The sequence below is a fragment of the Cedecea sp. VD22 genome (assembly GCF_037150195.1).
GTDB lineage: Bacteria > Pseudomonadota > Gammaproteobacteria > Enterobacterales > Enterobacteriaceae > Cedecea.
The window spans coordinates 1,081,288-1,256,454 of sequence record NZ_JBBCPX010000001.1 but is presented as its reverse complement, the minus strand read 5'-3'; the positions used below and the strand labels follow the sequence as shown (position 1 = coordinate 1,256,454).

The 175,167-nt window shown below is 53.6% G+C and carries 204 protein-coding genes, 5 tRNA genes, 4 pseudogenes, 1 riboswitch and 1 other annotated feature (1 of these 215 only partly in view); of the genes and pseudogenes, 97 read left to right on the top strand and 116 right to left on the bottom strand.

Annotation, left to right across the window (positions count from 1 at the left end; translation table 11 throughout):
• The 5 genes and pseudogenes from WFK85_RS06120 to WFK85_RS06100 all read right to left on the bottom strand — a co-directional run.
• Positions 1–382, bottom strand: a pseudogene (locus WFK85_RS06120) (phage tail protein); the annotation flags it as partial.
• Positions 369–785: an NlpC/P60 family protein gene (locus WFK85_RS06115; protein WP_205246346.1), complete on the bottom strand. Its 417-nt coding sequence runs from the start codon at positions 783–785 to the stop codon at positions 369–371. The gene WFK85_RS06115 and the pseudogene WFK85_RS06120, both read right to left, overlap by 14 nt.
• Positions 748–1,218, bottom strand: coding sequence for a hypothetical protein (locus tag WFK85_RS06110; RefSeq protein WP_166991753.1), 471 nt, complete (start codon positions 1,216–1,218; stop codon positions 748–750). The genes WFK85_RS06115 and WFK85_RS06110 overlap by 38 nt, the downstream gene beginning before the upstream one ends.
• On the bottom strand, positions 1,218–1,715 hold the full coding sequence (locus WFK85_RS06105; protein ID WP_166991749.1) for a hypothetical protein: 498 nt from the start codon (positions 1,713–1,715) through the stop codon (positions 1,218–1,220). The genes WFK85_RS06110 and WFK85_RS06105 overlap by 1 nt, the downstream gene beginning before the upstream one ends.
• Complete coding sequence (locus tag WFK85_RS06100) at positions 1,715–5,140, bottom strand: tape measure protein (protein WP_336707653.1); 3,426 nt, start codon at positions 5,138–5,140, stop codon at positions 1,715–1,717. The genes WFK85_RS06105 and WFK85_RS06100 overlap by 1 nt, the downstream gene beginning before the upstream one ends.
• Positions 5,141–5,246: 106 nt before the next feature.
• On the opposite strand from WFK85_RS06100, the gene WFK85_RS06095 reads away from it, so the two are divergent.
• A complete protein-coding gene (locus tag WFK85_RS06095; protein ID WP_336821301.1) occupies positions 5,247–5,732 on the top strand; it encodes a hypothetical protein in 486 nt (161 codons plus the stop codon).
• A gap of 400 nt (positions 5,733–6,132) precedes the next feature.
• Here WFK85_RS06095 and WFK85_RS06090 read toward each other — a convergent pair whose 3' ends face one another.
• The 15 genes from WFK85_RS06090 to WFK85_RS06020 all read right to left on the bottom strand — a co-directional run bounded on the left by WFK85_RS06090 (position 6,133) and on the right by WFK85_RS06020 (position 16,846).
• Positions 6,133–6,807, bottom strand: a complete 675-nt coding sequence (locus WFK85_RS06090; protein ID WP_336707651.1) for a DUF6246 family protein — start codon at positions 6,805–6,807, stop codon at positions 6,133–6,135.
• 49 nt (positions 6,808–6,856) lie between these two features.
• On the bottom strand, positions 6,857–7,597 hold the full coding sequence (locus WFK85_RS06085; protein WP_336707650.1) for an Ig-like domain-containing protein: 741 nt from the start codon (positions 7,595–7,597) through the stop codon (positions 6,857–6,859).
• 65 nt (positions 7,598–7,662) lie between these two features.
• The gene (locus WFK85_RS06080) at positions 7,663–8,064 is read right to left on the bottom strand and encodes a phage tail termination protein (RefSeq protein WP_336707649.1); all 402 of its coding nucleotides are present in this window, start codon (positions 8,062–8,064) and stop codon (positions 7,663–7,665) included.
• The gene (locus WFK85_RS06075; protein WP_336707647.1) at positions 8,061–8,459 is read right to left on the bottom strand and encodes an HK97 gp10 family phage protein; all 399 of its coding nucleotides are present in this window, start codon (positions 8,457–8,459) and stop codon (positions 8,061–8,063) included. Before WFK85_RS06075 ends, WFK85_RS06080 begins: the two co-directional genes overlap by 4 nt.
• Before the next feature lies 1 nt (position 8,460).
• A complete protein-coding gene (locus WFK85_RS06070) occupies positions 8,461–8,808 on the bottom strand; it encodes a hypothetical protein (protein ID WP_166991731.1) in 348 nt (115 codons plus the stop codon).
• On the bottom strand, positions 8,805–8,975 hold the full coding sequence (locus tag WFK85_RS06065) for a DUF551 domain-containing protein (RefSeq protein WP_166992911.1): 171 nt from the start codon (positions 8,973–8,975) through the stop codon (positions 8,805–8,807). Before WFK85_RS06065 ends, WFK85_RS06070 begins: the two co-directional genes overlap by 4 nt.
• Positions 8,972–9,370: a DUF7370 family protein gene (locus WFK85_RS06060; RefSeq protein WP_166991728.1), complete on the bottom strand. Its 399-nt coding sequence runs from the start codon at positions 9,368–9,370 to the stop codon at positions 8,972–8,974. Before WFK85_RS06060 ends, WFK85_RS06065 begins: the two co-directional genes overlap by 4 nt.
• A gap of 59 nt (positions 9,371–9,429) precedes the next feature.
• Positions 9,430–9,720: a hypothetical protein gene (locus WFK85_RS06055; protein ID WP_336707646.1), complete on the bottom strand. Its 291-nt coding sequence runs from the start codon at positions 9,718–9,720 to the stop codon at positions 9,430–9,432.
• A gap of 9 nt (positions 9,721–9,729) precedes the next feature.
• Positions 9,730–10,806, bottom strand: a complete 1,077-nt coding sequence (locus tag WFK85_RS06050; RefSeq protein ID WP_336707644.1) for a major capsid protein — start codon at positions 10,804–10,806, stop codon at positions 9,730–9,732.
• Positions 10,807–10,825: 19 nt separating this feature from the next.
• A complete protein-coding gene (locus WFK85_RS06045; protein ID WP_336707642.1) occupies positions 10,826–11,278 on the bottom strand; it encodes a gp53 minor capsid family protein in 453 nt (150 codons plus the stop codon).
• On the bottom strand, positions 11,278–12,552 hold the full coding sequence (locus WFK85_RS06040; RefSeq protein WP_336707641.1) for a hypothetical protein: 1,275 nt from the start codon (positions 12,550–12,552) through the stop codon (positions 11,278–11,280). Before WFK85_RS06040 ends, WFK85_RS06045 begins: the two co-directional genes overlap by 1 nt.
• Before the next feature lie 2 nt (positions 12,553–12,554).
• Positions 12,555–13,490, bottom strand: a complete 936-nt coding sequence (locus WFK85_RS06035; protein ID WP_336707640.1) for a phage head morphogenesis protein — start codon at positions 13,488–13,490, stop codon at positions 12,555–12,557.
• Positions 13,465–14,793 carry an anti-CBASS protein Acb1 family protein gene (locus WFK85_RS06030; RefSeq protein WP_166991710.1) on the bottom strand — a complete coding sequence of 443 codons (1,329 nt, stop codon included), beginning with the start codon at positions 14,791–14,793 and terminating at the stop codon, positions 13,465–13,467. The genes WFK85_RS06035 and WFK85_RS06030 overlap by 26 nt, the downstream gene beginning before the upstream one ends.
• Before the next feature lie 21 nt (positions 14,794–14,814).
• Complete coding sequence (locus tag WFK85_RS06025; protein ID WP_166991707.1) at positions 14,815–16,299, bottom strand: phage terminase large subunit family protein; 1,485 nt, start codon at positions 16,297–16,299, stop codon at positions 14,815–14,817.
• Complete coding sequence (locus WFK85_RS06020; RefSeq protein WP_166991704.1) at positions 16,286–16,846, bottom strand: terminase small subunit; 561 nt, start codon at positions 16,844–16,846, stop codon at positions 16,286–16,288. The genes WFK85_RS06025 and WFK85_RS06020 overlap by 14 nt, the downstream gene beginning before the upstream one ends.
• A gap of 24 nt (positions 16,847–16,870) precedes the next feature.
• Here WFK85_RS06020 and WFK85_RS06015 point away from each other — a divergent pair, with 24 nt between their 5' ends.
• Complete coding sequence (locus WFK85_RS06015) at positions 16,871–17,104, top strand: hypothetical protein (RefSeq protein WP_166991701.1); 234 nt, start codon at positions 16,871–16,873, stop codon at positions 17,102–17,104.
• A 364-nt stretch (positions 17,105–17,468) separates the two neighbouring features.
• Here WFK85_RS06015 and WFK85_RS06010 read toward each other — a convergent pair whose 3' ends face one another.
• The 6 genes and pseudogenes from WFK85_RS06010 to WFK85_RS05985 form a co-directional block, all read right to left on the bottom strand.
• Positions 17,469–17,687 (bottom strand): hypothetical protein, encoded by a 219-nt coding sequence (locus WFK85_RS06010; RefSeq protein ID WP_166991698.1) that lies wholly within the window; start codon positions 17,685–17,687, stop codon positions 17,469–17,471.
• Between the two features lie 101 nt (positions 17,688–17,788).
• Positions 17,789–17,899: pseudogene (locus WFK85_RS06005) on the bottom strand (lysis system i-spanin subunit Rz); the annotation flags it as partial.
• A 670-nt stretch (positions 17,900–18,569) separates the two neighbouring features.
• Positions 18,570–18,953, bottom strand: a complete 384-nt coding sequence (locus WFK85_RS06000; protein ID WP_286180181.1) for a hypothetical protein — start codon at positions 18,951–18,953, stop codon at positions 18,570–18,572.
• 202 nt (positions 18,954–19,155) lie between these two features.
• On the bottom strand, positions 19,156–19,653 hold the full coding sequence (locus tag WFK85_RS05995; RefSeq protein ID WP_336707637.1) for a lysis protein: 498 nt from the start codon (positions 19,651–19,653) through the stop codon (positions 19,156–19,158).
• Positions 19,650–20,096 (bottom strand): lysozyme, encoded by a 447-nt coding sequence (locus tag WFK85_RS05990; protein ID WP_286184346.1) that lies wholly within the window; start codon positions 20,094–20,096, stop codon positions 19,650–19,652. Before WFK85_RS05990 ends, WFK85_RS05995 begins: the two co-directional genes overlap by 4 nt.
• A 35-nt stretch (positions 20,097–20,131) precedes the next feature.
• Positions 20,132–20,347 (bottom strand): phage holin, encoded by a 216-nt coding sequence (locus tag WFK85_RS05985; RefSeq protein WP_166991684.1) that lies wholly within the window; start codon positions 20,345–20,347, stop codon positions 20,132–20,134.
• Between the two features lie 244 nt (positions 20,348–20,591).
• Here WFK85_RS05985 and WFK85_RS05980 point away from each other — a divergent pair, with 244 nt between their 5' ends.
• Positions 20,592–20,768: a hypothetical protein gene (locus WFK85_RS05980; protein ID WP_166991681.1), complete on the top strand. Its 177-nt coding sequence runs from the start codon at positions 20,592–20,594 to the stop codon at positions 20,766–20,768.
• A 229-nt stretch (positions 20,769–20,997) separates the two neighbouring features.
• On the opposite strand, the gene WFK85_RS05975 is transcribed toward WFK85_RS05980, so the two are convergent.
• From WFK85_RS05975 to WFK85_RS05915, 13 genes are all read right to left on the bottom strand, one after another.
• Positions 20,998–21,615 (bottom strand): hypothetical protein, encoded by a 618-nt coding sequence (locus WFK85_RS05975; RefSeq protein WP_336707635.1) that lies wholly within the window; start codon positions 21,613–21,615, stop codon positions 20,998–21,000.
• Positions 21,616–21,769: 154 nt separating this feature from the next.
• Positions 21,770–21,892 carry a hypothetical protein gene (locus WFK85_RS05970; protein WP_286130853.1) on the bottom strand — a complete coding sequence of 41 codons (123 nt, stop codon included), beginning with the start codon at positions 21,890–21,892 and terminating at the stop codon, positions 21,770–21,772.
• A gap of 41 nt (positions 21,893–21,933) precedes the next feature.
• The gene (locus WFK85_RS05965) at positions 21,934–22,305 is read right to left on the bottom strand and encodes a RusA family crossover junction endodeoxyribonuclease (RefSeq protein ID WP_336707634.1); all 372 of its coding nucleotides are present in this window, start codon (positions 22,303–22,305) and stop codon (positions 21,934–21,936) included.
• Complete coding sequence (locus WFK85_RS05960) at positions 22,302–22,592, bottom strand: DUF1364 domain-containing protein (protein ID WP_126356130.1); 291 nt, start codon at positions 22,590–22,592, stop codon at positions 22,302–22,304. Before WFK85_RS05960 ends, WFK85_RS05965 begins: the two co-directional genes overlap by 4 nt.
• Complete coding sequence (locus tag WFK85_RS05955) at positions 22,585–22,929, bottom strand: hypothetical protein (RefSeq protein ID WP_336707633.1); 345 nt, start codon at positions 22,927–22,929, stop codon at positions 22,585–22,587. Before WFK85_RS05955 ends, WFK85_RS05960 begins: the two co-directional genes overlap by 8 nt.
• 128 nt (positions 22,930–23,057) lie before the next feature.
• Positions 23,058–23,420, bottom strand: a complete 363-nt coding sequence (locus WFK85_RS05950) for a phage protein NinX family protein (protein WP_336707632.1) — start codon at positions 23,418–23,420, stop codon at positions 23,058–23,060.
• 202 nt (positions 23,421–23,622) lie between these two features.
• Complete coding sequence (locus WFK85_RS05945) at positions 23,623–24,030, bottom strand: recombination protein NinB (RefSeq protein ID WP_336707631.1); 408 nt, start codon at positions 24,028–24,030, stop codon at positions 23,623–23,625.
• Positions 24,031–24,123: 93 nt separating this feature from the next.
• Positions 24,124–24,510, bottom strand: a complete 387-nt coding sequence (locus tag WFK85_RS05940) for a hypothetical protein (protein WP_336707630.1) — start codon at positions 24,508–24,510, stop codon at positions 24,124–24,126.
• Complete coding sequence (locus WFK85_RS05935; protein ID WP_166991656.1) at positions 24,507–25,100, bottom strand: DUF6475 domain-containing protein; 594 nt, start codon at positions 25,098–25,100, stop codon at positions 24,507–24,509. Before WFK85_RS05935 ends, WFK85_RS05940 begins: the two co-directional genes overlap by 4 nt.
• Entirely contained in the window at positions 25,100–26,035 is a 936-nt protein-coding gene (locus WFK85_RS05930; protein WP_336707629.1) for a replication protein, read from the bottom strand. Before WFK85_RS05930 ends, WFK85_RS05935 begins: the two co-directional genes overlap by 1 nt.
• Positions 26,032–26,865, bottom strand: coding sequence for a ParB/RepB/Spo0J family partition protein (locus WFK85_RS05925; RefSeq protein WP_336707628.1), 834 nt, complete (start codon positions 26,863–26,865; stop codon positions 26,032–26,034). The genes WFK85_RS05930 and WFK85_RS05925 overlap by 4 nt, the downstream gene beginning before the upstream one ends.
• A 24-nt stretch (positions 26,866–26,889) precedes the next feature.
• Positions 26,890–27,186 (bottom strand): CII family transcriptional regulator, encoded by a 297-nt coding sequence (locus WFK85_RS05920; protein ID WP_336707627.1) that lies wholly within the window; start codon positions 27,184–27,186, stop codon positions 26,890–26,892.
• Positions 27,187–27,296: 110 nt separating this feature from the next.
• Positions 27,297–27,521 carry a transcriptional regulator gene (locus tag WFK85_RS05915; RefSeq protein WP_336707626.1) on the bottom strand — a complete coding sequence of 75 codons (225 nt, stop codon included), beginning with the start codon at positions 27,519–27,521 and terminating at the stop codon, positions 27,297–27,299.
• A 110-nt stretch (positions 27,522–27,631) separates the two neighbouring features.
• Between WFK85_RS05915 and WFK85_RS05910 the strand changes: the two genes are divergently transcribed.
• The 3 genes from WFK85_RS05910 to WFK85_RS05900 are packed head-to-tail and all read left to right on the top strand — an operon-like array spanning position 27,632 to position 29,064.
• Positions 27,632–28,318, top strand: a complete 687-nt coding sequence (locus WFK85_RS05910; protein ID WP_336707625.1) for an XRE family transcriptional regulator — start codon at positions 27,632–27,634, stop codon at positions 28,316–28,318.
• 34 nt (positions 28,319–28,352) lie between these two features.
• Positions 28,353–28,748, top strand: coding sequence for a hypothetical protein (locus WFK85_RS05905; RefSeq protein WP_336707624.1), 396 nt, complete (start codon positions 28,353–28,355; stop codon positions 28,746–28,748).
• Positions 28,738–29,064: a hypothetical protein gene (locus WFK85_RS05900; protein ID WP_336707623.1), complete on the top strand. Its 327-nt coding sequence runs from the start codon at positions 28,738–28,740 to the stop codon at positions 29,062–29,064. The genes WFK85_RS05905 and WFK85_RS05900 overlap by 11 nt, the downstream gene beginning before the upstream one ends.
• Before the next feature lie 128 nt (positions 29,065–29,192).
• Here the strand turns inward: WFK85_RS05900 and WFK85_RS05895 are convergent, their stop codons facing one another.
• Positions 29,193–29,420 (bottom strand): hypothetical protein, encoded by a 228-nt coding sequence (locus WFK85_RS05895; RefSeq protein WP_166991636.1) that lies wholly within the window; start codon positions 29,418–29,420, stop codon positions 29,193–29,195.
• Positions 29,421–29,880: 460 nt separating this feature from the next.
• Between WFK85_RS05895 and WFK85_RS05890 the strand changes: the two genes are divergently transcribed.
• From WFK85_RS05890 to WFK85_RS05775, 24 genes are all read left to right on the top strand, one after another.
• Positions 29,881–30,132, top strand: coding sequence for a transcriptional antitermination N peptide (locus WFK85_RS05890; protein ID WP_336707622.1), 252 nt, complete (start codon positions 29,881–29,883; stop codon positions 30,130–30,132).
• Between the two features lie 7 nt (positions 30,133–30,139).
• Positions 30,140–30,376 carry a hypothetical protein gene (locus WFK85_RS05885; protein ID WP_336707621.1) on the top strand — a complete coding sequence of 79 codons (237 nt, stop codon included), beginning with the start codon at positions 30,140–30,142 and terminating at the stop codon, positions 30,374–30,376.
• 56 nt (positions 30,377–30,432) lie between these two features.
• The gene (locus tag WFK85_RS05880) at positions 30,433–30,702 is read left to right on the top strand and encodes a hypothetical protein (RefSeq protein ID WP_336707620.1); all 270 of its coding nucleotides are present in this window, start codon (positions 30,433–30,435) and stop codon (positions 30,700–30,702) included.
• 15 nt (positions 30,703–30,717) lie between these two features.
• A complete protein-coding gene (locus WFK85_RS05875; RefSeq protein ID WP_336707619.1) occupies positions 30,718–30,852 on the top strand; it encodes a hypothetical protein in 135 nt (44 codons plus the stop codon).
• A 96-nt stretch (positions 30,853–30,948) separates the two neighbouring features.
• On the top strand, positions 30,949–31,134 hold the full coding sequence (locus tag WFK85_RS05870; RefSeq protein ID WP_336707618.1) for a hypothetical protein: 186 nt from the start codon (positions 30,949–30,951) through the stop codon (positions 31,132–31,134).
• A gap of 75 nt (positions 31,135–31,209) precedes the next feature.
• Entirely contained in the window at positions 31,210–31,341 is a 132-nt protein-coding gene (locus tag WFK85_RS05865) for a hypothetical protein (RefSeq protein ID WP_336707617.1), read from the top strand.
• Positions 31,326–31,484: a host cell division inhibitory peptide Kil gene (gene kil, locus WFK85_RS05860; RefSeq protein ID WP_336707616.1), complete on the top strand. Its 159-nt coding sequence runs from the start codon at positions 31,326–31,328 to the stop codon at positions 31,482–31,484. The genes WFK85_RS05865 and kil overlap by 16 nt, the downstream gene beginning before the upstream one ends.
• Before the next feature lie 96 nt (positions 31,485–31,580).
• Entirely contained in the window at positions 31,581–31,889 is a 309-nt protein-coding gene (locus tag WFK85_RS05855; RefSeq protein ID WP_336707615.1) for a hypothetical protein, read from the top strand.
• Positions 31,886–32,791: a recombinase RecT gene (locus WFK85_RS05850; RefSeq protein WP_336707665.1), complete on the top strand. Its 906-nt coding sequence runs from the start codon at positions 31,886–31,888 to the stop codon at positions 32,789–32,791. Before WFK85_RS05855 ends, WFK85_RS05850 begins: the two co-directional genes overlap by 4 nt.
• Positions 32,775–33,257: a siphovirus Gp157 family protein gene (locus tag WFK85_RS05845; RefSeq protein WP_336707614.1), complete on the top strand. Its 483-nt coding sequence runs from the start codon at positions 32,775–32,777 to the stop codon at positions 33,255–33,257. The genes WFK85_RS05850 and WFK85_RS05845 overlap by 17 nt, the downstream gene beginning before the upstream one ends.
• Positions 33,229–33,447: a DUF1317 family protein gene (locus WFK85_RS05840; protein ID WP_336707613.1), complete on the top strand. Its 219-nt coding sequence runs from the start codon at positions 33,229–33,231 to the stop codon at positions 33,445–33,447. The genes WFK85_RS05845 and WFK85_RS05840 overlap by 29 nt, the downstream gene beginning before the upstream one ends.
• A 16-nt stretch (positions 33,448–33,463) precedes the next feature.
• A complete protein-coding gene (locus WFK85_RS05835; RefSeq protein WP_336707612.1) occupies positions 33,464–33,631 on the top strand; it encodes a DUF2737 family protein in 168 nt (55 codons plus the stop codon).
• Complete coding sequence (locus tag WFK85_RS05830) at positions 33,628–34,002, top strand: hypothetical protein (protein ID WP_336707611.1); 375 nt, start codon at positions 33,628–33,630, stop codon at positions 34,000–34,002. The genes WFK85_RS05835 and WFK85_RS05830 overlap by 4 nt, the downstream gene beginning before the upstream one ends.
• The gene (locus WFK85_RS05825) at positions 33,999–34,193 is read left to right on the top strand and encodes a hypothetical protein (protein WP_336707610.1); all 195 of its coding nucleotides are present in this window, start codon (positions 33,999–34,001) and stop codon (positions 34,191–34,193) included. Before WFK85_RS05830 ends, WFK85_RS05825 begins: the two co-directional genes overlap by 4 nt.
• Entirely contained in the window at positions 34,183–34,686 is a 504-nt protein-coding gene (locus WFK85_RS05820) for a class I SAM-dependent methyltransferase (RefSeq protein ID WP_336707609.1), read from the top strand. The genes WFK85_RS05825 and WFK85_RS05820 overlap by 11 nt, the downstream gene beginning before the upstream one ends.
• Positions 34,679–35,056 (top strand): hypothetical protein, encoded by a 378-nt coding sequence (locus WFK85_RS05815; RefSeq protein WP_336707608.1) that lies wholly within the window; start codon positions 34,679–34,681, stop codon positions 35,054–35,056. The genes WFK85_RS05820 and WFK85_RS05815 overlap by 8 nt, the downstream gene beginning before the upstream one ends.
• On the top strand, positions 35,057–35,290 hold the full coding sequence (locus WFK85_RS05810; RefSeq protein ID WP_336707607.1) for a hypothetical protein: 234 nt from the start codon (positions 35,057–35,059) through the stop codon (positions 35,288–35,290).
• A complete protein-coding gene (locus tag WFK85_RS05805; protein WP_336707606.1) occupies positions 35,287–35,706 on the top strand; it encodes a hypothetical protein in 420 nt (139 codons plus the stop codon). The genes WFK85_RS05810 and WFK85_RS05805 overlap by 4 nt, the downstream gene beginning before the upstream one ends.
• Positions 35,706–36,119: an Insecticidal toxin complex protein tccz gene (locus WFK85_RS05800; RefSeq protein WP_336707605.1), complete on the top strand. Its 414-nt coding sequence runs from the start codon at positions 35,706–35,708 to the stop codon at positions 36,117–36,119. Before WFK85_RS05805 ends, WFK85_RS05800 begins: the two co-directional genes overlap by 1 nt.
• Positions 36,112–36,366, top strand: coding sequence for a DNA polymerase III subunit theta (locus WFK85_RS05795; RefSeq protein WP_336707604.1), 255 nt, complete (start codon positions 36,112–36,114; stop codon positions 36,364–36,366). The genes WFK85_RS05800 and WFK85_RS05795 overlap by 8 nt, the downstream gene beginning before the upstream one ends.
• Before the next feature lie 96 nt (positions 36,367–36,462).
• Positions 36,463–36,702 (top strand): DNA polymerase V, encoded by a 240-nt coding sequence (locus WFK85_RS05790; protein WP_336707603.1) that lies wholly within the window; start codon positions 36,463–36,465, stop codon positions 36,700–36,702.
• Positions 36,702–37,019: a hypothetical protein gene (locus WFK85_RS05785; RefSeq protein WP_336707602.1), complete on the top strand. Its 318-nt coding sequence runs from the start codon at positions 36,702–36,704 to the stop codon at positions 37,017–37,019. The genes WFK85_RS05790 and WFK85_RS05785 overlap by 1 nt, the downstream gene beginning before the upstream one ends.
• A 77-nt stretch (positions 37,020–37,096) precedes the next feature.
• On the top strand, positions 37,097–37,354 hold the full coding sequence (locus WFK85_RS05780; RefSeq protein WP_336707601.1) for an excisionase family protein: 258 nt from the start codon (positions 37,097–37,099) through the stop codon (positions 37,352–37,354).
• Between the two features lie 34 nt (positions 37,355–37,388).
• Positions 37,389–38,675, top strand: a complete 1,287-nt coding sequence (locus tag WFK85_RS05775; RefSeq protein ID WP_336707600.1) for a site-specific integrase — start codon at positions 37,389–37,391, stop codon at positions 38,673–38,675.
• Between the two features lie 35 nt (positions 38,676–38,710).
• Here WFK85_RS05775 and fliE read toward each other — a convergent pair whose 3' ends face one another.
• Entirely contained in the window at positions 38,711–39,028 is a 318-nt protein-coding gene (gene fliE, locus WFK85_RS05770; RefSeq protein ID WP_008458146.1) for a flagellar hook-basal body complex protein FliE, read from the bottom strand.
• A gap of 229 nt (positions 39,029–39,257) precedes the next feature.
• On the opposite strand from fliE, the gene fliF reads away from it, so the two are divergent.
• From fliF to lpxO, 15 genes and pseudogenes are all read left to right on the top strand, one after another.
• A complete protein-coding gene (gene fliF / locus WFK85_RS05765; RefSeq protein WP_336707598.1) occupies positions 39,258–40,949 on the top strand; it encodes a flagellar basal-body MS-ring/collar protein FliF in 1,692 nt (563 codons plus the stop codon).
• The gene (gene fliG / locus WFK85_RS05760; protein ID WP_008458144.1) at positions 40,946–41,938 is read left to right on the top strand and encodes a flagellar motor switch protein FliG; all 993 of its coding nucleotides are present in this window, start codon (positions 40,946–40,948) and stop codon (positions 41,936–41,938) included. The genes fliF and fliG overlap by 4 nt, the downstream gene beginning before the upstream one ends.
• A complete protein-coding gene (gene fliH / locus WFK85_RS05755) occupies positions 41,931–42,626 on the top strand; it encodes a flagellar assembly protein FliH (RefSeq protein WP_008458143.1) in 696 nt (231 codons plus the stop codon). The genes fliG and fliH overlap by 8 nt, the downstream gene beginning before the upstream one ends.
• Positions 42,626–43,984, top strand: coding sequence for a flagellar protein export ATPase FliI (gene fliI / locus WFK85_RS05750; protein ID WP_166991508.1), 1,359 nt, complete (start codon positions 42,626–42,628; stop codon positions 43,982–43,984). Before fliH ends, fliI begins: the two co-directional genes overlap by 1 nt.
• 12 nt (positions 43,985–43,996) lie before the next feature.
• A complete protein-coding gene (gene fliJ, locus WFK85_RS05745) occupies positions 43,997–44,440 on the top strand; it encodes a flagellar export protein FliJ (RefSeq protein WP_008458139.1) in 444 nt (147 codons plus the stop codon).
• On the top strand, positions 44,437–45,678 hold the full coding sequence (locus WFK85_RS05740; RefSeq protein WP_166991503.1) for a flagellar hook-length control protein FliK: 1,242 nt from the start codon (positions 44,437–44,439) through the stop codon (positions 45,676–45,678). The genes fliJ and WFK85_RS05740 overlap by 4 nt, the downstream gene beginning before the upstream one ends.
• Before the next feature lie 121 nt (positions 45,679–45,799).
• Positions 45,800–46,267 carry a flagellar basal body-associated protein FliL gene (gene fliL / locus WFK85_RS05735; RefSeq protein WP_008458135.1) on the top strand — a complete coding sequence of 156 codons (468 nt, stop codon included), beginning with the start codon at positions 45,800–45,802 and terminating at the stop codon, positions 46,265–46,267.
• 4 nt (positions 46,268–46,271) lie between these two features.
• A complete protein-coding gene (fliM, locus tag WFK85_RS05730) occupies positions 46,272–47,276 on the top strand; it encodes a flagellar motor switch protein FliM (RefSeq protein ID WP_166872879.1) in 1,005 nt (334 codons plus the stop codon).
• On the top strand, positions 47,273–47,683 hold the full coding sequence (gene fliN / locus WFK85_RS05725) for a flagellar motor switch protein FliN (protein WP_008458131.1): 411 nt from the start codon (positions 47,273–47,275) through the stop codon (positions 47,681–47,683). Before fliM ends, fliN begins: the two co-directional genes overlap by 4 nt.
• Complete coding sequence (fliO, locus tag WFK85_RS05720) at positions 47,684–48,064, top strand: flagellar biosynthetic protein FliO (RefSeq protein ID WP_336707593.1); 381 nt, start codon at positions 47,684–47,686, stop codon at positions 48,062–48,064.
• Positions 48,064–48,804, top strand: coding sequence for a flagellar type III secretion system pore protein FliP (gene fliP / locus WFK85_RS05715; protein WP_008458126.1), 741 nt, complete (start codon positions 48,064–48,066; stop codon positions 48,802–48,804). Before fliO ends, fliP begins: the two co-directional genes overlap by 1 nt.
• Before the next feature lie 12 nt (positions 48,805–48,816).
• Positions 48,817–49,086, top strand: a complete 270-nt coding sequence (gene fliQ / locus WFK85_RS05710; RefSeq protein WP_008458124.1) for a flagellar biosynthesis protein FliQ — start codon at positions 48,817–48,819, stop codon at positions 49,084–49,086.
• A pseudogene (gene fliR / locus WFK85_RS05705) lies at positions 49,083–49,875 on the top strand (flagellar biosynthetic protein FliR); the annotation flags it as partial. The gene fliQ and the pseudogene fliR, both read left to right, overlap by 4 nt.
• 342 nt (positions 49,876–50,217) lie before the next feature.
• Entirely contained in the window at positions 50,218–50,841 is a 624-nt protein-coding gene (gene rcsA / locus WFK85_RS05700; RefSeq protein WP_008458120.1) for a transcriptional regulator RcsA, read from the top strand.
• A gap of 182 nt (positions 50,842–51,023) precedes the next feature.
• Positions 51,024–51,932 (top strand): lipid A hydroxylase LpxO, encoded by a 909-nt coding sequence (gene lpxO, locus WFK85_RS05695; protein WP_008458118.1) that lies wholly within the window; start codon positions 51,024–51,026, stop codon positions 51,930–51,932.
• A gap of 107 nt (positions 51,933–52,039) precedes the next feature.
• Here lpxO and dsrB read toward each other — a convergent pair whose 3' ends face one another.
• On the bottom strand, positions 52,040–52,228 hold the full coding sequence (dsrB, locus tag WFK85_RS05690; RefSeq protein ID WP_008458116.1) for a protein DsrB: 189 nt from the start codon (positions 52,226–52,228) through the stop codon (positions 52,040–52,042).
• Positions 52,229–52,357: 129 nt separating this feature from the next.
• On the opposite strand from dsrB, the gene yodD reads away from it, so the two are divergent.
• Positions 52,358–52,591, top strand: a complete 234-nt coding sequence (yodD, locus tag WFK85_RS05685) for a YodD family peroxide/acid resistance protein (protein ID WP_008458114.1) — start codon at positions 52,358–52,360, stop codon at positions 52,589–52,591.
• 437 nt (positions 52,592–53,028) lie between these two features.
• Here yodD and dgcQ read toward each other — a convergent pair whose 3' ends face one another.
• The 3 genes from dgcQ to WFK85_RS05670 form a co-directional block, all read right to left on the bottom strand.
• The gene (gene dgcQ, locus WFK85_RS05680; protein WP_336707588.1) at positions 53,029–54,696 is read right to left on the bottom strand and encodes a cellulose biosynthesis regulator diguanylate cyclase DgcQ; all 1,668 of its coding nucleotides are present in this window, start codon (positions 54,694–54,696) and stop codon (positions 53,029–53,031) included.
• Positions 54,697–54,882: 186 nt separating this feature from the next.
• A complete protein-coding gene (locus WFK85_RS05675; RefSeq protein WP_008458110.1) occupies positions 54,883–55,062 on the bottom strand; it encodes a YodC family protein in 180 nt (59 codons plus the stop codon).
• 93 nt (positions 55,063–55,155) lie between these two features.
• A complete protein-coding gene (locus tag WFK85_RS05670; protein WP_166991494.1) occupies positions 55,156–56,070 on the bottom strand; it encodes a DUF808 family protein in 915 nt (304 codons plus the stop codon).
• A gap of 172 nt (positions 56,071–56,242) precedes the next feature.
• On the opposite strand from WFK85_RS05670, the gene yedA reads away from it, so the two are divergent.
• The gene (gene yedA / locus WFK85_RS05665; protein ID WP_166991491.1) at positions 56,243–57,160 is read left to right on the top strand and encodes a drug/metabolite exporter YedA; all 918 of its coding nucleotides are present in this window, start codon (positions 56,243–56,245) and stop codon (positions 57,158–57,160) included.
• Here yedA and WFK85_RS05660 read toward each other — a convergent pair whose 3' ends face one another.
• The 7 genes from WFK85_RS05660 to WFK85_RS05630 all read right to left on the bottom strand — a co-directional run bounded on the left by WFK85_RS05660 (position 57,161) and on the right by WFK85_RS05630 (position 65,597).
• A complete protein-coding gene (locus tag WFK85_RS05660) occupies positions 57,161–57,661 on the bottom strand; it encodes a DNA mismatch endonuclease Vsr (protein WP_166991488.1) in 501 nt (166 codons plus the stop codon).
• Between the two features lie 12 nt (positions 57,662–57,673).
• The gene (locus tag WFK85_RS05655; RefSeq protein ID WP_336707585.1) at positions 57,674–59,083 is read right to left on the bottom strand and encodes a DNA cytosine methyltransferase; all 1,410 of its coding nucleotides are present in this window, start codon (positions 59,081–59,083) and stop codon (positions 57,674–57,676) included.
• 97 nt (positions 59,084–59,180) lie between these two features.
• On the bottom strand, positions 59,181–59,876 hold the full coding sequence (locus WFK85_RS05650) for a phosphohydrolase (protein ID WP_008458100.1): 696 nt from the start codon (positions 59,874–59,876) through the stop codon (positions 59,181–59,183).
• 49 nt (positions 59,877–59,925) lie between these two features.
• Entirely contained in the window at positions 59,926–61,464 is a 1,539-nt protein-coding gene (locus WFK85_RS05645) for a fructose PTS transporter subunit IIA (RefSeq protein ID WP_336707583.1), read from the bottom strand.
• Between the two features lie 12 nt (positions 61,465–61,476).
• Positions 61,477–64,065 carry a glycoside hydrolase family 38 C-terminal domain-containing protein gene (locus tag WFK85_RS05640; RefSeq protein WP_166991482.1) on the bottom strand — a complete coding sequence of 863 codons (2,589 nt, stop codon included), beginning with the start codon at positions 64,063–64,065 and terminating at the stop codon, positions 61,477–61,479.
• Between the two features lie 109 nt (positions 64,066–64,174).
• Positions 64,175–65,290, bottom strand: coding sequence for a PTS fructose transporter subunit IIC (locus tag WFK85_RS05635; protein WP_336707580.1), 1,116 nt, complete (start codon positions 65,288–65,290; stop codon positions 64,175–64,177).
• A complete protein-coding gene (locus tag WFK85_RS05630) occupies positions 65,283–65,597 on the bottom strand; it encodes a PTS fructose transporter subunit IIB (protein ID WP_008458091.1) in 315 nt (104 codons plus the stop codon). The genes WFK85_RS05635 and WFK85_RS05630 overlap by 8 nt, the downstream gene beginning before the upstream one ends.
• Before the next feature lie 79 nt (positions 65,598–65,676).
• On the opposite strand from WFK85_RS05630, the gene WFK85_RS05625 reads away from it, so the two are divergent.
• Positions 65,677–65,829 carry a hypothetical protein gene (locus tag WFK85_RS05625; RefSeq protein WP_166991476.1) on the top strand — a complete coding sequence of 51 codons (153 nt, stop codon included), beginning with the start codon at positions 65,677–65,679 and terminating at the stop codon, positions 65,827–65,829.
• A 487-nt stretch (positions 65,830–66,316) separates the two neighbouring features.
• On the opposite strand, the gene drpB is transcribed toward WFK85_RS05625, so the two are convergent.
• Entirely contained in the window at positions 66,317–66,589 is a 273-nt protein-coding gene (drpB, locus tag WFK85_RS05620) for a cell division protein DrpB (protein WP_008458086.1), read from the bottom strand.
• A gap of 1,341 nt (positions 66,590–67,930) precedes the next feature.
• Here drpB and mgtA point away from each other — a divergent pair.
• The 4 genes from mgtA to WFK85_RS05600 all read left to right on the top strand — a co-directional run bounded on the left by mgtA (position 67,931) and on the right by WFK85_RS05600 (position 73,000).
• Positions 67,931–70,624: a magnesium-translocating P-type ATPase gene (mgtA, locus tag WFK85_RS05615; RefSeq protein ID WP_166991473.1), complete on the top strand. Its 2,694-nt coding sequence runs from the start codon at positions 67,931–67,933 to the stop codon at positions 70,622–70,624.
• A 75-nt stretch (positions 70,625–70,699) separates the two neighbouring features.
• Positions 70,700–70,936 (top strand): hypothetical protein, encoded by a 237-nt coding sequence (locus tag WFK85_RS05610; protein WP_008458080.1) that lies wholly within the window; start codon positions 70,700–70,702, stop codon positions 70,934–70,936.
• A gap of 2 nt (positions 70,937–70,938) precedes the next feature.
• Positions 70,939–72,591: a Na/Pi cotransporter family protein gene (locus WFK85_RS05605; RefSeq protein WP_336707578.1), complete on the top strand. Its 1,653-nt coding sequence runs from the start codon at positions 70,939–70,941 to the stop codon at positions 72,589–72,591.
• A 67-nt stretch (positions 72,592–72,658) separates the two neighbouring features.
• A complete protein-coding gene (locus WFK85_RS05600) occupies positions 72,659–73,000 on the top strand; it encodes a DUF2493 domain-containing protein (RefSeq protein WP_008458076.1) in 342 nt (113 codons plus the stop codon).
• Between the two features lie 44 nt (positions 73,001–73,044).
• Here WFK85_RS05600 and WFK85_RS05595 read toward each other — a convergent pair whose 3' ends face one another.
• Together WFK85_RS05595 and WFK85_RS05590 are read right to left on the bottom strand one after the other, a co-directional pair.
• Positions 73,045–74,577, bottom strand: coding sequence for an amino acid ABC transporter permease/ATP-binding protein (locus WFK85_RS05595; protein WP_336707577.1), 1,533 nt, complete (start codon positions 74,575–74,577; stop codon positions 73,045–73,047).
• A gap of 24 nt (positions 74,578–74,601) precedes the next feature.
• Positions 74,602–75,429 carry an ABC transporter substrate-binding protein gene (locus tag WFK85_RS05590; RefSeq protein WP_336707575.1) on the bottom strand — a complete coding sequence of 276 codons (828 nt, stop codon included), beginning with the start codon at positions 75,427–75,429 and terminating at the stop codon, positions 74,602–74,604.
• Between the two features lie 530 nt (positions 75,430–75,959).
• On the opposite strand from WFK85_RS05590, the gene WFK85_RS05585 reads away from it, so the two are divergent.
• The 8 genes from WFK85_RS05585 (at position 75,960) to WFK85_RS05550 (ending at position 84,290) form a co-directional block, all read left to right on the top strand.
• Positions 75,960–76,883, top strand: coding sequence for a LysR substrate-binding domain-containing protein (locus WFK85_RS05585; RefSeq protein WP_336707573.1), 924 nt, complete (start codon positions 75,960–75,962; stop codon positions 76,881–76,883).
• Between the two features lie 176 nt (positions 76,884–77,059).
• Complete coding sequence (locus tag WFK85_RS05580; RefSeq protein ID WP_336707571.1) at positions 77,060–78,325, top strand: flavin-containing monooxygenase; 1,266 nt, start codon at positions 77,060–77,062, stop codon at positions 78,323–78,325.
• 26 nt (positions 78,326–78,351) lie between these two features.
• Positions 78,352–78,780, top strand: coding sequence for a RidA family protein (locus WFK85_RS05575; RefSeq protein WP_008458066.1), 429 nt, complete (start codon positions 78,352–78,354; stop codon positions 78,778–78,780).
• Positions 78,777–79,451, top strand: a complete 675-nt coding sequence (locus WFK85_RS05570) for a DUF1028 domain-containing protein (RefSeq protein ID WP_166991461.1) — start codon at positions 78,777–78,779, stop codon at positions 79,449–79,451. The genes WFK85_RS05575 and WFK85_RS05570 overlap by 4 nt, the downstream gene beginning before the upstream one ends.
• Positions 79,444–80,592, top strand: a complete 1,149-nt coding sequence (gene argE, locus WFK85_RS05565; RefSeq protein ID WP_166991458.1) for an acetylornithine deacetylase — start codon at positions 79,444–79,446, stop codon at positions 80,590–80,592. The genes WFK85_RS05570 and argE overlap by 8 nt, the downstream gene beginning before the upstream one ends.
• A gap of 322 nt (positions 80,593–80,914) precedes the next feature.
• Positions 80,915–81,544, top strand: a complete 630-nt coding sequence (locus WFK85_RS05560) for a hypothetical protein (RefSeq protein ID WP_286180174.1) — start codon at positions 80,915–80,917, stop codon at positions 81,542–81,544.
• A gap of 114 nt (positions 81,545–81,658) precedes the next feature.
• A complete protein-coding gene (locus WFK85_RS05555; protein WP_336707565.1) occupies positions 81,659–82,927 on the top strand; it encodes an MASE1 domain-containing protein in 1,269 nt (422 codons plus the stop codon).
• A gap of 37 nt (positions 82,928–82,964) precedes the next feature.
• The gene (locus tag WFK85_RS05550) at positions 82,965–84,290 is read left to right on the top strand and encodes an MFS transporter (RefSeq protein WP_166992899.1); all 1,326 of its coding nucleotides are present in this window, start codon (positions 82,965–82,967) and stop codon (positions 84,288–84,290) included.
• Positions 84,291–84,306: 16 nt separating this feature from the next.
• Here WFK85_RS05550 and WFK85_RS05545 read toward each other — a convergent pair whose 3' ends face one another.
• On the bottom strand, positions 84,307–84,642 hold the full coding sequence (locus tag WFK85_RS05545) for a DMT family transporter (protein ID WP_166991453.1): 336 nt from the start codon (positions 84,640–84,642) through the stop codon (positions 84,307–84,309).
• A 175-nt stretch (positions 84,643–84,817) separates the two neighbouring features.
• Positions 84,818–84,907, bottom strand: a tRNA-Ser gene (locus WFK85_RS05540).
• A gap of 94 nt (positions 84,908–85,001) precedes the next feature.
• Between WFK85_RS05540 and mtfA the strand changes: the two genes are divergently transcribed.
• The 3 genes and pseudogenes from mtfA to WFK85_RS05525 form a co-directional block, all read left to right on the top strand.
• On the top strand, positions 85,002–85,799 hold the full coding sequence (mtfA, locus tag WFK85_RS05535) for a DgsA anti-repressor MtfA (RefSeq protein ID WP_336707562.1): 798 nt from the start codon (positions 85,002–85,004) through the stop codon (positions 85,797–85,799).
• 100 nt (positions 85,800–85,899) lie between these two features.
• Positions 85,900–85,975: transfer RNA gene (locus tag WFK85_RS05530), tRNA-Asn, on the top strand.
• A 179-nt stretch (positions 85,976–86,154) separates the two neighbouring features.
• Positions 86,155–86,467: pseudogene (locus WFK85_RS05525) on the top strand (Arm DNA-binding domain-containing protein); the annotation flags it as partial.
• A gap of 31 nt (positions 86,468–86,498) precedes the next feature.
• Here the strand turns inward: WFK85_RS05525 and WFK85_RS05520 are convergent.
• Positions 86,499–86,951, bottom strand: a complete 453-nt coding sequence (locus tag WFK85_RS05520; RefSeq protein WP_336707560.1) for a lysozyme inhibitor LprI family protein — start codon at positions 86,949–86,951, stop codon at positions 86,499–86,501.
• Entirely contained in the window at positions 86,948–87,868 is a 921-nt protein-coding gene (locus WFK85_RS05515; RefSeq protein WP_336707558.1) for a peptidoglycan-binding protein, read from the bottom strand. The genes WFK85_RS05520 and WFK85_RS05515 overlap by 4 nt, the downstream gene beginning before the upstream one ends.
• A gap of 688 nt (positions 87,869–88,556) precedes the next feature.
• On the opposite strand from WFK85_RS05515, the gene WFK85_RS05510 reads away from it, so the two are divergent.
• Positions 88,557–88,886: a gamma-glutamylcyclotransferase family protein gene (locus WFK85_RS05510; protein WP_336707556.1), complete on the top strand. Its 330-nt coding sequence runs from the start codon at positions 88,557–88,559 to the stop codon at positions 88,884–88,886.
• A 41-nt stretch (positions 88,887–88,927) separates the two neighbouring features.
• On the opposite strand, the gene WFK85_RS05505 is transcribed toward WFK85_RS05510, so the two are convergent.
• From WFK85_RS05505 to WFK85_RS05455, 11 genes are all read right to left on the bottom strand, one after another.
• Positions 88,928–89,887 carry a YbgA family protein gene (locus tag WFK85_RS05505; protein ID WP_336707554.1) on the bottom strand — a complete coding sequence of 320 codons (960 nt, stop codon included), beginning with the start codon at positions 89,885–89,887 and terminating at the stop codon, positions 88,928–88,930.
• Between the two features lie 17 nt (positions 89,888–89,904).
• The gene (locus tag WFK85_RS05500; RefSeq protein WP_008458041.1) at positions 89,905–90,432 is read right to left on the bottom strand and encodes a DUF3833 domain-containing protein; all 528 of its coding nucleotides are present in this window, start codon (positions 90,430–90,432) and stop codon (positions 89,905–89,907) included.
• Entirely contained in the window at positions 90,429–90,962 is a 534-nt protein-coding gene (locus WFK85_RS05495; protein WP_166991438.1) for a hypothetical protein, read from the bottom strand. Before WFK85_RS05495 ends, WFK85_RS05500 begins: the two co-directional genes overlap by 4 nt.
• On the bottom strand, positions 90,959–92,179 hold the full coding sequence (locus WFK85_RS05490) for a class I SAM-dependent methyltransferase (RefSeq protein ID WP_166991435.1): 1,221 nt from the start codon (positions 92,177–92,179) through the stop codon (positions 90,959–90,961). The genes WFK85_RS05495 and WFK85_RS05490 overlap by 4 nt, the downstream gene beginning before the upstream one ends.
• Positions 92,176–92,898: a DUF1365 family protein gene (locus WFK85_RS05485; RefSeq protein WP_166991432.1), complete on the bottom strand. Its 723-nt coding sequence runs from the start codon at positions 92,896–92,898 to the stop codon at positions 92,176–92,178. The genes WFK85_RS05490 and WFK85_RS05485 overlap by 4 nt, the downstream gene beginning before the upstream one ends.
• A gap of 1 nt (position 92,899) precedes the next feature.
• Positions 92,900–94,159, bottom strand: coding sequence for an FAD-dependent oxidoreductase (locus WFK85_RS05480; RefSeq protein ID WP_166991429.1), 1,260 nt, complete (start codon positions 94,157–94,159; stop codon positions 92,900–92,902).
• On the bottom strand, positions 94,156–94,875 hold the full coding sequence (locus WFK85_RS05475; RefSeq protein WP_336707549.1) for an SDR family NAD(P)-dependent oxidoreductase: 720 nt from the start codon (positions 94,873–94,875) through the stop codon (positions 94,156–94,158). Before WFK85_RS05475 ends, WFK85_RS05480 begins: the two co-directional genes overlap by 4 nt.
• A complete protein-coding gene (locus WFK85_RS05470; protein ID WP_166991422.1) occupies positions 94,872–95,306 on the bottom strand; it encodes a nuclear transport factor 2 family protein in 435 nt (144 codons plus the stop codon). Before WFK85_RS05470 ends, WFK85_RS05475 begins: the two co-directional genes overlap by 4 nt.
• Before the next feature lie 228 nt (positions 95,307–95,534).
• Entirely contained in the window at positions 95,535–96,263 is a 729-nt protein-coding gene (locus tag WFK85_RS05465; RefSeq protein WP_166991419.1) for a MerR family transcriptional regulator, read from the bottom strand.
• 191 nt (positions 96,264–96,454) lie between these two features.
• A complete protein-coding gene (locus tag WFK85_RS05460; RefSeq protein ID WP_166991416.1) occupies positions 96,455–97,030 on the bottom strand; it encodes a DUF1349 domain-containing protein in 576 nt (191 codons plus the stop codon).
• Between the two features lie 24 nt (positions 97,031–97,054).
• Complete coding sequence (locus WFK85_RS05455; protein ID WP_336707546.1) at positions 97,055–98,077, bottom strand: LLM class flavin-dependent oxidoreductase; 1,023 nt, start codon at positions 98,075–98,077, stop codon at positions 97,055–97,057.
• Positions 98,078–98,240: 163 nt separating this feature from the next.
• Positions 98,241–98,342, top strand: a riboswitch (TPP riboswitch).
• Between the two features lie 59 nt (positions 98,343–98,401).
• On the opposite strand from WFK85_RS05455, the gene WFK85_RS05450 reads away from it, so the two are divergent.
• The 4 genes from WFK85_RS05450 to WFK85_RS05435 are packed head-to-tail and all read left to right on the top strand — an operon-like array spanning position 98,402 to position 101,544.
• Positions 98,402–99,082, top strand: coding sequence for a TenA family protein (locus WFK85_RS05450; RefSeq protein WP_008458016.1), 681 nt, complete (start codon positions 98,402–98,404; stop codon positions 99,080–99,082).
• A complete protein-coding gene (locus WFK85_RS05445) occupies positions 99,079–99,819 on the top strand; it encodes an ATP-binding cassette domain-containing protein (RefSeq protein WP_166991410.1) in 741 nt (246 codons plus the stop codon). The genes WFK85_RS05450 and WFK85_RS05445 overlap by 4 nt, the downstream gene beginning before the upstream one ends.
• Positions 99,816–100,586 (top strand): ABC transporter permease subunit, encoded by a 771-nt coding sequence (locus WFK85_RS05440; RefSeq protein ID WP_166991407.1) that lies wholly within the window; start codon positions 99,816–99,818, stop codon positions 100,584–100,586. The genes WFK85_RS05445 and WFK85_RS05440 overlap by 4 nt, the downstream gene beginning before the upstream one ends.
• A 25-nt stretch (positions 100,587–100,611) precedes the next feature.
• On the top strand, positions 100,612–101,544 hold the full coding sequence (locus WFK85_RS05435) for an ABC transporter substrate-binding protein (protein ID WP_166991404.1): 933 nt from the start codon (positions 100,612–100,614) through the stop codon (positions 101,542–101,544).
• Between the two features lie 43 nt (positions 101,545–101,587).
• Here WFK85_RS05435 and zigA read toward each other — a convergent pair whose 3' ends face one another.
• From zigA to WFK85_RS05395, 8 genes are all read right to left on the bottom strand, one after another.
• Positions 101,588–102,808, bottom strand: a complete 1,221-nt coding sequence (gene zigA, locus WFK85_RS05430; RefSeq protein ID WP_008458009.1) for a zinc metallochaperone GTPase ZigA — start codon at positions 102,806–102,808, stop codon at positions 101,588–101,590.
• A 141-nt stretch (positions 102,809–102,949) separates the two neighbouring features.
• Positions 102,950–104,494, bottom strand: coding sequence for a methyl-accepting chemotaxis protein (locus tag WFK85_RS05425; protein WP_008458007.1), 1,545 nt, complete (start codon positions 104,492–104,494; stop codon positions 102,950–102,952).
• 385 nt (positions 104,495–104,879) lie between these two features.
• Positions 104,880–105,824 carry an HTH-type transcriptional regulator Cbl gene (cbl, locus tag WFK85_RS05420; RefSeq protein ID WP_008458004.1) on the bottom strand — a complete coding sequence of 315 codons (945 nt, stop codon included), beginning with the start codon at positions 105,822–105,824 and terminating at the stop codon, positions 104,880–104,882.
• A 106-nt stretch (positions 105,825–105,930) separates the two neighbouring features.
• Positions 105,931–106,848, bottom strand: a complete 918-nt coding sequence (gene nac / locus WFK85_RS05415; protein ID WP_336707540.1) for a nitrogen assimilation transcriptional regulator NAC — start codon at positions 106,846–106,848, stop codon at positions 105,931–105,933.
• Positions 106,849–107,099: 251 nt separating this feature from the next.
• Positions 107,100–107,603 carry a protein disulfide oxidoreductase gene (locus tag WFK85_RS05410; protein WP_008457996.1) on the bottom strand — a complete coding sequence of 168 codons (504 nt, stop codon included), beginning with the start codon at positions 107,601–107,603 and terminating at the stop codon, positions 107,100–107,102.
• Positions 107,593–108,222, bottom strand: coding sequence for a DsbA family protein (locus WFK85_RS05405; RefSeq protein WP_008457994.1), 630 nt, complete (start codon positions 108,220–108,222; stop codon positions 107,593–107,595). The genes WFK85_RS05410 and WFK85_RS05405 overlap by 11 nt, the downstream gene beginning before the upstream one ends.
• Entirely contained in the window at positions 108,219–110,105 is a 1,887-nt protein-coding gene (locus tag WFK85_RS05400) for a protein-disulfide reductase DsbD family protein (protein WP_336707538.1), read from the bottom strand. The genes WFK85_RS05405 and WFK85_RS05400 overlap by 4 nt, the downstream gene beginning before the upstream one ends.
• A 48-nt stretch (positions 110,106–110,153) precedes the next feature.
• On the bottom strand, positions 110,154–110,519 hold the full coding sequence (locus WFK85_RS05395; RefSeq protein ID WP_034808929.1) for a hypothetical protein: 366 nt from the start codon (positions 110,517–110,519) through the stop codon (positions 110,154–110,156).
• 191 nt (positions 110,520–110,710) lie between these two features.
• Here WFK85_RS05395 and WFK85_RS05390 point away from each other — a divergent pair.
• Both WFK85_RS05390 and WFK85_RS05385 read left to right on the top strand, forming a co-directional pair.
• Positions 110,711–110,786: transfer RNA gene (locus WFK85_RS05390), tRNA-Asn, on the top strand.
• Between the two features lie 558 nt (positions 110,787–111,344).
• A complete protein-coding gene (locus tag WFK85_RS05385) occupies positions 111,345–111,980 on the top strand; it encodes an acyl-homoserine-lactone synthase (RefSeq protein ID WP_008457988.1) in 636 nt (211 codons plus the stop codon).
• A 9-nt stretch (positions 111,981–111,989) separates the two neighbouring features.
• Here WFK85_RS05385 and WFK85_RS05380 read toward each other — a convergent pair whose 3' ends face one another.
• The 4 genes from WFK85_RS05380 to WFK85_RS05365 all read right to left on the bottom strand — a co-directional run bounded on the left by WFK85_RS05380 (position 111,990) and on the right by WFK85_RS05365 (position 114,876).
• Positions 111,990–112,694, bottom strand: coding sequence for a LuxR C-terminal-related transcriptional regulator (locus tag WFK85_RS05380; protein WP_166991390.1), 705 nt, complete (start codon positions 112,692–112,694; stop codon positions 111,990–111,992).
• Positions 112,695–112,845: 151 nt separating this feature from the next.
• Positions 112,846–113,499, bottom strand: coding sequence for an oxygen-insensitive NAD(P)H nitroreductase (gene nfsB / locus WFK85_RS05375; RefSeq protein WP_166991387.1), 654 nt, complete (start codon positions 113,497–113,499; stop codon positions 112,846–112,848).
• 62 nt (positions 113,500–113,561) lie between these two features.
• Positions 113,562–113,867, bottom strand: a complete 306-nt coding sequence (locus tag WFK85_RS05370; protein WP_166991384.1) for an antibiotic biosynthesis monooxygenase — start codon at positions 113,865–113,867, stop codon at positions 113,562–113,564.
• 1 nt (position 113,868) lies between these two features.
• Positions 113,869–114,876 carry a zinc-binding alcohol dehydrogenase family protein gene (locus WFK85_RS05365; RefSeq protein ID WP_336709874.1) on the bottom strand — a complete coding sequence of 336 codons (1,008 nt, stop codon included), beginning with the start codon at positions 114,874–114,876 and terminating at the stop codon, positions 113,869–113,871.
• A gap of 111 nt (positions 114,877–114,987) precedes the next feature.
• On the opposite strand from WFK85_RS05365, the gene WFK85_RS05360 reads away from it, so the two are divergent.
• Positions 114,988–115,908: a LysR family transcriptional regulator gene (locus WFK85_RS05360; protein WP_336709876.1), complete on the top strand. Its 921-nt coding sequence runs from the start codon at positions 114,988–114,990 to the stop codon at positions 115,906–115,908.
• Here the strand turns inward: WFK85_RS05360 and WFK85_RS05355 are convergent.
• The gene (locus WFK85_RS05355; protein WP_336709877.1) at positions 115,905–117,542 is read right to left on the bottom strand and encodes a methyl-accepting chemotaxis protein; all 1,638 of its coding nucleotides are present in this window, start codon (positions 117,540–117,542) and stop codon (positions 115,905–115,907) included. The two genes, WFK85_RS05360 and WFK85_RS05355, sit on opposite strands and share 4 nt — an antisense overlap.
• A 200-nt stretch (positions 117,543–117,742) precedes the next feature.
• On the opposite strand from WFK85_RS05355, the gene WFK85_RS05350 reads away from it, so the two are divergent.
• The 3 genes from WFK85_RS05350 to WFK85_RS05340 all read left to right on the top strand — a co-directional run bounded on the left by WFK85_RS05350 (position 117,743) and on the right by WFK85_RS05340 (position 121,204).
• Entirely contained in the window at positions 117,743–119,197 is a 1,455-nt protein-coding gene (locus WFK85_RS05350; RefSeq protein WP_008457975.1) for an AMP nucleosidase, read from the top strand.
• A gap of 21 nt (positions 119,198–119,218) precedes the next feature.
• A complete protein-coding gene (locus tag WFK85_RS05345; protein ID WP_336709878.1) occupies positions 119,219–121,000 on the top strand; it encodes an aminopeptidase P family protein in 1,782 nt (593 codons plus the stop codon).
• Between the two features lie 128 nt (positions 121,001–121,128).
• Positions 121,129–121,204, top strand: a tRNA-Asn gene (locus tag WFK85_RS05340).
• A 125-nt stretch (positions 121,205–121,329) separates the two neighbouring features.
• On the opposite strand, the gene WFK85_RS05335 is transcribed toward WFK85_RS05340, so the two are convergent.
• The 3 genes from WFK85_RS05335 to WFK85_RS05325 form a co-directional block, all read right to left on the bottom strand.
• On the bottom strand, positions 121,330–122,718 hold the full coding sequence (locus WFK85_RS05335; RefSeq protein ID WP_336707535.1) for an APC family permease: 1,389 nt from the start codon (positions 122,716–122,718) through the stop codon (positions 121,330–121,332).
• Positions 122,708–122,911 (bottom strand): hypothetical protein, encoded by a 204-nt coding sequence (locus WFK85_RS05330; protein WP_336707534.1) that lies wholly within the window; start codon positions 122,909–122,911, stop codon positions 122,708–122,710. The genes WFK85_RS05335 and WFK85_RS05330 overlap by 11 nt, the downstream gene beginning before the upstream one ends.
• A gap of 185 nt (positions 122,912–123,096) precedes the next feature.
• Positions 123,097–124,515 (bottom strand): glutamine synthetase family protein, encoded by a 1,419-nt coding sequence (locus WFK85_RS05325; protein WP_008454958.1) that lies wholly within the window; start codon positions 124,513–124,515, stop codon positions 123,097–123,099.
• A 212-nt stretch (positions 124,516–124,727) separates the two neighbouring features.
• On the opposite strand from WFK85_RS05325, the gene puuD reads away from it, so the two are divergent.
• From puuD to WFK85_RS05300, 5 genes are all read left to right on the top strand, one after another.
• Positions 124,728–125,492, top strand: a complete 765-nt coding sequence (gene puuD / locus WFK85_RS05320; protein ID WP_008454959.1) for a gamma-glutamyl-gamma-aminobutyrate hydrolase — start codon at positions 124,728–124,730, stop codon at positions 125,490–125,492.
• A gap of 25 nt (positions 125,493–125,517) precedes the next feature.
• Positions 125,518–126,075, top strand: coding sequence for an HTH-type transcriptional regulator PuuR (puuR, locus tag WFK85_RS05315; protein ID WP_008454961.1), 558 nt, complete (start codon positions 125,518–125,520; stop codon positions 126,073–126,075).
• Between the two features lie 137 nt (positions 126,076–126,212).
• On the top strand, positions 126,213–127,706 hold the full coding sequence (gene puuC, locus WFK85_RS05310) for an aldehyde dehydrogenase PuuC (RefSeq protein ID WP_336707532.1): 1,494 nt from the start codon (positions 126,213–126,215) through the stop codon (positions 127,704–127,706).
• Positions 127,703–128,983, top strand: a complete 1,281-nt coding sequence (locus WFK85_RS05305) for an NAD(P)/FAD-dependent oxidoreductase (RefSeq protein ID WP_008454965.1) — start codon at positions 127,703–127,705, stop codon at positions 128,981–128,983. The genes puuC and WFK85_RS05305 overlap by 4 nt, the downstream gene beginning before the upstream one ends.
• A 323-nt stretch (positions 128,984–129,306) precedes the next feature.
• Positions 129,307–129,567, top strand: coding sequence for a YdgH/BhsA/McbA-like domain containing protein (locus tag WFK85_RS05300; protein WP_336707530.1), 261 nt, complete (start codon positions 129,307–129,309; stop codon positions 129,565–129,567).
• Positions 129,568–129,612: 45 nt separating this feature from the next.
• Here the strand turns inward: WFK85_RS05300 and ldtA are convergent, their stop codons facing one another.
• A complete protein-coding gene (gene ldtA / locus WFK85_RS05295) occupies positions 129,613–130,548 on the bottom strand; it encodes a L,D-transpeptidase (protein WP_336707528.1) in 936 nt (311 codons plus the stop codon).
• Between the two features lie 160 nt (positions 130,549–130,708).
• On the opposite strand from ldtA, the gene WFK85_RS05290 reads away from it, so the two are divergent.
• Entirely contained in the window at positions 130,709–131,950 is a 1,242-nt protein-coding gene (locus WFK85_RS05290) for a mechanosensitive ion channel family protein (RefSeq protein WP_166872702.1), read from the top strand.
• Here WFK85_RS05290 and WFK85_RS05285 read toward each other — a convergent pair.
• Entirely contained in the window at positions 131,947–133,401 is a 1,455-nt protein-coding gene (locus tag WFK85_RS05285; protein ID WP_336707525.1) for an EmmdR/YeeO family multidrug/toxin efflux MATE transporter, read from the bottom strand. The two genes, WFK85_RS05290 and WFK85_RS05285, sit on opposite strands and share 4 nt — an antisense overlap.
• A gap of 197 nt (positions 133,402–133,598) precedes the next feature.
• On the opposite strand from WFK85_RS05285, the gene WFK85_RS05280 reads away from it, so the two are divergent.
• A tRNA-Asn gene (locus tag WFK85_RS05280) sits at positions 133,599–133,674 on the top strand.
• A gap of 66 nt (positions 133,675–133,740) precedes the next feature.
• Here WFK85_RS05280 and WFK85_RS05275 read toward each other — a convergent pair.
• From WFK85_RS05275 to WFK85_RS05255, 5 genes are all read right to left on the bottom strand, one after another.
• Complete coding sequence (locus WFK85_RS05275; RefSeq protein WP_008454976.1) at positions 133,741–134,097, bottom strand: putative T6SS immunity periplasmic lipoprotein; 357 nt, start codon at positions 134,095–134,097, stop codon at positions 133,741–133,743.
• Between the two features lie 124 nt (positions 134,098–134,221).
• Positions 134,222–134,578, bottom strand: coding sequence for a putative T6SS immunity periplasmic lipoprotein (locus WFK85_RS05270; RefSeq protein WP_336707524.1), 357 nt, complete (start codon positions 134,576–134,578; stop codon positions 134,222–134,224).
• Entirely contained in the window at positions 134,578–135,111 is a 534-nt protein-coding gene (locus WFK85_RS05265; RefSeq protein WP_166991351.1) for a type IV secretion protein Rhs, read from the bottom strand. The genes WFK85_RS05270 and WFK85_RS05265 overlap by 1 nt, the downstream gene beginning before the upstream one ends.
• Positions 135,112–135,469: 358 nt before the next feature.
• A complete protein-coding gene (locus WFK85_RS05260; protein ID WP_336707522.1) occupies positions 135,470–136,597 on the bottom strand; it encodes a DNA alkylation repair protein in 1,128 nt (375 codons plus the stop codon).
• Positions 136,598–136,681: 84 nt separating this feature from the next.
• Complete coding sequence (locus WFK85_RS05255) at positions 136,682–137,350, bottom strand: Crp/Fnr family transcriptional regulator (RefSeq protein ID WP_336707521.1); 669 nt, start codon at positions 137,348–137,350, stop codon at positions 136,682–136,684.
• A 292-nt stretch (positions 137,351–137,642) separates the two neighbouring features.
• On the opposite strand from WFK85_RS05255, the gene deoD reads away from it, so the two are divergent.
• Together deoD and WFK85_RS05245 are read left to right on the top strand one after the other, a co-directional pair.
• Positions 137,643–138,356, top strand: coding sequence for a purine-nucleoside phosphorylase (gene deoD / locus WFK85_RS05250; protein ID WP_336707663.1), 714 nt, complete (start codon positions 137,643–137,645; stop codon positions 138,354–138,356).
• A gap of 22 nt (positions 138,357–138,378) precedes the next feature.
• Positions 138,379–139,905 carry a cytosine permease gene (locus WFK85_RS05245; RefSeq protein WP_166991343.1) on the top strand — a complete coding sequence of 509 codons (1,527 nt, stop codon included), beginning with the start codon at positions 138,379–138,381 and terminating at the stop codon, positions 139,903–139,905.
• 17 nt (positions 139,906–139,922) lie between these two features.
• Here WFK85_RS05245 and WFK85_RS05240 read toward each other — a convergent pair whose 3' ends face one another.
• Positions 139,923–140,822: a LysR substrate-binding domain-containing protein gene (locus WFK85_RS05240; RefSeq protein WP_166991340.1), complete on the bottom strand. Its 900-nt coding sequence runs from the start codon at positions 140,820–140,822 to the stop codon at positions 139,923–139,925.
• A gap of 110 nt (positions 140,823–140,932) precedes the next feature.
• Here WFK85_RS05240 and WFK85_RS05235 point away from each other — a divergent pair, with 110 nt between their 5' ends.
• Both WFK85_RS05235 and WFK85_RS05230 read left to right on the top strand, forming a co-directional pair.
• A complete protein-coding gene (locus tag WFK85_RS05235; RefSeq protein ID WP_166991337.1) occupies positions 140,933–142,309 on the top strand; it encodes an MFS transporter in 1,377 nt (458 codons plus the stop codon).
• Between the two features lie 3 nt (positions 142,310–142,312).
• Positions 142,313–142,687 (top strand): DUF4440 domain-containing protein, encoded by a 375-nt coding sequence (locus WFK85_RS05230; protein ID WP_008454996.1) that lies wholly within the window; start codon positions 142,313–142,315, stop codon positions 142,685–142,687.
• 227 nt (positions 142,688–142,914) lie between these two features.
• Here WFK85_RS05230 and fusA read toward each other — a convergent pair whose 3' ends face one another.
• Positions 142,915–145,014 (bottom strand): elongation factor G, encoded by a 2,100-nt coding sequence (gene fusA / locus WFK85_RS05225; protein ID WP_166872664.1) that lies wholly within the window; start codon positions 145,012–145,014, stop codon positions 142,915–142,917.
• A 202-nt stretch (positions 145,015–145,216) separates the two neighbouring features.
• Here fusA and WFK85_RS05220 point away from each other — a divergent pair, with 202 nt between their 5' ends.
• Entirely contained in the window at positions 145,217–145,525 is a 309-nt protein-coding gene (locus WFK85_RS05220) for an ArsR/SmtB family transcription factor (protein WP_008455004.1), read from the top strand.
• 37 nt (positions 145,526–145,562) lie between these two features.
• Here WFK85_RS05220 and WFK85_RS05215 read toward each other — a convergent pair whose 3' ends face one another.
• From WFK85_RS05215 to dacD, 5 genes are all read right to left on the bottom strand, one after another.
• A complete protein-coding gene (locus WFK85_RS05215) occupies positions 145,563–145,898 on the bottom strand; it encodes a DUF496 family protein (protein ID WP_008455006.1) in 336 nt (111 codons plus the stop codon).
• A 173-nt stretch (positions 145,899–146,071) separates the two neighbouring features.
• Complete coding sequence (locus WFK85_RS05210) at positions 146,072–147,130, bottom strand: FUSC family protein (protein ID WP_008455009.1); 1,059 nt, start codon at positions 147,128–147,130, stop codon at positions 146,072–146,074.
• 154 nt (positions 147,131–147,284) lie between these two features.
• Complete coding sequence (locus tag WFK85_RS05205; protein WP_166991333.1) at positions 147,285–147,719, bottom strand: VOC family protein; 435 nt, start codon at positions 147,717–147,719, stop codon at positions 147,285–147,287.
• Between the two features lie 12 nt (positions 147,720–147,731).
• A complete protein-coding gene (gene sbmC, locus WFK85_RS05200) occupies positions 147,732–148,196 on the bottom strand; it encodes a DNA gyrase inhibitor SbmC (RefSeq protein ID WP_008455013.1) in 465 nt (154 codons plus the stop codon).
• Positions 148,197–148,348: 152 nt separating this feature from the next.
• Positions 148,349–149,515 (bottom strand): serine-type D-Ala-D-Ala carboxypeptidase DacD, encoded by a 1,167-nt coding sequence (dacD, locus tag WFK85_RS05195; protein ID WP_336707517.1) that lies wholly within the window; start codon positions 149,513–149,515, stop codon positions 148,349–148,351.
• A 252-nt stretch (positions 149,516–149,767) separates the two neighbouring features.
• On the opposite strand from dacD, the gene WFK85_RS05190 reads away from it, so the two are divergent.
• On the top strand, positions 149,768–150,919 hold the full coding sequence (locus WFK85_RS05190) for an acyltransferase family protein (RefSeq protein ID WP_008455017.1): 1,152 nt from the start codon (positions 149,768–149,770) through the stop codon (positions 150,917–150,919).
• Positions 150,920–150,995: 76 nt separating this feature from the next.
• Complete coding sequence (gene sbcB / locus WFK85_RS05185) at positions 150,996–152,423, top strand: exodeoxyribonuclease I (protein WP_166991327.1); 1,428 nt, start codon at positions 150,996–150,998, stop codon at positions 152,421–152,423.
• Between the two features lie 61 nt (positions 152,424–152,484).
• Here sbcB and WFK85_RS05180 read toward each other — a convergent pair whose 3' ends face one another.
• The 4 genes from WFK85_RS05180 to WFK85_RS05165 all read right to left on the bottom strand — a co-directional run bounded on the left by WFK85_RS05180 (position 152,485) and on the right by WFK85_RS05165 (position 156,045).
• Positions 152,485–153,849, bottom strand: coding sequence for an APC family permease (locus WFK85_RS05180; protein WP_166872643.1), 1,365 nt, complete (start codon positions 153,847–153,849; stop codon positions 152,485–152,487).
• Between the two features lie 154 nt (positions 153,850–154,003).
• Positions 154,004–154,240, bottom strand: a complete 237-nt coding sequence (locus WFK85_RS05175) for a hypothetical protein (protein WP_166991324.1) — start codon at positions 154,238–154,240, stop codon at positions 154,004–154,006.
• Positions 154,241–154,276: 36 nt separating this feature from the next.
• Positions 154,277–155,191, bottom strand: coding sequence for a LysR substrate-binding domain-containing protein (locus WFK85_RS05170; RefSeq protein ID WP_008455025.1), 915 nt, complete (start codon positions 155,189–155,191; stop codon positions 154,277–154,279).
• A 26-nt stretch (positions 155,192–155,217) separates the two neighbouring features.
• The gene (locus WFK85_RS05165; RefSeq protein ID WP_008455027.1) at positions 155,218–156,045 is read right to left on the bottom strand and encodes an SDR family oxidoreductase; all 828 of its coding nucleotides are present in this window, start codon (positions 156,043–156,045) and stop codon (positions 155,218–155,220) included.
• A 200-nt stretch (positions 156,046–156,245) separates the two neighbouring features.
• Here WFK85_RS05165 and hisL point away from each other — a divergent pair, with 200 nt between their 5' ends.
• From hisL to hisIE, 9 genes are all read left to right on the top strand, one after another.
• A complete protein-coding gene (hisL, locus tag WFK85_RS05160) occupies positions 156,246–156,296 on the top strand; it encodes a his operon leader peptide (RefSeq protein ID WP_126358378.1) in 51 nt (16 codons plus the stop codon).
• Positions 156,272–156,394, top strand: a sequence feature (His leader region). (Overlaps the previous gene by 25 nt.)
• Before the next feature lie 37 nt (positions 156,395–156,431).
• Positions 156,432–157,331 (top strand): ATP phosphoribosyltransferase, encoded by a 900-nt coding sequence (hisG, locus tag WFK85_RS05155; RefSeq protein ID WP_008455029.1) that lies wholly within the window; start codon positions 156,432–156,434, stop codon positions 157,329–157,331.
• A 4-nt stretch (positions 157,332–157,335) separates the two neighbouring features.
• Positions 157,336–158,643, top strand: coding sequence for a histidinol dehydrogenase (gene hisD / locus WFK85_RS05150; protein WP_166991319.1), 1,308 nt, complete (start codon positions 157,336–157,338; stop codon positions 158,641–158,643).
• Positions 158,640–159,722: a histidinol-phosphate transaminase gene (gene hisC / locus WFK85_RS05145; RefSeq protein WP_166991315.1), complete on the top strand. Its 1,083-nt coding sequence runs from the start codon at positions 158,640–158,642 to the stop codon at positions 159,720–159,722. Before hisD ends, hisC begins: the two co-directional genes overlap by 4 nt.
• A complete protein-coding gene (gene hisB / locus WFK85_RS05140; protein ID WP_166991312.1) occupies positions 159,719–160,786 on the top strand; it encodes a bifunctional histidinol-phosphatase/imidazoleglycerol-phosphate dehydratase HisB in 1,068 nt (355 codons plus the stop codon). The genes hisC and hisB overlap by 4 nt, the downstream gene beginning before the upstream one ends.
• The gene (gene hisH / locus WFK85_RS05135; protein ID WP_039295104.1) at positions 160,786–161,376 is read left to right on the top strand and encodes an imidazole glycerol phosphate synthase subunit HisH; all 591 of its coding nucleotides are present in this window, start codon (positions 160,786–160,788) and stop codon (positions 161,374–161,376) included. Before hisB ends, hisH begins: the two co-directional genes overlap by 1 nt.
• Before the next feature lie 3 nt (positions 161,377–161,379).
• Positions 161,380–162,117, top strand: a complete 738-nt coding sequence (hisA, locus tag WFK85_RS05130; protein WP_166991309.1) for a 1-(5-phosphoribosyl)-5-[(5-phosphoribosylamino)methylideneamino]imidazole-4-carboxamide isomerase — start codon at positions 161,380–161,382, stop codon at positions 162,115–162,117.
• Complete coding sequence (gene hisF / locus WFK85_RS05125) at positions 162,099–162,875, top strand: imidazole glycerol phosphate synthase subunit HisF (RefSeq protein WP_166991306.1); 777 nt, start codon at positions 162,099–162,101, stop codon at positions 162,873–162,875. Before hisA ends, hisF begins: the two co-directional genes overlap by 19 nt.
• Complete coding sequence (hisIE, locus tag WFK85_RS05120; protein ID WP_008455044.1) at positions 162,869–163,480, top strand: bifunctional phosphoribosyl-AMP cyclohydrolase/phosphoribosyl-ATP diphosphatase HisIE; 612 nt, start codon at positions 162,869–162,871, stop codon at positions 163,478–163,480. The genes hisF and hisIE overlap by 7 nt, the downstream gene beginning before the upstream one ends.
• A 58-nt stretch (positions 163,481–163,538) precedes the next feature.
• Here the strand turns inward: hisIE and wzzB are convergent, their stop codons facing one another.
• The 12 genes from wzzB to rfbA form a co-directional block, all read right to left on the bottom strand.
• The gene (gene wzzB, locus WFK85_RS05115; RefSeq protein ID WP_166991303.1) at positions 163,539–164,534 is read right to left on the bottom strand and encodes an LPS O-antigen chain length determinant protein WzzB; all 996 of its coding nucleotides are present in this window, start codon (positions 164,532–164,534) and stop codon (positions 163,539–163,541) included.
• A 232-nt stretch (positions 164,535–164,766) separates the two neighbouring features.
• Positions 164,767–166,176: an NADP-dependent phosphogluconate dehydrogenase gene (gene gndA / locus WFK85_RS05110; protein WP_166872614.1), complete on the bottom strand. Its 1,410-nt coding sequence runs from the start codon at positions 166,174–166,176 to the stop codon at positions 164,767–164,769.
• 148 nt (positions 166,177–166,324) lie between these two features.
• Positions 166,325–167,335, bottom strand: coding sequence for a UDP-glucose 4-epimerase GalE (gene galE, locus WFK85_RS05105; RefSeq protein ID WP_336707510.1), 1,011 nt, complete (start codon positions 167,333–167,335; stop codon positions 166,325–166,327).
• A gap of 96 nt (positions 167,336–167,431) precedes the next feature.
• Positions 167,432–168,538 (bottom strand): glycosyltransferase, encoded by a 1,107-nt coding sequence (locus WFK85_RS05100; protein ID WP_336707509.1) that lies wholly within the window; start codon positions 168,536–168,538, stop codon positions 167,432–167,434.
• A gap of 2 nt (positions 168,539–168,540) precedes the next feature.
• Complete coding sequence (locus tag WFK85_RS05095; protein WP_336707508.1) at positions 168,541–169,686, bottom strand: EpsG family protein; 1,146 nt, start codon at positions 169,684–169,686, stop codon at positions 168,541–168,543.
• 1 nt (position 169,687) lies between these two features.
• Positions 169,688–170,575 (bottom strand): glycosyltransferase, encoded by an 888-nt coding sequence (locus WFK85_RS05090; protein ID WP_166991294.1) that lies wholly within the window; start codon positions 170,573–170,575, stop codon positions 169,688–169,690.
• Positions 170,576–170,577: 2 nt separating this feature from the next.
• A complete protein-coding gene (locus WFK85_RS05085) occupies positions 170,578–171,567 on the bottom strand; it encodes a glycosyltransferase (RefSeq protein ID WP_166991291.1) in 990 nt (329 codons plus the stop codon).
• Positions 171,548–172,831 carry an oligosaccharide flippase family protein gene (locus WFK85_RS05080; RefSeq protein ID WP_166991289.1) on the bottom strand — a complete coding sequence of 428 codons (1,284 nt, stop codon included), beginning with the start codon at positions 172,829–172,831 and terminating at the stop codon, positions 171,548–171,550. Before WFK85_RS05080 ends, WFK85_RS05085 begins: the two co-directional genes overlap by 20 nt.
• A 229-nt stretch (positions 172,832–173,060) precedes the next feature.
• Positions 173,061–174,164 (bottom strand): DegT/DnrJ/EryC1/StrS family aminotransferase, encoded by a 1,104-nt coding sequence (locus tag WFK85_RS05075; RefSeq protein ID WP_008455057.1) that lies wholly within the window; start codon positions 174,162–174,164, stop codon positions 173,061–173,063.
• A gap of 3 nt (positions 174,165–174,167) precedes the next feature.
• Positions 174,168–174,626 carry an acyltransferase gene (locus tag WFK85_RS05070; RefSeq protein WP_008455058.1) on the bottom strand — a complete coding sequence of 153 codons (459 nt, stop codon included), beginning with the start codon at positions 174,624–174,626 and terminating at the stop codon, positions 174,168–174,170.
• The gene (locus WFK85_RS05065) at positions 174,627–175,022 is read right to left on the bottom strand and encodes a WxcM-like domain-containing protein (protein ID WP_166991286.1); all 396 of its coding nucleotides are present in this window, start codon (positions 175,020–175,022) and stop codon (positions 174,627–174,629) included.
• An 8-nt stretch (positions 175,023–175,030) separates the two neighbouring features.
• Positions 175,031–175,167, bottom strand: partial view of a glucose-1-phosphate thymidylyltransferase RfbA gene (gene rfbA, locus WFK85_RS05060; RefSeq protein WP_008455060.1) — the 3' end only. Its footprint extends 727 nt past the window's final position; the window shows 137 of its 864 coding nt (coding positions 728–864); the start codon falls outside the window, past its right edge — the gene reads right to left on this strand; its stop codon occupies positions 175,031–175,033.

Here is a 175,167-nt window from a genome sequence, read left to right as displayed (position 1 = left end):
GCTTTGCTTTGTAAACACGAGCGGTGTTGGTCTGGCCCGTCAGGCTGTTGTTCGGGGAGTCGACGCTGTTTCCACCGGTGTTTGCGATAGCAGGCTTTGGTGCCAGAAACGAAAACACCTGACTAACAACTTTGAAGATTGGGCTCAGTATGTCGCCAACGATGCCTTTCGGCTGGTCAAATATCTGGATACAGTCCAGCTCGCTCAGCTCAATAGCAAGATCATCATCGTCACTCAGCTTCACGCCGTTTCGGACGATCATTAGGTCACTGTGGAGGGAGCCATCGTTAGCAGCCAGCCAGTCATAAAAAAGGGTGCCGTTTGGCACCCTGAAGCGTTCTTTTGGCGTTCCCGGGAAACGCTGAAGCTCAATCAACGCCATATTTGAAAAACTCCACTTTGGTAAATGCCCGCTGAATGACCAGTAACGAATCCATGCGCACGCTTCCGTTCTCGCCGCGAGAGTGCAGCGCCTTACGATTCAGAACCAGGCCAACATGAGCCGGTTGCGACCCTCGATACCCGACGAATATTCCGCCTTCTACCGGTTTATCTATCTGGCGCCAGAAAACCACGTCGCCCTGATAGCATGTGAAGAAGTCTTCCTTGGCTTCGTAGTCCGGAGTCTGGTGCAGTTCAATGCCGAGAACGTGGCGGTAATACAGCACCACCAGGCCCCAGCAGTCGACCCTGTCGAACGAGCAAGCCCGGTTAGCCCACGGCGTGCCAATCACCTTACTTATAAAATCAGAGGTACTGCAGACCGGTGTATTCGAGTGGATCATAAAGTCGACCTATATTGTTGTTCAGCGGATTAGTGACAGACAGGGTGACGGATGCCGCTTCAGCGTCGATATCCACCGTTTTGACATATAACTGCCACGACTTGATCGGCACCGATACGTCTCCGCTGTCGAATACCTGTCTCGTGGCCGTGATGGCTGTCAGCCTCGCCGCGCCTTTCCATTTCTTCATCAGCGATTTGATATCTGTAGACAGCCTCCCAAGCTTTACCGTCGCGTCGATCACCGGCGTACCGCTCTGCTGACTTTCTTCAATCTCAAATCGCGCTGGCGTGTAAGTCTGGCCACCAAGCGTCTTCGGGAAGAACTGCTTATCGACCAGGCGGACATAGCCAAACGATGGGTGATAGAAGGTCATGGTGTCGAACAGGCCGCGCGTCGGGCGCTGCTGCTTGTACTCCCTGAAGCTAGGCATTATGGAGCCCTCGGTAATGATTCTGGATCACGCCCGTCCGGATAACCCGTCACAACGATATCCAACCGGCTATCCCAAGGCTGCGGCAGTTCAACAATGATGTCGTCGAATTCGTCGTCTGCGTTGTAGAGATGATTGGCTATAACCGTTCCAGTCCAAGTAACGGCACTTCCGTCAATACTGGTTTGCACTGGCATCTGTGTGAAATGCAATTCCTGCAGTTGTAGTCCACTCCCACCAAGATTGATATTCATCCTGAACCAGTTCAGGCCACGGTTGAGATAGTTAGGGCTGCGTAACCACTGCTGAAATGCTCGCTCTTGCGCTAGGGTGAAAATCCACGTCAGCGACCAGGTAACCTTCAGGTCATCGGTCTGGCTCTCAAAGATAGCCGGGCCGACCGCTGGCTGATCGGTCTGGAACCCGGTATCGAGCGTCATGTTTTTGCTGGTCTTCTGCGCCAGCGGCAGCCAGTCTGGATAGTCGATAATTGGCATCAGCCCTGCCCCCTCGGAGTGCGTTTAACGTTCATGTTGCTGGTTATGGCATTACTGATCGGGCCGCCATTGTTCAGGTCTGCAACGATGACATCAACGGTCAGACCGCCATTTCCGTCGGTACCTGCCTGTGCATCAACCGAGGATGACGTGTAGTTCTGGATGTTAATTACCACCCCGCCACCGCCCACTGCGGTCATATCCTTGTTGCTTATCACCTTGCCGTTATCACCCGGTATCATGTACTGTTTACCGGTGCTGGCCTGGTAAATCTCAGGCATGCCGCCCTCGCCTACCTGGTACAGCCCCCCAGCCGTGACAGGACCGCCATTCTTGCGCTTACCGAGCAGATTCGCCCCGACAACCCCAGCGACCGCCCCAAGCCCAATAGCTGCAGCCGTACCCATTGAGGCCACGGATGAAAGTATTGCCGCTGGAGTCCATGCTGCAGCTGTTGTGGCCGCTGCTGCGGTGCTGGTTGCTGTTTGCGTCGCCACTGCAGCTGTTTGAACTGCCGTTACAGTACCAATTGCAGCAGTTTGTGCAGCTTGTCCCATGATCGCAGATTTAACCCACTCGCCCCCCATCTGAACGAAGGTATTAACAAGACTGTTGAGTGCATTGCTACCTATAGAACGAAGCGCATCCTCAGCAGACATGCTGCCGGTGATAATTCCTGTCAGGGCATTGGATGCGTTGCCAGCAAAGCTATCAAAGGCGGCTGCGGCAGCTTCGTTTCCTAAGCTCTGCTGGCGCCAGATTTCCCACTGAGCGGCGGTTCTTTCCTGCTCATACTGCTTGTTAGCTGCAGTCATAAGCGCAATACCGCGCTCGGTAATCGCGCCTTTCTCTGTTTCGAACTGTTGAATCAAAGCCAGCTTACGGGCGTTTTCATTCTGAAGTTGCTGAACCGGGTCGATAGAGCCTCGAGCGTCATTGATTGGGCTGACAACAGCATCAGAGCGAATCTTGGCTAGGTTGGACTGGTGCTGCTGCTCTGCTCTCTCGGTGGCCTGATTGAACTCTTCCTGAGTTATTTTCTTAGCGTCTAGTGCTGTCTTGAGGTCTTTCGTCTCCTGGGCATAGCGAGTTGATTCCTGTCGCTCCGGGATAAGCTTCTCAGCTGCGGATTGGGCTTTAATTGCGTTGGCAATGTCCCATTTTTTTGCTGCATACTCACCCGCTTGAGCTATTTGAGCATCTGTAGCGCCTTTACCCAGTGATTGCTGAGCATTTAAAATAGTTTGCTCGCGACTTAGTTCGCGTGTTGATTCTGCTGCTAAATCAGATTGCTGTTTCAGATTAGATAGCTTTTGTGCAACGGATTCCTGCTCATTGCCGGTCTTTTTGGCCTGTGCTGCGCTGTCTTTAGCTTCCTTTTTTGATTCCTTTTGCGCTTGCAGCGCATCATACTCAGCTCCAGCCCTTTGCCTTGCAAGGTTGACATCCTGTTCACTTCCGCCAAGCGCCCTTATCTCCTGCTCAGCTTTTAACTGAGCCCTCTTCTTATCATTAATCTCACTTTGCAGATCAACCTGGCTGGAAAGCTTATCGAGATACTCTTGTACTTTTGCTGGACGCTCAACCATCAGAGATGATGCGTTAAATTTCTCCTTGGCTTTGGCTGCGATATTGATAGCGTTTCCTAGGTTGCTCATTATCCCCGCTACCGTTCCGGCTTCCTCGCCATCCCTTCGCAGAAGATCTATCCCTTCTCTGAACTGTCCATTAGCTTGCGCCCGAAGCAATCCGAGAGAGCTTGTTGTTCTGCTGAGCTTATTTTCTGCCTCTTCAACTTTTCCTGCCTGGATTGCCAGGTTGCGATTGGCTTCCGCAAGGTCGTCAGCTACTGCCGCCGCCCCCCTAATCTGCGCAGCCTGTTCAATGAAGGTTTTCTTTTGCTCAAGTCGATCATATTCCGCTCTCAAATCCCCGATAGCATCTTGCTGGTCGATGATTGACTGCTCGGTTTTCGCGATGGCAGCAGCAATTTGAACAGAGCTTAACTGCTTCATCTTTGCAGTAAGCCCATCAAGAGAATCTGCAAAATCGATGCTCTCCTGCTTGGCTTGCTGCGCCTTTTGATAGAAATAATAAATCGCAGTTGCTGCGAGCATTGCAGCACCGGCAGGGCCGCCAATGAAAGAAAGAGCGCCTTTCAGCAAGGTAGCTGAAGCCGCGTAGACCCTGTTTACAACCGAAGCCTGTTGCGTGGCCGCTGCAAGTCTTGCTTTTGCAGCGGCTGCCGCGTTATCAGCTGCAACTATATTTTTCTGAATTGCTGCATACTCTGCCTGGTAGGAGACCGCCAAGCCATACTGTTTATTTATTGCTGCCTGAGTTGCCAACTGGCGAGCTTTAGCCTGCTCAGATGCAATAATGGCCTGAGAGTTTTTTATCTCGGCTTGAGCGCTGGCAATCGTAGCCTTGGCGTTATCGTATTCAGCCTTATGCTGCCTGATTGTTGCTGTAACGCCTGAAACTTTAGCCTGTGTCGCCATCGTTAACGCGCCAACATAACGACTCCCCATGATTGCAGCAACACCGGTTAAAGCCACTCCAAGTACGTCAATGTTCTCACTGATGCTGACAATTGAAGAATTGAACGTTGCAACACCGGATTTTACGGTGGAGTTTTCACCGAAGAATTTCGTGATGTTATTGCCAGCCACTTCTAATGCCTGGCTAATCGTCGTGGTAGTATTAGCGAACTCTTTACCTATCGCATCCCCCTGGGATAGCAATCCTTTTACCACTACATCGGTAGTCAGCTTGCCTTGCGCTGCCAGCTCACGCATCTTACCGACAGTGACACCCATCGAATCAGCAAGAGCAACGATTAATCGGTTCCCCTGCTCATTAACTGAGTTAAACTCCTGGCCCCTTAACGCTCCGGATGCAAGCCCCTGAGAAAGTTGTATAACGGCGTTTTTAGCTTCCTGCGCTGTAGCTCCAGAAACTATGAACCCCTGATTGATTATTGTTGTAAGCTTTGCAAGTTCGCTGGCACTGGCTCCATATGAGCGAGTCGCCCTCTCCAGCCTTGAGTAAAGAGTAGCCGTGGCTTCTAAGCTGCTTCTTGTCTGCTGAGTGATGTTAAAAACAGTTTCAGTGACATCCGCCAGCTGCTGATTAGGCCTGATGGCATTTGATAGCTTATTGTTTAGTGTTGTCCATGCGTCAGCATATTGCGCCACCTGCTGTACAGACAATATTGCCATCAGTGAAGCAGCAACTCGGCTTAAACCTGAAAATGATGAGGCAGTGGAAGATGCTGAGCGACCAGCTTTATCTAGCCCATTTGATAGCCCGGAGGTGGAGCTTCCAAGCGAATCGAGCCCACCTTTTGCTCTTTTGACGGAGTCCATCAGGCCTTTTGTTTCAAGGTCTACTTCGTAATAAATACCGCCTAAATCCTGCGCCATATTTTTCTCCGGGCATAAAAAAACCCGCCGAAGCGGGCTGATCAAATATCAGTATTTGACGACAAACAATCAAGTGATAGCCTGATGTAAATCTCAAAAAGGATAAATGATGACTAAGTTCGATAGAGTAATGCAAAAGGAAATACTGGAGTTATGCGCAATGATGTATCCCTATCCAGCACAGTTTCTGGCATACGTCTTACCTTCAATTGAACCATTGATCAATAGTGAGTTTAAGATTGACAGTGAGAGAAAGATTAAAGCCAATCTCTTCTACCTAAGAGACCATGGCCTGATAGATTTTATTGGTAACCGCGATTCGTACTATTTGTCCATACTCGAAGAAATGACAGCCACTTGTAAAGGTATTGATTTCATAAGAAACGATGGTGGACTTTCTGCCATCCTTAATGTGCAAACTGTTAGGCTTCATCGGGATACTGTTGTGGTTCTTGAAGACTTGATCAATCTTTCTGGAATGAATACGCAAGACAAAGAAAAAGCAAAGTCATTGCTTGGGGAACTTTCTTTAGAAGCGCTGAAATCCGTTGTTCAGGCTGCTATTAATGCTGGACTTAAGGCTATTTCTTAATAAAAAATCCTTGTGCGTTACTACAAGCGAAAAAGCAGATGCATTGTACAAATCCTGAACTACCTACCAAACGGTGTTCCGCAATTCGTGCTGTTATCAACACACCCCCTGTCTCTTACCTTTTCCATTCGATGGTCACGACGCATATTTCCTGATCCATCTACCTTATAGATTGGTGACGATACTCGTGTTGAATTCTTATCTGAAGAATACATCTCATCGCTGGATGCGCAAGATGCCAGCAGGGTCAATGAAATAAGAATAAATATTGCTCTCATGAATAGCATCCTCCTTGGCTAGATTTAAAATCCCATACCAACATATCACTACTGATATTGCGAAAAAATAAACGTTTAATAAACAAACAAAGCTTGTCTTTGCCATTTGCAGACTACCCTTTTCAATCCGATTGTGCCAAATTTCTCGCTTTTTTCGCAAAATAATCATCGACAACGCTATCATATTCTTCTTTCGTGAAACCTTTTTGATCTGGGTATTTGGTGTTGAGCAGCAACTGGAACTCGGTCATGGTCAACTTCATCGCTTCATCTTTCGATAAGCCGAAGTGTGAGCGGGCGGCGTTGATGTATTCGATAGCGTGAAATTCTCTCGTCATCTGGCCTGATTCGTTGCGCTGCAGCTTGCGAACTTTCGCCTTTCCAATAATGCCGTGGGTGATAAGCGAGCTGGATATCATCATCATCTCTTCAAACGACATCGCTCCTGGCATCCAGATTAGCTCACCTGTACGACTGCGGCTCGGCATCATTGCGCCGGTCAACGATGCACAGTCATCATCGCAACACGCCTGCAGGATGTTTATTGCCGCGCCAATCGCTTTGTCGGCAAACCCCGGCTTACTGACGTATTCCATCAGCCACGCAGGAACGCTTCCGTAAGCTTCATAGGCGCGAGCAAACAGCGGTGACACTGCGTCATGGTTTAAGTCGTAAAAGGCCTGCACAATCTCTGCTGGCGAGCCTATGCACGTCATTGCAGCGAATGATGGGCGAAAGAAGTATTCGCGGCGGCCAGCGCCGATAAGGCACTCGCCAATTTCAGTTAAAGGTGTCATTGCTCCCCCATAATCAATATCGAGGGCCCACAGGAACCCTCTGTATTAATTACGCAGTCACGGTGATAGCTGCAGTATCGGTCTTGGCACCGTCCTCAGTAGTCGCAGTGATGGTCACGGTGCCTGCGGCGACGCCAGTCACCAACCCGGTATTGCTCACCGTCGCCTTGGTGGCATCGGAAGATGACCAAGTGACAGCTTTATTGGTGGCATTTGTCGGGGCGATGTTGGCAGCCAGCTGGCGAGTTGCGCCTACAGCGATGGATGCAGTTTTCGGCGCTACGGTGACGCCGATTACCGGAACATCATCAACAACGTCTGTCACCTGCACGGTAGAACCATCAGCCACTTTGAACTCAGTAGACAGAGTAACGATGTCATCGGTGCCGCCGTCATTGCTGAGCGCGGTGATAACCATGTAACCTTGAATCTGAATCTGGCCGAAAGTCATACGCACCCAAAGCGTAGGCTGGCGGCCTGCAGTTGCCTCTGCGACGTAATACTTGATGAATTTATACACCCCGTACTGATCGGAACGGTCGTTTACACGCACCTCACCCTCGAAGGAGAGAGTCAGGTCGTTAGAAGTGACGATGTTCTCAACCCATCCTTTGGTGTCATCAGCGGATGAGGTGGTTGTGTTCGGGGACATATCGAACGTTTTTGATGTGCCAGGCATTAGCAGCTTGAAATCTGCCTCCGTAGGCACCGCATCGGCGCAGCCGTCAGCCACTTCAAGAATGACGGCGCGGCCAAAGAGTTTTGTGTTATCGGTCTGACAAATTGCCATGTCTTAGGCCTCTTATGAGCATAAAAAAAGGCCGCACATGGCGACCTGGTTGATTTGGTGTTTGGTTAATCGCTGCCGTAGAGACATGCGAACATGAGGCGGTAAACGAGCCGCCCCTCAGTAGAGAGTACAGGCGCGGGAATACCGCCGAGGTTTGTTATCTGGCCGAGGCATTTGCTGACCAATGGATTTTGCTTCACGAACTCGATGATGCGGTTAACAGCGTCGTCTGCCTTCTGGTACTCGGTCACGCCTTTAGCGGAAATGATATCCACCATGACGTAATGATCGCCGCCAATATCCTTGTCGATATTTGAGCCGCCAGAAGGTCGAAACACGATGTAGCTTTTAGCCAAGCGCTTATCGGTAGGGTCATCAGTCCAGACCAGCAGTTGAATGTTAAGCCCTTCGGTCAGGCCACTCTCCATAAAGACATCCCGCACCCGCTTGTACATTGGAGGTGTCATAGGCTCAGTTCCTTGCGGATAATTGCGTCCACCTTGTCGGAGTTATCCTTGAATGCCTTCTCAAGGAACTTCGGTTCGCCTGATGGGTCCCAATAATTACCGCTGCCGTTGGCTCTTGGCCTGCCCCTGAACTTGCCTGATGCCTCGTGAACGTAAACCGCATAGTTGGCGGAGTAGCCTACCCGCCCAGTAACCCGCGTACCGTTTACCAGCAGTTCTTGATACTGCGAGTTGACCAGATAAGAGGTGTCTATTGGAGTCATGGTCGCCGCATCTGCGCCAATGATGAATAGCGCCGACTTGATAGCCCGGCCAACTTTCCTACCCTGCACTTCACCGAGTAGAGCATCCAGTTTCTGCTTGGCCTGGCTGACGCCTTTCACTTTAACAACCATATCAAGCTCCGGTCAGAATTGCATAGTCATCAACTGTGCGCTCAAAGGTGTCGGCATAGCGGATAACCTGCATCACCTCATCGGCACCGGCACTAAACGGGTCAGCGTCAGTTGACTGGCCTATCAGGATGTAATCGCCGCGCTTTGCCTCCGCGAACTCAGTCCAGAAGGTGTTCTTAACGGTGATTTCAGTCCCGATGCTGCCGATTTTCGCAGACAGGCCGCATTGATAGTCAGCCATGATGGTTTCAGGGTCTGACCAGCCTAACGAGTCGCCATTCTCAGCAAAGCCAAGGTTTCGCCAGATGGTGCACGGAGCTGTGTAGCTCCAGTTAGCAACATTACTCATTCTCTCCACCTCAGAACCTGCGCACCGGTCGCCCGGATTTTCTCGCAGCTCATGAACCACTCGCCGTCAGATTTCACGTAACCGGTAGTCTGCCTTCCGGTATCGGTCATCACCCACACGCGGACGAATTGCTCAGGCATTCTCTGCTTCACGGATATCCACATCAGCGGTCACCACACATACAGCCACCTTTCCCGATCCAGATGCCAGCAAAGGCCTTCTTGGTTGGGTCTGGTGGGATGAGTCCGTTAGCGCATCCGTGCTTATCCAGGCCGCGAAGCAGAGCAGTAGCTCCTGACCAGCGATCACCGAAAGACTGATAACGGAATGACCTTGAGGCACCAGATGGGGCTGACTGACTGGATAAGTACTTATCCCCCTGTCCCAGCCCCATCAGTCCTAATAGGTACATCTGAATAAGCAGCGCGGTAGCCTCAGGATAATGAGCGTCCAGGCACTCTTGGATGCTGTTAGCCTGCTCAACGAGAGCGGATAGGATGAAGTCAGGCAGCTCAATCCCTTGCCCGGTCAGATATTCTTTGGCTTGCTCAAGAGTAACCATGACTCCTCCGGTAAACTGCCCTGCCGAAACAGGGCGTAAAAAAACCGCTTTCGCGGCGGTTATTCTGCAGGGAAGAGCTTTTCAAGCTCGCCATCTGGCAGCAACTCAGAAAGCTTTTCAGCGCCGAGATTGCCTTTGAAGTCGATACCGAGATCAGTCAGACGGCCGGCGATGATTTCTTTCCGCGACTTGTTTTCAGTACCTGCCGATGGAGTTGCCGGCTTCAATTCGGCAGTTTCGCCTTTAAGAGGGCGAACATTTGATTGAAGCGCGGTGTGCAACTCTTCAATTTCCACGACATCACCCAGCTTCACACCGTGCCATGGGCGGATAACTTCGTACCTAGCCATAAAGCCTCCTTAAGCCAGGTTGGCACCGTAAAGAACACCGGACAGACCTTCGCCATCGCGCTTAACCTGCAGACCCATCGCAGACATGATCTGGAAGTTGTAGTTCGACTGAGGCATCGGGCGCGGCAGTGGCACAACACCGGTAGCCATACCAACCAGCGGGGTAACCACGTCCTGACGGCGCTGGTAGGCGATGAATTCGTTACCGGTAAGGGCGTAGGTCGGCTTGATTGCACGCACAGGCGCGAACGGCAGAACAGCCTGAAGCACAGTGCCGGTCACAACGCCATTAACGATGTATGGCTGCATCAGGTTGCCCCAGATTTCATAGGACACCCATTGCACATCGTAGGCATCAACCTTGTTCCTGCGAGCCTGCTGGCCGAACGCACCCTTGCCATAGAAGTCCATCAACTGAACTGCCGTTGCCTGGGTCAGGTCGATGTTAACGCCGCCTGCACCGGAGCCGAGGTTAATCTTCACGGTATTGCGGTGGTTCTTCATACCCTGCGCCTTGTAGCCCTGCACAGAGATATTGGCGTCACCGTTCAGCGTGAAGTTGACGATCTTCTTGTTGAACTGGCGCATCTTCGCGGTCTGCGAGTCAAGCACCAGGTCAATGCCAACTGTTTGCAGGCCAGCAGCGTGACGCCAGTTAACACCGTAACCGGCAGTAAATACCGGAATCGGGTCGCCGTCGCTGTCGTATTCGGTGTGGTCGAAGGAATATGGCGGCTGGCCGTCCATGCTAATGCTAACGTCATCAGCGATATCGCCGACGAAGTTATACAGTTTGGCGGTCTTGCCGATTGGCAGCACGGTCTGAACGCCCATCAGGTCGTTAACGATTTCCATGCCGACTTCCTGATCGCGCAGCTGAATAATCTGGCGGTCAATCTCTGCCCAGAAGTCACGAGTCAGGCCACCTACTGCGTTAGCGGCCAGCATTTCAGGCGTCATGAAATTTCGGTTAGCGGCAATCATGCCATCGTTCTGAGCGTTCCAGATGTTGCGGTTAGCCCACAGCTCTGCCCAATGACCTTGCAGGCGGCTGTTAACTGCCAGCGTTTCGGGAGTGAAAAACATGTGTTATGTCCTCTTGTTATTATGCGCTGGCGGCGGCAATGGTGCCGACACGGAAACGAACGCGGATGAAGTCGGTGGAGCTTGCGGCGATAGTCGCCTCATCCTGCGAGTAACCAATCACCGAATCGGTGTCAGCAGTCGCCAGGGTGAATTGCCCGTTGGTGCCGAGCTTGATAGGGCTGTCTTTCTTGTACGCGCCAGGCGCACAAAGCACGGCCAGTTCACGACCTTCTTCGACATAGTTGCCGATAGCGGAATCGCCAGCAGGAACAGCCTCACGAATGTTCAGCCCCTGGTGATATGCCACGTCGATGACATACACACGGCCTTTCAGCGCGGTAGCCTGTGAGAACTGGTTGCTTGCATTGATGGTTGCCAGAGTGCCAGGAAGAAGCGCAGCGGCGGCAATGCGGGTTTCGGTCTTGTACAGAGACTGACCGTCGATATTAACGCGACGATAGCGGCTAGCCATTATTGAGCGCCTCCGAAGTGGGTTTTAGGGTCTGGAGCACCGGCTTCCTGATGGCCTTGAGCTGCGTTAGTACCCAGCGGAGCGGCTGAGCCCAGCGACTTAAACATCGCGTCCAGTGCATCACCGGCCAGCGCGTTAGCAACGATTTCACCGTGAACCTTCGCCACCGCTTCGCGCTTAGTCTTCTCTTCAGCGCGGGAGTTGGCAGTCAGGGTTTCGGCCAGTTGGTTGTGGTTGGTTTGCAAGCCGCTGATGGCCTCTTTAATCGGATTCAGGGCTTCACTGATGTTCGCAGCCAGGCCTTTACCGATTTCAGTGATCAGCTCTTGTTTCTCTTCTGTGGTTAAAGGCATGTCGCCCTCCGTTTTGTGGTTGGTTGCAGGTTTCCCCTGCCATGTGAAAAGTGATTTGAATTTGTTTGCAGCGATTTCCACCCATGATTCCTGGCGAGCAACTGATGTGCCGGTGTCCTCAATGGTGATTTTTTCGCCGTCGCTGGAGTAAGCGAATACCTCAGCCTTGCCTCCATTGCGCACAATGACGACTTGCGAATCGGTGAAGTCAGCCACCCAGGCATAATCATCCGGGCCGGTGGCAAACTTGTCGCGCACAGCGCGGTCGAGGCAGCTTTCGCGTTCGCGGTAGGATTCACCTACCAGCGCCCCGGAGTTAGTCTTGATTGGCGTTGCCAGGTCAGCGTTAACCATCAGCCCTACGCCTTGCTCAGGAGTGGCTGCGCCTACTTCATGCAGCAGGATTGCGTCATGATCCATCGAATGAATTTTTGCCACCCCATTAGCACCGAGCGCCTTTTGATGCTCGTTAGCCTCAAGCTCTTCGAGAAACACGGCCACGCTGGTATGAATCGGTGGCACATCCTCGCCGCGCTGAATAGCCTCTACGCGCTCAAGAAGCTCTCGCCCCTGCTCTGACTGGTTAGCAACTACCGTATCGACCCACTTCTCGACATAGATACGGTTACCGGCCTTCTTGGCGTTACGGTTCCATGCGCCGATGTGACCCTGATTGATGCCTTCAGGGCTGAATGCGGAGACGAACTGACCGTTTACTTGCGGATGTCCAAGAGGCGCCAGGGTGCCGTCCAGACCCTGATAGTGGGCGTCGATCTCCTCCGCCGGGTACAAAACGCCGTTCATCACAACGTTGGCCGGAAGCGTATAGCTAGGCAGAACCCAATGCTCACGCCCGTTGTAAACCTCTTTTCGGATGGACTGATTGTTAACTTTGGTGGTGACGTTTACTTGCATTGTCATGATTAACCCTTAGCCCACTGGTAGCCACGGGCTGATATGTTTTCGAATGCCTCTTTGGCGCGTTTAATTGGCGTGTCAGATATCGGCTTGCCGTCATCATCGACCAGCACCGAAACCGTGGAGCATTTGCAGTTGATTGAGTTGCCATCCTGCGACCACCATTCTCGCTGCTCGTCTGCAGTGAATAGTTTTGCGTGACGGACTGCATGGCTGTGTCGGGTTGTAGGGCTTAGTGCTGAAATGTGAAGCTGCTTTGTCTTCAGCCCGAATTCATCTTCGGCCTGATCCGCTTCATCCATTCTTGCCTGCCGGAGCGCATTGGTTATCTCGGTGCGAGCCACCCGGTTTGCGCGGCGCTTCTCGATGCCTACTTGCTGAGTTAGTGACTTAGCCACTTCTGACGGCGGCAACCCACGGGCAATGCCATTGGTCAGGATGCGGGACATATCAGCGACGATTCCGGCAGATAGCCCTTTCATCTCTTCGAACTCACGAGCCCTAAGCAGCACCAGGCGGCGCTGATAAACATCACTCAGCAGAATGTCTGCGATGCTGTTCTGTCCGGCTGCATACACATCGGACTGCTGATACAGATTGGCAAACTCCTGAGCCGTGCCGCGCTGATATGACGGCTTAACGTAGCCATCAAAGAACCAGAGATTGAACTCACCGCCCTGGAGCATGATTTGCTCAACTAACGACTGGGCGTTACTGAGAAGCATCGTTAAGAGCCCCTGGTCTAACTGGAAGGTGTATTTCTTGTTTACTGCGGGAGATGCGGGGATGCGGTTTAGTGCGTCGATGTATGCCTGACTGGATTTCTTTACTCGCTTCGCGAATTCATTCATCGCTCCGCGCTCCAGCCTATCTACCCCTGTCGGGTCGGCAAGGTTACCGGGTAGAATCGCCGGTTTAGGTTTCTTCTTCCTCGTCGTCATCTTCCTCACCTAATGGCGCTGGCGAACCTTCGTAACCGGCAGCGGTTCGAATCTCATCGCCAGTGAATGGCTGCTCACCCGCCCCCTGCATGGTGCTGTTGATTTGCGCCATCTTGTATGCGGCATCCAGTTTCTCTGTGTCGGTCTGCGCGTTCAGGTCATCCCAGATAACGGCGCTTTCCGAAACATCGTCTATAACCTTCAGGCCGATGAGCTTCTGCACAAAGTCGCCAATCTCCAGCGACAAGTCTTCGCGTCGAGACTGGCAGCGGGCGTTGAAATATCGCTGATCTTCCATACTGGCTCGCTCACCGGTCTGCATGCCAACCATGATTTTGGTCGGGATGTCGAGTGCGGCGGCGGCGGTCTGTAGGTTGACGTTGTAGGTCGGCTGCGGGTCAGCAACGGATGTAACCAGAGGTGTAACGCTTGCGCCTTGAGTTGTCAGGGTGGTGTCGTTGCCCCGGTTAACCTCAACGGCTACCTCGTCGAATCTGGCCTGAAGCTCATCGACCGGCACTCCATACATTGAGGCGAGGTTATTGAAGTCGATATCCTTCTCGAAGTTGATGTTCAGCTGCCGCGCTGCGTTCTTCAGGAATGACTCACCGGAACCACCCTCAACCTTCTCCAGGCTGACAAAGGCGTTGTAGGCTGGCTCAAGGAAGCCGATAGCATCAGAGGTGTAATCGCCCAGGATGAATACCCGGCTTGGGTGGATGAACACACGGCGAGTTGAGCCATTCGGTAACTGTTCGGTGTACTGCCATTGCTTAGGCTGTCCGTAGGTAGCGGAATTCTCGCTAGTGTCCCACTCTGAAACCGTGAGAGCACCAGCCCATGCGGCTGTAATCTTCTCCAGGCCACGACCTTTTACCGCCTCATCTTTCCACTGCTTTCCGTCCTTGATGTGCAGCAGCAAGCCAGCATAGCGACCTACCAAACGGCGGCGGTCAGCCTCTGCGAATACTCGCCAGAATCGGTGGCTCAGCACCGGCTTTAACTTCCGCTCCCATGCTGTTTCTTTCTTCGCGTCGTCCTGGTTGTCACCCTCAATCACCTGCGGATTAGACTTCCAGCAGTTACCTATAAGCTTCTCTACAGCACCGTGAGCGATGCCGCCGCGACGATATAGCTTGTACAGGTCATTGAATGTTAATTCGTCTTTGAAGCCGTATTCGCACCATGCTGATGCGCGTTTGGCATCAAGCCCCGTTGATGGGGTTAGCAGCATCTCACGGGCACGAGCGAGCCGTGCATCACTGATGGCGTGATTCACTGCGAGTTGTAGGTTTTGGTTCATGCTGTGTCCGTTTGGTAGGGTTTATCTGCCTTGCAGGCGTTTAGGAATCATCATGCCGACCGGTTGAGAGCCGCCCAATTCAGTAAGCGCGTAAACCATCGCGTCAAGCCTGTCTGGTGACTTCTTGGCAGTTGTTGGCACGTATTCCATCAACTGATTCTCCAGCGTGTACAGGTTGCCGTTGTGAGCCACTCTGCCTTGTTCGTACAGGGCAGATATTGGCTCAGCACGAGCGTATTTACCCTTGCTGGCGTGAACTCGGATTATGCGGCCTTTGAACCCAGCGTTGCGGAGAGTCTCCTCTGCCATGTCGCCGCCCTGGTTAGTTTCGATAACTATCGCGTCAGCATCATGTTCCTCATGAGCGAACATGGCTTTCTTAGCCCATCCCGCAGGAGAGTATTTGCCGCTGTAGTCAGCATCGACTGAGAATTGTTTCTTATCACCCGCGCCGTAAGCGCTGGCTACTGCAATGCCTGTCTCATCGCTCTCGTCACTGTTAGTTGCCTGGGGGTCAATTGCCACCACAGTACGAACCTTGTCATGCCTGATTTGCAGCTCATGAGCGGAGCTGATCATCTGCTCATTCCACAGAGCGCCCTCAGCGTTAAATCTGCGTGGCTTCTGCATGTACTGCGCTTCAGCAGTACGACGGTGAGAGAAGAGTGCGGTGCGGTGCGATTCGTTATGCTTGAAAGGCCACAACCAGCCATCAGGCAAGCCGTGGTCTATAGGTATGGCGTGAGTGTTTTCCGGGTACTGTGCGGTGTACGCCTGGCTGTTATCGACAAGCACCGGTAGGTTCAGGTGATGCCACATTTCACCGCTGCCGCCTCGCAGCAAATAGCCGCTCAGGTCGTGATAGTGAATGCGCTGCATAATCACAATTATCGGCGTTGTCTCTATCGCCAGTCGTGATTTGATTGTTTCGTTGAAGCGGTTATTAACGCCGTCCCGGACTGTTTCGCTGTATGCGTCATCAGGCTTTACCGGGTCATCTATAATCAATGCGCCTTGCCAGCCAGACTCCATATGACCGGCACGAAAGCCAGTCACCTGACCAGCTGCTGATGAGGCGTAGACGCCGCCGCCAAAGTCATTCCACCACATAGCCTTGCTGTCAGCGTCATCGCGAAGAGTCATAGGCCACATAGACTGATAAGCCTGTGACTTAATCATGCTGCGTGCGGTAGAGGAATTCAGCAGCGCCAGGTTGTGCGAGTACGACAGGTGCATGAAGCGAGCGCGGTTGTTTAGTGACAACCCTCGACCCATCATGTTAATGGTCGCCAGCTCTGTTTTTGTGTAGCCTGGCGGAACGTTGATTACCAGTCGCTTAATTTCGCCGTCGATAACGCGATCTAATGTCTGCTGTATCACCTTATGGTGAGATGCAACAATCATCTTGCCGCCAGTGCGCTGCTTGAAGAAGTATCGGGAGAAGTAGAGTCCGTCCTCTTCGCACTCTATCTTTCGCGCATAGTTACGCTGCTCAACAGTCGTCATCCTCCAGCATCTCCCGGCGAGCAGCCTTGTATTCATCTTTGGTAAGCGCGGCTACTTCAATCGGACCGCCATTCTTGCCAGTGTGTTCATGAGCAGCTTGCTCTTTAAACGCCTGAACAGAAACGTGCTTGCCTAGCAGCTCAAGGTTCTTAACTTTATCCGGCCACTTAATCTTCTTCAGCAAAGCTGCCGTGCTACCTTCTGATGCCATCTCCATTACATCCATACCTGATAGCGTTGTGCGCCAGACCTTCGGCCAGTCAGCAATTGGCTTTAGTTCACCGGTTGACATGAGGATGTCCAGCACGTCCATTTGGTCTATCTCAACAAGACGATGAAGGACATACGCAGCATTAATAGACAATTCCTCGTTGCGCTTCGCTTTTAGTTCGGCAATTCTGGACTGGATGTCAGGTTTCGTTAAGTTTTCGCAACCTAACGCGCGGGCGGTTTTTTCGCTGTACCCCGCCCGAATAGCCGCCTGTGTGGCGTTTAAATCGATGAGGTACTCGCGACAGAACATTTCTTGTTTGTCGGTGAGTGCCATGTGCATACCTAAGAGGGATTTTAAATGGAAAGATTAATTAAGCGTCACAGTTCATATGATGCAACCTTACTTTCTGATGCGCTCGCATGTTACGCAGCCAATATAGAGGATGCCTACTTACTTGTAGGAGCTAAGCCTGGTAAGGACTATTCAGTGAATGATATTTTCACCTTGGCGATGCGCTACATGGAGTTGAATGGCACAGAAAATATAGGTGGAGTTTTCCACACTGACACAACAGTCTGTGGTCAGCAGTAGTTATTTAGAACAATCATCTGGTTCGTGTTGATACTTCCCCGATCCATTTGATACCAACGCCATTAGAAACTTACATAAAACTCTGTCAAGGCCACCATTCTGATGACCTTTGCAGAACTTTATAATTACCCTGATTCATCCACCGCAGTTCAGGTTGACTGCTAATGAGGGATAACCCGCTTGTGCGGAAACCCGGTGTAACCCGTTACTGATTAACTCCATCCACTCGCATGTAAGGAGCCCGCTATGGCGGCATGGTCTTCGTTGAGATGGAGAGACTGCGACGGGGTGACGCTGTGGTTATGGAAATAAATAAGCCACCCGAAGGTGGCCTTTGGAATGATGATAAAACAGCCAAAGATCGTTAAGAACTTTTCATCCGGTACGGAGAAATGCTCCCGGATTTCATGATGAAGCTTCCGTGCTTTTCATTACAGCTTGCTTCTACTTCAGCATACATTCGATCTTGTAGCTGCTCGACAGTTTCGTTCTCCACAGCTGCAAGAAAATGCATTCCTACGCAATTTTCTAATCCTGGTGCCGAATACTTATAATTCAGCACCCACACAGCAACGTCATTCATTTTTACATCCATACATTTACCTTCTTTTTTTACAACATACTGGAAGATATGTTTGGACTTTAGGGCAACTAATCAACCCCCCCACCCTTTCATAAACAAAACTAGATCACGCATTGCTGCCTGATGTAGTCCTGCAGGTAGTTAACCTGACCGGTCACTGTTTCGATTCGCTGTCGGAGAGTGAAATAATCCCGTTTAACGACATCAGTAAGTCCGGATACTGTCACGCAGCACTAACGGCTGACACTAATCGCTCATTAATGTGATGCAGGTCACATTTAATTTGACTTATCTCAAATTCTCACTAAAGTCTCGCAGGAGTTTTTACGGTAAATGGATGAGTAAAATCTTAATCTTCAGCGGGATAAGTGATGTCACCTCCCGCTTATTTTTTCTAAATACAGACCAAAAAACTCCAGTTATTCAAGTCAAGCTGAAACCGGATCGGAATACTTATTGCTGTTTTTTAGCTCTTTGCTTGCTCCAACCAGGATTAATATCACTCGTTCACGAGTAAATAATTTGTCCAACTAAACGGGTTTCGATTTGTTAACGAAGATATGCCACCTTTGCCTCAAGACTAAAGAGCATTTCAAATCATAAACAGCATCGAAAAAAAAACCGCTCGGACAGAGCGGTCTAAAACAAGGCATAAGAGAGCAATACGCGGAAACCGCTAACCAAGCTTAGAAGGTAATTTCACTTTAGATAGGACATTTCAAAAATAATTTATTTATTCCTAAAAACTTTAAAAACAAGTTGATTAGTTCAGGAAACCCCGTACAGTAGCGCGACTTTGTAACGATGATGCTGTTTGCATCCTCTCAGGAATAGAAGGATTTCCTGCTCCTGAGAGTTTTTTTTAAAAGAAAGCAAAAAAATTCACTTTCGTAAGATTTCAAGCAAATCCTTTTCAAACAAACCCGTGCTTTTACACTCAACGGGCTTGACCTTATCGTTTCCATCCGAAGTGACTAAACCCACAACTCCTGTAACAACCACGCTCACATTGCTACCTTCTCCTGCACTCCATATCTGGGTCACAATTCTTGATTGCTCCTGTATATTTTGTGTTTGCGGAAGCGCGGAACAGTCCAGATAGGTACTTACTACTCCCTCATCACTACTAACAGCCGCTACTATACCGGTGGTGTTGTCCTGCACCGACGGGTTAAGCCTTTTTTGCTGATAGTAAGCTGTTACTGCATTGAAAAGTTCTTGCGGTTTACGGTTACCAATTTTAACGATCGATGCCGCATCATCCATACCCGGAGCTTTTGTTTGAGTAGAGTCTCCCTGAGCGCCTGGCTTTACTGGCCCATAGACATTTATGCAGCCACTGAGTAGCAGCACAACAGCAGGTATTAGCTTTCTCATAATAGTTAGCGGTAATAAAGTGTCGTGCAGCCTGCCAGATTGGTGCACAGGATAGCCAAAAGAAAAAATTTATATCTCATATGTAGATTCCTTAGTGATTAAGTAATGCCTTGATTGATGCTGCCTGGTTCGCACACTGCTGCCGGATATATTCCTGTAGCCCTGTTATTTGCTTGTTGCTGGTTTCGATTCGCTCCCGGAGACGGAAATAATCCCGTTCAGCGGAGTCAGTAAGTCCGGGGCCGGTTGCATCATCCACGCCGGGGGCGCTGGCGGCGGTACGCACTGGCTTACAGGTAGCGTTGAGGTGCAGCCGCTTATCACCAGCAGCAACATCGTGCTGCAGCTGCTCAATAGTCTGTTTTGCATCTGCCAGCTCCTGAGTGTATTTCGTATCGAGCGCTGCAACATCGCGCTGCCGAGTCTGCATATAGTTGATTGTCGCGGTAGCTTGGCTCAACTTCGTTTTTGCTGCGTCTCTCTGCTCTTTGTATGCAAGAGCGTTTGAGCGGTAGTGATCGACTGCCCAACAGAGGCTAAACAGGATTGCAGCCACTACAGCACAGCTAATTATCGTTGCGCGGTTCATTTCTGGCTCCAGTTGCAAACCTCGCGCTCCACCTCACGCCGATTCATGAGCCCTTTCCACTGCTTGCCACCGGCATAAGTCCACTGTCGCAGGCCATCACACGCAGCCTGATAATTCCCAGCGTTGAGTTGGAGTAGAAGTGAAGAACGCTCGAATGCTGCCACCCCAACGTTGTAGCTGAAACTGATGAGCGCCGCTTTCTGATATTCGCTAGTCGGCACCTTCACGGAGCGTTCGACGGAGCGTGCGAATGGCTGCAGGTCTTTATCGAGCATCGCTTTGCATTCGGCCTGTGAGTACGTTTTGCTCTTGATAATGTCGGCACCCGTATGGCCGTAGCAAACGGTGAGTATCCCGGCGACGTCGTAATACGGCGTATAGCGAACGCCTTCCAGATCGTTCAGCATCGTACCGGCTATTGCTATTGCGCCAGCACCTGACATGCCGAGTAGTGATTTTCTCAGTGCTGGATTCATGCTTATTCGCCTCGCGCAGCTTTGCGCCTGTCTTCTTTGATTTTGAAATAGAGACTGGTTAACCAGGTAAGAAGCCCAAAGAACAAGCTGCCTATTACGCCTATGGCCGCCCACTGCTCCGGGGAATGGCTATCCAGTAGCCTGTTAAACCAAAAGACAGCACCTCCTCCTGAAGTACCGTAGGCAATGCCAGTTGATAGTTTGTCCATGCGATACATCTCTCACCTCCCGCTTACGGGCTGTGCTGTGTGTTATTGAAGGGAAAAGTGAATGCGCATTGCGCTTAGTGTTTTTGGTTTGCGCTCACCCCGTTACCGCTATGCGCTACAGAGGGATGAGGGTTGCTCCGGGATTTGGGATGAACGCAAAACAAAAAGCTACCGATTTTGGGAGGTTTTTATTAAACAACTTTGTTAATAACATCCCGAGTTGGATTTAAAACTGAATGAAAAGGAATGTCTTATGGGCAAGGTTATGTATGTTTTAGCCGCATTGTTTGGCTTGGCCGCTGCTTTAATGTGGTTTCTGTCAACAAGCACAAAAATCCCTGTGTTAGTTGATAGCGAAAATCATTGGGCAGCTGGACTTACTGTGGCAGCAGCAGCATGTGGAGTAATAGGTCTTTTTTCTAAAAAATAAAAACAAAAAGCCACCGGCGTTAACCAGTGGCTTTTAATGATTGGTGATGGCTAAAGTTGCGTTTTGGCTGTCGCCACACAATTCAGCTTTTGGGCTTTTGATGTCCCAGATTCATGAGCGTTGTCATCTTGCTATTCATCACCTCGCTCTTTCGCTATTGCTCCCGAGCATACCTGAAAATATACACTTTCATTTCGCGATTGCAACCCTTTTAGGAAAATATCCCTATTTAAGCTGCTATTTGTGAAAACTCATTCTCCAATTCACGTTTCAATGCATAAAACATTTCTGCATCCAGGATGTTTAAGCACCACACGACTCGCCGACGAGCAGCCTGAACATCCAGGCCTGTGTGGTAGTTAATTAGCCTGGCAATGTCTTGCGGGCATTTGCGCTCGCAGTATTGTTTAATGGCTACATCGCGAACCGGGCTATCACGGTTAATGGTTTTGCAGAGCACCCTTTCCACGAAAGCGGCATCATCTAATTCTTTGGCGAGAGCGATGATGTTGCTTATCGAGGATTGAGGTATTACCAGGTCGCGAGCCCTGCGGTACAGCTCCTCCCCGCGCAGTCCTTCTTCATCATGTAGCATGGTTACCACCCTGCAAATCTGGTCTGACTTATCCTGGCTCCACTGACTCCGAATCATCAGCCTTCCGATCACGTTTACTGCTCCAGCCGGAGAATCATCACCGCGATTAACCCGTCCCCATACCGCCAGCATGTAGTGAACCCATGCCTGTTGCTTTTTGGTGATGGTCTTCTTGGTGTACTTCCAGGTTCTGCGGAGGTGGGATTCGTCGGTGATGGATGGAAGGTGATAAATAGCGTCTACTCGTCTCATGCTCTGCCCTTATCGGCCTTAGCCATATATCTGTCTGCCTGAATCAACGCATTGCATTCCCGCGCCAGAAGAGAGCGGCGCTTAAATCGGAATGGTGGGAATGCTGAGTGCTGGGAGATGATGTTTATTGCTTCGCGGTTGTGAGCTGGTCGTATCATGCGACCTCCGGGTCAGGCTTGTTATCACCCAGCCGATTAATCACCTCACGACGCATAGACTCCAGACGCTGGCGGGTTTCATCGCTGCACTTCAACGCTTCGTCTAAAGTCTGAAGCATCTCTCTGTCTTTCTGTCTCTGTTGAGCCAGAGCTATGTTGGTTACGCTGCACATGCTGCCTCCAGTTCTGTGATGGTTATCTCCACACATCCACCCTTCACTTTTTCTGCACGAATCACGCGAATGTCATCGAATTGCTCGTCGTCCTCTGCAAAGCCTGCATGGACTAGAGAATCGAGTAATGACTTCAAAATGTTGTCGAGGTCTCTACGCCGGGAGTCTGGCACTGCGGCGATGACTTTTATGCGGAGTCGGGATTTTGTGAGGATGTCGAGATTGAGAGATTTGATTTGCTGATGTACATCTTTGCGGTATTGCTGGCCTTTCTTGCTGATGTAGTACCTGCTGCCTTGTCGTCGCCAGTATGTGTTTACGCTGGGCGGCCACGGTAGCTTAAGATGATAGTTATTCATGCTTTCAATTTACCCTCCGATATCAGTGCCGCCTGGGTGCGTATAATGCCCTCCAGATGCAACGTGTGAGCATATTCAGCATCAACGGTACGGTTGCGTCGGTCTATTGCATCATGGCAAGCAGAGCAGCACCAAGCGCCGAAAAGGTCATCCGCTTTCATGCCTACACCGGTTAAGCCAGCCATCCGTAGGTGAGCAAGAATTACCGTTTCGCTGTTGCCATTACAGACGCCGGGGATGCGAACCATGCATTCACGGCCACGCGCTTCTTTGCGGAGATTAGCCATTTGTTAGCTCCTTTTGTTCGCATTTGCATACGCAGCATTCAAGGTGGTAAGGAAACAAGTTATCCAGCTCTACGAACCAACTTCTGCAATCTGGACAATACAAAGCCTCCCACGGAACGCCGTATTCGGTTATCCATTCGAGAACCTGTTTTGTCATGGGGATGGGTGGAATTGCGGTAATGTCGTAGCTTTTGAGGGATAGCTCTTTCTGAGCCAAATCATAAAGATGCTGCACTGATGATAGCCTCTGCCGCGTTACTACCAGCTCGCGCCTCAGATTGTAGTTAGCTTCAATTAACTCGTTAATCCTCCTTCCGGGATGGGTGATGACTGTCATTTCCGCCCTCCATACTTAGATTCTTGTCGCACTCATCGCACACATGAACTTCGTCATCAGCAAGCACCCTTGCACAACCAGCACATAGGCCTGCTGCTGTGTTGCTGTTGCGTTCGCATGATGTGGTTTCAGATGGGGTTAGCATTGGAAGAGTCCTGCATCATGAGGAAGACAATCATTGCGTTTCTTAGCAAGCTGTCGCCGTAAACATATGGCCTCCCGCCTGGAGCATCAGAGCCCCACTTTCCGCGATGATGGCCTTCGCCTATGAAATAAATCCCGATGCCGTTCTTCTCGATAATCGGTCCGGCATCAGCCCATGAGTTGCAATAGTCAGGCAGTGGGTAAGTTTGAATGCCATTAGAACCGTATAGCCAGCCGCCAGTTTTGTTATCTGGATGCGATGGTGTTACGTGCCACGTTCCATTCATAACGATATCTGCCACTGCCTTATTGATTTCAAAATCACTCATCTGTGAATAGTCGGTCATGCTTAGCTCCATATCTTGTTTTGGAATTGATGGCTAACTCTAGGCTCTGTCCTTCCCTCAGGCAGCAAGGCGAGCACAACCCAATACCTGGGGTCTGCGCTGAGTGTCTTTTCGGCTTGAACGTTGCGGAGGGTGTAACGGTGGATTAGTTGGTCTGCTTCTTCGGTGGTGAGGTCGTGGTGTCTAAACCATGATTTCTGCATCAGTATCGCCCTTCGGTAAACCTCACTCCCTGACCGACCGCCCAGGCTGTCGTGTACTCAATCAGGCTAGCCATGCGCTTGATGCTCATTTCCGCGCTGCTTTCCCGAATGTTCACGTATTCGCCCTCAATGCCTGGCAGCACCTCAGCCTCCTGCTTTGTCGCTACGGCGTGGCCGCTGATGAGCAATACCTTCCATTGCTCAGGCTTCAGCTTCTTGCCGCACCACTGAACCTGCGCGGCGATATCACCCAGCATTGCGTGAAACTTGGCATTTTGGTCGAGGTTGCGTTTGTAGTCGGAAATGCGGATTGTTACGGGTCGGTCTTTGTCGGTCTGTAGGGACTGGATGATGTTTATTGCGTTCTGTCTGATCCGTTCGTCACGAATCATTAGCGTTTGCTTCATCCCATTCTCCTTTAACGGTTATCCCTGCTGCACAAATAAAAAAGGCTGCGATGATGGTCAGCAGCCCGAATGCTATCTCTGAGATGTAAGAGGTCACGCTCTCACTCCTTCAAGCATCTTGTTAATCTGATATCCGCTCCAGTTCTGGCGGCACTCGTCAAATATCGTGTTGCCGGCTGTCGATTTGACGAACTTCAGCCTGCACACGCTTCCGCACTTGTCGGAGGTTTTGTATGGCCCGCGACCGTATTTAGCCGGGTGCGTGGCGTCAGGCGCTACCGTGTAGAGGTAATTGCTGCGGTCTCCGGTGCGGAGAATCTTGCCGGTCTGCCACAGCTTAGAGAACACCGACGAGACAGCTTTAGGCTCCATACCCAGCAACCTGGCCACACTATGCAGTCGGCACTGCGGGTTATTTTTGATAGCCATCCATACGCGATATGGCAGAGTGGTTTCTGGCTGGGATGATTGGATGATCATGCGGCCCCCTTATTTTCAATCAGGAACATACCATTGCGGATTTGCTTCGCCTTGCTCTTATCGCCCAGCAGGAATGGCTGTGGCGCTTCCTGAAAACCAGAGCGGATATTTTGAGCATCGTCCATTCCGATAAGAATCGACTCGCATTTGCTCACACCGGTAAGTAGGTATGCCCGGTAGCGTTTTTCAAATTCTTTGGCGCGGTAAGGTGTCTCTTCTTCGCTCATGCCAGCAAATTCAATCCAGCCACCCATATCGGAAATAATTGCGTGGATTATCGGGTCATCGAAAACAACGCTATTCCTGCGTCCGTAGCTACATACAGCCTTGTAACATTTCGTCCAGGCAAGAAGTGATCGCCCATCTTTGTTGCCCTCGATGTGGCGCAGCAGGTCGGCGGGTTTAGGGAAGAATTGCCCGTTGTCAGTATCTCGGGTATGGCCCTGAAACGCCCTGCTGACATCCTCAACTGGGTAGGGCTTGAGTGCATTCCAATAAATCCCGATCATGACTTCGGATATCTCTTTGCCGTATATCTCGCCGATAGCCGCCATCGACTGAGCGAACTTAGGCTTCTCAGTTTCGTTCATCAGAATGGTGCTCCTGTGTCGGATGAGCCAGCCCAGCGCTGGAGGTTGTCCAGGTTTCTGGCGGTCGTTGCGGTGTACTGCCCTGAGGCAATTGCGCGGGCGTGGTGGTTGTCTGCCAGGTCTCTCAGCTTCTCAACCTGTGCAGCATCTCTCAGCAGTGTGTCTATGCCATCATAGACTTTGTTTGAAGGGTTTTTGCCCATTAGCCAGGTGTCGCACTTGGCGCCGGTAATTGCTTTGCAGAGCTCCTCAACAGTGAACCCTTGCTCAAGCCTCGACTTAATCCGCTTGCGTCGCTTATCATCAAGCTTCGCAGTTGGATGGTTATGCTCAGACTGCCAGTGAGAAAACACCGCTCTAACAGGATCGGTTTGCTCAGCGGTTTGTTTGGACTGCTCATCAGATTGGGAATGCTCAATTTCACCGCTCACGTCCCCCGTGGGGACTATAGGGGTAATATTGTCTTTCTTGTCTTTTGTAATAGTGTCTTTTGTGTGTCCCTGTTTTGGTGACAACCCTGTCACTGTTTTGGTGACACTTTTTGTCACCATTTTGGTGACAGTGACACCATCCTGGTGACACTCCGGTATTTCCCACTCTGAGAGGTTTTTGTTTGGCCCAATTGCCAGTCCATCTTTTATCAGAACTTTCATGGCGATAAGCTCGTTTTTAGCCTTGTTAACCTTCTGCCTTGGCAGCCTCGTTAACTGGCCTATCTGGCTATCAGCAATACGATCCGTTTTCTTGTTGAAGCCGTAAGTTTTCCGGCAAACTGCAAAGGCTACCTTGGCCTGATTTCGAGTCAGGTTAGCCCCTATAAGCTCTTCCAGTAGCTCGTTTGCCAGACGGGTGTAGCCATCGTCTGTGTCTGCCACTCTGCGCTCCTGTTGCCCCGGTTCGGGGCCCGGGAATCTGATTAACTCCGCTGTATTCATGAATCCTCCCATCCGCTTTCTCTCATCAATTGCTTCTGCTCCGCCAGGATGGATGCGATCTCATTTTCTGCGCTGCTGTCGATGTACATAATCGGATTGCCATTTTCAGCTTCACCTAACTGAGCGTCGGCCAATAATTCAGCCAGGCGACGAGCCTTGCTGGCGCTAAGTTGTGGCAATGCAGCATTCCTGGTCAGCTTCTTCTTGCCGGCCGCTTTAGCTTCGGTCATCTTCTCGGCGGCTATCGTTGATGCCTGAGGGCCATGCTCACGCGACAAAGCAACGGCGGTAGTTGCCGATACCTCGCCGGAGCGGACCATCTCGATCAGGGTGTCGCCGCAGGTGAGCAGCTGCAGGTGATGCTCTACATCTGCAACAGAGCGCTTAACTTTCCGGGCTATCTCGGACGCCTCCCATCCCTGATTACTCAGGCGCTGATAGGCCGCTGCGCGTTCCAGTGGGGTTAATGGTTTCCCTTGGCTGCTGGTCACCATAAATGCAATGCGATCTGCATCGGAGCCGACGAAGTCCTTACACTCAAGGCGCGGGATTTCGTGGCCAGCCTCGGTTGCCAGTAAAGCGCCGTGATAACGGTGGTGGCCGTCGATGATTTTCACGCCCTGCTCAGTTACCTGGACAGCCAGCGGCGGTACGTATTCACCTTCAATAAATGCGTCGCGGAATTCTTCAGCGTGAACCTGGTCGATTTCACGGACGTTAAATCCGGGCTCAACGTAGATTTCATTCAGCGGAACGAGGAAGGTCTTCTTAACAGTGGTGCCGGTGCCGTTTTTGTCTTTCGACTTGTAATGCAGTGAGAGAGAACTCATAATTACTCCTGTATGTTGATCCAGTTAAAAATCCATACGAATTTGAGAGCCATCACCTGTTCCAGCAGTTGGTGGCTTTTTCTTTGTGAGCAGAACTGCAACCTGATTGGCTAAACGCGCCATATCATCGTCAACCACTCCCCACTCCAGCACCGCAAGAAGCATTGAAAGCTTCGGCAGCCAGGTTTCTTTCCAGCGCGATATCTGCGAACGGTCAACGCCGATGGCAGATGCGATTTCAGAGCTACCCTTTATTGCGATTTTGTTAAGCAGCGCGGATTCAATTTTCCGCGCTTGAGTGCGTGTTTGTGCGTGTTCCATGCGTAATAATTCCCATGGTTAATGAGTTACGTGACGAAGCCGTAGCATCGTCAGTTAAATTGGTTCCCTGGTGTTCCGAGGGAGGGCAGGATGTTAAAGAGCGGTGTTGCTTATGCTGCTTTTTCTGGGTTAGGGAAAAGCGTTGGTAAATCTGGTCGAATCTCGTATGCCTTGATTTGTCCGCCAGTAGCGGCAACGATTGCTGATACTTTTTCAGGAGAAACCATGCCGCCTTTTAGCCATTTATGAACGGCGGGCTGACTAACACCGCATTCATCAGCTAAACGCTTTTGGCTACCCACAATCTTCAAGGCTCGCTGAATAACTATATTCATGAGTTTGCCTCTTATGGTTATTGGATAAGTTTAAAGATAACTCAGGTTATGATTAATGTCCATAACTATTGTTATTTGATAATGCATAACCGTGGTTATAGATTGAATTTATGAAAACATTCTCTGATCGTTTAAATGCTGCAATGCAGCTTGCTGGAGTTTCTCAGGGGCAGGTCGCTGAAGCTGTTGGGATATCCCAGCCAGCAGTTCAGAAGATGGTCTCGGGGAAAACTTTGGCTAGCAAAAAAGCAGTTCAAATAGCCGCGTTCTTGGGGGTTCGCCCGGAATGGCTGGCTTCCGGTGTAGGTGAGATGAGAGGGGACGGTGATCAGCCGTTGGTGTATTCACCATTGCATGATCATGATTCCTTTCGCGTGGAGGTTCTCGACTTGACCGTTAGCGCTGGGCCAGGAGCCTACATGCTTTCAGAGGCTGTAGAGGTGCTGAACGCTATCGAGTTCACAAACGAGCACGCAAAGCTTCTATTCGGCAACCGTCACGCAAAAGACATCAAGGTGATGACCGTTAATGGCGATAGCATGTACCCGACTATCACGTCCGGCGATCGGCTTTTCTTTGATGTGTCGGTGCGAGAGTTCAAGACTGATGGCATTTACGCCTTTGTGTACGGCAAGACGTTCCATGTGAAACGCCTGCAGATGCAGGGCTTGCAGCTGGCTGTCCTTTCAGACAACCCGAACCTTGAGAAGTGGTACATCAGCGAAGAGACTCAGGATCAGTTCTATGTGATGGGTAAGGCGCTGCTGCAAGAGTCGATTCAGTACAACAAGCTCTAGCCCCACAGCCTGACGAGACGTTTGGATAATTAATATGACAAAAGAACGCATTGCCTATGTGATGCCTATCAATACAGACGATCCAGACCATGCTGCTCCTTTGCTGGTTTATGATGTCGATGAGTTGCCAATCACAGAAGATCTACACTTTACTGTTTTTATGCTAGGCCTTACAGAAGGTGAACCTTACTGGCTAGCCGCACAGATAATCTATGATGGCAAGCCAATTCATAAGGAAGCTGGGGTGTGGGTAAGAGCAAAACTCAAGTTCGGAAACCCTGATGATGTAGCTGCATCTATAAATATGCACTTTGAGCGTTGTGTGTTTGATAAGCAAGGAAACTACCTAATCAAAGTTTCCCTTATGAAGGATGATAAGGTGCTACATGAAAATGGTGCATATTTCAGGATAAGCTTGAATGAACGATAAGGTGCAAGAGATATCACTTCATACAAGATACTCATACAAGGGTAGTAACGCTGTTGACTTATCCACTGAAGGAGATCATTCTCCTATGCATGGCGGAGGAAATGGCGGAGGCGATGACATGCTTCAGAGAGTTAAAGATCTCGAAAAAGACGTTCAGCAAATGAAAACTGACATTGCTGTCATGCGCTCAAATTATGCCACAAAATCAGACATAAGCGACGCCAAGACATCAATCATCATCTGGGTTGTTGGGGCGGTTATTTTCTCACAGTTAATTCCGGCAATACCAAAAATACTGCAAGTCTTCCTTCCATAACCCGGCCACCGAGCCGGGTTTTTGTTGACATAAATCAATCCACTAACTTGCAATATCCCACCTATAGACTAGGATTACTCTGGGATTGACACATATCTCTGTTAGTTGAATTTCTACCATTATGCTCCTTACCGCCCTCCTCTGTGGGCGGTTTTTTTATACCCAACACCCATCACTATTTGCTCAGCATCCAGATAAATAAGCTTATCTGGTAGAACCTTGCAATCCCTGCGGTACTCACCAAGTTTTTTGGCAATGCTTTTATTTGTCACCCTTTCACTAGCAGCTGATAAGTCCATCACAGCCCTGCCGATAGAAAGCATCATTTGCTTCGCTCGCTCTTCGTTAAGCTCCATTTCGACATCTCCGTGATTATTTCGCAAGCAAACCACCCTACCACACCCCCACTGAGATGGCATTTACAAAAATAAATTACCTTTGTTACCATGAAATTATAACTTAAATTATGATTATTATAAATTAAGTTATTGACCATCCACATAACCTAAGTTATCTTTTAGCCATCAGCAGGACGCTGAACACGAACAAGGAACTGAGTTCGGGCTCTTTAAAAACTTAATCCCTGTGAATACACAGGCCAGAACATGAGTGTTTTGGGGTGTGGTGAATCCGTAGGTCGATACGGTAAGCGTGAGTGTGACGGGGTTCCTAGGCCCGGTGTAGCAAACGTGACGGTAAAGACGATCTGGTGAAGTCATCCTTAAAGTGGAAATAGGCGAGTTCGATTCTCGCTACCGATGGTTGAATTCTCGGCTCAACCCACCACACCACCAAAGCACTTAACTGGAGATAACCATGAACAGAAATCAACGCCGCATGGCTGCCTATAACGCCAGTAAAGCAGCGCAGAAGATTGAGACAGCAAACTATACGGCAAAGATATCGAAAGCGTTCTCAAAGCTTTCTGGTGAGGCTACAGGCCGGGTAGCAAAGGCATTGTCTGTAGGTATGCCGAGAGATGCAAAAGACGAAGGCTCTTGCTGCCTTCCAGAGATATCGCTCTATCGGGCGGGGCATAGAAAGACATTAACGGTAACGGCGAGGTAACTTTTCTATGGTAACTGGAAAATTGATAGTAGTCCGTATCAATAGCACTGGCAGTCAATACGCATATCCAGAGAGTAAATACAGCGAATTGCCAACTGTTTCGATCGATAACGGAGAGCCTGGGCACACCAATTTTGGGCGGCATGAACTTGTGCACATGGAAAAGTTCGGTAGCGCAAAGAGAATTGGAACGGCAACGCTGGCGCTAAACATAACCTACGATGAAAATCAAACAGATATCTGAACAGGTCGCTAACTAAGCGGCCTTTTTTATTACATACGGTTTAACAGAGGTGAGAGATGAGCATTGAGCAGATGAAATTAGTTTGCGCTGGAGCAAAGGCAGCAGGCTTGACACTGAGTGGCGATAACTTTATTGGCTACAAGTTTTTAGATGGTGATAGCGAATCGCGAGAAGCGGCTAATCAGTTACTCGCATCATTCTTCCCCGCTGAGCTTCTGAATGATGACGAAGATGAGTACGCATCCAGGGTTAAATTTCTGGGTTCAATTCGTGATGAAGACTACAGCCACTCCCGTTGGGGTGAAGCTGGCGCGGCGCACAACTAAATAGAGGGTGAGGATATGCAATGTTCAAGTTGCGGCGGAACGGTTATCTGGAAGGGTCCATTCTCGAACCTGACGCACACCGAGTGCCAAAGTTGCGGTGCTATCAACAACCAAATTCCTGATGACCATATCGAAGAAGAAGACGAGTAACATCCGCATCAGCTTTCACTGAGAGCTGATTCTGATTCACCCTCGTTGTCATTGTTTGCCCGCCAAGTGCGGGCTTATTTTTAACTGGAGAAAAGTATGGAAGACCAGAGGGATGTGATTTTACTTCTTTCATCAAGACCAGGCGGGATTAGCGCCATCGATGCTCTCGATAACGGCATCTCACTATCGGTTATGAATCAGATGTTTGATGAGGGGCTGCTTAGTATTGATATACCGATATCGAAAAACCCTATATTCAGAATTATCAAAGAAGCCGCCTAAGTGCGGCTTTTTTATTCGCGTTTATTCATGAGCGCAGTCGCTGATTAATGAACACAACTAAACAGGAGCACCTCGATGAAATTAGCCATCGCGGGTGGTTTCGCCGTGGGCGCTTACCACCCAACTGAATCCGAACTATCCCGTCGCTTTAAGCAAATCATCAAAGCAGCACGTAAGCAACTGGAGGCCTTATGCAACAGCATCTGAGCATCAACCACAACAAACTCAAAGCAGCGCAGAGCAAGGCAGTTATCGCTCGCTATCTCGGTGACAGCCAGATGTGGCAACAGGCCTGCGAAGCGATGAAGTCTGCAATCAATCATCCGTGGTATCGGAGGGGAAATGACTAACAAATCCCCTCGCGATATGACAGACGCACAATTCGCCAGGCTGCTTAAAGACCTCGGCGTACCGGTGAAAATTCCTGAGCCAGTGAAGGAGGAATCATGAGACTGAAATATGCAGAGTTAAAAGAAATACAGGCCATCATCGCCGGGCTCAGCGAGCGCGACAAAGAGCGCATTTCCGAAGAGGTTGAACGGCTGGCCAAAGGCGCTGACCCGATAACCACCATTCTCCGCAATTTCAAGCCTGACGAGCACACAGCAGACGCCGTTGAGTATCTCGAAGGTGATGATGTGGATTATCAGGAAAAGTCCTCTGAATGGTTCTGGGATGCATTAACGGCGCGAGTAACAGCTGAGTATGCCTTCGGTATCTTTAAGGCGAAACACGAACACAGGGAAGCCGCATAATGAACATCGTCGAATTCGTAAAGCAACAGGAGCCTCTTTTCTGCGGAGCGCTGACTGACCAGGCGGTGACATGGGCCAAGGAAAGTCAGTTCGCGATGCAGTTATTCCAGCGGAATGACTACCTGACCAAAACAGCAATGGCTAACCCTGTCAGCGCACAGAACGCGATCATTAACGTAGCGGCCATTGGAATCACTCTTAACCCGGCCAGCAAGCTTGCTTATCTGGTTCCTCGTGACGGCATGGTTTGTCTTGATATTAGCTACATGGGGCTTCTTCACCTTGCCCAATCCGCCGGCTCTATCAAGTGGGGACAGTGCAAACTGGTTTACTCCAATGACACCTACGAATTGAACGGACTCGACACCGCCCCGACGCATAAATACAACTCATTCGGCGAGCGCGGGACTGTAGTCGGTGGCTACTGCACAGTGAAAACCCCTGATGGCGACTATCTCACCGAAGAAATGAGCCTTGCAGAAATAAAAGCTACGGAAGCAACAAGCAAGGCAAAAAATGGCCCCTGGAAAAACTTCTGGGAAGAGATGGCGCGAAAGACCATCGTCAAGAGAGCAAGCAAGTACTGGCCTCGCGCTGAACGTCTGGATAACGCAATTCACGTTATCAACGAGGAGGAAGGCATTCATCAGGAACCGGTGATGCCGCACACGCCAGAAAGCGAGGTTGTTCTTACTGAGCAGCAGCGCCAGCAGGAGGTTTTCGACAAAGTGCAGACCCTCTGTGACGACATGGAAAAAGCAGATGGCATGGACTCGCTTAAGCGCCTGTTCCAGACAGCTTACAAAATGACAGCCGGGATGAAGCTTCAGCAAAACGTCCAGGCTATCTACGCAGAATGCAAAGCTAAATTAGAGGCCGTTACCGATGACCAAACTGTATGAAGTAGCCAATCAGTACGCGCAGTTGCTGGATGCCGACTTAGAGCCAGAGATGATCGCCGACACCATCGAGGGATTGGATGGCGAATTCACTGATAAGGTTGAGCAACTGCTGGCAATGTGCAAAAACGAATCATCCTATGCCGACGCCCTCAAGGATGAGGCCAATAAGCTTTCAGAACGAGCAAGAGCCACCGAAAACAAGGTGGCCAGCATCAAGGAATACATCGCGGCATCCTTGGAAACAATCGGCAAGAAATCCATCAAGGCTGGCATTCACCAAGTTACTGTTCGAGCGCCATCTAAATGCGTTGAGATTATCGATGCTGGGTTAATTCCCGCCGAGTTCGTCGAGTACGAAACCACAATCAAGCCTGACAAGCTCGCTATCAAGCATCAGATTGAGGCTGGCATTGATATCCCTGGCGCTGCCATAAAGCTTGGCAAGTCATCCCTCATCATTAAGTGAGGGTAATTTGAAAGGCATCTACGACCCCATAACCGTAGGCCGCGTCACCCTTCCCTATCTCTACAAACGACGCGGCTGGATTACCCCAGATAACCGAATCGAAACCAACCCATTCAAAGCCCAATTAATCGCAGAGAAAGAAAACGAGAGGCTAAAGCTACTGGCCGCCTCGCTTGGTCTTTGCGCCTGATAATCAGGAGTTAACCATGTTTAGCCATCAATTCAATCCCGACATTACGCCGGGAGATATCGTTGCTCGTCCTAAATTCAAGCAGTCACCAATGCCAACCAAAGCAGAGCTATTAGCTCGCTGCAGCTTTCCCAGTGTGAACCAAAACAAGTATCTGACCCGGATGATAAGGAGCGGGAAATGATTGCTCGTTACGTACCAGGCGCCTACGGCGGACAAATGCTTAAGCACGAAGACGGCACATACGTTCGTCAAGAAGACTACACCGAACTCCAGCGCCAGTTAACCGCCTACGAAGCCACGGTGACGAACCTGACGGCGCAGGTGCAGGGGCTGGCAGCGGAGAATGCGGACTTAAAGCACCCGGGAACATACCTGCCATCCAAACGAGAAACCCCAATCACCGACGCCGTGCTGGCAGAGATACTCGCCCAGGGTGTTGATCTGGCTATTGAGCACCTTACCAAGAAGTTTGAAGGCACCGGAGGTGTTGGCGTTCCGGTCATGGCGCTTGAGCATCTGGCATCTGAACTGCGCAAGGAGCAAGGCAAATGAGTAAGGTAACCCGCAAATTAGTTGCAGCATCAATGCTGAGTAGCCTTGAAAACTATCTGTTTGAAATCCTTGATTCTGTTGAAAACCAAGTTGGAAAGCTAACGCCTGAGGATGCTTACTCAATCAACGCATGGGTCAGGGGTGAGATTGAAAAGGCTGCTGAGAATCTGGAGGACAGCGATGAGCAATAACACCGAAGCGCTGCCGTCGATTCTCGACATGTGCTGCGGCAGCCGCATGTTCTGGCTCGATAAGCAGGACGAACGCGCCGTATTTAGCGACATTCGCGCAGAGCAACACACGCTGTGCGACGGTCGCAAACTGGTTATCAGCCCGGATGTGATTGCCGACTTCCGCGCGCTGCCGTTCGCCGACAGCTCTTTCTCGGTTGTCGTGTTCGATCCACCACATCTTGAGCGTGTCGGGGATAACGCCTGGATGGGTAAAAAGTACGGTCGCCTGAACAAAGACACATGGCGCGATGACCTGCGCGCCGGTTTCAGCGAAGCATTCCGGGTACTGCGGCCACACGGCGTTTTGATTTTCAAATGGAACGAAACGCAGGTTCCGGTTAGCCAGATAATAGCTCTCACGAGCGAGAAGCCGGCCATCTGGCAGCGCACCGGCAAAGCCGACAAAACCCACTGGATTATTTTTGTTAAAGCTGAGGCCAGCAATGACTAAACAACTCGAAGCGCTGAAGCCAGGGAAATACGCAATCCGCTATTTCGATAATTGGGACGGCGAAGGTGATACATACCACACGATAGCAAATCTCGAAGACGATGGGCGCTGGTTGCACGATGAAACAGGGAGGGAGCTTCTTGATTGTCGCGGCGATGAAATTTTAAACGTGTGGCCGCTGGATGACGGTCACGAAACGCTGGCGCTGATAGCGGCGCTGGAGCAGGCGCAGCAGCCGCAGGTAAGCCCGTTAGCGGTGAAGCTGCCAACGCAAGAGAAATACGACGATCCGCTATCGGCTCACGAAGCCATAAAAGATTGTGCAGAAGCAATCCGCGCCGCTGGCGGCACCGCGGATGAGGCGGAGTAGATGGCAGAAGTTATCAAAATGGAGTGCGTCAGCTCCGCAGAGCCAGAATGGTTTACTGTTGGCAATGTTTACGACAGCGAGAAGCGCGGACCGGATACCTGCATCTGCGGCGACGACCTTGTGTCAGACCTCAACAAAGAGGACTGGTACGAAATGAGCCAGCGCGCCGATGGCCTGTGGTTTCTAATCGGCATCAAACAGGCGGTTCTTTTCCGTCAGCAGGAGGCTTTATGAATAACCTGAGCCAGCGCTTAGCGGCGCTTATGCAAGATGACTCAGTGCCAATGTCAGATGACTGGGGAAAGCTATTTAACGACCTGAAACAGGCCGATTGCGACCTAGACGAGCTACTTGCATTGCGGGAAGCGGGGAAAGAGCCCGTTGGGTTCCGCTGGCGACATGAGTCCCACCATCACGATAACGCCTGGTCATATGTTACCCATCGAACGATGCCGGACGCATTCGAGAGCCAGCAGGTAGTACAGTATCTCTACGCAGCGCCGCAGCTGCCTGCTGTGCCAGAGGGCTGGGTGATGGTGCCAACGGAGGCGACGAGCGCAATGCTTAACGCGGCGTGGATATCCCACGGAATTCATCACCCGAGCGCATGGCGAACGATGATAGGCGCAGCACCAAAGCCGGAGGCGTGATGTATAATCCCTTTCATAACAATGGAGGGGATATGAATATCAGGACAGCAGTTTTTATTGCAGCTCTTCTTCCGCTGCAAGCGTTAGCGGATAAAGGGGATTTTTCTATTAAAATCGGCGAAAAAACCGAAGTCATCCCATCATCATGCGTGGAAACCTTGTCATATCAGCCCAAGGACGAGTTTGATTCAGAAAGTATTATTTTTTCTTTGACTAGCTCCTGTGGAAAACGCTTATCTCAGATAACAAGGCAGGGCATCGGTAAAACCTCAACGTTTTCATACAGGGGAAATGTGCTGTCTTCAGCGCTCATTGTGTCGGTTTTAAGTAGCAACTTTAGAATTTCAACGAAAGAAGCCCCAAAGGTGGTTCTTATGCAACTGCTAAATGACTATGGTGTTACGCATGAGTGAGTGGAACCTAGCCGCCAAACCGCAGGAAGATCGCGACAAAATTAACGTCGATATGGCGGCGTCAGGCGTTGCTTACAAAGAGCGCATGAACATGCCAGTAATCGCAGAGCAGGTAGCTCGAGAGCAGCCAGAGCATTTGCGGCCATACTTCTCTGAGCGACTGGCGCACTACCGGCAGATAAGTGTCACTCTGCCGAAGCCGAGCGACCCGCGCTACATAGAGATGGCAGAAGCCAACAATAAATAGACCCGCATAACGCGGGTTTTTCTTTGCCTGTTGATCATTTTTCGCCCTCAATTATACTGTGTATGCATACAGTATTTTTTTTGAGAGGGTAGTATCATGCCGCGTTACGATGACATCAGAATGGCTTTTTACAATGCAATCAGGATTGCGGCTAACGGAAAGCGAACGGTGACAACGGAGGAGTTTGTCGCAGAGCTGGAGAAGCTCAACTGGAAGTGGGATTTGAAGCAGGCTAACGAGTGGATAGAGATGTCGGTGAGCACGTTCAAGGACATCTCCACCGTAGAGGGCGACGCCAGAACATTCATGGTATACAACCCGAATGGAGGCCTGTAATGGGATTCCCCTCGCCCGCTGCTGATTACGTCGCCTCCAGACTCACGGTAGATGTGCTCATTAACTTTGACGCTAACTGCCGGCTGGCTGAAACCACTGATGGCTACGCAGTCATTAGCGTCTCGCGTCGCCCCGTCCAGGGTGACCATGTACTCATCGAATTCTGCGGAAAGATGGAGTTTGCCAGGCTGATGGGCTCAGCGCTCATCACGCAAGACGGTGAAGCCATTGAAGGCGAAGCCCTCAACGATGTTAACGTCCATGGGGTCGTGACGCACTGGATAAACAGAGCGTCTGATGAGCCAGAGATAGTCTGATAACGACCCGCTACGGCGGGTTTATTTTTATGCGAATAACGCCGGCCACTGAGCCGGTTTTTTATTGGGAGGAAGTTATGAGTGAAGTGATTCAACTGGTGCCTAATAAGTGGGTAACCGAAGAGAAGTTGATGCAGATTACAGGCCTGCGAGAAGGGACGATCAAGCGAGCACGAAAGACCTCATGGATGCAGGGAAGGCAATATCTTCATGTCTCACCGGAGGGAGAGCCTAAGCCAACCAGCGAGTGCATGTATAACCTGGCAGAGATCAACGTATGGATTGAGCGTCAGGCAGCAAATCAGCCTGGTGCCGTCACACGCAAAAAGGCTTAACCTACACATCCTTTTCAACCACCAAGGAACAGTAATGACTAAAGTCAGCTATCCGCCAGGCGTAGAAAACCATGGAGGTTTTTTGCGCGTATGGTTTATGTACAAAGGGTCGCGAGTCAGGGAGAAACTAAGCATCCCAGACACACCAAAAAACAGGAAGTCTGCAGGTGAACTAAGGGCGTCGGTGTGTTTTGCAATTAAGACCGGCTCATTCAACTACTCAGCACAGTTCCCCGATTCGATTAACCTCTCAAAGTTCGGAGAGGATAGGAGCGACATCACAATAGGCGAACTGTGTGAAAAATGGCTATCTCTTAAGGAAATAGACATCTGCAACAACACAATGGGTCGCTATAAGTCAGCAGCCAGAAACACTCTTCCACTGATCGGGGAATCTACCCTCCTGTCATCCATTAACCAGGAGAGGATGATGTCCCTGAGGAAGTCTCTTCTTACTGGTATGCAGAACCCAAAGCGCGGACATAAGTCCATAGTTCAGGGCCGCTCAGTTGCTACGGTAAATTTCTACATGGGAGTTATCTACGGGATGTTAGGCTTCGCTAAAGCCAATGGCTACATCAGCGAAAATCCCATGGATGGGATGTCTCCGCTTCGCCGTTCAAAGGTAGAGCCAGACCCGCTTACTCGTGATGAATTTGTTCGACTAATTGGAGCGTGTTCAAATCGCCAGGTTAAAAACTTCTGGTCCCTGGCCGTGTATACCGGCTTGAGGCATGGTGAGATGTGTGGCATTGCATGGGAAGATATCGACCTGAAGGCCGGCACGTTGACAGTCAGAAGGAATCATACTCTGACCAAGGAATTCACCCCGCCAAAAACAGACGCTGGAACAGACAGGGTTATCATATTGATTGATGCTGCTCTGGAAGTTTTGCGCGATCAAGCCGAGCTGACGAGATTAGGAAAGCAGCATGAGATTGATGTGGTCTTGAGGGAGTATAAAAAGAAGGAAGTCCACAAATGCACGTTTGTGTTTAACCCATCTTTACACGCTAAGAATGGACGATCTGGTTATCACTATGCAGTCGGTTCAGTAAACCAAAGCTGGGAAGCTGCAATGCGCAGGGCTGGTCTGAGATACCGAAAGGCATATCAATCCAGGCACACATACGCATGCTGGTCACTTACTTCCGGGGCAAACCCGAACTTCATCGCATCTCAAATGGGGCACGCCAATGCCCAGATGGTTTATCAAGTTTACGGGAAGTGGATGACTGATAATGACCGTGAGCAGCTTGCCATTCTGAACCAGAAACTATCGTCATTTGCCCCATCCATGCCCCACGCAAAAGTGGTTTGATTAAATTATTCATTAAAATCAAATAGCTTAATCAACTAAACCTGCATGTTCATCACTTCCTGGTAAGCTGCAACCAGCTTGTTGCGCACCTGAATGCCCATCGCCAGTGAAACGGAAGATTTCTGCAAATCCACCATGACATCGTTCAGCGCCACGCCTGGCGTGCCGAGAGCAAATTTTTCCGCCTGGGCACGCGCGGTGTTGGAGGTTTCGCTTATCCGTCCCAAAGCGGCCTGCAGCTCGCCGGCAAAACTTACCGTTGGCGCGGAGGCAGCCGAAGCTGCGGGATTGGTCGCCGACAGCGCGGTCGCCTGAAGTTGTTGCAGTACGCCTTCGATACCCTGAATAGCCATTTTTACGCCCCATGTGTATTAAGCCGAGGAAGATTACCACCTTGTCAATAGGATAAAGGCGTTAAATAGACGTAAAAAATAGAGCTAATTCAGCCATCGAAAATTCCTGAAACGAAAATAATGACACTGCCATCCATATGGAACTTTTGTCGTGTTTGTCGACCCGGGAGTCAGTCTTGTTCACTCATTACTCTAAAAATTCTGTCAACGCTAAGCCGCGAGGTGTGGAATGACCACTGCTGCTCAGGCGCAAACGCCGCAAAACAAGACTCTTGAGTGGTTGAATCGCCTTCGTGCTAATCCCAGAATCCCGCTGATAGTGGGCGGTGCCGCCGCCGTTGCCGTGCTGGTGGCCCTGGTGCTTTGGGCAAAATCTCCCGATTACCGCGTGCTGTACAGCAACCTCGCCGATCAGGACGGAGGCGCGATTGTTACCCAGCTTCAACAAATGAATATTCCCTACCGCTTCTCAGACAACGGTAGCGCCATCATGGTCCCGGCAGACAACGTCTACGATCTGCGTCTGCGCCTGGCTCAGCAGGGCCTGCCTAAAGGCGGTGCCGTCGGCTTCGAGCTTCTGGATCAGGAAAAGTTTGGTATCAGTCAGTTTAGCGAGCAGGTGAACTACCAGCGGGCGCTGGAAGGCGAACTGGCCCGCACCATTGAAACGCTTGGCCCGGTGAAGAATGCCCGCGTGCATCTCGCCATGCCAAAACCATCCCTGTTTGTTCGTGAACAAAAGTCCCCTTCTGCTTCCGTTACCCTTAGCCTCGAACCTGGCCGCGCGCTGGATGAAGGGCAAATTAATGCCGTGGTGCATATGGTTTCCAGCGCCGTGGCTGGTTTACCGCCGGGTAACGTCACGCTGGTCGATCAGGGTGGCCATTTGCTGACGCAGTCCAACAACGCAGGCCGTGACCTTAACGACGCCCAGCTCAAGTACGCGACTGACGTAGAGAGCCGCTACCAGCGCCGCATTGAATCTATCCTTGGCCCGATTGTCGGCAACGGCAACGTACATGCTCAGGTCACCGCGCAGATCGATTTTGCCAACAAAGAACAAACCGAAGAGCAGTATCACCCTAATAGCGATCCGGCCCAGACCGCGGTCCGCTCTCGCCAGTTGAACCAGACCTCTCAGGTTAACGGTCAGTTCCCGGGCGGCGTGCCGGGCGCGCTTTCCAACCAGCCGGCGCCAGCGAACACGGCACCGATTTCGACGCCGCCGCAGAACAACCAGGCTAACCAGCAGGCCAACAACGGCCAGCAGAACCAGACCAGCACCACCGGTCAGAACGGCAGCAGCAACACTTCGCGTGACGAAACCACCAACTATGAAGTGGACCGCACCATCCGTCACACCAAGCTGAACGTGGGGGATATTCAGCGTCTTTCCGTGGCCGTGGTAGTGAACTACCGCCAGCTTGCCGACGGGAAACCTTTACCGCTCACCGCCGACCAGATGAAGCAGATCGAGAACCTGACCCGTGAAGCGATGGGCTATTCCGAATCCCGCGGCGATACCCTGAACGTGGTCAACTCTCAGTTCACCGCCACCGAAGACGACAGCGGCAGCAGCCTGCCATTCTGGAAGTCTCCGGCCTTCTTCGACGTGCTGCTCTCAGCGGGTCGCTGGCTGATTGTGCTGATTGTCGCCTGGCTTATATGGCGGAAAGCGATTCGTCCTCAGCTCACCCGCCGCGCGGAAATTCTGAAAGCCACTAACGAAGCGAAGCAGAGCGCTAAAGCCGAAGAAGAAGCCGTGGCCGTTACGCTAAGCCGCGACGAGCAACAGCAGCAGCGTAAAGCTAACCAGCGCCTGAGCGCCGAAGTCATGAGTCAGCGTATTCGTGATATGTCCGACAACGATCCTCGCGTAGTTGCGCTGGTGATCCGCCAATGGATGAGTACTGAAATATGAGTATTACCGGAACAGAAAAGAGCGCCATCCTGCTGATGACCATTGGCGAAGACCGCGCCGCTGAGGTGTTCAAGCACCTCAGCCCGCGTGAAGTACAGCATTTAAGTGCGGCGATGGCTAACACCCATCAAATTTCAAACAAACTGCTGACCGAAGTGTTGGCCGAGTTTGAACAAGAAGCCGAACAGTTCGCCGCACTGAGCATCAATGCCAACGACTATCTGCGTACCGTATTGATCAAAGCGCTGGGCGAAGAGCGTGCCTCCAGCCTGCTGGAAGATATTCTCGAAACCCGCGATACCACCAGCGGCATCGAAACGCTCAACTTTATGGAGCCGCAGAGCGCCGCCGATCTTATTCGCGACGAACACCCGCAGATCATCGCCACCATCCTGGTTCACCTCAAGCGTGGCCAGGCGGCGGACATTCTGGCGCTGTTCGACGAACGCCTGCGCAACGACGTGATGCTGCGTATCGCCACCTTTGGCGGCGTTCAGCCGGCCGCGCTGGCAGAACTGACCGAAGTGCTGAACAACCTGCTCGACGGCCAGAACCTCAAGCGCAGCAAAATGGGCGGCGTGAGAACGGCAGCGGAAATTATCAACCTGATGAAAACCCAGCAGGAAGAAGCCGTTATTACCGCCGTGCGCGACTTCGACGGCGAACTGGCGCAGAAAATCATCGACGAGATGTTCCTGTTCGAAAACCTCGTGGCCGTGGACGACCGCAGCATTCAGCGTCTTCTGCAGGAAGTGGAGTCCGAATCTCTGCTTATCGCCCTCAAAGGTGCAGAACAGGCGCTGCGCGAGAAGTTCCTGCGCAACATGTCCCAGCGTGCTGCCGACATCCTGCGCGACGACCTTGCCAACCGTGGCCCGGTACGTCTGTCGCAGGTGGAAAACGAACAGAAAGCTATCCTGCTTATCGTGCGTCGCCTGGCGGAAACCGGCGAGATGGTGATCGGCACCAGCGAGGATACCTATGTCTAATACGCTGCCATGGAAACTCTGGACGCCTGAAAACCTCGCCTTCCCTACGCCGGTGTTCGAAGAGATTGTGATGCCGGAAGCGACGGCCGAGCAGGAAGAGCCGGAAAGTGAGCCGGACCTCCAGCAAACGCTGGCGATGATGCAGGCCCAGGCCCGAGAACAGGGCCACAGCGCGGGCTTTGCCGCCGGGCACGATCAGGGCGTGGAAGAAGGCCGTAAAGCGGGCTTCCAGCAAGGCCTTGAGCAAGGCATCAATGAAGCCCGTCAGCAGCAGGCACCGGTTCACGCCCGGATGCAGCAGCTGGTGAGCGAATTCCAGTACACGCTGGATGCGCTGGACAGCGTGATTGCTTCCCGCCTGATGCAAATGGCGCTGGAAGCCGCGCGGCAGGTCATTGGCCAGACGCCTGCCGTAGATAACAACGCGCTGATCAAACAGATTCAGGGCCTGCTGATGCAGGAACCGCTGTTCAGCGGTAAGCCGCAGCTGCGCGTACACCCGGATGACTTACAGCGGGTGGAAGAGATGCTGGGTGCCACGCTAAGCCTGCACGGCTGGCGTTTGCGCGGCGACCCAAGCCTGCACCAGGGCGGCTGCAAAGTCTCCGCCGATGAAGGCGACCTTGACGCCAGCGTGGCCACTCGCTGGCAAGAGCTGTGCCGTCTGGCCGCGCCAGGAGTGCTCTGATGACCGCGCGCCTGACCCGCTGGCTGAACACGCTCGACAATTTTGAAGCGCGGATGGTCGAACTGCCGTCCGTTCGCCGCTACGGCCGCCTGACCCGCGCCACCGGCCTGGTCCTGGAGGCAACTGGCCTGCAGCTGGCGCTGGGCGCGACCTGCATCATTGAACAGCACGATCGCGAAGTCGAATGTGAAGTCGTGGGCTTCAACGGTCACAAACTGTTTCTGATGCCGCTGGAAGAAGTGGAAGGCATTTTGCCTGGCGCCCGGGTTTATGCCCGCTCGGCGACGGCGGAAGGCCTGCACAGCGGTAAAAAACTGCCGCTCGGCCCCGCCCTGCTCGGCCGCGTGCTCGACGGCAGCGGCCGCCCGCTCGACGGACTGCCTTCGCCGGATTCCGACCTGATTGGCGCGCTGGGTGCAGCCCCGTTTAACCCGCTCCAGCGTACCGCGATTGAACATGTTCTTGACGTTGGCGTTCGTCCGATTAATGCCCTGCTGACGGTAGGTCGCGGGCAGCGTATGGGCCTGTTTGCCGGTTCAGGCGTGGGGAAAAGCGTCCTGCTCGGCATGATGGCGCGTTATACCCAGGCTGACGTGATCGTCGTGGGCCTGATTGGCGAGCGTGGCCGCGAAGTAAAAGACTTTATCGAGAACATTCTCGGTGCCGAAGGCCGGGCGCGTTCCGTTGTGATTGCCGCCCCGGCGGACGTTTCTCCGCTGCTGCGTATGCAGGGTGCCGCCTATGCGACAAGAATCGCCGAAGACTTCCGCGATCGCGGCCAGCACGTCCTGCTGATCATGGATTCACTGACACGTTACGCCATGGCCCAGCGTGAAATCGCCCTCGCCATTGGCGAACCTCCGGCGACCAAAGGCTATCCGCCTTCGGTCTTTGCCAAGCTCCCGGCGCTGGTTGAACGTGCGGGGAACGGCATACACGGCGGCGGCTCTATTACCGCGTTTTATACCGTACTCACCGAAGGCGACGATCAGCAGGACCCGATCGCCGACTCCGCGCGAGCCATTCTTGACGGCCACATTGTGCTGTCGCGCCGCCTGGCAGAAGCGGGCCACTATCCGGCCATCGACATCGAAGCTTCTATCAGCCGTGCCATGACATCGTTGATTACCGAGCAGCATTACGCCCGGGTACGTCGTTTCAAACAGTTGTTATCCAGCTTCCAGCGCAACCGTGATTTGGTGAGCGTGGGGGCTTACGCCAAAGGCAGCGATCCTATGCTCGATAAGGCCATTGAACTGTGGCCGCATCTTGAAGCCTTCCTGCAACAAGGCATTTTTGAACGCGCAAACTGGGAAGAAGCCAGCCTCGCACTGGAGACGCTTTTCCCCACGGTTTGATGAGAGGTGACCATGAACCAAAACAGCGCACTGGATACTTTGCGTGAACTCGCCGCCCAGGAAGTGGAAAAAGCGGCGATTCGTTTAGGGGAGATGCGCCGGGGTTGCCAGCAGGCGGAAGAGCAACTCAACATGCTGATTAACTATCAGTTTGAGTACAGCAACAGCCTGAATGACAACATGAGCCAGGGGATTGCCAGCACCCGCTGGCAGAACTACCAGCAGTTTATACGCACGCTGGAAAAAGCCATCGAACAGCACCGCCAGCAGCTGATGCAGTGGTCCAATAAAGTTGATCAGGCATTGGGTGCATGGCAGGAAAAACAAAAGCGCCTGCAGGCATGGCAAACCCTGCAGGACAGAAAGGCAGCGGAGCTGTTGCTCGCAGAGAACAGACTCGATCAGAAGCAGATGGACGAATACGCCCAGCGGGCCACATTGAGGAAAGGTGAATGATCACATTGCCAAAAATTCTGTTAAACACCGGGGCCGATACCGCTGCAGCCGGGGATGCAAAAGTCGCGGACGGCAAAGGCTTCGGTGAAGACTTCCTGACGCTGCTGGGCAAAGCTTTGCCGGCAAACGTCGCTTTGGAGGACGGCAAATCGCTGCCTCTGGGCGCGGCGTTAAGCAAAGTTGCCGCGGCCAATGCGGCTAAACGTGAGCCCCAGGACGGCCAGGCAGCTCTCGCTGAACTGCTGAACTCACCGGAGCAACCTGAAGCGCTTTCCACCCTGCTCACTTCCCTCGGCAAAACAGAAACGGGTGATAAGCCAGAGGCGGAGCTGAAAGACGCCAAAACCGATAAGCCTCTGAGCGACGCGGAGCTGCAAACGCTTAGCGCGCTGTTTGCGATGCTGCCTCAGCCCGTGACCGCTGCACAGCCCGCGGCGCTAGCTAAAACAGCTACCGACACGGCATCGCTGTCCGCCCTGACTTCTGCGGCAGGGAATACCGCAGGCAAAAATACCGCGGACAGCCTGCTGCCTGTTGGCGGCAGCGCGAAGAAAACCGCTCCGGCGGGTGCAACGCTTGCAGACAGTAAATCTGTTGCAGCCAATACCCCGGCAGCTGCTCAGCCTCAGGGGGATGACAAAGCCCAACTGGTCGCCAGTAACACGCCTGACAGCCGAGATAACGCTGCTCCGCAGGCAAATAACACCGCCCCAGTTACGGCGCAGTTAACCCCGGCCATCAGCAGCGCCACCGTCGCTACCCCAACCACAACGCACATCGCTACCCCTACGGCACCGATGATCAGCGCCCAGTTAGGAAGCCATGAGTGGCAACAGCAGATTTCTCAGCACGTTACGCTGTTTACCCGCCAGGGCCAGCACAGCGCCGAGCTGAGATTACACCCGGAAGATCTCGGTCAGGTGCAAATTAGTCTAAAACTAGAAGATAACCAGGCGCAGCTGCAGATGATGTCACCGCACAGTCACGTGCGCGCCGCGCTTGAAGCCGCGCTGCCGTCACTGCGTACTGCGCTGGCGGAAAGCGGTATCCAGCTTGGCCAGAGCAACATCAGCAGCGAAAGCTTCGCTCAGCAGCAGTCCGGCCAGCAGCAACAGCAGCAAAGCACGCGCGGCGGGGAACGTTTTTCCCTTAATGGCAATGACGTCGAACCGCTCCCGGTGGCCGATAGCCTGCAGCGTCTGGCCAGCAGCAACGGTGCGGTGGATATCTTCGCCTGAGCCCCGTTAAAGGGTAAACGCCAGAGCTAGCGACAATAAACGTGTGTTTTCCGGGCTTTGACCGCCCGGAGACACGGGATAATTGCTATTCAGCAGTACCGATACAGGAATAAAGCGTTCAATGACTGATACCGCTATCACGAAAGGCCGTAAACGCGCCATCTGGGTGCCGATACTGGTTCTTATTACACTCGCCGCGTGCGCCACCGCAGGCTACAGCTACTGGCGCATGCAGCAAACGCCAGCCACAGCCCAGGCTAAAACGCCTGAGCCGCCGCCTGCGCCAGTGTTCTTCGCTCTGGATACGTTTACCGTCAATCTGGGTGATGCGGATCGCGTGTTGTACATCGGCGTCACGCTGCGTTTGAAAGATGAAGCGACCCGCCAGCGCCTGAGCGAATTCCTGCCGGAAGTCCGCAGCCGTCTGTTGCTGCTGTTCTCTCGCCAGGACGCCAATCAGCTTGCTACCGATGCCGGTAAGCAGAAGCTGGTGGAAGCGATTAAAACTACTCTGGCGCCGCCTCTGGTCGCCGGGCAACCTCAACAGGTAGTCAGCGACGTGCTGTATACCGCCTTTATCTTGCGGTAAGTCCATGGGCGACAGTATTCTTTCTCAGGCCGAAATCGATGCGCTGTTAAACGGCGACAGTGAGAATAACGACGAGCCGAAGGCCGGGGCGCCGGGCGAATCCGATATTCGTCCCTATGACCCGAATACCCAGCGTCGCGTGGTGCGTGAGCGCCTGCAAGCGCTGGAAATTATTAACGAGCGTTTTTCTCGTCAGTTCCGTATGGGGCTGTTTAACCTGCTGCGTCGTAGCCCGGACATCACCGTCGGGGCCATCCGTATCCAGCCGTATCATGAGTTTGCCCGCAACCTGCCGGTACCAACTAACCTGAACCTGATTCACCTGAAACCGCTGCGCGGCACCGGGCTGTTCGTCTTTTCACCCAGCCTGGTGTTTATTGCGGTAGACAACCTGTTTGGCGGGGATGGCCGCTTCCCAACGAAAGTGGAAGGCCGGGAGTTTACCCACACCGAACAGCGCGTGATCAACCGTATGCTGAAGCTGGCGCTGGAATCCTACAGCGACGCGTGGAAGGCGATTTACCCGCTGGACGTGGAATACGTTCGTTCGGAGATGCAGGTTAAATTTACCAACATCACCACGTCGCCTAACGACATCGTGGTTAACACCCCGTTCCACGTCGAAATTGGCAACCTGACCGGGGAGTTCAACATCTGCCTGCCGTTCAGCATGATTGAACCGCTGCGCGAGCTGCTGGTGAACCCTCCGCTGGAGAACTCCCGTCAGGAAGATCAAAGCTGGCGCGACACCCTGGTGCGTCAGGTGCAGCATTCCGAGCTGGAATTGGTGGCGAACTTCGCCGATATCCCGCTGCGGTTATCCCAAATCCTAAAACTGAAACCTGGCGATGTGCTGCCCATCGAAAAGCCAGATCGTATTATCGCGCACGTGGATGGCGTACCGGTCCTGACCAGCCAGTACGGCACCATTAACGGCCAGTATGCCCTGCGCGTCGAACATTTGATCAACCCGATATTGAATTCGCTGAATGAGGAACAGCCCAAATGAGTGATATTAATCAACCGTCCGATGACAATGCAGGCTCAGTGGACGATCTGTGGGCTGATGCGTTAAACGAGCAGAAAAGTTCCGGGAAAAGTACCGCGGATAACGTATTCCGCGCGCTGGAAGGCAATGACATTGCCGGCAACGTGCAGGATATCGACCTGATCATGGACATTCCGGTCAAGCTGACCGTCGAACTGGGCCGTACCCGCATGACCATCAAAGAGCTGCTGCGCCTGACGCAGGGTTCCGTGGTCGCGCTTGACGGACTGGCCGGCGAGCCGCTGGATATTCTGATCAACGGTTACCTGATTGCCCAGGGGGAAGTGGTTGTCGTCGCCGACAAATACGGCGTGCGAATTACCGACATCATCACCCCATCAGAACGTATGCGTCGCCTGAGCCGCTAAATGACAACCCAGGCCACCGTCACTCAGCCCAGCGTCAACGCCAGCTCGCCGCTTGTTCAGGTCAGCGGGGCGTTGGCCGGCATTGTTATTTTTATTCTGGTGGCCGCATGGCTGGCAAAGCGCTTTGGTTTTCACGGGGTGGGCGTCGGCGTAAAGAAGTCGCTGAACATCAGCGCCAGCGTGAGCGTAGGCCCGCGCGAGCGCGTTGTGGTGGTGGACGTCGAAGACGCTCGTCTGGTCCTCGGCGTCACCGCCAGCCAAATCACTCACCTGCACACTCTGCCTCCTGCGCCGGTCACGGATATGGTTGAAAAAGCCCCCGCGCCTGCCGATTTCCAGAAACTGATGAAGAACCTGCTTAAACGTAACGGGAAAGATTGATGAAACGTTTGCTGACGCTCTCGTTACCGGGCCTATTTTTGCTTCTCCCTGCGGCGGCCTTCGCACAATTACCGGGCCTGATAAGCCAGCCCCTCGCCAACGGCGGGCAGAGCTGGTCCTTGCCGGTGCAGACGCTGGTCTTTATTACCTCCCTGACCTTCCTGCCGGCCATTTTGCTGATGATGACCAGCTTTACGCGCATCATCATCGTTTTTGGCCTGCTGCGTAACGCCCTGGGCACACCGTCCGCCCCGCCTAACCAGGTGCTGGTTGGCCTGGCGCTGTTTTTGACCTTTTTTATTATGTCGCCGGTGTTCGACAAAATTTATACCGACGCCTACCAGCCCTTCAGCGAAGACAAGATCTCGATGGAAGTGGCGATGGATAAAGGCGCTCAACCGCTGCGCGAATTTATGCTGCGCCAGACCCGTGAAGCCGATCTGGCGCTGTTTGCACGTCTGGCGAACACTCAGCCGCTGCAGGGACCGGAAGCCGTGCCGATGCGTATTCTGCTGCCTGCCTATGTCACCAGCGAGCTGAAAACCGCGTTCCAGATTGGTTTTACCGTATTTATCCCGTTCCTGATTATCGACCTCGTGATCGCCAGCGTCCTGATGGCGCTCGGGATGATGATGGTTCCCCCCGCGACAATTGCCCTGCCCTTTAAGCTGATGCTTTTCGTGCTGGTCGACGGCTGGCAGCTGTTGGTGGGTTCCTTGGCGCAAAGTTTTTACAGCTAGCGGAGAAAGAAAATGACGCCAGAATCGGTCATGATGATGGGCACCGAAGCGATGAAGGTGGCCCTTGCCCTTGCGGCCCCGCTGCTGCTGGTAGCGCTGATAAGCGGCCTGGTTATCAGCCTGCTGCAGGCGGCCACGCAGATCAACGAAATGACGCTGTCGTTTATTCCAAAAATTCTGGCCGTGTTCGTGACCATCGTCATTGCCGGGCCGTGGATGCTTAACCTGCTGCTGGATTACATGCGTTCCCTGCTGACCAATCTGCCGAACACCATTGGATGATCCACGTTGACAGCACCCAGTGGCTAAACTGGCTAAGCCTCTATTTCTGGCCGCTGCTGCGCGTGCTGGCGCTGATCATGACCGCCCCCATCCTGAGCGAGCGATCGATCCCCAAGCGGGTTAAGCTTGGGCTCGGGCTGATGATCACCTTTATCATCGCGCCTTCCCTGCCCGCAACAGGGGTGACGATCTTTTCTGCCGCGGGTTTCTGGCTGGCAATACAACAAATTCTTATCGGTGTGGCGCTGGGTTTTACGATGCAGTTCGCTTTTGCTGCCGTGCGTACCGCCGGGGAACTTGTGGGCCTGCAAATGGGACTCTCTTTCGCCACCTTCTTCGATCCGGGCAGCCGCCTCAATATGCCGGTTCTGGCCCGCTTTCTTGATATTCTGGCGATGCTGCTGTTCCTGACCTTTAACGGCCATTTATGGCTGATTTCGATGCTGGTCGATACTTTTCATACCCTGCCGATCGGCGGCGAACCGATCAACAGCAACGCGTTTATGGCGCTGACCCGAGCGGGCGGTCTGATCTTTCTCAATGGCCTGATGCTGGCCCTGCCGTTAATCACTTTGTTACTAACGCTTAACATCGCCCTGGGACTGTTAAACCGTATGGCTCCCCAGCTATCGGTATTTGTTATCGGTTTCCCCGTCACCTTATCTATCGGCATGCTTATTTTTATGGTAATGATGCCGCTTATCGCCCCCTTTACCGAACATTTATTCGGCGAGATTTTTGATCTGCTCGCGGATATTGTCAGTGAAATCCCCGCAAATTAATAACCCTGATTTTCATACTGCCTCTCTGAGGATATTCCTAAAAAAATATGTTAATAACATCAGCCAAGATATATCTGGCGCGGAATATAAGTTTTTACCTTGCTCACAATACACAACATTCACTTTACTTTAAGAACATTCCTGGCAAATTATAGGCAACTTTCCGGGATAGTGATTTCGCCTTTTAAATTATTAATAATGGTTACCCATAAATAATTAGAACTGCGGAAAATGCGGCGGATTGGCTTTGCCCTGGGACTGACATTGTCACTCGCGGTACAAAACCAGTACAGCTTTCAATCTGCGCTCCTGATTATTACGGGTATAACGCGCTTAGTGAGGGTTTGCTATGTCAACGATTATTATGGACTTATGCAGCTATACCCGGCTGGGGCTTGTCGGCTACTTAGCCAGCCGCGGGGTTAGAAAACGGCATATTGCAGATGTAGAAACGGTAGAACAGCTGGCACAGGCATGCCAGTCGCAGGCACCCAGCGTGGTGTTTATTAATGAAGACTGTTTTATTCATGACCCGGAAAGCAGTCAGAGAATTAAGCAGATCATAAATCAACATCCAGGGACGCTATTTTTAGTCTTTATGGCGATTGCTAATATTCACTTTGATGAATATCTTCTGGTCAGAGAAAATCTGCTGATCAGCTCGAAATCCATCAAGCCAGAATCTTTAGACGATATTTTAGCGGAATACTTAGCAAAAAATGCACAATGTATTGGACATATTAATTTGCCGACACTTTCTCTTAGTCGCACAGAGTCCAGCATGCTAAAAATGTGGATGTCAGGACAGGGAACGATTCAAATCTCTGATCAAATGAACATCAAGGCAAAAACCGTTTCGTCTCATAAAGGAAATATTAAACGCAAAATCAAGACCCATAACAAGCAGGTGATATATCATGTAGTTCGTCTCACCGACAACGTCACCAACGGTATTTTTGTTAACCTCCGGTAGCTGACTTACTCTGCATCCCTACGCCACTTTGGCCGCAGTATTTAATCTCTGACGCCCGTCAGAGATTAAATACAAGTTAAACGACACTCTTTCCTGTAACAAAACCGCAACCTTTGCTAAAAAAAGCAGAAAAATCTCACTAGACTTACGCCATACAAGTATACATGGAGAGATTTGTTGCTATGGTAGCCGTTATTGTTCTTGGCATTTTTATTATCAGCGTCTTTTACGCCCACTCCCGCGGTGTCGAAAAACAGAAGTTTTCCCGCCAGCTTTTTGACCACTCGACCTTTATGGCCCCGGTCAATATGTTCATGACGCGTTTCTCGCGTCTGCCGCCTGAACAGCCGTATTTCCCGACCAGTGACTTTCCGGAACTGCAAAAGCTGACGGACAACTGGGAAATCATTCGAGAGGAAGCGCTGCGCCTGCAGGGCCACATTAAAGCGGCAGAAAGCCACAACGATGCCGGGTTTAATACGTTCTTCAAGCGGGGCTGGAAGCGTTTTTACCTGAAGTGGTACAGCGATGCACACCCGTCTGCGCATGAGCTTTGCCCGATCACCACAAAGCTGGTCAGCGAAATTCCGTCTGTTAAAGCGGCGATGTTCGCGGAACTCCCTGCAGGTTCTTACCTGGGCAAGCACCGGGATCCGTATGCCGGATCGGTGCGTTACCACCTTGGGCTTGCCACGCCCAACGACGACCGCTGCTTTATTGAAGTCGACCGGCAGCGCCACAGCTGGCGCGATGGCGAAGCGGTAATTTTTGATGAAACCTACGTACACTGGGCGGAAAATAAGAGCGAACAGACCCGTATTATTCTGTTCTGCGATATTGAGCGCCCGATGAAATGGCGCTGGGCGCAGGCCGTTAACCACTGGGTAGGCACCACACTGATGTCAGCCGCCAGCTCGCCAAATAGCGACAGCGACCGCACCGGCGGGCTGAACCGCATCTTCAAGTATGTTCACGCGCTGCGCGACAGCGGGCAAAACCTGAAGAAGAGAAACCGGAAAGTGTATTACGCGATGAAATATTCGGTGATTACGGTGATTTTTGCGGCGATTATTGTGCCTAGCGTGGTGTAAAGATTGCCGCTCCCCGAAAGCGAGGAGACTGTCCAGCGTCCACCTGATAGATTTCCCCCTCTCCCTTCCAGGGAGAGGGCCGGGGTGAGGGTCATACATCCTTTACCCTACTCTTCGCGCTCCACAAAAATGCCGTCCGGGTGGCCTGACTCATTAAAGAACCAGATCCCCAGCGGATAATCCTCCAGCGACACAAGATACATCGTTCCTTCGTTAAATGGCTCCACCGCCAGAACGATCCCCGAACGCCGCGGGCCGCCATCGGTCTTTACGGTCACCCGATCATTGATTTTCATGGTTATTTCCTCCAGAGACATTGCCTGCCATTGTAGATCAAAAACACCTTGAGCGCCCTTACTCCGGGCCACCTGGCGCATTATCTGAAACGGCTATACTTAAGGGTGGTAGTCAGCGAGGGTAAAGTGATGAAGAGCGTGAAAATCAGCGGCAGCGCGGCGCATCAGACAACGGAAGTGGATGTTGACGCACTGCTTGCCGCCATCAACGAAATTAGCGAAAGCGATATCCGGCACGCCAGCAGCGAGGAACACCCGCAGCGAGTGAGCGTGGATGGTCGAGACTGGCATAGCTATAAGGAGCTGGCGGATGCTTTTGAGCTGGATATTCGGGATTTTAGCGTGAATGAAATTAATCGCTAAGAAAAGCATCCCGGCCGGGGAGCCGGGATGAAAACTTGCTGAAGCAAGAAGCACTTGAAATTCGTTACATCAGGAAATCTGATGTGTTGACCACATTACCTTAAATTTTATTGAATACAAGGATATATTCTTTTCAGGAATGTCTATAACTGCACTCATTGACGCAATCAATTTGAGTCCAATGCCTTGTTAAATCGTTTTTTTAAACCTGATGCCCGCATCAAAGGGCCATTTGAGCGCTGAATAAATTAAGATTTATCCTAAACTGAACGTTCTGATTTCGCCTGCCGTACTGGGGCGAATAAAAAATAAACGCGCGTCAGCCTCGCCCACTACGTGACAAAAACATTACGCTTGCTTTAGCGAGCCGCCCCTTCGGTAACCGAATAAAACATCAGCAGGGCTTATATGATATAGCGGCCACGCCCGACGGGAAATCAGTCCTGGGTGCAAACCTGGTTGCGTCCGTTCTGCTTCGCCTTGTACAGCCGCCGGTCGGCAATGGACTGCAAATGCTCAAAATCATAATCGTGGCGCTCATGGGCGCAGCTCACGCCAAACGAGGCGCTGATTTTGAGGGTCTGTCCGGCCTGCAAAAGCAGCTCTTTGGTATTGATGCGGTGCCGAATCCGCTCGGCGACGGCTGCCGCCTCCGGAAGCTTCGTGCCTGGAAGCAGCACGCAGAACTCTTCCCCGCCCACGCGCCCGGCAACATCCTCTTCCCGAAGGGAGGAAGCAAGCAGCGCGGCGGCATGAGACAACACCTTGTCGCCGGCGTGATGCCCGTAGCGATCGTTAATGCCTTTAAAGAAATCGAGGTCCATCTGGATCACAGAGAACGGTTTTTCCTCGCGTTGGCAGTCCAGCGCCATTCCGTGAGCAATATCGAAGAAGGCGCCGCGGTTGTAGAGCCGGGTCAGGGTATCGTAATTTGCGCGCCAGCTCAGCGTTTGCTGCAGCGTCAACATATTGCTCACCAGCCGCCGAATCACCCGCCATGAGATGAACAACATCAGCGTAAAGAGCAGCCAGAGCAGCGTTAGCACAATGCTGATTCGACCAAATTCTCCCTGCACGCCCTCGCCGAGGGTATGCACTTTAATCAGCACGCCGTCAAAGTTCATCAGCTTCGCCCACGTCACGAAACGGCTGTCCATCCGCAGCTCGCCTTCTTCTCCGCTTTCCATGGAGCGGGTAATCTCAGCCTGCTGTTTGGCGCTAAACACCGGCGTCTGCGGCGCGCTGTTCGCCGCGGTGGCAATGAGCGAGAAATGCCTGTCAAACAGCATCACGGTGCCTTCATAGCGATCGTGAGACAGTTCCTGAAGGAATGCATGCATCCCGCTGACGGGAAAATCCATCGCCAGCACGCCATACCAGCGCTGATTCAGATCCAGCGGTACAGCCGCGGTAATAATCTGCCCATTTGGACTGACTGGGTTATAGGTATGCGTCCACTGCAGGCCACGGCCTGGGTTATTTTGCGGCGACTGAGCGCCAAAATAGGGCTGAGCAATGAGCCGATAATAGAGTGACACAAGGCCCGGATCGTTTTCCGGGGGCGTACTTGAGAGGAAAAAGCCCGCCCGCGAAGCGTAGAACACGCGCCTTTGCAGGTCTCGCTTGTCGTCAGCTAGCTGCATGATATAGCTGAACTCCAGCGCCGCCTCCAGCTCAGGATAAAGCCAGCGCTCATCGCGGTCGAGCACGTGGCTGTGGCTGACAAACTCGTCGGAAACGCCGTTAATCGGCATCCCGCGATTAAGATCCAGCTTTAATTGCCAGTAAGGCTGCGTTCGCTGGACGGCAAAATCCGCCAACGCCTGACGTGAAATATCGGTGGAAATAGGAGACTGCAGCGCATAATGCATGGTGTTGCGGTAAAACAGCAGGCTATCAATGCTGTGCTGCAGCTGCCGGTCCAGCGCGGTGGCAATATTATCGAGGCTGTTACGCTGGTTAGAAATATAGGCGGACTCCAGCACCGCCACTTCACGCCAGGTCAGCAGCGTTGAGCATAGAAACACAACAATAAAACAGAGGTTTACCACCCGCTGCGGTCTTTTATAGCGGCTGATAAACCGCTCAAATGTAGTACCGATCAAGGGGGATCCTCCCTGGCGGACGACCCGGCCGCGGTTATCAGTTCCTTCCGAAAACCCCGGAAGAATGAAGTCTTTACAGATTTTGCCACCGCGACAGCGCTTTGTCGAAGCTGGCCTGCCGAAAAGCGCCTTAGCCGAGGATAAAAAAACCCGGCATAGCCGGGTTCCGTTAAAAAACCAGACACATCACGCCTGCTGATGCTCTCTGGTTTCCGCTGGCGCAAGGTCATCCTCACGAAACGCCTCGCGCTTTACGCCGTATCCGTCGTACCAACGGCACTCCACCATGCCACTGGAATAACCCGTGACAATCATGCGTGGACCGCCGTTCTTACGCCGGACTTCATCGCTGACCACATAAACCATAGCCGCCTCCGGCGTTAGGGGTGAAAACCTCTAAAGGTATAGTCAATGGTCAGCGTTTTTTCCTGACTAAAGCGTTATTTTTTCATCTCGAACTTAGTGTGAAGCGCTCCCGCGAAGGTGATTTATGCCGTTCACCACCAGCAGCACAACACCGCCCGCAATAAAGCCGAGCACCAGGTTGGCAAGCGTCGGACCGGCAAGCTCAACCACGCCGCCAAACTGCCCCATCCATTGCTCAATGCCGTGATGAAGCACGGGCACGCCGTGCACCAGGATACCGCCGCCGACGAGGAACATCGCCAGCGTCCCGACAAACGTGAGGGTTTTCATTAGCCAGGGAGCAAGAATAAGCAGCCCTTTCCCCACCGCCTGTGCCAGCGCCGCACGCTTATCCGCCAGCCAGTATCCGAGATCGTCAATTTTCACAATCATCCCGACCAGGCCGTACACGCCGATAGTCACCAGAATGGCTATTCCTGCCAGGATTAACACCTGATTTAGCAGCGGCGCTTCCGCCACAATGCCAAGCGTGATGGCAACGATTTCCGCCGAAAGAATAAAGTCCGTGCGCACCGCGCCTTTCACCTTATCTTTTTCAAAGGCCAGCGGGTCCTGGGCGGCAACGGCCTCCAGCCTCGCCTGCTTTTCCTCCGCGCTTTCTTTGCGTTTTCTCGCCTGCAGGCTGTGCAGCACTTTTTCCACGCCTTCAAAACATAAAAACGCGCCGCCCACCATCAGCAGCGGCGTAATTGCCCAGGGCGCAAAGGCGCTAATAACCAGTGCCAGAGGCACCAGGATAAGCTTATTTAGAAACGATCCTTTTGCCACGCTCCAGACGACAGGCAGTTCCCGATTCGCGCGCAGGCCAGAAACCTGCTGAGCATTCAGCGAGAGGTCATCGCCCAGGACGCCTGCCGTTTTTTTTGCCGCGAGTTTGCCCATAACTGAAATGTCGTCCAGCAGCGTGGCGATGTCGTCGAGCAAAGTGAGTAAGCTACTTCCAGCCAAAATATCTGTCCTTATTGATGTCGATACCCAAGAGTATGAAGCAAAAAGCGCGCCGCGAAAAATCGCCGCGCTTGTCAATAAAAATTAACATTACATCAACAAGTATAAAGCTCGCTATCCGCCCACTTTTGGCGTTAACTGTCGGCCTGAAATTGGTGTCTGGTGAGGGATTATGCGAGCTCGTTCTGGTCAATTAGTGCCGCTGATAGCGGCGCTGTTTGCGTTGTACATCATCTGGGGTTCAACCTATTTGGCGCTGGCTATCGGGGTAAAAACCTGGCCGCCGTTTATCCTCGCCGGTACGCGCTTTATGCTTGCGGGTTCGCTGCTGATGGGCATTCTCCTGCTTCGCGGCCACAAGCTGCCCAAACTGCGCCCGACGCTTAACGCCGCCCTTATCGGCGTGCTTCTGTTGGCCATCGGCAACGGCTGCGTCACGGTGGCCGAGCACCAGCACGTCCCTTCCGGCATTGCCGCCGTCATGGTCGCCACCGTGCCGCTGTTTACCCTCTGCTTCAGTCGCCTGTTTGGCATTAAAACGCGCAAGCTGGAGTGGCTCGGGATTGCCATTGGCCTCGCGGGTATTGTGTTGCTGAACAGCGGCGGCAATCTCAGCGGTAACCCCTTCGGCGCTGTTTTAATTCTTATTGGCTCCCTGAGCTGGGCGTTTGGGTCTGTTTACGGGTCGCGCATCGAACTGCCCGAAGGCATGATGGCGGGCGCGGTGGAAATGCTGGCAGCCGGGATTGTGGCGCTCAGCCTTGCGGCGCTCACCGGCGAACGGCTGACAACGATGCCGAACACCTCCGGCTGGCTGGCGCTGGGTTATCTCGCGCTGTTTGGCTCGATGATCTCCATCAGCGCCTATATGTACCTGATTCGAAATGTCTCCCCGGCGGTGGCGACCAGTTATGCCTACGTCAACCCGGTGGTGGCCGTGCTGCTGGGCACCACCTTTGCGGGGGAAAGCCTGTCGGCGATTGAATGGCTGGCGCTGGGGATCATTATTTTTGCCGTGGTGCTGGTCACGCTGGGTAAATACCTGTTCCCGGCCAAACCGGTGATTGAGACGTGTGAAGTCGAAAAATAGTTAGTCAGTGGCCAGCCTCTGCTGGCCACTGTCGTGTCGCTGATGAATCCCGGTCACGTTAATTTCCGCGCTACGCCCGCCGCTGCAAATCCACTCTTCTAACCGTTCACACAGCGCCCGATCCTGCATTTTCTCACGGCCACGCAGCGCGCATTCCCAGACAATTAAAACTCGCCAGCCCTGCGCCAGCAAAAGCGCCGTGTCTCGCTTATCCCGCACAACGTTGCGGCCTATTTTTTCCAGCCAGAACTCGGTGCGCGTGGCCGGGACTTTAAACAAATAGCAGTCGTGATGATGCCAGAAACAGCCGTGGGTAAAGATAACGCAGCGGTATTCATCCACCACAAAATCAGGTTTGCCGGGCAGTGCGGCATCCTGCACGCGAAAGCTAAACCCGCACTCTGCCAGCAGTCCAGCCAGACGTTTTTCAATGGCGGTGTCACGCGTGGCAATCGCCCGCATGTTTTTACTGCGTATCGCTTTGCTGTGTACATCCGCCATTTCTTTCTCCGCTTAGCGCTTTTTCACCGCTTGCTTGATCACCGGCTCCAGCAGTTTAGCCACCGCGGCAAACGCGGGAACGACGACGGAGTTGCCAAACTGGCGATAAGCCTGGGTGTCAGACACCGGGATGCGGAACGCTTTCCCTTTCGGCGCTTCAAACCCCATCAGCCTGGCGCACTCGCGCGGCGTCAGGCGACGCGGCCTGTTCACCTGGTTATCAGGATGGTTAAAATCTGCCTCGCCCAGCGCCATGTCCCAGCCGCGATCGACCAGGATCTCCGCGCCATCTTTGAAATAACGAGCCGACAGCGTTCTTGCTACGCTTGCCGGGTTTTTCGGGTCAACCAGGCCGTAACCAAAGCCGTTGCCCTTGGCCTGGTGCTTCTTCGCGTAGTTATAGAGGTATTTCCACAGCGTCGGGGTCAGCACATATTTCGCGTCAACCTCATCGTCCAGCAGCTCGCCAAAGGTCGGGCGACGAGCCGGATAGAATTCGCTCAGTTTCGCCAGCGTCACCGCCGTATCCAGTTTCAAATCGCGGCGCGTGCCGACCAGCACAATGCGTTCCCGGTGCTGCGGCAGGAAATTTTTACCGTCGACAATTTTCGGATCGTCACGCCCGGAAACCGCGGCATTAGCCACGTCGTAACCCAGCTCGTCCAGGGTCTGCATGATAATGCGGAACGTATTGCCTTTATCATGGCTCTTCAGGTTCTTAACGTTCTCCAGCACAAAAACCGGGGGACGTTTGGCGGCAATGATCCGCGCCACGTCGAAGAACAGCGTGCCCTGCGTTTCACAGGCAAAACCGTGCGCGCGCCCAAGGGCGTTTTTCTTCGACACGCCCGCCAGCGAAAACGGCTGGCAGGGGAAACCGGCCAGCAGCACATCATGGTCGGGCAGCGTGGCCTGGATGTGGGCCGTCGCCTGCTCGTCCGTGACGTCGCCACGGTTGCTGAGCGTCACGTCTCGGATATCTTCATTGAACTGGTGCTGCGTCGGGTCGCAGTACCAGTTTGCCTTGTAGGTCCTCACCGCGTATTTATTCCATTCGCTGGTAAACACGCACTGGCCGCCGATGGCCTCAAAGCCGCTGCGGATCCCGCCTATCCCGGCAAACAGGTCGATAAAACGAAAAGCATAGCGCCCGTGATGCGCCGGCGGCGACGGCAGCATACTTTGCAGCATCTGCACTTCCACTTCGGTTAAACCACGAGGCGCAGACTTGCCGTTATACCAGCGGTTCAGGGACTCACGCGTCCAGTCGCCTCCCACCTGACGCAGGCGGAGCGCAACGGTTTTTTGATCGTAGATTTCAAGTAAACGGCTGACCAGCGCATTGTCTTCTTCTTGTTGAGTTTGTTTGTGGCGCTGTGCCTGAAGGGAGAGGTGTTCTGCTATCGCGTCAAGATCGTTCATCGTGAACCAAAAATGGGAAAAGGGAGTGAAACTGTATCACCGATTTGACCCAGAAAAAATGAAAACAGCCCGCAGAATGGACTGCGGGCCGGAAGGATTAAGCCTGTGATTTAAAACGCTGCAGGACCTGCTCGTCCACCTGCAGGTAGTCGCCTTTCAGCTCGGCGCACAGCTTTGCCATATAGCCGACGAGGAAATCCGCATTGTGCCGCGCCAGCGCGCGCCCGGCTTCGGTTTGCATTGACTCCGGCAGGCGCAGAAGCTTTTTCTGGAAATGGTCCACCGAATACTGCGTATCGTCCAGTTCACGGCGATCGGCCAGCGGATCGTCGCTGTCAAACAGCGAACGCCCCAGCGCGCCGGAAACATAAAACACCCGCGCCAGGCCTATCGCGCCCAACGATTCCAGCCTGTCCGCATCCTGCACTACTTTCGCTTCCAGCGTCTGCGGCGCAATAGCCGCGCTGAAACTGTGGGCCCGCACCGCATGGGCTACATCGTCATACAGCTCGCGGGGGAAGTCCGGGAAATGCGTTTCCAGAATACGCAGCGTCTCCTGCGCCGCCTGCGTTGAGGCCAGATGCCGCTCCGGGTGGTTCTTGGGCAGGTTAACGATGTCGTGGAAGTAGCAGGCGGTCAGCACCACCAGCCTGTCCGCCTCCGTCCCTTCCATAATATGCTGGGCGGTTTTCCATACGCGCCGAAAATGCGCCACGTCATGGGCTTTGTCATCCTGCGCCCAGTTCTCAATCAAATAGTTCTCAAACTGCTGCTGCCAGCGGGCAATCGGCATACACGTACTCCCCTTCTCGTGAAAAGCGCCAGTCTGAGTATAACCAGATTTATGACAAGATTATGACTTCCTCGCGGAACACATCCACCACGGCCTGCGCCGTTGCCGCGGTCAGCAGCCTCTCTCGGAAGGATTCATGCATCAGCCGACGGGCTAAAACTGAGAATATCCGCATATGCTGCGCCTGCTCCTGCTCGCTGAGCGTCAGCATAATCACCAGCCGCACCGCCACGCCGTCTCCCCAGTCCAGCGGATCTGCCAGCCGCAGGACGGAAATACTGCTGCGGGAGATCGCGGCAGACTTACAGTGCGGAATGGCGATGGAAAAGCCCAGCGCGGTGGTAAAGACCGCTTCACGCTGCCAGATGGCCTGCTCGGCGAGCGTCGCAGAAAGCGCCCGTCCCTGAACGTCAAGGTTATCCGTCAGCCGTTTAATCACCTCATGCTTGTCATGAAGCTTTTCATCCAGAAACACCAGCGCCGGGCTGAACATGTCCGCTTCCTCGCTTACGGGTTCAGCAGCATACTTTTTGCATTCCAGCGCGTACCAGCGCTGCGCCACCTCATCGGGTGCCGCCAGCACAAACCCGTGTCCGGCGCTCAGCAAGTATGCCCCTGCTCCTGCGGCAAAGAGCGGCTTCGTCGAGGCCAGGCACAATAGCGGCGTCGCAAACGCTCGGGCGAGTATTGCGGTATGGGACGTTTCGCCGCCTGTCGGCATCACAATCCCCCGCAGAAATGGCCCTTGCAGCATGAGCAACTGGCCCGGCGTCAGCACGCCATCACCAATCACCAGCGCGTCTTCATCCAGTTGCGGCAGCCCCAGCCACGGATTGCCGGTCAGTTCGGCCGCAATCCTCAGCCCCAGGTCAAAAACATCCAGCTCCCGCTGGCGGAGATATTCGCTGTCGCTTTGCCGGAAAGGCTCCCGCAGTACGTCCAGCGCTTTTGCCAACGCGGCCAGCGTATTGCGGGCGTCATGCTCGTCCAGCAGGCACTCTTCAACGGTTTCATCCTCCAGCAGCTGACTTTGCGCATCCAGAATCTGCGCCGCTTCATCCGCCTGCTGGCTGATATCGTCCCGTAAACGCATCCGCGCAGCCTGCAGGGCGACAATCAGTCGCTGTTGCTGCAGAGGAAAAGGTTCTTCATCGTGCCGCAGCGCCAGCGCGTGGAGATCGATCTGCTCAACAAAAACGGCCTTTGCCAGCGCCGCCCCCGGACTAACGCCCTTCCCTTGCCAGACAGGGGATGCACTTCGGGAAAGGAACACCGGCAGCGGTTGCTCTTCTTCAACGGCAGCGGCCAGCGGCGAATCACACTGCGCGAACTCATGCCCAATAAAATGGCCGAGCGCCTGCCGGGCCGCCTGCTCGTCTGGCCCCTCTATCAGCAACCGACACTCATCGCCTCCGGCAACATCTGCCCCCACCAGCGCCAGGACGCTCTTGGCATCCCCCTGGCGTGACTTAGTCTGGTTCACTAGCGTCACCGAGGAAACAAAGCGTGAAGCCTGCCGCTCAAGCGCGCTTGCGGGCCTGGCGTGAAGTCCATTCACCAGCGGGCAACGAAATAACAATGTCTGCATAGGGATTGCGCCTTATTCAAATGAGCGAATGAGCCAGGAAACCGGCGTACTTGCTTCGACAGCGCCCGTTGGCGTGGCCGGAATTTCCGCTAGCGTGACCTGCTCCAGCGTGCCGTTTGCTGTCGGAGGAACGTTTTTGAGCGGCGTCAGGCCTGGGTTCCAGCCCCTGAGCACTAACGCCTCTTCGTTTTGCGCTTTTTTCAGGGTGCTGAAATGCAGGGGGCTTTCCCAGCTCAAGACGCTGAAGTGCGGCGGGAAGGATTTCCCGTGGGGGTTGGTGCGAAAACGCGACCAGCCAGAATCCAGGTAGCCCGAAGCCGGGGTACGCCACTGCTCGACGGCCTGCCAGAACGCCGGGCTTTGCCCGTTATCCATCGGCATGACGGCCAGGTGAAACGAGTGATGACCGGGTATTTGCGAGTCAGGAGCAGGCAGCACCATGCCAGATGCCCGTCCAGGCCGCCATTCCAGCGCGGGCCGTCCGAGCCAGCCCACGCTGCGGAACAAGGTAATCGCCAGCGTATCAGGCTGCCCGACAGGAATTTCGTACTCCCGCAGCCCGGCGGTCACCACGCAGACGCCGCGCCGCGCGTGGTGCATCATCACCAGGCTCTGCATCGGCCACAGTGAGGCAGGCGCTTCCGCCCAGTTTTCTTGCTGCCAGATCTCAAGCGCACGAGGGACATTATCACGTTCTATCAGGCCAAAAGGCTGATCGGCAAAATGGGTCGACTGATATAAACCGGTGGGCAGTTCAATCTGCAAACGGTGGTCACGCAGCGTGTTGTTAACGTCAACGACAACATCCAGCCAGGCGCTTTCATGCGGCAGGGAGATGGTCATTACCACGTCCAGCCAGGCATCAAACCGCCTGGCCTCGCGTGCATCGGCATCAGCCGGGGCAGGAATGTGCAGCGTTAGCTGCAGGGTGTCTTTGAGCACGCCGCGCGTCAGCATGGCCTGCTGCAGGCAGCCTTCGCTGTTAATCTTCCAGTCAACCGTCGGCGGCGAATAGTTATAATTGTCCCCCGCGTCTTCGCCATCGACCAGCCGAAGGATGTGCGAGTAGACTTCGCCCGTGCGTTTATCGGTCAGCGTCAGCTCTCCGGCTTTATGCTCCAGCCGCAGCCAGGCGTTTTCCAGGCAGTCAATCTCCCCGGCCGGTTTATCAAACCCGGCGGCTTCCCCTTCCTGCAGGTAAAAGGTCGTGTAGCCACAGGCCGGCAGCGCCTTCGCCTCCAGCAAAATATGGCATTTACGATACCAGGTGGTTGTGGTGCTGTTGGAAAGCTCCTGCACCACCAGCGACATGTCCTGAAGCTCTTCGTGCAGCAGTTGCCAGCGGCACGGATCGCCCTCGCTATCCACGATGCGGAAGTCCTCTTCCGGGGTATAAAGCGTGAGGCTCACCTGCGTATCGCGCCGCGCGGGTAGCGGGTTAAAGACCACGATTTTTTTACCCTGCTGGCTCGCGGTAATCCCTTCCGCAAGCATTTTCATGTTCAGCTCAAACAGCTGCCCGGCACTCTCTTTGCCGGACTGCAAACGCCCCTTAACCATCTGGTTAACGCGGTCTGAATTACAGCCGCCGATGCTGTCGTGGGCGTGAGATTGCATCGCTTCCCGCCAGATGTGCTCCACCGCCTGCTGCGGATAAGGCAGCCCGAGCCGCCAGTTGAGCGCCAGCAAGGGCTCCAGCGTCTGGCTGACAAACTGTTCCAGCGAGGCATTAAGCTGCTTAATGTCCATTCGGGTAGAGAAAATACCGCGATGAATACGCATGTATTTGGGGCTGAGAAGCTCGCCGCGCAAAACAGGCAGGGTGTGCTCGTCGTCCCGCAGCGCGGCGAAGAAATCGCTGAAGCTACTGCGCCTGAAATGGTATTCGCTCTGGCTGGCATTCAGTTTTTCCAGCGCCCCAGGCACCGCATATTCGAACGGCGACTGATCGTTGCCGTTGGGGAGCAGAAGGTGATTCGTGGCGGAAAAACGCCCCTGTTTTTCCAGGATCGGCGGTAATTTTTCAGCCAGTTCCTGCGATGCCGTAGGCAGCCACTTCGCGCAGCCGTAACCCCAGGGAAGCACGGCGGTGAGCACCTGCTGCCCGCCCTGCGCCTGCCAGCAAAATTCGCTGGTCGGCACATCATGCTCGCACCACCCGCGCCAGAGCACTGCGCTGTCAATGGCGAACTCGCTTAGAAACATCGGCAACTGTGCGCTTTGCCCGAAAGAGTCTGGCACATAGCCCACCGGCATGTAGCTCCCCCAGGCTTTACAGTCCGCCAGCCCAAGCAGCAAATTGCGGGTTATCGACTCCGCGCCCACCACCAGGAAGTCACTTTGGGTGTACCACGGGCCAATCAGTATCCGCCCGTCGGCAATCAATTTTTTCAGACGAGCCAGGTGCTCTGGCGCCACCTGTAAAAAATCCTCCAGCATCACCGTTTGGCCATCCAGAATAAACGGCCCCAGCGCTTCGTCCTGTTCCAGCCGGGTGATTAAATCCCGCATAAAATAATAGAGCACGATTTTTGAGTCGTTCTCGGTGAAATACCACTCTCTGTCCCAGTGCGTGTGCTGAATTAAATGCACAGTCTTCATAATGTCACCTTATTAGCGGCTGATGAGGCACATTTAAGGCGGAGTTATCCCCGGCATGAAATACCGTAAAAACGCAGCCCATACGGCCAGAAATAAATGAACCGGGCGGCTAGCGCCCTACTTTAAATTTAGGCACGGCAGCCGAAGGTTTATTTTCAACGACGGTTTCACCCCGAAACACTAATAACGATCCCACGGCAATAATCCCTGCCCCGACGGCAATAGACAGCACATAAATGGGCCATTTATCTACCGCCAGCCAGCCGTAAAAACCCGAAATCGGCGCATGGTTTACCGCACCCAGCCCGACGGCCAGCGCGGCCCCGGTGGCTGAGCCAACCACATTGATGACGATAATTTTGGGGTTTGCCAGCGCGAAAGGAATCGCCCCTTCAGATACGCCAATCAGGCCCATCAGCGTCGAAGCCTTGCCCGCCTCGCGCAGCGAAGCCGGGAAGCGCTTAGCCCAGATGAGCGTTGCAACCCCGAGGCCAATCGGCGGGACGATAATCGCTACCTGCGCGCCGGTGTTGGGGTCGTAAATCCCGGAAGCCAGCAGCGCCATGGCGGTGGTTACCGCCGCCTTATTCACCGGACCACCCAGGTCAAAGCCCACCATTCCGCCCACGACGGCTGCCAGAATGATTTTGTTCGTCCCGGACATCGCCAGCAGCCAGGTTTCCATCCCGTGATTCAGCGCCGCCAGCGGGCCACCGATAATAAAAGCCATCACCATGCAGGTCAGCAGCGTGCCGCCTACGGGCAGGATAAAAATAGGGCCAGCCGAGGCCAGCGCAGCAGGCAGTTTGACCCAGGTTGCCAGCGCCCGCACGATGTATCCCGCAACAAAACCGGCGGCGAGCGCCCCAAGAAACCCGGTTCCCAGGCTGCTGGCCAGTAAGCCGCCCACCATCCCCGGCGCCAGCCCCGGCTTATTGGCGATGGCAAAGCTGATATACCCGGCGACCACCGGCAGCATCAGCGACAGCGCCAGGCCACCAAATCCGTCGAATTTATGCAGCATCTGCACAATGATGCTCGCCGCCTGAGCGTGGCTGGCATCCCAGATATTTTCGATGCCGTAGAGCGAAGCACCGATGCGCGCGATGCCCATGATCACCGCCCCGGCAATGACAAACGGCAGCATCCATGACACCCCGGTCATGATGGCATTTTTGACCTCTTTGCCGGTCGACATCCCCGCCTCAGCCCTGAATTTAGCCATGTGCTATCTCCGCCTCTATCGCCTCAAACACGGCCTCGCCAAACTTGATAGGATCGGCCACGCTGCACTCCAGTTTCATCATGCCGTCAAAACGTTCTTTGCCGGTAATCGCCACATCCGCCGCGAGAATCACCGCGTTGGCCCGGGCAAGATCGTCGGCGGTAATTTCGTTTTCAACGCCCATGCTGCCCTGCGTTTCGACTTTCACTTCATGCCCGCGCTGCTGACCCACCAGGGCCAGGGCCTCCGCAGCCATGTAGGTATGGGCGATGCCCGTAGGGCAAGCTGCAACACAAACGATATACATAACAACTCCTTATCTGGCTGAAGAAAGGCAATAAAAAAAGCACAATGGCTGAAAAGCGCATTGTGCTTTGGGGGCGAACATGGGCCAGCATCGCGGCGTCTCCGGCATCACCGCCGGCGTGAAGACACATCATCAGCTGATGCAGGCTGGAAATACGGCACAGGAACGAAAGTTCATAGCGTTTGCGAACGGCCAGACGGCGCGGACGCAGAGCGGTATGTTCCTTTTTTAAGGACGGAGAATGCGAATAGCGAAGTGAATGATATAGAACGCCGGCGCTGCACCAGAGCCGGGACCAATTTACGGCACAAACATTATCCAGCGAATCAAAATAAACGGCATCGTCTTTTTCCAGTTCGCTCACGCTATTAAACCAGCAGCTATTATTCAACCAAACGCGCGCCCTGCTGCCGAACATCGGCAACATAGTGCGAACAAACGTTATGATTCGAACAATATAAATGTGCATGGTTTTCCCCATAAATCTTCCCGCAGTGTAGACAGTTCGAAAAATAACAAACGTGACTTTACGCACAGTTATATAAATACGATAAACCCTCTTTTTAATGAGGAATAAATAGTATTGCAGTGCAGAGGAAAATTAAATGATGCCGGGAAAGAGCATGAAATAAATAGGCTGGCTTCAGCGGAAGTTTTACAGCGGGAAGGTATACAGCCTGAGCCACGCAAAAGCAGGTGGCTCATCGGGCAATCTGGTTTCAACGCAGCCGGTTTTCTCTGGCGCGAACAGGATAAGCACGCGGCCTTGTGTACCATGCTATCCAGCCCAGCACCGCCGCGACGGAACCTAACACCAGCAACCCCATCAGCGCCCCGAGGAGTTTACCGCTAAAGGTGCCTAAATCGCCGCTGGTTACCCCACTGACGACCCAAAAATAACGCACCATCGCCCAAACGATGTACAAACAAAAAGCATAGAACAGCCACAGCGCAATTTTACCGCCGGGGCTGCGAGTTGGTTTCGCATCCATAACGTTCGACCTAACTTTCAACTGAAACAAAAACGGGTTGTCGACCGCAGTTCCACTGCCGTCTTAGTGTGATTTTTATCACACTAACGCAGCAGATGAACCGCTATAAGCGTTAAATTTTGTTTCAAATCAAAGCGCGAGGGGCAAAAACCGGCTTTGCCCGCAAGTTTTGATTTAGTTTAAGGAAAATATTAATGGTGACGATATCTCTCGTCTAAACAAGAATCGGGCACAAATCCTCCCCTCACCCCGGCCCTCTCCCCAAAGGGGCGAGGGAGAAAACTGCAGGTCAGAACAATACGTAATCTGTTCCCTCTCCCTTTCTGGAGTGTTCAATTTGTTCCCTCTCCCTTCCAGGGAGAGGGTTAGGGTCAGTAACGAGAACACCGGGTATCAGGGAATGACGGCGATCCCCAGGCCGTTTACAAGTTAGAAAAAAACACAACTAGGGAGTGAGATAAAAAATACCCTTTATTCTCCTCCCTCAATATTCCCTCACTGAAATATAAACGAACACATTTAATTTCCACTCGCGGGTTGACAATAGTACTGCCCATGGGTAGATTTCACGGGCCGAAGTTGCGGCCTTTCCTAACCTGACATAAGAGACTAATGGATACTGAATTTAGTAGCTGCCCGAACATGGCCTTAATGGCGGTTCGGGAAAGTAAACATGAAATCGATTGTGATCACTTCTTCGTTTTGGTGTGTCTCGCCGGAGCCTGATGCTCTCGTGTTGTCCCACCTCGACCAGGGTTTTCACGGTCCCGAGGTGTGTTATGAACTTCAAATCTACCCTTTTTCCAGGTGTCAAAACAGTGACATCAACGCTGCGTGTCCGGCCGCCCCGCGATCGGGTGTTGTCCGCACGCAAAAAACAGTCAAACTCAATTTTCTCTTCGAAAATCAGTGAGTTGAATCAACGCATCACTAACTGGCGAGTCAGTCCTGTCACCGGCCAGCTGGAGCGTCGTTGCAGCTTCTCTGATGGCGAAGACCCTCAAAGTCGACCCTTCGTAGCCTGATTCAGCCGTTACGCCGTAGGTTCGTCTGCGCGCTATGCCGCAGCCCGCTTCCGTGCGCCTCGCTGAGTTACGTCACTGCTGGTACCTGTTTATTCCCTGATGCCTTCTGGCATATTTCTCAGCAGGAATAAACACGTCCCGAGAAAAGAAAATATAAACTTCTCACCTGTTTATTTTTAATAAATAAATAGTGAGAAACCCTGTGCGAAATTAATTTAAAACCGATCGCTCATGCGGCATCGGGCTATTTTCGGTCGCCCTTAATCTGGCGTTTACCTTAAAGAGTCTGCTGCCGTCCGGCGACAGGAGCACCACCATGACTGTACAAACCAAGAACCGTAATAAAAAAAGCACGCTGTCTATGCGTGCCGCCCAGGAAGCCAAAAACGGCATCGCAGAAACCCTGGTCAACCTGAACACCACCCGGGAAGGGCTGCAGGAAGCCCACGCCAGCGCCCGGCTGGAGCGGGATGGCCTGAACGAGGTTGCCCATGACAAACCGCCTCACGCGCTGGTTCAGCTGCTGATGGCATTCAATAACCCGTTTATCTACGTGCTCGGCATTCTCGCCGGGATCAGCTTCTTTACCGATTACTGGCTGCCCACCAGCCACGGCGAAGACGGTGACCTGACGACGGTGATTATCATCGGCACCATGGTAGCACTCAGCGGCCTGGTGCGTTTCTGGCAGGAACACCGCTCGGCGAAGTCTGCCGAGGCGCTGAAAGCGATGGTTCGCACCACCGCCACGGTTGTGCGTCGTGAACACGCAGGGCAAAAAGGAACCCCGCGTGAAATCCCGATGCGCGAACTGGTCGTGGGCGACATCGTGCAGCTCTATGCGGGGGACATGATCCCGGCAGACGTGCGCCTCATTGAGTCCCGGGATCTGTTTATCAGCCAGGCCGTGCTGACCGGTGAAGCGCTGCCGATTGAGAAATACGACACCCTGGGCGACGTGGCGCAAAAGTCCGCGCACGATAAGGCGATCGACAGCGAAAACCTGCTGGATATCCCGAACATCTGCTTTATGGGCACCAATGTGGTCAGCGGTACCGCGCAGGCGGTGGTAGTCGCAACCGGGCCACGGACTTACTTTGGCTCGCTGGCTAAAGCGATTGTCGGCAGCCGCGCACAAACGGCCTTCGACCGCGGCGTGAACAGCGTCAGCTGGTTGCTGATCCGCTTTATGCTGGTGATGGTGCCTGTGGTGTTCCTGATTAACGGCCTGCTGAAAGGCGAATGGTGGGATGCCCTGCTGTTTGCCCTGGCGGTAGCCGTAGGGTTAACGCCTGAAATGCTGCCGATGATCGTCAGCGCCAACCTCGCCAAAGGCGCGGTGGCTATGGCGAAGCGTAAAGTGGTGGTTAAGCGCCTGAACGCTATCCAGAACCTGGGCGCAATGGACGTGCTGTGCACCGACAAAACCGGGACGCTGACGCAGGATAAGATCATCCTCGAGCATCACGTGGGCACCAACGGCCAGAAAAACGAGTCCGTGCTGGGGCTGGCCTGGCTGAACAGCTACCACCAAAGCGGCATCAAAAACCTGATGGATCAGGCAGTCATTTACTTCTCTGACAATGAGCCAAACTTCGTCAAACCGCAGGGCTACAGCAAAGTCGACGAGATGCCGTTTGATTTCGTCCGCCGCCGCCTGTCGATTGTGGTGAAGGACAGCCAGAGCAATCACCTGCTGGTGTGCAAAGGCGCCGTGGAAGAGATGCTGAGCATTGCCACCCACATGGAAGAGAACGGCAAGGTAGTCGCGCTGGATAATCAGCGCCGTGACGCCATGCTGGCAATGACCAATGACTACAACAAAGACGGTTTCCGCGTCCTGGTGGTGGCCACTCGCGATATTCCTAAAGCCGAGGCGAAAAAACAGTACGGCACCGACGATGAGCACGACCTGATTATCCGCGGTTTCCTCACCTTCCTCGATCCACCGAAAGAGAGTGCAGGCCCGGCAATTGCTGCTCTGATGGACATTGGCGTAGCGGTGAAAGTGCTGACCGGCGATAACGCCATCGTCACCACCCGCATCTGCCGCCAGGTCGGGCTGGAGCCGGGTGAGCCGGTACTCGGCCCGCAGATTGAGCAACTGAGCGACGCCTCCCTCCAACAGCTGGTGGAAGAGCGCACCGTGTTTGCCAAGCTGACGCCGCTGCAGAAGTCTCGCGTGCTGAAGGCGCTGCAGGCCAACGGCCATACCGTGGGCTTCCTGGGCGACGGGATTAACGACGCCCCAGCCCTGCGCGATGCCGACGTCGGTATCTCGGTCGACAGCGGCACCGATATTGCCAAGGAATCCGCCGACATCATCCTGCTGGAAAAGAGCCTGATGGTGCTGGAAGAAGGCGTGATCAAAGGCCGCGAGACTTTTGGCAACATCATGAAGTACCTGAACATGACCGCCAGCTCCAACTTCGGCAACGTGTTCTCGGTGCTGGTCGCCAGCGCATTCATCCCGTTCCTGCCGATGCTTGCGATCCAGTTGCTGCTGCAAAACCTGATGTACGACATTTCCCAGCTCGCGCTGCCGTGGGACAAAACGGACAAAGAGTTCCTGAGCAAGCCGCGCAAGTGGGATGCCAAAAACATTGGCCGCTTCATGGTCTGGATTGGCCCGACGTCGTCCATTTTTGACATGACCACCTTCGCGCTGATGTGGTTTGTGTTCAGCGCCAACAGCGAGCACATGCAGACCCTGTTCCAGTCCGGCTGGTTCGTTGAAGGCCTGCTGTCGCAGACGCTGGTGGTGCACATGCTGCGTACCCAGAAAATTCCGTTCATTCAGAGCACTGCCGCCTGGCCGGTACTCATGATGACCGGGCTGATTATGGCGATTGGGATTTACGTACCGTTCTCTCCGCTCGGGCCGTTGGTTGGGCTGCAGGCGCTGCCGTGGCAGTACTTCCCGTGGCTGGTGGCTACCCTGCTCGCCTACTGCTGCGTGGCTCAGGGCATGAAAACGTTCTACATGCGTCGCTTCAAGCAGTGGCACTAATGCTGCGTTAAGTAAGGTAAAAAAGTGCCGCTTCGGCGGCACCTTTCAGGCAAGTAACACAAGCTGGAAAGCATTATGGAAAAGCAACATTCCATTATTTTCCTGATTAAAAATAAGACCATCGCACTGGTTGTCTTATTTTTAATGAAAATAACCCGCACCCTTCGCGTCCACGCCCTGGCCTGGTTCGCCGGAGGGAAAATCAACTATCGACACGCGAAAGCGTTACTAAACCTCGCCAGCGCCATACATCGTTTTTCGATCAGGTTACTGCGTTTTGTTACACCACCCGCCCTGAAGAGGGGGAATTGATTATGTCCGGAACTACTCTGTTAATTAACCTGGCTGGCGCCATCGCTTTGCTGCTCTGGGGCAGCCATATGATTTCAACTGCGCTGCAGCGCGGCTTCGGCACGCCGCTGCGCAACTGGATGGGACGCCACCTCACCAGCCGCTGGACGGCCCTGTTCGCCGGGATCGGCATTACCGGCGTTCTGCAAAGCAGCACCGCGGTAAGCATGATGGCGACGTCGTTCACCGCCGCAGGGACGCTGAGCCTTGCCCCAGCCCTGGCGGTGATGCTCGGCGCTAATATCGGCTCCACGCTGGTGGTGCAGCTGATGAGCTTCGACATGGAAATGGCCATCCCGCTGCTTCTGCTTGCCGGGTTTGTGGTCTTCAAGCTACGCGACCATTCCAACTTTGAGAGCGTGGGCTGCGCCCTGATTGGCCTCGGCCTGATGCTGCTTGCCCTGCATTTACTGAGCGGCACGCTGGCGGAAATCGAAGTCACGCCGGTGTTTCACGCCGTGATGCAGGGGCTGCAGGGCGATATCTTAATCGCCCTGCTGGTGGCCGCGATCCTGACGCTGCTGTGCCACTCCAGCGTGGCGATCATTTTGCTGATCGCTTCCCTCGCGGCCACCGGCGCGATGGGGCCAGAAACAGCGCTGATCCTGGTGATGGGAGCCAATATTGGTGGGGCGTTGCCGCCGGTGCTGAACGCGGGCTCCGCCGTGGCTCGTCGCCTGCCGGTTGGCAACCTGATTGTTCGCCTGGTCGGCTGCGCGCTGGCGCTCTTAATGCTTCCGCTGCTGACGGATCTTGCGCAGAAGTCCGGGTTGAGCACGCCGCAGCTGGTGGTGTGGTTCCACACGGCCTTTAGCGCCGTGCTTGCGCTGTTGTTTATCGGTCTGACCGCGCCGATAGCTCGTTTCCTGGAGCGTTTGTTCCCGGAAGAAGAGCGCGTGGGCGACCCTGGGATGCCGATGTATCTGGACGATGCCGGCCTCGAAGTGGCTTACATCGGCCTGTCTAATTCAGTCCGTGAATCGCTGCGCGCAGCCGACATGCTGACCATCATGCTGGACCGCCTGCTGGTGTTGTTTGTCACCCAGGAAAAGCAGGCCGCCGATGAGATTCGCCAACTTGATCAGTCGGTGGATTTGCTCAGCGCGGCGGTGCGTGCTTACCTGGCCGATATCAGCCATGACGGGCTGAATGACGCGGATGCCGATCGCGCCCAGGAGATCCTGATGTTCATCATCAACTTCGAGCATGCTGGGGACATTCTTTCCAGCAACCTGACCCAGTTAGCTACGCGCCGCGCTCGCCGTGGCGAACTGTTCAGCGACTTTGAATTACACAATATTCGCCTGCTGCACGCGGAGATCCTCACCAGCCTGCGCCTCGGCATCGCCGCGTTTATGCGTGAAGATTTATCCGCTGCCCATCAGTTGGTGCAGCGCAAGGAAACCATTCGTCAACTCGAGGCTTCCGCCAGCCGCGAGCACTTCAAAAAACTGCGAGAGGACAAAAATGCCTGGGCGGAATCCGGCGACATTTTCCAGCGAGTGCTGCGGGACTACCGCCGCGTACATCACCACATCGCGGCCGTGGCCTACCCGGTGATTGACCGTCTGGGCGATAAGTCGCTGCGCTTTATCGAAACGCCGCCGGACGCTTAAAAAACAATAACCGCCGCAAGGTGGACGAAGCATCTTTTCAAGGAAAGCAACGTTAAGGTACAGAAAAGTGAGAGTTTTAATTTGCGCAGGTCGGTTTTATGCCGACACCCATACCCTCACCCGCGTGCTGGATTTATATGCCAGCACGCAGACAATGAATGTGCTGATCCACGGGGGACATCAGTCGCTCGGCGGCGCCATTGAAACCTGGGCACGCGGCACCGACGTGCATGTCATTCGCTACCCGGCCAACTGGGCGCTGCACGGCAAATACGCGGAAACCCGCCGCAATCTGTTTATGCTGGAGGACAGCCGCCCCGACGTGCTGCTGGCCTTTCCTGGGGGAGAAGATACGGCGGAGTGCGTGCGAATGGCGCGCAGTTCCGGCGTGAAGGTAATAGAGATTTAATCCACCCGGGCTGCGGCAGGATAATGTTACCGCAGCCCGTTTTTTTAGGCCGTAACAGGGGCCAGGTTTACGTCTTTCAGGAATTCGGTAATACGTGGGTTCTCTCCGCTGCGCAGCGCCTGAGGAGAGTCATCGCAAACGACTCGCCCTTTTTCCATAAACACAATTCTGTCCGACACGCTGAACGCGAAGTTCATCTCGTGGGTGACAATCACCATCGTGATGCCCTCCTCCGCCAGGTTCTCAATCACCTGCAGCACCTCATTCACCTTTTCAGGATCCAACGCCGAGGTAGGCTCATCGAACAGCATAATTTGCGGACGCATCATTAAAGCCCGGGCAATCGCCACCCTTTGTTGCTGCCCGCCGGAAAGCTGGTGTGGATATTTGTGGGCGTGCTCGAGCATGCCGACTTTGCGCAGCAACACGCAGGCATCGCGCTTCAGCTCTGCATCCGTCGCCAGGCGATGGTAGTGCGGGGCCAGCATCAGGTTTTTCATCACCGTTAAGTGCGGGAACAGGTTAAAGCCCTGAAACACCATGCCGATGTTCAGCCGGTGCGCGGCGTTTTCGACATACTGCGGCTTCTGGGCCCCGTGTTTTTCCAGGCGAATAAACGGCTGGCCGTTGATCAGGATCTCGCCGTTATCCAACTGCTCGAGGCCGTTCAGCAGACGAATCAGCGTGGTTTTGCCGGAACCTGACGGACCAATGACGGACACCACTTCACCGGGCTTGATGTCCAGGTTCACCGCGCCAAGCACCTCCACGTTGTTGTAGGCCTTGTGCAGCTTGCGGGCCTGCAGCGCGGGAACATTCACTGCCAGAGCCGGGCGAGCAACCAGCCCGCTTTCCTGCGCCGCCATCGCTTCCAGTTCGGCTTCCGGCAGGCGTGCGGTTTTGCGCTGGGTGACATCCAGCCGTTTTTCCAGCAGCTTTAGCAGGAAATCAAAAACGGTCACGATAAACACATAATAGAAAGCCACCGCCGCCATGGTCTCCATCACCAGGAAGTTTTGCGAGTAAAGCCGCTGCCCAACCATCAGGATCTCGGTCAGTGAAATCACCGAAACCAGCGAGCTAAGTTTCACAATGGAGATGTATTCGTTCGCCAGCGACGGCAGCGCCACCCGCAGCGCCTGCGGCACAATGACCAGCCACTGAATGCCGGCGTAGCGCAGCCCCAGGGCATGGGCCGCCTCACGCTGCCCGCGAGGGATAGCCAGCAGGCCACCACGGTGAATCTCGGCAATATAGGCCGTTTCACTCAGCACCAGCGCGATAAGCCCGGCCCAGAACGGGTCGCTTAACAAGGCCGAGCTGCCGGGCAGCGCCTGAGGCAGGTTATAGACAAAAATCAGCAGCACCAGCAGCGGCAGGCTGCGGAACAGCCAGATATAGGCCCGCGCCGGTAAAGAGAGCCAGGGAGACGCCGCCTGTTTGCCCAGCGCCAGAAGAAAGCCAAAGCCAATGCTGATGACCCAGCTCAGCAGGCTCAGCTTAATCACGGTCCAGGTTGCCTGCCAAAAATCGGCATTGCTAAACAGGCTGAATAAATAGTTCCAGTCAAACGACATATCTGTACTCCCCGGCGATAATGATTACAAACTGCTGGCCTGAATTTCGGCTTCGGACGGCTCCGCCAGGTGATACTTTTTCACTAATGCCGAGTACTTGCCGCTCGCTTTAAAGGCTGCAATGCCGTCGTTCAGCGCTTTTTTCAGCTCCGGGTTGGTTTTACTCACCCCAAGCCCCACCAGCACCGGGTACAGCAGGTCGGTCGAGGTCACCGCCAGTCGCCCTTTCATTTTGTCCACCACCTGACTTGCCACGGCGGCATCGGTCATCTGCACTTCAACCGCGTGGGAAAGCAGCGCCTGGGTTGTCTGCGGGTCAGTTGAGAATTCGCTAACCGTAATCGGCTTCAGCCCCTGCTTCACGCAGTAATCCGCCGACAGCGTGTGCAGTTTTTCCAGCCAGTAAGTGCCCTGCATCGACCCGACTTTATGCCCGCAAAGCTCTTCCGGCTTGGTTGGCTTGAAGCTGGCATTGCTCAGCGTCAGCAGCGACTCGCCGGTTTTCAGGTAAGGCACCATGTCGATCACCTTCTGGCGCTCCGGGGTGATAAACAGCGCGGAAGCAATCAGCTCGAAGCGTTTCGCCTGCAGGCCGGGGATCAGGCTGGTGAAGCGGGTATCCACGTAATTGGGCTGCAGCTTCATCGCTTCGGCCACGCCGTTGATAAATTCAATATCGAAACCCGCCGGGGTTTTGCCGTCGAGGTATTCGTAAGGCGGGAAGGTAATATCGCTCCCCACCGTAAGCTGACCGGGGGTCATCACGGCCGCCTGAGCCCCGCCGCTGAGCAGTAAAGGCAGCGCCGCCGCCATGCAGGAAAATAACGCCTTGCTGTGTGAGGATGTAAACATGCGATGACTCCAGTGCAGGTGGTTAATCATTTTTATGGATGCCCCAACGGCGGCACCTGAAACAACGGATGATTTTCGCGCCGGGAAATGCCTTGCAATATATTCGCCAGGACGATAATCACTCGATGAGCGTTTGCGATGGGGCCATGCTGCAGCAGAAGCGCGTCGGGATAAAGGACGAAAAATATGCCTTACCTCTATAAAAAATTGTTTTAATGCAATGGTTATTTTTTTGCACCAGCGCAGCGCAAGATATTAATTCGCCGAAGAAAAGCCAATAAAGACATATTTCAGGCAGATAATAGCGGCTCAAAATATTCACCCGCACCAAAAAGGTGCGGATTATTTTTCGTCTGCCACTTTTTGGGGATAATTCGTGGCCAATAAAAATAAAAATATTTTTTCAGAGCATAATTTTACCGTTTGTGTCCACCACTGTTACACCTGGCATGAGCCTTGCTGCAAACTGACTGAATAGCCTGAAGCTCTCTTCAAGGCTGCATTGACAATAAAAAAGCGGGGTTAGCGCCATGACACATTTCACGCTCAAGCAGCTCAAGTACTTTGTCACCGTCGTGGAGGCGCAGAGCATCGCTGAAGCCTCAAGGCAGCTGCATATCGCCCAGCCTTCCGTTTCCATTGCCATCAAAAACCTGGAAGACACTTTTGAGCAGCAGTTTTTTATTCGCCACCACGCGCAGGGCGTTTCGCTCACGCCCGGCGGGCTGCGGTTTTATGAAAAAGCTCGCGAGCTGCTGCGGCTTTCATACCAGTTTGAGCAAAATGCCAAAGCGGATAACGACCTGGTTTCCGGCACCATCGCCATCGGCTGCTTCGAGTCCGCGGCCCCGCTTTATCTGCCGAGGCTCATCGCCGGGTTTCGCAAGCTTTATCCTGACATAACCATCCGACTGTACGACGGGGAGCAAAATGAACTGACCCACGGGCTGCACCGCGGGCGCTTCGACCTCGCCTTTATGTACAACCTGGAGTTAGAGAGCACGCTGCATACCGAAAAACTGAACGCCCCGCAGAAGCCTTACGCTCTGCTGCCTGCGGCTCATCCGCTGGCGAAAAAAACCACCGTCACGCTCAAAGAACTCAGCCGCGAACCGATGATCCTGCTGGACGTTATTCCCAGCAAAAGCTACTTCATGAACATTTTCACCGACAAAGGCCTGCACCCGGAGATGGCCTACAGTTCGCCGTCGATTGAAATGGTGCGCTGCATGGTCGGCCAGGGCATGGGATTTTCGGTGCTGGTCACCCGCCCCTGCACCGACATAACCTATGACGGCCAGCGCGTTAAGCAGGTGGAAATCATTGATGATATGGCGGCCTCTACGCTGGTGATGGCTTATTTACGCAATAACGAGCCGACCCGGCCGACGCGCTTATTTATGGATTACTGCCGCACCTTTGAGCTGATGCCGAAAACCCTGGTCGAAAATTAAAAAGTGGTGTTTCACCGTCTTAAAATACAGGAAATTCATAGCCCATAGCTGGAGGATACTTTATTTATACCTTATCCCTAGATTTATAATATTTTACGGAATGTCTGCCGCTTAATAACCTTGTGCCATCGCGAAGCTGCGCTGAACCTTATTTCCCGAGCATCAAGGAAACAGACATGACCGAAATAAAAACACAGACAGATACCCTTGTGATTGGTGCCGGCCAGGCCGGGATCGCCATGAGCGAGCACCTGACGCGCCTCGGTATTCCCCATCTGGTGCTGGAGAAAAACCGCATCGCCGAAGCCTGGCGCAGCGGCCGCTGGGATTCGCTGGTTGCCAACGGCCCGGCCTGGCACGACCGCTTTCCTGGCCTTGAATTTGACGCCGCCGACCCGGACAGTTTTATCCCCAAAGACGAGGTGGCGAACTACTTCCAAAACTACGCCCGGAAATTTGAAGCGCCGGTAAAAACCGGCGTGGAAGTGAAAAGCGTGACGCGCCATCACGGCAGGCCGGGTTTCACGGTGGAAACCAGCGACGGTATTGTCGAAGCAAAGCATATCGTGGCCGCCACCGGGCCTTTCCAGCGCCCGGTCATCCCAGCTATTGCCCCGGCAGATGACGGGTTGCATCAGATTCATTCCGCCACCTACAAAAACCCGGCTCAGCTACCGGCAGGCGCGGTGCTTGTGGTGGGGGCTGGCTCTTCCGGGGTACAAATCGCCGATGAGCTACAGCGTGCGGGCAAGCAGGTTTACCTTTCCGTGGGTGCCCACGACCGCCCTCCCCGCGCCTACCGCAACCGGGACTTCTGCTGGTGGCTGGGGGTGCTTGGGCTGTGGGATGCGGCGGCCAATCAGCCTGGCAAAGAACACGTCACCATTGCGGTGAGTGGCGCTCGCGGCGGCCACACCGTTGATTTCCGGGCACTCGCACACCAGGGCATTCACCTCGTCGGCCTGACCCAGCGCTTCGCCGAGGGGAAAGTCTTTTTTGAAGATAATCTGGCACACAACATCCGCCAGGGGGATGAAAGTTACCTGGCCCTGCTGGACGCCGCCGATGCGTGGATTACCCGCAACGGGATCGATCTGCCCGAAGAGCCGCAGGCCCGAGTCTTCCCGGCCGATCCGCTTTGCGTCACCCAGCCCACGCTGGAATTGAGCCTGGCCGAAGCGGGCATCACCTCGATTATCTGGGCGACCGGATACGCCCCGGACTACGGCTGGCTCAACGTGGATGCTTTTGATGCTCAGGGCAAACCACGCCACCAGCGCGGCGTGTCCAGCGAGCCGGGCGTCTATTTTCTCGGCCTGCCGTGGCTTTCCCGCCGGGGCTCAACGTTTATCTGGGGCGTGTGGCATGACGCGAAATACGTCGCCGACCACATTGAAACCCAGCGCAAGTACAGCCGTTATCTCGACGCTTCCCAGCGCTAACCTTTTTGCCAACAAGGAATTAACCGATGCCCACGCATACCCGTATTCGCATGTTTAACACCAAAGAGACTTACCCTAATCAGTCGCTGAACAACGATCTCTGCCAGGCGGTACGCGCCGGGAACACCGTGTATGTGCGCGGCCAGGTCGGGACGGATTTTGAAGGGAATTTGATTGGGCTGGGTGACCCGCAGGCGCAGGCTGAGCAGGCCATGAAAAACGTTAAGCAACTGCTGGAGGAAGCCGGGAGCGATCTCTCCCACATAGTGAAAACCACGACTTACATTATCGACCCGCGCTACCGCGAGCCGGTGTATCAGGAAGTCGGCAAATGGCTGAGAGGCGTCTTCCCGATCTCCACCGGGCTGGTGGTTTCCGCCCTCGGCCAGCCGCAGTGGCTAATGGAAATCGATGTTATCGCGGTGATCCCGGGCGATACTCAGGGGGAAAAATGACCTTTTCCATCGCCGCACGCTGCCGGGACACCGGCCAGCTTGGCATCGCCATTAGCTCGTCCAGCATCGCGGTCGGCGCTCGCTGCCCGTGGCTGGTGCCGGGCGTCGGCGCGGTGTCGAGCCAGAATATTACCCTGCCCGCGCTGGGCCCGATGGTGCTGTCGAAGCTGGGCGAAGGTGCCACGCCGCAGGAGGCGCTAAAGCTGGTCGCCAGTGAACATCTGCACGGCGACTATCGGCAGGTGACGGTCATCGACAGCAACGGCAAAACCGCCTGCCACAGCGGCATTAATTCACTGGGCATTTACCACGCCGTGGAGGGGGACAACTGCGTGGCGGCGGGCAATATGCTGGCCGATACGTCAGTAATTAACGCCATGATCGAACGCTTCGAACAATGCCCCGGCCCGTTGGCTGACAGGCTAATGACCGCCCTTGAAGCGGCGCTGGAAAAAGGGGGTGAAGCCGGGCCGGTACACTCGGCTGCATTAAAGGTAGTGGACACCGTCGCCTGGCCGGTAGTCGACCTGCGCGTGGACTGGGCGGACGATAACCCGATTGCCGCGCTGCATTCGCTCTGGCTGGCCTATAAACCACAAATGCAGGATTACCTGATCCGTGCACTCGATCCGCGAGAAGCCCCCAGCTATGGTGTGCCAGGCGATGAATAGCCAACTGATTCCTTTATTGCAGAAGTTACTGGCGCGAGACACCACCAGCCGCGAGTCGAACCTGGCGCTGATCGAGGATATTCGCGATTACCTTGCCGAATGGGGCATCAGTGCGGAGCTGTTTCACAGTGAGGACGGGCGTAAAGCCAATCTTTATGCGGTGTTTGGCCCGGCAGGCGGCGGCGGTGTGATGCTCTCCGGCCATACCGACGTGGTGCCGGTGGACGGGCAACAGTGGAGCGTCTCTCCTTTCGACATGACTTACCGGGATGGCCGCTATTATGGGCGCGGGGCAGCGGACATGAAGGGCTTCATCGCCTGCGTGCTGGCCTCCGTCCCGGCGTTTCTTTCACAGCCGCTGAAAATACCGCTGCACCTCGCCTTCTCCTACGACGAAGAGATCGGTTGCCTTGGCGTGCGCAGCCTGGTGGAGCACCTCCGTGCCTCCAAAGAGAAACCCGCGCTGTGTATTGTTGGAGAACCAACCGAAATGCGCCCGGTTTACGGGCACAAAGGGAAAATTGCCATCCGCTGCGAGGTGCACGGCCTGGCCTGCCATTCTGCCTATGCGCCAGAAGGGGTGAACGCCATTGAATATGCCGCCCGGCTTATCGGCAAACTGGGAGACGTTCGCGAGGCGCTGACCCAAAAGACGGATGCCCGCTTTGATCCCCCGTTCAGTACGCTCCAGGTTGGCACCATTCACGGCGGCAGCGCGCTGAACATTGTGCCGCAGGAATGCCAGTTTGATTTTGAGATCCGCTACCTGCCGGCCGTCGAAATCACGGCGGCGATCGCCGACATTCAGGGCTATGCGCAGCAAAAACTGGTGCCCGCCATGCAAAACATCTCCCCGGCAAGCGCCATCCGGTTTACTCCCTTGAGCCACTACCCCGGCCTGCTGACGGATGCCCAGTCAGAATTTGCCCGATGGCTGGCGCAGTGGTGCGACAGCGCTGATTTCAGCACCGTGGCATTTGGCACCGAAGGCGGACTTTTTGACGAAGCCGGGATTGCCACGCTGATTTGTGGCCCCGGTAGCATGGACCAGGGGCACAAGCCCGATGAGTTTGTTGCCGAAGAGCAGCTGCAAAAGTGCATGGCGATGCTGGAAAACCTGCGCCAGTGGATGCGCGCTTGATCGCTGCGTAGCGTCTGCAGGGAAAAACAGATAATTTATGCCAATCAACAGCAAACCAACAGAACATCCCACTTAAATACATCACCATTTAAATCATTAACTCCAGGAAAGGAAAGGGCAGCGGCAAATAACCAGTATAATTCTGGGTTTATTCCTTATCGTTGAGCCATTATTTACTCTTAAGGAGGATGATCGTGGAGGATTAATAGTAATAACCCTCTGCTTTCAGAGCATTTCATTCACAATAAATTAATCTAATTTTTACATAAAGGTTTTGCTGTTTCGCTTATTAAATTCGGGTTGGATGAGGGGCATTTTCTTGTTGGAAACGACCAATTCAGCCCTGGAGTTGGTTGGGATGTCCGGGTTCAAAACACGCTTATTTTTACTTAATAAAAACAGCCAACGCCTGCTGTTATTGTGCAGTGGCTTACTGCTTAGTATGCTGGCCGCACTGATTGTCATCGGCATTTTTAAACCCACGGTAAAGCCGCTGAATGACCGAAGTGATACTGCTGCCCTGCTGGTTTATAGCTGGGAAGATCAGGCCAGCTCGCACCTGACATCCGCGAAAATTTATCATTCGACCGATGCAGGGACCCGCAAGGATATTTTATTGATGGTCTGGAACGTGAAGCCCTGTCTTTTGGCAGGGAAAATGTCCGTCTCAGCGATGCCAAATCAGGCCATGAAATGGGTGCAACGCGAACTTCGGGAATCTCTGCGTACCGCTTTGATCCCCTCTCCCGCTTCCCACTGCATATGCCCGGGAGCCGAAGAACGCCCCGATCTTTATAAGCAAAGCATCGTGGCAGAAACCGGATCGCATGGGCAGACCCACGAGCAAGATATAGAAGACAATCATCAACATGAAGGGCAAATACAACCTTCAGCGGCTAACGTCAGGACTATTTTCTCAGCAGAGAAAGTCGATGCGCGGCATGCAGTCTGAAGTCTAGTAGATGGCCCTATTTTGTGTTTTCAGCCAAGGGTTGTTAGCCTTTACGTAAAATAACGCCCGACAGCGGAATGCTGCGCGCATTCCTGAATCAAAAATGGACGAGAAATGAAAACGTATTTCCCTTCCTGGCTGCAGCAAACCGCTATCCTGCTTTTGTGGGGGCTGGTCTATTATCTGTCCGGGCTTATCTCGCTAAAATTTGACGACCCGAACTCCGCAATAGCGATTGTCTGGTTCCCATCGGGCGTTGCCGTAGCGGCTTTATTGTCTGCCCGCTGGCGTGACTACCCTGCTCTTATCCTTATCTTCGCGGTAGCAAGCATCCTGCAGGACGAAGCCTGGCACAGCCTGCCTCTTTTTTTAACCACGCTGGGTTATTCGCTGCTGGCGATGCCTGCCAACGTGCTTATTGCCTGGCTGGTACGCCGTTTCTCTCGGCCCAATGACGACCTGCACGTCATCCTGCTGTGGATCTGCGCCACCTTTATTGTCAGCCTGTTCGATGCGCTAATCGTCGGCGGAGGCTACGCGTATTTCACCGACCAGCCGATAACAAAGACCATCTGGAATGGATTCGTTGCCGACGTGACCGGGATTTTCTTCGCAACGACCGTCGTCATGGGCTTCGTGAATAAGCGTGGCCTCCAGGCCGCTCTTACCTGGTCTTCCCGTCTGACAGGTCTGGCGCTGTTACTGCTGATTTGTGCCGCAACGGTGTTTATTTTCGACTACAGCGGGACCTGGCTCAGAACCGAAGCCGCCGCGCTCTATTTTGCCCTTTCTTGCTTACCGATTGTGCTGACGCTAATGCTTTCCCTGGTCTGGGGGAATCGTGGAGGCTCGATTGGCCTGCTGACACTGGGGGCGATTGTTATCCACTTTACCGACCAGCATCAGGGGCCCTTCTTTCTCCACGGCCTTAGCTTCACCGAATCCCTGCTGCTGGCGCTGAGCTATCTCTCTGCGACCGCCTTACTGGTCGTCTTTGTGCGAGTGTTAAGCCGCTCTACGACGCGTTTCAATCCGGACACTGGCCGACTGGCGGGTAATGGCATACTTTATCGACTGGAGCCTGAAACCGGTATTTTCAACTGGGAAAACGATCTCTCTTCACTCCTGGGTTCAACTTCGCCCCAAGCGTTCGACACCATCGAGCGAGTCCTGGCGCAGGTACATCCCTCAGATCGGGAAAAACTTCGGCAGCATTGGCTCTCCCCTGTTCCGAACAAAAGCAAACCCCTGATATTTCGTATCAAGGTGAATAAGGATGAATGGCTCACGCTGGTTGACAGCGGCGGCGTTGCTATGTCCAACGGCGGGACAAGCATTATTGTCGGAAACTGGCAGGTCAGCCATTACGATCTGGCTATCTAAACACGGACGTGAGCACTTTTTAAGGAGAGACAAACTTGTGATTCAGATTGCGTTGTTACTGTTCGGCGTCGACTTTATGCGCTCAAGGGTTAAATATCTGATCCTGCTGGGGAGTCTTTGGAGCCTGCTCGGACTGGCTATTTTCCTGGACGGTCTGGACGGCGTGACGTATTTCCCGTTGCGCTTTTTTGGCCTGCTTTTGCTGCTGGAAAGTCTGGTAACGCTGAGCATCGCTTCCGGCGGAGTCGGAGCGCAAAAAGCCGTGCTTTACTTTAAGGGGGGGATTTTTTGTTTCGTCTCGCTGCTTATCTTATCCAACCAGCCCTACAGCAATTTGCTGCTGGCCATCGTGTTTGGTTTTGCTTATTTCGTCATTGGCCTGTTCGTTATTTTCTCGGCGTGGATTGTACGTTTCCCCCACTGGAAGGGCACCCTGATCACCGGTTTCGCGCAAATTATGTTCGCCTTTTTTATGTTCAGCCCCTGGCCTACACATTATAAAGCTACGGTATCGTTCTTCCTGGGAACACTGATGATTTTCAGCGGGATCCATACCGTACGTCTTGCACTTCGCGTTGCAAGGCTGCGAGAAGGTATCTCGGTCTTCGACCTTTTAGTGCCTGCAGGAATAGGTGTTGAAGTGAAAAAAGGCACGAATATCAAGCCTAACCTCGCCGAACCCGCGAACGTTGATTTTCGTGAACCGCTAACCGTACATATCTGGACCCCGGAAGGTACAGCCAGCGCGTCAACAATTCCACGGCCGGTCATCAACCGCTATATCGCCGCAGTAGACTCCGAAGGTGTTATATCAACGGGCCACGCCGCGCTTGAAGTCCCACCTGATCTTTACATCAGCCTTTATCCTGCAGAAGATATTGATAGATCGCCAGCCGAGTTTTTGAATACGCTTAAGGCCACACGCGATAATGATGTGCCGGGAACGTATCAGCCTGACTATGCCACTGAATCCGCAGAGTGGTGCCAGTCAGATCGCAAGATCTATTTCCATCATTACAATGGCAAAGCCTTACAGCGTTTCTGGAGTGCCTACAGGCTGACAAAAACTTACAACCTCACCTACCGTAATTGCTCGAGCAGCGTTGCTTACGCTCTTGAAGCGTCGCTGGATGGCGTGCTTTCAAAACATACGCGAAGCTGGTTGTCCATACTCAGAACGCTCGCGATGCCCGAGCTCTGGATAGCCGCGCAGGTGCGTAAACGTGCCACTTCTATGGCCTGGACTCCGGGGCTGGTGATGGATTACGCCAGAGCACTACGCAGCATTGTTCACCCTGTCCCCGAGCCATGGTATCAGCGCGTCACCTTCAAGTGGCGCGACAACAGTAAGGCCGGGGAATAGCCGTTATTAACGGCGGTCAGTGGGTAACAGACTTTGAGAAAAGCTGAATAATCATGATGCCCACGGCAATAAACAACATGCCTGCGATAGCCGGAAGATCGAGTTTTTGTTTATAAAACAGAAATGACATCACCGAAACCAGGAAGATTCCCATCCCCGCCCAGATCGCATAGGCGATACCAATATTCATGGTCTTCACCACTTGGGAGAGGCCATAGAATGAAATTGCGTAGCCCATCACCACCACCACGCTGGGAACCAGACGGCTGAACCCGTCAGAGGCTTTCATCATGGTGGTCGCCAGCGTTTCTGCACATATAGAGATGGCAAGGATAACGTAAGTATTAAGCATATTTTTTCCCGTTGTACAAAATCCTCGGGAGAGTATAGAACTTAATGCGCGGCGGTATTTCAACAACAGGGAAATCGCAGCCGATGCCAGGCGTTACTGTCACACATAAGGTTACCTGTATTGCGGGAGCGAGAGATTGGTCACTGAAATGAAATGCGATAAGTGCTTGAATAATTGGCGGAGAGAGGGGGATTTGAACCCCCGGTAGAGTTACCCCTACTCCGGTTTTCGAGACCGGTCCGTTCAGCCGCTCCGGCATCTCTCCGTTCTGGTGGTTGCCATCATGCCAGGTTATGCGGCATTTTAACAGTCTGGGTTCTTTCGTTTCAGTTCAAACGATGACTTTGCGAGCAAGTAACATGATTAAGTGGCCCTGGAAAGCAACCGATTCAAGCGCCGCCCCCGCGTTACCGTGGGAGCAAGCGTTAGCCATTCCCGTGCTGGCATCACTCAGTGAAACCGAGCAGCAGAAATTAATTGGCCTTGCGGACCGTTTTTTACAGCAAAAACGGCTGGTTCCGCTGCAGGGTTTTGAGCTGGATGATCTGAAGTGCACACGTATTGCACTTCTGTTCTGCCTGCCGGTGCTGGAACTGGGCATTGAATGGCTGGACGGTTTCCACGAAATCTTGCTCTACCCTGCGCCGTTTATTGTGGATGACGAATGGCAGGACGACTTCGGCCTGGTGCACAGCCAGCGGGTGGTGCAGTCCGGGCAAAGCTGGCAGCAGGGCCCTGTCGTGCTTAACTGGCTGGACGTGCAGGACTCCTTCGATGCCTCCGGCTTTAACCTGATTATTCACGAAGTTGCCCACAAGCTGGACAGCCGCAACGGCGACCGCGCCAGCGGCGTGCCGTTAATTGCTCTGCGGGATGTGGCCGGCTGGGAACACGACCTCCACGCCGCGATGGACAGCATTCAGGATGAAATCGACATGGTGGGCGAAAATGCCGCCAGCATCGACGCCTATGCCGCCACCGATCCAGCTGAATGTTTTGCCGTGCTTTCCGAATATTTCTTCAGCGCGCCGCAGCTTTTCACGCCGCGTTTCGCCTCGCTTTATCAGCGTTTTTGCCAGTTCTATGGGCAGGATCCGCTTCAGCGCCTGATTGAGCGTGAAAACTCCCCCGGCACTGCCGGAAATACGGTGCATTAAATCAGCAACGAGGCGTAAATTTAACCATATGAATTAATACGTTACTTTTACTGTTGACAGGTTTTATGGCCGACGCTAATATTCGCCCCGTTCACACGATTCCTCTGTAGTTCAGTCGGTAGAACGGCGGACTGTTAATCCGTATGTCACTGGTTCGAGTCCAGTCAGAGGAGCCATATTTAAGGGAGCAGACGTTCACTGACTTCTGCTTTCTGCATTTCTATCAGTTGGTTATCCCCTTATTCAGGTTCACCCTCGTTCACTAAAAACCACCCGAAGCCGTACCTATTAGCTGGTAAATATGTAGGTAATGGTAGTTCGATTGCGTTTTTACCAACAAGCGGGGTATGCCGTTATGCCACTTCCTGATACTAAAGTAAAAAACGCCAAACCCCTTGATAAGGAATACAAGCTGACCGATGGCTTTGGTATGTTCCTTCGCGTTAGCCCTAAAGGTTCCAAATACTGGCAAATGCTTATCGCTTCGACGGGAAGCAAAAAATCTTCTCCATAGGTGTCTACCCTGCTGTTTCACTTGCTGATGCAAGGCAGCGCCGTGATGAAGCTAAAAGACTCTTTGCTCAGGGCATTGACCTAATGCAAAGAAACAGGCAGAGGTTAAAGAGCTAAAGGCCAGGCGTGATAAAACACGCTCTTTCAGTGTAGTGACCCTGACCCCAAATATGCTCCCCTGTATGTTTACCTGGCAGGAGGTAAATCCATGATATGAAGTTCTTCTATGTGACGCTTGTTCAGGTTTATCTCACACTGATCTTTATATGATTGATAATCACGCGCCGCCTCCCCGATTGAACTTGCCACACCGAGACAAAGATTTTTCTTGTAAGTCATCCAGGCTTTCTGAGAATCTAAAAAATATTTATTATATACGGAGCCAACAGTTTCATCAGAACTATCAGGTTTCTCTGTGGGATAATCATAGTTGGATATAATTTTTTTACTGATCTCAGATATCAAAATATCTAACTGATTATCACTCTCTACCCGTTTTTGATAGAGACAATTATATGCATCAGCAATTTCCTTATGCTCTTTAAAACAGGCGTCTCTTTCATTTCCGGTTGACAACGCCGCATAGGAAGGCAAGGAAAACATCATCACCACTATTAATGAAAATATTTTTTCTTTCATTTCAAATACCTTAACCTTTTCCTGTTGCTTTCATATGACATATAAATAGATGATGCTCGGATAAGTTCAATTAGGGCGGACTTTCCTTTTATTGCCGCTCTGAATAATGCTTCAGCATTCTCCACCCCTTGGAAAAATATATCAACCAAAACATCTCTTATCCGTTGTTCAAAACTTTGCCATGCTGGAGCATCAGGTATTCGCCTTGATACCCGGCTATAGACGCTCCTTGTATATTCGAGCTTTTCTCTGTACGCAATTTCAAAGAGCCTGATTTGCTGCTGATGGGTGATTTCTCCCACTAATGGCCCGTACACCTTCACAAACTCACCTGCTAGCCTCCCCTTAAGCCCGGCAGCTCTGGAACAAAGCCTTGCCTTATACTCTTCCAATCCTGCTCCACGCAATGTTGCAAAGACTTCGCCAGTGGAACGATTTCCCATATCATAGCCGCGCCCCAGAGTAACACCGGACGAAACATCAGTCGGCCAGTGAAGTATCCTCGAAAAGTAAGGCGTTCGGTACTGTCTGAACGGTGCCACAGCGGTAACATAATCAGCGCCCTCCGCATCAAAAGTGATCTGCCCTTCCATTACACTTAATGGTCCATGCTGGTGTCTTGGTCGCCAGCCCGGAGCAGCATTCTCAAGCGCCACCATAAATGCACTGTCCACTGGATGAACTAATCCAGACGGATGCATGTTCAGCAAACGCTGATACCAACGAATAGCCTCTATGGTTTGCTGACCACACTGCCCATTTATACGTAGGTGTCTCCCTGTAGCTTGCTGATAACCAGCATCCAGCATCATTTTCTGGATATTTTTTACATCTTCAGAAGCATTGGTACCGCAGGTCCCGACAGATGAAAATAATCGAGAGGGGTGTAGCAACATAGGCTCGTGATATTTTGACATGACAATCTCCCTAATCATCATAAATCTAACAACTAATTGTAATTATTATCCCTTTACAAGTCCCAAAAGATACATCGAATTAGATTATTGCTCAGGCTAAATTCTTGGGGGTGAGAAATAATCATATAAGGATTAAGCCTAAGCAATCGCTATATACGATTTATGATCCACATCAGCAACTCCCGTTAATTCAATTTTTTTCAATTTCATCACCTTCTAACCTTAACCTTTCTGCCGCCTGAAATTTCGATCTGTTTTCCGTTGTAGGCAGCCCGAATTGTTCCGTTCTCTCTGATAAGGCTGCTACGATATATGGTATTAACAGGATACTGGCGACAATATTCCTGCTGGTCAGAGATGAGCATTCGCGTTTCATCATTCATTCCGGCCAGCAGTTCCGCCGTAAACGAGGATTGATCCATTGTTGCCAGCAGTTCCGGGGTCAGTTCATGTTACCGGAAGCTGTATCTCCAGCAACGGGTGATGTTTATGTTCTTGGCCAGGGTTTAAATAAACGGAGTAACTATCACGACACAGCCTCTGAACAGTACCAGGATGCCGACGATTTTCATCAGCATGCATCCCTTGAATTAATCCCCCTGCTTTCCCGTTGCCAGCCGACCCAATACGCCGTATGTTGAACTCCCTTCTCTACTCCTGATGTCGTTGCTTTACGCGTTGAGGAAAAATGGAATCACTGTTTGTCTACGGCACGCTTCGTCCCGGCCACGTTAACGCCCACATCATGGAAAACATTGGCGGCGAGTGGCTGCCGGGCTATGTGCGCGGCACTTTCTACGAACGCGGCTGGGGGGCTGCCGCCGACTTCCCCGGCATCGTGCTGGATAAAAATGGCCCGGAGGTTCACGGCTATCTGTTTCTCTCTCAAAATCTGAATGAACACTGGCCGATGCTGGACGAATTTGAAGACGGGTACGACCGGGTCAAAGTCGAGGTCAGCACGCGTGATGGCCGCACCGTTACCGCGTGGATTTATGAGCTGCAGCCGCTGCGTTAACCGGAGACCGAACACGGGTTCGGCCACCTTCTTCAGGTCGGTTAATTTACCCCGAGCCGCAGCGCTAAATAGTCCGGATAAGGGTTGAAGTAGTTCTGCGTCAGCAGATAGCGATCCGGGTACTCCGCCAGATAATGTTTCAGCAGCGTCAGGGGAGCCAGGATCGGCAACAAACCGTCGCGATAATGCAGGATCACATCCCGCAGCTCACCGCGCTGACGAGTATTCAGCTTTGGACGAAAATAGCCCTGAATATGCATCAACACATTGGTGTGATTCTTCCGCGAGGCGGGCGTTTTAAGGATTGCCATCAGCTTCTCACGGTAGGCCACAAAGAAGCTGTCGAGCTCGTCCCACTCATGCAGCGAGGCGACGAAAGGCCCAATCTCGCGGTAGCCCGCCTGATGGTGCGCCAGCAGTTGAAGTTTGTACCGACTATGGAAATCGAGTAACGCGCGGCGGCTCAGGCCGTTAGCCCGCAGCGTGTTCAGTTCATGCAGCGCGAAAACGCGCTCCACAAAGTTCTCCCTCAGCATCGGATCGTGCAGGCGGCCGTCTTCTTCCACCGGCAGCCAGGGGAATGTCTCCAGCAACGCCTGGGTGAACGTCCCCACGCCCTCCTTGCGGCCAGGGTTGCCCTTCACGTCGTACAGCCTGACACGTTCCATCCCGCAGCTCGGCGATTTAGCACAAACGATAAATCCAGCCAGCCCATCCAGACCCGAGACGTAGTTTGTGGCGAAATCAGCCATTTTCTCCGTGACGTCGTCATGCGGCGCCTGGCTAAAACGCATTCTGATCTCCCCTTCGCCCAGTTTCACCAGGCGCAGAGCGGGCCGGGGAACAGGCAGACCAATCGCCATTTCCGGGCAGACCGGTTTGAAGGTCACGCTCTGCGCCAGTTCCTCCATGACAAAGGCCATTCGCTTGTGCCCGCCATCAAATCGCACGGCAGAACCGGTTAAACAGCCGCTGATCCCAATCACAGGTTTGGTGCTCATCGCTTTATCCTCTCTGACTAAATTTTTCGGGTGAAGAACAGCGTGACTGTGCCTACGGTAACCCCGAATTTTTTCATCTCGGTTTTATTGAAGATATGTTTGTCGTCCTGGAGGTACATCCAGTCGTCAAAGTGCAGCAGCCAGGTGCTGCCGTTGGCTTTAACATTCATGCTGTAGCGCCAGTTAAAAGCGTTGCCTGCGGCCTGGCCCGTCGCCACGCCGTCGATATCCCCGGCCGTACCCTCGAAGCGTTCCGCGCTGACGCGACGAATGCGCCACACCCGCTGCTGCTGTTCCCCATCGTCATAGAGGAAATGTTCATTCAGCGTCAGGGTGTCCCCCACCACATTGCCGTCGACCTCAACGTGAAAGCGGCGCAGCTGTTTCCCGCTGCGATCCTGCACCATGCCCCACGCCTCAGTTTTGCCCTGGAAATAATGGAAGATGTCTAGCGTAGGCTGCTGGTGACGATAATCAGTAATCTCGGTGCTACAGCCAGCCAACAGCATCAGCATCCCCAGAGTGAGTAACAGTATGCGTTTCATTTTTCACCTCCGGTCAGCTGCTGGCGCAGCTCAGGGTATTGCGTTCGGGGTCCCAGCCAGATGGCCAGAAAGCGCGTACTGAAATCAGCAGTCTGGCGCGGCCCTAGTGGCGTAAAGCTTTTTTGCGCCGCAGAGGCGCGATACCAGAACTGGCCCTGCCCGTCAGTCAGGACAAAAGCCAGCTGCGCATCTGTGGTGACATCCGGCCAAAGCGTTTGCAGCATCCGCAGCCAGGCCTCACTTCGCGGTTCGCTCGCCAGGATACCCTGCGCCTGCCACTGCTCGCGGGTGGCATCCACCAGCGCCTGGCGGTCGATATCGCGCTCATAGGTAATGATCAACGCCTGATCTTGCTTCAGCCCCTGATAGCGCCCATCCGGCGTGCGCAGCTGAGAGGTATAGACGGTAAATGGCCCCCAGGTCAGGGTCGCGTCTCCCACTTTACGCCAGCTAAGCCAGTCGGCAGCGTGGGCCGCTGACGAAAGCGCGCTCAGACACAGCAGCAGACAAACTTGCAGATAGCGTTTCATACCCGCTCTGCGGTCAGCTGCACCACGCTGATGGTGCGGGCGTTGAATCCGGCCTCACAGTAGCCGAAGTAATAAAGCCACATCCGGCGGAAGCGGGCGTCAAACCCCAGCGCCTCAATCTCCTGCCAGGCATGAATAAAACGCTGCCGCCAGTGCGCCAGCGTGCGGGCATAATCGGGGCCCATATCAAACAAGTTACGCACCACAAAGTCGGTGTGGCGGGTCATCAGGTCGCTCATCACCGTCACGCTGGGTAAGAAACCACCGGGAAATATGTAGCGCTGGATAAAGTCGACGCTTTTGCTGTAGTCCCGGTAGCGCTGGTCCTGAATGGTGATGGCCTGAATCGCCATTTTTCCTCCCGGGCGCAGGCGTGCCTGGCAGGTGCGAAAGAACGCGGGCAGATAGCGCTGCCCTACTGCCTCGATCATCTCTATCGAAACCAGCTTGTCATATTGCCCGGTCAAATCCCGATAATCGCAAAGCAGCACTTCGACTCTGTCCTGCAGTCCCGCACGAGCGATGCGTGCCTTCGCCCAGTCGTATTGCTCCTGGGACAGCGTGGTGGTGGTAACCCGGCAGCCATAGTGAGACGCGGCGTACTCCGCCATCGCCCCCCAGCCGGTGCCAATCTCCAGCAGATGATCGCTTGCCTTTAACGTCAGCTGTTCACACAGGCGCGCCATTTTTGCACGCTGGGCTTGAACCAGATCCTGCTCCTCAGAGGCAAACAGCGCGCTGGAGTAGAGCAGTTCTTGATCGAGAAATAGCGAATAAAAGGTATTGCCCAAATCATAATGTGCGGCGATGTTTTCCCGCGCCTGCTCCCGGTGATTACGCCGCGTCCAGTGGTGAAAACGCTCCACGGGTTTACCCAGCAGGCGGAAACCGTTTTCCAGCCGCCCTAAAACACGCCCGTTTAGCGCCAGAATTTGCAGTAACGGGGTTAACTCTTCGGTCTCCCAGTCACCGTCCATCCAGGCTTCGGCGGCCGCCAGGCTCCCGCCGGTGAGTACTCGCCAGTAAACTCTCGGGGAGATAACCTGTACCCCGGCGCTAAGTGAGGCGGCTGCATCACCAAAATGGAAGGTCTGCGATCCTTCACGCACGGTGACAGACCCTTGCTCTATACCGCTCAACAAGCGAAACAACAGCCAGCGTGCGATACGGACGCTGCGCGGCACATCAGGTTCAAGCGCAAAGGCGGGACTGGTCATGAACGTTCACTCCTGCTGGCCGGATGATTGTAAACAGGCACACGTTTGAGCCACAGCCGCAGCGCTTGCCAGTAAATGGCGACCGCAGTTTTTAACGTCATCGCCGGGAAACGCAGCAGGATGGACGTCAGATTTTTGCGCGTCAGGGCCTGACGGCGCAGCAACAGCGTGGCATCAAACACTTTAGAGGCCTGATGATTTTCAATATGCATGTGCAGCGTTTTGCCGGGGGGGTTAAAACGCCAGTGGTACACCATGTCCATCGGGTTAAACGGCGAAACGTGGAAGGCTTTTTCAATCGGACGTGACGTCTGTCCATCCACGGCATAGTAATGGCGCTCGTTCCAGGGAGTATTACGCACCTCGGCAAGCACCCAGCGCAGGGTGTTATCGCCGTCATAGCAGTAGTAAAAATTGACCGGGTTAAAGTGGAAACCGTAGTAACGCAGCTGGGTCAGCAGCATAACTCGCCCTGCAGGCTGCTCCCCCGTCAGGTCTTTCACCCGCGCAAGGACTTTCTCTTTGAGCGGTGCGCCCAGCGGGTAATCCACATCGTGAAAAGCGGCTGCGGCGAAGCGGTTACGGCGGATGCCAATCCCCGGCAGCGCATCAAGCTCGTCTAAATCAAGCCAGGCCATGAACACACGATAGGTAAAGTGGTGCGTTTTAGGCTGAAGGCGGCGGTGGCGCAAGATCCCCTCATAAAGGCAACTGTTCATCTTATTGCCCTCCTCTGGCCGCAATGCCTTGCACCACATCCAGCGCACTGTGCACGCCATCTTCATGAAAACCGTTGTACCAGTAGGCACCACAGAACCAGCTTCGCTGGTGGCCGTTAATCTCGCCGCGACGCGACTGCGCACGCCAGCTTTGAGGGTTAAAGAGCGGGTGCTCATAAACAAACCGCTGCCAGACGAAGCGGGAATCGATGGGCGTTTCCGGGTTAAGCGTCACGCAAAACAGCGGCGCTTCTTTCGGCAACCCCTGCAGAATGTTCATGTTGTAAGTGACGCAGGCGCTGGCCTGCTCCTGCGAACTCAAGCGATAGTTCCAGCTTGCCCAGGCGCGTTCGCGCTCCGGCAGCCAGCGGCGATCGCTGTGTAACACCACCTCGTTACGCTGCCAGCCAATATCGCCCAACACTTCGTGCTCGGCCTGAGTGGGGTGCTCAATCATCGCCAGCGCCTGAGCCGAGTGGCAGGCAAAAATCACCTGATCGAACGCCTGGCTTGCGTGTTCCAGTTGGATGTTAACGCCGTCATGATGACGGACAACGCACTGCACCGGCGAGTTGAGATGCACGGTCAGCCTTTCACCCAGCTGTGCCAGCATCGCCCGGATGTATTCCCGAGAACCACCGGGTACCACGTACCACTGGGGACGCTGAGTAATATCCAGCAGGCCATGGTGCTCAAAGAAGCGCAGAAACAGCGCCAGAGGAAAACGGCGCATCTCTTCCAGCGAAGAGGACCAGATAGCGGCTCCCATTGGCAAAATGTAGTGACGTGCAAAAAAGGCGCTGAATTGCTGCTGAGCAAGGAAGTCCTGCAACGTCGCCAGGGGATCAATCTCTCCCGCCAGCGCGGCTTTTGCCTGCCGGTTAAAACGGACAATCTCTTTTAGCAGTCCCCAAAATGCCGGATTAATCAGGTTGCGACGCTGGGCGAACAGCGAGCTCAATGTGTGGCCGTTATATTCCAGCCCGTTTTGCGGGTTATGCACCGAAAAACTCATCTGCGTTTTTTGCCCACGGATGCCAAGCTCGCTCAACAGGCCCATAAACCGCGGATAAGTCCTGTCGTTATAGACAATAAACCCGGTGTCTATGGCATAGGTTCCCTGCGGAGTAGCAACATCCACGGTGGCAGTGTGGCCTCCCACGCTGGAGCCCGCCTCAAAGAGGGTAACCTGATGATGTCCGGCGAGCCGCCAGGCGCAGGTCAGCCCGGCAATACCGCCGCCGATAATAGCGATGTTCATGCGCGAACCATCTTACGCAAAAAGAGGCGCTGTAGGCCTACGGGTAACCCCGCCAGCAGGCGCATCATCAGGCCAAATCCGGTCGGGAAAGCGATTTCATCGCGGCCTTTAGCCAGGCCACGGCGAATCGCCCTCACCGCAGCATCAACGCTTACCCGGCCAGGCATGGAAAAATCGTTTTTTTGGGTTAACGGTGTGTCCACAAAGCCCGGTGAAACCACCGTGACGGCAATCCCTTTCGGCTCCCAGTCCAGGCGCAGGCTATTGGCAAACCAGGTCAGCGCGGCTTTCGAAGCGCCATAGGCTTCTGCCCGTGGAAAAGGCAACCAGTGGGCCATCGAGCTGACCAGCACGACGCGGTTGCCGGCAACAAGCCGAGGCTGAAGCGCGGCCAGGCAGTTGACCGGCCCAAGAAAATTGGTCGCCATCACCCGCTCAACCAGCGCGGCATCCACCTGGCCGCGATCCAGATACTCACAGGTTCCCGCGCAAAGGATAACCAGATCCGCCCGGCAGTCGGCCAGCGCTTCGCGGCTGGCATCCCGGTCGGTCATATCGAACTGGCGTACCGCGATGTTTGAGCTGTGCAGCTGCAAGGTTGCCAGCCGCGCCGCATCTCTGCCACAGGCAATGACGCGATGGCCCTCATCGGCCCAGGATTTTGCCAGCCCGGCGCCGATGCCGGAGCTTGCGCCCGTAATAAGGACAGTCATCATGGGCGCACCCTTCTTTTCACGCTGCGAACCGCCCAACCCAGCAGGGGCAGATGTTCGTACAGCATTTCTCCGGCATCGTAGTAGTCGCGCTGACGAATAATCAGGTCGTTCTTGAGATCAACCACCGAACAGCCAGGCAAGGACAGCCCTTTTCCACCGGCGACCTTCGGGTGAGACCAGTGCATTGTCCAACCGACGGCAAAACGCGCCTCATCACATAGCGGGGGATCAATAGCAAAGCGGCAGTACGCCACGCTGGCCAGCAGGTGGGCGAAGTAGCGCTGGATCTCAGGCAACCCGCGATGCTCGCCAAACGGATCGATGAGTATGGCCTCGGAGGCGTAAAGCCCGGCCAGCGCCGAGGGCGACTGCTTGTCCAGCCCGGCGTAATAATCAACAAAGCGATGAATGGCGGTTGGCGTTGTGCCCATGAGTTTCACCCTCGCGGTGAAGCACCTGACGTTATCGTATAATTAAAACTTGCACAAATACTTAGATTTGTCCAAGTTTTGATTGTGATATTTTCAAAAAGATAACAATTTCAATTAATTACAAACAGGCAAGCGATGCAGTAGATTTTCATTTTTTGATAGCACAGCTCGGCCCACCGCGTTTTCAGCGGGCCGCTGGAGGAGGATATTGTGGAGGGGAAAACGGGCCTAGAGGGGAATGACCTCGAGCGTAGCGCCCTGCTGCTGCCAGAGTTCAAGCTGCTTTTTACGTGTCGCCGTCAGCTTACCGGAGGTGACCAGCAGCCATTTTCGATCGGGAAAGATTTCCAGGGCAAGGACGGCAGGCGGAACGGGAAGCACGTCGATGCGGTGTCCCTGGCCGGTTCGCCTGAGCGCCTCCAGCCAGATTTCGCAGGGGTCACTCAGATGCCAGCCGGTAATCAGGCAGTTGTCACCGGGCGCTCTTTTATCCCCTTCAAGGCAAAACGAGGTGTAGGCGATAATGATGCCGTCGAGAATTTCGCGCAGGGTCATGATGGCCGGTACGTTAGCCGAGACTTTACTGCGCAGCGGGCGCAACACTTCCGTCACCAGTTCCGCGCGCGGATATTCCCGGCCTGCATCGTAGAGAAGCTGGCGAAGAGATTCGATTTTCCCCTCATTCAGCCGCTGCAACATACTCTCCTGCAGGCCAAGCCAGTTGTTCGCCCGGCGCGTTTCAGGCCGGGCCAGCAGCGGTTTAACCTGGCTGACCGGCACCCCTTTTTTCACCCAGTCGAGAATGTTAAGCGCCTGCTGGATATCTTCGTCGCTGTACTGCCGATGACCGCCATCAGTTCGCATCGGCTTGAGCAGGCCGTAACGACGCTGCCAGGCACGGAGCGTGGTGGCGTTTATCCCGCAGAGCCGGGCAAATTCGCCGATGGAGTAAGACATGAAGAGCACCTGATAACCATCAATACTCACAATATACTACGAATTATACCGGGCTGAATGAAGCGCGAAGCGTTTGCACTTTATTTTCAATGCCCAACGGAAAAACATTTGCCCCGTTACCGGCTTTGTCCCCGCCAGGAGAAACCCTGCTGGCAAATGTCTGGCGGGGCGCCGCCCGACTAAACGGCTGATTAACTTAAATCGTGCAGTCCTTTATCCAGCGCGGCACTCAGCATCATTTCTTCGAAGTTCACCGCCAGCCCGCCACGCTGCGGGGTGCAGCACATCACGCCTACCCTGCATGCGTCGAATCCGGGGAAATGCGCCAGTCTCAGCAGCGGCCAGCTTTTGCCGTCAACGGAATACTGCAGCCGCAGGCTGTCCCCTTTTCGGGTCAGGCGCATCCAGAACAGATTTGCTTGACCGGGAAAGACGCCGGTTGCCCAGTCGGAGTGGCCCTGCGTCAGCACGCTGCCAATGGCAGGCGCGTCGTCGTTAAACTCGATGCCCGCTTTTAGCCAGTGGGATTCATCCCCCAGCAGCATGATGCCGGCCTGGTCGTAGAGTGCGCTAAATTCAGCTTTGACCTTCACCTGGAAAGTAAAATCCCCCCGCACGTTGCAGCCATAAAAATGGCCGGAGAAACGCTCAAACCCGTACCATGTTTTGCGCCAGAAGTCGGTTTGTTCATCGGTGACAACCGTCAGCCCGCCGTCGCCTTCTTGCCAGACTTTTGGCTCATTAATCCAGTAAAAATCCTCGCTCATAGCATGACCTTTTCCCTGTTTTATTTAGCGCCAGCCCAACTCTGGTGCAACGTGCTTCAGAATAGATTCGATGACGTGCGCGTTATAATCCACGCCCAGCTGGTTTGGCACGGTTAACAGCAGCGTGTCGGCTTCAGCAATCGCTTCATCCTGCGCCAGTTGCTTAATGAGCAGTTCCGGTTCAGCGGCATAGCTGCAGCCGAAAATGGCCCGGGTTTGTGGCTCGATGTAGCCAACCTGATCGCCTTCTTTGCCGCTGCCGCCGAAGTAGTTGCGGTCGCGCTGGTCCATTAACGCGAAGATGCTGCGGCTGACGGAAACGCGTGGCTCACGCGTATGGCCCGCCTCTTTCCACGCGGCCCGATAAGCACGGATTTGCTTCGCCTGCTGGATATGAAACGGCTCGCCGGATTCATCGGTTTTCAGCGTGGAGCTTTGCAGGTTCATCCCTAACTTCGCGGCCCACTCCGAAGTCGCGTTGGAGCTGGCTCCCCACCAGATTCGCTCCCGCAGCCCGGCAGAAAACGGCTCCAGACGCAGCAACCCCGGCGGATTAGGAAACATCGGCTGCGGGTTAGGTTCGGCAAAACCGTCCCCTTTCAGCGCCTCGAGGAACACTTCGGTATGACGGCGCGCCATATCGGCTTCGGTCTCTCCTTCGCCCGGCACATAGCCAAAATATCGCCAGCCGTCGATCACCTGCTCCGGCGAGCCACGGCTAATTCCAAGCTGCAGGCGGCCCCCGGATATCAAGTCCGCCGCCCCCGCGTCCTCCACCATGTAAAGCGGATTTTCATAGCGCATATCGATCACGCCGGTGCCGATTTCAATGCGTTTGGTTTTTGCCCCGATGGCCGCCAGCAGCGGGAAAGGCGAGCTTAGCTGACGAGCAAAATGGTGCACGCGGAAGTAAGCGCCGTCCGCGCCAAGCTCTTCTGCAGCAACGGCAAGATCGATGGACTGCAGCAGCGTATCCGCCGCAGAGTGCGTGCCGGACTGGGCGGCAGGCGACCAGTGGCCAAACGAGAGAAAGCCAATCTTTTTCATCGGATATCATCCTTAGACTCGTAGGTAACCGGCCTACAGTGACAAAATTCCCGCCCCGAGTGCCAGCAAAATATTGCGATACCGCACTAAACGGATCGTCGCTTTCAGCAAGGTCAGACACAGCGCCCGGCGATTGTAATCAAAAAGTAAATGTCGTATAACAGGCACCTCCGAGGGGTGTCCTGTATGGGCTGAGATGGCGTAAGCCGAACCCTTTGAACCTGATCTGGGTCATGCCAGCGAAGGGACGGTCGGCAATCACAGCTCTGTTATTGTCTGTTCATACCTCTGCGCGCCCGGATCTCCACTTACCCAGGAGGTCCCATGTACACCCCACTTTTCGAAAACGGTCTTTACGGACGACTGCGCGAGCAGGCCGGCCAGCACTGGCAGGATTACGTCGATCACCCTTTTCTGCAGCAGCTTGCTGTCGGCACGCTGCCTGAAGCCGCATTCAAGCGCTATCTGACCCAGGATTATCTTTTCCTGATTCATTTTGCCCGCGCCTACGCCCTGCTGGTCAGCAAACTTCGCACGCTGCCAGAAATGCGCACCGCGACCGCATCGCTGAATGCCATTGTCTCCGAGCTGCCGCTCCATGTGGCTTACTGTCGAAGCTGGGGCCTGGACGAAGCGCAAATAGTGGCCGAGGCGGAAGCGCCAGAAACCATGAATTACACCCGTTACGTGCTGGATATTGGCCATTCAGGCGACGCGCTCGATCTGCTGGCTGCGCTGCTGCCCTGCGTGGCCGGATATGCAGAAATCGGCCTTGGCCTGCTGCATAGCCCCGACACGGTGATGGCAGGCAATCCCTACGCGAACTGGATCCGTAACTATGGCGATGAAGGCTACCTCACCGGCGTGCGGGCCGCTGTGCAGTTGCTCGAAAACGTAGGCCACCAGCGTGGCGCGGAAAGCCGTTTCTCAGAGCTATCACAGATTTTTACCACCGCGACGCAGCTTGAATCCGCGTTCTGGCAGATGGGGCTGAATGCCTCATGACCGACAGCGCGACTTCGCCGGGCATTCAGGTGCGCGATCTCAGCCTGCGCTTTGGCCAGCAGACCATTTTTGAGCGGCTGAATTTTGATATTCCCGGCAGCAGCTTCGTTGCCCTGCTGGGCGCGAGCGGGGCCGGTAAAACCAGCCTGCTAAAGATTATCGCCGGGCTGGCGCAGGCCAGTGGCGGAAGCGTGACCTGCAGCGACGGTCTGCCGGTTGCCGGGCGTATCGCCTGGATGGGGCAGAAAGATTTGCTCTACCCGTGGCTCAACATTGAGCAGAACGTGGCCCTCGGAGCTCGCCTGCGTGGTGAGGCGGTCGACAGACAATGGACGGAACATTTGATTGAGCAGGTCGGGCTGGCTGGCTATGCCAAAGCCCTGCCAGCTTCGCTATCGGGCGGGATGAGGCAACGTGCCGCCATCGCCAGGACGCTTTACGAAAAGCGCCCGATAGTGCTGATGGATGAGCCGTTTTCGGCGCTGGATGCCATCACCCGCACGGCCATTCAGGACCTGGCGGCCAGGCTGCTGGCAAAAAATACCGTGCTGCTGATCACTCACGATCCGATGGAAGCCTGTCGGCTCAGCCACCGCCTGCTGGTGCTCTCCCGCTGGCCTGCGGGCATCGACGATACGCATGTTATTGCCGGGCAGCCGCCCCGCGTGCCGGACGATGTAGATCTACTCCAAAGCCAGGCCGGGCTGCTGCAACAGTTGATCAGGGCCGCCGAATGAAGCTGACTTCAGACACCCCTGCTACACGCCTGCGCCGCGGGCTGACCGTCTTTGCCGGGCTGCTGCTACTTTGGTATCTGCTTGCCCTCGGCAATATTCCCGCCTTTCTTTTGCCCTCTCCCGCTTCGGTGGCACAGGCGTTATGGGATGGCCGCGATTATCTCGCCTGGCACACGCTGGTCACCGCCTCGGAGATTATCAGCGGGCTAATTCTGGGCGTACTTCTCGGTGCAGGCCTGGCGCTAGGCATGATGTTTTCCCCCCGCCTCCAGCGCTGGCTGATGCCGCTGGTACTCACCAGTCAGGCAATCCCGGTGTTTGCCCTCGCACCGCTGCTGGTGCTGTGGTTCGGCTTTGGCATGAGCGCCAAAGTGGCGATGGCGGTGCTGGTGATTTTCTTCCCGGTGGTGTCGTCGTTCTTTGACGGACTGCGCCGGGTGAATAACGACTATCTGGATCTGGCCCGCACGATGGGGGCTTCACGCTGGGCGCAGCTGAGGCACGTCCGGTTGATGGCGGCGCTGCCTGCTTTTGGCTCGGGGCTGCGCATGGCCGCCGCCGTCGCCCCCATCGGGGCAATTATTGGCGAATGGGTGGGCTCTGCCGAAGGGCTGGGCTACGTCATGCTGAACGCCAACGCCCGCATGCAAACCGACGTCTGCTTTGCCGCGCTGTTTATTTTAGTCCTGATGACCGTCCTGCTTTGGCTGGCGGTCGATGCCCTGCTGCGGCGGCTGATTGTCTGGTCGCCTGAAAACAACGAATAACCGCCTTAATTAAGGAATTAAGAAGATGAAAAAAACGCTGTGTGGCCTGCTGCTCACCGCCGCCTTTGCCGCTCAGGCCTCCGCCGCTGAAAAGCTGACCCTGGTGCTGGACTGGTACATTAACCCCGATCACGCGCCCATTATGGTGGCCGAACAAATTGGCGCTTTTAAGGCCGAAGGGCTGGACGTGAAGATCATCCCGCCGTCTGACCCGGCGTTGCCGCCGCGCCTGGTTGCCGCCGGGCAGGCCGATCTGGCCATTACCTACCAACCACAGCTGCATTTCTTTGCCGATCAGGGGCTGCCGCTGGTGCGCGTCGGGACGCTGATTAACACCCCGCTGAATACGGTGATGACGCTGGATCAGACCATCAAATCACCAGCGGATCTTAAAGGCAAAAAAATCGGCTATTCCGTCAGCGGTATCGAGCAGGCGACGCTTGCCACCCTGCTTGAGCATGAGCACGTCAAACCGGAAGAGATGAAGCTCATCAACGTCAACTTCCAGCTCACCAGCGCTCTGCTGGCGGGCCAGGTGGATGCGGTGATCGGCGGCTACCGCAATATCGAAGCGATCGAGCTGAAGCTTCAGGGTAAACCCCCGGTGGTGTTTAACGTCGAGGACTACGGCGTCCCCGCCTACGATGAGCTGATTTTTGTGGCGAATCGTAAAACGGCGAATGAACCGAAGATCAAAAAATTCTTCGCCGCGCTGAAAAAAGGCAACGAGTACCTGCAGGCACATCCGCAGGAAACCTGGCAGGCCTTTGCCAAAGCCCATGCGGAGCTGAATACCGAGCTGAATAAGCAGGCCTGGCAGGCAAGCCTGCCGCTGTTTGCAACTGACCCGGCTAAACTCGACCGCGCCCGCTACCAGGCCTACGAACAGTTCCTGTTTGATAACAAGCTGATCAAGAAAATCACCCCGGTGGATGACTACGCCGTAGAGCTGCACTAGGCCAGGTTGCCCGGTTGCCTGCCAACGGGCAGCCGGGCTTCAGTCAGTCGAACCAGGCATCAATCGGATCGTAATACCGTGCCCAGGCTTTAGGCCCTTCTGCCATTTCGGCATCGGTGAGTAAGGCATACTCCAGCTTCTCGCGCAGGCTCGCCTCGTCCATATCAATGCCGATGAAAACAATCTCCTGGCGCGCATCGCCAATACCGTCTTCCCAGTGCTTTAAAATGTGCCGGAGGCTGTCGGCATCCTGCGGCCACTGTTCACGGGGAATGCTGGCCCACCACATCCCTGCCAGCCCCTGGCGCATCACGCCGCCCGCGTGGGACCAGGATCCGGCATGCTGAGGGCGACTTGCCAGCCAGAAAAAGCCTTTGGAGCGAATAACGCCTTTCAGACCGCCGTCGGTCACCATCTGGAAACGCGCCGGGTGGAAGGGACGCCGGGCACGAAAAACAAAATTACGAATGCCGTATTCTTCGGTTTCCGGCGTATGTTCGCCGCGCAGCTCTTTTAGCCAGCCCGGCGCCTGAGCGGCGGCATCGAAGTCAAACAGCCCGGTATCCAGAACCTGGTCAAGGCTAACCTGGCTAAACGCCGAAGTGATGATTTTTGCGCGTGGGTTAAGGGAATGCAGCACGGACATCAGGCGGCGTTTCTCCGCGTCGCCAATAAGATCCGTTTTGTTGAGTACAAGCACGTCGCAAAATTCTATCTGGTCAATCAGCAGGTCGACCACGGTGCGCTCGTCCCCTTCGCCCATGGACTCGCCGCGAGACTGAATGCTGTCGTAGGATTCATAATCCCGAAGGAAGTTAAAGCCGTCCACCACCGTCACCATGGTGTCGAGCCGGGCGATATCGGACAGGCTTTCCCCCTTGTCGTCCACAAAGGTGAACGTTTCCGCCACGGGCAGCGGTTCAGAAATACCGGTAGATTCGATGACCAGGTTATCGAAACGCCCTTCCCGGGCAAGCTGGCTGATTTCCACCAGCAGATCTTCACGCAGGGTGCAGCAAATGCAGCCGTTGCTCATCTCCACCAGCTTTTCATCGGTGCGCGTCAGGCTTGAACCGCCTTCACGCACCAGCGCAGCGTCAATATTCACCTCGGACATATCGTTGACGATCACCGCCACCCGCCGCCCTTCCCGGTTATTTAAAATATGATTCAGCAGAGTGGTTTTACCGGCACCCAAAAAACCGGACAGCACGGTAACGGGCAGTTTCTTTGGCCGATTGTGGGCCTGTGTTAACGATGACATTGCAACTCCTTACTGACTGCGCAGCTATTATTGATATGTTATAACATAACAATAATGAGTGGCGTTGTCATGCCGGAGATAAAAACCGTGCGTAGAAATGAAAAAAGCCAGCTAACGCTGGCTTTGAGAAGGAAAGCTGAATTACTGCAGGCGGAACACCCGCACCAGGTCACGCAGCTGCTTCGCCTGGTCATTCAGAGATGCCGCGGCGGCAACCGATTCTTCCACCAGCGCGGAGTTTTGCTGGGTGGTGGAATCAATCATGCCAATGGCGCTGTTGATCTGGGAAATGCCATCCGTTTGCTCCTGGCTGGCCTGTTTGATCTCCCCGAGGATGGTGTTCATTTCCTGCACGTTTTCGATCATACCGGCAATCTGGGCATTCGCTTTTTCCACCAGCCCCATGCCCTCGCGAGTCTGGGTGGTTGAGTTCTCAATCAGGCTTCTGATCTCGCTCGCAGATGAAGCACTTTTTTGCGCCAGCTGGCGAACTTCCCCGGCAACCACGGCAAAACCACGGCCATGCTCCCCGGCACGAGCCGCTTCCACCGCCGCATTCAGCGCCAGAATGTTAGTCTGGAACGCGATGGAGTCGATGAGGTTAATGATGTCCGACATACGGTTGGAGGTTTCATTAATCACGCGCATTTTGCTGGTGACCTGAGACATCATCTGGCCGTTGTTTTTCACCACCGTTGCGGCTTCGGAAGAGAGCTTGGTTGCCTCGTTGGTGTGGTCAAAGGTGTTTTTCACCGTGGAGGTGATCTGCTCCATGGAAGCCGCCGTTTCCTCTACGGAGCTGGCCTGCTCTTCGGTGCGAGCCGCAAGATCCTGGTTCCCGGCGACAATTTGCGCGGCGGCAGAAGAGATAGTTTCCGATCCCTGCTGAACCTGATGGACAATCTCTTGCAGGCGGACTTTCATGCTCATCAGCGCCTGCAGCAGTTCGCCTGTTTCATCTTTATGGGTAACCGTGATACTGCCCGTAAGGTCGCCTTCGGCAATCGCCCCGGCAAATTCAACGGCGCGAACCAGCGGGCGAGTAATAGAGCGCACCACAAACATACCGATGAGGCTACCCAGGGCGATACTCAGCAAAGTCAGAAGCACAGTGACCAACCGGTTAGAGTGGTAATCTTTATCAACCTGCTGGCCAGCAGCGGACATTTTTTGATTCTGGATAACGATAAGCTCTTGCACCTTATCTTTATATTTTTCCTGAATCTGGATGGTGGTGGCCATCATTTCCTGCAGCGCGGCGGCGCGATCGTTTTGTTGCACCGCCTGTAAAATACGGAAACGCGAGTCCAGATACTGTTTACGAATATCGGCCAGCTCCCGCAGCGCTTTTTGTGACGCAGCGTCGGTACTGGATTTGTTCAGGTCCGCCAGCAGCGCTGTAATATGCGCACTGATCTCCGCAAGATGTTTTTCCGACTTCTGACGAAATACACCGGCTTCATCCAGCAGCATCAGCTGCTGCGTATTCACGAACTCCTGGAAACTATCAATCAGATCGTTGGCTTTAACGGTCGTCGGGTAATCATCGTTAACAATGGTTTGAATGCCGGTATTTGCTCTGCTCAGGCTAAGTAAAGAAAGCCCTGAGCTGAAGACCATCAGCACAATAAAAATAGCAATAGTCAGCGTTAACTTGCTGCGAATTTTTACATCATGTAGTGACATTTTTTCTCCCTTGAGAAGCGTATTTTTATGAATGCGCAAAATCCTCTGCCGCCTAAACAACAGAGAATAAATAGCACAAAGGGATGGAAGCACCTCGTACAGGCTTATCGGATATATTCAGATTAACTTTATGAATTTGATCGGTTTTTTCTTATGGTCAGGCCAGATAGATAGCTGAAAGCTATTAATTGATTTGCGATTGATCGATGATTTGCGATAAGGAACGTTTTTTTATTCTATTTTTAGGGGAACCATACTTTGCCAAACACTATTTTTTTAAATACAGCAAGCGCGAGGTAAATATAAATTCACCCCGCGCCGGTTTATTTAATTATTTAATATTTCATTAACAATACTGAATTACCCTTTTCAGGGCAGGGAAATATCAGATTTGATAATCGATGGCGGGTTCTTCTGGCTCCAGTGCCAGGCGCTTAATTTCCTCGACCGACAGCTCAGGGTTACACAGCTCAATAAAGCGCCAGACATAGTTCCGCTGCAGTTGCCCACGGCGGATCCCGAGCCAGACGGTGTTCGCGTCAAACAGGTGGCGAGTGTCCAGCCGCACCAGGCTCCCTTCTTCCCCACTGGCCTGGTCGGCCACCAGCCCAATACCCAGGCCGAGTTCAACGTAGGTTTTAACCACGTCGGAATCCTGCGCGCTAAGCACAACATCAGCCGTTAAACCACGCCGGGCAAACGCTTCGTCTATACGAGAACGCCCGGTGATACCCTGCCGGTAAGTGATCAGCGGCCAGCGACTGATATCGTCCAGCGTGAGCGGGCTGGTATGAATTAACGGATGTCCCTGCGGAACCAGCAGGCTGTGATACCAGCGGAACCACGGGTAGGCCACCACCAGAGGATCGGTGCTCAGACGTTCGCTGGCGATGCCAATATCTGCCGCGCCGCTGTGCAGCAGCGATTCGATTTCCTGAGGCGTGCCCTGAATCAGCTCGAGGCGAACTTCAGGGAATAAGGCGCGGAAGGCTTTGATCACCACCGGTAGGCTATAGCGAGCCTGTGTGTGGGTGGTGGCGATAGTCAGGACACCGCTGGTGTCGTTGGTAAAAAGATCCGCCAGGCGACGCACGTTGCTGGCTTCGTTGAGAATACGTTCGGCAATCACCAACAGGGCTTTACCCGGTTCGGTCATACCTAATAACCGTTTGCCGCGGCGGATGAATATTTCAATCCCCAGCTCTTCTTCCAGCTCGCGAATATGGCGGCTGACGCCAGACTGAGAGGTGAAAAGCATATTGGCGACTTCGGTGAGATTGTAGTCCCGTCGCGCCGCCTCGCGGATTATTTTTAGTTGCTGGAAATTCACATCGCCCCCGGGATCGTGACTGTTCTTTACACCATTGTTAAAGTCACAGCCCCGGCGGGACAAATAATAAAAACCAGCAACCTATTCCATTTAGTAATAAGCGGAGTTAGCCCACCAGCATCAGTTCGCGATTTTCCAGCGCCGGGCGGGTGACCAGAGACATAAGAATTTCTTTTACCGCCTGGGCCTGAGGTGAAAGCGGTAAACGTGCGGACAGGTTCAGCGACAGCGGTAAATTTAACGACGGGCTGGCAATGCGTGCCATCCAGCCACCGGCTGAATCGGCAAGTGAACGCGCGGCGGATTCCGGCAGCACGGTCACGCCCATACCGCTGGCAATAGCCGCAGTTAAGGTCGAAATAGATTCGATCTCGCCGATAATTTTTGCCGTCAGGCGGCGCAGGGAGAAAGCCTCATCCACGCGCTTGCGAACCGCGCTGTAGTCGCGGGGCAGGAAAAGATTCATGGCGGCAACGTCCGACAAATCAACGCTGTTACCCGGACAGTCACGGGTGCCCACGAGGAACAAATCCTCTTTGAGCAGCGGCTGGCTGGTCAGCCCCGCCGTTGGCGTGCGGTCATACAGCACGGCCATATCAAGCTGTCCGCTGAGCAGTTTGTCATTCAGCTGTGAACCGCTATTCTCATGCAAATACACCTGCACATCCGGCAGTTCGGCACGCACGGCCTGCAGCAGCGGCATGGTAATAGAGGATGCCGCCATCCCCGGCGCAAGACCAATCGAGACGAGGCCTTGCATAGTCTGGCCCACGTTATTCACCGCCAGCTGAGCCTGCTCACACTGGCGCAGAATCGTCCGCGCGTGGGCATACAAAATCTTCCCGGCTTCCGTCGGCGTGACGCCGCGTTTGGTGCGGATCAACAGCTGCTGATCCAGCTCCCCTTCCAGAGTGGCAACCTGCTGGCTGAGCGCCGGCTGTGCGATGTGCAGTACTTCTGCGGCCTGGGTCAGGCTGCCAATATCAACAATTTTTACGAAGTACTTCAGTCGTCTTAAATTCATTTTGCCCCCTATTACGGAATGCCAGTGCCAGTCATGGCTGTGATGTCGTAAAAGGTTTTGCAATATGCTTGCCACATTTTTCGTTTACGGCGCAAACGAGATAACAGGCTGGATAATAAGAGAAACTGATAAAGCCCCCACGAGGATTAACGAAACAGGAGGCTTACTTATGCCCCATAAGAGATACAAATGCACCGCGATGGTGCATTTCAGGAAAAAACTGCGTGCCGGTGATAAGCCGGCACGATGAATCACACGCCGGCCCACCACAGGCGAATTTTCATTCCCCAGTAGCTCGTCCAGCCGCTGGTAGTGGACACGACCTGGCCTTTATCGACGATGACGAATGTCGGCGTGACGCCAATTTGCCAGCTGCGGGAAATGGCGCCATCGGCATCATTGACCACCGGGAACTGGACGCCTTTACGCGCCAGCCAGCGGGAAACCTCGCGTTCATTACCTGAGCGTAGCGCAATGGTTATCACGTTCTGCCCTTCAGCCTGCAGCTTCGCCACGTCCGGCGTGGTAAAACGGCAAACTGCGCACCAGCTGGCCCAGAAATAGACCAGCAGCGGGCGTTCCGCGCTCAGCGCGCCGAGCGTGACATCCTGCCCGTCCAGCGTGTGCAGCGGCGTGGCATCAAAAGCCACTGGGGACTGGGGCGCACGCCACCAGTCCATCACCAGCATCACCCCCGCCAGCAAAATCAGCAGAATTAAGCCTTCCCGCAGCCAGCGCCGCAGCTTACTTGCCATGGGCAGCCGCCAGTTTTTCTTTTACTACCTCTTCCAGCGTTTCCCACGGAACCGCCCCAGGGATCATTTCATCGCCAATAATGGTGGCTGGTGTGCCCTGCACGCCCACGATACGCGCTAGCTGAAGGTTGGTGCTTAAGGTTTCCATACTTTTTTCATCCGGGGTGACCGGCGTTGCCCCGCTCTTTTCAACCGCAGCCGCAATGCTCGCCGCATCGTGATAGCCCTTCTTCTGCATCAGTTTTTCATGCAGTGCCAGGAACTGATCTGGATGCTGGCGCCAGGTCGTCAGGACAGTACGCGCCGACAGCACGGAGCTTTCCCCTTTAAACGGCAACGGCTTCACGATCACCGCCACATCCGGGTATTTCTCCACAATTTTTTCCAGCATCGGATCGAGCTGTTTGCAGTACGGGCAGTTGTAATCGGTGAAGTTCACGAGGGTTAACACGGGCTTTTTAGCACCAAATCGCGGACTGGCCGGATCGTTAAACAACGCCTGTTCAATCAGCACTTCCAGCTGCTTTTGTTGATCGGCGGAAAACGGCGCGGGGACTTCTTTTGCCGCCAGCGCCAGGCCGGAGAACAGCGAGAGGATTAGAATAAAAGCGTATTTCATGGTTTCGCTCCTTTGGCATCATCCAGGGTTGTCAGCACCGAATCGCGGGAGAGCAGCGTCGGCAGCACTTTGCCTTCCGGCAGGCCTGGGCCATAAATTTGGTTGAACGGCACGGCAACCTGGCCGCGGCTTCTCAAAAAGTCAGTGATTTGCTGGGACGGCAGCGTCCAGTCGCCGCGCAGGGCAACCACATCCGGTGCCTGTAGTGCAGCCTGCACGTCCTCTTTGCTGAGCACGTTGTATTTGTTGGCTTTACAGGTAATGCACCAGTCAGCGGTGACATCAATAAAAACGCGCTTATGCTGCGCCAGCGCGTCCTGAATCGCCTGCTCGCTGAGCGGCTGCCAGGCGATATTTTCCTGCGCTGGTTTGCTAGTCGAAACACCGAAATGCACCAGCAGCAGGCTTGCCAGCCAAATCGCCGAACCTAACATCAGCAGGCCAAGCACGCGGCGCAGCCAGGTCATCCACTTGCCCGGGCGGGGCAAACGCATCGCCAGACCGGGACGGAGCGCTATCAGCAGCCACGGCAGACTCATCCCCAGCCCTAAGGCCAGGAACAGCCCCCACAGCACCGGGTAAGAAGCCGTGAGCGCCACCGCCACCGCCGTGCCGAGGAAAGGCGCGCTACACGGCGTCGCCAGCAGCGTGGCGAAAGCGCCCTGCCAGAAATGCCCGGCCATGCCATTGCCGCCCTGCGTTGCCAGCCGGGTGTTCATATTGGAAGAGAGCCTGAATTCAAACAGGCCGAACAGGTTCGCGCTGAACACCAGCATCACCAGCGCCATAAAACCGATGAACCACGGGTTCTGGAACTGAATGCCCCAGCCCAGCGCCTGGTTGGTCAGCCGCAGGACGGTCATCAGCAGCGCCAGCGCCATAAATGAAGCGATGATCCCCGCCACCGAGGCTAAAAACTGGCGGCGCACCAGGCCCCGGTCTTTTTGCTGCACCAGCAGAATAGAGCCCAGCTTCATGCCCAGTACCGGGAGTACGCACGGCATCAGGTTAAGGATTAGGCCGCCCACCAGCGCCATCAGCACGACCTGCCAAAGCGGGAAGGCATCATTTCCCCCTGCCGCGGCGGGTGCTGAACCAATGGTGAGCGTGTTTTGCTGAGCAATGCCGTTGTCGGCCAGCACCAGGGTGACTGATTTCCCTCGCAAATCTGGCGCACCTTCTCCCCAACTGTCGCTGACCGGTACGGTGGCCTGCAGCGAGTCGCCGTCGATGCGGAACGCAGGCTTACCAAGATCGGCCTCTTCCGGCGGGTCAAGATAAAGGCCCGGACTTGTCCAGCCTCCGGCACGCACGGCATTAATTACCAGGCTTCCCGGACGATAATCGGCTTTGAGCGAGTCGGTCAATCCGCTTTCAACCGGCACCTGCCCCATCGCCTGAGCGAAATCATGGGCAAACTGAGCATTTGCCGCGGAAGGCGTGACGCTAAAGGAATAATCGGTCAGCAGGCAGACGTTGCTGCAGGTAGAAAGCGTCAGCACGCCGCGGATAGTCGCCGGCAACGGGCCGTGAAACACCATCGGAATGGTGACCCGATCGTGGTAGCCCTGGGTCGTGATCCCGGCGACGTCAAAACGCGCAGGCGTCGGCCAGAACCACTCTACTTTGGGCATCTCACCCTGCCAGGCAATAGCTGGCGCAACGCCGCCTTCCCCTGGGGATCGCCAGTAGGTTTTCCATCCTTTTTCGAGCTTCACGTCCAGTAAAAGACGCGTTTCTTTACTGCCCGAGGTATCTGCGCGCAGCCTGACGCTGGCGTGATCGTTATCCGGCGATTGCAGCCAGACTGACTCTGCTGCCCAGGACACGGGCAACCAAAGCATGAGCAGGCACAGCAGCGCCTGCCTGAAGCGAATAAACATGTTTTTTCTCCATAAATGATTAACTAACTGTCGGAAACAGCCGGTCTGTCATTCACGGAAGACGCAGAAACGAAGATGTACCCTGAGGGTGGGAGGTGAAGTCGCTCTTGGAGCTGAAAACGGCATTCGCGTGGAACGCACGGGCGCCAATAAGGAAAGCAGCAGGCAAAGTGCGAACAACGCCCCATCAAACAAGACTGGCGGCACGCTCAATAATGATTTAGCGCTAAGTTCGCACGGCGTGACCGGCGAGTCAGCGTCAGCCTGCGGGTTATCCGCCTGGGCAGCAACGGCGCTGGCCGCGGTTTCCATCTGCAACGCGTGCAGGCCCGCCATGCGCTGCGCGGTACAAACCAGTACCACAACACATGCCAGGCAAAGAAACCAAATCCCTATACGCCGCTGTTTTACCATCAGGTCCTCACTGTTTAACCCGGCTTATCTTAGCGGCTGGCGAAAGATTGGCAATCTTTGTGCTGTAAAGTTATGTCTGAGCCTGTTTTCTGGCAATTTTTGCTTGTTTTATCGGCAAACGATACAAAAGACGCTTTGGAGGCTTTGACAAGGCCGTGTGGCCTCGCTAATATGCGGCCCGTTCACACGATTCCTCTGTAGTTCAGTCGGTAGAACGGCGGACTGTTAATCCGTATGTCACTGGTTCGAGTCCAGTCAGAGGAGCCATATTTAAGAAGCCCGCTTAAGGAAACTTAAGCGGGCTTTTTGCTTTTGATTTTTCACAAAGTTTTCTTTCCTTCACAAAATTCATTTTTCCTCTGCATCAGCCGTTCACTTTTTAAATTAGTCGGCTACTATTCAGTTATACCGTACGCTTTTCACGCACCCCAGCCCCGCCGCGTTATAAAATATTTACCCCACATGCAGGCCGTTATGTTAGTAAATTTTCGCGGAGAATTGCAGCATATTGCAGGGAACTGCATTGAACGAGCAGGCTTCTTAATCGATATAAAAGAAAAGCCCCCGCAAATGCAGGGGCTTAATTTTCTTTATTTTTATTTTTTGTAATGTAAAATTACAAGTGCTTACAATCTTGTGCATCGGGAAATCGGTGTACTAGATAATAATCTGTGAACATTTCCCTTGGTGTTGCTCAGGTCTTTGACCGCCTGACCCGCTTGCGTGTTGGCGCGGCCGGTCAGGATTTTTTTAAGTTTAGAGAAGGCCTTAGGCAAAAAAAAGCTGTCTTTAAGTACAGGGGACCTCCACATACAGGGATACGCGATGTGTTCTGCAATTGAATTTTTTATAAGTAATCATAATGATTTACACCCCGGTCTCGCCCGGGAATTGTATGCGTTACGCAAAAAAACATTTCACGAACGGCTCGAATGGAAAGTGGAATGTGAAGATAATCAGGAAAGAGATCAATTCGATAACGCAAATACAACTTATTTAATGGGCATGTTGGAAGGTAAATTATTTTGCGGCGCACGCTTTATTGATGCCAAACATCCGACAATGACAGATGAAATATTTTATCAATATTTTAATAACATTAGTTTACCAAAAGATATTCCATGCTGTGAAATTACCCGATTATTCCTCGACAAAGATCGTCGTGACGAAGGTAATTTACGCACCCTACCCGCCAGTAAAGCATTATTTCTGGCGATGATTATGTATTGCATGAAAAATGGCTATCCCGGTATGCACGCGGTGACAAGTCGGGGAATGTACGCCATTTTCCGTCAGGCCAACTGGAAAGTTGATGTGCTGCAGAAGGGGCTCTCAGAAAAGGGCGAAGCGGTTTATTATATTTACATGCCTGCTAATCAACAGGTTATAGAAGATATTATTAATAAAGATAAAAACAGCGCATGGTTGCGTGAGACGCTCACCCAGCTCAATAACCTGTAAGCTCGTCGGTCAGGCATCCAGATCCAACAACCTGAGTTCGATACTTAGTTTAACCGCGTGACGCGCATTGTTAACGCCAAGCTTTTTCATGGCATTGCCCATGTGGAATTTCACCGTGCGCTCGGTAATGGACAAGATAGTCGCAATCTCGCCATAGGTTTTTCCGGTATAGACCCATTGCAAAATTTGCTGCTCACGCGGTGACAAGAAAACATTCTTTTTCTGCCGAATATCGCTGTATAAATTCAGCATTTTTTGGTGCAGCTTGATAAAGAAAGCGATCGCCGCCTCACGGTTTTCAGTGAGGTTAACATCTGAAGGCTGATGGCTAATCAGCGAAAGCACCGCAAGATTGTTCACATAGTCGTGGAGCGGATAAGTATGCCCCTGCACAATATTGTGCAGTGAACCTTCGTCAAAAATACGCTTCAGCGTATACCCGGAAGAGACCATCATCCCGCTGTCCCATGAAAAATCCTCCAGGGTGCTGAGAGACCGGACAATCACTGGGTCAATAAATTGATATTTATTCTCGAGATAAATGTTAAACCATTGCGGATTGTTATTAATAATACGCATTTGGGAAGGGTCTTTCTTATTCATCACAGCATACGCGTAGGTCGTATGTTTGTAATCCAGAATAAATTCATCAAGTTCGCGCTGAATTAATGAATTTACTTTGCTGTCATTATAATACGTGTCCTTCACAACCATCGCCGTCCGTAGAATTAAGAGAACAAAGTATAGATCATTTCCCTTCGCTTGCCACACCTCAATGCCACCGATTTGATGAATAAACGCAGGAATGGCCTAATATCCATTCCTGCGTCAGCCAGGAAAAGTTAAATCAAGTTATTATCACGCCTTAGATTTCGGTCAGGATCTGACTGAAATCGAGGCGCGACTTTGGCAGTCCAGCGTTAAAGTCCTCCACGCTGCGATAGCCCAGCGCCACCATCACCACGCTGGTCAGGCCCTTCTCGCGCAGGCCAAACTCTGCGTCCAGCGCGGCGGCATCAAAACCTTCAATCGGCACGGCATCAATGTTCAGGGTGGAAACGCCCAGCAGCAGCGTACCGAGGTTGAGGTAAACCTGTTTCTCCATCCAGTGCTGCGCATCTTTCAGGTCAAACCGGTGTTTATTGGCATAGAAAGAGCGGCCTTTGTGCTGCCCTTCTTTGGCCTGTTCCGTGGCAAAGCGCCCATCATCCTGCTCTTTTTGCAGCAATGTTTGCAGGTGCGCATCGTCATAAACTGTTTTGGCGCAGAACACCACGACATGTGAAGCATTCAGCACTTTAGGCTCGTTTGCCGCGTAAGGCCCGGTGGTCGCTTTGGCAATACGCGCCTTGCCTTCATCACTGCTTACCAGCAAGAAATGCCACGGCTGCGAGTTGGTGCTCGACGGGCTCAGTCGCAGCAGATTTTTGATTTTATCCACGTCTTCAGCGGCAATTTTTTTAGACGCATCAAAAGCTTTCGTGGCATAGCGCCGGGAGGCAGCATCAACAATGTTCATTATTTTTCCTGAATAAGTCGTTGTGTTTTGCAGCGGCCAGCCTGGCCGCCGCGAGTAAAGTGTTAAACGGCAACTTCGTCCAGCGGAACCAGCTTCAGCGGTTCCGCCAGCAGGGCGTCCATTTGTTTCACAAAGGCCTGGAAGTGAGGCAGCGTATTGTGCAGGTCGAGCGCCTGCTGCCCGCGCCATGACTCGCGAACGTAAAACGTATCCGGCTCTTGCTGAAGCTGAAACAGGGTGTAGTCGAGGCAGCCAGGCTCCAGGCGGCTCGGCGCAACCAGCGCCTTCAGCGCGGCTTTCAGGTTATCCCGCTGGCCGGCTTTCGCCTTCAGCATGGCAATAATCGTCAACGTTTCTGCCGTTGCCATATCAGAATCCCTCCAGCACAATTTTACCCACCGCACGCCCGGTTTCCAGCAGCGCATGGGCGCGGCGAAGGTTGCCCGCGTTGATTGTGCCATAGTGTTCGCCGAGCGTAGTTCTTAACACGCCCTGGTCGATAAGCGTGGCCACGCGCGTCAGCAGATTATGCTGCTCAATAATATCGCTGGTGACGAACATCGAACGGGTGAACATAAACTCCCAGTGCAGCGAAATGCTTTTGGCCTTCAAGGCGCGAACGTCCAGCGCGGTCGGATCATCAATTAGCGCAAATTTCCCCTGCGGGATGAGCGCCTCAATCAGCTGGGCATAATGTTGTTCGGTATTGGTCAGGCTGGCAACGTGCGTAACGTGCTTCACGCCAATACGCTGTAATTCTTCCGTCAGAGGCTGGCTGTGGTCGATAACGTGGTGGGCGCCGAGTTCGTTCACCCACTTTTGGCTTTCCGGGCGAGAGGCGGTGCCAATCACGGTGGCTTTTGTCAGCCTGCGGGCAAGCTGGGTCAGAATTGAGCCCACGCCGCCGGCCGCGCCCACAATCAACAGCACGGCATCTTCACTGCCGTTTTCCTGAATACCCAGGCGGTCGAAAAGCATTTCCCACGCGGTAATTGCCGTCAGCGGTAATGCGGCAGCAGCGGCATTTTCCACGGACTGAGGCTTAAGTGCCGCAATGCGTTCGTCCACCAGCTGAAACTCACTGTTGCTGCCCGGGCGAGTCAGCGACCCGGCGTACCACACGGTATCGCCAGGCTTGAACAGCGTGACGGCTTCACCCACTTCCACAACGGTACCCACGGCGTCCCAGCCCAGTACGCGAGGGGTTTCGCTACTAAAGCCACTGCGAACTTTGGTATCAACGGGGTTCACGGAAATGGCGTTCACCGCCACCAGAATGTCGTGCCCCTGAGCAACGGGCTTCGGCAGCGTGATGTCCTGCAGCGCATCAATATTGCTGCCGTCTTTTGCGGCGTGTGTAATAGCAATAGCTTTCATAGCAGCTCCAATAAGGTAATGGGTTCATCAATTGAGTAAAATCATGGTACAAGGAGCGCGTCAGGTGAAAAACCGGCGTCAGGAAACAACACTTATACTCGGAGAGTGAAAATGCTCAGGCTGGAAGACCTTGCGCTGTTTGTCAGGGCGGCGGCGTTAAACAGTTTTAGCGATACCGCCAGGGAAGCCGGGCTGCAGCCAGCCCAGGTCAGCACCGCCATTAAGCGCCTGGAGCAGAACCTCAATATTCGCCTGTTCGCCCGCTCAACGCGCAGCCTGCGCCTGACGCCCGAAGGTGAAGCCTGGCTGCCATACGCCCAGCAGGTGCTGCAGACGCTGGATGCCGGGTATGAACAGATCCAGCCCCCCAGCGACGAAGTACGCGGCACGCTGCAAATCGCCGTCCCTTCGGATCTTGGGCGAAATCTCCTGTTGGATGTTTTTCAGCAATTTCGCAGCACTTACCCGGCGCTAAGCCTGAAACTTCTGTTTTCCGATCGAATCACCGACGTGTTTAAAGATCCGGTGGATGTGGCTTTTCGCTACGGCAATAACGATGATGCGTCTTACATCGCCCTGCCGGTCGCGCCAGAAAACCGCCGCGTGCTGGTTGCATCTCCCGCCTATCTGGCACGCTATGGCGAACCCCAAACCCTTGCCGACCTGGCCCAGCACAATGCGCTGACGTTTGTGCTTCGCGGGCGGGTGCACAATAGCTGGTCGTTCAGCCTGCGCGGCAAAATGCAGCAGGTGGCGGTGAAAGGTTCAATGATGAGCGATGATGCGGAAGTCATTCACCGGCTGGCGGTAAAAGGGGAAGGTATGACCTACAAATCCTGGCTGGATGTCAGCGACGATGTGCAGGCAGGCCGTTTAAAGCTGCTGCTGCCGCAGTATGAAGGGGACAGCATTCCACTGAATCTGATTTGCCCGCACCGTAAGCAACTGTCGACCACGGTGCGGCTGCTGCACGAAGCGGTCAAGGCACGCTGCGAAAACGCGATGCGCACCCTGCCCACTATCGAAACTTAAAACGTGACCCAGTCATCTCCTGCCGTGGTGGCTGCTGCGGCTTTTGCCTGAGGTTTGACTTTCGTTTCCACCACGGCGTGTTCTTCGCGCCCGGACAGACGGAAACGCGCCACCGCTTTTTGCAGCATTTCAGTCTGGCCTTCGAGCGCCGCCGCCGCCGCCGAGATCTGCTCCACCAGCGCGGCGTTTTGCTGCGTCACGCTGTCCATTTCGCTAACCGCCACGCTCACCTGAGAAATACCTTTGCTTTGCTCGTCCGTTGCCGAGGCAATCTGCTTCATAATTTGCGTGGTGTCAGACACCGCCTTCAGCACCTCTTTCATGGTGTTGCCTGCCTCGTTGACCAGCGCCGCGCCGCTGTTCACCCGGTTTACCGAGTCGGCAATCAGCGTTTCAATCTCTTTCGCCGCGCCCGCACTGCGGCTGGCCAGGTTGCGCACTTCCCCCGCCACCACGGCAAAACCTCTGCCCTGTTCACCTGCGCGGGCGGCCTCAACGGCAGCGTTTAGCGCCAGAATGTTGGTCTGGAAGGCAATGCTGTTGATGACGCTGGTGATCTCACTTATTTTGCGGGAACTGTCGGAGATCCCTTCCATCGTGACCACCACATCACCCACCAGCCTGCCGCTGCGGCTGGCGGTTTGTGAAGCTTTTTCCGCAATGCTGCTGGCCTGGCGCGCATTCTCGGCGTTGAATTTAACCGTGGCCGTGAGCTGCTCCATGCTGGCGGCAGTTTCTTCCAGCGCGGCGGCCTGTTCTTCGGTGCGTGAAGAGAGATCGTTATTGCCGGAAGAGATCTCCGCCGAGCCACGATAAATGTTCTCCGTGCCGCTGCGAATCGCGCTCACCGCATCACGCAGGCTGCCCTGCATCTCGGCCAGCAGCGGGAACAGTTTGCCGACGCAGTTCCGCCCAAAGTCCTCCACCGGATGGCTGAGGTCGCCTTTCGCAATGACCGAGAAATGATCCCGAATGCGGTCCAGCGGTTTCACCAGCAGGTTCACCAGATAACGATCGGTAAACAGCAGGATCAGCAGCCCAATCACAATCGCCACCAGCACGGTGATTTTCATCAGGCGAGTCAGAGAGTCCACGGCAACCCGTGTCCGGTCCAGTCGTTCTTCGGCCACGGCGGTAAACTTGCTGCTGCTGGCTCCGAAGGCACGGCTGAGCGGCGGCGTGACCTGGGTGGCCTGCTGGCGATAATCCGACGCGCTTCCCTGCTGGGCAAGCTGCATCTGTACCGCCACGCCGTTATCTAAAAGCTGCTGCCATTTTTCGATCACGTCGGCGGAAACGGCCGGATCCATTGGCCCAGGCGAAACGCTCTTCAGACGCTCAAGTTCGCTTTTCATGTTATCCAGCGCTTCCTGCACGGGCTTAAAATCGGCAGCTTCCCCCGCCGCCTTCGCCTCCATCACCCGCGAAAGACGCGTAATAAAGCGAAAATACTGGTCGTTGCCTTTGCTGAGTATCGTCATCTGCGACACCAGCTGATGGTCAACGGCGTTGCCGTCCCCCAGCTTCGCCAGCGAATAAACGGTAAACACGCCCACGGCTGACCACAGCAGGCAGAACAGCCCCAGCACGGTGAGCAGTACCCGGCGTACGGTAAAATTCTTTAACATTCCCATGTCGTTCCCCTCATCGTTATTGTCGTTATCCCATCAAGCTCGGGTATCAATGGGGTTATCGGCAGCCTCTGCGCGGGTATTCATTTTTTTGTGATGAATTTTTTATGAGGCTCGCAACTCTTCCCGTCTTCCGCTTCCGTTCTGCGCCCGGCGTGACATACTGAGACACTAACCCGGCGAGAACCGGTAAAGGAGAATCAATGAATAATAACGTTGTATGCCAGGGGCTGACGCCTGCTGAAGCCCTGGACAAGCTGGAAGCATTGTACGAAAGTTCGGTAACCGCCCTTCGCGATGCGATTGCCCTCTACACCCAACATGGCACGCTGCCGGACGTAGACGCGCGTTCCGACGGGCTGTTTGTCTACCCCGAACTGCGGGTGAGCTGGGACGGCGTTCCCCGTGGCCCGAAAAATACCCGCTCCTATGCCCGCTTTACCCACTCCGGCAGCTACACCACCACGGTGACCCGTCCCGCGCTGTTTAAGAGCTACCTGCACGAACAGTTGAACCTGCTGAGCGAAGACTACGGCGTGCACATTGAGGTTGGCCCTTCTCAGCATGAGATCCCTTACCCATACGTGATTGACGGCCTGAACCTCGACCGCACGATGAGCGCCGGACTGACGCGCCATTTCCCAACCACCGAGCTGTCACAGATTGGCGATGAAACTGCCGACGGCCTGTTCCACCCGACGGAAGCCTGGCCGCTGTCGCACTTTGACGCCCGCCGCGTGGATTTCTCGCTGGCTCGCCTGCGCCACTACACCGGCACGCCGGTGGAGCACTTCCAGCCCTTCGTGCTGTTCACCAACTACACCCGCTATGTGGACGAGTTTGTCCGCTGGGGCTGCCAGCAAATCCTCGACCCGGACAGCCCGTATATCGCCCTGTCCTGCGCCGGAGGCACCTGGCTGACCGCCGAAACCGAAGCCCCGGAAGAGGCGATTTCCGACCTGGCGTGGAAGAAACACCAGATGCCGGCCTGGCACCTGATCGATAAAAACGGCAGCGGCATTACGCTGATTAACATCGGCGTAGGCCCGTCCAACGCCAAAACCATCTGCGACCACCTCGCGGTGCTGCGCCCGGATGCCTGGCTGATGATTGGCCACTGCGGCGGCCTACGTGAAAGCCAGCAAATTGGCGACTACGTGCTGGCTCACGCCTACCTGCGTGACGATCACGTACTGGATGCTGTGCTGCCGCCGGATATTCCTATTCCAAGCATCGCGGAGGTGCAGCGCGCCCTTTATGACGCCACCAAGCAGGTCAGCGGCATGCCGGGCGAAGAAGTGAAACAGCGCCTGCGCACCGGCACGGTGGTCACCACCGATGACCGCAACTGGGAGCTTCGCTATTCAGCTTCTGCGCTGCGCTTCAACCTCAGCCGCGCGGTGGCTATCGATATGGAAAGTGCGACGATTGCCGCACAGGGTTATCGCTTCCGGGTGCCTTACGGCACGCTGCTGTGCGTTTCAGACAAACCCTTGCACGGCGAAATCAAGCTGCCGGGCCAGGCCAACCGTTTCTATGAAGGGGCGATTTCCGAGCACCTGCAGATTGGCATTCGGGCCATTGATTTGTTGCGTGCCGAAGGTGAAAAGCTGCACTCGCGCAAGCTGCGTACCTTCAACGAACCTCCGTTCCGTTAATAAAAAGAATAAGGAAGCTGGATGCAACACACTTCATCACTCGGCGCACTGCGGGCGCTGCTCCGGGAGCGCGAGCTGGATGGGATCATCGTGCCGCGCGCCGATGCCCATCAAAGCGAATACTGTGCGCCTTATGACAATAAACTCGAGTTTATCAGCGGCTTTACCGGTTCCGCCGGGCTGGCGCTAGTGCTTGCTGACCGCGCCCTGCTGTTTGTGGACGGGCGCTACCAGGTTCAGGCTCGCCATCAGGTGAATCTGGCAGAGTTCGAGATTCATCATCTGCACGACGAGCCGCTGCACCTTTGGCTCCGCGATAATCTTCCGGCAGGTAAACGCATCGCCTTCGAACCGCTGCTGATGGTCAACAGCCAGTACGAAAGCCTGCGTACCAGCGGCTGCGATCTGGTGGCGTTAGATGACGATCCGCTTGATGCAATCTGGCCCGATCGCCCAGCAGCACCCTGCGGGGAAATCATCGCCATGCCGGATGAAATCAGTGGCGAAAGCGCTGCGTCAAAGCGTGAGCGGATCGCCCAGGTGCTGAGCGCAGCCGGGGCGGATTATCTGGCGCTGACGCAGCCGGACAATATCGCCTGGCTGCTGAACGTACGTGGCTCGGATATTCCAATGAGCCCGGTGCCGCACTCCTTCGCACTGTTGAGCGCCAGGGGTGACATTGAATGGTTTGTAGCGGAAGAAAAACTGCGGAAGCTGGATAAAGCCTGGCTCAACGGCATCACGCTCCGCCCGATGAGTGAATTCCTTGCCCGCTGCCAGCAGTTGGCAACCGGGAAACATACCCTCATCGACGCGGACTCTGCGCCGGTCGCCGTGCGCTTTGCCGTGGAGCAAGGCGGAGGCAGGGTGCTGTGGGCGCCGGATCCTGTCACGCTAATCAAAGCCAATAAGAACGAAACCGAACTGGCAGGCTACCGCGACAGCCACATCGAAGACGGCGTGGCCTGGGTGAATTTCCTTGCCTGGCTGACCCGAGAAGTGCCGCGCCGCGAAGCCGCAGGTAACCCGGTCACCGAGCTGGAGGCGCAGGAAAAACAGCTGAGCTTCCGCCAGCAGGGCTCCACCTTTACCGAGCAAAGCTTTAGCACCATTTCTGCCGCGGGCAGCAACGCCGCGATGTGCCACTACCACTCTTCGCCGGAAACGAATTTCGCCCTTACCGCCGCGCAGTTTTACCTCAATGATTCCGGCGGGCAGTATATCAACGGCACGACGGACGCCACCCGTACGCTCAGCTTTGGCGAGCTGGATGCGACCCGCCGCCTGCACTACACCGCCGTGCTGAAAGGCTTCCTGGCGCTGATCTCGCTGCAGTTCCCACAGGGGACTCAGGGCCACCAGCTCGATGCCTTTGCCCGCCGCCCGCTCTGGGAACTGGGGCTGGATTACGATCACGGCACCGGGCACGGCGTTGGCCACCGACTGATGATCCACGAAAATCCGCACCGCATGGCGAAGAAAGTGAACCCATGGCCGATGCTGCCGGGCAACATCCTCACCATCGAACCGGGTTATTACCTGGCGGACAGCCACGGGATCCGCATCGAAAACCAGGTCGAGGTCATTGCCTCCCGGCCTGGCTTCTGCAAATTCTCGTCGCTGACGCTGATCCCTATCGACCTGTCAGCCGTCAACGTTGATTTGCTCAGCTCACAGGACATCGCCTGGCTTGACGACTACCACCAGCAGGTGCGGGAAACGCTCTCCCCGCGCGTGAACGAAGAGGTGCGTCATTGGCTTGAAGCCGCCACGCAGCCCGTTAGCCCGCTGTGCAAGCAGTAACCTTTCAAGGCCGCGTTTGCGGCCTTTTTCATTGATTTGCTGGATTAATCGGCAGTTAAACGCATTTCACCAAAACAGCCTTTGACAACCCGGACTCACGCCGTTAGTATTCGCCCCGTTCACACGATTCCTCTGTAGTTCAGTCGGTAGAACGGCGGACTGTTAATCCGTATGTCACTGGTTCGAGTCCAGTCAGAGGAGCCATATTTAAGAAGCCTGCTTAGGAAACTAAGCGGGCTTTTTGCTTTTCTGAGCTGACAAAAACCAGAACAAAAAAGCCCGCTTAATGCATATTAAGCGAGCTTCTTTTTCTCTAACGCAACCTTCCCTTACTCCCAGGCGCGCTCGGCCTTAGTGGCGTCAAACACCGGCGGTGGCCTGCGGAAGCGGCGTGTGAGGAAGGCCAGATACAGAATACCGACCGCCGCCCACACCAGCCCCAGCGTCAGGGACGTCACTTCCAGGTTCACCCACAGCACCGCCACCGTCGCCGCGCCAATCAGCGGCAGAATGAGGTAATGCAGCTTCTCGCGCCAGGTTTTGTTGCGGCCTTCACGACGCCAGAAGTGGTTAAACACCGACAGATTCACGAAGGTAAAGGCCACCAGCGCGCCGAAGTTGATCAGCGCCGTCGCCGTCACCAGGTCAAAGAACAGCGCGGACAGGGCCACGATCCCGACCATGAGTACGTTCAGCGCCGGGGTGCGCCATTTCGGGTGTACGTAGCCGAAGTATTTTTCCGGGAAGACGTTGTCGCGGCCCATCACATAAAGCAGACGCGAAACGCTGGCGTGGGAGGCCAGCCCGGATGCCAAAGTGTTAACGAAGGTGGTGCAGAGGAAAATCGACTGGAACAGCTTGCCGCCAACGTACAGCGCAATCTCAGGCAGCGCTGCGTCCGGGTTTTTAAAGCGGCTGATGTCCGGGAAGAACAGCTGCATAAAGAACGAGGCAACGATAAAGATGATGCCGCCGTAGGCCGCAGTCAGGAAAATAGCTTTCGGGATGGTGCGCGCCGCATCGGGCGTCTCTTCCGACAGCGTGGTCACCGCATCGAAGCCGAGGAACGAGAAGCAGACTATCGTCGCGCCGGTAATCACCGGGATCAGGTGCGCATTTTCGCTGATAAACGGCTGCAGCGACCAGACGGTGCCCACGCCTTCGCCTTTGTGCAGCCCCTGCACCACCAGAATGATAAACACCACCATAATGGCGATTTGGACCAGCACAAACAGAGTGTTGAAGTTCGCCACCAGATTGACGCTCTTCAGGTTGGCCGCCGTCAGGATGCAGACAAAACCGACCACCCAGATCCACGGCGGGACTTCCGGGAACAGCGCCGAAAGGTAGATTTTTGCCAGCAGGACGTTAATCATCGGCAGGAACAGATAATCCAGTAACGATGACCAGCCCACCATAAAGCCTACGTGCGGACTAATGGCCTTTTGGGCGTAGGTATAAGCTGACCCGGCCTGCGGGAACTGGCGCACCAGTTTGCCGTAGCTGATGGCGGTAAACAGCACGCCCGCCAGCGCAAGCAGGTAGGATGCCGGGACGTGGCCGTCGCTGATGCCGGACACAATCCCGAAGGTATCAAACACCGACATCGGCGTGAGATAGGCCAGGCCCATCACCACCACCTGCCAGAGTTTCAGAGATTTACGCAGCTGCGGTTTTCCCGCCTGCGAAACAATATCTGCGGAAGAGTTAGTCGCCATGACGATGTCCCCCCACGCGAATACAGGTTTGCGAAACGTTGTTCGTTCGGGCAAACCTGCTTAGCCTGGGGGTTAATCCTAACTGTCGGGGAACGGCAATGGGGTTCACGCAGGCCACTGGCCCGTCGTTGTCAATACGGCAGCAGCGTTCGCCCTCGCCGTGCGGATATTTAAACATTTGCATCTGCATCATTTCATTTCCTCGTCGTACACATTGTCGTTAACTGAAGACCCGTTGCCGCCCGCGCTCCATTACGCGACTTCGGGAAATGGCAGGTTGCCCTGCAAAACGTCCGGCCTGGCTCCGCTCAGTCCGTATGATGCTACTTATTTATTCGCGTGCCCGGACACGTAAGCTCTGCCGGGCAGGCGCCACACTCAGGCGTTTTTCAGCATCCACTCAATTTCAGTTTCTGTGATTAAACGCTCAAACTGCACCAGCTCATCGTGCTTGCACGCATGGAAAACGTGGCTGAAACGCTCGCCCAGCAGGTCGCGCAGACGATCGTTCTGGGTGAATTCCCACAGCGCGTCGCTCTGGCGGATCGGGAACGGCAGCCCTTCCTGCTCCAGCCCGTTGCCCTCTACCTCTTCCTGCAGCGGCAGGTCGTTATCCAGCCCATGTAAAATCCCGGCCAGAATAGTCGCCATCACCAGATACGGGTTGGCATCCGCCCCCGCCACGCGATACTCCACGCGATGGTTGTCTCTGTCGCCACAAGGAATACGCAGCGCCACGGTGCGGTTGTTATGCCCCCACGACGCCTGAGTCGGGACGTACATCCCCGGCTGGAAACGACGCCATGAATTCACGTTCGGGGCCAGCAGCGCCATAGAAGAAGGCATCAGGTGGATCATGCCCGCCAGCGCGCGCTTCAGCAGCGCTGAGTCTTCGCCGTCGGCGTCCGCCAGCACGTTTTCACCTTTGTTATTCAGCACGCTGATGTGGATATGCATCCCGCTGCCCGCATGCTCTTCATACGGCTTCGCCATAAAAGTGGCGTGCATCTTATGCTTCTCGGCGACAGTTCGCACCAGACGTTTTAACGCCAGCGCATCATCGCAGGCATCCAGCACGTTATCGGTGTGGTGCAGGTTGATTTCGAACTGCCCCGGCGAGGCTTCCGCCACCGCGCCATCGGCGGGGATCAGCTGCAGGCGGGCCAGGTCGTCGATGTCGGTCAGCACGTCGGCGAAGTGGTTAAGGTTATCGACGGAGTAGACCTGGCTTTGGGTATTGCGATCGTCGGTGCCCGGCGCGCAGGGCGGCTGCAGGTAGCCTTCGGCGTCGCGCTGGCGGTCAATTAAATAGAACTCCAGCTCTACCGCTACCACGGGGAATAGACCACGCTGGCGCAGCTGCTGCCAGAGTCGGTTCAGCACGTTCCGCGGCTCAACGTCAAAGGGAGCGCCATCTTCATCCAGCATGGTCAGCATCATCTGGCCGATAAATTCCGGGTCAGCCGCCGAAGGGGTCAGCGTGCCCAGCACCGGCACGCAGCGGCGGTCCGGCTCGCCCAGCTCCTGCCCCAGCCCGGCCTCTTCTACTACGTTCCCGAGAATATCCATGGCAAACACGGACGCCGGGAAGTAACAGCCCTTCTCTACCTTACGCAGCCCGGCCACCGGAATACGTTTCCCCCGGAAGCAGCCGTTCAGGTCAGTGAGCAGGACATCGACATATTGGGTATTGGGATAACGTTCAAGGAAGGTATTCACTTCGCGTGCAAACGCGCTACTTCGTCTCTCTTCGGAATGCTGAACAAAATTCTCAACTTCTACGATATTGGTTTCCATGATTCACCGCCGTTGCGTTGGATGCCGGTCGCTGATGTCGACCGTTAAATATAATGTCCACTTATCGACAATGGTGTGAAACAAAATGTTTGTCAAATGTTAATTTAAGTTTGCAAGACAGTTAAACCGCTGCTAAGTTGAGAAAATATTGAACGGAAATGGCCAACATGGAATCGTTTGGAAATAATTTAGTCCAGAATGTGAGGTTGATCATGGTCGATATATTTGACAAGCCATTAATCGGTGTTGTGATGTGCAGAAACAGGCTTAAGGGTCATCTGACCCAAACATTGCAAGAAAAGTACCTGAACGCGGTATTGAATGCAGGCGGCTTGCCCATTGCCCTGCCCCACGCGCTGGCAGAGCCGGAACTGCTGGAAGCGCTGCTGCCAAAACTGGACGGGATCTTCCTGCCGGGCAGCCCCAGCAACGTGCAGCCGCACCTCTATGGTGAAAACGGCGATGAGCCTGACGCCGACCCCGGGCGTGATGAACTGAGCATGGCGCTTATCGCCGCCGGGCTCAAAAGGCGCATTCCCATTTTCGCCATCTGCCGGGGTTTACAGGAACTTGTTGTCGCCACCGGCGGGACTCTGTATCGTCGCCTGAGCGATCGTCCCGAGTTTCTGGAGCACCGTGAAGATCCGGAACTCCCGGTGGAGCAGCAGTATGCCCCATCACACGAAGTCCAGGTTCATGAGGGAGGATTGCTTTCGCAGTTGATACCGGGCTGCAACACGTTTTGGGTGAATTCATTACATGGCCAGGGAGCGAAAACGCTGGGTCCGCTGCTGCGCGTCGAGGCGCGTTCACAGGATGGTCTGGTGGAGGCCGCGAGCGTTCACGATCATCCTTTTGCCCTCGGGGTTCAGTGGCATCCGGAATGGAACAGTAGCGAATATGCACTATCGCGTTTGTTGCTTGAGGGTTTTATCACCGCCAGTCAGAACCACCTCGCTGAAAAGCAGCGGCTCTGACCACTACCGTTAAGGAAATGCCATTATGAGCGATGACGGCCTGGCGCCGGGTAAACGTTTGTCAGCGATCCGCCAGCAACTGGGTCTCTCTCAACGTCGTGCCGCCGAACTGTCTGGATTAACGCATAGCGCCATCAGCACCATAGAACAGGACAAAGTCAGTCCTGCTATCAGTACGCTGCAGAAGCTGCTGAAAGTCTACGGGCTGTCGCTCTCCGAGTTCTTCGCGGAACCGGAAAAACCTGATGAGCCGCAGGTCGTGATTAATTACGACGATCTGATTGAAATAGGCAGTCAGGGTGTTTCAATGAAATTAATACACAATGGGAATCCTAACCGTACGCTGGCGATGATCATTGAGACCTATCAGCCGGGAACCACCACCGGCGAGAGGATCAAACACCAGGGTGAGGAGACAGGCACGATACTGGAAGGTGAAGTGGTTTTGACCGTAAACGGCCAGACCTGGCACCTGGTTGCGGGGCAAAGCTATGCCATTAATACCGGCATGCCGCACAGCTTCAGCAACACCTCGGCAGGCATCTGCCGCATTATCAGCGCCCATACCCCCACCACGTTCTAATTATTTTCAGGCCTGAGTAATCAGGCCTTATTTCAAAACCTTTTTTAACAGGACTTATTTCCTGGGGCTTTTTGCAGCCCAAATTTGCCTGAAGAACCCAGTAAGGCCATTTATCCGATTGAATAAAAGGAGTCATCATGGACTTTCAGCATCTTAATTACTGGCAGGAGAAAGCCAAAAATACCTCGCCGGAAACGCGCTTGTTTATTAACGGCGAATATTGCGCGGCACAGGACGGCGAAACATTTAGTACCGTCGATCCTTTTGCCCAGCGTGACCTTGCCGAAGTGGCGCGAGGCAAAAAAGCGGACGTCGATATTGCGGTGAAGGCCGCCCGCGATGTCTTTAATCGCGGCGACTGGGCGCAGGCTTCCCCGGCCAAACGCAAAGCCGTGCTCGGCAGGCTGGCAGATTTAATGGAGCAGCATCGCGAGGAGCTGGCGCTGCTGGAAACGCTCGACACCGGCAAGCCTATTCGCCATAGCCTGCGCGATGATATTCCGGGCAGCGCCCGCGCTATTCGCTGGTACGCCGAGGCAATCGACAAAATCTACGGCGAAGTAGCCACCACCGGCGTCAACGAACTGGCGCTGATTGTGCGCGAACCCATTGGCGTAATTGCCGCCGTTGTGCCGTGGAACTTCCCGCTGCTGCTGGCCTGCTGGAAGCTAGGCCCGGCGCTGGCGGCGGGCAACAGCGTGATCCTTAAACCTTCTGAAAAATCACCGCTGTCGGCAATCCGTCTTGCGGCGCTGGCTAAAGAAGCTGGCCTGCCGGACGGCGTGTTTAACGTCGTGACCGGGTTTGGTCACGAAGCGGGCCAGGCGTTGGCTCAGCACCCGGACGTGGACGTGATTACCTTCACCGGCTCCACCCGCACCGGTAAACAGCTGCTGAAAGATGCGGGCGACAGCAACATGAAACGCGTCTGGCTCGAAGCCGGCGGGAAAAGCGCCAATATCGTTTTTGCCGACTGCCCGGATCTGCACAAAGCCGCGGCAACCACCGCCGCCGGTATTTTCTATAACCAGGGCCAGGTTTGCATCGCCGGGACTCGCCTGCTGCTGGAAGAGAGCATCGCCGACGAGTTTATTGCTCTACTGAAAGAGCAGGCAAAAAACTGGCAGCCCGGCAACCCGCTCGACCCGGAAACCACCATGGGGACGCTGATCGACTGCGCCCACGCCGACAACGTTCACGGCTTTATTCGCGACGGGGAAAACCAGGGCAAGCTGGCGCTCGACGGGCGGAACAACGCTCACCCGGCGGCTATCGGCCCGACGATTTTTACCGATACGGCGGCGGATGCGCGTGTGGGCCGGGAAGAGATCTTCGGCCCGGTGCTCGTCGTCACCCGTTTCACCTCCGAAGCCCAGGCGCTCGCCCTTGCCAACGACAGCGATTATGGCCTCGGTGCTGCCGTGTGGACCCGGGATCTCTCCCGCGCCCACCGCATGAGCCGCAGCCTTAAAGCCGGTTCCGTTTTCGTCAATAACTACAACGACGGCGATATGTCCGTCCCGTTCGGCGGCTACAAGCAGAGCGGCAACGGCCGCGATAAATCCCTGCATGCCCTTGAGAAATTTAGCGAACTGAAAACCATCTGGATTGCCCTGGAGCCTTCATCATGACTGAACATACCACCAGCTATTACGCGGCCAGCGCCAACCACTATGAGCCGTTCCCACAGCTGAATGAATCCGTGACCTGCGACGTGTGCGTGGTTGGCGGCGGCTATACCGGCCTTTCGTCTGCGCTGCACCTGTCTGAAATGGGTTATGACGTGGTGCTGCTGGAGTCTGCACGCATCGGCTTTGGTGCCAGCGGGCGCAACGGCGGGCAACTGGTGAACTCCTACAGCCGCGACATCGACGTGATTGAGCGCCGCTATGGCCCGGAAGCGGCCAAAATGCTCGGCAGTATGATGTTCGAAGGCGGGGAAATTATTCGCGAGCGCATCAAGCGCTACCAGATTGACTGCGATTATCGTCCGGGCGGCCTGTTTGTGGCGATGAACCATAAGCAAATGGAAACCCTCGAAGAGCAAAAGGCCAACTGGGAGCGCTACGGCAACACCCAGCTTGAACTGCTGGACGCCAGCGAACTGAAGCGGGAAGTGAACAGCGACCGCTACGTCGGCGCTCTGCTCGACCACAGCGGCGGCCATATTCACCCTCTCAACCTGGCCATTGGCGAGGCTAATGCAATTCGCCTGAACGGTGGACGCATTTTCGAACAGTCCCCGGTGACCCACATTGAGCACGCCAGCCCGGCCATCGTCAGCACGGAGAAAGGCAAGGTCACGGCGAAGTACGTGATCGTCGCCGGGAACGCTTATCTCGGCAATAAACTCGAACCTGAACTGGCGAAGCGCAGCATGCCGTGCGGCACGCAGGTGCTGACCACCGAGCCGCTGGGAGAAGATCTCGCTCGCTCGCTGATCCCCAAAAATTACTGTGTGGAAGATTGTAACTACCTGCTGGATTACTACCGCCTGACCGCCGATAACCGCCTGCTGTACGGCGGCGGCGTGGTGTACGGCGCCCGTGACCCGGCGGATATTGAACGCCTGGTGATGCCCAACCTGCTGAAAACCTTCCCACAGCTGAAAGGCGTGAAGATTGACTACAGCTGGACCGGGAACTTCCTGCTGACCCTGTCTCGCCTGCCGCAGGTGGGCCGTCTGGATAAAAATATTTACTACAGTCAGGGCTGCAGCGGGCACGGCGTGACCTATACCCACCTGGCCGGCCGCCTGATTGCAGAGCTGCTGCGCGGCGATGCGGAGCGCTTCAATGCCTTCGCCAACCTGCCGCATTACCCGTTCCCGGGTGGCCGCACGTTCCGCATCCCGTTTACCGCGATGGGCGCAGCTTACTACAGTCTTCGCGATCGCCTTGGGGTTTAATTTGCCTTCGCTATTGCGCTAAAGGCTCAGCGACGCTGGGCCTGACGAGCAATAACCCGACGCACGGAGCGATCCCCTCCGTGCGTTTTTTTATTAGCGGCCCACCGTTTTATAGCCACCAAAACTTCACGTTGCCGCAGATTAATGAAAGAAAAAAATAAGCTGGCTGATATTAATTTACAGTCAATAACACCCGGATATTACCAGCCAGAATTTTTGAAAGTCTTCATCAATAATGCCAGCTGTTCATTGCCCGGACGGCAACCTAACATGCAACGCATCAACCGAAACCTTGTTTAATTATTCACAATGAGAGATTTATTATGATGCGTAAACTGATTAATTCCGCCCTTGCCCTTACCGTATTGACCGCCCTTAGCGGCACGGCTTTAGCCGCCACCGAAGTCCAGTCAACCACCGCCGGCCAGCGCATGGGCTATGTTTCAGTCACCGGTGCCACAACGCTTGACGAGGCCGTTAACAAACTTGCCGATAAAGCCAGCCAGGCCGGGGCAACCACATTTAAAGTCACGTCGGCAGGCGGAAATAATAAACTTTACGCTACGGCAATATTATTCAAATAAAAGAAAAGCTCGCAACGCGCGAGCTTTTCTTTTTCTTACTGATTATTACAGTCGCCCTGTTTCCGTGGCGGCTGAATTTATTTGTACCGGCATTCCCGAGCGGCGATTAAGTGCTTCACTCACCACAGCCGTATTTACACCTGAAGCCTGAGTTTCGCTGCGCAATAAGGTAGTCATCGGCAGCGGCACTTTCTTGTCGGACTCAAACTCCGCACGGTTACGCGACAGCGGCTCGTGAACTTCCAGCCAGCGCTTGCCGTCAGGCTCGGCGGTCACCTTCACCGGCTGGTCGATGAGCTGAACGCGGGTCCCGACCGGCACATTATCGAACAGGAATTTGATGTCGTCGTTGCGCAAGCGGATGCAGCCCTGGCTGACGCGCAGGCCGATGCCAAAGTTGGCATTGGTGCCGTGGATGGCGTACAGCTTGCCGATGTAAATGGCGTACAGGCCCATCGGGTTATCCGGCCCCGGCGGCACAAAAGCCGGCAGCGTTTTGCCCTCTTTGGCGTATTCGCGACGGGTATTCGGGGTTGGCGTCCAGGCCGGGGCATCCTGTTTGCGCTCGACGCGGGTCACCCAGTTGCGCGGCGTTTCGCGCCCCGCCTGGCCAATACCTATCGGCAGGATTTCTACGGTGTTAGTGTCCTTCGGATAATAATAAAGGCGCATTTCCGCCACGTTCACCACAATCCCTTCCCGCACGGTATCCGGCAAAATCACCTGCTGCGGAATAACCAGCTGCGTACCGACTTTGGGCAGGAACGGATCGACGCCTGGGTTGGCCTCCAGCATATTGCTGAAGCCCTGCCCGTACTGAGCGGCAAAGTGTTCCAGCGGCTCTTTGTTCCCTTCCGGCACGGTAATCGTCAGGGGCGCCCCCACCAGGCGGCTGCCTTCAGGCGGTAAAGGATAGGTCACGGCCATCGCGCTCTGCGTGACCGCCGCCAGAACAAATGCCAGCGTGGAGAAACGAATCATAATTTCCCTGTTAGTTAACATGATGTGAATGCATTAAGCATAACCGTCCTGAGACAATTCTGTAAGGATTGCGCGTTAATATGTCTACTAATTATACAGTCGGGTTGCGACCGCGGACCGCAGAGGGCATGATGTCCTCTTGTTTTTTAAAGGAGACGTTATGCAGGAATTGATATCCGCCCTCGAGCAATACGGCATTCAACCCAGCCACACCACTTCCCTGATCGTTATTTTCGGCATCATTTTTCTTACCGCGCTGGTGGTGCATTTTATTCTGCACGGCATAGTGCTGCGTGCCTTTGAGAAGCGCGCACAGTCCAGCGCCAGCCTCTCTTTGCAGATAATCACCCAGAACAAGCTGTTCCAGCGGCTGGCGTTTCTGCTGCAGGGCATCATCGTTAACGTTCAGGCGGTGCTGTGGCTGCAAAAAGGCAGCGACGCGGCCACCATTCTGACCACCTGCGCCCAGCTATGGGTCATGCTCTACGCGCTGATGTCCTTTTTCTCGCTGCTGGACGTGATCTTCGGCCTGTCGGGGAAATTCGCCTTTGCTTCTCAGCTACCGCTGAAAGGCATTTTCCAGGGCGTGAAGCTGCTGGCCGCGATTGTTGTCGGCATCATGATGGTGTCGCTGCTTATCGGGAAATCCCCGGCAATATTGATAAGCGGTCTCGGTGCGATGGCCGCCGTGCTGATGTTGGTGTTTAAAGATCCGATTCTCGGCCTGGTCGCTGGCATTCAGCTTTCTGCCAACAGCATGCTGAAAATGGGCGACTGGCTGGAAATGCCGAAATACGGCGCGGACGGGGCGGTGATCGACATCGGCCTGACGACGGTGAAAGTGCAAAACTGGGACAACACCATTACCACCATCCCAACCTATGCGCTGGTGTCCGACGCGTTTAAAAACTGGAGCGGGATGTCGGCCTCAGGCGGGCGCCGCATCAAGCGCAGCGTGAACATTGACACCACCAGCATTCGTTTTCTGTCGCAGGACGAGCAGGAGAAGCTCCTTAAAGCGAAACTGCTGCAGCCGTATATGGCGGAACGTGGGAAAGAGATCAGCGAATACAACCAGCAGCACGCCGACGACTCGGTGCTGAACCAGCGCCAGATGACCAACGTCGGCACCTTCCGGGCCTATCTGAATGAGTACCTGCGCAACCACCCGCGCATTCGCAAAGACATGACGCTGATGGTGCGCCAGCTTGCCCCTGAAAGCGAAGGGCTGCCGGTGGAGATTTATGCCTTCACCAATACCGTGGCCTGGGCCGAGTATGAAAGCATTCAGGCCGACATTTTCGACCATATTTTTGCCGTGGTGGACGAGTTTGGCCTGCGTATTCACCAGACACCAACCGGTAACGACATGCGGGCCATTGCCGGGGCTTTCGAACGCTAAACGGTGCTTTCTTCCTGAGCCGAAAGTGGTTCTTTTGGCGGTCGCGGGTATTTTTTCAGCCAGCGGCCGCTGACCATTCGCCAGTAGAAGCAGGCGCCGCGCACCGCCCAGTCACCGAACATCCCCAGCCAGACGCCCACCACGCCCATGCCCAATACAATCCCCAGCGTGTAACCGGCGATAACGCGGCAACCCCACATCCCCGCCATCGACACCCACATGGCAAAACGTGCGTCACGGGCGCCCTTCAGCCCGGCAGGCAGCACCCAGGACGCGGCCCAGATTGGCATAAAGGCGGCGTTCATCCACAGCAGGACTTTAACGACTTCTTTGACGTCATCTTCGCTGGTGTAGAACGAGGCGAATAACCCGGCGAACGGCGCGGTTCCCCAGGCAATGATCGTCAGGCCAATGGTGGCGAGCCAGAACGTATGGCGCAGCTGGCGCTCGGCCTGGCCGATTTGCCCTTTCCCTAACCGTCTGCCGACGATGATCGTTGACGCCGACCCGAGGGCGTTACCCGGCAGGTTAATCAGCGAGGCCACCGAGAAAGCAATAAAGTTACCGGCAATCACGTTGGTCCCCATCCCGGCAACGAACATCTGCGTCAGCAGCTTACCGCCGTTGAACAGCACCGACTCGACGCTCGCCGGAATACCGATGCCGAGCACTTCCCACAAAATGCCCCAGTTGAGCGGCGTAAAATAACTTTTCAGCGAGATACGCAGCGCCGGGTTAAAGCCAATCATCAGCACGAAGATAATGCCCGCCGCGCCGATGTAGCGGGAAATCGTCAGCCCCAGTCCCGCGCCAACAAAGCCCAGCCCGCCCCAGCCAAAGATGCCGTAGATAAGAATGCTGCTGATGATGATGTTGAGGATGTTCATGCCGCCGTTAATCAGCAGCGGGATTTTGGTGTTCCCCGCCCCGCGCAGGGCGCCGCTACCGATAAGCGCTATAGCTGCCGCCGGGTAGCTCCAGACCGTGGTTTGCAGGTAAGAAAGTGCGAGAGCTTTAACTTCCGGCGTGGCGCTACCGGCAATGACATCGATAATGTGCGTGCCCGCCAGATGAATGCCTGCGGCCATGATAAAAGAAACCATGGTCATCAGCACCAGAGACTGCCGGGCCGCCGCCCTCGCCCGCTCCGGATCCAGCCTGCCAAAGCTGAACGCCACCACCACCGTGGTGCCGAGATCGATAGCGGCGAAGAACGCCATGATAACCATGTTAAAACTGTCGGCGAGCCCTACGCCCGCCATCGCCTCTTTCCCTAACCAACTGACGAGGAAGGTACTCAACACCCCCATCAGCAATACGCAGGTGTTTTCGAGGAAGATTGGCACCGCCAGCGGCGTTATCTCACGCCAGAACAGCACCCGATAACTCTTACGTTTGGCGTACCACGGCGTTTTCGCCACGCTCTGGCGAAGGACTGCATGTAAGTTCAAGCGAGGACCTGCAAGGAAAGATAAAACGGCATTTCAAATAATGGGCGACAAATCGTTATCCTGCAAAGGATTTTTTTGTCTCTGATTGCCTGAAAAGGCAACAAGATGTTGATAGTTTCCGCAAACGCACCACAGGGTGAGATTTTGCCTTTGACAAGCCCCGGAGCCGCCGCTAATATTCGCCCCGTTCACACGATTCCTCTGTAGTTCAGTCGGTAGAACGGCGGACTGTTAATCCGTATGTCACTGGTTCGAGTCCAGTCAGAGGAGCCATATTTGAGAAGCCCGCTTGAGGAAACTTAAGCGGGCTTTTTGCTGTTGGTGGTTGAGGCAAAGGCGTTACTTGCCACAGCCGAGCTCGATGAATAATCCGTTGTTGTCGATGAAAAAGCCATATCGATAGACTTTGTTATTCAGCGTATAGGACGTTTGGTAGATGTAGCCACGGGTAAGCGGAACCTTTATGCAGGTATCTGGATAAATGAGGTGTTTGTAGTCAGCAACAGCAAGATTTTTAAAGTCGTCACCTTGTAATGAAGAAATTGAATAGCGACTTAGTACATCGGATTTATCAACGGTAAAACAGAGATTGCCGTTAATAATGTCATAGCTTCGCCACTCGCCTACACCTAGATTTTCACCCACACAGCCAGTAAGCAAAGAACAAGCAGAAACAAATGCAACAACATGCTTCATAAAGGAAATCTCCCCAGTATTTTCTTGTACCGTGAGAACAGTGAAACCGTCGGCTCTGCCGGGTTAAGGTGGCGAAGATTGGTGATGTCGTTCAGGTGGTTGTGTAAGTATCCCGGCAAAGGTGTTACTTCCCACAGCCGAGCTCGATGATTTGCCTGTCATTATCAATAAAAAAACTGTACCGATAGTTTGCTTTATTCATCGTGTAGGATGCCTGGTAAATATATCCCGGTGTTAGCTCGATGTTTATGCATGTATTCGGATAAGAAAGATTATCGAGATCGGTTACGGCAAGGACTTTATATTCGCCACCCTGAGTCGAAGAAAGCACATAGCGAGTCAACACGTCCGATTTGTCCACGGTGAAACAAATGTGGTTTCCGTCAATATAAAGACTCTTCCAATCTCCAACCCCCAAACCTTCGCCGACGCAGCCAGACAACGCGGTACACAAAAATATTAACTTGAATAAGCGATTCATTAAGGAAATCTCCCCAGTATTTTCTTGTACCGTGACAACAGTGAAACCGTCGGCTCTGCCGGGTTAAAGTGGCGAAGATTGTAGATATTAGAATTGCCTTTAAATCCGTGCGTCTTCAATAGCCAGTAATCGCTTACAATGCAGGCTTGTTGCTCCAGGCCGTAATCAAGCAGTGTCGGTTTATCGAGATCATAGGTGTAGTCAGCGGCCCAGGAGAAAGCTCCGCGAGTGCGCACCCACATCTCTCGCTGATGCTGCCAGACATGCATCATTTCATGCATGAAGAGATGACGTGCATCGATGGGATTACGTTGAGGTGCGGAGAAATCAGGCTCATAAACGCCCTCCTGAAACCATATTTCTCCATTAGGTGTCATAGCGAAGCTGTTTTTTTGCATATTAAATGGCAAATAGCTCCCACGATGAATCCATACCTTGTAATATTCAATAGCGTTACCGTAGAGTGTTCTGGCGAGCTTAATTTCCCCGAGTGTCAGCAATCTCAAGCCGACTTGCTTTATTCCTTTAGACATATAACCCTCCTTTTGGAAGGGTTTATGTTACCATCGGATTAAAATCATACAATTATTTAGTTTATGAATGAATTTCGATAATGTAATCATGCGGGAAATAGTATGTGGCCGATATACCTCTGAGTCTTAGTAGATTTTCATTAATATTTTTCTTCTTTAAAATTCATCCCCGGCCAGAGAAGCCAAACTGTGAAGCCCATTCAAGCGTTTTTTCCTTTACTGCATGAACTTATTTATTCCAGATCTTTTAAATCCATTTATTAAATAGCTTTAAGGCAAAATCTGTTCTTTTGGTATAACCAATGCTTAGGCGCAATAAAACCCTCGCCACCCGCAAAACGCCGGCGGCGGATCCTTGCTATAAATCCAACACCCACTCCTCTCCCCCAAGCACCTTGCCGTTGACCTGGATCTCAATCCGCTGCACGCCGGAGTAATACTGGCGGGTGGTGATTTTCTTCACCGCGTGTTTTTTCTCTATCGTTACCGAGCCGTTGGCCGGGAGTTCGAACGCGCGAAGCTTGAAAACCTTCGGGGCGGTGCTGCCGTTGGCTTTCATAAAGTGGAGCACGTAGTCCACCACGATATTTTGCGGGGTGCTGCTGGTTGAGCGGAGGCTGACTTTAAATGCCAGGTATTCGCCCAACGCAATCGCTTTTTGTTTGAGGGAGAATGCATCCAGCGCGACGTCCGCGCCGTGCTGCACGCCAATAAGCGCCAGCGCATCCGGGTGACCATTCTTAATTAAGGTGCGCAGCGAGTGGCGGGTTATCCAGGCGACTTTCTTTACGTCGTCACCGCCGGACTGTTTCGCCTGCTGCTGCCAGTTTTGCAAAAGCTGAATCACGTAGTCCGGGTGGTCTTTGGTGATGTCGTTCAGATGGTTGGCGACGCTTTTTCTGACGTAAAGCTCCGGGTCGAACTTCAGGGCGTCCAGAATGGCTCCGGTTCCCGCCGGGTCTTCGATAAACAGATGCAGTTTTTCGCCCCACGGCACGCGCGGGCGTGTGCCTTCTGAGGCCCAGCGGCGGATGTCCACGCTTTCGTCCTGCGCACATTTAAGCAGAAACCGCATGGTCGCGTTGGGATCCTGCTTGATAAAAGGCCTCACCGCCCATTCGGCGGTAAAGCAGACTGTCACCACTTTCAGGGCTTCGAGGGAAAGTGCCGGGTGGTTCAGGCCATAGACCTGAATAAACTCCGCAAAAGGCCAGACGGCAAAGCCGCGCAGCTTGTTCTCTTTTAGTACCGAAACCACCACAGCCAATGCTGCCGGGTAGTCCTGCGGCAGTTCCGCCGCCAGCGCGTCGCGTATCACCTGGACTCTGGCCTTCATTTCCAGCTTATCGAGGTTTTCCGCTTGGTTTAAAAACGCTTCGGCGTTAAAGGCGGGATGATGCCGCGCGATTAAGCTCGCGATGTCCTGCAAAAGCCCATGATTAAAAGCATGTTTAAACGCGTTCTGATTTTCTACGGGCTCACTCACTGCACTACTCCATGGCGGATAACGTATTGCCGGAGTCTATCACTGTTTTTTCTTTGCTTTTTAGCCGTTTGCTACAAAAAACTGCTAACTAATTCGCCCAGGGTTCGTCAGCACCTGACGGAATTTTTCTATGTCGCAAATCACGTATTCATGGGCCACTTTCTGAATGTACTGCTCTTCTATCAGCTGGTTGATCACCCGGCGGTAGGTTCTCTCGGAGCAGCCAAACCGTTCAGCCTCGCGGGATACCTGTGAGAAGTCCACCAGCGGCTTGCTCTGCTGATGGCGTTCATACAGGTCGGCCACGATGTTAAACACCAGCGGCTGCAGGAAACGCTCCATGGTTCTCGCCATCCCGCGCTGGTAGCTGGTGGAAAGCAGCTGGCTGAGCCAGACGCCGACTTCCGCGTGGCTGGTCAGAATGGTGTCCATCATCGCCAGCGGGATGACTTTGACCGTCATGGTATCGTGAGCGACGACCGAGAACTGGCTCGGCGTGTGGGTAAGATATTCTATTTCGCCGATGATAGTGTCGCTGACAAAGCGCTGCCCGAGGCTGAACGCTTTCCCGTTTTCGGCGTTGTAGTGCATGGTGTACTCACCGAGCGTGATCCAGTAGAGCGCTTTGATCTCTTCGCCCTGGCGCAGAATAAATTCTTCGGGGCCGATCTCTTTGCTTTTCAGCGGCGCGGCGTACACGGCATCGCGCAGGATCTGGTGCCCGCGCTGAGCGAATTGCTGAATAATATTCATGGTGTTGTCGCTCTCCGGCAGGCTGTCTTGCAGCTAAATAAGGTCACTAACCCGTCAAGTATTGCCTGTTTCGCCAGAATCTGCGGCGAAAAAGGCGGCTGAGATTAACTATCGCCCCTCGGTATTGTCAATACTCCGCGTTTTACTCCCCCCTCGCCAGCCCTGGCGTGTCACTTTTCTTGCAAAGGCAAAAATCAAATTTGTGATCGCCGTCGGCCTGGTCGGACATTTGCCTTTTTCTGCAAGCTACGGGGTTTCTATCGTAATGGCATGAAACCAGCCAGGAGATCGTCTGATGACGCCACATATTAACGCCAACCCCGGCGACTTTGCCGAAACCGTGATCATGCCCGGCGACCCGCTGCGCGCGCAGTACATTGCGCAGACGTATTTAACCGATGCAAAGCGCGTGTGCGATACCCGCAATATGTTTGGCTTTACCGGCTACTACAAAGGCAAGCGACTTTCCGTGATGGCTCACGGGATGGGCATTCCGTCCGTTTCCATATACGCCCATGAATTGATCAACGCCTTTGGTGTGAAACAGCTTATTCGCATCGGCACCTGCGGCGCGGTGGATGAAAGCGTGAATATGCGCCATGTGATTGTCGCCACCGGCGCGGGAACGTCTTCTTCGGTAAACCGCGACCGGTTTGGCGGCTACGACTACGCGGCCGTGCCGGACTTCGACCTGCTGCGCCGCTGCTGGACGGCGGCCGAGCAACACAATATTCCGACCCGATTCGGCAACACTTTTACCAACGACCTGCTGTACGACAAACCCGAAGGCATGCTCCCCGCCCTCAAAAAGATGAACATCCTTGCGGTGGAAATGGAAACCTCGGCGCTGTTCACCATCGCCGCGCAGTACCGCGCCAAAGCCCTGAGCCTGCTGACCGCCTGCGTAAGCAGCGTCACGGGGGCAGAGCCGACGGCAGAAGAACTACAAAACACGTTAGACAACATGATTGAGCTCGCTTTAGAAACCGCACTTCTCTGCGATTGATTTCTCCCATAAGGGTTCTTCGATGACAAACTCTACACATCAGCCGGCCTCGGGCGGCATAAAAGTTGAAGCAAACGGCGTGAATGCCGTCCCGGAAGCTGAGCGCTACGGCAAACCCGCCGGGCTGTTTCCGATCTGGTTCTCCTGGAACGTCTCTATTCTGGGGATGACCTACGGCATTTACGTTTACTCACTTGGCCTGAGCGTCTGGCAGTCAATCACCGCCGGGATTATCGGCTACCTGCTTTCCTGCTGCCTGGTCGGCGTGCTGGCGGTGGGCGGGCCAAGAACCGGTCTGCCTACGCTGACCCAGACCCGCTTCTGCTTCGGCTATCACGGCAATAAATTCCCGACGCTGTTCGCCTATATCTCCAACATGGGCTGGAAAATCACCATTATTACCCTTGCCTCGTCCACCGGCGCGGCGCTGTTCGCCAGGCTCTGGCCTGCGGCCTTTGCGCTGGCGGATGGCAAACCTACGCTGGTGTGTATTCTCGGCTGGTTCATCGTCAGCCTGGCGCTGACCATGTCGGTCGCCATTTATGGTCACCAGCTGATCATGAAGGTGGAGAAATACATCGCCTGGCTGACCGGGTTTATGAGCATCATCTTTATCTTCCTGATGCTGCCGCATATTCACTGGGAAAAGCTGGGCCAGAGCGCGGCGCACGGCGACCTGTTGACCTACATCGGCGGCGTGGTGATGGCGATGACGATGGTGGGCCTTGGCTTCCTGAACTACGGCGGCGACTTCGCGCGCTATTTGCCGAAGAAAACTCAGGCCTCGAAGGTTATTTTCTGGACGACGACGGGTATTTCTCTGCCGGTGAGCATCCTGCTGGTGCTGGGCGCATTCCTTGCCGACAGCAACCCGGACCTGAGCGCAGCGGCGGCGCAGTCGCCTATTGCCTCGCTGACTAACCTGCTGCCGTTCTGGTTCTACGTGCCGTTCTCCATCGTGATTATTGTTTCGCTGCTGGCGGCGGCAATTACCGGCGTATACAGTTCAGGTCTTGCCCTGCTGGCGCTTGGTATTCCTGCCAGCCGCGCCACGACGACAACTCTGAACGCGGCTATCATCGGCTTCGGCGCGTTCTACCTGATGTTTATTTCCGATTCGTTCCTGGCGACCTTCCAGTCGTTCCTGGCCTCTATTTCGGTGGTGATCGGCTCTGCCGGGGCGATTCAGCTGATCGACTTCCTGCGCCAGAAGCGCCTGGGCTGGGATGTGGCGATGGCGAATAAAGCGGGTTTTGGTGGCCGCGATGGCCGCTGGACGGCAATGCTTTCACTGGGTATCGCGACCTTTGTGGGGCTGGGCACAATTACTTCCGGTGACCCGTACATCGCGCACGTGGTGGGCTTCCTGCTGACGGAAGAAACCCGCCACAGCGTCTTTGCGACGGCGAATCTGGGCGTTATTGTCTCGATGCTGACCGGGGGCGTATTGTATTCGCTGCTGACCTTCGGCCTGAAGATTGAGCTGCCGGGCATTTCGTCTGCACAAGCGGCTTCAACCGTGCAGGGTAAAACCCAAAAAGCGCTGTAAGCCTAAAAGCAGGCCCGCTAAGCGGGTCTGTTATTTTCCCACTCCTGCAAAAAATCTATCAGCGCACGTACCTTCGCCGGGACATGCCGCGTATTGGGGTAAACCGCATAAATCCCCTGCGACGGGAAACGGTATTCCGGCAGCACATGCTGAAGTTCATCGCGCCCTATCGCACTACGCACCAGCCATTCGGGCAATAAACCTACGCCGCAACCCTGAACCACAAAAGCCATGAGCGCCGCCGCCGTGTCGGTCATAAAGCGGGCCGGCCCGGTGATCGTTAACTCCCTCGTTTCCTGGTCAGGCCCAATGACCTGCCATTCTCTGGGGGTTGGCAGCCGACGATGAATGACCCATTCCGCTTCGGCCAGCGCCTCCAGGCTGCCAATCGGGTTACGCTCAAGCCACTGCGGCGCGGCAACCGCCACAATCTCGAACCGCTCTATCAGCGCCGCGCGGTAGGACGAATCCGCCAGCTTGCCCAGGCGAATAGCCACGTCAAACTGCCCGGAGATGAGATTAGCCGGGGCAGATGAAGATTCGTGCCGGATGGTCAGCCCCGGATGCAGCCTGCCAAAGGCACTTAGCGCCGGGATAACCTTTGCCTGGCCGTATTCCGGCGTGGTCGAAATACTCAGTTCGCCAGAAAATCCGCCGTGATGCCCCTGCACATCTTCCACCAGCGCTTCGCTCTCCCTTAACAGCTGCAGAGCGCGCTGGTAAAACACTTCCCCCGCCTGGGTTAACGCCACGCGCCGCGTGGAGCGTACAAGCAGCGAAACGCCAAGTTCCGCCTCAAGCTGACGAACGTTAAAGCTGATCGCCGCTTTCGTTTGCTGAATGGACTGCGCTGCCGCGGTAAATCCCCCGGCCTCCACCACCGCAACAAACTGCGCCACCCGCTGCAAGTTGAGCATGCCAATTCGCCTGATTATCAAATTATTTTTGACAGTGTATCAGCCGAAACGGGATTTATCCGTCTCGCGGAACCTGCTGAAATCGCCTTTTCTTTTTCACGAGAGCCGCCATGCCTTATCGCTACAGGGTTGCCGCCGTTTATCTGCTCGGTTTTTTTCTCGACTTAATCACTATGTTTATCTCCAACGTCGCCTGGCCTGAAATGGGGAGGGAGTTTCACGCGCCGGTCACCGAGCTGGCGTGGATAAGCCACGGCTATCTTTGCGGCCTGACGCTGGTTATCCCCTGCAGCGCGTGGCTGACGCAGCGGCTGGGTGCAAAGCGCCTGTTTATACTTTCTCTCGCGCTTTTTACGTTGGGTACGCTGGCCTCCGGCCTTGCTTCTGGCCTGAATGCATTGGTCGCCGCACGTATTTTGCAGGGCGTGGGCGGCGGGCTGCTCATCCCTGTTGGCCAGGCCCTGACCTGGCAGCTTTTTGCGGTGCACGAGCGGGCAAAGCTTTCCTCGGCCATTATGCTGGTCGCGCTGCTGGCTCCGGCGCTTTCGCCAACCGCAGGTGGATTGCTGGTGGAATTTTTTGGCTGGCGCTGGATATTTCTCTCCAGCCTGCCGCTGGCGCTGCTGACACTAGTTCTGGCGGGATTTTGGCTAAAACCTGCAGAGCAACAAACTGCCCGCAGGCCGCTGGACGTTAAAGGGCTAATGCTGGGATCGGCGGGGCTATTCGCTATTTTGCTGGGCGTCACGCAGGCCGGAAACCCGGCGGCTCATGGCGCGGCATTAGTGTGGCTCATCGCTGGTATGCTTATTCTTTGGCTTTTTATTCGCCGGAATGGCAAACATCCGACCCCGCTGTTCAGCCTGCCGCTGCTGGCAGATCCTCTGCTGCGTTACGCCATGCTGGTTTACCAGTGCATTCCGGGGATTTTTATGGGCACCAGCCTGGTCAGCATTGTCTATCTGCAAACGCAGTTGGGCCTGTCTGCCACCCAGACCGGAATGTTGATGCTGCCGTGGGCGATGGCCTCTTTTGTCGCGATTTCATTTACCGGCAAGATGTTTAATCGCCTCGGCCCTCGCCCGCTGATCGCCGCCGGGGGCATATTTCAGGCCGCAGGGATTTTGCTGCTCACACAAATCAACTCCGGCGAGCAAGCCTCGTGGCTGGTAGCCGCTTACGCGTTGATGGGCCTGGGGGGAAGTCTTTCCAGCAGCACGGCGCAGAGCACCGCTTTTATCGCCATCCCTTCGGAGGCTATGCCGGAAGCGAGCGCACTGTGGAATATTAATCGCCAGTTAAGCTTTTGCTTTGGCGTGGCGCTACTGAGCCTGCTGTTGACTGTTTTACAGGCGCTGATGCCCGCCCCTCGCGCTTATTTTTTCACTTTTAGCCTTGCCGCCGCCGGGACGCTTGCCCCGCTGGTTTACGCCTGGCGGCTCAACAATCAGCAGATTAAAAATCAACTGACCCAAAAGGAACTCTGAGCAATGAATATCTGGTTTGAAGAAGTGATTGAAGCCCATGTTGCCATTGAGCAATGGCTTGGTGCGGGCAAGGGGGAGCTGGAAGCGCTGCTGGCATGCTTTACTCACGACTATTCAATGGTCGCGCTGAGCGGCGCAAGGCTGGATTATCCGGCACTTTGCAGCTTTTTCCGTACCAGCGGCGGCAGCCGCGAAGGGCTGGCGATTGAGGTCGATAGCCTCCAGTTACTGGACGAATGGCCGCAGGGTGCCGCCGTGCTTTACCGCGAAACGCAAACGCTTAACGGCTCCAGCACCGTGCGCTGGTCTACGGTTATTTTCCGCCGCGAGGGCGAGAAAGTGTTATGGCGACATTTACAGGAAACGGCGCAGGCTTAAGCCGGAGCGGGCGGTGAAAACCGCCCCATCAGTCCTAAAGCGCGATGTTGAAATGCGTCCCGTCCGGCAGCTCGATATCCAGCTTAACCTTACCCCCCGCCGCCTCAACGTAACGATTCGGAAATGCATAATAACGTTCAGCGAGTTGCAGCCTCACTGGAAACGGACTCGTAAACTTGCTCAGGTGAAAGGTGGATGAGAAAGCCCCATCCACCCTGGCTGACTAATTATGATTTACGGCTGGCAATAATGTCGTCGGCCACGTTACGCGGCGCTTCGGCATAATGATGGAACTCCATGCTGTAGGTCGCCCTGCCCTGAGACATTGAGCGCAGCGTGGTGGAATAACCAAACATTTCTGCCAGCGGGACATCGGCCCGAATAATCTGGCTGCCAAAGCGTTCTTCCATGCCCTGCACCATGCCGCGGCGGGAAGAGAGGTCGCCCATAATGTTACCGGCGTAGTCTTCCGGCGTTTCCACTTCGACGTGCATAATAGGCTCCAGAATAACCGGATCCGCTTTGCGCACGGCGTCCTTGAAACCGAAGATCGCCGCCATCCTGAACGCCATTTCCGAAGAGTCGACGTCATGGTAAGAGCCGAAGGTCAGCGTGGCTTTGACGTCCACCACAGGGTAACCGGCGAGCACACCTGTATTCATCGCCTCACGCAGACCTTTTTCCACAGAAGGAATGAACTCGCGTGGTACTACGCCCCCTTTGGTGGCATCTTCAAACACAAATCCTTTGCCCGGCTCAAGCGGTTCGAGCGTCAGCACTACATGTCCATACTGGCCTTTACCGCCTGACTGCCGCACAAATTTCCCTTCCACGTCTTTCGCCGTTTTACGGATCGTTTCGCGGTAGGTGACCTGTGGCCGGCCAATGTTCGCTTCCACGCCAAACTCACGTTTCATGCGGTCGACGATGATTTCCAGGTGAAGCTCGCCCATGCCGGAGATGATCGTCTGGCCGGATTCTTCGTCCGTATGCAGGCGGAAAGAGGGATCTTCCGCCGCTAAACGCTGCAGCGCGATACCCATTTTCTCCTGGTCGGCCTTGGTCTTCGGCTCGATAGCGAGGGAAATCACCGGCTCAGGGAACTCCATTCGCTCAAGCGTGATCGCCGCATTCGGGTCGGTTAACGTATCGCCAGTGGTGACGTCTTTCAGCCCTACGCAGGCGGCGATATCCCCGGCACGCAGCTCATCCACCTCGTGGCGGTCGTTCGCATGCATCTGCACAATACGTCCGATACGCTCCTTTTTGCCTTTCACCGGGTTGTAAACCGAATCGCCTTTTTTCAGCACGCCGGAATAAACACGGATAAAGGTCAGTTGCCCAACATACGGGTCGGTCATCAGCTTGAAAGCGAGCGCCGAGAAGGGTTCATCATCACTGGGATGGCGTTCCGCGTGCTCCCCCTTTTCATCCACGCCGTCAATGGCAGGAATGTCGAGCGGAGACGGCATCAGCTCTACCACCGCATCCAGCATGCGCTGCACACCTTTGTTTTTAAACGCGCTGCCGCACAGCATCGGCTGAATTTCCCCGGAAATGGTGCGCTTGCGCAGGCCGGTAATAATTTCCGCTTCGCTCAGATCGCCGGTTTCCAGGTATTTATCCATTAGCTCATCGTCAGCTTCCGCCGCCGCAGAGACCATTTTTTCGCGCCACAGTTGTGCAGTCTGCAGCAAATCCTGCGGCACAGGCCCATAGCTGAACGTCATGCCCTGGGTCGCATCGTCCCAGATAATGGCGCGCATTTTGATGAGATCCACCACGCCAGTGAAGCTGTCTTCTGCCCCGACCGGGATGACGATGGGAACAGGATTGGCTTTCAGGCGGTCAATCATCATCTGCACCACACGGAAGAAATCAGCGCCCGGGCGGTCCATTTTGTTAACGAAGGCCAGCCGCGGCACGCGGTATTTATTTGCCTGCCGCCAAACGGTTTCTGACTGCGGCTGCACGCCGCCCACTGAGTCGTAAACCATTACCGCGCCGTCCAGCACACGCATGGATCGCTCCACCTCAATGGTGAAGTCCACGTGTCCCGGCGTGTCTATGATGTTGATACGGTGCGGTTCAAAACCGCGATCCATACCCGGCCAGAAGCAGCTCACCGCGGCGGACGTAATGGTAATACCGCGCTCTTGCTCCTGAGCCATCCAGTCTGTCGTTGCTGCGCCATCGTGAACTTCACCCAGTTTGTGACTCATGCCGGTGTAAAACAAAATACGTTCGGTCGTGGTTGTTTTACCGGCATCAATATGGGCTGAAATACCAATGTTGCGATAGCGTTCGAGAGGGATGGGTCGGGGCATGATGTGTCCTTAGTCTTGTTGACTGTTAAGCGACGGCCACTATGGCCGCCAGAGTTGTTCGCCATCAGCATAGTACAATTGTACGAGTATATTCGAACAATTTGAGCTATCGTTAATATCAATACATTCGAAGGGCATCAAGTTTGCTATCAAGTTTGCTATAGTAGCCGGCCGCCGTGCCGCCACCGCCTACAGGAAGAGTATGATCGCCAACCATCCGGAACGAGAACAAATCCGCCTTGAAAATGTGCTTTTTGCGCTGGGCAACCCTTTGCGGATGGGGATCGTCAGATCGCTTGCCGGGGGGGAAGAGCTTACCTGTGGCGCTTTAATTCAGGATGTGGCGAAGTCGACCATGACCCACCACTGGCGAGTTCTGCGCGATAGCGGCGTAATCTGGCAGCGCCCTCAGGGACGTGAAAATTTGATTTCGTTGAGGCGTGAAGATCTGGATGCTCGGTTCCCCGGACTGCTGGAAACCCTACTCCGGGTGATGGTGAACGAGGCATAAAAAAACCGCCCTGAAGGCGGTTTTTTCATCGCTGAAGTTATTCAGACTTGGTGTCAGCCACTTTCTGCTCGCCCATCACTTTCAGCTTCTTAGAGATCTCGCGACGCTCTTTAGACAGCTCGGCGTTTTTGATGATGTAGTCATCCACGCGGTCTTCGTAGTCGGTTTTCATGCTGGCAATGATGCCCTGCACCGCTTCGATGCTCATGCCTGGCTTGATGTAGTCGCTCAGGTTATCAAGCAGCAGCACGCGCTTTTGGTTGTCACGGATCTTTTTCTCTACGTCCTGAATTTCACGCTGCAGTTTGTTTTTACGACGGAACAGACGAACAAACTCCAGAACGTCCTGGAAGGTAGGTTTGATATTTTCCATTTTTACACCCCTGCTAAATTGGTACTCGGATTCGTTAAGACAACCGCCATAACCTTAGTAGTAGCGGTTGACGATTACAATTTTTTGTCAGTCTCACTAACGGGCTTGCCCTATCTTAACCTCAATTTCTGCTGAATCGAAACAAGCATTGTCATTTCTGTGCTTTACGCGCGCTATTTGCGCAGTGCGCGGCAAATAAGGTGTGACAGCAGCTCAAGCTGGCGGGCCAGTTCAAGGCTAAGCCAGACGTAGCCGTGAATAGGCGTTTCCTGCAGCTGACTGCCCTTGCCTTCCTCCATCAACTGGCGAAGTTCAAAAACGATCTCATTCAGTTTCTCGGTGTTGGCTGAGATGGGCGAAGGGTTCCCTTCATACAGCGCCGTTGCAATGGCCGACAGTGTGCGCTGCGTCATTTGCTGCGTGTCGCGCAGCGTATGAGCGTTGATCATCACAAAATGGCTTTCCCGCGTCGCCCAATAGGCGTTGATTTGCAGCTCAAGGGTGCAGACCATGTTGCGATTAATGGTCTGAATCGCCTCAAAGACTGACTTCTGAATACGGGTTTCCTTACCCGCGGGGCCAATCAGGGCGCGCATCTTGACCACGTCATTCAGGATTTTCTGCAACGGTTTTTCCAGCCGTGGGCGCTCCACAAGGTTTGGCGAGAACCCCGCAGTGTAGATTTTGCTAAACGCCTGCACGAAGGTCGCCATCTGGATACGCCAGTGAATAAACGCCCGCTGTGGGTAAACGCTGGTAAACAGCATGGCCAGAAGCGAGCCGAAGATAACGTCGCCGCTGCGCCACAGAGCAACTTCCATATCCCCCGGCGGCGCCCCAACAACCACGGAGAGCGTGATGCCGATAAGCAACGCCTGGTAGGGACGTTTACCCAGCGCCAGATAGCCGCACAGGAACATCGCCAGCCCGCACCAGATGATCATCAGCGGTAAGGAAATAAGCTCCAGCTTAAGGGCTATCAGTCCGATGGCCGCGCCAAAAATGGTGCCACCGATACGCTGGAAGGCGCGCGGAACCACGTTCCCCCAAAAGGAAATGGGGCCCATTACCACCACCAGTGTGATAAGCGGCCAGGTGCCTTCGGGGATGTTCAGCAGGCGAACCAGAACAAATGTCAGCACAAAAGCAAGGGCGATACGTATGCCGTGGGCAACGCGATAGTTGCGGTAAATACGGATCTCAAACGGGGTCAGTGATTTGTCGGGGCGCACACCCGGCTCTCCGAAAATAAAAAAGAAATTGTACCCGTTTTTCTCACAAAGAAATCATGTTGCCGGGTGCGGCGGGGCTTTTACGCGGAATATTTCACATTTCTTTGCTGAATATCAGAAATGGGCGGCAGACTGCCGCCCGGATTCAAGCCAGCTAGCGCAGCCAGGGCGTAACGGTCACGCCAACCAGCAGCCCTTCAGGACTGAGCATACGTGACACCGTTTGCCCCCAGGGCTCGATACGGTTATCCACCAGCATCTGATACCCGGCCTGCTTTAGCACCGCTGTCGCCTGCCCGACATCTTCTACTTCAAATTCGACCCAGCTTTGGGGCGCGACAATGTGCTCGGGCCAACCGTCCACGCCGAAGCAGGACTGTGCCGCCTGAGCGAGCGGCCAGAGCGCAAAATGCTTCACGCCATCCAGCTCACCGTATTCCGTTGCCAGATAGTCCTCGTTGCCTTCCATCGCTTTTAGCGGCAGACCGAGCACCTGCTGATAAAACCCGGCACTTGCCGCCACGTCGCGCGTAACGGGGCCATACCCGGCGATGAATAACACGTTTAATCCTGCGATAGCTTCCGTCATGGCGAGCTCCTGTCAGACTTTAGCGACCGGAATATACATATCAATTTCCCATACGCCGGACGCCGAGCCGTCGTTGAGATAGATTTCGTAACAGGGTTTGCCAGTTAACTGATAGTCACCATCAGCCTCTACCTGGTCAAAGAAGGTTTCCCAGGCTTCCTGGAATGCTTCGTTTTTTACGATGGCATGCCCGATGGCGTAAGTATCTGCCTCAATAGCCGTGATGATAACGCCTTCGCTGTTTTCCGGTAGTTTGAACTCTTCAGGTACGCCCAGTACCGTGTCCACGCGGAGCTTTTCTGGCGGAACAACATCGGGGTCATCATAGTAAATGGCCAGCCAGTCGCCATGCAGGCTGTGGGTTTTCGCCCACATGGCCAGTTGGCCAAACCCTTGCGGAACCGTGGTTTCCCACGGCCCGACCAGATGAAAACCGGCCACTTTACGCGCCGGAACATGCTGAACTTTGAATGTCATACTGCCTCCACGCTGATGAATAAATACACTGTACATTTATACACTATATTTTTTAAAGGTGGGGCACAAGCTGCCAGATTTGGGAGCAACCTCGCAGGAAATGGCGACAAAAAAACCGCGCAAATTGCGCGGTTCATCAATAAGACAAAGGGTTAAAGCTTGCGGCTGATAAAGTCGCCGAGACGCGAAAACAGCCCGCCCTTCTCCACCGGCGTGAGGTTCACTAGCGGCCAGTGGGAGATGAGCCTGTCACCATCAAACAGCTGGATCTCGCCCACCTGCGTATTGGCTGCCAGCGGCGCCTCCATATCCTGCTTGCTCAGCACATACTTTGCTTTGATGTTTGGCACTTCCGATTTAGGCAGCGCGAGGAAGACGTCCTGATCCGGGCCCACATTGATATTGGCCTTGTCGCCGTACCAGATGTGCTCGCTGCCGATAGGTTTGCCTTTTTGCAAGACCTGCACGGTGTCGAAATTATCCTGCCCCCAGTGCAGCAGCTTGCGGGCCTGCTCTTCACGCCCTTTTGAGCTAAGGCCGCCCATAATCACCGCAATCAGGCGGCGCTGGCCCAGCACGCTGGAGGCAATAATGTTAAACCCTGCCGTTTCGGTATGCCCCGTTTTCAGGCCATCCACATTCAGGGATTTATCCCACAACAGGCCGTTGCGGTTTTGCTGGGTAATCCCGTTCCAGGTGAGACTGCGCTCGCTGTACATATGGTAGAACTGGGGTTCACCGTGGATAATAGCGCGGGACAGCACGGCAAGATCATAGGCGGAGCTGTGCTGCCCCGGCGCGTCCAGGCCATGCACGGTTTCAAAATGAGTATCGTGCAGGCCAAGCTGGTCGACGTAGTGGTTCATCATGGCGACAAACTGCTTTTGTCCCCCGGCAACATAATCTGCCAGCGCAACGCAGGCATCGTTGCCGGAATCGATAATCAACCCGCGGCTGAGATCGCGCACGGTCACCCGGTCGCCCGGCTTAATGAACATCAGCGATGAGCCGTCAAACACCGGGTTACCTTTTGCCCAGGCGTCTTTCCCCACTGTGACGACGTCGTCCGGGGTAATACGTTTACTGTCGATTGCGCGGTCAACGACATAGCCGGTCATCAGTTTTGTCAGGCTGGCCGGGTTACGCTGGACGTGTTCATTGCCTGCGGTCAGCACCTGCCCGGTGGTGTAATCCATCAGTACCCATGCGCCGGCGTCTACCTGAGGCGGCTGCGGCTGATGGGGGAAAATATCATCAGCATAGGCAGCATTGACGGAAAGGGACAAAAAGCTCAGGGCAACAAGCAGGCGGGTTTTCAACGGATTTTCCTCAAAGACTTAATTTACAGCGGCTCGTTTTACGGGAGTTCTTGTTAATTTGCTTCTTTAAATTGCAAGAAAATATGACATTTCATATTTAGCAATAATAATGAATGATATTTGTACTAAATATATTCCCCCGGACATCACACTGCGTTTATTCCGATATTCCATGTTTGCGTGACATTCTGATTGTGGCAGCGCTGATTCATTTTTACTCTGACCGAAGAATACACGCATAAAGGTCATCGTATGGTGGAAAGTAAACGCTGGTCTCCAGAGCTGGAGGGGCTGCGAGGGCTGGCCTCGTTTTGGGTTTTGCTCGGCCACATTTGCCTGCTGGTGCAGTGCCGCATTCCTCTTCTTTATGATCCTGGGATGGGGGTCGATTTATTTATTTTGCTGTCAGGGTATTTGATGGCAAAAAATTATCAGGAGCGTCGGGAAAAAGAGCCATGGAATAGCCCGGATACCTTTCGCAAATTCTGGCTACGCCGCTTCTTTCGCATCGCCCCGCTCTATTATTTGCTGCTGGTCGTGGCGCTGATTTTTGGCAGCTGGTTCGGCGAAATGCGCGATATTATCGCCAGCGCCTGGCCGACAACCGCCACCGCAAGCAGCCGCTATGCCGACCACTCCGCAATGAATATTTTCAGCCATCTGACGTTTATTTTTGGCCTCTTACCGGCCTGGTCCTTCCGCACCGTGTTGCCAGACTGGAGCATTGGGCTGGAGATGCAGTTTTATCTGCTGTTCCCGTTCATTATGCTGCTGGTGATGCGCTACGGGTTTACGGTTAGCGCGACGCTGCTGATGGTGGTTTGCCTGGCGGCCCGCTGGCTCTTCCCGGACTACTTCAACGCCTTTCCTATGCCGTCGATGATCCTGATAAAACTGCCGCTGTTTATCGCCGGAATGCTGATATCCCACGCGGTAATGCAAAAAAACCTGCGCTATTGCGCGCTGGCGCTGCTCGCCCCGGTCATTGCCTGGCAGATGCATATCGCCGAAACCCATCTGCGGCTGGTGGCAGAGTGCATGATGATTACCGGCATGACGCTGCTGCTCTGGCAGCCTGACAAAGAAAATCGTCTGCGCCGAATCACGGCGGCGCCTCGCAAGCTGCTCACCTGTCGGTTTAGCCTGTTTCTGGGGGATGTCTCTTATTCGGTGTACCTGCTACACCTGATGATTGTCCTCCCCACCATCGGCCTGCTCGTCCGCTACACCGGTTTTGCCCATCAGCCTTCGCTGATGCGTTTCCTGATAGTCACGGCCATCGCGCTGCCCACCGTCTGGCTGATTGCCGTTGCGCTTTACCACAAGGTTGAAAAACGCGGCATCGCGCTGGGTAAACAGTTGCTTAGCGGGGCGAAAATGAAGTCCGAAAGGTCCGTATCTTAAACGCGCTTTTCCTTCTGATGCGCCGGCAGATGGTTTACCATTGAGTCTGATGATAACTAGCTCAATGGTAACCTCTGTGTCCGATTCTGCCTCACTTGCTACCTTTCTGTTTCACGATTACGAAACCTTCGGCAAAAGCCCTTCGCTGGACAGACCGGTCCAGTTTGCCGCGATTCGCACCGACAGCGAATTTAACGTTATTGGCGAACCGGAAGTGTTTTACTGCAAGCCTGCGGATGACTACCTGCCCCAGCCTGAAGCCGTGATGATCACCGGCATAACGCCCCAGCAGGCGCTGGCGCACGGCGAGAACGAAGCGGCCTTCGCGAAGCGTATTCACGACATCTTCACGGTGCCAAAGACCTGCGTGGTGGGCTACAACAACGTGCGCTTCGACGATGAAGTGACGCGGAATATTTTTTACCGTAATTTTTACGATCCGTATGCCTGGAGCTGGCAGAACGACAATTCCCGCTGGGATTTGCTCGACGTGATGCGCGCCTGTTACGCCCTGCGTCCCGAAGGCATTGTCTGGCCGGAAAATGAGGACGGGCTGCCGAGCTTCCGCCTTGAGCACCTGACCAAAGCCAACGGCATTGAACACGCTAACGCACACGATGCGATGTCAGACGTTTACGCCACCATCGCGATGGCTCAGCTAGTGAAAACCCGCCAGCCGCGCCTGTTTGAGTATCTCTACAGCCATCGCTCAAAGCAGAAGTTACAGACGCTGATTGATATCCCGCAGATGAAGCCGCTGGTCCATGTATCCGGCATGTTCGGCGCCCAGCGCGGCAATACCAGTTGGATAGCGCCGCTGGCCTGGCACCCGGACAACCGCAATGCGGTGATAATGGTCGACCTGGCCGGGGATATCTCGCCGCTGCTGGCGCTGGATGCCGCCACCCTGCGTGAACGCCTGTACACACCCAAAGCCGAACTGGGTGATAACGCAGCGGTGCCGATCAAGCTGGTGCATCTGAATAAATGTCCGGTGCTGGCCGTCGCCAACACCCTGCGCCCGGAAGATGCTGCACGCCTCGGCATTAACCGCCAGCAATGCCTTGATAACCTGAAAGTACTGCGCGAACACCCGGAAGTGCGTGAGAAGGTGGTGGCGCTGTTTGCCGAAGCCGAGCCGTATGTGCCTTCCGATAACGTCGATGCCCAGCTTTACAACGGCTTCTTTAGTGACGCCGACCGTGCCGCAATGCGCATCGTGCTGCAAACCGACCCGCAGAATCTGCCGGCGCTGGATATCACCTTTGCCGATAAGCGCATTGAGAAGCTGTTGTTCAACTACCGCGCGCGCAACTGGCCGGGCACGTTAAGCGAAGATGAGCAGAACCGCTGGCTGCAGTATCGCCGGGACGTGCTTTCCCAGGAAGCTCTGCAGGCCTATGCTCTTGAGCTGGAAGCGCTGTATAACCAGCATGAAGGGGATAAAGAGAAAATGGCGCTGCTGAAATCGTTATTTGAATATGCCCAGTACCTGGTCGGTTAACCCTTTTGACAGATAAAAAAATGGCTCCCTTTGGGAGCCATTTTTATTGCTTCGAAACTGATTAAGCGATGTCTTCGTTGTACTGAGGCACCGGGTTACGGAAACTGCGGGTCACGCAGGCCACGTAAATCAGGCCGATCGCACCCCAAATCAGGCCGAGAATCATCGAGCTTTGTTCCAGGTTAATCCACAGCGCACCCACGGTCAGGGCACCAATCGTCGGCAGAACCAGGAAGTTCAGGTGATCTTTGAACGTCTTGTTGCGCTTTTCGCGGATCCAGAACTGCGAGATAACCGACAGGTTAACGAAGGTAAAGGCAACCAGTGCACCGAAGTTAATCAGCGCGGTGGCGGTAACCAGGTCAAAGTCGATAGCCATCAGCGCAACTGCGCCCACCAGCAGCACGTTGAACGCCGGGGTACGCCATTTCGGATGAATATACCCAAAGAAGCGGTTCGGGAACACGCCGTCACGACCCATCACGTACATCAGGCGGGAAACGCCAGTGTGCGCGGCCATACCGGAAGCCAGTACGGTAATGGTGGAGAAGATCAGCGCGCCAACCTGGAAGGCTTTACCCGCCACAAACAGCATGATTTCCGGCTGAGACGCATCCGGATCCTTGAAGCGAGAGATATCCGGGAAGTACAGCTGCAGGAAATAGGTGGAGACGATGAAGATCAGGCCACCAATCAGCGCGGTCAGGAAGATAGCGCGCGGAATCACACGCTCGGCGTTCTTGGTCTCTTCAGACAGGTTGCTGATGCCGTCAAACCCGGTAAACGAGAAGCACAGGATTGTCGCGCCGGTAATCATCGGCACAATATGCGCGTTCTCGGACCAGAACGGCTTGCTGCTTGTCAGCGTACCCGCACCTTCACCGCCCGCAACGCCGTACACCACCATTCCCATGATTACCGCAATCAGCAGAATCTGCAGGATAACGATGATGCTGTTGAAGTTGGCGACAGTTTTAACGCTGCGCAGGTTAGAAACGGTCATAAAGCCGACCAGCACGACCACGAAGATCCACGACGGCACCTCAGGCACCAGCGCTTCAAAGTAGATTTTTGCCAGCAGGATGTTAATCATCGGCGCGAACAGGTAGTCCAGCAGCGACGACCAGCCCACCATAAAACCGACCAGCGGGTTAATGGATTTTTGGGCGTAGGTATAAGCGGAACCCGCAGACGGGAAACGACGCACCAGCTTGCCATAGCTCAGCGCGGTGAACAGGATCGCCACCAGAGCAAAGGCATAAGCCGTCGGCACATGGCCATCGGTCATCCCGGAAACAATACCGAAAGTATCAAACAAGGTCATCGGCTGCATGTAGGCAAGGCCCATCATGACTACCGGTACCAGCGTCAGGGTCTTACGCAGACCTGGGCGGGTGTTTGCACCTGCGGTGACGTTAAGCGACATGGTTGTTTCCCTCAGTGGAGAAAGCCTGCGCAAAAGCAAAAATCTGCCCCATCTTAATTTCCTCGGCGACACGACTGTCGTTTTTTAAAAGCTAGTATCTATCCGGTACGAAGCCCGGCCTCTTGGTTTTTTTGGCAAATGCCGTTTGTCTGACTTAATTGATTGCAAAAAAATAACCGACGTCTCTTAAACGTCGGTTAGTTTTCTCTTTTGCAGGCCGCGTATTTTGCACCATACGAAGGCACAATGACAAGATGTTAAAGCCATCTTTGGCAATTTCTTTTTCAGCGCCTGGCGGAAGTAAAAACTCCCACATCCAGCACGGCAGAAGAAGATAATCCCGTTCCGGCACATCGCTGCCATAACGCACTGCCTGACTGCCATTCAACATAGCCAGGTTAGTAAAATTCCGCCAGTCAAAAAGGCACTATTTTTCTACTGGCATATACACCTGGGCGATATGCGGGTCGGCGACGATTTTTTCTCGCCACCATTCGCTGGCAAGCCCGGCCGTTTGCTCATTCCAGCCAATCCAAACCGGTACATAAGGCACCTGCCCCGCAACCTGTTTTTCCACCAGCGCACCACTCTCAATATAGCGCTGCGCCATATAGCGCGGCATATACCCGCAGCCAATGCCGCTGATTTGCAGCTCGAGCTTGGTTTTGAAATCAAACACGGTGATCGCCTCCTGCTCTTCAAGCAAATGCAGCGCTCGGGCGGACTCGATTCTGGAGGTGTCTCCGACGACCACCGCCCGGGACTGCTTAACCAGCCGTCTGGGCAGTGGCTCCTCCGCTTTCGCCAGCGAATGATGTGGGGCGACAACAAAGACGATCTCCAGCCGGCCCAGAAGCGTAAAGCCAAAACCGCTCAGCGAAGGCGGCTCGCTCATCGCCCCGACAATAATGTCCGCCCGCCCTTCCGTGAGCGCCTCCCACGAGCCGCCAAGCACATCGTTGATAAATTTTAGCCGCGTTACGCTGTAGCTTTGATAGAACGCCTCGATTAAGGGCGTCAGCAGGGAAAAGGGAAAGGCGTTGTCCACGCCGATGGTGAGTTCGTGTTCCCAGCCCTGCTGGAGTTTGATCGCCTGCTTTTCCAGCTCGCGTACCGAATGCAGAATTTCCCTGCCTTTTTCCAGCAGGAGCTGGCCGGTTCGCGTAAAGCGCGCCCGGTGGCCGCTGCGGTCGAGGATTTGAATATTGAGGTCGCTTTCCAGCTTTTGCACGCTGTAGCTCAGCGCCGAAGGGGTTTTAAAGAGCTTTGCCGCCGCGGCAGCAAAACTCCCCTCTTTATCCAGCGCATCGAGAATGATCAGGACCTCCAGTAAAGGTTTCATATTCACTCCCGGATGTGCGGCTGAATTTACTGCATAGGCATAAGCAGCGGATTAGGATATTGATAGTCGAAGCCTAGCTCATTACAGATGCGGCTGCCGTCAATCAGCTTGCCGTGGCCGGTTGCCGCGTCTTTACGGAACGACGGGGCCTCAAGGCCAATTTGCCGCGCCATAAGCGAATAGAATTCTTCCCGCGTTGGGTGGGCCGGAGCACAAAGATTATAGACTCGCCCGCCTTTAGGTGCCTGAAGCAGCAGCGTGATGGCCGAAATCACATCTTCCAGATGCACGAGATTTACGCCGTGCTGCCCGTTTGCCACGTCCCTTTTCCCCGCTAAAAAACGCCCAGGATGGCGTTCCGGCCCCACCAGCCCCGCGAGGCGGAGGATATCCACGGACGTCCCCGGGAGTTTGTGCAGCCAGTCTTCCAGCTCTTTAAGCACTTTCCCGCTGGCGGTGACAGGTTTAAGCGGGGACGTCTCTTTTACGCTACCCTCGCCTTCCCCATACACGGAGGTCGAGCTGGTAAAAATAATGCGCGGCACGGAATGCGCCAGCGCGCTGTCGACTATTTCCTGCACCGCCTGCAGATAAAAATCATCGCCTTCTCCAGTGCGACGGGCGGGCAGCGTCACCACTAACGCGTCAACGTTCAGCAGCGCTTCCAGGTCTTCACTGTCGCAAACCAGTTCCGGCTGCAGATTCAGCTGATAACTTTCGATCCCGCACATGCGAGCTGCTTCTACGCCATCCAGCGTGGTTTTGCTGCCGGTGACCTGATAACCACGCGCTGACAATGAGAGCGCCAGCGGCATACCCAACCACCCCAACCCGACTATTGCGACCCTTTTCATGCCTTGTCTCCTGACCTTGCAGCATTATCTTCTGAAGAGTGAATTTAGCTCTCCGTTAAGGCTACGCCACCCGGGCAGAACTGACAATTCCCTCAGCCTTACAGAATATTAATCAGCGAGGAAAAAACCCCTTGCGCTCGGTGCGTCATCTGGTTTACGTTAATTGGCACATAATGAATAGTCATTCATACGAGAATTTTATGACACGCGCTCAGTTTAAAAACCACCATCATCACCATCACCCTGACTAGTCTTTCAGGCGATTGGTGCTGGGAGACGAAAAGATCTTCCAGTGGTGCGTGAACGCGAGAAAAAGCCCCCGGAAGATATCTTCCGGGGGCTTTTTTATTGGGCGTCAGACAGGAATTGATAAGGGGTAACTACCGATGACCGACAACAACCGTTTACGCATAGCTATGCAGAAATCTGGCCGTCTTAGCGATGATTCACGCGAATTACTCGCCCGCTGCGGCATAAAAATTAACCTGCACACCCAACGCCTGATTGCGCTGGCCGAAAACATGCCCATCGACATTCTGCGCGTGCGTGATGACGACATTCCAGGGCTGGTGATGGACGGCGTCGTGGACCTCGGTATCATCGGTGAAAACGTGCTCGAAGAAGAGCTGCTGACGCGCCGCGCCCAGGGCGAAGATCCGCGTTATTACACGCTGCGTCGCCTGGACTTTGGCGGCTGCCGCCTGTCGTTGGCCACCGCCGTAGACGAGCCGTGGGATGGCCCGGCCAGCCTCAACAACAAACGCATTGCGACCTCTTACCCGCACCTGCTGAAGCGTTACCTCGACCAGAAAGGCGTGCAGTTTAAATCCTGCCTGCTGAACGGCTCGGTGGAAGTGGCCCCGCGCGCCGGTCTGGCCGATGCCATCTGCGACCTGGTGTCTACCGGCGCAACCCTTGAAGCCAACGGGCTGCGTGAAGTCGAAGTTATCTACCGTTCCAAAGCCTGCCTGATCCAGCGTGACGGCGAAATGCCGGCAGCCAAGCAGCAGCTGATCGACAAACTGCTGACCCGTATCCAGGGCGTGATTCAGGCTCGCGAGTCCAAATACATCATGATGCACGCGCCAACCGAGCGCCTGGATGAAGTGATTGCCCTGCTGCCAGGCGCCGAGCGTCCAACCATTTTGCCGCTGGCCGGCGATCAGCAGCGCGTGGCGATGCACATGGTGAGCAGCGAAACGCTGTTCTGGGAAACCATGGAAAAACTGAAAGCGCTGGGTGCCAGTTCCATTCTGGTGCTGCCGATTGAGAAGATGATGGAGTGATGTGATGAGCAACTTCAACACGCTGATTAACTGGAACGACTGCGACGAAGGCGCGCGACGCGCGCTGCTAATGCGCCCGGCTATCTCCGCTTCGGACAGCATCACTCGCACCGTGGCGGAAATCCTGAACAACGTTAAAAGCAACGGCGATGCCGCCCTGCGTGAATACAGCGCGAAGTTCGATAAAACTGAAGTGAAGCAGCTGCAGGTCACTCAGCAGCAAATCGATGAAGCCGTCGCGAGACTCGGCAGCGAGATTAAAGAGGCGATGGCCGTGGCCGTCGCTAACATCGAAAAATTCCACCTCGCGCAGCAGCTTGCCCCGGTGGATGTGGAAACCATGCCCGGCGTGCGTTGCCAGCAGGTGACTCGCCCTGTAGCCTCCGTGGGCCTGTACATTCCCGGTGGATCCGCCCCGCTGTTCTCCACCGTGCTGATGCTGGCCACGCCTGCCCGCATTGCTGGCTGCAAAAAAGTCGTCCTTTGCTCCCCGCCGCCAATTGCCGATGAGATTCTCTACGCGGCCCAGCTTTGCGGCGTACAGGAAGTGTTTCAGGTCGGCGGCGCCCAGGCTATTGCCGCGCTGGCGCTAGGCACAGAAAGCATTCCGAAAGTGGACAAGATTTTTGGGCCTGGCAACGCCTTCGTCACCGAAGCAAAGCGCCAGGTCAGTCAGCGTCTCGACGGCGCAGCTATTGATATGCCTGCTGGCCCATCGGAAGTGCTGGTGATCGCCGACAGCGGCGCCACGCCTGATTTTGTCGCCTCCGACCTGCTTTCTCAGGCGGAACACGGCCCGGATTCTCAGGTGGTTCTGCTGACCCCGGACAGCACCATGGCCCTGGCCGTTGCCGATGCCGTTGAGCGCCAGCTTGCCGCCCTGCCGCGCGCAGAAACCGCACGCAAAGCGCTGGAAAGCAGTCGCTTAATTGTTGCCCGTGATTTAGCGCAGTGCATTGAGATTTCCAACCAATACGGTCCAGAGCATCTGATCATTCAGACCCGCAACGCCCGTGAACTGGTGGACGATATTACCAGCGCAGGCTCGGTATTTCTGGGCGACTGGTCGCCGGAATCCGCCGGGGATTATGCCTCCGGGACAAACCACGTCCTGCCGACCTACGGTTACACCTCCACCTGCTCAAGCCTCGGGCTGGCGGACTTCCAGAAGCGCATGACCGTGCAGGAGCTGTCTCCGCAGGGTTTTGCTTCTCTGGCAAAAACCATTGAAACCCTGGCCGCCGCCGAGCAGCTGACCGCCCACAAAAACGCCGTTACCCTCCGCGTCGCCGCCCTGAAGGAGCAAGCATGAGCCTCGAAGAGTTAGCCCGCGCCAACGTTCGCGCCCTGACCCCATATCAGTCTGCCCGCCGCCTGGGCGGGAACGGCGACGTCTGGCTGAACGCCAACGAATACCCAACGCCGGTAGAGTTCCAGTTAACCGCGCAGACGCTGAACCGCTACCCGGAGTGCCAGCCAAAGCAGGTCATCGCCAACTATGCCAGCTACGCAGGCGTGAAGCCTGAGCAGGTTTTGGTGAGCCGCGGCGCGGATGAAGGTATCGAACTGCTGATTCGCGCGTTCTGCGAACCGGGCAAAGACGCGATTCTCTATTGCCCGCCGACCTACGGCATGTACACCGTCAGTGCCGAAGCCTTTGGCGTAGAGTGCCGCACCGTGGCCACGCTGGATAACTGGCAACTGGATCTTCCGGCGATTGCAGAGAACCTCGACGGCGTAAAAGTTGTTTATGTTTGCAGCCCAAACAACCCAACCGGCCAGTTGATTAATCCGCAGGATCTGCGCGCGCTGCTGGAAATGACCCGCGATAAAGCGCTGGTCGTTGCCGATGAAGCCTATATCGAGTTTTGCCCCCAGGCGACGCTGGCAGGCTGGCTTCAGGAATATCCCAACCTGGTCGTACTGCGGACGCTCTCCAAAGCATTTGCGCTTGCAGGCCTGCGCTGCGGATTTACGCTGGCGAATGAGGAAGTGATCAACCTGCTGCTAAAAGTCATCGCCCCTTACCCGCTTTCTACACCGGTAGCTGACATCGCCGCCCAGGCGCTAAGCCCGCAGGGCATCAACGCGATGCGTGAGCGCGTGGCCGAAGTGCTGCTTAATCGCCAGTATCTGATCAATGAGCTGAAAAGCGTCCCTTGCGTTGAGCAGGTTTTCGACAGCGAAACCAACTACGTCATCGCCAGAATGACCGCCTCCAGCGCAGTCTTTAAATCACTGTGGGATCAGGGCATTATCTTACGTGACCAGAATAAACAACCGACGTTAAGCGGCTGCCTGCGCATCAGCATCGGCACGCGAGAAGAGTGCCAGCGCGCCATTGAGGCGCTGCGTCAGCAACCCGGCCTGCAGGCCACGGAGAGCAAATGAGCCAGAAAGTACTTTTTATTGACCGCGACGGGACCCTGATTTCCGAGCCACCGAGCGATTACCAGGTCGACCGCATGGAGAAACTCGCCTTTGAGCCTGCGGTGATCCCGGCTCTGCTGCAGCTGCAAAAGGCGGGTTACCGTCTGGTGATGATCACCAACCAGGACGGCCTGGGTACCGCCAGCTTCCCTCAGGCCGATTTCGACGGCCCGCACAACCTGATGATGCAGGTGCTGACCTCACAGGACATTCTTTTTGATGAGGTGCTGATTTGCCCTCACCTGCCAGCGGACAACTGCGACTGCCGCAAGCCGAAGCTGGCGCTGGTCACTGGCTACCTGCAGGACGGCGTGCTGGATAAAGCCAATAGTTACGTGATTGGCGACCGCGCCACGGACATTGAGCTGGCCGCAAACATGGGCATTCAGGGCCTGCGCTACAACAGCGATGGCCTGGACTGGAAGCAAATCGCCGAGAAACTCACTAAGCGCGATCGCTACGCCCACGTGGAGCGCAACACCAAAGAAACGCAGATTGACGTGAAGGTGTGGCTGGATCGTGAAGGCGGCAGCAAGATCGCCACCGGCGTCGGTTTCTTTGATCACATGCTGGACCAGATCTGCACCCACGGCGGCTTCCGCATGGAGATCGCGGTGAAAGGCGATTTATACATCGACGATCACCACACCGTGGAAGATACCGGTCTGGCGCTGGGCGAAGCGCTGAAGCTGGCGCTGGGCGACAAACGTGGCATCACCCGCTTTGGCTTTGTGCTGCCGATGGACGAATGCCTCGCCCGCTGCGCGCTGGATATCTCCGGCCGCCCGCACCTCGAATATAAAGCCGAGTTCAACTACCAGCGCGTGGGCGATCTCAGCACCGAAATGGTGGAACACTTCTTCCGCTCGCTCTCTTACACCATGGGCGTGACGCTGCACCTGAAGACCAAAGGCAAGAACGATCACCACCGCGTGGAGAGCCTGTTTAAAGTCTTTGGCCGCACCCTGCGCCAGGCGATTCGCGTAGAGGGCGATACGCTCCCCTCCTCGAAAGGAGTGCTCTGATGAACGTGGTGATCCTCGACACGGGCTGCGCCAACCTGCATTCGGTGAAATCGGCCATTCAGCGCCACGGCTATGAGCCGCTGGTCAGCCGTGACCCGGACGTGGTGCTGCGCGCCGATAAGCTTTTTCTGCCGGGCGTAGGCACCGCGCAGGCGGCCATGAACCAAATCATCGAGCGCGATTTGGTGGAGTTGATTAAAGCCTGTACCCAGCCCGTGCTGGGTATTTGCCTGGGAATGCAGCTTCTCGGCAGCCGCAGTGACGAAAGCCACGGCGTGGAAATGCTGGGCATTATCGACCAGCCGGTATTGCAGATGAAAGACTTCGGCCTGCCGCTGCCGCACATGGGCTGGAACCGTGTTTACCCGAAGGCGGGCGACCGCCTGTTCCGCGGCATTGAAGACGGGGCGTATTTCTACTTCGTTCACAGCTACGCGATGCCGGTCTGCGAAAACACCATCGCCCAGGCAAACTACGGTGAAGCCTTCACCGCGGCGGTGCAAAAAGATAATTTCTGGGGCGTTCAGTTCCACCCCGAACGTTCCGGTGCGGCTGGGGCTCAGCTGCTGAAAAACTTTCTGGAGATGTAGACGATGATCATTCCGGCTCTTGATTTAATTGACGGCAACGTGGTGCGTCTCCATCAGGGAGATTACGGCCAGCAGCGTGACTACGGCAGCGATCCGCTTCCGCGTTTACAGGATTATCAGGCTCAGGGTGCGGAAGTGCTGCACCTCGTTGACCTGACCGGGGCTAAAGATCCGGCGGCCCGCCAAATTCCTCTGCTGCAAAAACTGCTGGCTGGCGTGAGCGTGCCGGTTCAGGTTGGCGGCGGTGTGCGTACCGAGCAGGACGTTGAGGCCCTGCTGGATGCGGGTGCCGCTCGCGTGGTGGTTGGCTCCACCGCGGTGAAATCTCCGGCGCTGGTACAAAGCTGGTTTAAACGCTTTGGCGCCGATGCTCTGGTGCTGGCGCTGGACGTGCGCATTGATGCCGAAGGTAACAAACAGGTTGCGGTGAGCGGCTGGCAGGAAACCTCCGGCACCACGCTGGAACAGCTTGTCGATGAGTTCCTGCCGTTTGGCCTCAAGCATGTGCTGTGCACCGACATCTCTCGCGATGGCACGCTGGCAGGCTCAAACGTCGAACTTTATCAGGAAGTGTGCGCGCGCTTTCCGCAGGTCGCCTTTCAGGCTTCAGGCGGTATTGGCGGGCTGGATGATATTGCCGCCCTGCGCAACAGCGGCGTGAAAGGCGTGATTGTTGGGCGCGCGCTTCTGGAAGGTAAATTTAACGTGAAGGAGGCGATTTCATGCTGGCAAAACGGATAATCCCTTGCCTGGACGTGCGTGACGGCCAGGTCGTGAAAGGCGTGCAATTCCGTAATCACGAAATCATCGGCGACATCGTGCCGCTGGCGCAGCGCTATGCTCAGGAAGGCGCAGACGAACTGGTGTTTTATGATATCACCGCCTCGAGCGATGGCCGCGTGGTAGACAAAAGCTGGGTGACTCGCGTGGCGGAAGTGATCGATATTCCTTTCTGCGTGGCGGGCGGGATTAAATCCGTTGAGGATGCCGCGCAAATCCTGTCGTTCGGGGCGGATAAGATTTCCATTAACTCCCCTGCCCTGGCCGATCCTGAGCTTATCACTCGCCTGGCGGACCGCTTCGGCGTGCAGTGCATCGTGGTCGGCATTGATACCTGGTTTGACGCAGAAACCGGCAAATACAACGTGAATCAGTACACCGGCGACGAAAGCCGTACCCGCGTAACAAAGTGGGAAACGCTGGATTGGGTGCAGGAAGTGCAGAAGCGCGGCGCCGGGGAAATCGTCCTGAATATGATGAACCAGGATGGCGTGCGTAACGGCTATGACCTGACGCAACTGAATAAAGTGCGTGAAGTGTGTCACGTGCCGCTTATCGCCTCCGGTGGCGCAGGCACCATGGAACACTTCCATGAGGCCTTCCGCGATGCGGACGTTGACGGCGCTCTGGCAGCTTCCGTGTTCCATAAGCAAATTATCAATATTGGTGAACTGAAGGCGTTTCTGGTTCAGCAAGGCGTGGAGATTCGAGTGTGTTAACAGAACAACAGCTAGCCCAGCTGGACTGGGAAAAAACCGATGGCCTGATGCCGGTTATCGTTCAGCACGCGGTGTCCGGTGAAGTCCTGATGCTCGGCTATATGAACCAGGACGCGCTGGCAAAAACCCAGGAAAGCGGCAAAGTGACCTTCTTCTCGCGCACCAAACAGCGCCTGTGGACTAAAGGTGAAACGTCAGGCCATTTCCTGAACGTGGTACGTATTGCGCCAGACTGCGATAACGACACGCTGCTGGTGCTGGTGAACCCCATCGGCCCAACCTGCCACCTCGGCACCTCAAGCTGCTTTGGGGATACTCACCACGACTGGCTTTTCCTGTTTGAACTTGAACAGTTGCTGGCCTCGCGGAAAACTGCCGATCCCGCCAGTTCCTATACCGCCAAACTGTACGCCAGCGGCACCAAGCGTATTGCGCAGAAAGTGGGCGAAGAAGGCGTGGAAACCGCGCTGGCAGCAACCGTGAACGATCGTCACGAACTGACCAACGAAGCTTCTGACTTGATGTATCACCTGCTGGTGCTGCTGCAGGATCAGGATTTGGACTTGAGTACGGTGATTGAGAATTTACGGGCCCGGCATAAATAAGCCCTGGAACAGATGTCAAAAAGGCCGCTAATGCGGCCTTTTTGTTTTTTTAGCAAGCTTAGGCTGCTGATTTATAGTTACGCAGCGCGTTTCGCCCCAGGACATAGCCCGAGCCGACAATAATGCCCAACAAGGCGGCAAGCACCAGCGTCAGGCCTTTTTTCGGGCTGTCTTTACGCACCGGCAAAGTTGCCTTCATGACATACCGAAACGCATAGGTCGTTTCCGGCGTCGATTTTAATTCACTCACCGCAAGGAGCGACTGACGGGCGTTAAAATATGAGTTATCTAAAGGCAGCGGACGGGACGCTTCGTTCTTGATCATCGAAGAAAGCGCCTCGCTTCCCAGAACAAACAGCGTATCTTCAGACATTGTTTCAGCCTGTGAAACGGCAGGCTTAGTAATATTAGATTGCTGAGCCACCAACAGCGCCTGGTTCAGCTCATCCAGACGCTTTTGCTGTTTCTCCTTAGCAACTTTTTCTTTTGTGGCGAGCAGGTCTTTTAAATCGCTTATTTTTGCGTCAACGGAAGTTTTAAGGTCATCATCCAGCTCAGCGACAGTCCGCTTATTAATCTGCTGGAGATAAGTATTCAGTGTTGTCTGCGCCTGCTCAGCAGAACTCGCCACATAGCTAATCTTGAGCGGCAGCGGTTGATCCTTTCCGGCGGGTTCTATGGTCAGTTTTTCTGGTATTTGCTGATTGGCCAACTGCTCAGAGAGGGCCGAAATGGCAGAGTTGAATCGCCCAAAATAACGCTGTTGGATCTCGGCCAGCGAGGGCACAGCCTCTGGAGACTGGGCATTAAGAACGCTCATGGCATTGCTGTAGTTCGAAATCTGACCGGTATCCGGGAGCGTAACTATCGCCTCAGAAGTCCATTTTTCTGTTGCAAAAATGAGATAAGCAATAGCGATTAAGATGGCTAAAATCATTGCTGCCGCAATGGCGATTTTGCCTCGCCATAGCTGGATAAGAAGATCAATTAAATCAATATTTTCCTGTTGATTGCTGGTGTGTTCTTTCGCCACATTTAAGTCAGCTCGATTCATAATTGCCTTTGAAAAAATAATGAGAACAGCTTCGTATATTCATCAGATTTATAGTATAGAAAGATTGTAGGCAAAAGACCTTAATGATTTGTAAGGAAAAGATCGGAATTTGCTGAAAAATCAGCACAGAGACCGAATGCCAAAAAATCACAAAAATAAGCTGTGTGATATTTGACCAGATCTCAAATGTAAAAAAGGCCCTCGAAGGGCCTTTTATCTGAACGTGAAAAGATCAGTCAAGCCACTCGGTGTGGAAGACGCCCTCTTTGTCCGTGCGCTTATAGGTATGCGCCCCGAAATAGTCACGCTGCGCCTGAATCAGGTTAGCCGGCAGCACTGCTGCACGGTAGCTGTCGTAGTAGGCAATGGCTGCGGAGAAGGTCGGCGTCGGGATACCGTTCTGTACCGCGTAAGAAATCACATCACGCAGAGCCTGCTGGTAATCGTCGGCAATCTTCTTGAAGTAAGGGGCCAACAGCAGGTTCGCAATAGCTGGCGTTTCAGCATAGGCATCGGTGATTTTCTGCAGGAACTGAGCACGAATGATGCAGCCCGCACGGAAAATCTTCGCAATTTCACCGTAGTTCAGATCCCAGTTATTCTCTTCAGACGCGGCACGCAGCTGGGAGAAGCCCTGAGCATAAGATACGATTTTACCCAGGTACAGTGCGCGACGAACTTTCTCGCTGAACTCAGCTTTGTCACCGGTGAAGGGCTTGGCCTGCGGGCCACTCAGCACTTTAGACGCCGCTACACGCTGCTCTTTCAGGGAAGAGATATAACGCGCGAACACGGATTCGGTAATCAGAGACAGCGGCTCGCCGAGATCCAGAGAGCTCTGGCTGGTCCATTTCCCGGTACCTTTGTTGGCCGCTTCATCCAGGATCACATCGACAAGATATTTACCCTCTTCATCTTTTTTAGTAAAGATGTCCTTGGTGATGTCGATCAGGTAGCTGCTCAGCTCGCCTTTGTTCCACTCGGTGAAGGTTTCAGCCAGCTCTTCGTTGGAGAGATCCAGGCCATGCTTCAGCAGGGAGTAGGCCTCTGCAATCAGCTGCATATCGCCGTATTCGATGCCGTTATGCACCATCTTCACGTAGTGACCAGCACCATCAGGACCGATGTACGTTACGCAAGGCTCGCCGTCTTCCGCAACCGCAGCGATTTTGGTCAGGATTGGCGCAACCAGCTCGTAAGCGTCTTTCTGGCCGCCAGGCATGATAGATGGGCCTTTCAGGGCGCCCTCTTCACCGCCGGAAACACCGGTCCCGATGAAGTTAAAGCCTTCAGCAGACAGGTCACGGTTACGACGAATAGTGTCCTGGAAGAAAGTGTTCCCGCCATCAATGATGATGTCGCCCTTATCGAGGTAAGGCTTCAGGGAGTCGATGGCAGCATCGGTACCTGCGCCCGCTTGCACCATCAACAGGATGCGACGTGGTGTTTCGAGGGACTCAACGAATTCTTTTACAGTGTAGTAAGGAACCAGTTTCTTGCCCGGGTTCTCTGCGACAACTTCTTCAGTCTTCTCACGGGAGCGGTTGAATACGGAAACGGTATAACCACGGCTTTCGATGTTCAGCGCCAGGTTGCGCCCCATCACGGCCATACCCACAACGCCGATCTGCTGCTTGGACATTACATACTCCTGTCAGGTGTGCTCACCGCGCCCTACACGCGGCTCTAAATGTGGCTTTGATGTTAACTCACTCTGCGAAAAATAGGTAAACTTTGCTGCGTGAAGTCGCACGTAGTGCACTATCAGACCAGATTCTGCTCAATGGCTATCATTCGTAACCGTTCGGATTCGTTTTCTGCCAATGCCATGAATCCCTGACCATATCATCAAGATTTCTGGTTGCTGACCAGTTCAGCTCTTTTAAAGCGAGACTTGGGTCTGACCAACATTCAGCGATATCTCCAGGCCTGCGTCCGGCAAAAACATAGGGGATAGGTCGCTCAATAACGCGTTCATAAGCTTCAATCAGGTCAAGTACAGAGTAGCCAATACCCGTCCCCAGATTGTATGTTTTACAGCCACCGGTCTCCATATGCTGTAATGCCGCAATGTGCCCTTCGGCTAAATCCATTACGTGGATATAATCTCGCACGCCGGTTCCATCTTTAGTCAGGAAATCATTACCGTAGACCGAGACTTGTTGCAACTTACCCACCGCAACCTGGCTAATGTAAGGCACCAAATTATTTGGAATACCATTAGGATCTTCGCCAATAAGTCCGGACTTGTGAGCCCCAACAGGATTGAAATATCTTAATATTGTAATGTCGAAATCAGGAGTAGCTTTTGCTATATCTTGCAAAATCTGTTCAACCATCAACTTAGACGTTCCGTAAGGATTGGTTGTACCACCAATTTTTGAACATTCAGATAATGGAACAGATTCCGGTTGGCCATATACTGTCGCTGAAGAGCTAAAAATGAATTTCTTAACATTGAAGTTATTCATTTCTTCGAGCAATACTATGCTTCCTGACACATTATTATCATAATAGCTAAGCGGCTCACGCACAGACTCACCAACAGATTTAAGCCCAGCGAAGTGAATAACACTATCAATTTTATGGCCACAAAATATTTTTTTTAGTAACTCGCGATCACGCACGTCACCGTCATAATTGACAAAATCAGCACCTGTTATTTTTTTAACACGACGCAAGGACTCAGAAGAAGAATTGAAAAAATTATCTAACACAACAACTTCATAGCCTTGCTCAAGAAGGCACAGGACCGTATGCGAACCGATATAACCAGCCCCACCCGTTATCAATACTGCCATTTTGTTGCCTCAGATTTTAATATAAAAAAACAAATCTAGCTCATGCTTTTTTTGGCTATTTATAGCAATCATATAAAAAGCCAAATTTTGGACTGGCTAGTTTTTCTTTGATTCCGTTTTATCAAAGAAAATTTTCATCCATTGATCAGTGATAAAGTCAATCGAGAAATTATCTTCAATGTGTATTCTATTTCTACATTTAATATCAGCTCTACTATTCGGTGGAAGATTCATGATCTCATGAATCTTTTTGGCGAGAGCTTTAGAATCAGAAATAGGGACCACAAACCGTTCATCGCCTATAACCTCAGCTACACCACCAGAGTTAGTACCCACGACGAGACATTCAGATGACATTGCTTCAGCCGCAACCAACCCAAAACCTTCCCATTTAGATGAAGAGACAAATATGTCACATGCGGAGTAATATTGTGACACATCATTGAGACTTCCCAGCAAGGAAACACGTGATGCAACATCTAACTCATGAATAATCCGCTCAATATCTACGCGGAGTTCTCCATCGCCAATGATAACAAGCTTATAGTTTACAGGCAGTATTTTAAAAGCATGAAGGAGATTAGGGTAATCTTTTGCGTCAGTCAGTCTTCCAACCGCAAGAATAAGTTTTTCATCAGTAAGAATAGAGAGTTGGTCGCGCAGATGTTCATGAGCGTTATTATCAAATTTAAACTCATCCGTGTTCACACCGTTATAAACAGCAATGGACTTAAGAGCAGAAAAAGCCTTTTTTTTAATAAACTCATCCAAAGCCTCTTTACTGACATTTGTTGTAACATCGCAAAGAAAATCTGTCATACGATAAGTCAGCATTCTAATTTTACCACCCTCATTTTTGCTATGGGCAGTGCAAACTAGTTTAAACTTATTTCTACAGAACAAGCGAGTTATTCTTGCCATAATATTCGCGTGAAACATATGGCTATGAACAATGTCAGGAGCGAAATCTTTAATTATTTTGGCAAGCCTAAACACAGCAGCAATAAATCCAAGCGGACTTTTGTTCATTCCAAGATTTATTATATTGATACCAGTGCGAGGTGTAACTTCAACAGGTCCGGTAAGGCTAACAATTTCAACTTCATTGTTTTTTTCAAGATACTTGTCAGCAAGCAATGAAACTTGTTTTTCCGCACCACCTATGCCCAGCCCGGTAATAACCAACATTATTTTCTTATTCATGATCAGTAAGTCGCTTCTAATGTTTTACTAAATTTTTCGTGTGCCAGAGATTCGACATAACCTTTATCAAACAAACTTATAAACCTTAGGTCCATTGTGGTGAAGTTAATGGGTGCCTGAGCATTTCTGAAATAAGACGAAAGATTAATTGCCAGCATGAAGAAAACAAAAATAGATAAAAATAATGTATTGTACGTACGTATCGCGAACATGCGCCTGTGCGACGTCGGTGATATGATGCAAAAAACATATATCGCCAGGAAAAAGAATATAAAACTCACACGAGCAAGGAATGTTATGCTGCCGCTAAAAAAATGAACAACGGCACCAAGGAAAACCAACCTTGTCAAGAGTCTGATATTTTCGTGGCGGTCAATGGTTTTTCTATAACAGAAATAGATAACAATAAAGACAAGGTCAATTATGTTAAGCCATCCGATAGTCAAACTAATTGGATGCATTTCCATGTAGATGGAAATTTTTCTAAAAATAAGGTTAAATCCCGACAATTCATTGATTATCGCGGTACCTAAAAACATGAACGCAACAGCACCACCGATAAAAAACAAAGTACTGATCATAAATTTACCATGCTCTCTAATGGACGCTAGCATTACGGCAGGGATAATGATCAAGGAAGAAACGTGAAACAAAGACCCTAAAATTGAAAGTATAATGAACTTTCTAAAATTGTGATCTTCGTTATAATTAAGCACTGCATAAAAAACAATAATACAGGCTAAAAACTGCCTCAACTGCTCAAGTATTAAATTATAGCCGAATAACAATAATAGACAGCACCAAAATAATGGTTTATTAACCTGATAAGCCGCAAGTACCCTCGATAACAAACCAAAACAAATGAAATACCAGACAAGAATGACAAGTCCAAAATTGTTATTGAAAATGAACAACATTGCCTTGAATGATAAAACAAATCCTGGTTCAAAGGATATGTATGGATTATTCTCATATAAAATCTTTAAATAGTATATACTCCAGTCTACTCCATTTAAATAATATGCTGAGAATAATAAACTAAACATAATACAACAAAGAACACTCAGCATCGCTTTGGAGCGGTAGTTAAATTTCTCCCAGATCAACGAGAGCAATAGCATTGGAGTAGAAAGAAGCAAAACAAACATTTTATTTTTTTACCCTTTCATAAAGATAAATCAATAAATTAATGGGGTTCATCACTTTAAGAATCCGATATTTTTTACCTTTTGATACGCAGTACAGATTGAACTTGTGATGAAGATAACTAAGACAATTTCCGCTATCCCACCTTCTGGAGTTAACTTTCATTAAATCGCTTAAAAGTATTTTCCCGATGGCAGAAGTTCCCGATGAGGTAACTTGATTTGCGTGAATGCGATATAAAACGCTCGTGTACTCGAAAAACAATACGTTGATATTATTGTCGATAAACTTTAGCCATAGAGGTAAATCTTCTAATAACTTAAAATGTGTATCAAACCCTGAAAAGTGCTTCTTATTTATGAATGCACCGGGCGCCACATTATTAAAATGGATCATCGACAATTTGGCTTTCAGCCATGAAGGTTTTAATTGAATGACATCTTTGGTCCATGCCAATGGATAACGCTGTGGTTTTTCTACATGCAGACCAAACGTTTCAAAATAAGTAAATACTGCTCCTAATCTCTCAGTATTCTTGAGCCTCTCAAGTCTGGAAACAAAATTTTGGATGGCATCGGGCAAAAGCAGATCGTCAGAGCCAAGACACTTAATCCAGTCCCCTTTAATACTAGGTAATGCATTATTAAAGTTGGTAGTTATGCCATTATTTTTTTCACTTGGAATAAGCGTGCAATCAACACCAGGATGTGTTGTTTTCTTTTCCTCACACCAATCGCTAATAATGTTTACACTATTGTCTGTTGAACAATCATCTACAATAATAATTTCAATTTTTTTATATGATTGGTTGATACATGACTCTAGCGTTTCACGTATATAATTTTCAGCATTGAATGATGCAATGATAATTGAAATAAGTGGATTTTTCATGCTTACCTAAAAAATAGCTTTAATATAATAAGTTGCAGTCTTGATTTACGACTTAAGATGAATTCATATTTTCTTTGCGCATTGATAACCTGCAAAGTAGACTCTTTCAATGCGTTTCGCCAGGCTATTCGGGCATCCTTAGAGAATTGTTTATGCCAGCTTAGATAACGTCTAAAAACTCCCCACTGGGTACTAATAATTAACGTATATGCCGCAGCATCAAATTTATCTTCACAACATATTTTAGGTTCTTTTAAAATCTGTTGAAGAATAAATGCGTTATGGATAACCTTATAATAATTTTCGTTTACACGACGAGTTGTTGACTGCATGTTGTTGACAAAAAAATATTTCGCATCAGAGAAGGTTATTTTTTTTGCTAAGCCGAATGAAATACGACTGACGATTTCGTCGTTATTTAATAAGTTAACATGATTATTGTTATATTTATTATAAATATTATATGCCTGTAAAATTATTTCTTTTTTGTAAATACCAAATGCATGTATCCCCCAGATAGAAATACTGTTCGCCAGAGCATCCTTACCGCATACAGATTTTTTATCAGTATAATATGAAAACTTGCCGGAAATCTCTGAGCCAAGCTCGTTAACATAGCATAAATCAAATAGAGAAATATCAACTTCTGGACAATTGATAAAAGATTGCATTGCCAATTCGAGTGAATTATTTGCAAGTCCATCATCGCAATCAACAATAGCAACATAATCTCCAGTTGCTGCCATGATTCCGTTTTCTCTGGCTCTTGCGGCTCCCATATTACTCTGTTGCAATAAATTTATTTTAAAATTTTCAGAATGAAAATTCTTGGCTAAATGCACCGTATTATCAATAGAACCATCATCAACAATAACTACCTCAAAATCACTTATTGTCTGTTGTTCAAATTGCTTTAAGATTTTTATAATATTTTTTTCTTCATTGTACGCAGGCACAATTACACTGAGCGGGTTACTTTGATGCGATTTCATTACTTATAACCCTCTTCATGTGCCATAGGTATATTATCATTGTCGCGATCAAATAGAATGAATAGGTTATACAATAAGAAATACTTACGCCTTCAAGCCCAAAGGGAACGATTAAAAACTTGACTAATAATGGAAACAATATAGAAAATGATATTTCCAGGACTGCATTAATTTTAAAATAGCCTTTAGCCAAAAGAATGGTAGCAAAGAGCCAGCTCGATATTCTTAAAAAATCACCAATATTTTGGAATAGAAATAAACTTTTAGCCGTAGAAAAGTCTTTCGTGAATAAAATGCTAATAATCAAATCTTTCAATAAAAAGATACTTATCGCCATCACGAAAGCAAGCGGAATAACAATCACAACCCCGGATTTTAAAACTGAAATATAGTCTTTGAATGTCTTTGCTGCTGCTGTTTTAGGAAAATAATATACTGTCAATGCTGTTGTGAGAACGGCAAGATAAGCTTCTGATATTTTGGATACTGCCTGCCAATTCCCTGCATCTTCAATTGAAAAATTATTCGTCAATATCGTTCTGACAACAATAAGCGATATCGGTCCCGTTAAGGCACCAATGACCCCCATCAGAAAATACTTTCTCATCTCAGATAAATGATGTTTCGGTACCTGACCTAGCCAATATACTAACCTAAACCATGGTCTTTTTATAATAATAGTCAGAAGCAGGATGCCCGCAATAGCATTATTCAAAGCTGCGGCGAGCAGGGCTCCCTTGAGTCCCATGAAATAAACTAGTGCGGTCATTGACAAAAGTGCTGCAGCAATTGCAAGCACATTAGCAAGAAAGAATCGGTTGTATTCACCTAAGCCATTAAGTACACCGAGAAATAAATTGTTGATTATATTTAATGGCAATACCATTAATGCCACTATAATCAGCCAATAGAGCTCTTTACTCTGGAATAGTAAATTCGAAATATTTCCAGAAAAAAGAACACCAACGGTGATAATAAAGCAACAGGCTATTATTGAAAGTTTGATTGATGCACGCCAGTAGGGTTGGGCTTTATCATAATCGCTTTTATTCTCGGCTGAGTAACGATTTACCCCCTGGGATACCTGTGAAGAAATAAAGCCATTAACAAAAGTAACAAAGTTCTGTAACTGTCCAAGGTTAGCAATGCCAGCAGGACCCGTATATATTGCAACTACTTTTGATATGAGTAAACCGCAAATCAAACGAAAACATGTTACAACGCCACTAAGAATAGTAACTTTGGCAAAATTCATTTTTTCCATTTTACATCACTTTTAATACAGGTTTAGCACTGGTTATTTATCTCTTGTATTTCATCATTAGATAATGAATAAGAAATATAGACAGTGTGACGTTACCCACTAAACGCTAGCTTCAGTACTCTGCTTGAAAAATAAAAAGCGTATGCTATTCGCAGAAACGTGTGGCGTTGTAAAAGAAAAGGCTGTCACCAAAAGCATGTACAGCCAATCGCATTATAATTATTGATATTTAGACGGAAAATGAATTAATGGTTCTAATAATGAAGTCCACATCACTGTCGGATAGATTAGGATCCATTGGCAAGGACAGAACCTGACGATGAATGCTCTCAGTTATTGGCAGCTCTAAATGACTGTACTGTTTATAAGCTTGCTGATGATGAGGAGGAATCGGATAATGAATTAATGTTTGAATCCCATTCTCAGTCAGATATTGTTGTAATGCTTCTCTATGTTTAGTCTGTATTACAAACAAGTGCCAAACATGTTCTTCATCAACGGATAGTGTTGGTAATTGAACATGAGAATTTTTTATCTCATTTAAATATTTATTGGCTATTTTTCTTCTTAATTCAGTCTCTTTATCAAGATAAGGCAGCTTAACACGCAGCATTGCTGCCTGTATTTCATCAAGGCGACTGTTGTAACCAATATAAATATTCTCATATTTTTTATGAGAGCCATAATTGCGCAGCGCTTTTAGTACACTAACCAACTCATCGCTATTCGTGGTGATAATACCTGCATCACCAAGTGCGCCTAAATTTTTCCCTGGGTAAAGGCTAAATCCTGACGCATCCCCCCACGCCCCCGCCTTCTTTCCACCGATAGAAGCACCATGTGACTGAGCACAGTCCTCTAACACCAGCAGATTATTCTCTTCGGCGAACCTCATGATTTCTGGCATAGGCGAAATTTGACCATATAAATGTACTGGTAAAATGGCTTTTACCCCATCATCCCAGGATTTAGATAGTCCATCATAGGTCATATTAAATGTACTACTATCCGGCTCAACCAGCACAGGAATTAGATTATTCTGCGTGATCGCCATTATAGAAGCTATATAAGTGTTCGCCGGGACCATGACCTTGTCATTATCTTTTAGCTTACCGAGTTCTTTCCATGCACGAAGAACCAAAATAAGGGCATCAAGACCGTTGGCAACGCCAATTGCATATTTTACATTACAATACTCTGCAAACTCAGACTCAAAAGCAGATAGCTCTTCGCCCTGTATATACCAGCCAGATTGAATAACACGTTCACAGGCTGACAATAATTCCTTTTCATATTTGTTATTGATTTGTTTAAGGTTTAGAAAATTAATCATTTTTTAATCCAATTTTTTGATGATCTTTGCAGGATTGCCAACCACTACTACATTATCTGGCACATCTTTTGTTACCACTGCTCCAGCGCCGACCATGCTATTCTCACCGATTGTGATTCCAGGCAAAATGGTAGCATTAGCACCTATTGATGCATTTTTTTTGATATGTATTTCTGGGTATTTTTCTAAATGAACCTGCGAGCGAGGAAATTTATCATTTGTAAATACAACACAAGGACCGATAAAGACATTATCTTCAATTGTAGTCCCATCCCAAATATATACACCAGATTTAACCGTAACATTATTGCCAATAGACACGTTGTTTTCTATAAGAGCATTAGCACATATATTACAATTTTCACCAATTTTTGCATTTTTCAGAATAACAACAAACTGCCAAACACGCGTACCTGTACCTATATTTTCACTCTGCACATCGCTGAGAGGATGAATATACATTTACGCCACCGTATTTTTGAACTGTTCATAATTCCGTATATAATCGGACTCATCATATACATCACTCGCTAAAACCATGAGAATGCAGTCTGGTGAATAGTCATACATTTCATGCCATATCATTGGCTCAATTAACAGGCCACAAGCTGGACTATCCAATAAAACATTAACCTTCTCTTTACCATCGTCTAAAAGGAATCGGCAGGAACCTTTTACAGGTATTGCTACCTGCGTTAATTCCTTATGGGCATGGAAGCCTCGTCTGATTCCTTCAAGTGTGTCAAACATATAATAGACGCGTTTAATTGGAAAAGGTATGTTTTTGGCTTCTTCGAGCGCGACAAGAGAACCACGCTCATCGCCGTGAATTTGTAATGGAATAAAATCGATTTTCATAAGATTTCTTATTTCAAAAGTTTTAATAAATACTGGCCATAATGATTTTTTTTCAGAAGCTCTCCCCTGGCACTTAATTCTTTATCGTCCATCCAGCCATTGCGCCAGGCAATCTCTTCAGGGCAAGCAACCATCATGCCCTGCC

Excerpts from the sequence above, each read along its gene's own strand:
- WFK85_RS05305 (WP_008454965.1), top strand. The coding sequence starts at position 127,703 with ATGACTGAACATACCACCAGCTATTACGCGGCCAGCGCCAACCACTAT.
- WFK85_RS06095 (WP_336821301.1), top strand. The coding sequence starts at position 5,247 with ATGATGACTAAGTTCGATAGAGTAATGCAAAAGGAAATACTGGAGTTA.
- WFK85_RS05360 (WP_336709876.1), top strand. The coding sequence starts at position 114,988 with ATGCTCAGGCTGGAAGACCTTGCGCTGTTTGTCAGGGCGGCGGCGTTA.
- WFK85_RS05865 (WP_336707617.1), top strand. The coding sequence starts at position 31,210 with ATGAAATTAGCCATCGCGGGTGGTTTCGCCGTGGGCGCTTACCACCCA.
- WFK85_RS05820 (WP_336707609.1), top strand. The coding sequence starts at position 34,183 with ATGAGCAATAACACCGAAGCGCTGCCGTCGATTCTCGACATGTGCTGC.
- hisF (WP_166991306.1), top strand. The coding sequence starts at position 162,099 with ATGCTGGCAAAACGGATAATCCCTTGCCTGGACGTGCGTGACGGCCAG.
- WFK85_RS05635 (WP_336707580.1), bottom strand. The coding sequence starts at position 65,290 with ATGGCTAAATTCAGGGCTGAGGCGGGGATGTCGACCGGCAAAGAGGTC.
- hisB (WP_166991312.1), top strand. The coding sequence starts at position 159,719 with ATGAGCCAGAAAGTACTTTTTATTGACCGCGACGGGACCCTGATTTCC.
- WFK85_RS06080 (WP_336707649.1), bottom strand. The coding sequence starts at position 8,064 with ATGACACCTCCAATGTACAAGCGGGTGCGGGATGTCTTTATGGAGAGT.
- WFK85_RS05345 (WP_336709878.1), top strand. The coding sequence starts at position 119,219 with ATGCAACACACTTCATCACTCGGCGCACTGCGGGCGCTGCTCCGGGAG.
- WFK85_RS05650 (WP_008458100.1), bottom strand. The coding sequence starts at position 59,876 with ATGCCGATTGCCCGCTGGCAGCAGCAGTTTGAGAACTATTTGATTGAG.
- WFK85_RS05830 (WP_336707611.1), top strand. The coding sequence starts at position 33,628 with ATGATTGCTCGTTACGTACCAGGCGCCTACGGCGGACAAATGCTTAAG.
- WFK85_RS05935 (WP_166991656.1), bottom strand. The coding sequence starts at position 25,100 with ATGAACGAAACTGAGAAGCCTAAGTTCGCTCAGTCGATGGCGGCTATC.
- WFK85_RS05570 (WP_166991461.1), top strand. The coding sequence starts at position 78,777 with ATGACCTTTTCCATCGCCGCACGCTGCCGGGACACCGGCCAGCTTGGC.
- WFK85_RS05960 (WP_126356130.1), bottom strand. The coding sequence starts at position 22,592 with ATGGCTAATCTCCGCAAAGAAGCGCGTGGCCGTGAATGCATGGTTCGC.
- WFK85_RS05410 (WP_008457996.1), bottom strand. The coding sequence starts at position 107,603 with ATGGCAAGTAAGCTGCGGCGCTGGCTGCGGGAAGGCTTAATTCTGCTG.
- WFK85_RS05905 (WP_336707624.1), top strand. The coding sequence starts at position 28,353 with ATGACAAAAGAACGCATTGCCTATGTGATGCCTATCAATACAGACGAT.
- WFK85_RS05495 (WP_166991438.1), bottom strand. The coding sequence starts at position 90,962 with ATGAAACGCTATCTGCAAGTTTGTCTGCTGCTGTGTCTGAGCGCGCTT.
- WFK85_RS05465 (WP_166991419.1), bottom strand. The coding sequence starts at position 96,263 with ATGTCTTACTCCATCGGCGAATTTGCCCGGCTCTGCGGGATAAACGCC.
- WFK85_RS05895 (WP_166991636.1), bottom strand. The coding sequence starts at position 29,420 with ATGGAGCTTAACGAAGAGCGAGCGAAGCAAATGATGCTTTCTATCGGC.
- WFK85_RS05955 (WP_336707633.1), bottom strand. The coding sequence starts at position 22,929 with ATGACAGTCATCACCCATCCCGGAAGGAGGATTAACGAGTTAATTGAA.
- WFK85_RS05585 (WP_336707573.1), top strand. The coding sequence starts at position 75,960 with ATGACACATTTCACGCTCAAGCAGCTCAAGTACTTTGTCACCGTCGTG.
- WFK85_RS05940 (WP_336707630.1), bottom strand. The coding sequence starts at position 24,510 with ATGATCATCCAATCATCCCAGCCAGAAACCACTCTGCCATATCGCGTA.
- WFK85_RS05580 (WP_336707571.1), top strand. The coding sequence starts at position 77,060 with ATGACCGAAATAAAAACACAGACAGATACCCTTGTGATTGGTGCCGGC.
- WFK85_RS06020 (WP_166991704.1), bottom strand. The coding sequence starts at position 16,846 with ATGGCACTCACCGACAAACAAGAAATGTTCTGTCGCGAGTACCTCATC.
- puuC (WP_336707532.1), top strand. The coding sequence starts at position 126,213 with ATGGACTTTCAGCATCTTAATTACTGGCAGGAGAAAGCCAAAAATACC.
- WFK85_RS05835 (WP_336707612.1), top strand. The coding sequence starts at position 33,464 with ATGTTTAGCCATCAATTCAATCCCGACATTACGCCGGGAGATATCGTT.
- WFK85_RS05910 (WP_336707625.1), top strand. The coding sequence starts at position 27,632 with ATGAAAACATTCTCTGATCGTTTAAATGCTGCAATGCAGCTTGCTGGA.
- WFK85_RS05815 (WP_336707608.1), top strand. The coding sequence starts at position 34,679 with ATGACTAAACAACTCGAAGCGCTGAAGCCAGGGAAATACGCAATCCGC.
- WFK85_RS06045 (WP_336707642.1), bottom strand. The coding sequence starts at position 11,278 with ATGGCTAGCCGCTATCGTCGCGTTAATATCGACGGTCAGTCTCTGTAC.
- WFK85_RS05595 (WP_336707577.1), bottom strand. The coding sequence starts at position 74,577 with ATGTCGTTTGACTGGAACTATTTATTCAGCCTGTTTAGCAATGCCGAT.
- WFK85_RS05425 (WP_008458007.1), bottom strand. The coding sequence starts at position 104,494 with ATGTCACTACATGATGTAAAAATTCGCAGCAAGTTAACGCTGACTATT.
- WFK85_RS05380 (WP_166991390.1), bottom strand. The coding sequence starts at position 112,694 with ATGGTTGTGAAGGACACGTATTATAATGACAGCAAAGTAAATTCATTA.
- fliL (WP_008458135.1), top strand. The coding sequence starts at position 45,800 with ATGACTGATACCGCTATCACGAAAGGCCGTAAACGCGCCATCTGGGTG.
- WFK85_RS05775 (WP_336707600.1), top strand. The coding sequence starts at position 37,389 with ATGACTAAAGTCAGCTATCCGCCAGGCGTAGAAAACCATGGAGGTTTT.
- WFK85_RS05630 (WP_008458091.1), bottom strand. The coding sequence starts at position 65,597 with ATGTATATCGTTTGTGTTGCAGCTTGCCCTACGGGCATCGCCCATACC.
- fliM (WP_166872879.1), top strand. The coding sequence starts at position 46,272 with ATGGGCGACAGTATTCTTTCTCAGGCCGAAATCGATGCGCTGTTAAAC.
- WFK85_RS05590 (WP_336707575.1), bottom strand. The coding sequence starts at position 75,429 with ATGTTTACATCCTCACACAGCAAGGCGTTATTTTCCTGCATGGCGGCG.
- WFK85_RS05805 (WP_336707606.1), top strand. The coding sequence starts at position 35,287 with ATGAATAACCTGAGCCAGCGCTTAGCGGCGCTTATGCAAGATGACTCA.
- WFK85_RS05300 (WP_336707530.1), top strand. The coding sequence starts at position 129,307 with ATGATGCGTAAACTGATTAATTCCGCCCTTGCCCTTACCGTATTGACC.
- WFK85_RS05915 (WP_336707626.1), bottom strand. The coding sequence starts at position 27,521 with ATGAATATAGTTATTCAGCGAGCCTTGAAGATTGTGGGTAGCCAAAAG.
- WFK85_RS05245 (WP_166991343.1), top strand. The coding sequence starts at position 138,379 with ATGACAAACTCTACACATCAGCCGGCCTCGGGCGGCATAAAAGTTGAA.
- WFK85_RS05645 (WP_336707583.1), bottom strand. The coding sequence starts at position 61,464 with ATGCAGACATTGTTATTTCGTTGCCCGCTGGTGAATGGACTTCACGCC.
- hisD (WP_166991319.1), top strand. The coding sequence starts at position 157,336 with ATGAGCAACTTCAACACGCTGATTAACTGGAACGACTGCGACGAAGGC.
- WFK85_RS05660 (WP_166991488.1), bottom strand. The coding sequence starts at position 57,661 with ATGGCGGATGTACACAGCAAAGCGATACGCAGTAAAAACATGCGGGCG.
- WFK85_RS05090 (WP_166991294.1), bottom strand. The coding sequence starts at position 170,575 with ATGAAAAATCCACTTATTTCAATTATCATTGCATCATTCAATGCTGAA.
- WFK85_RS06040 (WP_336707641.1), bottom strand. The coding sequence starts at position 12,552 with ATGACAATGCAAGTAAACGTCACCACCAAAGTTAACAATCAGTCCATC.
- WFK85_RS05800 (WP_336707605.1), top strand. The coding sequence starts at position 35,706 with ATGTATAATCCCTTTCATAACAATGGAGGGGATATGAATATCAGGACA.
- WFK85_RS05450 (WP_008458016.1), top strand. The coding sequence starts at position 98,402 with ATGTACACCCCACTTTTCGAAAACGGTCTTTACGGACGACTGCGCGAG.
- WFK85_RS05825 (WP_336707610.1), top strand. The coding sequence starts at position 33,999 with ATGAGTAAGGTAACCCGCAAATTAGTTGCAGCATCAATGCTGAGTAGC.
- WFK85_RS05395 (WP_034808929.1), bottom strand. The coding sequence starts at position 110,519 with ATGGTAAAACAGCGGCGTATAGGGATTTGGTTTCTTTGCCTGGCATGT.
- WFK85_RS05240 (WP_166991340.1), bottom strand. The coding sequence starts at position 140,822 with ATGCTCAACTTGCAGCGGGTGGCGCAGTTTGTTGCGGTGGTGGAGGCC.
- WFK85_RS05475 (WP_336707549.1), bottom strand. The coding sequence starts at position 94,875 with ATGATGACTGTCCTTATTACGGGCGCAAGCTCCGGCATCGGCGCCGGG.
- WFK85_RS05275 (WP_008454976.1), bottom strand. The coding sequence starts at position 134,097 with ATGAAGCATGTTGTTGCATTTGTTTCTGCTTGTTCTTTGCTTACTGGC.
- WFK85_RS05405 (WP_008457994.1), bottom strand. The coding sequence starts at position 108,222 with ATGAAATACGCTTTTATTCTAATCCTCTCGCTGTTCTCCGGCCTGGCG.
- WFK85_RS05460 (WP_166991416.1), bottom strand. The coding sequence starts at position 97,030 with ATGAGCGAGGATTTTTACTGGATTAATGAGCCAAAAGTCTGGCAAGAA.
- fliG (WP_008458144.1), top strand. The coding sequence starts at position 40,946 with ATGAGTATTACCGGAACAGAAAAGAGCGCCATCCTGCTGATGACCATT.
- WFK85_RS05445 (WP_166991410.1), top strand. The coding sequence starts at position 99,079 with ATGACCGACAGCGCGACTTCGCCGGGCATTCAGGTGCGCGATCTCAGC.
- WFK85_RS06055 (WP_336707646.1), bottom strand. The coding sequence starts at position 9,720 with ATGGCTAGGTACGAAGTTATCCGCCCATGGCACGGTGTGAAGCTGGGT.
- WFK85_RS05930 (WP_336707629.1), bottom strand. The coding sequence starts at position 26,035 with ATGAATACAGCGGAGTTAATCAGATTCCCGGGCCCCGAACCGGGGCAA.
- gndA (WP_166872614.1), bottom strand. The coding sequence starts at position 166,176 with ATGTCCAAGCAGCAGATCGGCGTTGTGGGTATGGCCGTGATGGGGCGC.
- yodD (WP_008458114.1), top strand. The coding sequence starts at position 52,358 with ATGAAGAGCGTGAAAATCAGCGGCAGCGCGGCGCATCAGACAACGGAA.
- WFK85_RS05365 (WP_336709874.1), bottom strand. The coding sequence starts at position 114,876 with ATGAAAGCTATTGCTATTACACACGCCGCAAAAGACGGCAGCAATATT.
- WFK85_RS05790 (WP_336707603.1), top strand. The coding sequence starts at position 36,463 with ATGCCGCGTTACGATGACATCAGAATGGCTTTTTACAATGCAATCAGG.
- WFK85_RS05900 (WP_336707623.1), top strand. The coding sequence starts at position 28,738 with ATGAACGATAAGGTGCAAGAGATATCACTTCATACAAGATACTCATAC.
- zigA (WP_008458009.1), bottom strand. The coding sequence starts at position 102,808 with ATGTCATCGTTAACACAGGCCCACAATCGGCCAAAGAAACTGCCCGTT.
- WFK85_RS05230 (WP_008454996.1), top strand. The coding sequence starts at position 142,313 with ATGAATATCTGGTTTGAAGAAGTGATTGAAGCCCATGTTGCCATTGAG.
- WFK85_RS06050 (WP_336707644.1), bottom strand. The coding sequence starts at position 10,806 with ATGTTTTTCACTCCCGAAACGCTGGCAGTTAACAGCCGCCTGCAAGGT.
- WFK85_RS05435 (WP_166991404.1), top strand. The coding sequence starts at position 100,612 with ATGAAAAAAACGCTGTGTGGCCTGCTGCTCACCGCCGCCTTTGCCGCT.
- WFK85_RS05070 (WP_008455058.1), bottom strand. The coding sequence starts at position 174,626 with ATGTATATTCATCCTCTCAGCGATGTGCAGAGTGAAAATATAGGTACA.
- WFK85_RS06085 (WP_336707650.1), bottom strand. The coding sequence starts at position 7,597 with ATGGCAATTTGTCAGACCGATAACACAAAACTCTTTGGCCGCGCCGTC.
- hisC (WP_166991315.1), top strand. The coding sequence starts at position 158,640 with ATGAGCCTCGAAGAGTTAGCCCGCGCCAACGTTCGCGCCCTGACCCCA.
- fliP (WP_008458126.1), top strand. The coding sequence starts at position 48,064 with ATGAAACGTTTGCTGACGCTCTCGTTACCGGGCCTATTTTTGCTTCTC.
- WFK85_RS05500 (WP_008458041.1), bottom strand. The coding sequence starts at position 90,432 with ATGAAACGCATACTGTTACTCACTCTGGGGATGCTGATGCTGTTGGCT.
- wzzB (WP_166991303.1), bottom strand. The coding sequence starts at position 164,534 with ATGAATCGAGCTGACTTAAATGTGGCGAAAGAACACACCAGCAATCAA.
- WFK85_RS05330 (WP_336707534.1), bottom strand. The coding sequence starts at position 122,911 with ATGATGCAGATGCAAATGTTTAAATATCCGCACGGCGAGGGCGAACGC.
- WFK85_RS05880 (WP_336707620.1), top strand. The coding sequence starts at position 30,433 with ATGAGCATTGAGCAGATGAAATTAGTTTGCGCTGGAGCAAAGGCAGCA.
- WFK85_RS06015 (WP_166991701.1), top strand. The coding sequence starts at position 16,871 with ATGGAAAGATTAATTAAGCGTCACAGTTCATATGATGCAACCTTACTT.
- WFK85_RS05065 (WP_166991286.1), bottom strand. The coding sequence starts at position 175,022 with ATGAAAATCGATTTTATTCCATTACAAATTCACGGCGATGAGCGTGGT.
- WFK85_RS06030 (WP_166991710.1), bottom strand. The coding sequence starts at position 14,793 with ATGAACCAAAACCTACAACTCGCAGTGAATCACGCCATCAGTGATGCA.
- WFK85_RS06110 (WP_166991753.1), bottom strand. The coding sequence starts at position 1,218 with ATGCCTAGCTTCAGGGAGTACAAGCAGCAGCGCCCGACGCGCGGCCTG.
- WFK85_RS05205 (WP_166991333.1), bottom strand. The coding sequence starts at position 147,719 with ATGACGGAAGCTATCGCAGGATTAAACGTGTTATTCATCGCCGGGTAT.
- sbmC (WP_008455013.1), bottom strand. The coding sequence starts at position 148,196 with ATGACATTCAAAGTTCAGCATGTTCCGGCGCGTAAAGTGGCCGGTTTT.
- WFK85_RS05925 (WP_336707628.1), bottom strand. The coding sequence starts at position 26,865 with ATGAGTTCTCTCTCACTGCATTACAAGTCGAAAGACAAAAACGGCACC.
- WFK85_RS05075 (WP_008455057.1), bottom strand. The coding sequence starts at position 174,164 with ATGATTAATTTTCTAAACCTTAAACAAATCAATAACAAATATGAAAAG.
- drpB (WP_008458086.1), bottom strand. The coding sequence starts at position 66,589 with ATGGATGCGAAACCAACTCGCAGCCCCGGCGGTAAAATTGCGCTGTGG.
- WFK85_RS05190 (WP_008455017.1), top strand. The coding sequence starts at position 149,768 with ATGGTGGAAAGTAAACGCTGGTCTCCAGAGCTGGAGGGGCTGCGAGGG.
- WFK85_RS05965 (WP_336707634.1), bottom strand. The coding sequence starts at position 22,305 with ATGAATAACTATCATCTTAAGCTACCGTGGCCGCCCAGCGTAAACACA.
- WFK85_RS05255 (WP_336707521.1), bottom strand. The coding sequence starts at position 137,350 with ATGAATATTATTCAGCAATTCGCTCAGCGCGGGCACCAGATCCTGCGC.
- WFK85_RS05350 (WP_008457975.1), top strand. The coding sequence starts at position 117,743 with ATGAATAATAACGTTGTATGCCAGGGGCTGACGCCTGCTGAAGCCCTG.
- WFK85_RS05175 (WP_166991324.1), bottom strand. The coding sequence starts at position 154,240 with ATGTTGAATGGCAGTCAGGCAGTGCGTTATGGCAGCGATGTGCCGGAA.
- WFK85_RS05950 (WP_336707632.1), bottom strand. The coding sequence starts at position 23,420 with ATGACCGACTATTCACAGATGAGTGATTTTGAAATCAATAAGGCAGTG.
- WFK85_RS05165 (WP_008455027.1), bottom strand. The coding sequence starts at position 156,045 with ATGAAAAGGGTCGCAATAGTCGGGTTGGGGTGGTTGGGTATGCCGCTG.
- puuD (WP_008454959.1), top strand. The coding sequence starts at position 124,728 with ATGGTCGATATATTTGACAAGCCATTAATCGGTGTTGTGATGTGCAGA.
- WFK85_RS05740 (WP_166991503.1), top strand. The coding sequence starts at position 44,437 with ATGATCACATTGCCAAAAATTCTGTTAAACACCGGGGCCGATACCGCT.
- WFK85_RS05675 (WP_008458110.1), bottom strand. The coding sequence starts at position 55,062 with ATGGTTTATGTGGTCAGCGATGAAGTCCGGCGTAAGAACGGCGGTCCA.
- WFK85_RS05290 (WP_166872702.1), top strand. The coding sequence starts at position 130,709 with ATGCAGGAATTGATATCCGCCCTCGAGCAATACGGCATTCAACCCAGC.
- WFK85_RS05470 (WP_166991422.1), bottom strand. The coding sequence starts at position 95,306 with ATGGGCACAACGCCAACCGCCATTCATCGCTTTGTTGATTATTACGCC.
- fliQ (WP_008458124.1), top strand. The coding sequence starts at position 48,817 with ATGACGCCAGAATCGGTCATGATGATGGGCACCGAAGCGATGAAGGTG.
- WFK85_RS05170 (WP_008455025.1), bottom strand. The coding sequence starts at position 155,191 with ATGAAACCTTTACTGGAGGTCCTGATCATTCTCGATGCGCTGGATAAA.
- WFK85_RS06000 (WP_286180181.1), bottom strand. The coding sequence starts at position 18,953 with ATGGATGATGCGGCATCGATCGTTAAAATTGGTAACCGTAAACCGCAA.
- WFK85_RS05610 (WP_008458080.1), top strand. The coding sequence starts at position 70,700 with ATGGAAAAGCAACATTCCATTATTTTCCTGATTAAAAATAAGACCATC.
- argE (WP_166991458.1), top strand. The coding sequence starts at position 79,444 with ATGAATAGCCAACTGATTCCTTTATTGCAGAAGTTACTGGCGCGAGAC.
- galE (WP_336707510.1), bottom strand. The coding sequence starts at position 167,335 with ATGGCAGTATTGATAACGGGTGGGGCTGGTTATATCGGTTCGCATACG.
- fliO (WP_336707593.1), top strand. The coding sequence starts at position 47,684 with ATGACAACCCAGGCCACCGTCACTCAGCCCAGCGTCAACGCCAGCTCG.
- WFK85_RS05810 (WP_336707607.1), top strand. The coding sequence starts at position 35,057 with ATGGCAGAAGTTATCAAAATGGAGTGCGTCAGCTCCGCAGAGCCAGAA.
- dsrB (WP_008458116.1), bottom strand. The coding sequence starts at position 52,228 with ATGAAAATCAATGATCGGGTGACCGTAAAGACCGATGGCGGCCCGCGG.
- WFK85_RS05845 (WP_336707614.1), top strand. The coding sequence starts at position 32,775 with ATGACCAAACTGTATGAAGTAGCCAATCAGTACGCGCAGTTGCTGGAT.
- puuR (WP_008454961.1), top strand. The coding sequence starts at position 125,518 with ATGAGCGATGACGGCCTGGCGCCGGGTAAACGTTTGTCAGCGATCCGC.
- nac (WP_336707540.1), bottom strand. The coding sequence starts at position 106,848 with ATGAATTTAAGACGACTGAAGTACTTCGTAAAAATTGTTGATATTGGC.
- WFK85_RS05980 (WP_166991681.1), top strand. The coding sequence starts at position 20,592 with ATGGGCAAGGTTATGTATGTTTTAGCCGCATTGTTTGGCTTGGCCGCT.
- WFK85_RS05870 (WP_336707618.1), top strand. The coding sequence starts at position 30,949 with ATGGAAGACCAGAGGGATGTGATTTTACTTCTTTCATCAAGACCAGGC.
- WFK85_RS05890 (WP_336707622.1), top strand. The coding sequence starts at position 29,881 with ATGAACAGAAATCAACGCCGCATGGCTGCCTATAACGCCAGTAAAGCA.
- WFK85_RS05555 (WP_336707565.1), top strand. The coding sequence starts at position 81,659 with ATGAAAACGTATTTCCCTTCCTGGCTGCAGCAAACCGCTATCCTGCTT.
- WFK85_RS05795 (WP_336707604.1), top strand. The coding sequence starts at position 36,112 with ATGAGTGAGTGGAACCTAGCCGCCAAACCGCAGGAAGATCGCGACAAA.
- WFK85_RS05355 (WP_336709877.1), bottom strand. The coding sequence starts at position 117,542 with ATGGGAATGTTAAAGAATTTTACCGTACGCCGGGTACTGCTCACCGTG.
- WFK85_RS05625 (WP_166991476.1), top strand. The coding sequence starts at position 65,677 with ATGGGCCAGCATCGCGGCGTCTCCGGCATCACCGCCGGCGTGAAGACA.
- WFK85_RS05945 (WP_336707631.1), bottom strand. The coding sequence starts at position 24,030 with ATGAAGCAAACGCTAATGATTCGTGACGAACGGATCAGACAGAACGCA.
- fliH (WP_008458143.1), top strand. The coding sequence starts at position 41,931 with ATGTCTAATACGCTGCCATGGAAACTCTGGACGCCTGAAAACCTCGCC.
- WFK85_RS06100 (WP_336707653.1), bottom strand. The coding sequence starts at position 5,140 with ATGGCGCAGGATTTAGGCGGTATTTATTACGAAGTAGACCTTGAAACA.
- WFK85_RS06075 (WP_336707647.1), bottom strand. The coding sequence starts at position 8,459 with ATGGTTGTTAAAGTGAAAGGCGTCAGCCAGGCCAAGCAGAAACTGGAT.
- hisH (WP_039295104.1), top strand. The coding sequence starts at position 160,786 with ATGAACGTGGTGATCCTCGACACGGGCTGCGCCAACCTGCATTCGGTG.
- WFK85_RS05995 (WP_336707637.1), bottom strand. The coding sequence starts at position 19,653 with ATGAACCGCGCAACGATAATTAGCTGTGCTGTAGTGGCTGCAATCCTG.
- WFK85_RS05970 (WP_286130853.1), bottom strand. The coding sequence starts at position 21,892 with ATGCTTCAGACTTTAGACGAAGCGTTGAAGTGCAGCGATGAAACCCGC.
- WFK85_RS05385 (WP_008457988.1), top strand. The coding sequence starts at position 111,345 with ATGTGTTCTGCAATTGAATTTTTTATAAGTAATCATAATGATTTACAC.
- fliI (WP_166991508.1), top strand. The coding sequence starts at position 42,626 with ATGACCGCGCGCCTGACCCGCTGGCTGAACACGCTCGACAATTTTGAA.
- fliE (WP_008458146.1), bottom strand. The coding sequence starts at position 39,028 with ATGGCTATTCAGGGTATCGAAGGCGTACTGCAACAACTTCAGGCGACC.
- WFK85_RS05510 (WP_336707556.1), top strand. The coding sequence starts at position 88,557 with ATGGAATCACTGTTTGTCTACGGCACGCTTCGTCCCGGCCACGTTAAC.
- rcsA (WP_008458120.1), top strand. The coding sequence starts at position 50,218 with ATGTCAACGATTATTATGGACTTATGCAGCTATACCCGGCTGGGGCTT.
- nfsB (WP_166991387.1), bottom strand. The coding sequence starts at position 113,499 with ATGAACATTGTTGATGCTGCCTCCCGGCGCTATGCCACGAAAGCTTTT.
- WFK85_RS05520 (WP_336707560.1), bottom strand. The coding sequence starts at position 86,951 with ATGAAAGAAAAAATATTTTCATTAATAGTGGTGATGATGTTTTCCTTG.
- WFK85_RS06090 (WP_336707651.1), bottom strand. The coding sequence starts at position 6,807 with ATGACACCTTTAACTGAAATTGGCGAGTGCCTTATCGGCGCTGGCCGC.
- WFK85_RS05270 (WP_336707524.1), bottom strand. The coding sequence starts at position 134,578 with ATGAATCGCTTATTCAAGTTAATATTTTTGTGTACCGCGTTGTCTGGC.
- WFK85_RS05480 (WP_166991429.1), bottom strand. The coding sequence starts at position 94,159 with ATGAACATCGCTATTATCGGCGGCGGTATTGCCGGGCTGACCTGCGCC.
- WFK85_RS06010 (WP_166991698.1), bottom strand. The coding sequence starts at position 17,687 with ATGAATGACGTTGCTGTGTGGGTGCTGAATTATAAGTATTCGGCACCA.
- WFK85_RS05085 (WP_166991291.1), bottom strand. The coding sequence starts at position 171,567 with ATGAAATCGCATCAAAGTAACCCGCTCAGTGTAATTGTGCCTGCGTAC.
- fliN (WP_008458131.1), top strand. The coding sequence starts at position 47,273 with ATGAGTGATATTAATCAACCGTCCGATGACAATGCAGGCTCAGTGGAC.
- WFK85_RS05235 (WP_166991337.1), top strand. The coding sequence starts at position 140,933 with ATGCCTTATCGCTACAGGGTTGCCGCCGTTTATCTGCTCGGTTTTTTT.
- WFK85_RS05875 (WP_336707619.1), top strand. The coding sequence starts at position 30,718 with ATGCAATGTTCAAGTTGCGGCGGAACGGTTATCTGGAAGGGTCCATTC.
- WFK85_RS05485 (WP_166991432.1), bottom strand. The coding sequence starts at position 92,898 with ATGAACAGTTGCCTTTATGAGGGGATCTTGCGCCACCGCCGCCTTCAG.
- WFK85_RS05080 (WP_166991289.1), bottom strand. The coding sequence starts at position 172,831 with ATGGAAAAAATGAATTTTGCCAAAGTTACTATTCTTAGTGGCGTTGTA.
- WFK85_RS05575 (WP_008458066.1), top strand. The coding sequence starts at position 78,352 with ATGCCCACGCATACCCGTATTCGCATGTTTAACACCAAAGAGACTTAC.
- hisA (WP_166991309.1), top strand. The coding sequence starts at position 161,380 with ATGATCATTCCGGCTCTTGATTTAATTGACGGCAACGTGGTGCGTCTC.
- WFK85_RS05920 (WP_336707627.1), bottom strand. The coding sequence starts at position 27,186 with ATGGAACACGCACAAACACGCACTCAAGCGCGGAAAATTGAATCCGCG.
- WFK85_RS05640 (WP_166991482.1), bottom strand. The coding sequence starts at position 64,065 with ATGAAGACTGTGCATTTAATTCAGCACACGCACTGGGACAGAGAGTGG.
- ldtA (WP_336707528.1), bottom strand. The coding sequence starts at position 130,548 with ATGATTCGTTTCTCCACGCTGGCATTTGTTCTGGCGGCGGTCACGCAG.
- WFK85_RS05655 (WP_336707585.1), bottom strand. The coding sequence starts at position 59,083 with ATGAACGATCTTGACGCGATAGCAGAACACCTCTCCCTTCAGGCACAG.
- WFK85_RS05180 (WP_166872643.1), bottom strand. The coding sequence starts at position 153,849 with ATGTCGCTTAACGTCACCGCAGGTGCAAACACCCGCCCAGGTCTGCGT.
- WFK85_RS05370 (WP_166991384.1), bottom strand. The coding sequence starts at position 113,867 with ATGGCAACGGCAGAAACGTTGACGATTATTGCCATGCTGAAGGCGAAA.
- WFK85_RS05990 (WP_286184346.1), bottom strand. The coding sequence starts at position 20,096 with ATGTCAGGTGCTGGCGCAATAGCAATAGCCGGTACGATGCTGAACGAT.
- WFK85_RS05855 (WP_336707615.1), top strand. The coding sequence starts at position 31,581 with ATGAGACTGAAATATGCAGAGTTAAAAGAAATACAGGCCATCATCGCC.
- WFK85_RS05605 (WP_336707578.1), top strand. The coding sequence starts at position 70,939 with ATGTCCGGAACTACTCTGTTAATTAACCTGGCTGGCGCCATCGCTTTG.
- mgtA (WP_166991473.1), top strand. The coding sequence starts at position 67,931 with ATGACTGTACAAACCAAGAACCGTAATAAAAAAAGCACGCTGTCTATG.
- WFK85_RS05325 (WP_008454958.1), bottom strand. The coding sequence starts at position 124,515 with ATGGAAACCAATATCGTAGAAGTTGAGAATTTTGTTCAGCATTCCGAA.
- fusA (WP_166872664.1), bottom strand. The coding sequence starts at position 145,014 with ATGCCCCGACCCATCCCTCTCGAACGCTATCGCAACATTGGTATTTCA.
- WFK85_RS05975 (WP_336707635.1), bottom strand. The coding sequence starts at position 21,615 with ATGAGACGAGTAGACGCTATTTATCACCTTCCATCCATCACCGACGAA.
- WFK85_RS05455 (WP_336707546.1), bottom strand. The coding sequence starts at position 98,077 with ATGAAAAAGATTGGCTTTCTCTCGTTTGGCCACTGGTCGCCTGCCGCC.
- yedA (WP_166991491.1), top strand. The coding sequence starts at position 56,243 with ATGCGAGCTCGTTCTGGTCAATTAGTGCCGCTGATAGCGGCGCTGTTT.
- WFK85_RS05985 (WP_166991684.1), bottom strand. The coding sequence starts at position 20,347 with ATGTATCGCATGGACAAACTATCAACTGGCATTGCCTACGGTACTTCA.
- WFK85_RS06035 (WP_336707640.1), bottom strand. The coding sequence starts at position 13,490 with ATGACGACGAGGAAGAAGAAACCTAAACCGGCGATTCTACCCGGTAAC.
- hisG (WP_008455029.1), top strand. The coding sequence starts at position 156,432 with ATGACCGACAACAACCGTTTACGCATAGCTATGCAGAAATCTGGCCGT.
- WFK85_RS06105 (WP_166991749.1), bottom strand. The coding sequence starts at position 1,715 with ATGCCAATTATCGACTATCCAGACTGGCTGCCGCTGGCGCAGAAGACC.
- WFK85_RS06060 (WP_166991728.1), bottom strand. The coding sequence starts at position 9,370 with ATGGTTACTCTTGAGCAAGCCAAAGAATATCTGACCGGGCAAGGGATT.
- WFK85_RS05400 (WP_336707538.1), bottom strand. The coding sequence starts at position 110,105 with ATGTTTATTCGCTTCAGGCAGGCGCTGCTGTGCCTGCTCATGCTTTGG.
- WFK85_RS05215 (WP_008455006.1), bottom strand. The coding sequence starts at position 145,898 with ATGGAAAATATCAAACCTACCTTCCAGGACGTTCTGGAGTTTGTTCGT.
- lpxO (WP_008458118.1), top strand. The coding sequence starts at position 51,024 with ATGGTAGCCGTTATTGTTCTTGGCATTTTTATTATCAGCGTCTTTTAC.
- WFK85_RS05885 (WP_336707621.1), top strand. The coding sequence starts at position 30,140 with ATGGTAACTGGAAAATTGATAGTAGTCCGTATCAATAGCACTGGCAGT.
- WFK85_RS05490 (WP_166991435.1), bottom strand. The coding sequence starts at position 92,179 with ATGACCAGTCCCGCCTTTGCGCTTGAACCTGATGTGCCGCGCAGCGTC.
- WFK85_RS05095 (WP_336707508.1), bottom strand. The coding sequence starts at position 169,686 with ATGTTTGTTTTGCTTCTTTCTACTCCAATGCTATTGCTCTCGTTGATC.
- fliF (WP_336707598.1), top strand. The coding sequence starts at position 39,258 with ATGACCACTGCTGCTCAGGCGCAAACGCCGCAAAACAAGACTCTTGAG.
- WFK85_RS05335 (WP_336707535.1), bottom strand. The coding sequence starts at position 122,718 with ATGGCGACTAACTCTTCCGCAGATATTGTTTCGCAGGCGGGAAAACCG.
- WFK85_RS05515 (WP_336707558.1), bottom strand. The coding sequence starts at position 87,868 with ATGTCAAAATATCACGAGCCTATGTTGCTACACCCCTCTCGATTATTT.
- WFK85_RS06070 (WP_166991731.1), bottom strand. The coding sequence starts at position 8,808 with ATGAGTAATGTTGCTAACTGGAGCTACACAGCTCCGTGCACCATCTGG.
- WFK85_RS05220 (WP_008455004.1), top strand. The coding sequence starts at position 145,217 with ATGATCGCCAACCATCCGGAACGAGAACAAATCCGCCTTGAAAATGTG.
- fliJ (WP_008458139.1), top strand. The coding sequence starts at position 43,997 with ATGAACCAAAACAGCGCACTGGATACTTTGCGTGAACTCGCCGCCCAG.
- WFK85_RS05100 (WP_336707509.1), bottom strand. The coding sequence starts at position 168,538 with ATGAATAAGAAAATAATGTTGGTTATTACCGGGCTGGGCATAGGTGGT.
- mtfA (WP_336707562.1), top strand. The coding sequence starts at position 85,002 with ATGATTAAGTGGCCCTGGAAAGCAACCGATTCAAGCGCCGCCCCCGCG.
- WFK85_RS05440 (WP_166991407.1), top strand. The coding sequence starts at position 99,816 with ATGAAGCTGACTTCAGACACCCCTGCTACACGCCTGCGCCGCGGGCTG.
- WFK85_RS05785 (WP_336707602.1), top strand. The coding sequence starts at position 36,702 with ATGGGATTCCCCTCGCCCGCTGCTGATTACGTCGCCTCCAGACTCACG.
- kil (WP_336707616.1), top strand. The coding sequence starts at position 31,326 with ATGCAACAGCATCTGAGCATCAACCACAACAAACTCAAAGCAGCGCAG.
- WFK85_RS05545 (WP_166991453.1), bottom strand. The coding sequence starts at position 84,642 with ATGCTTAATACTTACGTTATCCTTGCCATCTCTATATGTGCAGAAACG.
- WFK85_RS05780 (WP_336707601.1), top strand. The coding sequence starts at position 37,097 with ATGAGTGAAGTGATTCAACTGGTGCCTAATAAGTGGGTAACCGAAGAG.
- WFK85_RS06115 (WP_205246346.1), bottom strand. The coding sequence starts at position 785 with ATGATCCACTCGAATACACCGGTCTGCAGTACCTCTGATTTTATAAGT.
- WFK85_RS05265 (WP_166991351.1), bottom strand. The coding sequence starts at position 135,111 with ATGTCTAAAGGAATAAAGCAAGTCGGCTTGAGATTGCTGACACTCGGG.
- WFK85_RS06025 (WP_166991707.1), bottom strand. The coding sequence starts at position 16,299 with ATGACGACTGTTGAGCAGCGTAACTATGCGCGAAAGATAGAGTGCGAA.
- WFK85_RS05505 (WP_336707554.1), bottom strand. The coding sequence starts at position 89,887 with ATGAGCACCAAACCTGTGATTGGGATCAGCGGCTGTTTAACCGGTTCT.